The sequence below is a fragment of the Kaistella carnis genome (genome assembly GCF_003860585.1).
In the GTDB taxonomy this organism is placed as follows: Bacteria; Bacteroidota; Bacteroidia; order Flavobacteriales; family Weeksellaceae; genus Kaistella; species Kaistella carnis.
This window is the reverse complement of the sequence record NZ_CP034159.1, coordinates 2,998,921-3,229,606: the sequence shown is the minus strand read 5'-3', so window position 1 is coordinate 3,229,606 and position 230,686 is coordinate 2,998,921. Positions and strand designations below refer to the sequence as shown.

At 36.6% G+C, this 230,686-nt stretch carries 210 protein-coding genes, 4 tRNA genes and 4 pseudogenes (2 of these 218 running past the window's edge); 101 read left to right on the top strand and 117 right to left on the bottom strand.

Annotation, left to right across the window (positions count from 1 at the left end; genetic code table 11):
- Positions 1-100, top strand: partial view of an acyl-CoA thioesterase gene (locus tag EIB73_RS14980; protein ID WP_125026036.1) — the end only. The gene continues 317 nt to the left of window position 1, outside the view; only the last 100 of its 417 coding nucleotides appear in the window; its start codon lies off the left edge, out of view; its stop codon occupies positions 98-100.
- Here EIB73_RS14980 and pepE read toward each other — a convergent pair.
- Entirely contained in the window at positions 95-787 is a 693-nt protein-coding gene (gene pepE / locus EIB73_RS14975; protein ID WP_125026035.1) for a dipeptidase PepE, read from the bottom strand. The genes EIB73_RS14980 and pepE overlap by 6 nt on opposite strands.
- Positions 788-986: 199 nt before the next feature.
- Between pepE and EIB73_RS14970 the strand changes: the two genes are divergently transcribed.
- Positions 987-1,397 (top strand): hypothetical protein, encoded by a 411-nt coding sequence (locus EIB73_RS14970; RefSeq protein WP_125026034.1) that lies wholly within the window; start codon positions 987-989, stop codon positions 1,395-1,397.
- Positions 1,398-1,628: 231 nt separating this feature from the next.
- Here EIB73_RS14970 and EIB73_RS14965 read toward each other — a convergent pair whose 3' ends face one another.
- Positions 1,629-2,906 carry a replication-associated recombination protein A gene (locus EIB73_RS14965; protein ID WP_125026033.1) on the bottom strand — a complete coding sequence of 426 codons (1,278 nt, stop codon included), beginning with the start codon at positions 2,904-2,906 and terminating at the stop codon, positions 1,629-1,631.
- 101 nt (positions 2,907-3,007) lie between these two features.
- On the opposite strand from EIB73_RS14965, the gene yidD reads away from it, so the two are divergent.
- The gene (yidD, locus tag EIB73_RS14960) at positions 3,008-3,262 is read left to right on the top strand and encodes a membrane protein insertion efficiency factor YidD (protein ID WP_125026032.1); all 255 of its coding nucleotides are present in this window, start codon (positions 3,008-3,010) and stop codon (positions 3,260-3,262) included.
- Between the two features lie 28 nt (positions 3,263-3,290).
- A complete protein-coding gene (lgt, locus tag EIB73_RS14955; protein ID WP_125026031.1) occupies positions 3,291-4,160 on the top strand; it encodes a prolipoprotein diacylglyceryl transferase in 870 nt (289 codons plus the stop codon).
- Positions 4,161-4,195: 35 nt separating this feature from the next.
- Here lgt and EIB73_RS14950 read toward each other — a convergent pair whose 3' ends face one another.
- Positions 4,196-5,707, bottom strand: coding sequence for an NAD(P)H-hydrate dehydratase (locus EIB73_RS14950; RefSeq protein WP_125026030.1), 1,512 nt, complete (start codon positions 5,705-5,707; stop codon positions 4,196-4,198).
- Between the two features lie 158 nt (positions 5,708-5,865).
- Here EIB73_RS14950 and mscL point away from each other — a divergent pair, with 158 nt between their 5' ends.
- Complete coding sequence (gene mscL, locus EIB73_RS14945; RefSeq protein ID WP_125026029.1) at positions 5,866-6,237, top strand: large conductance mechanosensitive channel protein MscL; 372 nt, start codon at positions 5,866-5,868, stop codon at positions 6,235-6,237.
- 71 nt (positions 6,238-6,308) lie between these two features.
- Here mscL and EIB73_RS14940 read toward each other — a convergent pair whose 3' ends face one another.
- A complete protein-coding gene (locus EIB73_RS14940; protein ID WP_125026028.1) occupies positions 6,309-7,268 on the bottom strand; it encodes a D-2-hydroxyacid dehydrogenase in 960 nt (319 codons plus the stop codon).
- 9 nt (positions 7,269-7,277) lie between these two features.
- Complete coding sequence (locus EIB73_RS14935) at positions 7,278-7,679, bottom strand: LNS2 domain-containing protein (protein WP_125026027.1); 402 nt, start codon at positions 7,677-7,679, stop codon at positions 7,278-7,280.
- Positions 7,680-7,913: 234 nt separating this feature from the next.
- Here EIB73_RS14935 and idi point away from each other — a divergent pair, with 234 nt between their 5' ends.
- Complete coding sequence (gene idi, locus EIB73_RS14930; protein ID WP_125026026.1) at positions 7,914-8,423, top strand: isopentenyl-diphosphate Delta-isomerase; 510 nt, start codon at positions 7,914-7,916, stop codon at positions 8,421-8,423.
- A gap of 221 nt (positions 8,424-8,644) precedes the next feature.
- A complete protein-coding gene (gene gcvT, locus EIB73_RS14925) occupies positions 8,645-9,724 on the top strand; it encodes a glycine cleavage system aminomethyltransferase GcvT (protein WP_125026025.1) in 1,080 nt (359 codons plus the stop codon).
- Positions 9,725-9,749: 25 nt separating this feature from the next.
- Here gcvT and EIB73_RS14920 read toward each other — a convergent pair whose 3' ends face one another.
- On the bottom strand, positions 9,750-10,655 hold the full coding sequence (locus EIB73_RS14920; RefSeq protein ID WP_125021496.1) for an IS1595 family transposase: 906 nt from the start codon (positions 10,653-10,655) through the stop codon (positions 9,750-9,752).
- Positions 10,656-10,820: 165 nt separating this feature from the next.
- On the opposite strand from EIB73_RS14920, the gene EIB73_RS14915 reads away from it, so the two are divergent.
- The gene (locus tag EIB73_RS14915; RefSeq protein ID WP_125026024.1) at positions 10,821-11,270 is read left to right on the top strand and encodes a hypothetical protein; all 450 of its coding nucleotides are present in this window, start codon (positions 10,821-10,823) and stop codon (positions 11,268-11,270) included.
- A 380-nt stretch (positions 11,271-11,650) separates the two neighbouring features.
- Here EIB73_RS14915 and EIB73_RS14910 read toward each other — a convergent pair whose 3' ends face one another.
- Both EIB73_RS14910 and lysM read right to left on the bottom strand, forming a co-directional pair.
- Positions 11,651-12,004 (bottom strand): arsenate reductase family protein, encoded by a 354-nt coding sequence (locus tag EIB73_RS14910; RefSeq protein ID WP_125026023.1) that lies wholly within the window; start codon positions 12,002-12,004, stop codon positions 11,651-11,653.
- Between the two features lie 68 nt (positions 12,005-12,072).
- Complete coding sequence (gene lysM / locus EIB73_RS14905) at positions 12,073-12,537, bottom strand: peptidoglycan-binding protein LysM (RefSeq protein ID WP_125026022.1); 465 nt, start codon at positions 12,535-12,537, stop codon at positions 12,073-12,075.
- A gap of 243 nt (positions 12,538-12,780) precedes the next feature.
- Between lysM and EIB73_RS14900 the strand changes: the two genes are divergently transcribed.
- Both EIB73_RS14900 and EIB73_RS14895 read left to right on the top strand, forming a co-directional pair.
- Positions 12,781-13,245 (top strand): acyl-CoA thioesterase, encoded by a 465-nt coding sequence (locus EIB73_RS14900; protein WP_125026021.1) that lies wholly within the window; start codon positions 12,781-12,783, stop codon positions 13,243-13,245.
- Positions 13,246-13,563: 318 nt separating this feature from the next.
- Complete coding sequence (locus EIB73_RS14895; RefSeq protein WP_125026020.1) at positions 13,564-20,772, top strand: T9SS type B sorting domain-containing protein; 7,209 nt, start codon at positions 13,564-13,566, stop codon at positions 20,770-20,772.
- A 429-nt stretch (positions 20,773-21,201) separates the two neighbouring features.
- Here the strand turns inward: EIB73_RS14895 and rny are convergent, their stop codons facing one another.
- The 6 genes from rny to EIB73_RS14865 form a co-directional block, all read right to left on the bottom strand.
- On the bottom strand, positions 21,202-22,776 hold the full coding sequence (gene rny, locus EIB73_RS14890) for a ribonuclease Y (RefSeq protein ID WP_125026019.1): 1,575 nt from the start codon (positions 22,774-22,776) through the stop codon (positions 21,202-21,204).
- A 289-nt stretch (positions 22,777-23,065) separates the two neighbouring features.
- On the bottom strand, positions 23,066-23,353 hold the full coding sequence (locus EIB73_RS14885) for a cell division protein ZapA (protein WP_125026018.1): 288 nt from the start codon (positions 23,351-23,353) through the stop codon (positions 23,066-23,068).
- Positions 23,353-23,655, bottom strand: coding sequence for a hypothetical protein (locus EIB73_RS14880; RefSeq protein ID WP_125026017.1), 303 nt, complete (start codon positions 23,653-23,655; stop codon positions 23,353-23,355). Before EIB73_RS14880 ends, EIB73_RS14885 begins: the two co-directional genes overlap by 1 nt.
- A gap of 151 nt (positions 23,656-23,806) precedes the next feature.
- A complete protein-coding gene (gene porT / locus EIB73_RS14875; RefSeq protein WP_125026016.1) occupies positions 23,807-24,592 on the bottom strand; it encodes a type IX secretion/gliding motility protein PorT/SprT in 786 nt (261 codons plus the stop codon).
- A 1-nt stretch (position 24,593) separates the two neighbouring features.
- On the bottom strand, positions 24,594-25,256 hold the full coding sequence (gene ubiE / locus EIB73_RS14870) for a bifunctional demethylmenaquinone methyltransferase/2-methoxy-6-polyprenyl-1,4-benzoquinol methylase UbiE (RefSeq protein ID WP_394341100.1): 663 nt from the start codon (positions 25,254-25,256) through the stop codon (positions 24,594-24,596).
- A 67-nt stretch (positions 25,257-25,323) separates the two neighbouring features.
- Complete coding sequence (locus EIB73_RS14865; RefSeq protein WP_125026014.1) at positions 25,324-25,893, bottom strand: hypothetical protein; 570 nt, start codon at positions 25,891-25,893, stop codon at positions 25,324-25,326.
- Between the two features lie 105 nt (positions 25,894-25,998).
- On the opposite strand from EIB73_RS14865, the gene EIB73_RS14860 reads away from it, so the two are divergent.
- The 4 genes from EIB73_RS14860 (at position 25,999) to EIB73_RS14845 (ending at position 29,171) form a co-directional block, all read left to right on the top strand.
- A complete protein-coding gene (locus EIB73_RS14860) occupies positions 25,999-27,066 on the top strand; it encodes a 3-oxoacyl-ACP synthase III family protein (protein ID WP_125026013.1) in 1,068 nt (355 codons plus the stop codon).
- Between the two features lie 64 nt (positions 27,067-27,130).
- The gene (locus EIB73_RS14855) at positions 27,131-28,336 is read left to right on the top strand and encodes a metallophosphoesterase (protein WP_125026012.1); all 1,206 of its coding nucleotides are present in this window, start codon (positions 27,131-27,133) and stop codon (positions 28,334-28,336) included.
- A gap of 7 nt (positions 28,337-28,343) precedes the next feature.
- Entirely contained in the window at positions 28,344-28,838 is a 495-nt protein-coding gene (locus EIB73_RS14850) for a GNAT family N-acetyltransferase (RefSeq protein WP_125026011.1), read from the top strand.
- 90 nt (positions 28,839-28,928) lie between these two features.
- Positions 28,929-29,171 (top strand): hypothetical protein, encoded by a 243-nt coding sequence (locus tag EIB73_RS14845; protein ID WP_125026010.1) that lies wholly within the window; start codon positions 28,929-28,931, stop codon positions 29,169-29,171.
- A 73-nt stretch (positions 29,172-29,244) separates the two neighbouring features.
- Here the strand turns inward: EIB73_RS14845 and alaS are convergent, their stop codons facing one another.
- Entirely contained in the window at positions 29,245-31,902 is a 2,658-nt protein-coding gene (alaS, locus tag EIB73_RS14840) for an alanine--tRNA ligase (protein ID WP_125026009.1), read from the bottom strand.
- Between the two features lie 287 nt (positions 31,903-32,189).
- Here alaS and msrA point away from each other — a divergent pair, with 287 nt between their 5' ends.
- A complete protein-coding gene (gene msrA / locus EIB73_RS14835; protein WP_317132669.1) occupies positions 32,190-32,867 on the top strand; it encodes a peptide-methionine (S)-S-oxide reductase MsrA in 678 nt (225 codons plus the stop codon).
- A 33-nt stretch (positions 32,868-32,900) separates the two neighbouring features.
- On the opposite strand, the gene EIB73_RS14830 is transcribed toward msrA, so the two are convergent.
- Together EIB73_RS14830 and EIB73_RS14825 are read right to left on the bottom strand one after the other, a co-directional pair.
- Positions 32,901-33,437 carry a hypothetical protein gene (locus EIB73_RS14830; protein WP_125026008.1) on the bottom strand — a complete coding sequence of 179 codons (537 nt, stop codon included), beginning with the start codon at positions 33,435-33,437 and terminating at the stop codon, positions 32,901-32,903.
- Positions 33,438-33,632: 195 nt separating this feature from the next.
- Positions 33,633-34,280 carry a YceI family protein gene (locus EIB73_RS14825; RefSeq protein WP_125026141.1) on the bottom strand — a complete coding sequence of 216 codons (648 nt, stop codon included), beginning with the start codon at positions 34,278-34,280 and terminating at the stop codon, positions 33,633-33,635.
- An 89-nt stretch (positions 34,281-34,369) separates the two neighbouring features.
- On the opposite strand from EIB73_RS14825, the gene EIB73_RS14820 reads away from it, so the two are divergent.
- Complete coding sequence (locus EIB73_RS14820; protein WP_125026007.1) at positions 34,370-35,302, top strand: ABC transporter ATP-binding protein; 933 nt, start codon at positions 34,370-34,372, stop codon at positions 35,300-35,302.
- 138 nt (positions 35,303-35,440) lie between these two features.
- On the opposite strand, the gene EIB73_RS14815 is transcribed toward EIB73_RS14820, so the two are convergent.
- Positions 35,441-35,773 (bottom strand): zinc ribbon domain-containing protein YjdM, encoded by a 333-nt coding sequence (locus EIB73_RS14815; RefSeq protein ID WP_125026006.1) that lies wholly within the window; start codon positions 35,771-35,773, stop codon positions 35,441-35,443.
- Positions 35,774-36,246: 473 nt separating this feature from the next.
- Between EIB73_RS14815 and EIB73_RS14810 the strand changes: the two genes are divergently transcribed.
- The 29 genes from EIB73_RS14810 to EIB73_RS14670 all read left to right on the top strand — a co-directional run bounded on the left by EIB73_RS14810 (position 36,247) and on the right by EIB73_RS14670 (position 69,145).
- A complete protein-coding gene (locus tag EIB73_RS14810; RefSeq protein WP_125026005.1) occupies positions 36,247-37,452 on the top strand; it encodes an RsmB/NOP family class I SAM-dependent RNA methyltransferase in 1,206 nt (401 codons plus the stop codon).
- A 303-nt stretch (positions 37,453-37,755) separates the two neighbouring features.
- A complete protein-coding gene (locus EIB73_RS14805; protein WP_125026004.1) occupies positions 37,756-39,420 on the top strand; it encodes a GLPGLI family protein in 1,665 nt (554 codons plus the stop codon).
- A gap of 307 nt (positions 39,421-39,727) precedes the next feature.
- Complete coding sequence (locus tag EIB73_RS14800; protein WP_125026003.1) at positions 39,728-41,320, top strand: GMC family oxidoreductase N-terminal domain-containing protein; 1,593 nt, start codon at positions 39,728-39,730, stop codon at positions 41,318-41,320.
- Positions 41,321-41,569: 249 nt separating this feature from the next.
- Positions 41,570-43,240 carry an asparagine synthase B gene (asnB, locus tag EIB73_RS14795; protein WP_125026002.1) on the top strand — a complete coding sequence of 557 codons (1,671 nt, stop codon included), beginning with the start codon at positions 41,570-41,572 and terminating at the stop codon, positions 43,238-43,240.
- Between the two features lie 207 nt (positions 43,241-43,447).
- A complete protein-coding gene (locus tag EIB73_RS14790) occupies positions 43,448-44,845 on the top strand; it encodes an MFS transporter (protein WP_125026001.1) in 1,398 nt (465 codons plus the stop codon).
- 157 nt (positions 44,846-45,002) lie between these two features.
- The gene (locus EIB73_RS14785; protein ID WP_125026140.1) at positions 45,003-45,905 is read left to right on the top strand and encodes a pirin family protein; all 903 of its coding nucleotides are present in this window, start codon (positions 45,003-45,005) and stop codon (positions 45,903-45,905) included.
- Positions 45,906-45,922: 17 nt separating this feature from the next.
- Positions 45,923-46,324: an OsmC family protein gene (locus tag EIB73_RS14780; protein WP_125026000.1), complete on the top strand. Its 402-nt coding sequence runs from the start codon at positions 45,923-45,925 to the stop codon at positions 46,322-46,324.
- Positions 46,324-46,608, top strand: a complete 285-nt coding sequence (locus tag EIB73_RS14775; RefSeq protein ID WP_125025999.1) for a GNAT family N-acetyltransferase — start codon at positions 46,324-46,326, stop codon at positions 46,606-46,608. Before EIB73_RS14780 ends, EIB73_RS14775 begins: the two co-directional genes overlap by 1 nt.
- 146 nt (positions 46,609-46,754) lie before the next feature.
- A complete protein-coding gene (locus tag EIB73_RS14770; RefSeq protein WP_125025998.1) occupies positions 46,755-48,269 on the top strand; it encodes a catalase in 1,515 nt (504 codons plus the stop codon).
- 181 nt (positions 48,270-48,450) lie between these two features.
- Positions 48,451-49,635 (top strand): MFS transporter, encoded by a 1,185-nt coding sequence (locus EIB73_RS14765; RefSeq protein WP_125025997.1) that lies wholly within the window; start codon positions 48,451-48,453, stop codon positions 49,633-49,635.
- A gap of 38 nt (positions 49,636-49,673) precedes the next feature.
- Positions 49,674-50,249 (top strand): TMEM175 family protein, encoded by a 576-nt coding sequence (locus EIB73_RS14760; protein ID WP_125025996.1) that lies wholly within the window; start codon positions 49,674-49,676, stop codon positions 50,247-50,249.
- An 11-nt stretch (positions 50,250-50,260) separates the two neighbouring features.
- Positions 50,261-50,533 carry a GNAT family N-acetyltransferase gene (locus tag EIB73_RS14755; RefSeq protein ID WP_125025995.1) on the top strand — a complete coding sequence of 91 codons (273 nt, stop codon included), beginning with the start codon at positions 50,261-50,263 and terminating at the stop codon, positions 50,531-50,533.
- A 440-nt stretch (positions 50,534-50,973) separates the two neighbouring features.
- Positions 50,974-52,410, top strand: a complete 1,437-nt coding sequence (locus EIB73_RS14750; protein WP_125025994.1) for a sodium:solute symporter — start codon at positions 50,974-50,976, stop codon at positions 52,408-52,410.
- 75 nt (positions 52,411-52,485) lie between these two features.
- Positions 52,486-53,721: an AbiH family protein gene (locus tag EIB73_RS14745; protein ID WP_125025993.1), complete on the top strand. Its 1,236-nt coding sequence runs from the start codon at positions 52,486-52,488 to the stop codon at positions 53,719-53,721.
- A gap of 100 nt (positions 53,722-53,821) precedes the next feature.
- Positions 53,822-54,358, top strand: a complete 537-nt coding sequence (locus EIB73_RS14740) for a hypothetical protein (protein WP_125025992.1) — start codon at positions 53,822-53,824, stop codon at positions 54,356-54,358.
- 328 nt (positions 54,359-54,686) lie between these two features.
- Entirely contained in the window at positions 54,687-55,793 is a 1,107-nt protein-coding gene (locus EIB73_RS14735) for a hypothetical protein (RefSeq protein WP_125025991.1), read from the top strand.
- A gap of 110 nt (positions 55,794-55,903) precedes the next feature.
- A complete protein-coding gene (locus EIB73_RS14730) occupies positions 55,904-56,755 on the top strand; it encodes a transketolase (protein WP_125025990.1) in 852 nt (283 codons plus the stop codon).
- A gap of 331 nt (positions 56,756-57,086) precedes the next feature.
- A complete protein-coding gene (locus tag EIB73_RS14725; RefSeq protein ID WP_125025989.1) occupies positions 57,087-58,034 on the top strand; it encodes a transketolase family protein in 948 nt (315 codons plus the stop codon).
- 190 nt (positions 58,035-58,224) lie between these two features.
- Positions 58,225-60,069 (top strand): hypothetical protein, encoded by a 1,845-nt coding sequence (locus EIB73_RS14720; RefSeq protein WP_125025988.1) that lies wholly within the window; start codon positions 58,225-58,227, stop codon positions 60,067-60,069.
- Positions 60,070-60,273: 204 nt separating this feature from the next.
- Complete coding sequence (locus EIB73_RS14715) at positions 60,274-60,510, top strand: hypothetical protein (protein WP_125025987.1); 237 nt, start codon at positions 60,274-60,276, stop codon at positions 60,508-60,510.
- Between the two features lie 160 nt (positions 60,511-60,670).
- On the top strand, positions 60,671-61,228 hold the full coding sequence (locus EIB73_RS14710) for a CIA30 family protein (protein ID WP_164467906.1): 558 nt from the start codon (positions 60,671-60,673) through the stop codon (positions 61,226-61,228).
- Between the two features lie 207 nt (positions 61,229-61,435).
- The gene (locus EIB73_RS14705) at positions 61,436-61,990 is read left to right on the top strand and encodes a TraB/GumN family protein (RefSeq protein ID WP_125025985.1); all 555 of its coding nucleotides are present in this window, start codon (positions 61,436-61,438) and stop codon (positions 61,988-61,990) included.
- 196 nt (positions 61,991-62,186) lie between these two features.
- Complete coding sequence (locus EIB73_RS14700) at positions 62,187-63,668, top strand: potassium/proton antiporter (RefSeq protein ID WP_125025984.1); 1,482 nt, start codon at positions 62,187-62,189, stop codon at positions 63,666-63,668.
- 4 nt (positions 63,669-63,672) lie between these two features.
- Positions 63,673-64,491 (top strand): universal stress protein, encoded by an 819-nt coding sequence (locus tag EIB73_RS14695; protein ID WP_125025983.1) that lies wholly within the window; start codon positions 63,673-63,675, stop codon positions 64,489-64,491.
- A gap of 160 nt (positions 64,492-64,651) precedes the next feature.
- On the top strand, positions 64,652-65,218 hold the full coding sequence (locus tag EIB73_RS14690; protein WP_125025982.1) for a DUF488 domain-containing protein: 567 nt from the start codon (positions 64,652-64,654) through the stop codon (positions 65,216-65,218).
- 106 nt (positions 65,219-65,324) lie between these two features.
- Positions 65,325-65,537 (top strand): hypervirulence associated TUDOR domain-containing protein, encoded by a 213-nt coding sequence (locus EIB73_RS14685; RefSeq protein WP_125025981.1) that lies wholly within the window; start codon positions 65,325-65,327, stop codon positions 65,535-65,537.
- Positions 65,538-65,720: 183 nt separating this feature from the next.
- A complete protein-coding gene (locus EIB73_RS14680; RefSeq protein ID WP_125025980.1) occupies positions 65,721-66,602 on the top strand; it encodes a LysR family transcriptional regulator in 882 nt (293 codons plus the stop codon).
- An 81-nt stretch (positions 66,603-66,683) separates the two neighbouring features.
- Entirely contained in the window at positions 66,684-67,619 is a 936-nt protein-coding gene (locus EIB73_RS14675; protein ID WP_125025979.1) for a YeiH family protein, read from the top strand.
- A gap of 248 nt (positions 67,620-67,867) precedes the next feature.
- On the top strand, positions 67,868-69,145 hold the full coding sequence (locus EIB73_RS14670; RefSeq protein WP_125025978.1) for a chloride channel protein: 1,278 nt from the start codon (positions 67,868-67,870) through the stop codon (positions 69,143-69,145).
- 247 nt (positions 69,146-69,392) lie between these two features.
- On the opposite strand, the gene ric is transcribed toward EIB73_RS14670, so the two are convergent.
- The 5 genes from ric to EIB73_RS14645 all read right to left on the bottom strand — a co-directional run bounded on the left by ric (position 69,393) and on the right by EIB73_RS14645 (position 76,499).
- Positions 69,393-70,106, bottom strand: a complete 714-nt coding sequence (gene ric, locus EIB73_RS14665) for an iron-sulfur cluster repair di-iron protein (protein WP_125025977.1) — start codon at positions 70,104-70,106, stop codon at positions 69,393-69,395.
- 120 nt (positions 70,107-70,226) lie between these two features.
- Entirely contained in the window at positions 70,227-70,658 is a 432-nt protein-coding gene (locus EIB73_RS14660; RefSeq protein WP_125025976.1) for an RrF2 family transcriptional regulator, read from the bottom strand.
- 14 nt (positions 70,659-70,672) lie between these two features.
- Positions 70,673-71,047, bottom strand: a complete 375-nt coding sequence (locus tag EIB73_RS14655; RefSeq protein WP_125025975.1) for a hypothetical protein — start codon at positions 71,045-71,047, stop codon at positions 70,673-70,675.
- 69 nt (positions 71,048-71,116) lie between these two features.
- On the bottom strand, positions 71,117-71,587 hold the full coding sequence (locus tag EIB73_RS14650; protein ID WP_125025974.1) for an Lrp/AsnC family transcriptional regulator: 471 nt from the start codon (positions 71,585-71,587) through the stop codon (positions 71,117-71,119).
- A gap of 130 nt (positions 71,588-71,717) precedes the next feature.
- Positions 71,718-76,499 (bottom strand): translocation/assembly module TamB domain-containing protein, encoded by a 4,782-nt coding sequence (locus EIB73_RS14645; protein ID WP_125025973.1) that lies wholly within the window; start codon positions 76,497-76,499, stop codon positions 71,718-71,720.
- A 4-nt stretch (positions 76,500-76,503) separates the two neighbouring features.
- On the opposite strand from EIB73_RS14645, the gene tsaD reads away from it, so the two are divergent.
- Genes tsaD through EIB73_RS14630 form a run of 3 tightly spaced genes read left to right on the top strand, consistent with a single transcriptional unit; the run spans position 76,504 to position 78,663 of the window.
- Positions 76,504-77,553: a tRNA (adenosine(37)-N6)-threonylcarbamoyltransferase complex transferase subunit TsaD gene (gene tsaD / locus EIB73_RS14640; protein ID WP_125025972.1), complete on the top strand. Its 1,050-nt coding sequence runs from the start codon at positions 76,504-76,506 to the stop codon at positions 77,551-77,553.
- Between the two features lie 7 nt (positions 77,554-77,560).
- Positions 77,561-77,959, top strand: coding sequence for a hypothetical protein (locus EIB73_RS14635; protein WP_125025971.1), 399 nt, complete (start codon positions 77,561-77,563; stop codon positions 77,957-77,959).
- A complete protein-coding gene (locus EIB73_RS14630) occupies positions 77,956-78,663 on the top strand; it encodes an RsmE family RNA methyltransferase (protein ID WP_125025970.1) in 708 nt (235 codons plus the stop codon). The genes EIB73_RS14635 and EIB73_RS14630 overlap by 4 nt, the downstream gene beginning before the upstream one ends.
- Before the next feature lie 20 nt (positions 78,664-78,683).
- Here the strand turns inward: EIB73_RS14630 and EIB73_RS14625 are convergent, their stop codons facing one another.
- Together EIB73_RS14625 and EIB73_RS14620 are read right to left on the bottom strand one after the other, a co-directional pair.
- Positions 78,684-79,040, bottom strand: coding sequence for an SdpI family protein (locus EIB73_RS14625; protein WP_228411252.1), 357 nt, complete (start codon positions 79,038-79,040; stop codon positions 78,684-78,686).
- Between the two features lie 12 nt (positions 79,041-79,052).
- The gene (locus tag EIB73_RS14620) at positions 79,053-79,712 is read right to left on the bottom strand and encodes a TrmH family RNA methyltransferase (RefSeq protein WP_125025969.1); all 660 of its coding nucleotides are present in this window, start codon (positions 79,710-79,712) and stop codon (positions 79,053-79,055) included.
- A gap of 407 nt (positions 79,713-80,119) precedes the next feature.
- On the opposite strand from EIB73_RS14620, the gene EIB73_RS14615 reads away from it, so the two are divergent.
- The 3 genes from EIB73_RS14615 to EIB73_RS14605 all read left to right on the top strand — a co-directional run bounded on the left by EIB73_RS14615 (position 80,120) and on the right by EIB73_RS14605 (position 82,548).
- Positions 80,120-81,136, top strand: coding sequence for an asparaginase (locus tag EIB73_RS14615; RefSeq protein ID WP_125025968.1), 1,017 nt, complete (start codon positions 80,120-80,122; stop codon positions 81,134-81,136).
- 163 nt (positions 81,137-81,299) lie between these two features.
- Positions 81,300-81,386: transfer RNA gene (locus EIB73_RS14610), tRNA-Ser, on the top strand.
- A 301-nt stretch (positions 81,387-81,687) separates the two neighbouring features.
- Positions 81,688-82,548, top strand: coding sequence for a DUF6602 domain-containing protein (locus tag EIB73_RS14605; protein ID WP_125025967.1), 861 nt, complete (start codon positions 81,688-81,690; stop codon positions 82,546-82,548).
- Between the two features lie 408 nt (positions 82,549-82,956).
- Here EIB73_RS14605 and EIB73_RS14600 read toward each other — a convergent pair.
- The 19 genes and pseudogenes from EIB73_RS14600 to EIB73_RS14510 form a co-directional block, all read right to left on the bottom strand.
- Positions 82,957-84,008: pseudogene (locus EIB73_RS14600) on the bottom strand (IS3 family transposase); the annotation flags it as partial.
- A 168-nt stretch (positions 84,009-84,176) separates the two neighbouring features.
- Positions 84,177-85,082 carry an IS1595 family transposase gene (locus EIB73_RS14595; RefSeq protein WP_125025966.1) on the bottom strand — a complete coding sequence of 302 codons (906 nt, stop codon included), beginning with the start codon at positions 85,080-85,082 and terminating at the stop codon, positions 84,177-84,179.
- Positions 85,083-85,250: 168 nt separating this feature from the next.
- Entirely contained in the window at positions 85,251-86,039 is a 789-nt protein-coding gene (locus EIB73_RS14590; protein WP_125025965.1) for a hypothetical protein, read from the bottom strand.
- 33 nt (positions 86,040-86,072) lie between these two features.
- Complete coding sequence (locus EIB73_RS14585) at positions 86,073-86,744, bottom strand: hypothetical protein (RefSeq protein ID WP_125025964.1); 672 nt, start codon at positions 86,742-86,744, stop codon at positions 86,073-86,075.
- Position 86,745: 1 nt separating this feature from the next.
- Entirely contained in the window at positions 86,746-87,198 is a 453-nt protein-coding gene (locus tag EIB73_RS14580; RefSeq protein ID WP_125025963.1) for a hypothetical protein, read from the bottom strand.
- A gap of 2 nt (positions 87,199-87,200) precedes the next feature.
- Positions 87,201-89,762, bottom strand: coding sequence for a hypothetical protein (locus EIB73_RS14575; protein WP_125025962.1), 2,562 nt, complete (start codon positions 89,760-89,762; stop codon positions 87,201-87,203).
- 1 nt (position 89,763) lies between these two features.
- Positions 89,764-90,249: a DUF4280 domain-containing protein gene (locus tag EIB73_RS14570; RefSeq protein ID WP_125025961.1), complete on the bottom strand. Its 486-nt coding sequence runs from the start codon at positions 90,247-90,249 to the stop codon at positions 89,764-89,766.
- Positions 90,250-90,281: 32 nt separating this feature from the next.
- Complete coding sequence (locus EIB73_RS14565) at positions 90,282-90,602, bottom strand: hypothetical protein (RefSeq protein WP_164467905.1); 321 nt, start codon at positions 90,600-90,602, stop codon at positions 90,282-90,284.
- Positions 90,603-90,612: 10 nt separating this feature from the next.
- The gene (locus EIB73_RS14560; protein ID WP_125025959.1) at positions 90,613-91,266 is read right to left on the bottom strand and encodes a hypothetical protein; all 654 of its coding nucleotides are present in this window, start codon (positions 91,264-91,266) and stop codon (positions 90,613-90,615) included.
- Between the two features lie 29 nt (positions 91,267-91,295).
- Positions 91,296-92,200 (bottom strand): annotated as a pseudogene (locus EIB73_RS14555) (IS1595 family transposase).
- Between the two features lie 78 nt (positions 92,201-92,278).
- On the bottom strand, positions 92,279-93,166 hold the full coding sequence (locus EIB73_RS14550; protein ID WP_125025958.1) for a hypothetical protein: 888 nt from the start codon (positions 93,164-93,166) through the stop codon (positions 92,279-92,281).
- A gap of 7 nt (positions 93,167-93,173) precedes the next feature.
- Positions 93,174-94,427 carry a hypothetical protein gene (locus EIB73_RS14545; protein WP_125025957.1) on the bottom strand — a complete coding sequence of 418 codons (1,254 nt, stop codon included), beginning with the start codon at positions 94,425-94,427 and terminating at the stop codon, positions 93,174-93,176.
- A gap of 140 nt (positions 94,428-94,567) precedes the next feature.
- Entirely contained in the window at positions 94,568-95,284 is a 717-nt protein-coding gene (locus EIB73_RS14540; RefSeq protein WP_125025956.1) for a hypothetical protein, read from the bottom strand.
- Positions 95,285-95,296: 12 nt separating this feature from the next.
- On the bottom strand, positions 95,297-97,138 hold the full coding sequence (locus EIB73_RS14535) for a phospholipase effector Tle1 domain-containing protein (RefSeq protein WP_125025955.1): 1,842 nt from the start codon (positions 97,136-97,138) through the stop codon (positions 95,297-95,299).
- Between the two features lie 4 nt (positions 97,139-97,142).
- Positions 97,143-98,213: a DUF2931 family protein gene (locus EIB73_RS14530; protein WP_125025954.1), complete on the bottom strand. Its 1,071-nt coding sequence runs from the start codon at positions 98,211-98,213 to the stop codon at positions 97,143-97,145.
- 240 nt (positions 98,214-98,453) lie between these two features.
- Complete coding sequence (locus EIB73_RS14525) at positions 98,454-98,687, bottom strand: hypothetical protein (RefSeq protein ID WP_125025953.1); 234 nt, start codon at positions 98,685-98,687, stop codon at positions 98,454-98,456.
- Positions 98,688-98,883: 196 nt separating this feature from the next.
- Positions 98,884-99,339, bottom strand: coding sequence for a hypothetical protein (locus EIB73_RS14520; protein ID WP_125025952.1), 456 nt, complete (start codon positions 99,337-99,339; stop codon positions 98,884-98,886).
- 4 nt (positions 99,340-99,343) lie between these two features.
- Complete coding sequence (locus EIB73_RS14515; RefSeq protein ID WP_164467839.1) at positions 99,344-100,777, bottom strand: zinc metalloprotease; 1,434 nt, start codon at positions 100,775-100,777, stop codon at positions 99,344-99,346.
- 2 nt (positions 100,778-100,779) lie between these two features.
- On the bottom strand, positions 100,780-102,750 hold the full coding sequence (locus EIB73_RS14510; RefSeq protein WP_125025950.1) for a type VI secretion system Vgr family protein: 1,971 nt from the start codon (positions 102,748-102,750) through the stop codon (positions 100,780-100,782).
- Positions 102,751-103,218: 468 nt separating this feature from the next.
- On the opposite strand from EIB73_RS14510, the gene tssD reads away from it, so the two are divergent.
- Positions 103,219-103,626: a type VI secretion system tube protein TssD gene (tssD, locus tag EIB73_RS14505; RefSeq protein ID WP_125025949.1), complete on the top strand. Its 408-nt coding sequence runs from the start codon at positions 103,219-103,221 to the stop codon at positions 103,624-103,626.
- Positions 103,627-104,353: 727 nt separating this feature from the next.
- On the opposite strand, the gene EIB73_RS14500 is transcribed toward tssD, so the two are convergent.
- A protein-coding gene (locus tag EIB73_RS14500) for an IS3 family transposase (protein ID WP_125025948.1) occupies positions 104,354-105,465 on the bottom strand; the annotation gives its coding sequence in 2 pieces (ribosomal slippage) (positions 104,354-105,213 and positions 105,213-105,465; 1,113 coding nt in all).
- A gap of 201 nt (positions 105,466-105,666) precedes the next feature.
- The gene (locus tag EIB73_RS14495) at positions 105,667-106,305 is read right to left on the bottom strand and encodes an HdeD family acid-resistance protein (protein ID WP_125025947.1); all 639 of its coding nucleotides are present in this window, start codon (positions 106,303-106,305) and stop codon (positions 105,667-105,669) included.
- A gap of 388 nt (positions 106,306-106,693) precedes the next feature.
- Between EIB73_RS14495 and EIB73_RS14490 the strand changes: the two genes are divergently transcribed.
- Positions 106,694-108,604, top strand: coding sequence for a fumarate reductase/succinate dehydrogenase flavoprotein subunit (locus EIB73_RS14490; RefSeq protein WP_125025946.1), 1,911 nt, complete (start codon positions 106,694-106,696; stop codon positions 108,602-108,604).
- A 57-nt stretch (positions 108,605-108,661) separates the two neighbouring features.
- Positions 108,662-109,405 carry a succinate dehydrogenase/fumarate reductase iron-sulfur subunit gene (locus EIB73_RS14485; protein WP_125025945.1) on the top strand — a complete coding sequence of 248 codons (744 nt, stop codon included), beginning with the start codon at positions 108,662-108,664 and terminating at the stop codon, positions 109,403-109,405.
- Positions 109,406-109,430: 25 nt separating this feature from the next.
- Here the strand turns inward: EIB73_RS14485 and EIB73_RS14480 are convergent, their stop codons facing one another.
- The 8 genes from EIB73_RS14480 to EIB73_RS14445 form a co-directional block, all read right to left on the bottom strand.
- Complete coding sequence (locus tag EIB73_RS14480) at positions 109,431-110,462, bottom strand: NAD(P)/FAD-dependent oxidoreductase (protein WP_125025944.1); 1,032 nt, start codon at positions 110,460-110,462, stop codon at positions 109,431-109,433.
- Between the two features lie 101 nt (positions 110,463-110,563).
- Positions 110,564-111,442 (bottom strand): type IX secretion system ring subunit PorN/GldN, encoded by an 879-nt coding sequence (gene porN, locus EIB73_RS14475; protein WP_125026138.1) that lies wholly within the window; start codon positions 111,440-111,442, stop codon positions 110,564-110,566.
- 244 nt (positions 111,443-111,686) lie between these two features.
- Positions 111,687-113,246, bottom strand: a complete 1,560-nt coding sequence (gene porM, locus EIB73_RS14470; protein WP_125025943.1) for a type IX secretion system motor protein PorM/GldM — start codon at positions 113,244-113,246, stop codon at positions 111,687-111,689.
- Between the two features lie 53 nt (positions 113,247-113,299).
- The gene (porL, locus tag EIB73_RS14465; protein WP_125025942.1) at positions 113,300-113,986 is read right to left on the bottom strand and encodes a type IX secretion system motor protein PorL/GldL; all 687 of its coding nucleotides are present in this window, start codon (positions 113,984-113,986) and stop codon (positions 113,300-113,302) included.
- A gap of 36 nt (positions 113,987-114,022) precedes the next feature.
- A complete protein-coding gene (porK, locus tag EIB73_RS14460; protein ID WP_125025941.1) occupies positions 114,023-115,438 on the bottom strand; it encodes a T9SS ring complex lipoprotein PorK/GldK in 1,416 nt (471 codons plus the stop codon).
- A gap of 109 nt (positions 115,439-115,547) precedes the next feature.
- Positions 115,548-117,401, bottom strand: coding sequence for a glutamine--fructose-6-phosphate transaminase (isomerizing) (gene glmS / locus EIB73_RS14455; RefSeq protein ID WP_125025940.1), 1,854 nt, complete (start codon positions 117,399-117,401; stop codon positions 115,548-115,550).
- Between the two features lie 21 nt (positions 117,402-117,422).
- Entirely contained in the window at positions 117,423-118,988 is a 1,566-nt protein-coding gene (locus EIB73_RS14450; RefSeq protein ID WP_125025939.1) for a DUF4270 family protein, read from the bottom strand.
- A gap of 14 nt (positions 118,989-119,002) precedes the next feature.
- Positions 119,003-119,773 carry a glycogen/starch synthase gene (locus EIB73_RS14445; protein WP_125025938.1) on the bottom strand — a complete coding sequence of 257 codons (771 nt, stop codon included), beginning with the start codon at positions 119,771-119,773 and terminating at the stop codon, positions 119,003-119,005.
- Between the two features lie 197 nt (positions 119,774-119,970).
- Between EIB73_RS14445 and panC the strand changes: the two genes are divergently transcribed.
- The gene (gene panC / locus EIB73_RS14440; protein WP_125025937.1) at positions 119,971-120,819 is read left to right on the top strand and encodes a pantoate--beta-alanine ligase; all 849 of its coding nucleotides are present in this window, start codon (positions 119,971-119,973) and stop codon (positions 120,817-120,819) included.
- Between the two features lie 89 nt (positions 120,820-120,908).
- Here the strand turns inward: panC and EIB73_RS14435 are convergent.
- The 3 genes from EIB73_RS14435 to EIB73_RS14425 form a co-directional block, all read right to left on the bottom strand.
- Positions 120,909-120,981: transfer RNA gene (locus EIB73_RS14435), tRNA-Lys, on the bottom strand.
- A gap of 68 nt (positions 120,982-121,049) precedes the next feature.
- Positions 121,050-121,132: transfer RNA gene (locus EIB73_RS14430), tRNA-Leu, on the bottom strand.
- 50 nt (positions 121,133-121,182) lie between these two features.
- A tRNA-Lys gene (locus EIB73_RS14425) sits at positions 121,183-121,255 on the bottom strand.
- A 107-nt stretch (positions 121,256-121,362) separates the two neighbouring features.
- On the opposite strand from EIB73_RS14425, the gene EIB73_RS14420 reads away from it, so the two are divergent.
- Complete coding sequence (locus tag EIB73_RS14420) at positions 121,363-121,872, top strand: shikimate kinase (RefSeq protein ID WP_125025936.1); 510 nt, start codon at positions 121,363-121,365, stop codon at positions 121,870-121,872.
- Between the two features lie 10 nt (positions 121,873-121,882).
- On the opposite strand, the gene EIB73_RS14415 is transcribed toward EIB73_RS14420, so the two are convergent.
- Positions 121,883-122,320: an RNA-binding S4 domain-containing protein gene (locus tag EIB73_RS14415; protein ID WP_125025935.1), complete on the bottom strand. Its 438-nt coding sequence runs from the start codon at positions 122,318-122,320 to the stop codon at positions 121,883-121,885.
- Between the two features lie 59 nt (positions 122,321-122,379).
- Here EIB73_RS14415 and EIB73_RS14410 point away from each other — a divergent pair, with 59 nt between their 5' ends.
- The gene (locus EIB73_RS14410) at positions 122,380-123,099 is read left to right on the top strand and encodes a hypothetical protein (RefSeq protein ID WP_125025934.1); all 720 of its coding nucleotides are present in this window, start codon (positions 122,380-122,382) and stop codon (positions 123,097-123,099) included.
- Positions 123,100-123,168: 69 nt separating this feature from the next.
- Here EIB73_RS14410 and recO read toward each other — a convergent pair whose 3' ends face one another.
- Genes recO through EIB73_RS14390 form a run of 4 tightly spaced genes read right to left on the bottom strand, consistent with a single transcriptional unit; the run spans position 123,169 to position 127,802 of the window.
- The gene (gene recO, locus EIB73_RS14405; protein WP_164467904.1) at positions 123,169-123,858 is read right to left on the bottom strand and encodes a DNA repair protein RecO; all 690 of its coding nucleotides are present in this window, start codon (positions 123,856-123,858) and stop codon (positions 123,169-123,171) included.
- On the bottom strand, positions 123,858-126,086 hold the full coding sequence (porZ, locus tag EIB73_RS14400; protein ID WP_125025932.1) for a type IX secretion system anionic LPS delivery protein PorZ: 2,229 nt from the start codon (positions 126,084-126,086) through the stop codon (positions 123,858-123,860). The genes recO and porZ overlap by 1 nt, the downstream gene beginning before the upstream one ends.
- Positions 126,087-126,088: 2 nt before the next feature.
- Positions 126,089-127,039, bottom strand: a complete 951-nt coding sequence (locus tag EIB73_RS14395; protein WP_125025931.1) for a bifunctional metallophosphatase/5'-nucleotidase — start codon at positions 127,037-127,039, stop codon at positions 126,089-126,091.
- A complete protein-coding gene (locus EIB73_RS14390; protein WP_125025930.1) occupies positions 127,032-127,802 on the bottom strand; it encodes a 5'-nucleotidase C-terminal domain-containing protein in 771 nt (256 codons plus the stop codon). Before EIB73_RS14390 ends, EIB73_RS14395 begins: the two co-directional genes overlap by 8 nt.
- 110 nt (positions 127,803-127,912) lie before the next feature.
- On the opposite strand from EIB73_RS14390, the gene dapA reads away from it, so the two are divergent.
- Positions 127,913-128,785, top strand: a complete 873-nt coding sequence (gene dapA, locus EIB73_RS14385) for a 4-hydroxy-tetrahydrodipicolinate synthase (protein ID WP_125025929.1) — start codon at positions 127,913-127,915, stop codon at positions 128,783-128,785.
- A gap of 46 nt (positions 128,786-128,831) precedes the next feature.
- On the opposite strand, the gene EIB73_RS14380 is transcribed toward dapA, so the two are convergent.
- Together EIB73_RS14380 and mgtE are read right to left on the bottom strand one after the other, a co-directional pair.
- Positions 128,832-129,557 (bottom strand): helical backbone metal receptor, encoded by a 726-nt coding sequence (locus tag EIB73_RS14380; RefSeq protein ID WP_125025928.1) that lies wholly within the window; start codon positions 129,555-129,557, stop codon positions 128,832-128,834.
- Between the two features lie 4 nt (positions 129,558-129,561).
- Positions 129,562-130,881, bottom strand: coding sequence for a magnesium transporter (mgtE, locus tag EIB73_RS14375; protein ID WP_125025927.1), 1,320 nt, complete (start codon positions 130,879-130,881; stop codon positions 129,562-129,564).
- Positions 130,882-131,115: 234 nt separating this feature from the next.
- Between mgtE and EIB73_RS14370 the strand changes: the two genes are divergently transcribed.
- From EIB73_RS14370 to EIB73_RS14315, 12 genes are all read left to right on the top strand, one after another.
- Complete coding sequence (locus tag EIB73_RS14370; RefSeq protein ID WP_125025926.1) at positions 131,116-131,709, top strand: hypothetical protein; 594 nt, start codon at positions 131,116-131,118, stop codon at positions 131,707-131,709.
- A gap of 93 nt (positions 131,710-131,802) precedes the next feature.
- Positions 131,803-132,432: an NUDIX hydrolase gene (locus EIB73_RS14365; RefSeq protein WP_125025925.1), complete on the top strand. Its 630-nt coding sequence runs from the start codon at positions 131,803-131,805 to the stop codon at positions 132,430-132,432.
- 25 nt (positions 132,433-132,457) lie between these two features.
- Positions 132,458-133,255, top strand: coding sequence for a lysophospholipid acyltransferase family protein (locus EIB73_RS14360; RefSeq protein ID WP_125025924.1), 798 nt, complete (start codon positions 132,458-132,460; stop codon positions 133,253-133,255).
- Positions 133,256-133,266: 11 nt separating this feature from the next.
- The gene (locus EIB73_RS14355; RefSeq protein ID WP_125025923.1) at positions 133,267-133,710 is read left to right on the top strand and encodes a hypothetical protein; all 444 of its coding nucleotides are present in this window, start codon (positions 133,267-133,269) and stop codon (positions 133,708-133,710) included.
- A 5-nt stretch (positions 133,711-133,715) separates the two neighbouring features.
- Entirely contained in the window at positions 133,716-134,252 is a 537-nt protein-coding gene (locus tag EIB73_RS14350; RefSeq protein ID WP_125025922.1) for a hypothetical protein, read from the top strand.
- 73 nt (positions 134,253-134,325) lie between these two features.
- A complete protein-coding gene (locus tag EIB73_RS14345) occupies positions 134,326-135,513 on the top strand; it encodes a homogentisate 1,2-dioxygenase (RefSeq protein WP_125025921.1) in 1,188 nt (395 codons plus the stop codon).
- Positions 135,514-135,727: 214 nt separating this feature from the next.
- Complete coding sequence (locus EIB73_RS14340; protein WP_125025920.1) at positions 135,728-137,008, top strand: acetyl-CoA hydrolase/transferase family protein; 1,281 nt, start codon at positions 135,728-135,730, stop codon at positions 137,006-137,008.
- A gap of 242 nt (positions 137,009-137,250) precedes the next feature.
- Positions 137,251-138,381 (top strand): 4-hydroxyphenylpyruvate dioxygenase, encoded by a 1,131-nt coding sequence (hppD, locus tag EIB73_RS14335; protein ID WP_125025919.1) that lies wholly within the window; start codon positions 137,251-137,253, stop codon positions 138,379-138,381.
- Positions 138,382-138,424: 43 nt separating this feature from the next.
- Positions 138,425-138,886: a hypothetical protein gene (locus EIB73_RS14330; protein ID WP_125025918.1), complete on the top strand. Its 462-nt coding sequence runs from the start codon at positions 138,425-138,427 to the stop codon at positions 138,884-138,886.
- Positions 138,887-138,961: 75 nt separating this feature from the next.
- Complete coding sequence (gene fahA / locus EIB73_RS14325) at positions 138,962-140,209, top strand: fumarylacetoacetase (protein ID WP_125025917.1); 1,248 nt, start codon at positions 138,962-138,964, stop codon at positions 140,207-140,209.
- A 270-nt stretch (positions 140,210-140,479) separates the two neighbouring features.
- Positions 140,480-141,301 carry a flavin reductase family protein gene (locus EIB73_RS14320; RefSeq protein WP_125025916.1) on the top strand — a complete coding sequence of 274 codons (822 nt, stop codon included), beginning with the start codon at positions 140,480-140,482 and terminating at the stop codon, positions 141,299-141,301.
- Between the two features lie 270 nt (positions 141,302-141,571).
- Positions 141,572-142,651: an AOC03_06830 family ribosome hibernation factor gene (locus tag EIB73_RS14315; RefSeq protein WP_125025915.1), complete on the top strand. Its 1,080-nt coding sequence runs from the start codon at positions 141,572-141,574 to the stop codon at positions 142,649-142,651.
- A 70-nt stretch (positions 142,652-142,721) separates the two neighbouring features.
- Here the strand turns inward: EIB73_RS14315 and EIB73_RS14310 are convergent, their stop codons facing one another.
- Positions 142,722-143,555, bottom strand: a complete 834-nt coding sequence (locus EIB73_RS14310; protein ID WP_125025914.1) for a T9SS type A sorting domain-containing protein — start codon at positions 143,553-143,555, stop codon at positions 142,722-142,724.
- Positions 143,556-143,664: 109 nt separating this feature from the next.
- On the opposite strand from EIB73_RS14310, the gene EIB73_RS14305 reads away from it, so the two are divergent.
- From EIB73_RS14305 to EIB73_RS14295, 3 genes are all read left to right on the top strand, one after another.
- Entirely contained in the window at positions 143,665-144,579 is a 915-nt protein-coding gene (locus tag EIB73_RS14305) for a T9SS type A sorting domain-containing protein (protein ID WP_125025913.1), read from the top strand.
- Between the two features lie 155 nt (positions 144,580-144,734).
- Positions 144,735-145,097 carry a TMEM175 family protein gene (locus EIB73_RS14300; protein ID WP_125025912.1) on the top strand — a complete coding sequence of 121 codons (363 nt, stop codon included), beginning with the start codon at positions 144,735-144,737 and terminating at the stop codon, positions 145,095-145,097.
- 63 nt (positions 145,098-145,160) lie between these two features.
- Complete coding sequence (locus tag EIB73_RS14295) at positions 145,161-145,430, top strand: hypothetical protein (protein ID WP_125025911.1); 270 nt, start codon at positions 145,161-145,163, stop codon at positions 145,428-145,430.
- Positions 145,431-145,441: 11 nt separating this feature from the next.
- On the opposite strand, the gene EIB73_RS14290 is transcribed toward EIB73_RS14295, so the two are convergent.
- From EIB73_RS14290 to EIB73_RS14260, 7 genes are all read right to left on the bottom strand, one after another.
- Positions 145,442-146,269 (bottom strand): TerC family protein, encoded by an 828-nt coding sequence (locus tag EIB73_RS14290; RefSeq protein ID WP_125025910.1) that lies wholly within the window; start codon positions 146,267-146,269, stop codon positions 145,442-145,444.
- 61 nt (positions 146,270-146,330) lie between these two features.
- On the bottom strand, positions 146,331-147,185 hold the full coding sequence (locus tag EIB73_RS14285; RefSeq protein WP_125025909.1) for an alpha/beta hydrolase family protein: 855 nt from the start codon (positions 147,183-147,185) through the stop codon (positions 146,331-146,333).
- Between the two features lie 109 nt (positions 147,186-147,294).
- On the bottom strand, positions 147,295-149,523 hold the full coding sequence (locus EIB73_RS14280) for a thioredoxin-like domain-containing protein (RefSeq protein ID WP_164467903.1): 2,229 nt from the start codon (positions 149,521-149,523) through the stop codon (positions 147,295-147,297).
- Between the two features lie 5 nt (positions 149,524-149,528).
- Entirely contained in the window at positions 149,529-150,437 is a 909-nt protein-coding gene (locus tag EIB73_RS14275; RefSeq protein WP_125025907.1) for an ABC transporter ATP-binding protein, read from the bottom strand.
- A gap of 227 nt (positions 150,438-150,664) precedes the next feature.
- Entirely contained in the window at positions 150,665-152,752 is a 2,088-nt protein-coding gene (locus EIB73_RS14270) for a M13 family metallopeptidase (RefSeq protein ID WP_125025906.1), read from the bottom strand.
- Between the two features lie 369 nt (positions 152,753-153,121).
- On the bottom strand, positions 153,122-155,203 hold the full coding sequence (locus tag EIB73_RS14265) for a M13 family metallopeptidase (RefSeq protein ID WP_125025905.1): 2,082 nt from the start codon (positions 155,201-155,203) through the stop codon (positions 153,122-153,124).
- A gap of 90 nt (positions 155,204-155,293) precedes the next feature.
- Complete coding sequence (locus tag EIB73_RS14260) at positions 155,294-155,956, bottom strand: head GIN domain-containing protein (protein ID WP_125025904.1); 663 nt, start codon at positions 155,954-155,956, stop codon at positions 155,294-155,296.
- Positions 155,957-156,222: 266 nt separating this feature from the next.
- Between EIB73_RS14260 and EIB73_RS14255 the strand changes: the two genes are divergently transcribed.
- Together EIB73_RS14255 and EIB73_RS15335 are read left to right on the top strand one after the other, a co-directional pair.
- Positions 156,223-156,735 carry a GAF domain-containing protein gene (locus tag EIB73_RS14255; protein WP_125025903.1) on the top strand — a complete coding sequence of 171 codons (513 nt, stop codon included), beginning with the start codon at positions 156,223-156,225 and terminating at the stop codon, positions 156,733-156,735.
- A 23-nt stretch (positions 156,736-156,758) separates the two neighbouring features.
- On the top strand, positions 156,759-158,327 hold the full coding sequence (locus EIB73_RS15335) for a PAS domain-containing protein (RefSeq protein ID WP_125025902.1): 1,569 nt from the start codon (positions 156,759-156,761) through the stop codon (positions 158,325-158,327).
- On the opposite strand, the gene EIB73_RS14245 is transcribed toward EIB73_RS15335, so the two are convergent.
- Entirely contained in the window at positions 158,261-158,584 is a 324-nt protein-coding gene (locus EIB73_RS14245) for a tetratricopeptide repeat protein (protein WP_125025901.1), read from the bottom strand. The genes EIB73_RS15335 and EIB73_RS14245 overlap by 67 nt on opposite strands.
- Positions 158,585-158,851: 267 nt before the next feature.
- Between EIB73_RS14245 and EIB73_RS14240 the strand changes: the two genes are divergently transcribed.
- The 4 genes from EIB73_RS14240 to pdeM all read left to right on the top strand — a co-directional run bounded on the left by EIB73_RS14240 (position 158,852) and on the right by pdeM (position 164,768).
- Positions 158,852-159,871: a ligase-associated DNA damage response exonuclease gene (locus EIB73_RS14240; protein ID WP_125025900.1), complete on the top strand. Its 1,020-nt coding sequence runs from the start codon at positions 158,852-158,854 to the stop codon at positions 159,869-159,871.
- Positions 159,872-161,452: an ATP-dependent DNA ligase gene (locus EIB73_RS14235; protein WP_125025899.1), complete on the top strand. Its 1,581-nt coding sequence runs from the start codon at positions 159,872-159,874 to the stop codon at positions 161,450-161,452.
- Between the two features lie 221 nt (positions 161,453-161,673).
- Positions 161,674-164,127: a ligase-associated DNA damage response DEXH box helicase gene (locus EIB73_RS14230; protein WP_228411251.1), complete on the top strand. Its 2,454-nt coding sequence runs from the start codon at positions 161,674-161,676 to the stop codon at positions 164,125-164,127.
- Positions 164,124-164,768, top strand: coding sequence for a ligase-associated DNA damage response endonuclease PdeM (pdeM, locus tag EIB73_RS14225; protein ID WP_125025898.1), 645 nt, complete (start codon positions 164,124-164,126; stop codon positions 164,766-164,768). The genes EIB73_RS14230 and pdeM overlap by 4 nt, the downstream gene beginning before the upstream one ends.
- A 3-nt stretch (positions 164,769-164,771) precedes the next feature.
- Here the strand turns inward: pdeM and EIB73_RS14220 are convergent, their stop codons facing one another.
- Together EIB73_RS14220 and EIB73_RS14215 are read right to left on the bottom strand one after the other, a co-directional pair.
- A complete protein-coding gene (locus tag EIB73_RS14220) occupies positions 164,772-166,025 on the bottom strand; it encodes a CinA family nicotinamide mononucleotide deamidase-related protein (RefSeq protein WP_125025897.1) in 1,254 nt (417 codons plus the stop codon).
- A gap of 176 nt (positions 166,026-166,201) precedes the next feature.
- On the bottom strand, positions 166,202-166,744 hold the full coding sequence (locus EIB73_RS14215; RefSeq protein ID WP_125025896.1) for a lipocalin family protein: 543 nt from the start codon (positions 166,742-166,744) through the stop codon (positions 166,202-166,204).
- 260 nt (positions 166,745-167,004) lie between these two features.
- Here EIB73_RS14215 and EIB73_RS14210 point away from each other — a divergent pair, with 260 nt between their 5' ends.
- Positions 167,005-167,511 (top strand): pyridoxamine 5'-phosphate oxidase family protein, encoded by a 507-nt coding sequence (locus EIB73_RS14210; RefSeq protein ID WP_125025895.1) that lies wholly within the window; start codon positions 167,005-167,007, stop codon positions 167,509-167,511.
- Between the two features lie 26 nt (positions 167,512-167,537).
- Positions 167,538-168,014, top strand: coding sequence for a Dps family protein (locus EIB73_RS14205; protein ID WP_125025894.1), 477 nt, complete (start codon positions 167,538-167,540; stop codon positions 168,012-168,014).
- Positions 168,015-168,073: 59 nt separating this feature from the next.
- On the opposite strand, the gene EIB73_RS14200 is transcribed toward EIB73_RS14205, so the two are convergent.
- The 3 genes from EIB73_RS14200 to EIB73_RS14190 all read right to left on the bottom strand — a co-directional run bounded on the left by EIB73_RS14200 (position 168,074) and on the right by EIB73_RS14190 (position 170,567).
- A complete protein-coding gene (locus EIB73_RS14200) occupies positions 168,074-168,910 on the bottom strand; it encodes a dienelactone hydrolase family protein (RefSeq protein ID WP_125025893.1) in 837 nt (278 codons plus the stop codon).
- 97 nt (positions 168,911-169,007) lie between these two features.
- Positions 169,008-169,874, bottom strand: a complete 867-nt coding sequence (lipA, locus tag EIB73_RS14195; protein WP_125025892.1) for a lipoyl synthase — start codon at positions 169,872-169,874, stop codon at positions 169,008-169,010.
- 135 nt (positions 169,875-170,009) lie between these two features.
- A complete protein-coding gene (locus EIB73_RS14190) occupies positions 170,010-170,567 on the bottom strand; it encodes an RNA polymerase sigma factor (RefSeq protein WP_125025891.1) in 558 nt (185 codons plus the stop codon).
- 114 nt (positions 170,568-170,681) lie between these two features.
- Between EIB73_RS14190 and EIB73_RS14185 the strand changes: the two genes are divergently transcribed.
- Entirely contained in the window at positions 170,682-170,978 is a 297-nt protein-coding gene (locus EIB73_RS14185) for a hypothetical protein (RefSeq protein ID WP_125025890.1), read from the top strand.
- Positions 170,979-171,119: 141 nt separating this feature from the next.
- Here EIB73_RS14185 and EIB73_RS14180 read toward each other — a convergent pair whose 3' ends face one another.
- From EIB73_RS14180 to EIB73_RS14125, 12 genes are all read right to left on the bottom strand, one after another.
- Positions 171,120-171,533, bottom strand: coding sequence for a cytochrome C (locus EIB73_RS14180; protein ID WP_125025889.1), 414 nt, complete (start codon positions 171,531-171,533; stop codon positions 171,120-171,122).
- Positions 171,534-171,553: 20 nt separating this feature from the next.
- The gene (locus EIB73_RS14175) at positions 171,554-171,814 is read right to left on the bottom strand and encodes a hypothetical protein (RefSeq protein ID WP_125025888.1); all 261 of its coding nucleotides are present in this window, start codon (positions 171,812-171,814) and stop codon (positions 171,554-171,556) included.
- A gap of 38 nt (positions 171,815-171,852) precedes the next feature.
- Positions 171,853-172,845 (bottom strand): cytochrome c, encoded by a 993-nt coding sequence (locus EIB73_RS14170; protein WP_125025887.1) that lies wholly within the window; start codon positions 172,843-172,845, stop codon positions 171,853-171,855.
- A gap of 8 nt (positions 172,846-172,853) precedes the next feature.
- On the bottom strand, positions 172,854-174,605 hold the full coding sequence (locus EIB73_RS14165) for a cbb3-type cytochrome c oxidase subunit I (protein WP_125025886.1): 1,752 nt from the start codon (positions 174,603-174,605) through the stop codon (positions 172,854-172,856).
- Positions 174,606-174,652: 47 nt separating this feature from the next.
- On the bottom strand, positions 174,653-175,087 hold the full coding sequence (locus EIB73_RS14160) for an RrF2 family transcriptional regulator (RefSeq protein ID WP_125025885.1): 435 nt from the start codon (positions 175,085-175,087) through the stop codon (positions 174,653-174,655).
- A gap of 128 nt (positions 175,088-175,215) precedes the next feature.
- Positions 175,216-176,100 carry a DUF72 domain-containing protein gene (locus EIB73_RS14155; protein WP_125025884.1) on the bottom strand — a complete coding sequence of 295 codons (885 nt, stop codon included), beginning with the start codon at positions 176,098-176,100 and terminating at the stop codon, positions 175,216-175,218.
- A 298-nt stretch (positions 176,101-176,398) separates the two neighbouring features.
- Entirely contained in the window at positions 176,399-178,054 is a 1,656-nt protein-coding gene (locus EIB73_RS14150) for a ribonucleoside-diphosphate reductase subunit alpha (protein ID WP_125025883.1), read from the bottom strand.
- A gap of 392 nt (positions 178,055-178,446) precedes the next feature.
- Positions 178,447-178,656 (bottom strand): hypothetical protein, encoded by a 210-nt coding sequence (locus EIB73_RS14145; RefSeq protein ID WP_125025882.1) that lies wholly within the window; start codon positions 178,654-178,656, stop codon positions 178,447-178,449.
- Between the two features lie 11 nt (positions 178,657-178,667).
- Positions 178,668-179,642 (bottom strand): ribonucleotide-diphosphate reductase subunit beta, encoded by a 975-nt coding sequence (locus EIB73_RS14140; RefSeq protein WP_125025881.1) that lies wholly within the window; start codon positions 179,640-179,642, stop codon positions 178,668-178,670.
- A gap of 485 nt (positions 179,643-180,127) precedes the next feature.
- Positions 180,128-180,811 carry a hypothetical protein gene (locus EIB73_RS14135; RefSeq protein WP_125025880.1) on the bottom strand — a complete coding sequence of 228 codons (684 nt, stop codon included), beginning with the start codon at positions 180,809-180,811 and terminating at the stop codon, positions 180,128-180,130.
- Between the two features lie 12 nt (positions 180,812-180,823).
- Positions 180,824-181,483: a hypothetical protein gene (locus EIB73_RS14130; protein WP_125025879.1), complete on the bottom strand. Its 660-nt coding sequence runs from the start codon at positions 181,481-181,483 to the stop codon at positions 180,824-180,826.
- A gap of 14 nt (positions 181,484-181,497) precedes the next feature.
- Positions 181,498-182,169 carry a hypothetical protein gene (locus tag EIB73_RS14125; protein ID WP_125025878.1) on the bottom strand — a complete coding sequence of 224 codons (672 nt, stop codon included), beginning with the start codon at positions 182,167-182,169 and terminating at the stop codon, positions 181,498-181,500.
- A gap of 327 nt (positions 182,170-182,496) precedes the next feature.
- Here EIB73_RS14125 and EIB73_RS14120 point away from each other — a divergent pair, with 327 nt between their 5' ends.
- From EIB73_RS14120 to EIB73_RS14105, 4 genes are all read left to right on the top strand, one after another.
- On the top strand, positions 182,497-183,189 hold the full coding sequence (locus tag EIB73_RS14120; protein ID WP_125025877.1) for an ABC transporter ATP-binding protein: 693 nt from the start codon (positions 182,497-182,499) through the stop codon (positions 183,187-183,189).
- A gap of 76 nt (positions 183,190-183,265) precedes the next feature.
- Entirely contained in the window at positions 183,266-184,495 is a 1,230-nt protein-coding gene (locus EIB73_RS14115; RefSeq protein ID WP_125025876.1) for an ABC transporter permease, read from the top strand.
- A gap of 101 nt (positions 184,496-184,596) precedes the next feature.
- Positions 184,597-185,865: an ABC transporter permease gene (locus EIB73_RS14110; protein WP_125025875.1), complete on the top strand. Its 1,269-nt coding sequence runs from the start codon at positions 184,597-184,599 to the stop codon at positions 185,863-185,865.
- Positions 185,866-186,045: 180 nt separating this feature from the next.
- Positions 186,046-187,242, top strand: coding sequence for an efflux RND transporter periplasmic adaptor subunit (locus tag EIB73_RS14105; RefSeq protein WP_125025874.1), 1,197 nt, complete (start codon positions 186,046-186,048; stop codon positions 187,240-187,242).
- 6 nt (positions 187,243-187,248) lie between these two features.
- Here EIB73_RS14105 and EIB73_RS14100 read toward each other — a convergent pair whose 3' ends face one another.
- The 5 genes and pseudogenes from EIB73_RS14100 to lptB all read right to left on the bottom strand — a co-directional run.
- On the bottom strand, positions 187,249-187,869 hold the full coding sequence (locus tag EIB73_RS14100; RefSeq protein WP_185144622.1) for a hypothetical protein: 621 nt from the start codon (positions 187,867-187,869) through the stop codon (positions 187,249-187,251).
- Positions 187,870-187,924: 55 nt separating this feature from the next.
- Entirely contained in the window at positions 187,925-188,572 is a 648-nt protein-coding gene (locus tag EIB73_RS14095) for an HD domain-containing protein (RefSeq protein WP_125025873.1), read from the bottom strand.
- A gap of 74 nt (positions 188,573-188,646) precedes the next feature.
- Entirely contained in the window at positions 188,647-189,231 is a 585-nt protein-coding gene (locus EIB73_RS14090) for a hypothetical protein (protein ID WP_125025872.1), read from the bottom strand.
- Between the two features lie 14 nt (positions 189,232-189,245).
- Positions 189,246-191,054 (bottom strand): ABC transporter ATP-binding protein, encoded by a 1,809-nt coding sequence (locus EIB73_RS14085; RefSeq protein WP_185144621.1) that lies wholly within the window; start codon positions 191,052-191,054, stop codon positions 189,246-189,248.
- A gap of 446 nt (positions 191,055-191,500) precedes the next feature.
- Positions 191,501-192,226: pseudogene (lptB, locus tag EIB73_RS14080) on the bottom strand (LPS export ABC transporter ATP-binding protein); the annotation flags it as partial.
- A gap of 136 nt (positions 192,227-192,362) precedes the next feature.
- Between lptB and EIB73_RS14075 the strand changes: the two are divergent.
- Positions 192,363-192,857 carry an RNA polymerase sigma factor gene (locus tag EIB73_RS14075; protein ID WP_125025870.1) on the top strand — a complete coding sequence of 165 codons (495 nt, stop codon included), beginning with the start codon at positions 192,363-192,365 and terminating at the stop codon, positions 192,855-192,857.
- The gene (locus tag EIB73_RS14070) at positions 192,850-193,521 is read left to right on the top strand and encodes a beta-carotene 15,15'-monooxygenase (RefSeq protein WP_125025869.1); all 672 of its coding nucleotides are present in this window, start codon (positions 192,850-192,852) and stop codon (positions 193,519-193,521) included. Before EIB73_RS14075 ends, EIB73_RS14070 begins: the two co-directional genes overlap by 8 nt.
- A gap of 36 nt (positions 193,522-193,557) precedes the next feature.
- Here the strand turns inward: EIB73_RS14070 and rpoN are convergent, their stop codons facing one another.
- From rpoN to EIB73_RS14030, 8 genes and pseudogenes are all read right to left on the bottom strand, one after another.
- Positions 193,558-195,036 (bottom strand): RNA polymerase factor sigma-54, encoded by a 1,479-nt coding sequence (gene rpoN, locus EIB73_RS14065; RefSeq protein WP_125025868.1) that lies wholly within the window; start codon positions 195,034-195,036, stop codon positions 193,558-193,560.
- 72 nt (positions 195,037-195,108) lie between these two features.
- Entirely contained in the window at positions 195,109-196,554 is a 1,446-nt protein-coding gene (gene asnS / locus EIB73_RS14060) for an asparagine--tRNA ligase (protein WP_125025867.1), read from the bottom strand.
- A 441-nt stretch (positions 196,555-196,995) separates the two neighbouring features.
- Positions 196,996-197,538: a ribosome maturation factor RimM gene (gene rimM, locus EIB73_RS14055; RefSeq protein WP_125025866.1), complete on the bottom strand. Its 543-nt coding sequence runs from the start codon at positions 197,536-197,538 to the stop codon at positions 196,996-196,998.
- Positions 197,539-197,773: 235 nt separating this feature from the next.
- Positions 197,774-198,316: pseudogene (locus tag EIB73_RS14050) on the bottom strand (30S ribosomal protein S16); the annotation flags it as partial.
- 341 nt (positions 198,317-198,657) lie between these two features.
- Positions 198,658-199,176 carry a hypothetical protein gene (locus tag EIB73_RS14045; RefSeq protein WP_125025864.1) on the bottom strand — a complete coding sequence of 173 codons (519 nt, stop codon included), beginning with the start codon at positions 199,174-199,176 and terminating at the stop codon, positions 198,658-198,660.
- Positions 199,177-199,281: 105 nt separating this feature from the next.
- Positions 199,282-201,480 (bottom strand): TonB-dependent siderophore receptor, encoded by a 2,199-nt coding sequence (locus EIB73_RS14040; protein WP_125025863.1) that lies wholly within the window; start codon positions 201,478-201,480, stop codon positions 199,282-199,284.
- Positions 201,481-201,632: 152 nt separating this feature from the next.
- Positions 201,633-203,009: an APC family permease gene (locus EIB73_RS14035; RefSeq protein ID WP_125025862.1), complete on the bottom strand. Its 1,377-nt coding sequence runs from the start codon at positions 203,007-203,009 to the stop codon at positions 201,633-201,635.
- Between the two features lie 292 nt (positions 203,010-203,301).
- Entirely contained in the window at positions 203,302-205,179 is a 1,878-nt protein-coding gene (locus tag EIB73_RS14030) for an ABC-F family ATP-binding cassette domain-containing protein (protein ID WP_125025861.1), read from the bottom strand.
- A 271-nt stretch (positions 205,180-205,450) separates the two neighbouring features.
- On the opposite strand from EIB73_RS14030, the gene EIB73_RS14025 reads away from it, so the two are divergent.
- On the top strand, positions 205,451-206,998 hold the full coding sequence (locus EIB73_RS14025) for an IS1182 family transposase (protein ID WP_125026064.1): 1,548 nt from the start codon (positions 205,451-205,453) through the stop codon (positions 206,996-206,998).
- Between the two features lie 158 nt (positions 206,999-207,156).
- Positions 207,157-208,335 (top strand): thioredoxin family protein, encoded by a 1,179-nt coding sequence (locus tag EIB73_RS14020; protein ID WP_125025860.1) that lies wholly within the window; start codon positions 207,157-207,159, stop codon positions 208,333-208,335.
- Between the two features lie 49 nt (positions 208,336-208,384).
- On the opposite strand, the gene EIB73_RS14015 is transcribed toward EIB73_RS14020, so the two are convergent.
- Positions 208,385-209,248: a glycoside hydrolase family 25 protein gene (locus EIB73_RS14015; RefSeq protein WP_125025859.1), complete on the bottom strand. Its 864-nt coding sequence runs from the start codon at positions 209,246-209,248 to the stop codon at positions 208,385-208,387.
- Between the two features lie 119 nt (positions 209,249-209,367).
- Here EIB73_RS14015 and EIB73_RS14010 point away from each other — a divergent pair, with 119 nt between their 5' ends.
- Entirely contained in the window at positions 209,368-209,697 is a 330-nt protein-coding gene (locus EIB73_RS14010) for a hypothetical protein (protein WP_125025858.1), read from the top strand.
- A 68-nt stretch (positions 209,698-209,765) separates the two neighbouring features.
- Here EIB73_RS14010 and EIB73_RS14005 read toward each other — a convergent pair whose 3' ends face one another.
- From EIB73_RS14005 to EIB73_RS13975, 7 genes are all read right to left on the bottom strand, one after another.
- Positions 209,766-212,159, bottom strand: a complete 2,394-nt coding sequence (locus EIB73_RS14005; protein WP_125025857.1) for an aldehyde dehydrogenase family protein — start codon at positions 212,157-212,159, stop codon at positions 209,766-209,768.
- 266 nt (positions 212,160-212,425) lie between these two features.
- Positions 212,426-213,424, bottom strand: coding sequence for a deoxyribose-phosphate aldolase (deoC, locus tag EIB73_RS14000; protein WP_185144620.1), 999 nt, complete (start codon positions 213,422-213,424; stop codon positions 212,426-212,428).
- 162 nt (positions 213,425-213,586) lie between these two features.
- Positions 213,587-214,057 carry an Lrp/AsnC ligand binding domain-containing protein gene (locus EIB73_RS13995; protein WP_125025856.1) on the bottom strand — a complete coding sequence of 157 codons (471 nt, stop codon included), beginning with the start codon at positions 214,055-214,057 and terminating at the stop codon, positions 213,587-213,589.
- Positions 214,058-214,083: 26 nt separating this feature from the next.
- Positions 214,084-215,046, bottom strand: coding sequence for an endonuclease/exonuclease/phosphatase family protein (locus EIB73_RS13990; RefSeq protein ID WP_125025855.1), 963 nt, complete (start codon positions 215,044-215,046; stop codon positions 214,084-214,086).
- A gap of 64 nt (positions 215,047-215,110) precedes the next feature.
- A complete protein-coding gene (gene trmD, locus EIB73_RS13985; RefSeq protein ID WP_125025854.1) occupies positions 215,111-215,785 on the bottom strand; it encodes a tRNA (guanosine(37)-N1)-methyltransferase TrmD in 675 nt (224 codons plus the stop codon).
- Positions 215,782-217,044 (bottom strand): NAD(P)/FAD-dependent oxidoreductase, encoded by a 1,263-nt coding sequence (locus EIB73_RS13980; RefSeq protein ID WP_125025853.1) that lies wholly within the window; start codon positions 217,042-217,044, stop codon positions 215,782-215,784. The genes trmD and EIB73_RS13980 overlap by 4 nt, the downstream gene beginning before the upstream one ends.
- Before the next feature lie 96 nt (positions 217,045-217,140).
- On the bottom strand, positions 217,141-217,497 hold the full coding sequence (locus tag EIB73_RS13975; RefSeq protein WP_125025852.1) for a T9SS type A sorting domain-containing protein: 357 nt from the start codon (positions 217,495-217,497) through the stop codon (positions 217,141-217,143).
- 125 nt (positions 217,498-217,622) lie between these two features.
- On the opposite strand from EIB73_RS13975, the gene hemB reads away from it, so the two are divergent.
- On the top strand, positions 217,623-218,615 hold the full coding sequence (gene hemB, locus EIB73_RS13970; protein WP_125025851.1) for a porphobilinogen synthase: 993 nt from the start codon (positions 217,623-217,625) through the stop codon (positions 218,613-218,615).
- 57 nt (positions 218,616-218,672) lie between these two features.
- On the opposite strand, the gene EIB73_RS13965 is transcribed toward hemB, so the two are convergent.
- The 5 genes from EIB73_RS13965 to EIB73_RS13945 all read right to left on the bottom strand — a co-directional run bounded on the left by EIB73_RS13965 (position 218,673) and on the right by EIB73_RS13945 (position 221,378).
- Complete coding sequence (locus tag EIB73_RS13965; protein ID WP_125025850.1) at positions 218,673-218,969, bottom strand: TM2 domain-containing protein; 297 nt, start codon at positions 218,967-218,969, stop codon at positions 218,673-218,675.
- 52 nt (positions 218,970-219,021) lie between these two features.
- Positions 219,022-219,549 carry a nitroreductase family protein gene (locus EIB73_RS13960; protein WP_228411250.1) on the bottom strand — a complete coding sequence of 176 codons (528 nt, stop codon included), beginning with the start codon at positions 219,547-219,549 and terminating at the stop codon, positions 219,022-219,024.
- A gap of 15 nt (positions 219,550-219,564) precedes the next feature.
- Positions 219,565-220,014: a hypothetical protein gene (locus tag EIB73_RS13955; RefSeq protein ID WP_125025849.1), complete on the bottom strand. Its 450-nt coding sequence runs from the start codon at positions 220,012-220,014 to the stop codon at positions 219,565-219,567.
- Between the two features lie 88 nt (positions 220,015-220,102).
- A complete protein-coding gene (gene rlmB, locus EIB73_RS13950; protein ID WP_125025848.1) occupies positions 220,103-220,834 on the bottom strand; it encodes a 23S rRNA (guanosine(2251)-2'-O)-methyltransferase RlmB in 732 nt (243 codons plus the stop codon).
- Positions 220,835-220,907: 73 nt separating this feature from the next.
- Entirely contained in the window at positions 220,908-221,378 is a 471-nt protein-coding gene (locus EIB73_RS13945) for a DinB family protein (protein ID WP_125025847.1), read from the bottom strand.
- A 287-nt stretch (positions 221,379-221,665) separates the two neighbouring features.
- Here EIB73_RS13945 and EIB73_RS13940 point away from each other — a divergent pair, with 287 nt between their 5' ends.
- The 9 genes from EIB73_RS13940 to EIB73_RS13900 all read left to right on the top strand — a co-directional run bounded on the left by EIB73_RS13940 (position 221,666) and on the right by EIB73_RS13900 (position 230,175).
- The gene (locus tag EIB73_RS13940) at positions 221,666-222,670 is read left to right on the top strand and encodes an AAA family ATPase (protein WP_125025846.1); all 1,005 of its coding nucleotides are present in this window, start codon (positions 221,666-221,668) and stop codon (positions 222,668-222,670) included.
- A 72-nt stretch (positions 222,671-222,742) separates the two neighbouring features.
- Entirely contained in the window at positions 222,743-223,606 is an 864-nt protein-coding gene (locus EIB73_RS13935) for a DUF58 domain-containing protein (RefSeq protein WP_125025845.1), read from the top strand.
- A gap of 3 nt (positions 223,607-223,609) precedes the next feature.
- Positions 223,610-224,506 carry a BatD family protein gene (locus EIB73_RS13930; protein WP_125025844.1) on the top strand — a complete coding sequence of 299 codons (897 nt, stop codon included), beginning with the start codon at positions 223,610-223,612 and terminating at the stop codon, positions 224,504-224,506.
- A 10-nt stretch (positions 224,507-224,516) separates the two neighbouring features.
- Positions 224,517-225,521, top strand: a complete 1,005-nt coding sequence (locus EIB73_RS13925) for a vWA domain-containing protein (protein WP_125025843.1) — start codon at positions 224,517-224,519, stop codon at positions 225,519-225,521.
- Positions 225,522-225,748: 227 nt separating this feature from the next.
- A complete protein-coding gene (locus tag EIB73_RS13920) occupies positions 225,749-226,756 on the top strand; it encodes a vWA domain-containing protein (protein ID WP_125025842.1) in 1,008 nt (335 codons plus the stop codon).
- Between the two features lie 88 nt (positions 226,757-226,844).
- Positions 226,845-227,588 carry a tetratricopeptide repeat protein gene (locus EIB73_RS13915; protein WP_125025841.1) on the top strand — a complete coding sequence of 248 codons (744 nt, stop codon included), beginning with the start codon at positions 226,845-226,847 and terminating at the stop codon, positions 227,586-227,588.
- Positions 227,588-229,327, top strand: coding sequence for a BatD family protein (locus tag EIB73_RS13910; protein WP_125025840.1), 1,740 nt, complete (start codon positions 227,588-227,590; stop codon positions 229,325-229,327). The genes EIB73_RS13915 and EIB73_RS13910 overlap by 1 nt, the downstream gene beginning before the upstream one ends.
- A gap of 43 nt (positions 229,328-229,370) precedes the next feature.
- The gene (locus EIB73_RS13905) at positions 229,371-229,967 is read left to right on the top strand and encodes a MarC family protein (RefSeq protein ID WP_125025839.1); all 597 of its coding nucleotides are present in this window, start codon (positions 229,371-229,373) and stop codon (positions 229,965-229,967) included.
- Between the two features lie 10 nt (positions 229,968-229,977).
- The gene (locus tag EIB73_RS13900) at positions 229,978-230,175 is read left to right on the top strand and encodes a hypothetical protein (protein WP_125025838.1); all 198 of its coding nucleotides are present in this window, start codon (positions 229,978-229,980) and stop codon (positions 230,173-230,175) included.
- A 12-nt stretch (positions 230,176-230,187) separates the two neighbouring features.
- On the opposite strand, the gene EIB73_RS13895 is transcribed toward EIB73_RS13900, so the two are convergent.
- Positions 230,188-230,686, bottom strand: partial view of a diphosphomevalonate/mevalonate 3,5-bisphosphate decarboxylase family protein gene (locus EIB73_RS13895; RefSeq protein WP_125025837.1) — the final stretch only. Its footprint extends 554 nt past the window's final position; only the last 499 of its 1,053 coding nucleotides appear in the window; its start codon lies beyond the right edge, outside the window; it ends in the stop codon at positions 230,188-230,190.

Here is a 230,686-nt window from a genome sequence, read left to right as displayed (position 1 = left end):
AACGACTCTATTTTTTCTGGATTCCAAAACAAACAAAGTCATAAAATGTCCGGAATTTTTAATGAACCTCATCGAAAAAAACTGGCAGGAAAATTTATAATTCCGTGCCGGATTTTATTTCATACGGTTCTTTATCTTTTTCAAAAATTCTTGTTTCCTGATCTCCTTCTACCGTAATGCGATTTCCTATTTTACGAATCCAGTTTCCCTCTCGAAGTCCGATTACTTTCGTATCATTTTGGGTCAAAAATTCCTGAATACGTGTTTCACGCGTTTCCCCATTATGCTTTAAGTCCGGATTAGGATCCAAATAGTGCGGATTAATATTGAAAGGAACCAATCCCATACACTCAAAACTTGGCGGATAAACAATTGGCATATCGTTCGTGGTTTTGATATTCTGTCCGCCAATATTAGAACCTGCACTTGTTCCCAAATAAGGTTTCCCTTTTTCTACATTCTCTTTTAAAACAGACATCAGACCCTTTTCATGCAAAGTTTTTACCAGTAAAAAAGTATTTCCACCTCCTGTAAAAAAGCCTTGCGCATTATTCACTGCTTCGATTTGATCATCAAATTCATGCAATCCTTTGATTCTAATATTGATTTCTTCAAAAAACGCTTTAGCTTTCGCAGTATAATCATCGTGAGAGATACCGCCGGGTCTGGCAAAAGGAATGAAAACAATCTCATTGATCCCGTTGTAAAGTTCCTTAATTTCGTCCGTAATATATTCCAGATACTTCCCACCAAATAAAGTGGAAGTTGAGGCAAGCAAAACATTCATTTTAAAATTATTTTAAAAATTCGACAAGGGTAAATATAAGAATTTGATTTGACTATTTTTGAAACTATAGCAAGATTATGATATTAATAATTAATTTGCTGATAATTATCAAGTTTCTGTTAATTTTACCAAATTAAAGTTTTATGAAACAATTCCATCGTAAGTTTGTATAGAATCTAACAATAAAAATATAAACAAAATGGATTACACAATAGTTGGTCTTTTTCCGAACGAGGAAAGCATCACCAGAGTTTCTTACGGATTAGAAAAATCAGGATTTAAGCAGGATGATTTCATTGTCTACAAAAGAAATCTTTCAGAAAGAAAGAAAAATGTTTGGAATTCCTTGTTTGGATCTGAGTCATATGATCGTCCTAATACTGACACGTTAATAACAAGTGTTGCAGTCCGTACGGAAGAAGAATTGAAAGATATTACGCAGTCTTTTAATGAAAATAATGTGGTTAAAATTTACGAATTCAAAGATATGACCATCGATGAAGCCAAGGATTTAAATTACATTAAGAAAATTGTCTCCGTCCGAGCAAAGTCGCAGGTATACGGAATTCCACAAATGTCCGTTTCAGCTTCATTAATGAATGAATTATAGGGATTTCGAGAAAGGTTTTCTACGAAAAAAAATAATCCGTCGCGTTCAACAATGAGATGGATTTTTTTTGGGTAAAAATGAAACAAACGACTACTTAAAAGTTAAGAAAACTTGCATTTCTACGTCATCGACTAAATTATATAGAAACTTCTATTATATCAATGAATATTTCTAGAGTGTAGATTGTTTAATATTATTTTAAGAAAATGAGCAGAAATATCTTTTGTAAAATTAATATTTATCTTTCCACTTCTTTTTGAGTTGCTCTGCGATCTTGTTTTCAGTGGAGTTTTTTCCGGGCACGTAAAATTGGCTGCCTTTAATTTCCTCCGGCAGAAATTCTAAATCCACAAAATTACCTTCGTGGGAATGGGCATATCCATAATTTTTACCATAATCCAAATCTTTCATCAATTTGGTTGGAGCGTTTCTTAAATGCAAAGGAACGGGAAGGTTTCCGGTTTTTTTAACATGAGCAATCGCATCATTGATGGCCACATAGGTTGAATTACTTTTGGGCGAAACCGCAAGATAAACGGCCGTTTCACTTAAGATGATTCGCGCTTCAGGATTACCGATTACATTGATGGCCTGAAAACAGTTGTTTGCCATAATCAGCGCATTAGGATTTGCCAACCCAATATCTTCAGCCGCCAAAATGACCATTCTTCTTGCGATGAATTTAATGTCTTCACCTCCCACCAGCATTCGGGCGAGCCAGTACACCGTTGCATTAGGATCAGAACCCCGCATTGATTTGATGAAAGCAGAAATAATATCGTAATGCTGCTCCCCATTTTTATCATAAAGCGCCATGGTTTCCTGCAATACAGAAAGAACATCCTGATTGTCAATCTCCTTTTTATCAGAATTTTTGAATTGATTCAATACATTTTCCACTGCATTAATCAACTTACGCGCATCACCACCAGAATATTGAATCAATGCTTCATGATCTTTAATACTAAAATTAGTATTCGCTTCCTGATTATATTGATTTAAAGAGATTTCGATGAGTTCCTCCAGCTTTTCATAAGGCAAAGCTTTCAGCACATAAACCTGCGATCGCGAAAGCAAGGCAGAAACAACTTCAAAACTGGGATTTTCTGTAGTGGCGCCCATGAGAACGACCCAACCTTTTTCAACCGCATGCAAGAGCGAATCCTGCTGAGACTTGTTAAATCTGTGAATCTCATCAATAAAAAGTATCGGCGATTTTCCTGAAAAAAGATTTTGCTTTTTGGCTTCCGTAATCACATCACGTACATCTTTAACACCGCTTGAAACGGCAGAAAGCTTATAAAACTTTCGTCCTGAGGTTTCAGAAATAATTTCTGCCAAAGTTGTTTTTCCTGTACCTGGCGGTCCCCAAAATATCAGAGAATTTAAAGTATCATTCTCCAACATCTTTCGAATTGGTCCATTTTCGCCCGTTAAATGTTCCTGTCCCAAAACTTGGTCCAGCGTTTTCGGTCTTAGTTTTTCGGCAAGAGGTGAATTAGAATTCAAAGCTTAAAGATTCAGGATTAAACAATAAGAAAGGGAGTAGTAATAAGTTTAAATACAAAACTTAAAGCAAATTTAAACTATTTAGTTATTTTTGCAACGCAATGTTCAACAAAATCATTACTTTCCCGCTTCTTATACTGATTAAATTTTATCAGTGGTTCATCTCTCCTCTTTTGCCAAAAAACTGCAGATATGAGCCAACATGTTCCCATTATATGGTGGAAGCACTAAAAGTTCATGGGGCGATTAAAGGTTTATGGCTGGGTTCGAAAAGAATTGCCAGATGCCATCCTTGGGGTGGTGAAGGTTATGATCCTGTTCCGCCAAAAGTGAAACAAGATAAAACTGAACATTAAATTTTAAAAATTAAATTCTTAGAAATATATGCTGACATTATTATACTCAACCTGGGATCCTTCCACAGGAATTCATTTAGGACCGGTGACGCTTCACTATTACAGTTTAATGTTTATTTTCGCTTTCGGACTTGGGTTTGCGTTGATGACAAGAATCTACAAAATTGATAATGTCAACGAAAAATATGTAGAACCTTTGTTCACTTACACCTTAATTGGAACTATTTTGGGAGCGCGTTTGGGTCATGTTATTTTTTATCAGCCCGAGCTTTTCAAACAAGATTTCTGGTCCGTATTTTTACCAATCCGTACAAAACCTGAACTTGAATTCACAGGATTTTCGGGACTTGCAAGCCATGGAGCGACCATTGCACTTATTTTCACTACCTTATATTATGCCTATAAGATCATCAAGAAAAATCCTTTCTGGGTGTATGACAGAATTGGAATTCCAGTGGCTTTGGGAGGCGCATTTGTAAGAATTGGAAACTTTTTTAATTCAGAAATTATTGGTAAACCCGCACCGGAAAACTCTCCATTTGCCATCCTCTTTCCACAGCAAAGTTCGGAATATGGACCGATTGTGCCGCGTTATCCCACGCAACTTTTTGAAGCAGGCGGTTATTTCTTATTATTTATTCTGTTGTGGATCTTATACCGTTACACGAACAAAAAATATCAGCAAGGCTGGTTATTTGGCCTTTTCTTTATTATTCTTTGGGCCGTACGTTTCTTTGTAGAGTATTTGAAAGAACCTCAAGGCGATGAATTTATTCAATTTGCAGGACTAAATACGGGACAGGTCCTATCGATTCCTTTTATGATCGCAGGATTTGTCATTATGTTCACCTCAAAAAACAGAATGATAACAGAAGAGGAAAATTCTAAACCTGAATAAGTCCTAATAGAAGTACAACTCAAATCATCCTTCCATCAATCGGAAGGATTTTTTTTGGCCAAAAATTTAAATACATTTCCAATCTCTTCAATTAAATCAGAGGGTAACATGGCTTCTTTGGAAAACTTCTCTCCAGCAAAATCTCCTGCTTTTCCGTGGAGCCAAACTCCGAAAATTGCAGCATGTTGTGACGAATAACCTTGCGCTAAAAGAGCCGTTATAATTCCTAACAAGGCATCTCCGCTTCCGCCTTTCGCCATTCCAGAATTTCCCGTGATATTGTAATACACTTGATTTTGGGGAGTAATAACCTGCGTATGATGATCTTTCAGAACAATGAAAATCTGTAATTCCTCGGCTTTTTGTCGGGCAAGTCTTAATCTTTCAAAAGAGTTCTGAGTTTGTCCGAAAAGTCGCTCAAATTCTTTTGGATGAGGAGTAATAATTGATTTCTTTGGAAGGAGTTTTAAATGTTCGGAATTTTCCGAAATTATATTTAAAGCATCTGCATCAATAACAACAGGTTTAATAGTGTTTTTTAAAAATTTTAAAATAGCGGTTTCTGTTCCCGGATGTGTTCCTAATCCCGGACCTATTCCAAACGTAGAATTTTCTTCAAAATCAAAATCGACGATATAATTCTGACCTCCCGAAATAAACATGGCTTCCGGACAACTATTTTGTAGGATTTCGTACCCGCAGTTTGGTGCAGTAACAAAAGTGATCCCGCTTCCTGAGCGCAAACAAGCCTTCGTCGCCATTACTGCTGCGCCAATTTTTCCGAAGCTGCCAGCGACAATCGTTGCCTTTCCAAAAGTTCCTTTGTGAGAAAATTCACTTCTTGGCTTGTAAGTTTCGTGAATTAGTGAATCGTCGATGATATAATCATTCGTTATTTCATGAGTATAAAATTCTTTGCTTAAACCAATATCAAAGACCTGAATCTTTCCACAAAAGATGCCGCTTTCCGGATGGAAAAATGACTTCTTCCAGGATTGAAAAGTCAATGTGTGATCTGCTTTAAAGACCGCTGCATTTACCCCAATCATTTCATCAGGTATTAAACCTGAAGGAATATCAATAGAAACTTTGGGAAAATTCAAGTCATTAAGAAATGAAATTAGTTTTGCGGTCGCTTCTTCAACAGGTCGGTTCAGTCCGATGCCAAAAAGGGCGTCAATAATCACTGTACTTTCATTAAAAGAGAAATCATTGAAGTGCTCGAAACCAAAAATATCAATTCCTGAAATCGCTTTGCATCTTTCGAAATTGACCAAAGCCTCGGCTGAAAATTTTTTATTCTGATCAGCAAATACAGTCACATCGAAACCTTTTTCGTATAATAATCTTGCCAACGCAAAACCGTCGCCGCCATTATTTCCGTTGCCACAAAAAAAGCAAAAAGAATGTGCAGGATCATAGTTTTTTATGATCCATTCCACACAGGAACCTGCCGCAATTTCCATCAGTTGTAGGGAAGAAATAGGGTTATTTAAAATGGAGAAAGCATCCCATTTTTTAATTTGTTGGGCAGAAAAAATTTTCATTTCGTCAAATAATTAATTCATTATAAGTTACTGAAAAATATACTTTTCTTATATTTTTAGCAGATTATTTTATAAACATTGTGAATTTCAGCAATATATTCCGAATTTTATAATTTAATTAACTATTTTTGCACTATTAAAGATAAAAACATAAAATTATGGGATTAGTACAAGAATTTAAAGATTTTGCATTCAAAGGCAATGTAGTAGATTTAGCTGTAGCTGTTATCATTGGTGGTGCATTTGGAAAAATTGTTTCCTCTTTTGTAGATGATGTAATTACTCCACTACTGTTAAATCCAGCTCTGAAAGCAGCGGGTGCAGAAAATATCGCACAACTTACCTGGAACGGGGTGCAATATGGAAACTTCCTTTCTGCAGTGCTAAGTTTCTTCGTGATCGCTTTGGTGTTGTTTATGGTTATAAAAGCGGTAAACAAAGTTAATAAGCCAAAAGAAGTTGCTCCAGCCGGACCAACTGACGATCAAGTATTATTGACTGAAATTAGAGATCTGTTGAAAAACAAATAATCGTTTTTTATGATGATTAAAAAAAGACGCGCCAAATGGTGCGTCTTTTTATTTTTAAAATAGTTCAGTTTTTAGTGAATCTGCAAAATACTGCAGATCTGCTCCGCTAAAGAAAGTCCGATACGATCCTGAGCTTCTACAGTTGATGCTCCGGTGTGAGGTGTTAAGGAAATTTTCGGATGGTTCAAAATTTCTTTTGAAGGGGTCGGTTCATTATTAAAAACATCCAGACCGGCGAAGGCAACTTTTCCAGAATTCAGGGCTTCTAATAAGGCATCTTCTTCAACAACTCCACCTCTGCTACAATTGATAATCACCACGCCGTCTTTCATTTTAGAAATTTCCGGAGCACCGATCATGCAACCTTCTTTTTGAGCAGGAACATGAAGGGTTATGAAATCAGCATGCTTTAATACGTCTTCCAGCGGTTCAGTTTCAATGTCAACATTGATGAACTGATTATTGTAAAACTTTACCTTAATACTCGCTTTTCCAATATTGTTGTCCGCTGCAATTACTCGCATTCCCAAACCAAGGGCAATTCTGGCAACCTCCTGACCGATTCTTCCCATCCCCACAATACCAATGGTTTTGCCGCGCAGTTCAATTCCTGCAGCATAGGTTTTTTTTAACTGGTTAAATTGCGAATCACCCAGAAGTGGCATTTTTCTGTTGGAATCCTGTAAAAAACGGGCACCACAAAATAAATGGGCAAAAACCAATTCTGCCACTGATGCTGAAGAAGCTGAAGGCGTATTAATAACATGTATGTTTTTTGACCGGGCGTACTCCACATCAATATTATCCATACCAACGCCACCACGACCGATGATCTCTAAACTAGGGCAAGCATCAATGAGTTCTTTGCGAACTTCCGTCGCGCTTCGAACTAGCAAAGTTCGAATCTGATGTTCATTAATAAAATCCGCTAAAAACTCTTGTGGAACTTTTTGGGTGATCACTTCGAAACCACTTTCAGTCAATGCATCAATACCTGATTGATCTAAACCGTCATTTGCTAATATCTTCATCTTTTATTCTTAATCTTTAAAAACTTCAATTGTTTCCTGTTTCTCCACCATGTCGGTAAATTTCCCTTTATACCGGGTTGCTTTTACCAAATGATTATCAATCCAGTGGTAATTGCCTCCCCGCGGTTTCCCACAAAGGACACTATGATATTTGAAGCCATGTTTATCGAGCCAGTCGATGGTAATCTGTTTTAAGTTTTCGGTTCTGGATGTAAAAAAGCAAATGATATGACCTTGGTCGTACCATCTGTTAATGGTTTCCAAGGCGTCCAGATAAGGTTCTGCGGTAATCATTCTTTCGGGCTCTTCATTCGGCACGTCATCTGTGATTGTTCCATCAATATCAATGAGATAATTTTTCACATCTCCCTTCAACATTGGGCTTAAATGATCTTTATATTCTAATTCCATCATCAAAAATTTAAGGTGCAAATTTACAACTTTTCATTGATTTGCAGCCTATTAAATCAATGTAATCATTATGCACTGAGACTTTTCTTTTCATTATAAAAAATGAAATCTGCAGTCAGCTTTACAACTATTTCTTTCAATTAAAGAATATTCGTGCAGATCTGCTTTATTTTTCTATTTGAAATGAGGGTTGAAAATTTTCCCAATAGATATATTAATGTTAATTTTGTGAAGATGGAAGAACAAGTAGTTTTAATTTCAGAGAAGGACGAAGTTTTGGGCCTGATGGATAAAATGCAGGCTCACAAAAATGGAATTCTGCACCGGGCTTTTTCGGTTTTTTTATTTAATGAGAAGGGTGAGATTCTGCTGCAGAAAAGAGCCGCAGAAAAATACCATTCTCCTAACCAATGGACCAATGCCGTCTGTTCCCACCCAAGAGTTGATGAAACTTACATGGAAGGTGCGCAACGTCGCTTAAAAGAAGAATTGGGAATTGAAGCAGAGCTGACTCCAAAATTTCACTTTATTTACAAAGCCGATGTAGGTGGAAATCTTTGGGAACACGAACTGGATCATGTGTTCACCGGACATTACAACGGAGATTTTACTCTAAATTCAGATGAAGTTTCAGAAATTAGATTTATAACGATGGAAGCACTGGATGAAGAAATTAAATCTAATCCGGAGCATTTTACGGAATGGTTTAAGATTATTCTGGGGGAATATAAAGACAGGCTTTAGTTGATAGTTGAAGGTAATTTCTTGAGCTCAATTATACAAGTCCTCTTCTACCCAACCTCGTTTGAAAAAGAAAGAGAAAGTGATGATAGCCCCGATCGGAACGGCATCCTTTTTTGAGGAGGAACGACGAAAAAAAGATAGAGTGGAGAGCGGGACGGGTCTTCAAAAAAGGCAACAATCCTGTTGCTCCTGAAAAATAATTTAAATAATAAAAAGATAATATGAAAAGAACTTCGTTATTTGATAAACACGTATCGCTTGGTGCGAAAATGGTGCCTTTTGCAGGTTTTGAAATGCCCGTACAATATGGCGGTGTTACGCAGGAGCATTTTGCAGTGCGTGAAAAAGTAGGATTATTTGATGTTTCTCACATGGGTCAGTTTTTCGTGGAAGGTCCTGCTGCAAAAGATTTGCTCCAGTATGTAGGAACCAATAATGTGAATTCCCTTGAAAACGGAAAGGCGCAGTACACATGTTTACCAAACGGAAACGGCGGAATTGTAGACGATTTGATCGTTTATAAGATGACGGATGAAAAATATTTTGTGGTCGTAAATGCTTCTAATATCGAGAAAGACTGGGATCATATTTCGAAACACAATGAGAAATTTGGAGCGAAATTAACCAATGCTTCAGATGAAATGTCCCTTTTGGCGATTCAAGGTCCGAAAGCGACGGAAACATTACAAAAAATAACGGATATAAATCTTTCAGAGATTCCGTATTATCATTTTTCTGTGGGAACGGTTGCGGGAGTTTCAGACGTGATTATTTCAAATACCGGTTATACAGGAAGCGGCGGTTTCGAAATTTATTTTAAAAATGAAGATGCCCTTAAACTTTGGGATGCGATCATAGAAGCCGGCGAAGAATTTGGATTGATTCCTTGTGGATTGGCGTCCAGAGATACTTTACGTTTAGAAAAAGGATTCTGCTTATACGGAAATGATATTGATGATACGACTTCGCCGCTGGAGGCAGGTTTAGGCTGGATCACGAAATTCGATAAAGATTTTGTGGACAAAGAGCGTTTTGCAAAACAAAAAGAAGAAGGAGTTACTAAAAAACTCGTTGGTTTCGAAATGCAGGAACGAGCAATCCCGAGACATGATTATTTGGTCGTGGATGCGGAAGGAAATGAAATTGGAAAAGTAACTTCCGGCACGATGAGTCCGATGAAAAATATTGGAATTGGTTTGGCTTATGTGGCGACCGATCATAATAAAGTCGGTTCAGACATTTATATTCAAATCAGGAATAAAAATGTTCCGGCAAAAGTAGTAAAAACTCCTTTTGTTTAATAATATAATGTATATCCGTTTTTCATCATACTCCTGTAATGCTTGCTATCACAAGTCTATCGAACAGTTTATCTTCAAAATATCTCCGATTTAACTTATAAACAAACTCATTTAGATAAAGTTGAAGGTTTTTGCGTTTTATTTTGTGGTAATTTCCTAATAAATTCCTTTTCGCATTACTGATAAATATGTGAACCCAACGCAAAGTATCTTTTGTAGTTTCTTTCGAAGATTTTTCTGAAATATGAATTTCTACAAGTTGTGATATATCAACATATGACGTGCTTTGATCTGTAAAAACTATGCTGGATTCTGCCAAAGATTCTTTAATAGTCTCATTAATTCCCTCTGCTGTATGATCTTCTAATACTATTGCTTTAAAATATCTACAAGATTTCGATGTCTCTCCTGTTTCTATATTTTCTAATGGCGTAGATTCCGCCATCACTGCAACATTTTGCTTTCCAACTGCACCTCTTCCACGAATCCCTTTCTCTTGTTCCAGTTCTCTAGATTCAACTGTAAAATACCCTTCATCCATTTCAATCATGCCCTCTAAAGTGTATCTTTCATCTCGTTTTCCCATCGCTTTTCTCAATTTGTGCATCATAGCCCAAACTGGCTCATAGCGCTTCAAACCTAATTGCCTTTGCATTTCTTTAGCAGAAAATCCTTTTTTTGTTGCACTCATCAAAAACATCGCTTTATACCAAACTAGAAAGGACAAATTGGAATTTTCCATGATGGTTCCACTTCGTAATGTAGTTCGCTTTCTACAAGATTTACACTCGTAACTTAATCTGCTTTTAATCCAAAAAAAATCAGTTTTTCCGCACTTGCAGGAAACGCCAATTTTGTCACGTTCTGCTTTAAAATGAGATATACAATCCTCTTCACTGCTAAACTCTACGCCAAAACTAAAAATATTCATCTCAATTATTTAATTATCAAACAAATATACGGAATTATGGGAAGTTACGGACATACATAAATAATATACAGTTTCAGACAAGATAAAGCAGGTGATTTTTTCACTTGCTTTTTTTATGTGGCATTGTTTTCGCAGTCCTTTTTGCTCACTAAAAATCTAAATATTATGTCATTTATCAACAGAAGCATTGCAGGTTTAGCAGGTGCTTTAGCACTCACAGGCGTTCACGAAATCTTTAAAAAATGCACAAAAGGAGCTCCTAATCTGGACCAGGTTGGAGAGGAAGCTGTACGAACTTCTCTGGAAAAGGTTGACGCTCCCGTTACCGATGAAGAACAGGTTTATGCGGCAGCGATGGGCGGAAACATTCTATCGAATGCCCTCTTATTTTCAACACTAGCTACCTCTACGAATACTTCTCAAATCATTTCAAAAACTTTGGGAACCGGATTATTGGGAGCAGCAGGAACCATTGGTTTAGCAGATCAACTTCTAGGAAATAACAAAGCCACCGATACGGATCAAAAAAAGTGGATGACGACGGGATATTATCTTTTAGGCGCGGTAGTAAGTATTGGCGTTTATAATTTACTGGAAAGAAGAAGTAAGAAATAAGGTAAAAAAAGTAAAACCGTCTTGTCATTTTTGATAAGACGGTTTTATTTTGGTACGTGTTGGAAACAAAAATTGTTCCCAATCTTTGTGTTTCTTTTGCATCGGGTCCCTGCTTTTGTTATAGCAGAACACCGGTTTACAGAATTAACGCCGGGTGTTTTTTTTAGGGGTAGAAATAATTCCTAATGTACGCTGAAAGGGCGGCCGACAAATTTTGCAGGGCGTCAGTCCACTACGAAGTACTTTATCTAAAGTCAAAGAAGAAGACACATTTTTTACCATTCTACATTCAGCAAGATGGTATTTACTTCCTGAGGTCGTTTTATAAACCGTTTGTGCAGTAAGACCTAGGGAAAAAACAAGCAAGAATAAAAGCTTTATCATTTCCTGTTAAAAAAATGTTCTAATTTTTCGATATTTTGTTTTTCATTTCCAATAAAAATTTCTTGATCCGTCACAAAAACAGGTCGCTTCAAAAAGGAATAATGTTCTAAAAGCAATTTTTTGAAATCCTTTTCTCCTAAAGATTTTACATCGATATTCTGTGCTTTGATCTGTGTTGATCTTCTGCTGAATAGCGCTTCGTAAGAATTGGTCAGCTTATACATGTCCTCCAACTCTTCTTCGGTTATTGGCGAGCTTTTAATTTCGCGAAGTTCCCAATCGGAAATATCGAACATCTTCAATATCTTGGTACAGGTTCCGCAAGTTTTTAGATAAAATACTTTTTTCATAATCACAAACATAAAAAAAATTCGGCTTTAATAGAGCCGAATTTCTTATAAAAATGATTTTACTTATCTTATTGAGGAATAACCAAAACCTGTCCTGGATAAATTTTATCAGGATCTGAAAGCATTGGCTTGTTCGCTTCAAAAATTTTGTTGTACTGATTTGGGTCACCATAAAATTCTTTAGAAATTTTAGAAAGTGATTCACCACTTTGAACGGTGTGATATTTAACCTGTACTTGTGCAGGTTCTGGAGTTGACGCTTGTACCGGCGCAACTTTTACGGTCATATTGTCGGTTACACCATCGATTCCTTCTACGTTACCGGCAGCGACATAAATCTTGCCTTTTTCTTCCCAGCTCTTCGCGTCTCCAGCAATGGTTACTTTATCATCTTTCACTGTAAAAGTTAGCCCAGAAGTATCAAAACCATATTTCGATACGTGATTTCTCACTTTTTGTGCCTGCTCTTCCGGAGTTTCTCCTCCGCCAAAAATTTTCTCACCTACGTTTTTTAAAAATGATCCTAATCCCATTGTTTTTAATTTTTAATGTTAATGTGAATTGCTAAAGATTTTCCTCAGCGCAAGTAACTCTTCAAAATGTGTGCATTTACGATGTTAAAATCTGTTAAAAATTTTATCTAATTTTTCAATTAACTGATTTTAAAGGGAATATAGATTTGTTTCTATTCTTTTTGACAATAAATCCAACAAAACCACTTTCCAATTACGCTTAAGATTAAAAAAGTCTTAATTTTAATTTTTAATTAAAGATTTATGCAAAATAAAACAGTTTTTCAGTTTATATCGGAGCCGAGCGATGTAAATTATGGTGGTAATGTTCACGGTGGAAGTGTAATGAAATGGATTGACCAGGCGGGTTATGCGTGTGCGAGTTCTTGGGCTTCGAGTTATTGCGTAACGGTTTACGTGGGTGGAATTCGGTTTTACTCGCCCATTAAAATTGGTCATATTGTAAAAGTGGAAGCCGAAGTAATTTACACCGGAAAAGCGAGTATGCATATTGCCATCAATGTTTTTTCACGCAACATCAAAAGCAAAGATTTTGAAAAGAAAACGCACTGCATTATTGTTTTCGTTGCGGTTAATGATGAAGGAAACTCTGTGGAAGTTCCGAAGTTTGTACCGAAGACCGAGCAAGATATGCAGATGGAAAAATATGCGATTAAACTGATGGATTTAAGGAAGAAAATTGAGGATGAGATGAAGCCTTTTATGTAAAATTTCAGCAATTTTAAAAATATCTTCGACTCATTTTAACAGGATTTTCAAACCAATTATTTTGTTTAAAAACATTACTTATTCCAACTGCCTTTATTCAAATTTCTAAATCCTTTAAAACAATTATCATTATAAATGCGATAGCGATTTAAAGTTATTTCACAACTCATTGAAGTTTATTCAAAAATATCAAACATTTATTTAATTTCTTTTAAACAAATTAAAATATAAAGGTTTTTTAAATTATATTTGTTAAGTTTCTTTTAAGAATCATTTAAGATTTTTTTAAGAAACTTTTTTTAATATAATATTTACTGAATGAAGAAATTCTACCTGTTCTTTTTATTTTTCACCTATCAATTCATTTTTTCTCAAATCAAAAACTCCGATCCCGAAAACTACCTGCGGAATGGAATGTTCGAAAATAAATCCGGAAAAATAATCACCGATCATGCGGAGAAAATTAAATTTCTGGAAGCAAGAAATCAGAAAATTCAGTTAGAAAATAAAAACCAGTTGAAAGCGACACAACCCGCCGTGGAAATGTGCACCAATGGAGGTTTTGAGCAAGTGGAGAACATCGGCGGAACTAATTTCATTAAAAATTTTCTTTATAACATTGGCGATCCACCAGGACCCACGCAATGTAAATCTATTTCAAATTGGGGCGACACCGCTATTCCGCAATATAATCCGACGAATAATTTTGTAATGGCAACTTCGGTTCCGGCAAATCTTATCGATAGTTATATGGGTGACATCAAAGCATTTGATCAATATGCACTCAAATTAAATTATGAAAACTCCGGAACGTACGGTGCAATTGCTCAAGGAAGGAGATTCAAAACTAATAATGAGAATTTCTTAAAATTCAATTACAAAGCCGTCTTACAGTCGGTTTATGATACCAGCCACACGGATAATCAGGCATTCTTTAAGGCCAGAATCCTGGATAAAAATAAAGTTGTTGTCAGCGAATTTTGCCTGGTTGGAGATGAGAAAAACTGTATTTTCACCAAAGTTCCGGAAGGTGGATATGGCTATGTAACATTGTATACCGCGAACTGGCAATCAGGGATTTTAGATATTTCTTCGATCCCGAATAATGAAGAGTTTACCGTAGAATTCATGGCATCCCGTTGCGGATTGGGAGGACATTTCGGGTACGCTTATGTAGATGATATCTGTTTGCTGCAATCCAATGAAAATTTCGTAGGATCGCTTACGCTCGATCCTTTGTATGCGGTTTGTCCGACTCTTCCTATCAGTGTTTGCGGAAATTACACTTTGCCAAATTCAGGAGGGATTAGTGCAACGCTGAAAAAATTAACGCTGAAAGTTTATAATGCTGCCGGAGCGGTGGTTTATACAACGACGACGACTTCCTCTTTGGATACGGCGAATAAGAAATTCTGTTTTTCACTGTTAGCACAGAACTTTCCGGATATTTCGAGCGGCAATTATAATATAGGTGTTACGGCAGATTTTGATGTGGCAGGTTCTGCGGGAGGTTGCGGAAGTAGTGGCAATACGGAGATTTTCGCTTCTGCGAATGACCCTGATGCAAATGACGGCTGGGATATCAGTTTTTTAAATTGCTCCTCAAACTGTAATTTAAATGTGAACACGGCAAAAATATCAAAATGCGATACCAACCATGATGGTTTTGAAGATTTTAACTTAACCACTTTTGATTCACAAGTCGTCAATTCCACAGCGGGCATCACATTTACTTACTTTAAAAATTTCGATAATGCCTTTAATAACACGAACTCGATAGCCAATGTCAAAACTTACAATTCACCTTCAGCTGTTATTTATATAAGAGTCTCGAGAGATGCGGGTTGCTATAAAATTATTCCTGTTAATCTTGAAGTTAAAAATCCGACCGCCACTATTTCAGGAATTCTGAATGTGTGCTCGGGAAGCACGGTGCTAAAAGCATCTTCAGGAGCCACTTATTTGTGGAGTACGGGAGAAACCAGTCAAAATATTACCGTAACAAATATTGGGACCTATTCCGTAACCGTGACTGATAGTTTTGGGTGTTCAAGTACGGCAGATGTATCGATAGAACCCAGTCAGACTGCAGTTACACCAACTCTGGAAATTACACAGCCCTCTTGTTTTGTTTCTACAGGAACCATTAAAGTAACCTCTTCTGCTTCGGAATATAGTTTCGATAATGGACTAACCTGGGGAACCAATTCCACAAAGACAGGATTGTATCCCGGAACTTATCGGGTATTGATTAAAACAGTGAAAGGCTGTACTTCTTATGCACAGTCGGCTACCATTGTTCCATCGCTTACCCCTTATCCTAACGTTGACTCTGAACAACCACGGTTTTGTGGAGATACCGGGAAGATTACGGTTACCAGTAATGCGGCTTATTATAGTTTTGACAATGGTTCGACCTGGGTCACCGATGCTGTCGCAGAAGGATTACAACCGGGAACCTACACCATCAGGACCAAAGATATTGCAGGATGTATTTCAGATCCGGCCGTTGTTTTAATATCGAGTAATACTCTTGGAAATCCTGATTACACCGTAGTTAGTCCCGCGTGTTCTGTCCCCGGAAGTATCACCATTAATACACCCGCTGATTTTTACACTTTCGATGGTGGACAAACTTGGGTTACGACAAATATTCTATCTAATATCCTGTCTGGAAATTTTTCTGTAGGTATCAAAAATAGTTTGGGCTGTACTTCCTATTTTCAAAGTATTTATCTGCAGACCTTTCAGAATACCTATCCAGATTATGAATCAATACAGCCAACCTGTGGAGAAAACGGAACGGTTTACATTAAAACAGAAGCAGATTTCTACAGTTTCGACAACGGCGCGACATGGGGAACCAGCAATATGAAAGATTTGCCTGCCGGAACTTACAATATAAAATTAAAGAATGCCGCAGGATGTCAATCATTGGCAAACTCTGTTTATTTGTATCCGCCGAAACTTCCGTATTTTTTTACGACCGTAGTGCAACCAACTTGTGGAAATAATGGAGGTATTACCATCAACAGTATATCCGATTTTTATTCCTTCGATAATGGTGTTACTTGGGTTACGACCAACACCAAAAGTTTACCGGCAGGGACTTATCAATTGATGACTAAAAACAGCTTAGGTTGCACCTCGGATCCACAAGGAATTTATTTATATGAAGGAAAATTACCAATACCTTCTACAACGATTATTCAGCCAACCTGTACTACTAAAGGAAGCATCACCATCAATACTTCTGCAAGTTTCTACAGTATTAATGGCGGAGCCACTTGGGTAACAACCAATGTTTTCAATAATTTAACGGGGTCCAGTTATAATGTAATGATTAAGAACAGCCAAAACTGTGTGTCGGAAAGTAATTACGTTTATTTTAATCAAATCTATTTAGATAATCCTACTTATACAGCCGTGAGCCCCAGTTGTGGGAATATTGGAAACATCACCTTTACTTCTACCGCCGATGGTTATAGTATCGATGGTGGATATACCTGGTCTACCAATCCTGTTTTTGACAATTTACCTGCTGGTAGTTATTATTTAGTGGTAAAAAACAGCGCTAACTGTAAATCTAATAGTATTGGAGTTGACATGAACACGACCGACCTTGCAAGTCCAACGGTGGATGTTATTCAACCAATCTGTGGAGTTAAAGGAAAAATTACCGTGACCACACCAGCCACCTCTTACAGTTTTGATAATGGGAATACGTGGAGTTCTTCACCCGTTTTAAATAATGTTTCTCCTGGATATTATTACGTGAAGGTTAAAAACGGCACCTGTACTTCTAATTATACTTCGGTAATTATGGCAGAAGTTTTCCTCCCAACCCCCAGTTTTACAAGTACGCAGCCAAGTTGTGGGGTGGGTGGAACCATTACTATCACAACGCCGGCAACACAATACAGTATTAATGGCGGCCAGACCTGGAGCACCTCTCCTACTTTTACCAATCTTAGCGATGGTTATTATAATGTGATGGTTCAAAATGCACAAGGCTGCAAATCTAGTTCATACGGCAATTCTTTAAATCTGGTAAAATACTATTTGCCTAAACCTGATGTTTTAATTATTCAGCCAACCTGTGGAAATAAAGGAAGCATCAAAATAATGACGAGTGCTTCATCCTATAGTTTTGACGGTGGACAAACCTGGAGCACCGTAAACGAAAAAACCAATTTATCGTCGGGTTCCTTTAATATTGTAATTAAAAATGCACAAGGATGTACTTCCAATCCTTACGATATGAGTATTTACATCCATGCTTTTTACTTACCGCGTCCTTTGATTAAAGTAGTGCAACCGACTTGCACCAATACCGGAAGCATAACTGTGGTTTCTCAAGCAGTACGATACTCCTTTGATAATGGAGTAACCTGGGTAACGAATCCCGTTTTACTAAATCCTACACCTGGATATTATAACATTTTAATCAAAAATTCTGCTGGTTGTACTTCAACATCTGCCAGTGCGTCAATTTATAAATTTTATTTGAATTCACCGAGCGTCACCACAATTCAGCCAACCTGTTCTGTACCGAAAGGAAGCATTTTCATCAATACGATAGCCGATCTTTACAGTTTTGATAACGGCGCGACCTGGACCAGCAATCCGGTAAAAACAAACGTAAATTCAGGAAGTTATACTCTTCTAATTAAAAATTCTTTTGGATGTGTTTCGCAAGGTGCTTATGCCTACATCAATTCTGCACCCTCGATTCCTACTACTCCTGTGGCTACGGTAACACAGCCCACCGCATGTGACGCGACCGATGGCAGCATTACGATTACGACACCCGGAAGCAGTTACACCTTTAATGATGGCGCGACCTGGACTACCAATCCGGTGAAAAAAAATATCGGGGCAGGAACATATATCATCAGAATAAAAACCAACAGTTCAAGTTGCCAATCTGTTGCTGTTGCTGTTACCCTAAATTCAGGAACCAACATTGCAGCACCTGCGTTATCAGTTACACAACCAACTTGCAGCGTTTCTACAGGTTCAATTACAGTAACGACCCCTGCATCAACCTACAGTTTTGATGATGGGTTAACTTTTATTTATTCAGACACGAAAAGCGGTTTGCTCCCAGGTAATTATAAAATCAAAATAAAAAATGGCGCAGGTTGTATTTCAGATGTAACCACCGCTACGGTGACCACTCCTGCACCGCTGCCTGCTCCACTCTTTACTATCGCGCAACCAAATTGTACAACTGCTTTAGGAACGATACAAATAACTACAACCGCTGCAGAATATAGTTTTGACAATGGCCTTACTTACAGCACCAGTAATTCAAAATCTAATGTAGGACCGGGAACATATAATTTAATGATTAAAGATAATGCAGGATGTATTTCATATGCCGGAATTGCAACGGTAAATGCGCAGCCTATTACGTCTAACGCTCCACAGATTGCCGTAAGTCAACCAACTGGATGTGCGGCCGCCTGGGGAACTGTATCCGTGATTTCTGCTGCAGGTTTATATAGTTTTGATGATGGCTCGACTTGGGTTACGACTGCTTCTGCCAATCTTTCTCCGGGAACCTATCAAATCCGGATCAAGTTAGATGCAAATGGTTGTTCATCTGCAGCGACTACGGCTACTGTTGACGCACCACCGAATGCACCCACACTCCCACTTTTTGCAGTTACGCATCCCACTTCCTGTGTTAGTCCTTTTGGAAATATTACGATAACTTCTACGGAACACCTGTATAGTTTTGATAATGGAGCAACTTATTCTTCAAGTTCAAATTCCGGACAACTTGCGCCGGGAACCTATCAACTGAAAGTTAAAAACAGCGCAGGTTGCGAATCGGGAGTAGTTTCAGTAAAAATCAATACTCCCGCAGATACGCCGGCAATGCCAACAGCAACCGTGCAACAAATTGATTGCTCGAATTCATCAGCCCAAATTATCATTAATGAAAGTGCATCACAATACAGTATTGATGGCGGATTGACTTGGCAAAACTCAAATACTTTCAAAGGTTTATTGCCGAAAACTTATCTTCTCAAAATTAAAAATTCCCTCGGTTGCGAATCGATCAACTCTTCTGTAGTGGTAAATATTTTTAATAATCCAACACCAAAACCGACTGTAAATGCTACACAAAATTTCTGCGTACAACAAAATGCAACCGTTGCCAATCTTAGTGTTACGGGAACGAATGTGAAGTGGTATGCAAATCCAATTTTAGGAAATACCATTTCCAGCACTACTCCATTGATGAACGGCAGTACTTATTATGCAACGCAAACCGTAAATTCTTGTGAAAGTGAAAGAACTCCGGTAACCGTGAATATTATCGCCACCCCAGCACCAACCGGAAATTCTCTCCAGGAATTTTGTACAAGTCAAAATGCGACATTGGCGAATCTGGTGCTCACAGGAAGTCAAATAAAATGGTATGGCAGCAATTCTGGAAGTACAGTTCTTCCGGGAAATACGGTTCTTCAAAATGGAATGACCTACTTTGCCACCCAAACGAGTCAAGCTTGCGAAAGTGTTCAGAGAACTGCGGTCACCGTATCTTTGGTTACCACAAATATTCCAGCCACGGACTTCACTGCCGCGCCTTTATGTTCAGATGAAAATGGAACTAAAAAAATAAATTTAACACAGTATGAAAATAATCTGGTCGTAAATTCAGCCGTGTACACTTACATTTATTACAATCAAAATAACCAGGTGATTACCGATGTTGCAAACTATAATTTACAAACTGGGCCGAATAATTTCTTTGTAGAAATAAATTCAGCGTCGGGATGTTCAGCGAAAGTAAAACTGATTATTCCTCTTGATGCTTCGCCAGTCGTTCCATTGCCGGCAACAGCAGAATATTGTCCGGAGAGTTTTGTACTACTGGATGCGGGCAATCCTACAGGAGCAAGTTCTTATGTATGGAAATTTAATGGAACGCAAATAAGTTCACAACAAACGATTAATGCGGATCAAAACGGAACTTATCAGGTTACGGTCACCAATCTCTCGGGTTGCAGCACGAAAAAATCAGTAGTGGTTAAGAAAGTAGATTTCCCTTTAATTACCGACATCAAAATAGAAAACAGTACCGTTCAAATTATTGCGACAGGAAGTGGAATGCTGGAGTATTCCATAGACGGGACTACTTGGCAATCCTCTACTATTTTCTATAATGTTCCCAACGGAAATCATATTGCATTCGTGAGAAGTGGTCTGCAACCGTGCGCAGTTGCAGAAAAAGAGTTCACTATTTTCAAAATTAATAATGCCTTCTCTCCCAACAGCGATGGAATCAATGACGACTGGAAAATAGAAGGAATAGAAAATTATCCCGGTTCTAAAGTAAAAGTAATCGATCGTTTCGGAACAGTCGTGTTAGACCGCGTCGTAAAAGGTCCTTTCTCTTGGAATGGAGAATATTTAACTAGAAAATTAGCAACAGGGAATTATTGGTATCACATCAGTCTTTCTGACGGCAGAGTATTGTCTGGTTATGTCATGATCAAAAATAGAAATTAAGAGCAATGCTATCGGATAATTCTGTAAAGATTTGAAAGTATTTAAACCGGCGAAAACGGCAAATGAAAATGTGCTGTGAACTGAGAGTATAAGATTGTAATCGAAGACACTACACTTGGAAAGTGAGTTTATACATTTCAATTAATGTTTTTTTTAGGCAACAGCAAAAGAAAGAACTTTGGAATGAAAAGGAATTAAATCATTCTTTTTTGCCTTTTATAATAAAGTATTTTCAGTCAAATTTTCAAAGGTTTTTTATTTAAGACAAAGCATGTTTTACAAGTTGAAAACTTCAGATCAAAGAAGAAGATTGACTGAAAGAAACCATTTCGTGTAATAGAAGTATACCTCCGTTTAATAGTTAAAACTTAAAAAAGAAAAACTCCTTTCATTTCTGAAAGGAGTTTTTAAATAAAATATTTTGAAGGATTATCTCGCGATATTCACCGATCTCGTTTCTCGGATTACTGTCACCCTAACCTGTCCTGGATATGTTAATTCATTCTGAATCTTCTCTGAGATATCATAAGAGAGTTGAGATGACTGGTCATCATTCACTTTTCCACTTTCTACCATTACTCTAAGTTCTCTACCTGCCTGAATTGCGTAAGCACTTGAAACTCCATCAAAACTTAAAGCCGCGGCTTCTAGGTCTTTCAATCTTTGGATATAAGATTCCAGTACCTGTCTTCTCGCGCCTGGTCTTGCTCCCGAAATTGCATCGGCAACCTGAATGATGGGCGATAACAATGTTGTCATTTCTACTTCATCATGGTGAGCTCCGATGGCGTTAACAACTTCAGGGTTTTCACCATATTTCTCAGCCCACTGCATTCCTAAAAGTGCGTGTGGCAATTCAGATTCCTGTTCCGGAACTTTACCAATATCGTGAAGTAGACCTGCTCTTTTCGCCAACTTAACGTTGAGACCTAATTCTGCAGCCATTGTTCCGGCGATGTTTGCAACTTCTCTGGAGTGTTGCAATAAGTTCTGTCCATAAGAAGAACGGAATTTCATTCGACCCACAATTTTCACCAATTCCGGGTGAAGTCCGTGAACTCCTAAATCAATAACGGTTCTTTTACCAACTTCGATGATTTCTTCTTCGATCTGTTTTTTAGTTTTATCAACTACTTCTTCGATTCTGGCTGGGTGAATTCTACCATCGGTCACCAAACGGTGAAGCGACAATCTTGCGATCTCTCTTCTTACCGGATCAAAGCATGAAAGTAAAATTGCTTCCGGAGTATCGTCGACGATAATTTCAACACCTGTAGCGGCTTCTAAAGCACGAATATTACGTCCTTCTCTACCGATAATCCTACCTTTAACCTCATCAGATTCAATATTGAATACAGAAACCGAATTTTCGATTGCCTGTTCCGTTCCGATTCTCTGAATAGTTTGAATTACAATTTTCTTGGCTTCCTGCTTAGCATTCAATTGCGCTTCCGCCATAATATTTTGTACATGAGCCTGCGCTTTCGTTTTGGCTTCTGCTTTCAGAGCTTCTACCAATTCGTTTTTCGCATCTTCTGCCGAATATCCCGAGATTCTTTCTAAGATCTCAACTTTCTGGGCAGTTACCATATCTAATTCCTGTTGTTTTCTTTCTAGGATTTCGTTTTTCTTACTGTAATCTGCAATTTGGCGATCCAGATCTTTTTCTAATTTTCCGGTTTTGCTAAGTTCGTCGTTCAGTTTTTGTTCTTTGTCGCGGATTCTTTTTTCCGAATCCTGCATTTTCTTTTCTCTGCTCTGAATGTCTGCATCATGCTGAGACTTCAGCTCCATAAACTTTTCCTTAGCTTGTAAGTGTTTTTCTTTCTTAATGGTTTCTGCCTGTACAGTAGATTTCTCTATAAGATTTTCAGCATTTTTTTTAGCATCATCGATGATGAATTTTGCCTTAGCATTCAGGGAGCTTTTAGAAAAAATCATTCCTAAAGCCGCTCCTGCAGCCAGACAAACAATGCCGATAATAATAGCGATCGTTGTTGTCATATATGTTTAGTTTTAATATTAATCGTTCTTTTTTATTACGAATAAAAGACAGAAAACCGGTCTTTTATTTTTTATTTAATGTCATTTTTGGTCATAAAAAAAGCCTACAATAATTCAAGGATATAGAGTAAACTCCTTATCAACACGATTTGAACTGTTTTTTATTTTCTGTAATCCGAGCAAGTCGGCGCGCCATTAAATAAACTTTCGTTCGGCAATTGTATAGCGTTGAGTTCACCTGTAATGTGTTAGAACTATTGTAGGCAGTTGTTGATTGAAAAAGAAAAATCTACTTTTCCAACGCTTCCAGGGTTTGATTGATTATTTTCAACCGCTCCGTGGAATCTTTTATATTTTTATCGTTAGTGATTTGGGCTACCTCAGCATTGGTTCCCAATTTCAGGGCGCACATTGCTAATGCATCTTGTTTATCTCTAACATCAAAATTCTGTTCAAAATCTTTAATCATGGCTTCAATCTGTTTCCCTACGCGCCGCAGTGTTTCTTCTTCTGCAGAGGGCACATTCAGCGGATAACTTCTTCCCGCAATGGTGATGGTAATTCTTCTCACGTCCATTACAATCCGCTATTTTGAAGCTCTGCAATACAATAATCCACTTCTTTGATCAATCGGTTAATGTGATTTTTCATCAACCGGTTATGATCCGGGTTTCCTGATATTGCTGAGTAAAGTTTTATATTTTTTTGTTCTTCTGCTAATACCTGATTCTTCTTCCTTTCCTCTTCGTATTTCTCCTTCAATTCTTCGTGTTCCTGCTTTAATTCAACATATTTTTCGTCAAGATTCTGATAATTTTTACTTATCGTCAATATCTTTTTTTCTAAAAGCGAAAAATTCTGTTCTAAGTCTTGGAGCATTTCTCAGGTTAATTTATTCTAACTCTGTAGCAAAAATATAAAAATTTAAATTGAAAGTGACCATAAATGAACACTAATTTCTTAAATCATTTAATAAAAAAAGAGAAAGTCCCAAAACTTTCTCTTCACTATCTTAAAATTGTACGATTTTTTACTCAAATTTCAGTACAAACATAAAGGCTCTGGATTTTGCACTGGAAATTGCTGATGTCCAATAAGGAGGAGTTGTGGCATTATCTGCGACTGTTTCATTGTTAATCATAAAAGTTCCTCTGAAACCGGGGGTTAATTTAAATCTACTGAAATAAAACTGAATCCCAACTTCGGCAGACCACGCAAAATTACTCGCAGTGGTACGGAAAATTCCCTGTTCATTATCATCTTCAGATTTATTGTTGGATTGCAGATTCATCATATAATTAATTCCTGCAGCAGCGTAAGGACGGGAGTTATACCAGCGGTCCCCATGAACTTCAATTAATAAAGGGATATCAACATATGTTGATTTTATGGTCCTTAATTTATCGGCTTCTGTTAATTCTCGTGGTGTAAAAGGAAGATTTGCCGGCGTTCCCGCTGCGAATTGATCATTAGATTGTGTATCGAAATAAATCTCGCGCTCCACAAATTGTAAACCCGGTTCAATTCTTAAATCAAAATTATCATTCAACCGGAATTTGCCGATCAAACCGGCGCCGAAACTGTAAAAGGCTTTCGGTTGCACCAAACTTTTTTGACCATTCATCCCGAATTTTGGATCGAGCACCAGCTTGTAGTCAAAATTATTAGCCGCCAAATAAAAACCATAACTGAACTTTTGATTGTCAAATCCTTCCAGATTATCCATTCGGTCTTTGGTCCTAAAAAGCTGAGCTTCAGCAACGGTAGCAAAACAAAAGGCTGCCACCAAATTTATTTTCAAAAAAAGTTTCCACATATTATTTTGTTGCCTTATAAATGGTTGCGATACCTAAACTCAATTTTTTATATTCTACCGTTCTAAATCCAACGTTCAGAAGAATTTGTTTCATTTTTTCTCCATACGGAAAAGCATTCACAGAATCCGGAAGGTAGGTGTAAGCGCGCGTATCTTTTGAAACCAACTTGCCAATCTGAGGTAAGACATTTTTAAAATAGAACATGTAAAAAGGCGCTAAAACCCCTTCAACTTTAGAAAACTCCAGAATATAAACGCTTTTATTTTCTTTTACTACCCTTTTCAGTTCTGCTAGCCCTTTATCTAAGTTTTCAAAATTACGCACTCCAAATGCAACGGAAACCGCATCAAATTTATTGCTTTCAAAAGGAAGATTTTCCGCATCGCCTTTGATCATTTCGATTTGATCGGTTAAGTTAATCTTCTTGATTTTTTCGATACCCACATTCAACATTTGTTGAGAGAGATCTAAACCAACCATTTTCGCACCCGTTCCTTTTTGAACCGCAATTGCTAAATCTCCGGTTCCGGTGGCGACATCCAAAACTAATTTCGGTTGGTCAGCACTCATCCATTTCACCAAAGTGTTTCTCCAGAGAACATCAATTTTCATTGAGAGAACATGATTCAATAAATCATATTTCGGCGCAATGTTGTCGAACATATCTTCGACTTCTTTTTTCTTTCCGGCTTCGGTATTATAAGGCGTTACTTGCTTCAAGGGGTGTGTATTAAAATTGATAGTATTCTTTGTAATAATTTAGAAAATCTGTTTTACGGAAAATCTTTGTGCGGGATTCCGTTTTCTGAACATTCTTCACGACCTTATCATAATCCTCATCGATATTATAATAAAAATCATCGGTATATAATTTATTGAAACGAACAGGAGCATTCACATACAGTTTCCCGTCGATATTGGTTTGTCTTCTGGTCGCAATCAGGGAATCTTTATTAACTCCATATCCATAAAACTGCTCATTTATGTAATAATCCTGATGCGCAATATTCACTAAACCGCGAACTTTATTTACGGTAAAGCTGGAATCAAACAGCATTTTCTTTTCCGCATCAAAAACTTTGATCTCATTTTTACCTTTCTTTAGATCTACTTTCACATGTTGACCGGCGGTTATGATTTTTTCTTCACCATTATTAATGTTAAAGTAAAAGGTATCATCAGAGGGATTGTCGACCAAATAATAATTTTTTTTGGCTAAAAACAAAAAGTAAATTCCGAATGCAAAAATAACAGTCAGCAGGGAAATGATTAAACCTTTTGTGGAAGGACTTATTTTCATAAAAAATATTAGGGTGAAAAAACTTTTGCAAATTTAATAATAATTTTGTTTCACGGCGGTACAATATTAATTCTTAACTTTGCCTTAAATTTTTCATTAATACATATGCCAAATACAATCATAATAGGCTCAGGGAGTTGTCTTCCCACCAAAGTTGTAGGTAAAGAACATTTCATGGATTCTGTTTTCTACACTGATGAAGGTGAGAAAATAGACAAACCCAACGAAGAGGTGATCCAGAAATTTATCGAAATCACCGAAATTGAAAACCGCCGATATCTGGAAGATGGTGAACATAATTCGGACCTTGGCTACCGTGCCGCAAAAGAGGCGATCGCTGATGCAAAAATTGATCAGGAAGATTTAGACTATATTATTTATGCCAGCAATTTTGGTGAAGTTAATAAGGATGGAATGTCGAATTTTATGCCTTCCATGTCTTCCCGAGTGAAGAATAAATTAGGCATCAAAAACAGAAGAACGGTAAATTACGATATGATCTTCGGTTGTCCAGGTTGGGTTGAAGCCCTGATAATGGCAGATACTTTAATTAAAGCAAAAAAGGCAAAATTAATTCTTGTCGTTGGATCTGAAACTTTAAGCAGAGTAACAGATAAGTTCGACCGAAACAAAATGATTTTTGCAGATGGCGCCGGTGCTGTTGTCGTAAAAGCAACTGACGATGAAACCGTAGGAATCATTGCTGATAATACGATTTGTGATAATGGTCCCGAACTTTATTATCTGGAAAATTCTCCTTCTCTAAAATTAGATGAAGACCGCAGACCACTATACATCAGAATGCATGGACGTAAAATTTACGAGTACGCTTTAAAAAACGTGCCGGATGCGATTAAAGAAACCATTGACAAAGCTAATCTAGGCATAGACGACATTGATAAAATCCTTATACATCAAGCCAATGCGAAGATGGATTACGCGATGATCTCCCGTCTCTTTAAACTTTACGGTCGAACAGAATACGATCACGCAATCGCTCCCATGACGATTCAACAATTTGGAAACTCTTCCGTGGCGACAATTCCAACCATGTTTGACCTCATCAGAAAAGGAAAATTGGAAAACCATGCTTTTAAAGACAAAGGAAATATTTTATTTGCGTCTGTAGGAGCCGGAATGAACATCAACGCGGTTGTTTACAGATTCCCTTAAAGATTTTATTTAAAATTATAAAAAGCACAAAATTTGTTTTGTGCTTTTTTCTTGACTACAACAAATGCAGAAAAACATTTTAATCATCACCGGCATTTTTTTCGCCCTCGAATTTTATATTTACCAGGCTTTTAAAACAGTTACCAACAATCACTGGTTACGTATTGCTTACTGGGCTATTACCCTTATCGCCTATCTCTTTTTCATTTATGAAATCCTGAATTTTAAGAGAACAGATCGTGATCATCATCGCGTACAGCTGGTGGCATCTCTTTTTTTAATTTTCTTTCTTCCTAAGCTCTTCATCATCTTTTTTTTGTTGATTGAGGATTTGTACAGAGGAATTCGATTTCTCTTTCAAAGTTTTGGCGGGGGCGAAAACTACCTTCCCGAGCGGCGACAATTTTTAAGTTTTATAGGAATTGGGAGTGCGGCAATGCTCTCTGCTTTTTTTATCGACGGCATAATTTTTGGGAAATATAGACACTCGGTAAGAAAAGTAAAAATTAAAATTAAAAATTTGCCGGCCAGTTTTAAAGGGTATAGAATTATACAGATCTCCGATGTGCATTCCGGCAGTTTCTTTCATCCGGAAAAATTACAAAAAGCCATTAATCTCATTAATGAGCAGAAAGCGGACCTCATCCTTTTTACGGGAGATATGGTGAATAATTATGCGCATGAATTCGAACCTTTTGTGCCCTTATTTTCAAGCATTCAATCCAGAGACGGTAAACTTTCTATTCTTGGAAATCATGATTACGGGGATTACGGCGAATGGAAATCAGCGGAAGAAAAAGCTGAAAATGTCCCTCACCTCATTCAATTACAGGCAAGAGCAGGTTTCCAAATGTTGCGTAATGAACATCGAATCATTGAGAAAAATGGCGAAAAACTATACATTTTAGGCGTTGAAAATTGGGGCGAAAAACCTTTTCCGCAATATGGGGACTTAGATAAAGCCGCAGCGGGTGTTCCCCCTGAAGCTGCAAAAATCCTGATGAGTCATGATCCCACCCACTTCGATAGAATTGTTAAAAAGCACCCATCGAACGTTCAACTGACTCTTTCCGGCCATACACACGGAATGCAATTTGGCATTGATCTAAAAAATGTTCGGTGGTCTCCCGTGCAGTATCGTTATCCAAAATGGGCAGATTTGTATGAAAGTGAAGGCAAATCGCTTTACGTAAACCGAGGCTTTGGCGTCATCGGTTATCCCGGAAGAGTGGGAATTGAACCAGAAATTACTTTATTCGAATTAAGCTAAATAAATCATGGCAGAATTTATAAAAGTGACGGAAAGCGATATTTCCTTTGTCCAACAGTTAGCACAGAAATCCTGGAACGCAGCGTATAAAAATATTCTCAGCCAAGCCCAAATTGAGTACATGCTGGATCAAATGTATTCAACTAAAGAGATTTCCCGCCATCTTAATAGTGAAAATTATCATTATTATATGATTAAAGAGGAGGATCAGGTGACAGGATTTATTGGTTTTGAATTTCATTACGAACCGGCAACAACAAAGTTGCACCGCATATACCTCCTAGAAGATTTTATAGGAAAAGGCTTGGGCAAAAAAGCGCTTTCATTTTTAAAAGAAGAGGTAGCCGATTCAAGTGATAAACGAATTATTTTGAACGTGAATAAAGATAATCCCGCAAAAGCAGTCTACGAATCACAAGGTTTCAGTGTTTTTGAAGAGAAAGTATTCGACATTGGAAACGGCTTTGTCATGGACGATTATTTAATGGAATTTAGATTTTAATTTAAGATTTATTTAACAACGATTATATCTCTTTTAACTTTTGGTACGATTTTAGAACCGTAATTTTTATAACATTAAAAAAATAAAATTATGACACGTACTAATTTACTTTCAAAGATTCAAATTTTCGCAATGGCTGTGATGGCTAATCTTGCAGTAGTAATGGTTCGAGCGCAGGAAAAAGCAGCTGACTTAAAAGTTGACGTGGACGTAAACAAAGGAGGCGATGCGATGGGAGGCGACTGGATGAGTAATCCTTTGGTTTGGGTGATCGGTGCTTTGATACTGATTGTGATCATTGCTCTTGTTGCAAGAGGTGGAGGAAATAAATAAGAATCCTTTATTATAAAAAAATAAAATCCCGAAATTACTTTCGGGATTTTTTATGTAAAATATTTTATTATAATTAAAGTGAAAGTGCTTTTTGATAAGCATTTTCGATGCCTTTAAAATTTTTCCCACCTGCAGTTGCAAAGCCAGGATTTCCACCACCGCCGCCTTGGATTTCTTTCGCTAAATCTTTAACGATATTTCCCGCGTGGTATTTTGATTCTAAATCCGCAGAAACGCCAACGGTTATCATTGGTTTTCCATTCGCATCAGAAATGATTACGATTACGGAACTCTCAATATCTTTCTTCAACTGGAACACGATATCTTTCACGCTTCCGGCATCCAGAGAAACTTTCTTCACCAATAATTTTTTATCATCTTTTTGAACGAAATCATTTGCCCAGTTTGAAGTTTCTGATTTTGCTTTTTCTTTTTTCAAAGATTCGATTTCAGATTTTAAAGAAGTGTTTTCTTCAATCAATTTCTCAACTGATTTTACTAAATCTTTCGACTTTAATAAAGAAGAAATTTCTTTTAGCTGGGTTTCTAAATTTCTAAAATATGCCGCAGACTGATCCCCCGAAATCGCTTCAATTCTACGGATTCCTGCCGCCGTTGAACTTTCGTTCTGAATTTTAAAATGACCGATTTCTCCCGTATGTTTCACATGCGTTCCACCACACAATTCTTTAGAAGAACCGAACTGGATCATTCGAACTTTATCGCCGTATTTTTCACCGAACAAAGCCATTGCGCCTTTTTCCATCGCTTCGGTAATTGGAATTTCACGGAATTCTTGTAATGCAATATTTTCTTTGATTTTCGCATTAACTTTTTCTTCTACGATTTTCAATTGTTCTTCATCCATTTTAGAAAAATGAGAGAAATCGAAACGCAAATAATTCGGTCCAACGAAGGAACCTTTTTGCTCAACGTGTGTTCCTAAAACTTCACGCAATGCCTCGTGTAACAAGTGTGTTACTGAGTGATTTGCCTGCGTATTTTTTCTTTCCGACTCATTTACTTTAGCATAGAAAACTGCACCGGCATCTTTCGGCATTTCTTTAATTAAAGAAACGATCAGATTATTTTCTTTTCGGGTTTCCAGAACTTCGATGATTTCTGAACAGTCGGTAATTGTAGAAATGCTTGGATTTGAAATATCAAAACCTTCCGCATAGCTTGGGATTAAAATTCCTTTGTCGCCAACTTGTCCACCACCTTCCGGATAGAAAGGCGATTTCGACAATACGATCTGATAAAATTCGCCGTCTTTATTTTCAACTTTTCGGTAACGCGTAATATAAGTTTCGGTTTCGGTTTGGTCGTAACCTACGAAAGATTCTGCTTTTCCTTCTAAAACAACCCAGTCATAAACTTTCTGCGCTGATGATTTTTTTGAACGCTGTTTCTGCTTGTTCATTTCCTCTTCAAAACCTGCTTCATCGACCGTTAATTGTTTCTCTTCAGCGATAATTCTGGATAAATCTGCGGGGAAACCGTACGTATCATACAATTCAAAAACATCTGCACCAGGAAGCGTTTTTTGACCTTTAGAAATTGTTTCGTTAATAATTAAATCAATTCTTTTCAAACCGTGTTCAATGGTTTTTAAGAAAGAAACTTCCTCTTCCCGAATCACCTCCGTAACCAGTTTTTCCTGTTTAACCAACTCTGGGAAAAATTCGCCCATATCAGCTTTTAATATTGCTACCAATTCATAAAGGAAGGCTTCTTTCATTCCTAAAAATCGGTAAGCGTACGAAATTCCACGACGTAAAATTCTGCGGATCACATATCCCGCACCTCCGTTGGAAGGCAACTGTCCATCGGCAATCGCAAAAGCCACTGCACGGATATGATCTACCACAACGCGAATTGCAATATCTTTTTCGTCTTCTAAAATTCCGGTATATTTTTTACCTGAAAGTTCTTCCACTTTTGCAATTAAAGGCGTAAAAACATCGGTATCATAATTTGATTTTTTTCCTTGTAAAGCCATACACAGACGCTCAAAACCCATTCCGGTATCCACGTGTTTTTTAGGTAGTTTCTCTAAACTTCCGTCGGCTTTTCTGTTGAATTGCATGAATACAAGATTCCAGATCTCAACCACTTGCGGATGATCGTTATTGACTAAATCTAAGCCTGAAACTGCGGCTTTTTCTTCATCTGTTCTTAAATCAACATGAATTTCAGAACAAGGGCCACAAGGGCCACTCTCCCCCATTTCCCAGAAATTATCTTTTTTGTTTCCATTGATAATTCGGTCTTCGGAAATATTGGCTTTCCAAAAATCAAATGCTTCCTGATCACGTTCTAAATTTTCAGATGCATCACCTTCAAAAATAGTCACGTAAAGATTTTCTTTTGGAATTTTGTAAACTTCAGTCAACAACTCCCACGCAAACTGAATTGCTTCTTTTTTAAAATAATCGCCGAACGACCAGTTTCCCAACATCTCAAACATGGTATGATGGTAAGTATCGCGTCCAACATCGTCTAAATCGTTATGTTTCCCCGAAACCCGTAAACATTTTTGCGTATCAGCAATTCTGGAAGATTTCGGTTCCTTATACCCTAAAAAATAATCCTTAAACTGCGTCATTCCGGAGTTAGAAAACATCAAGGTCGGGTCATCTTTTAAAACAATGGGTGCAGATGGAACAATTTGGTGGCCTTTTTCTTTAAAATAATCAAGAAATTGTTGGCGTATGTTTTGTGAAGTCATAGTTGAATTTGGCTTTAGCGATTGGCTTTATGGCTTATTTATAAGATTGCAAATTTAATCATTTTTAAAATGATGTGGAATACTGTTTTTGTAAATGCACAACTTTACATTAATTCCCATTTTAGCGTAGTTTTATGTCTTTTTCAAAACCTTACAATCACTTTTATCGTATATAAAATTCCTGGGATGATTGGTCTGTTTTTAGAAATTACAGCGATAGAGAATTAAAAACAAGTAATTATTATTTCAGCCTCATATTTGTATGTAAAATAAAATGAATTTAAAAAATGGAAAATAATAAAAAAAGAATGAAAAATATTTTAACACTCATGGCATTTATTTTTGGAGTAGGAATTTTTGCTGCAACAAGTTTTTCGTGCTCCAAGGCTAAATTAAAATCGGAAGTAGAAAATAAAAAAGAAGAAATTAATATGGAAGGTAAAAACATTAAAGAAATCTATTTTGCTGGTGGATGTTTCTGGGGAACCGAGCATTTATTTCAGCTCGTAAGAGGCGTGGTTGCCACGGAAGTTGGATATGCAAATGGAAAAATAAAAAACCCAACTTATGAACAGGTTATCAGTCACACGACTGGTTTTGCGGAGGCTGTGAAAGTACAGTATGATGCAGATGAAGTAGATCTACCTTTGTTGATCGACCTTTATTTTAAATCCATTGATCCGACCACCATAGACCGACAGGGAAATGATGTGGGAGATAATTACAGAAGTGGAATTTACACGACCGATCCCACCGCTGAAGCGATTGTAAAAACTGAGGTTGCAAAATTGGCGAAGCATTATAGTAAACCTGTGGTTGTAGAAACGATTCCTTTGAAAAATTTCTATAAGGCAGAAGATTATCACCAGGATTATTTAGATAAAAATCCGGGTGGATATTGCCACATTCCGCTTTCCGTTTTTGAAGAAGCGAAAAGAGCAAACCCGCTGCCAGCAGCGAAGTAATAAAATTAAAGGTTGTCGAAAGGCAGCCTTTTTTTATATGAATTTTTTGATGTTTAAAATAGAAACAGTTAGAAGAATAAGAAATCCGCAGAGAAGACACAAAGATTCATTAGTTAATGTTGCGGATAATGCGCTATATTTTTCAAAAATATGCGAAAGAAAAACTCTTTCAAAAACTGACCGATTATCCAAATAGTTTACAATCACATCATTACAAAGTAAGCATTCTACTTCTTCTTTTTTTGTGCTTGAATCTTGATAATCCACCAGTGCAAAAACGTGGCCCGTTTTATCTAAATCTAAGCCATAAATTTCATGTTTTGCAATTGCTAAATCATTTAAAATAGAGACAAAATCGTTATAAGAATTGTTTTCATCAAGAATAAATTCAATCCCCGTATCTTTTTCATTTCGTTTTTGAAGATTTTCAATTTCTGAAACATAGAATTTTGAATTTTCTTTCGCACCAACTTTAATTTTTTTACAATTCCAGTTTCTGCAAGCCTCAAAAGAATATTGCTTCTCTAATGGAATATTCGGGTTGTATTTCGCAGGCAATCCTAAATCCATAACATTTGGTACAGGACGCTGCAGGTCTCCAGTTCCATAAAACCAAAAAAAGAAGTGGGATGATCAGTGCGCTTATCAATCCTGGACGTAATATTTTTGGTCAGCTTGGTTTTCATTCTTAAAGATAAATTTAGACAAACAAAAATCCGTCCCAAAGAAGGAGACGGATTTTTATTTTAAACTTTGTTTAAAGTTTTATTTCTTTTCGTTGGCTTTAATAATAATCTGAAGATTTACATCATCTTTAATAACTCCATTCGCTACCGGCATTTGGAATTTCACGTTGAATGCTTCTCTGCTGATGTCTTTCGGCTCTGTTGCAATACTCGCCACGCCATCTTTTACAGAAACATTTGCATTAAACTGCATTGGTTTTGTAATTCCTTTAATTGTCAAATTACCATCAAGCAAAGTATTATAGTCTCCGGAATCATTTTTAGAAACCTTCGTAATTTCGTAAGATGCAGTTGGGAATTTATCGGTTTCGAAGAAGTCTCCACTTTTCAAATGACCGTTCAGTTTTCCTAACTGTTCTGCGTCATCTTTTAGATCAACAGATGTTAAAGAATTCATATCAACAATAAATTTACCACTTTCAAGCATTCCTTCATGTACGGTTAAATCGCCGCTTTCAAAATTGATGGTACCGAAATGGCTGGTTTGATCAGATTTCAATATTTTATAACCTTTCCATTCAATTCTACTGTTCAATGTATCAAGTTCATAAACTGCTCCATTGTTATTGGTGGTTACTTCAGTAGTTTCATTTACGACTGGTTTATCTTTCGTACAAGAAGTTAAAACCAATGACGCAAATGCGGCTAAAAGAAAAGATTTTTTAATTGTAATCATCACTAATACTTAAATTTTTATTGTTTGCGCTAAAATACTAAAAATAAAATTATTACCAACAAATATGTTATTTTTGCACCATGCTTTTAGAAATCAAGAATTTATTTTTTTCACATCGGCCAGATCAGCCTCTTTTTCAAAACTTTAATCTGAAAATTGAAGAAGGAAAAATTATAGCGTTGGCAGGAGAAAGTGGTTGTGGAAAATCAACCCTTTTAAATTTAATTTATGGACTTCTCGAGTGGGAAAAAGGGGAAATTCTCTTCAATGGAAAATCCATTTTAGGACCTGTAAAAAATTTAGTTCCGGGCGAAGACGATATGAAACTGGTGGCACAGAATTACGATTTGATGCCTTACGCTACCGTTTCTGAAAATGTAGGAAAATTTATTTCCAACATCAATTTACAGGAGAAAAAGCATAAAGTTGAAGAATTGCTGGAAGTAGTAGGTTTACTCGAATTTAAAGATACTTTGCCAAAATACCTGAGTGGCGGTCAGCAGCAACGTGTAGCTATTGCAAGAGCACTTTCGGTATTGCCAAAACTTCTGTTGCTTGATGAACCTTTTAGTAATTTAGATTTCTCCCGCAAAATTGAATTGCGGGAAAGACTTTTTAAATACGTTCGGGAAAAAAATATTTCCTTAATTATTTCTACACACGAGATTCAGGAAGTAATGCCTTGGCTGGATCAGATCATTGTTTTAGAAGGAGGTCGCTTAATTCAGAATGACAATGCAGAAGAAACGTACAAAACCCCCTACAATCAATACGTTGCCAGACTTTTTGGAGAGGTAAATGTGTTCACCGACGAGGAAAAAGTTGCCTTAAATGTGAGCAAAAACTTTTGGTATCCTCACGAAATCCGAATCACAGAGAACGGAAGAGACGCTGAAGTTTTAGAAAGTCGTTTTGCCGGAAGCCATTTCTGGAATAAACTTTCAATAAAGGGGAAAAATCTAATTTCCTATACCCCGGAAAAGATTAAAGGTACTGTAAAAATTAATTTATAAAAAAGAGAAAAGTCAGGAAATTAGTTTTTTCTAAACTATTCCCAACTTTTCTCAACTATTTTTTCTGTTTGCAAAAATTTTATAATCTTCAACCGAACGCTTTAGACTCTTAGAAAACCGGTCGAATTAAAATTCGGCCTATGCTTTTTTGACAAATTCAGATTTCAGCGCCATAGAGCCAAATCCATCAATTTTGCAGTCAATATTATGGTCACTGTCTGGGCGAAGTCTGATGTTTTTTACTTTTGTGCCAGCTTTTACAGGTTTTGGCGCGCCTTTTACGGGCAAATCTTTTACGACAACTACGGTATCGCCGTCTTGTAATTCATTTCCGTTGGCATCTAAAATCTTGTCTTCTTCGGCCGTTTCTCCGGGAATCCATTCATGGAAACATTGAGAACATACCATTTTGCCATCTTGCTCATACGTAAATTCTGACTGGCATTTTGGGCAAATTATTGTATCGCTCATAATTATAATTTTTACAAAGATATTATTATTCTAAAAAGATTGCAAGAGGATTGAAATCATGGTTTTTTGAAAAGAAATGAAACCTTTTTTTATAAATAATGCTCTGGAAATGTGCTCTTCAAAAAATTACTGAAGTCTCAAAGTAGAGAATTTTTCAAACATCGGCGGATTTTAAACAGCAAATTGCGGAAGAAAAGAATTGTTGTGAAAATTATCTTACTTTATCTATTTAAAAACAATTTTCTAAAAAGACCGAATCTGCGCCCCGGCTTGAGTGGAGCTCTTTTTTATTGTTGGCTGATCTTACCGTAATACATCAGCCTGTTTAAACGAAGCCGGCAAGAAAAAAAGCGGGAACGGAAGACGGATAAAGGCGCCCAAAAGATGAAACATGCTATTCGGCTAAAAAACCTTATTTTTGCAAAAATTATAGCCCGAAGGTTCGAGGCTGAATTTAACCTAAATTATCCTAAATGGAACTCATACACAGAAACTTACTCATCGGAATTCACGATGCTTTGCAGGAAACTTTTTTCGAAGACCGAAAATATGCCGATAAAGTAATTGAAAGACTATTAAAAGGCCATAAACAATGGGGCAGCGAAGACCGAAAAGTGGTTGCTCAGATCTTTTATGACATTATTCGCTGGAAAAAACGCCTGGAATACTACATGGGCGAAGGTGTAAAACCAGCCAACATTTATAAAATGATTTTAACGTATTGCCTTTGGACCAAAACGCATTACAAAAAATTTGAAGAATTCGACGGCATTAAAAACGCTGAGATCATCAACAAATTAAAGAAAAACACGGTTCCTACAAAAGCCATTCAGTATTCTATACCGGAATGGTTAGCCGAAACTTTGGAGAAAGAACTCGGCCCGAGTTGGGAAAGAGAAATGGAGGCGCTGAACGAAAAAGCACCGACTATTTTGCGTGTGAACACGTTGAAAACGACAGCCCGAGAATTGGTATCTGATTTAAGAGATGAGAAAGTTGAAAGTTTTCCCATCCCGAATTATCCGGATGCGATACAACTGGAGGAAAAGAAAAATGTATTTTTAACCTCGGCATTTAAGGACGGTTTGTTTGAAGTTCAGGATGCTTCTTCCCAAAAAATCGGCGAATTGCTGGACGTTAAAGAAGGAATGCGCGTGGTGGATGTATGTGCCGGAGCGGGTGGAAAAACTTTGCATCTGGCGGCTTTGATGAAAAACAAAGGACAGATCATCGCTCTTGATATTTACGAATGGAAATTGGCCGAACTGAAGCGTCGCGCAAAAAGAGCGGGCGCACACAATATTGAAACCAGACCCATTGATGATAACAAAGTCATTAAAAGACTCCATGAAAAAGCGGATCGTTTGTTGATCGATGCGCCGTGTTCAGGTTTGGGAGTTTTGAAAAGAAATCCTGATTCTAAATGGAAAATTGACCAGGAATTTATTGACCGGATTAAAAAAGAACAACAGCAAATTTTACAGGATTACGCCAAGATCTTGAAAAAAGGCGGAAAGATGGTTTACGCAACATGTTCTATTTTGCCCAGCGAAAACGATGAACAGGTCGCAACGTTCCTGAAAAATAATGAAGGTTATTCCTTAATTAAAGAAGAGAAGGTTATGCCAAGTTCCGGATTCGACGGATTCTACATGGCGCTGATCGAGAGAAAAGCATAAGATTATACATCATATACTAAAAGGAGCGAAAATTTTCGCTCCTTTTTCTTTCGTTGAAACTTAAGTGTCCGCTTTTGTTAAACCGCAAAAGTCACAAACGTTTTTTTTGAGATGGAACTTACTGGGTTTATTAAGTTCATATAATTGCAATTCTATTAAAGCCTATTTTACTGAGGCGAACATTGTGTCTTAAATGTTTTCAGAGGAATTTTAAACGTTACGTTTTTGCATAGAAAATTCTTATGGAAGGAACTTTTAAAATCTTAAATTTGAGACAAATTAAAAGTCTACAAAATCTAAAGAATGAAAAAGTTATTCGTATTTCTGCTGTTGTCTATTGCTCAAATCCTATATGCTCAAAATTATAAAATTACCTATAAAACGTTTTTTGAAGGAAAAGAAAATGAGAAACAAGATCCTACTATTGTTTTCACAAATGACAAAGAAACCTTTATTCTGAGTGATCAAATTTTGAAAACGACCAAAGACATTCCGTTTGAAATTCAGAAAATTAACAGAACTGATAACCGGATTAATCAATTTGCTTTTCTACTGAATAATGCAGTTTCTGACTATGAAAATAAAGAGATTTTAGCAAAACAAAAATTCGAACTTAAAAGCGATATCAAGAAAATCTTAGGTTATACTTGTAAAAAAGCGGTAACCTCCATCAACTCCAATACCATGGACATTTGGTACACGACTGATTTGAAAGTCAAAGGCGGACCTTCGCTCTTAGGTCAGGACTTGGGGTTGGTTTTAGAAATTACCAGAAACGGCAACACCACAACCAAAGCTACTGAAATCTCGAAAGTAAAAAACTTCAGCCTGGAAAAAATCTTTGACCAAAAGAAAATAGCACCAACCGACGAACTAACTTATAAAGATCTCCTTTGGAAAAGCCGTTTCACAACCATATCAACTTTTGAAAATGAAACCATCAATTTTACATCTGATTTAAAAAAGGATAAAAAAATTCTACGTTTTGCCAAAGGAACTCTCATTCTTAAAAAAGTAAAGTATCCAAAAATAGAAGCGAACGCGAATGTTTTCGTTGAATTAACAGAGCAATCGGCAGGTGACGCTTACGACCGAACAGGAAGCGTTTTCATTATTCCTCAGAATAAAGAGAAAAGCTTTTTCGATGCGCTACAAAACGGTGTTAAAACAATTCCATCTTTCGACAATGGAAACGGAAAAACATATCAGGGAGTTGTGGCCACGGAAAATTATGAGCCTCCTTTGGAACTCATGAGATTTTTCACGCCTTTTGGAATTCAGCAGTTTAATCATCTGAAATTAAAAGATAAAAACTGGCACGACAAAGTATATTACAGACAGGATATTTCAGATTTTAAAGAAATCCTGAGCGAAAAAGAATTCTGGACGGGAGTTTTCATTGGAAACTACAACAAAAACGGACACAAGGTTTCATTGGAAATGACGATCCATAAAGATGGACTCGATGTTTTCAGAAACAACACCGTTACTCCCCTTTTTAACACCTTGAATATCATGGAAATGGAGGGACAGGAGTATGCCACCATGTTTAATTCTCCAAAAGGTTTGATTACCGATTTCACGCTGAAAAAAGATTTGAAAAACGCGAAACTCCGCTATATTACAACGGGACACGGCGGCTGGGAAAATGGCGATGAATTTTTACCGAAAGAAAATACGATTCTTGTCGACGGAAAAGAGGTATTTTCTTTTGTTCCATGGCGCACCGATTGCGGCAGTTATCGCCTTTACAATCCGGCTTCGGGCAACTTTGCCAACGGACTTTCTTCTTCCGATTACAGCCGCAGCAACTGGTGTCCCGGCACTACGACGAATCCGATTTACATTTCTTTGGGCGATCTAAAGGCGGGCAATCATCAGATTCAAATCTTGATCCCACAAGGCGAGAAAGAAGGTAACAGCTTCAGTTCCTGGAATGTTTCGGGCGTGCTTTTGGGCGAGGAATAGATGAGGATTATTTTTTTTTCGGAGCAAAAAGATTTTTTCTTCTCTCCTCTATCAGTCCCGCTTTACGTTACAATTCCTCGGTCGGCGCTCGCTTCGCTCGCGCCTCTCTGCGGGATTTTCACTCCAATCGCGGCTAAAAACAAAAAGCGGTTCTTCTTACCCACTTTTTCAGAACCTCAATGAAAAATACCAAAATTCCCACAAAAGTGAGGTCGTATAAAATTGAAATCAGTCTCAGTTATTATGTTAATCCTTATTTTTTTAATTTCAAATCCTGTTTTAGTACACTATTTGTTAAGGAGCAAGTATGAATCGCAAAGAATTTATTCAAACCAGTAGTTTAGGTATTGCGGCCTTTTTCTTTTTAGGATCAGGCAATCTGTTTGGAAAAGCACAAAACCCTTTAGAAATTAAATCAAATAAGCCCACAGAGATGATTGACAAAGAGGTCGTTATTATCGGGTCCGGTTATGGAGGCTCCGTTGCAGCATTAAGACTCTGTGAAAAAGGCATTCCCGTCACCCTGTTAGAAATGGGCTTAAACTGGGAGAAATCCGGGGAGAAATTTTCGCCCATGATCAATCCGGGTCATTCTGCAGCCTGGCTAAAAACAAAAACCATTGCACCCTTTTTTAATCTTTTTAATTTAGATAAATTCACTGGAACATTAGACCGACTGGATTTCGAGCATATCAAAGTCTGGGTTGGCCGCGGAGTTGGCGGTGGTTCTCTCGTGAATGGCGGAATGGCTGTTACTCCAAAAAAAGAATATTTTAAAGAAATATTTCCAAACTTAGATACAGAGAAATTTTATTCCCATTACTTTCCTTTAGCAAATAAAGAATTGAAAACCAATGTGGCTTCAGAGGAATTTTTAAAAGACTGTCACTTCTATAAGTTCAACAGAGTTGGTGAAGAAGAGGCCCACAAAGCAGGTTTTAAAACGGTTCGTGTTCCGAATGTGTATGATTTCAATTACATGGAAAAAGAGTACAAAGAAGAAGTACCACGTTCTGCTCTGGCCGGAGAAGTGATTTACGGAAATAATCACGGCAAAAACTCATTAGATAAAACCTACCTGAAAAAAGCGACGGCAACAGGAAAACTGGAAATTCTAGATTTGCATCAGGTGAATCATATTTCTCAAAATCCAGATAAAAGTTATACCATCGATATTTCTGTTATCAATACAAAAGGAGAAGAAATTCAGCATAAAATCATTAACGCAAAGAAATTAATTCTGTCGGCCGGAACAATGGGCTCTATAGAATTGTTATTAAAGTCCAGCGCGAAAACACAGCTCCCAATTGATGAAAACGTTGGAAAAGAATGGGGAAACAACGGAAACTTTATGACGGGACGAAATTGGGTAAAAGCTTTTTCTGGCGGAACAGGATTTAAACAATCTACGATTCCAGTAGGTGGAATTGATCACTGGGAAGATAAGGAACATCCATTCTTTGTAGAGATCGCACCTTTACCTATGGGATTAAATGTAGCGACAGCGCTTTACTTAATGGTGAATAAACTGAAGAAATTTGGCGAAGTAAAATATGATCTGAAAGCTCAGAAATTAGATTTAAACTGGGACCAATCGCACACGGCGCATATGAAAGACAATGCAAAACATTTTCTGCGTACTATGAATAATGCCAATGGTGGAACGAGATCGCATATACTGTTCCATAATGGTTTTGGTGCTGATGTTTGTTATCATCCCCTGGGCGGAATTGTTTTGGGAAAAGCAACTGATCAGTTCGGAAGATTGAACGGTCATCAGAATTTATATGTAATTGATGGTTCTTTAATTCCCGGAACGATCGGCGTAAATCCTTTTGTGACAATTACAGCGATTGCAGAATATTGTATGGAGGAAATTATTAAGAAGGATTTTGTTTAAAGATTCGCTTTAACAACGATAAAAAAACACTTCTCTTCTTCGGGAAGTGTTTTTATTTTAAATGGAGGCAATGAAAATTTTCAATATAAATCGGTCAAATTGTACGATTAACTTAAATTTTTCCTCTTTAAAAACTTATTTAAGAAAAATATTCACTTTTTGAAATTTTTAGTTTATTTTTATAAACTTTTACAATATGTTTGTGGTAGAATTTTAATTAAAATTTACAAAACGATAAATATAGAAATCATGTGTGGAATTGTATGCCTGTTTGATGCGAAACAAAAAACCGAACTCTTAAGACCTCAGGTTTTAGAAATGTCGAAAAAGATACGTCATCGCGGTCCGGACTGGAGCGGAATTTTTCAAAATGAGAAAGTAATTTTTTCTCACGAAAGATTGGCGATTGTGGATCCAACTTCGGGAAAACAACCTTTGTTCTCCAAAGACAAAAAAATAGTTTTAGCAGTAAATGGGGAAATTTATAACCACCGCGATTTGCGAAAAGAGTTTCCGGATTATGATTTCCAAACTGAATCAGATTGCGAAGTCATCATACCTTTATTTCAAAAATATGGAAAAGATTTCGTGGATAAACTGAACGGAATTTTCGCCTTTGCAATTTATGATATCGAAAATGACGTTTACTTTGTTGCGCGTGATCATATGGGAATATGTCCACTTTATCAAGGTTGGGACAAAAACGGAAATTACTATGTGGCTTCAGAATTAAAGGCGTTGGAAGGTATTTGTAAAACCATCGAAAACTTTTTACCGGGACATTTTTTATACAGCAAAGATGGCTACGAAATGCAGCAATGGTACAAAAGAGATTGGGAAGATTTTGAAAATGTAAAAAACAACACTACGGATATTGCCGAACTGCGAAAAGCTTTAGAAGACGCTGTTCACCGCCAGTTAATGAGCGACGTTCCTTATGGAGTTTTACTTTCCGGCGGTTTGGATTCTTCCATTATTTCTGCAGTGACGGCAAAATATTCCAGAAATAGAATCGAAAGTGGGGACACGCAGGAAGCTTGGTATCCCCGTTTACACAGTTTTGCGGTTGGTTTGGAAGGAAGCCCCGATTTAATTGCGGCACAAAAAGCGGCAGAACATATCGGCTCCATTCATCACGAAGTTCATTTCACCGTGCAGGAAGGGTTAGATGCCGTTCGAGACGTTATTTATCATTTGGAAACCTACGATGTGACAACGATTCGTGCTTCTACGCCGATGTATTTATTAGCAAGAGTCATTAAATCTATGGGAATAAAAATGGTGCTTTCCGGCGAAGGAAGCGATGAACTTTTCGGCGGCTATTTATACTTTCATAAAGCGCCCAATGCAAAAGAATTCCATGAAGAGAATGTGAGAAAACTTAATAAACTTCATTTATATGATTGCTTGCGGGCGAACAAATCCCTGATGAGTTGGGGAATTGAAGGCCGTGTTCCTTTTCTGGATAAGGAGTTTATGGATGTAGCAATGCGCCTGAATCCAAAAGACAAAATGGTAACTGCACACGAACCCAAAATTGAAAAATGGGTCTTGAGAAAAGCTTTTGAAGATATGCTTCCGGAAAGTATCACCTGGCGCCAAAAAGAACAGTTCTCTGATGGAGTTGGATATTCCTGGATCGACTCGTTAAAGGAAGTAGCGAATCAGGAAGTTACCGATGAAATGATGACCAATGCAAAATTCCGTTTTCCGCTGAACACGCCTCAAAATAAAGAAGAATACCGGTACCGAACAATTTTCGAAGAACATTTCCCGAGTGAAACTGCAGCGGCAACCGTTCCTTCAGTTCCATCTGTTGCGTGTTCTACCCCAATCGCTTTAGAATGGGATGAGGCTTTCAAAAATGCAAATGATCCCAGTGGAAGAGCTGTTTTGTCGGTTCATGAAGATTCCTATTAAAACAATTTTGAATTCTGAATTTTGAATTTTGAATCCGGTTCTGGACTTTTAAATTTGGGTTCTTAAAAAAGTATTTTAATCATTCTTAAAAATTCTGCGATTGATTTCGTGGAATTTTTTTTGTTTAAGATTTCATCAATGACTATTTTTAACAAAGACTTAAACGGATGGCAACTTCTTTGCTTCTGAATGTCTTAAATTTGTTAAATGCCTTTTAGCCAAGATAATCCCGTTAAAAAATTTCTTCCCTTAATTCTCGCCACATCTATTTTCATGCAGATGTTGGATTCTACGATCCTAAATACTTCGCTGCCTTCCATCGCGAAAGATTTGCAGGAATCGCCATTGAATATGCAGAATGCGATCATCAGTTATGTTTTAACGCTGGCTTTATTTATGCCTGTAAGTGGATTTTTAGCCGATAAATTCGGGACGCGAAAAATCTTTATCAGTTCTTTGTTCATCTTCGTTTTGGGGTCTGTTTTTTGTGCGCTTTCGCAGGATCTTACGCAATTAGTTATCTCCAGAATTATTCAAGGTTTGGGTGGGAGTTTGATGACTCCGGTCGGAAGGCTGGCTTTAATAAAAACTTATGAGAAAAATGAGTTGATGAAAGCCATGAATTTCGCAATTATTCCCGCCTTGATTGGACCCATTTTAGGACCTTTAGTTGGAGGTTATATGGTGGATTATTTATCGTGGCACTGGATTTTTCTAATTAATGTTCCCATTGGTTTAATAGGAATTTTTCTGAGTTTAAAATTTATGCCCGATTATAAATCGCGGGAAATTACCTTTGATTTAAAGGGTTTTTTAATTTTCGCCTCCGCTTCACTCTTACTTTCCATCGCCTTAGAAATGTTTGGAAATACGCAACACACAACGCTGGTTCTTTTCATTTTCACTTTAGGATTTCTAATGATCTACTATTATTACATCCACGCGAAAAAGACCAAAAAACCAATTTTTCCTTTGAATTTATTTCAGGTAAGAACATTTCGCGTAGGAATTTTAGGAAATCTAGCCACAAGATTAGGGATCAGTTCTATCCCACTTTTATTGCCGTTGATGATTCAAATTGCGTACGGACAATCTGCGGTCGTTTCGGGCTGGATCGTAGCTCCAATGGCATTAACGGCCATGTTTGGGAAATCTTTGGTCATTAAAATTTTGGACTTTTTTGGCTACCGAAAAACATTGATGACCAATACTTTTATCATCGGAATTTTGATTGCATGTTTAGGAATTCCCGGCATAAAGTCTTCGATTTATTGGTTTGTTCCTATCATTGCGATCCTGGGATTTTTTAATTCTATTCAATTTACCTCAATGAATACGATTGCGATCGCAGATTTGCGGGATTCTCACACCAGCAGTGGAAATTCACTTTTGGCAGTCAATCAGCAGCTTGCCGTTGGGTTCGGGATTGCTTTGGGCTTAATTGTCTTGAAATTATTCGAAAACAATACCGGAATTACAGACGGAAGCACGCATCTCGCCTTTCGATACACTTTTTATACGGTAGGTTTTGTCACCGTAATTTCTGGATTTGTCTTTAGAAGACTTCATATTTCAGACGGAAATAACATGAAATCTGCGGATTAACCGCCTTAAAAAAACATCCATTTCACTACTTAACCTAAATCAATGCTGCTTCATTTTTAACGGCTTAAATTTGTATGAATTAAAAAGTGAATCTCTATTTCTAAAGAAATTTTACTGATTTTCACAATACAAACTGTCTTTAAATTTTAAAATTATGATGTCAAATATTGGTTTAGTTATAGAAGAAAAACCTGCAGATATCGGAAACTTCCTCGTTGGAAGATTACTTCCTTTCCGCGAAAAAAGAGCTGTAGGACCATTTGTTTTTATTGATCATATGGGACCGGCAGCGCTGAAAGACTATCAGAATATGGATGTCCCGCCACATCCGCACATTGGATTATCCACGTTAACTTATCTTTTTGAAGGTTCCATACAACATAAAGACAGTTTGGGAAGCGACATCGAAATAAAACCCGGAGCTGTGAATTTTATGACGTCCGGAAAAGGCGTTGTACATTCAGAAAGAACACCGGAATATCTAAGAACGACCGATAAAAATCTGCATGGATTTCAAATCTGGATCGGTTTGCCAAAACACATGGAACAGTCTGAACCCACTTTCCATCATACCGAAGCGGATGAAATTCCAACTTGGGAAGAAAAGGGAATACACTATAAATTAATTGCAGGCGAACTATTAAATCATAAATCTCCCGTTCCGACGCATTCAAAATTATTTTTCCTCGAAATTAAAAGTAAAGAGACCCAAAAGCTCAATATCGGCGAAACTTTATTTGGTGAAGTTGCCATGTATGTTCTAGAAGGAAGCGTGAACATCGAAGGTCATACTTTTTCCGGCAAGCAACTGATTGTGGCGAAAAATTCAAAACTTTGTGAATTTGAGATGGCCGAAAACACGACGATTTACCTTTTCGGTGGAGAACCTTTTAAGGAAGAACGCTTTATTTTCTGGAATTTCGTAAATTCTGATAAAGCCTTAATTGAGCAGGCCAAAAAAAACTGGCATGGTCAAAACTTAGAAGCTTTCCCAAAAATTCCCGGTGATGATGAGGAATATGTTCCGCTTCCCAGAGCAATACTGAAAGGCACTAAATAAATTTTTAAAATGAAAAAATGGCAGTTACTGTAAAAGCAAGTTTAGGAAAACAAAAATATTATACAGAAGTCATCGCCGGGGAAAATAGCCTGATTACCGATGAACCCGTGAGTGCCGGCGGCGGAAACAAAGGATTTAATCCCTACGAAATGATGGCGACCTCTTTAGCAAGCTGTACCGCAGCCACTTTAAGAATGTATATTGACCGAAAAAAGTGGGAAGTTGAAAAAATAAACGTAGAAGTTAAGCTGGAAGATTATCCCCAAACCAGAACTGCCGTTTTCGAAAGAAACATCAGTTACGAAGGCGCCAACCTTGATGCAGAACAACTTGACCGTTTACATGCGATTGCTGAACGCTGCCCTATCCATAAAATATTACACGGAAATATAGAAATTAACACAAAATTTATAGAATAATGACAGAATTAAAACACATCAACAACGAAAAAAACGGGGCTTTCGAAATTTATTATGAAGGCCAAAAAGCAGGAGAAATGACTTATAAATGGGCCGGAAAAGACAAATTCATCATCGATCACACCGAAGTTGACAAAGCCTTTGGCGGAAAAGGGCTTGCAAAAGAACTTGTTTTTGCGGGAGTACAATATACACGCGAAAACGGCAAAAAAATAGTTCCACTTTGTCCTTATGCGAAAGAAACTTTTGAGAAAAATAAAGAACTGCAGGATGTCCTTTTCTAAATTGAACTCGAAATTTATTTTTTTGAAGTATTCCATATTCACCACAAAATAGATTTGTCTTCAAATCCATAACCGTCTTAGACAAAATAAATAAAGATTTCAAGTTTTAATCCTTAACTTTAATCAATCAAAAAATTAATAGTATTATGGAACAAAAGAAAAAACTTACAAGACAAACAGGAGCTCCGGTTCCGGATAATCAGAATACGCAAACTGCAGGACAGCGCGGTCCTTTGCTCATGCAGGATTTTTGGTTTTTAGAAAAAATGGCCAACTTCGACCGAGAAGTAATTCCGGAAAGAAGAATGCACGCAAAGGGTTCTGGTGCGTTTGGAACCTTCACCGTAACACATGATATTACGCAATATTCGAAAGCCAGTATTTTCAGTGAAATTGGAAAACAAACCGAAATGTTTGCCCGTTTTTCCACGGTCGCCGGAGAGCGAGGCGCCGCCGATGCAGAAAGAGACATCCGTGGTTTCGCATTAAAATTTTATACCGATGAAGGTATTTGGGACATGGTCGGAAATAACACGCCCGTTTTCTTTTTCCGGGATCCGATGAAATTCCCGGATTTAAATCATGCTGTAAAACGCGATCCGAAAACCAATATGAGATCCGCTAATAATAACTGGGATTTCTGGACTTTACTACCGGAAGCTTTACACCAAGTGACCATCCTGATGAGCGATCGCGGTTTACCAAATGGCTATCGACACATGCATGGTTTTGGAAGTCATACGTACAGTTTCATAAATAAAGACAACGTTCGACATTGGGTAAAATTCCATTTCCGTACACAACAGGGAATAGAAAACTTAACCGATGAAGAAGCGGCAAAATTAGTCGGAATGGATCGGGAATCTGCACAGCGCGATCTATTTGAAAATATCGAAAAAGGCAATTTCCCGAAATGGAAAATGTTTGTACAGATCATGACCGAAGAAGAGGCGAAAACTTACCGTTTTCATCCTTTCGATTTAACTAAAGTTTGGTCTAAAAAAGATTTTCCTTTAATTGAAGTTGGAGAATTTGAACTGAACAAAAACGCGGAGAATTATTTTGCGGATGTTGAACAAGCTGCCTTTAATCCTACGAACATTGTTCCCGGAATTGGATTCTCACCAGACAAAATGTTGCAGGGAAGATTATTTTCTTACGGTGATGCACAGCGTTACCGATTGGGCGTGAATCATTATCAGATTCCTGTAAATAAGCCAAGATGTCCTTATCACGCTTATCACAGAGACGGACAAATGCGCGTGGATGGAAATTATGGCGGAACCAAACATTACGAACCAAACAGTTACGGAGAATGGCAGGAACAACCTTCTGCGAAAGAACCACCACTGGAACTTTCGGGTGATGCTTATGCGCACAATTTCCGGGATGACGATGATGATTATTTCACACAACCGGGCGATTTATTCCGCATCATTAAAGCAGATGGAAAAGCGGAGGTGTTATTTAAAAATACAGCAGCAAATGTCGGCGGAGCGGAGAAATTCATTCAAATCCGGCACATCAGAAATTGTTACCAGGCCGATCCGGAATATGGAATGGGCGTTGCAAATGCGCTTGGATTAACGATGGAGGAAGTTACCAGTTTTGATATGACGCCGTACGATCAGTGGGCGCCGAGAAAGTCCGATTCATTTTAAATAAATTTTTATTATAATGAAAGGTGGAATGTTTAAAAACATTCCACCTTTTTTAATTTAAAAAAACATTTCATCATTGTTATTTTCGATATCTCGTGTAGCATATTTGCAGTACTGTTTTCAGTAAAAAAATACCGATTTTTGCGCCTTCAAATTACACTGAAGAATTTTAAAACTCACGATGCTAAAAGAAAAAAATAAGCTAATTGCCACTTTGCTCGCATTCGCGGTTATTCCAATGTCGGGTTTGGCGACCGATATTTACTTGCCCTCGATGCCGACGATGGCGATCGAACTTCAGCAACCGGAGACTAAAATTCAACTCACGCTGACTTTATTCTTGATCAGTTATGGAATCACACAATTTTTTGCAGGAAGCGTTGTCGATTCTTTCGGAAGATATCGTGTAACACTGGTTTCTCTCGGTTTATTTATGGTCAGCTTTTTAGTGACGGCTTTAACAAGAGACATTATGGTGATCTATGCGATGCGTATTTTACAGGGCGTATTAGCTGGTTTTGCAATTGTCTCCAAACGTGCATTTTTTGTAGATGTTTTTGAAGGAGAACAGCGAAAACATTATTTGAGTGTCATGACGATCGTGTGGTCAGTCGGTCCTATTGTCGCGCCGTTTTTGGGAGGTTATTTGCAGAAACTCTTCGGATGGCAGTCGAATTTTTACGTCTTGGCGGGCTACAGTTTGGTGTTATTGATTTTGGAACTTCTATTTTCCGGGGAAACCTTAAAAGTTAAAAAGCCCTTTGTTATCAATTTTGTGTTAAAGGAATACGACATGATGTTCCGAACGAAGGATTTTTTCTACGGCATGCTCATGTGTGGCATAAGTTATGCCATGGTGATTTTCTTTAATCTTTGCGGCGCATTTATCATTGAACACAAAATGGGTTATTCAGAAGTGGTCGCGGGTTACGTTTCTTTGATCCTGGGTTTAGCGTGGATGAGCGGAGGGTTTCTGGGAAAATTCTTAATAGAAAAAGATTTTCTGCCTAAAATCAGATTTGCAAATTACACACAGTTATTTCTAATCCTCTTTATGATCTTTTGCTCTTTCTTTCTAAACAACATTTACAGTCTGGTGGCATTTGCATTCGTAATCCACATTACGGCGGGTTTCATTTTTAATAATTATTTCGCCTACTGCATCGGAAGATTTCCAAATTCAGCGGGAGTTGCAGGAGGCTTAACGGGCGGTGTTTCCTATATCATCACTTCGGCCGTAAGTTATACCATTGTTGCCCTTCTTCGCCCGACGATGCAGTTGGAAGTGGCGGAAGGATATTTGATACTAGCACTTTTGGGATTCGTCATTTTGAGCCTGACAAAATTTAGAAAAGCACATCTTTAAATTTACAGAATTTAATTACCTTTATTCTTTTATAACAAATGACAAAAGGTAGATTAGAAGCTTTCAGCGACGGTGTTCTCGCCATTATCATCACGATCATGGTTTTAGAATTGCGAATTCCGGAAGGCGATACTTTTCAGGCTCTAAGACCAATGGCCTTTAAATTCCTGTCTTACATTTTCAGTTTTCTATACGTTGGAATTTACTGGAATAATCACCATCATCTTTTTCAGGCGGTAGAACACGTGAATGGAAAAGTGCTTTGGGCGAATCTGCACCTTTTATTTTGGCTCTCCATTTTACCATTTGCCACTTCCTGGATGGGAGAAAATGACTTTGCAGAAAACCCGGTCGCCTTGTATGGGTTTATCCTCCTAATGTGTGCTTTAGCATTCAATATTTTACAAAAACTTTGCCTCGATCTGGAAGGCAAAGATTCCGTGATTGCAAAAGCCCTGAAATCTACTTTAAAAGAAAAAATATCTGCCGCAATTTACATTAGTGGCATTGTACTTTCTTTCTATTTTCCGGTCGCTGCGGTAATTATGTATTATTTGGCCGCATTATTGTGGACCATTCCTGACTTAAGAATTGAAAAAAATCTAGAACAATAAATAGTACTATAATGACAGAAGTAAAACAAAACGAGAAAACGCTTGATCTTTTTTACGAAGGACAAAAAGCAGGATTTATGGAATATGAAAGAAAGGAAGGAGTATTCGTAATTACACATACCGAAGTTTCTGAAGAATTTGGTGGAAAAGGCTTAGGCAAAGAACTGGTAAAAGCTGCCGTAGAAAGCGCAAAAAAATATGATCTAAAAATTGTTTCCTATTGTCCGTACGCGAAAAAGATGATCGAGAAAACGCCGGAGTTTAAAGATATTTTGGCAGAATAACTTTCATTATTAAAAGCATCTATTCCCTTTGAGATTGTAGAAGTGTTTTTATCACTACAATCATTTCGATCATAAAGACTTCGGCTAGCGCAATCTGAAGTGGAATTAAATACCGAAAGAACCTTTTGTATAAATATTAAAGGTCTTTTTTTGTGCCTGAGATTTAAAAGAAGTAAAAACCTGCGCCCCGACTTGAGTGGAGCTCTTTTTAATTGATGGCTGAACTCATAGTGTCAAATTCAGCCTGCGGAAAATCAGCCGGCAATTAAAAAAGCGGGAACGGAAGGCGGAAAAAGGCACCCCAAAAAATAAAAAGCACCAAATCAAAAAACTTAAACAGGTGGCAAAAAAAATAATGATTTCCTTTTCTACACCCTAAAGCCTGCACCCAAATCCTCTCAAAAAAAACTATATTTGTGGAAATTTATAAAACAAATTCTATGAATCCACTCGTGTTGCTGTTGATCATTATTGCGTATTTTGCACTTTTACTTTGGGTCGCTTACCGAACCGGAAAAGGCAGTAACAACGAAAGTTTTTTTATTGGAAACCGAAAAAGCAACTGGATGCTTGTTGCGTTTGGAATGATCGGAACCTCGCTTTCGGGCGTGACTTTCGTGTCGGTTCCGGGAGCTGTTGGCGCAGATCAATTTCATTATCTGCAAATTACAATTGGTTATTTGATAGGATATATCGTCATCGCATACGTGCTTCTCCCCCTTTATTACCGCTTAAAACTGACCTCTATTTACGGTTATCTGCAACAGCGAATGGGGAAACTTTCTTACAAATCCGGAGCCTGGATCTTCATCGTTTCGCGTTTGGTAGGTGCAACGGCGAGATTATATTTGGTGGTGAATATTCTGCAGCTCACCATTTTAGACAGTCTAGGGGTTCCGTTTATTGTGACGACACTGGTTATTTTGGGAATGATCATTCTGTATACTTATGAAGGTGGCGTAAAAACCATTGTCTGGACCGATACTTTGCAAACAACGTGTATGCTTCTGGGATTGATCATTTGCTCGGTTTATATGATGAAGCATCTGGATTTAAACTTCATGGAAAGTATTTCCGAAATGAATAAACTGGGCTATACCGAGGTTTTCAATACGGATGTAAACAGCAAAGCTTTCTTTTTTAAACAGATTTTAGCCGGTGCTTTTATCACCATTACAATGACCGGAATTGATCAGGAAATGATGCAGAAATCCTTGTCGGTAACCAAACTGAAAGATTCGCAGAAAAATATGGTCACGCTAGGATTTATTCTGGTTGTTGTTATTTCCCTATTCCTGTTTATGGGTGGACTTTTGCACCTTTATGGAAACACAGAACATGTGGCAAGTTCCGGAGATCAATTGTTCCCGGATATCGCCTTGAATCATATGCCTCCATTTATTTCCATCATCTTTATTGTGGCTTTAATTTCAGCGCTGTTCCCAAGTGCAGATGGCGCGATGACGGCTTTAACTTCGTCACTGTGTATTGATGTTTTTGGGTTGAGAGAAAAACCAATTTCCCAAAAAGAGCAGGAGAAATTCAGAAAGAGAGTTCACTTGATTGTGGCGTTTGCCTTTTTGGTCATGGTTATTATTTTCAAATTGATCAATGACAATTCGATGATCGGTTTGATTCTGAAAATGGCTGGATTTACCTATGGACCACTACTCGGATTGTTTGCGTTCGGAATTTTCACCAAATTCCAGGTGAAGGACAAATGGGTTCCTTATGTTTGTATCGCTTCGCCGGTTATTTCGTTTTTGATCGATAAATACCAAGAGAACTTTTTCGGTGATTTCAAAATTGGTCTGGAGTTGTTGATTATTAATGGATTGATTACGTTCTTTGGATTGTGGTTGATTCGGAAGAAATAAGCATTGTTGAAAACTAAATATTTAAAATCGGTTGAAAGCTCAATCGATTTTTCTATTTTTATACAAACGCAATTGATGAATAGATTAATTTTAGTAGGAAATGGTTTCGATTTAGCACATGGATTAAAAACCAGTTATAACGATTTTATCGATGATTTCTGGTCATCTATCGTTTCAACAATGACTAATTCTGCGAATCGACAGAGCCGTTATTATAAAGATGATGTTATTAAAGTCGAAAATACAGATAGTTTAGAATTATCGTTCTTATCACGAATGCCTGTGACTAACTTTGAAACTTTTAAACAATGTTTGCAGACTTATAATTATAACCTTTCAATTCATAATCGTTTTTTTACTCATATAAATGACCATAAATCAATCAGAAATTGGGTAGATATTGAAAACGAATATTATCAATTATTAGACAGATGCAGCGATTCTAATTATTCAATTGATGCTTTAAATAGAGACTTTAGTGTAGTAAAAAATCTATTTATAGATTACCTAAAAAAAATTAATCTAACACTGATTCCGAAAGAACGAATTAAAAATTTAATTTTTGAGAGATTTTATCTGAAGGATTTTATTCAAGAATCGCAATCAAAGATTTTAAATGAAGTTGAAAAATATTTAGGAATTCAGTTTGAAAAATTAAATTTACAAAATGATATATCTTTAGAGTCAAGAAGATTTCAAAAATTATTTCTAGAATTTCAAAGTAATGAAAATTCAGAAATAGAAACTATCAATTTTCTAAAAGCAAGAGTTGATGATCTACATACTAAAAGTTCTATTGAAATATTTAAATTAGATCCAAAACAAACTCTATTCTTAAATTTCAATTACACTGATTCTCTTAAATATTATATAGATAGTCGATACGAAAATCTTGTTAATATTCATGGTGAATTATTGAACAAAGATAAACCGGTAATATTCGGATTCGGTGATGATGTCGATGAAAAATATAAACATTTCGAAAACCTTAACGATAATCGTTATTTAGAGAATTTCAAGTCAATTGCTTACTTACAAACACGCAATTATAAAAAGTTTTTAGAATTTATTGATTCAGAGGAATATCAAGTCTTTATCGTAGGTCATTCTTGTGGAATTTCAGATAGAACAATGCTCAATACGATTTTTGAACATGACAACTGTAAATCTGTAAAGCCATTCTTTCACAAAAGGCCAGATGGCAGCGATAATTACACAGAAATAGTTCAAAATATTTCAAGAAACTTTAATGATAAGAAGAAATATAGAGATAGAGTTGTCAATAAAACAGATTGTGAACGTTTGACATAATAAAACATCCGATTTAACCACTCGAATTCTCCATTTCAAAACTCTTCAAAAAATCCCTACTTTAGCACCGAAAAACGATTAACCATAAAACCAAATCACCATGAAAAAATTATTAATACTTAGCATGTTCCTCTTTGGGATGATCCAGTCATTCGCACAAGACAACTTCGATATTTCCACTTTACGAATTGGTCCTTTCACCATCGGCATGAAAGATAAAGCCGCAGAGCAATTCACCAAATCTAAACTAGTTGTCTACAATGGCCCAAATGAGTACAACAAAAAAAATAAGGTGAATTATAACGGCGAAATCATTGGAATCACCATCATGGAAACATGGGATGATGCGGGAGAAAAACTACGGGGCTATCAAATCTATTCTTTGTCGACCACCAGTAAAAAATTCCGTACAAAAAGCGGCATGGGCGTTGGCAGCACCAAAGAAGAATTATTAGACGCGTATAAAAATTACCCCAATTTCTCCGTGAACCAAATGTGGGATGAAAAAACCGAAAAACTATCATCTACAATGAGCAATTTTGTGCTGACCGATAACGATGCGGGCACGAACTTATCTTTCACATTGATCAATAATGTGGTCACAGAAGTGAATGTGTATATGAATGAAGGTTGCTAAAAATTTTCAAATCTGATAATATGTACAGACTTTAATTTTTCTATTTAAGAACGCATTCCTTCAATACCAATTCTTAAAATAATTTAAAACAATGCTCAAAATAATGTCCACTTCCCTTATCATTTTTTTCTCACTAAGTCTTCAGGCGCAGAAAAAATCACCGCAGAAGAAAAATTCTAAACCAAAAACACCGATATAAGCTGCAGTTGTAAGTATGACGAGTGGCGACGAATTTTAAAATGATTACGCCGTTGATACTCTTGAAATAAAAAGTGGAAAACCTTCCGTATTCCTTATCGACATTGATCAAAGTCAAGGTGAAGGTTTAATGTCTCCCGAAGATCAGGAAGAAAATGAACTCCGGAAAAATTTTAAAAAAACCGATTTTCAACTGAAAAAAATCGTGCGGTACACGTATCTGCTTTTTGAAAACGGGGAATATTTGGATTTGTCGGGAAAAGGAAACACTTTTCAGGCAACGGCTTTCTGGAGCGGCGATCTGAAGAAATCTGCAGTGGTACAAGAAGGTAAGAAAAATGCAACCGAATTTGTTGCGGCGCAATTGGGCCTTAAAAAACAATCGTCTTATGTGACCACTACTACGAATTACAAAAAAGAAATTGCCGAACTTTTAAGCAAAGATAATTTCACCGACAAGTCTAAGTTGGTCATGAATGCCTTTTTGCAGATCGGTTCTGTTCCCGAAATGGCGCTCATCGAAAAGGAATCCATGATCTTCAACAGATCGCAAGAAAAAGTAAAATCAATAACGACCACCTTTATTTTGGGGAATGGAAAAAAAATGCTTTTTGAGAAAAAAGAACTGAATACAGCCGGTCAGCCAACTTCAAACATTCAATATGATAAATCTGGAAAAATCTCCAGTAACACCACATTTATTTATAAAAACAACAGGCTTTCTGAAATCAAAGGTGCGTTGCACACGACCAAAATAAATTACAGCAACGACCAAATGATCATGCAAAAAAATGTGGGTGATGCCGATGAAACTGAAATTTATACTTTGAGCGGCGATCATCTTCTTCGTAAATCTTTCATGATGATGTCAGGAGATCAAAATGCCGAGGACAATTCTTTCACCGAGGACAAATTAGAAAAAGATTGCGTGAAATATTATATCGATGGCAAAATCTGGACAAGTAACTGCAGCAGTGATCCGTGGGTTTTTCCCTTCACTTATACCTACACTTCGTTTCAGGATGGTAAAATTTTGCAGCAAAAAGAGTACAAAATTCTCAAAAAAAGCGATCAGCTTTATGAAGAATACTTTGCAAATAACGAGGATGGAGAAAATGAAAAACTCAAACTGGAAGCCACTTACCATTTGAATGGTAAAAACCTTCTAACTTCCATCGATTTTCTCAACAACTGCAGAATTAAAAAAGTGCTTTTAGAATATACTTTTTATCCTTAAGATCAATTTTCCACAATTTCAGGCGAGACTTCTAAACAAAATTTTTTCATTTCGCCCATTTTTGAAACCCATCAAAAATCACTAAATTCGCCTGCAAATAAATCAAAATAATGAGTAAATCTACTGAAGAGCTGAAATCTCTTACCACACAGATTAGAAGAGACATTTTAAGAATGGTTCACGCCGTTAATTCAGGGCATCCGGGCGGAAGTTTGGGCTGTACCGAATACTTCACCGCATTGTACGGGAAAGTCATGAACTACAAACTCCCTTTCACCATGGAAGGAAAAAACGAAGATCTTTTCTTTCTTTCCAACGGACACATTTCGCCCGTGTTCTACTCCACTTTAGCGAGATTCGATTTTTTCCCCGTTGCAGAATTGGCAACGTTTAGAAAATTGGGAACCAGATTGCAGGGACATCCAACCACGCATGACGATCTTCCGGGAGTCAGAGTCGCTTCGGGGTCTTTGGGTCAGGGATTGTCGGTTGCGATTGGTGCCGCTTTAGGTAAAAAATTAGACGGTGATGAAAGCTTGGTCTATGTATTACAAGGCGATGGCGAATTGCAGGAAGGTCAAAACTGGGAAGCATTTATGTTTGCCGCTGCTAAAAAAGTAGATAATTTAATTACAACCATTGACTACAACGGACGTCAGATTGATGGCGACACCGATGATGTTTTAGATTTAGGAAATCTACACGCAAAAATGGAAGCATTTGGCTGGATCGTTTTGAACGAGAAAAACGGAAACGATTTAGAAGCCGTAATCGCGATTCTGGAAAGAGCAAAAGCAGAAACCGGTCAGGGAAAACCCGTGTGTATTCTATTGCATACCGAAATGGGACATGGTGTAGATTTTATGATGGGAACTCACGCATGGCACGGAAAAGCGCCTAGCGATGAGCAACTGGATAACGCTTTCAAACAATTGTATTTAGAAGCGCCGGCTGATTACTAAACTCAATTAGGCAGACATTTCCGCCTTCCACTCCCGCTTTTTTTATTGCTGGCTTCGACAGGCTCAGCCACCAATAAAAAAGAGCTCCGTTCAAGTCGGGCTGCAGATGAGTTATAATTAGAAAACTCGTTATTAAAAGTAAATTTCCGTGAATAGCAATAAATTAAATTCTTTGCGAACCTTGCTAAGTGAAACGCCTTTGCGAACGTAATTAAAAGCATATTTATAAAAAAACCTTGCGCCCTTTGCGTTAAAAAAATTTTAGTAATTTATTTACGGAACATCAATCAAAATTCGAAGTAATTCGAGAAACCAAAACACTAAAAAAGTCATGAAATATACATACACAGAACAAAAAGATACAAGAAGCGGATTCGGCGCTGGATTAGCAGAATTGGCAGATAAAAACCCAAATGTCGTCGCACTTTGCGCCGACCTTATCGGATCCTTAAAAATGGAGAAATTCATTGAAAAAGCACCGGAACGTTTTTTCCAGGTCGGGATCGCAGAAGCCAACATGATGGGAATCGCCGCCGGTTTAACAATCAACGGAAAAATTCCTTTTACCGGAACTTTCGCGAACTTCTCTACTTCCAGAGTTTATGACCAGATTCGTCAGTCAATTGCTTACTCCAACAAAAATGTAAAAATTTGTGCCTCCCACGCCGGATTAACTTTGGGTGAAGATGGTGCAACACACCAAGTTTTAGAAGACATCGGAATGATGAAAATGCTTCCCGGTATGACCGTAATCAACACTTGTGATTATAACCAAACCAAAGCAGCAACTCTTGCCATCGCAGATTTCGACGGCCCCGTTTATTTAAGATTCGGACGACCAGTTGTTCCCGTATTTATTCCGGAAGATATGCCTTTCGAAATCGGAAAAGGAATTATGCTTCAGGAAGGAACCGACGTCACCATCGTCGCAACCGGACATTTAGTTTGGGAATCTTTGTTGGCGGCAGATGCTTTAGAGAAAGAAGGAATTTCTTGTGAAGTGATCAACATTCACACGATCAAACCTTTAGACGAAGAGATCATCTTAAAATCGGTAGAAAAAACAGGAAGAATCGTAACAGCCGAAGAACACAACTACATCGGAGGTTTAGGAGAATCCGTGGCCGGAATGTTGTCCAGAAAAAGACCAACCATTCAGGAATTCGTAGCCGTAAACGATACGTTCGGAGAATCTGCCACACCAGCAGAACTCATGAAAAAGTACGGAATCGATTCGGACGCTGTTCAAGCAGCAGTGAAGAGAATTATGAAGAGATAATTTCTTTTGAAATATTATTTTAAAACACGTCGGAAGGCGTGTTTTTTTTGATTTATCACAAGAATTAAATTGTAAAAACCTAAAAAATCCATAAATGCTCTTTGAGAAATATTGCCTATTTTAGCTTTTACAATATTAATAAATCATTTGGCAATACGATTAAAAATAATCAACATAAATAAAACATAAGATGAAACTTGAAAAAATTTTAGATAAATTGGGATCTTTGGAGAAAAACTCTTTTATAAAAATAATAGATAATAAAATTTCAAAAAATCCAAAAAACGCTAAAGACATTGAAAAACTGTTAAGTAATTCTGATAAAGGTCTAAAGAACGCAGATAATATCAATATTGTAAATATTTTCAATTTAATATCAGAGGAATTTAAAGAGCATATTATTTGCGAATTTAATGAAGCCAATTCTCAGTTAGACATTCTAATTGATATCATTATTCGAGATGGAAATTGCATTATGAAACAAGATTGGTTTTCTAGACTTTACGAAAATGAAATTAAGAACTTAAAGATTAAGATAAAAGAACTCAATACAGACTTAGAAAGTGAAAAATCGGAAATTTCCGAACACAGAAAAAGAGATTACAGAATTTACAAAAACTGTCTTTATACTGCTTTTCATAATGACGTCTCAAATAACAGGGAAACAAAAGTAAATTCTGATGAACTCTCAATCATTTTAACTTTAGCAAAACAGCTTGATCTTTCTCAAGAGGAAATTAAATTTATCAACTACTCAGTTCTACCAATAAAGAAAATTGAAATTCAGGAAGTGGTTAATCATCTGAAAAATATGGGAATCTTATTTTTCTCCAAAAAAGATAGTTGCATCTATGTTGCAGATGAAATAGTCCGACTACTGCGCAATATTAGAGAAAAAGAAGTAGCAGAGAAGTTCTACAGAAGAACTCTTAAACTATTTAGAGAACCGATCATTAATCAAATTGCAAAAAACCATAATATTGATCGAAAAATGTCAATAACTGAAAAAATTGAGAAGATTATTAATGACGGAGTTTCGCTTAGTTCTATCCTTAAAAATGAGATTTACAAAGAAGGCATTTCACTTACTGAAAAGAAGAAATTTTTAGCAGAAGTTATTGAAAAAGGTCTTGGTATAGAAAATTTAAAAGGGAACACACTAGAAGATAAAATAGGAAGTTTAATCGAATATTTTAACGCTATCGAAAAAGATGATAAAGTTGGAATATCACATGATGGCTATGATAAAATGTTAACTGAATTAAATGTTTCATTGCCAAAATTAAATAAAGAGATTAAAGAGCAATTTGAACTTCAAGATGAGTACGTCTTAAATGCTTCATTTTTGCTTGATTATAACATTAAGCCTAGAGACATTTTAGATTTAATTTCGAAAGTAGATTTGACGCAATTTATAAAAGATAATGGAGTAAAGCAGCGTGGTGATGATATCTTGAACATTTTAGAGCACTACAAAGATGTTGAAAATCTTTACATGGAAAACTATGCAAATGTTGGATATCGCAATTTAAATCTTTTAAAAGAGAATGGAATTCAAATTAAAGAAAGTGAGTTAGGATTAAAGTTTGAGGAGTTAACGAGGATAATTTTTACAGGCCTAGGATTTAATGTTGATGAAAAATTAAAAAATGAGTTGAATACTCAGAAAGATATGATTGATGTCCTACTAAATTTGGGCAATAGTGAAATTATAATTATTGAATGTAAAACCATTAAAGAGAAAGGTTACAATAAATTCAGTTATGTTTCCAGACAACTAAAATCATATCAAAATTTAGCTTTAAAAAACAATCTTCGCATCGTGAAAATTCTACTTGTTGCGCCAGAGTTTAGTGATGACTTTGTTTACGACTGTGAAATGGACACTGAAATGAACTTGTCTCTAATAACATCCTCAACATTGGCTCAAATATTTGAATCATTTAAGAATTCTAAATACAATGTTTTTCCACATGTATTGTTCAGAGATATTTTGATTAATGAAGAACGAGTAAGTAAAGCATTGAGTAAGTAATAGCATCATTTTGATACGCATTGGTAAACCAGGACCAAAAGTATTTTTTAAAGCCAAAAAATAAAAACTAAATTTTTTGAGTAGGAAACAAACTATTTTGCTTGTTCATTGCATAAATTTTCATCACGGATATTAAGTCCGCATTATTAAAAACTTAAACAAGTTTAAAATTTTTTATTATATTAGAGAATAAACTTGTTCGATATGATAAGATATAGAGTAAAAAAACTTCCGTACGTGGAAGGTTTTGTTATGAATTATATTTACGAAACAGTAAGTAAAAGGCAACTTCCTGGAATGCTTGAAGATGGCTGGGAAGTCGTAAGCAAAGAAAATACTATCGAAACATTCTACAAAGAAAAATGGGTGAGTATTTCTCGTGCAGAAAAAGTTTCAATTATTTCACTTATTATTGCTTTGCTGACTTTTGTATTTAAATAATTAGTCCGATGCTACGATAGGACACGAGTGAAACGCTCTCGCCAGCGAAGACAACAATCATTAAACCCATCAAAAAAATTCTTTTACATTTTGTATTTTTAGATTCAACAAAAGCAAAATGCAACTCCTAACTATTCTATCACTTTTAATAATTTCCTGTATGTCAAATAAAAATCCAGCTGACGGTACGACCAATAAAACTAAAGCAAAAGCCGAAAAAAACAAGCACATCCTTTATGATTTCACAAAACAGGGCAAAGGCAAATGGCGGATACAAAATGATGTGGTGATGGGTGGCAGATCTGAAAGTCAACTAAAAATGACTGAGGAAAATTACGCCCATTTTACCGGCCGGGTTTCACTGGAAAACAATGGTGGTTTCTGCTCGATCCATCAAACTTCCGAGAAAGAGCCGTTTATAATTAAGGAAGAATCTGATGTTTTTATATTAAATCTTAAGGGAGATGGCAAAGATTACAATTTTAGAATCAGAACTCCGAACGGCAGACATTCGTATGCTGCTACATTTTCAACAAACAATAATGGAGATTGGGAAACCATCACTATTCCATTTAAATCGATGCAAGCCACTTACAGGGGTGAAGTTGTAAACGTCCCGAACTACAACGGCGAAAATGTGGTCGAAATGCAGTTACTGATTGGTAATAAAAAAGAAGAAAACTTTGAAATTTTAGTGAAATCAATTGCGGTAAATTAATTTTTTAAACGGCTTTTCAAAACATTTTAAAGTAAGAAAATAAGCCTCTAACTTCTACTTAAACAAATATTGCGTAAATTCGTTTAACTCAACTTACTGATCTCAAATCAGATAGGGAAATCAAAAGTGATATTTTAAGTTTTAAAGAAATTGATTTTCTAATCAGAGCTTAAAAATTAAGTTTCAAGGAAAAATATTTTACTTATTATGGAAACTAAAAGATTATTTACGCTCATTTCGCTTTTGATCTTCTTTTTGTCTTTCGGACAAAATTCAGTTCTTTGGAAAGTGACCAATAAAAATACGGCGCTCACCTCCTTCATTCTGGGAACTTATCACTTAGCGGGTCAGGAATTTGTCAATTCACATCCCATTATTCTGGAAAAGATGAAAGCAGCAGATCTCGTTATTACGGAAACAGAAATAAACAGATCTAAATTTTCAGCTTATTATAATCTGCGACCCTCTTCAGACATGCTGTCTACCATTTTGTCACCCGAAGATCTGGCCTACCTTAAAGAGATTTTTGCAGACGAAAAAATTGATCTGGAAAAATATACGCCGGGTGAATTATTGCTGAAACTTCAGGTTTATTATCCAAAATACAGGTGCAGCGCAATAAAAAATACCGTCAACTTACCTATGGATGAATATATTCAGCAGCTTGCAGATTTGAACAAAAAAGAATTGTATTATCTGGAAAGTGCTCTTTTTTATCTTGCTATTTTACTTCCTTTTTTTTATATTGGCAAATGTAAATGATGACAGGAGCATTTAGAAAAAATGACATCGGCAGTAATACGCTCCTAAGCAGTTCATTATAAAAATAAAGCTTGCCTTGTTTTCTTATTCAATGGCGCTCAAACTACTGAAGCAGACTGTTTTTTTTTAATAATAAGATAACTGCCCATTAAAAATTGTCTCATCTAAAAAACACATTTCAAAAAGAGGAAAACGAATGAATTTAACCACCGAAAACATCCTGTTAATTGGATCTCTGTTACTTTTTATAAGTATCATTGTAGGCAAGACATCTTATAAATTTGGCGTTCCGACATTATTGCTCTTTTTGGTGGTAGGAATGTTGGCGGGTTCAGATGGAATTTTAGGAATTTATTTTGACAGCCCCAAACTTGCCCAATTAATAGGCATCGTTGCCCTAAACTTCATTTTGTTTTCCGGCGGCCTCGATACCGACTGGACTTCCGTAAAACCAATACTTCGAGAAGGAATTGTTTTGTCTACAGTGGGTGTTTTACTCACTGCCTTAACACTGGGTACGTTTGTTTTCTACGTTACCGACTTTACAATATATGAAAGCATGTTGCTCGGTTCCATCGTTTCATCAACGGATGCAGCAGCCGTATTTTCAATTCTGCGTTCAAAAAGTCTTGCCTTGAAGAGTAATCTAAGACCCACTTTAGAATTAGAAAGCGGGAGTAACGATCCCATGGCGTACGTTCTGACCATCGCATTTTTGACCTTGGTCATCAATCAGGATCAAAGTTTATCTTCTATTATTCCCCTCTTTTTACAGCAAATGGTTTTGGGAGGAATTGCCGGTTTTGGCTTTGGTAAACTCAGTAAATTCATTATCAACCGAATTAAACTGGACTTTGAAGGTCTTTATCCCGTTTTGGTCATTGCGTTAATGTTTATCACCTTTTCAGCGACTGATTTTGTGGGCGGCAACGGCTTTCTTGCCATTTACATTTGCGCCGTATTTTTGGGAAGTCAAGACTTGATCCACAAGAAAACCATTTTAAAAATGTATGATGGACTAGCGTGGCTCATGCAGATCGTTCTGTTCTTAACCTTAGGTTTACTCGTTTATCCCTCAGAAATTACACCCGTAATCGGGATCGGACTTTTAATTTCCCTCTTCTTAATTATTGTTGCCCGACCCGTAAGTGTATTTCTGAGTTTGATGTTTTTCAAAATGGAATTGCGAAGAAGGTTTTATATTTCCTGGGTGGGTTTGCGCGGTGCAGTGCCTATTGTTTTTGCTACGTATCCACTTTTGGCGGGCATTGACAAAGCCGATATGATTTTCAATATTGTATTTTTCATTTCGATTACCTCCGTTCTTATTCAGGGTACCACTCTCTCCGTAGTTGCGAAATGGCTGAATGTTGCACTGCCCGCCAAAAATAAAACGATGACGAACTTAGACCAGTTTATATTGGATCTCCCGAAATCATCACTGAAAGAATTTGAACTGCTCCCGGATGATCATTGCGTCAATAAAAGAATTGTAGATTTAAATTTTCCGCAATCCACGTTCATTGTGATGATCAAAAGAAACGGAGAATATATTCGCCCCGGAGGTTCAACCAAATTAAAAGTCCATGATGTCTTAATGGTTCTGGCAGACGAAGATAAAGACTTTAATATGTTAAGTGATTTCCTGCATCAACCCAAGTTTCTCGTAAAGCCCTAAACCAATGAAAAAAAGATTTATCATCCTTATTGACTTTTCAGACCAAACAAGCAACTTGATTCGATATGCCTGTGACTGGAGTAAGCAAGCCAAGGCAAAATTAATGCTGGTCCATGAAACAATAGTCATAGCGCCGTCTCTAATTGACAGCGAGAGCCGAGAACAAATCACCCAGGAAGCCAATAATGCCGCTTTTCAAAAAATGAAAGCGCTTACAGATGAATTAATTCCATCCTCAACTGAAGTGTCCTTCTCTATTTCAGAAAGCCATATACAAACTACGCTGACCAATCTTTTAGCAGAACCTTTTGAAAACTATATTTTCGCAGGACTTTCAAACACCAACATAATCAAACAGATATTGATAGGTAGTGTCACGCTTCAGATCATTGAAAACATCAACAATACGGTGATCGCAATGCCAAAAGACATTTATAAGTTCTCACACGAGAAGATTTTTGTGGCAGTAACAGAAACGCATCCATTGAATATTTTAGAGTTAAATAAAGTTTTGAATCTTATGGATGAAGCGGAAACTTGTATTACATTCTTTTATCTCGCCAAACCTAAAGAAGACACTTCCGGAATAGAACTTATTTTAAATGATCTCGCAAAATTATTCACAGACCGTTACGAAACAAAAACGGCGATATATAAAGGACGAAACCGCATTTCGGAAATTAAGAAAGTAATCAATGACAGAGAAGAAGAACTCCTGATTGTTCAAATAGGTTCGCGACTTTTAACGGACCAGATTTTTAGAAAATTTTTAATAAATGAATTGGTTTATGAAGGGCAAACTCCTTTAATTGTTTTACCGTAAGATAGAAGCACTTTTATACTGAACTCTCAAGTATTTTTTCATGAAAGATTATCTCAATAAAGATAAACGTACATTGCTCGAAGTAAAAATCCCGGACTTTTAAACACTCCTATTTTCATTTAAAATTTCTAATGTACATTAGATATAATTAATAATTAAAATGAAGACTATTCCAAAACAAACCATCTACACCATCGGTCATTCTACGAGAACGATCGAGGAATTTTTGGAGTTGCTCTTTTCATTTAATATTAAAATTTTAGCAGACATCAGAAGATTGCCGGGGTCACGAAAATATCCGCAGTTCGATCAGGACGCTTTGAAAAAATCCTTAGAAGAAAATGGAATCGTATACATTTATATCGAAGATTTAGGCGGAAGAAGGCCCGCAAAAAAAGAGTCTAAAAATACAACTTGGCGCAATAAATCCTTTCAAGGCTACGCCGATTATATGGAAACCGAATCCTTTGCAAACGGTGCTGCAGAACTGGCAAAGTATGCCTTAGAAAAACCTACTGCGATGATGTGTTCTGAAGCAGTTTGGTGGCGGTGTCACCGTTCTATGGTTTCGGATTATTTCAAAGCAAAAGGTTGGGAAGTTTTGCATATCATGGCATTGGGGAAAGTTACAGAACATCCTTACACTGCGCCGGCGAGAGTTGTGGGAGATCAGGTTCTTTATTCGGAAGAGCGTGCGGATCAACCTTGTCAAGGTTTGAAATCTTGACAAGATTCTTAAAAAAACGTGCTATTGCACTTTGTGAAAGATTGTAACTTTGGCTCCGCCGAATCTTCGATTTGACAGAGTGCAACAACCACTTTAAAAATTCATCATGAAAACAAAATTTAAAATCGGCGACAAAGTCAACTGGAATTCTGAAGCTGGAAAAGTTTCCGGAACCATTATTAAAGTTCATACGAAGGATTTTGATTACAAAGGTTACACGCATCACGCGAAAGAAGACGATCCACAATACGAAATAAAAAGCAGCAAAACCGATCATATTGCGGCGCACAAAGGTTCGGCTTTAACAAAAGAAAAATAATCTTTAGAATAAATTTAACCGCAAAAGAAACAAAAGTTTATATACATAAAATCAAAAGTTTGCAAAATGTAAAGAGAATAATGCGTCTACTTTTTGCTTTCTTTTGAATCATCTTTTTCTACATTTGTCTTTTGCCTCTTTTGCGGTGGAAAAACTTTTGATAAATCCTTAAATTCTCAATTCATGTTCGATTACCGCCTGAAAGTTTTTTCTACCGTTGCAAACCGTTTGAGTTTTACCAAAGCTGCAAACGAACTCAATATTTCGCAACCTGCCGTTACGAAGCACATTAAGGAAATCGAAAACCAGCTGAACACCAAATTATTTAACCGAAACGGAACGACCATTCAACTTACAGAAAGTGGAAAAATTTTATTGGTTTACGCCGAAAAAGTTCGAAATCTCTATCGCGATCTGGAATTTGGTCTGTCGCAACTCAACAAACAGGAAAAAGGAAAACTGAAAATCGGCGCAAGTACGACGATCGCTCAATATATTCTGCCGGAAATTCTGGCGAAATTTAATTCTTATTATAAAGACATCAACATCGAATTGGTGACGCATAATTCCGAAGATATTTCTACTTTGCTCAAAAACGGACAGATCGATCTGGGAATTGTGGAAGGTGAATCGAAGTCCTCTTATTTTAATTATGAAATCTTTAAACCCGATGAAATTGTGTTGGTCTGTAAAGCGACCCATCCTTTGGTTCAGAAAAATTTTAAACTGAAAGATCTGTATGACGTCGATTTGATCGTGAGAGAACAAGGTTCCGGAACGCAGGAATTTATTCAAAATCAACTGAAAAAATCTGGAATTGATGTTCAAAAATTAAAGATCATCATGCAATTGGGAAGCAGCGAAAGTCTCAAAAATTATTTGGTTCATTCTGATGCGATGACGTTTTTGTCCATCAATACCGTTCTGCAGGAATTAAAAAATAATCAGCTAAGTGTGATTGATATTAAAAATTTTAGCATTGAAAGAGATTTTAATTTTATTACTTTAAAAGGAGAACAGTCGGAATTGATCAATCTATTTATTAAATTTATTAGTTATAACTAATTGTTATCTTCAACAACTAAATATGATGAAATTTTGAATGACAAATAGCCGAAATTTGTCCTGTCAAAATCACTTAAAATAATGCAAACTACTTTAGACAAAGACCTTTTTCGAAAAATTCTATTTTTCCTTTTAGTCGTTTTCTGTGTTTCTCCATTCGCAAGTTCTCCTGTTGCTTTGGCTTTAGGAATTGCTTTTACGATCATCATTGGAAATCCATACGAACAGAAAGTTCACAAATATATTCACCTTTTACTGCAAATTTCCATCGTCGGATTAGGATTTGGATTGCAGCTCAATGAAGCGTTGAAAGCTGGAAAAGAAGGAATTACTTTAACCATTATGAGTATCACGACCGTCATGGTTCTTGGTTATTTTCTGGGAAAATTTCTGAAAATTGAAAGACCTTTATCCTACTTGATTTCCGTGGGAACTGCGATTTGTGGTGGAAGTGCAATTGCAGCTGTAACGCCCATCATTAAACCAACCACGAAACAAATGTCTTTGGCTTTAGCGATTGTTTTCACTTTAAATTCCGTGGCTTTATTTATTTATCCCGCAATCGGACATTTATTAAATATGACGCAGGAACAGTTCGGATTGTGGTGCGCAATTGGAATTCACGACACGAGTTCCGTAGTTGGAGCCGCAAATAAATATGGCGATGTCGCGCTGAAAGTAGCAACAACCGTTAAACTTTCAAGAGCTTTGTGGATCATTCCAATGTCACTGTTAACGATGGTATTTTTCAAAACCAAAGGTGCAAAAATTAAAATTCCGTGGTTTATCGGTTATTTTGTGATCGCTATTTTATTGCATACCTATTTTCCGATCTTCGATGGCTTCAGTAAAGTTGCAACAACGGTAGCGAAATCTGGTTTAAATTTAACGCTCTTTTTTATCGGTTCTACCATTTCTATTCAGACCTTAAAAACCATCAGTTGGAAACCATTATTTCTTGCAATCGTACTTTGGGTCATTATCAGCGTCGGAAGTTTGTTGATTATTTTAAAATAATTTTTTTTCAGAAAATGTTTTTTATTGTTTGTCATGCTGAACGAAATATCGCGAAGTGAAGCATCTTATCACTAAACTGAGTTTCTTGCTTGTTCAGAATGACAGTGAAAATATTTTACGGAAAATTCATTTTATCCGTCGTTCTTTAAAGATTCCGTAAATTTGCGTCATCAAAATAAATTGGTTTGATCTTTTCATAGGTCTTTAAAATCCCCTTTTATTTTTTTTCATCTTTAAAAACGACTCCTTTGGAAAGAACGAAAATCGTTACCAAACATTATTTCAGATTAATTGTAGCTTCCGTAATTGTGGCTTTGGGAAGCGCTTTGCTCGCTTTTACGCTCAAACATCTGACAGAATATTTCGAACATTTATTCTTCAACAAGATTAATGATTTCAACTCCATCTATTTTATTTTTTTGCCCACGATTGGAATTACAGCCATCTTTTTCCTGCGAAAATATTTTTTTCAAAACCGGAAAAACAAAGGAATTGCCGAAATTTATAAAACCCTGGATCAGAGAAAAGATCATTTACCACTTTTTAAAATTCCCTCCCATTTCATCAACGGTTTTTTGACCGTTATTTTTGGAGGGTCAACCGGAGTGGAAGTTTCTACCGTTGTTGCAACAGCAACCATTGGAAATTATGCCTACGAAAAAGAATTTTCTGCCAGAATGTACAAACGCGAACTCATCTGCGCAGGTGTGGTCGCCGGAGTTGCGATACTGTTTACGAGTCCGCTCGCCGGATTTTTATTTGCATTGGAAGTCATCGCGAGAAAAATGCGGAAATCGCTTCTCATCGCATGCAGCGCGTCGGCTTTGGTAAGCTGGATCTTTATTGAACTTTTCGATTCTGAAACCATTCTGCATCATTCTGTAGAAAAATGGACGTATGCTGCGATTCCTTTTTTCATTATACTGAGTATTTTAGGTGGCGTACTGTCGGTTTATTTTACGCTTTTGGTGACGAGAATGAAAAAGATTTTCGGGAATATTTCTAATAATTTTATCCGCATCAATTTAGGTGCGATTGCTGTTGGAACCATGATTTATTACTTCCCAAGTCTATACGGCGACAGTTATCACGGACTTCGGGAGATCTTAAACGAACCTTTATCGGCGCCTACTTTAACGATTTTTATTCTTGTAATTTTAGCGGTTCTAAAGCCTTTGGCAGCATCTTTAACTTTGGGTGCAGGCGGCGATGGCGGTGTTTTCGCCCCGAGTATTGTTGCGGGAGCTTTTTTAGGATTAGGAGTGGCTTTTGTAGGCAACACCTATTTCAATATGGATTTAATTCCGATCAATTTTGCGCTGATTGGCGCGGCTGCAACCTTATCAGCTTCGCTTTATGCTCCCTTTACCTCGGTGGTTTTAATTTGCAATCTCCTACCAAATGGCTATATTTTATTTATACCGATATTAGCCTGCTGCTTCGTTTCCTTTTTGGTTGCAAAATGGATTTTACCGTATAATGTGTATACGTATGATTTCTATTTGAATTCTAAAACCTCAGCATAAAAATTTACCGCAAAAATTTTAACGTCATCGTTTTAACCACAAAAGTGACAAAAGTTAAAGTGATAAATACCGTATTTGCGTTCAAAAAAGGCAACTTTCTCTTTAAAAAAATTTCGAATGTCTGCGTGATTATTTACCAGAACACTTTTGTGACTTTTGGGTTTCTAAAACTCCTTAAAACAGAAATCCACTTCAAAAAAAATTGAAATGGATTTCATTTAAAAAACAGAAAATTTAGTTTAGTTTTTTAAAACGTTTTCTCTAATTCGATTGCTTTTGGAAAAAGGATATTATTTTCTAAGTGAATGTGGGTATGAAGATCTTTTTCGAAATCCTCCAACATTTTATACGTCACTTGATAGGTTCCACAAGCATCATCCGGGAACTGATAGTTATTGGTTAAGTTATCAATCTTCACGAACAGGTCGCCTACTACGGTATGCTCATGTTTCATCATCGCAACCGGACTTTCCACCGTTCCGAAATTTGGAGTGATTAATTCTTCGCCTTTTTGTTTGGCGTTCACCATTCTTTTTATGAAAGGGAAAAGAATTAACTCTTCTTTTTTCATGTGCGCTGCTAATTCGCCGGAAATCTCTGCAAAAATGCTGTTGATCTCAAATAGTTCAGGATGTCTCTCGCCATGAACTTTACAGAGTTTATTCAAATATTGAAGCAACACCGTTGAGTTTTCTTCAACATAGCGGTGATGTGTTTTTTCAATATAATCTGCTAATAAATCCAATGGCCAGGAATTAAAATCGATATCACCGGATTTTTCATTTGCGATATTTTCTAAATCGCTGTAGACTTCAGCCACGTCAAATTTCTTGTTTTCACAGGCTTCTTCAATGGTTCTGTTTCCTTTGCAGCAGAAATCAATTTTATATTTTCTAAACACTTGCGCTGCTCTGAAATCTTCCGCAACCATTTCACCGATCGTTTTCTCTTTAGTTAACATGATGTCTTGTTTAATATTATAATACAAATGTACACTATATTTTTAATTCGGACAAATTTATCTTAATTAAAGATAAAGAAATATTTAAAGAACTATTTAGTGTAAAATTTTAGTAAGAATTTATTTCAGCCAAGCCAAACCACTTTCGGTTTTTTGGGCCAAATCATAGAAAGAATATTTCTGTACCATCGCGATCAAACCATTTCGCACTTCTTTGAAATCGTCATGAACCGGACAGGGATTTTCGGAGGAACACTTTTGTAAACCCAAGCCACAATTGGTAAAAATGTCATCACCATCGATCAGCTGAACCACATCATAAATTTTAATTTGCTTCTGCTTGTCAACTTGGAAAATAAAACCACCCTGTTTTCCACGGTTAGATTCCAGAATATTCTCACGACAAAGTTGCTGCAATATTTTTGCGGTAAAAGCCTCGGGTGCATCTACGGCTTTTGAAACTTCCTTTACATTCACACGCCGCTCCTGATGGCTTTGCTGCGCGATATAAATGGTTGCTTTTATGGCATATTCACAGGCTTTTGAAAACATGAATTCAGAATTATTTATTTAAAGAATTGCCATTTCGGAATGATCACAAATAAACCCAGACTGACGTACAAAAACATATTCGTAACATCGGTATAAAGAAAGGTAGAAAGGAAAAAATTATGGGCTAAAAAATGGGTAATGACCGCCGCGGGAAAGAGGTATGCGGCAAGCTTTCGGTATTGATAAATAAAAATGACCGATAAAATCATGATTATATCAACCAAGAATATAAAGTAAAAATAACCGGTGGGGATATTAATCTCTTTGTGCTGGAAAAACTCATCAAAGTCGATCCCAACTCCCATCATTGAAAAAAGTAACAAAGCCGCCAGTGCTAAAACAAAACCGAGATCTTTTTTGGGGCTCTCATCTTGAAAATTATCATTCATAGTGGTAAAAATAAAAAAACTTTTGATAAGAAATCAAAAGTTTTTTGTTTACTTGATATAAATCAGCGATTAGATAGAAACCGCGTCGATTAATCTGTTTTTGTCAGAAATATATTCTTCCATAGAAATCATACTTTCTGTTCTCATCACATCCTGAATGTCGTCGATCTGATATATGATTCTCTTCGCATCTTCGGTGTTCTTTGCTCTTATTTTACAAAAGATATTGTATTTCCCGGAGATCACGCTCGCTTCGATCACATTTGGAATGGTAGTTAATTCTTTTAACACTTCCTGAGTTCGGTTTGATTTGGTAAGTAAAATTCCGATAAATGCAGTAAAGTGGTAATCAAGTTTACCGTAATCGATGTTCAGCGAAGATCCTAAAATAATTCCGGCATCCTCCATCTTTTTAACTCTTACGTGAATGGTTCCTGCGGATACATCCATTTGCTTTGCAATTTCCGTAAAAGGCATTCTGGTGTTTTCTACTAAGAAATCCAGAATTTTTTTATCTATTTCGTCCAGTTGGTAATTCATTTTATGTATTGATAATTTTATGTGTACTATTACAAAATTTTTGCAAATTTACAAAAAAATATGAAATAGAAAAAATTATATGAAACATTAATAAATTTTAACTAAAACGGGAACGATCTTATTGAAATTCTTATTTTATGGTATCGTTTTTAATGGAATCTGTTTTAATTACATTCTTAGACTTCTGTGATTTTACGGGCTTTTTCTTTCCTTTAAATATTGTATTAAAACTTTTACTGTACACCACCCCAACGCCATAACTTTGATTGGCACCTGCATTTCCGGCGGCTGCACCATTCAGCCCAATATTTGTTGGCTTGGAATAGGCACGCAGCAATCTTGTTCCGTCATTATTCTTGGACCAGTCATATTCCACAATTCCTTCTCCGGAAAGATAATCATATTCTGCATTATCAGATTTAGAAATGGGTATTCCCAAACCTGTTTTAACGGTTACTCGAGGAGATAAGGCGAAACTTACACTTGCGTTAGCACGATCGCCCGTATTTGATCCTGCATCGCCTTGCAGATAATTTAAATCGACCTGGAATTCATTGCTGATGGTATTCAGTACAGAACCTAATTGTTTAAACAACATATTGTATCCAGAACTTTCCGCGAAGTTACCGATGTTGATATCGAAAGCAGAATTGCCGACATTAAAACTGTTCATCACGAGGACTGATCCAAACTGAATGATTTTTTCATCTTCGTTGCTCATCTTTTCAGCCAGGGTTTCTTTTAAATTAGAAGAGACATCCTGCGCGGAAACACCCAGTTCAATTTTCGGATTATTTAGGGTCTGCGTAATTTTTGTACTCAGTAAAACATTGATGGGCTGTAAACTCCCGACATTCAGGTATTGTCCCGCATTGGTGACCGTACGCAAATAGGTTGCGTCAATATCCAGCTGTGGTGCCATAGCCTCACCATCCCAACGGATGGAACTTCCTTTCGCAATCTGGAAGGTCCGGTTCAGAATGGCTTTAGACACAAAGGTTCCATTGTCTACGATATAATTTCCGCTCATGTTGATTGCTCCCGTACGACCCATCATAAACCGCAATTTCTCCGAATTCCCACGCACTGTAATATCTCCAATATCATCGCCCACAAGAACATTTACAGTGGTTCCTTTATCAACGGCCAAAGTGAAATCGATATTCATATTGGCACTGGTCCTTTTCTTCTCTTCTGTTGTAACAGCGCCATTTTCGTCACGTTTTAAAAATCGTAACATTTTAAATTCTTCTACATTTGACGTCGAATTCGAGTTAAAGGTAAACACTGAATTACTAAGTGCCCTCATTTCCGGCGTAGAAATACTAAGGCCTGAAACAGGACCATCAACATACAAAGTTCCTGTGCCGTAAACTCTTCCCCAAAACAAATCGTAATCTTTCTGTGTAGTATTTAAAAGCATCAGATTATCAGCACGCATCACAAGATTGACTCCCATTGAAGAGATGGTTTCAAACTGTATTGCTCCGGAAATTGAACCTTTAGAGTTATTTCGCTCATCTTTTACCCCAATATCATTTAAGATCGCCAAACCTTTTGATAATGAAACTACGGTGTCATCAAACAAGTAATCGACTCCTGTGAAATCTAATTTTAATCCTAAATTTTTAAGAACGATATCTCCGCTGTAATCCACATCGCTCAACTGGCCCGTGATATTTAAGTCACCGGAAGCTTTCCCCCGAAGCTTTGAAAATACTCCCTTTACAAACTGTTGTGCGAAAGCCAGATCAAACTCATCCATATGGGCGACTAAATTTAATGTTGGCGAGGACGTATTATTATTAATGGTTCCTGTAAGCTGCAGGTCATTATCTCCCACAATTCCAGTGGAATGAAGTTTTACATCGACATCAAATACATTAGGGATCGCACTGTTTTTAGTGATGATCTCAATTTGCCCCATCTCATTACGATTCATAAAAATGTCGCTTATATTCAAGTCAATGAGCGGCTCCAAATTGTTTTTATTCATTTTAATATTAAAGTTACCATTGGCAATTCCTTTAATATCCATGTTATTATCTTGGTTTAGCAGTGCGATGACTTTTCCTAAATCCAGATTTCTTACTTCTCCGTCTACAGAAAAATCCTTAGCCGATTTAAAAATCGATTCTTTTAAAAACAATTCACTGTTATCAGAGTAAACGCGCAGATTTTGAATGAAGAAATCACCTGCTTTTTTTCGGTACGTAATGGAATGATTTAAGGTCGGATCAGTATCTACTGACCACGCAACATTATTAATTGTAATGGTCGTTGGTTCAAAACGGAATACATAATCTCCCGTGGAATTTGTAGTTTGATTCAGATTAACTGCGTATTCCTTTAATTCCTGTTTCACCTCTTCTTCCGGAGTACCGTGTTTGAAATTCGCCGCAATATGCAGGATCTGATTATTTTCATTTCTGCCACTCAGCGTAATATCTTTCAAGATATTCTTGTTGTATTCTACGCGATCGATTTTCGCATAAATCTGCTCCTCAAGATTAGCGGTATTGATACGAACCTGCAATTGATCGATCATGGCACTGTCACGTGTTATTTTATCCCGACCGGAAATTTTATAGGCCGGATTTGCCAGCGCGAGGGCTTTGTCAGCTTCCGTGATTTCTTCTTTTTTGGTCATCACATATTTCAGCGTTTCCGCATCCACATTCAGAATAAGATTATTAGAATCCCCATCGTAAGAACCGTTTACCGCAGCACCTTTTGGAATATGAAGATCCGGCACAAAGTAATTGACCAAATTCTGCTTAACATCAAAATCCAGAGAGAAATTCTGTCCGCGATATAATTTACGCGGCGCTGGACCTACTAAAACTTTCCCTAAGCCATTTTGCACCATTCCGGCCAAGTCTCCCAAATTAAATTTACCGGAAATCTGACCTTTTACAGCGCCAGGTGCATCAACAGAAACTACCCTTTTCCCGTCTTCAAAGAAAGCTTTCACATCGGCATTAGGAATAAAAAACTTTTGGGTTGCAGTCGCAAAACTGATGTTTTCCAGAGCAGCATCCAGTGTAAGATCATTTATATTGGTCATGGACACTTGCCCATCAACCAAACCACTCACGGCTTGTGTCCCGGTGGCACCTGTAAAATAATTAATATTCAAATAATCTACATCAGCTTTGATATCTGCAAAAAGTTTGGGCTTGCTAAAATCAATCAGTCCGTTCACTTTCGCGCGGGCCTGGTCGTCATTTACATTAATGATTCCCGTATATTTTTTATGATCCAACAGACCTTCCAAATAAACATTGTTGATGACCTTATCCGTAATTTCGATTTTTGAAATTTGAGATGTTGTTCTGATCACCATAGTATTCACATCAAAGCTTTGACCTTGAACATTGAATTTACCACTGATCAAACCAACTTCCTTACTTTTAGTGATGACCGACGTATTTAAATCGTTCACTTCGGCGAAACCGCGATATTTAGGCAAATTAGTACTGTAATCCGTGAGATAAAACTTATTAATTTTCGCCTGTCCGATCCCAGTGATGAGCCGTGCATTTGGTACGTAGACTTCTTTCGGTGTGACACGGGCTGCCCCATCATATTTTAACCTGCCAAAATCATCTGCAAAATTTTTCATTTTTGAAGAAATGAAGGTCGGCATCATCGCTTTCAGATCTTTATAGGTAAAATCGGTGGTCAATGTATTGGTTTCGATCTGAAAATTGCCTTTCAAAATATTGGAAACCTTCATGGTCTTAGTTTTAATATTAACCTGCGGATTTCTAATGAGGAAATTATCCAGATAAAATTTATTTAAAGGGCCTGTCATTTTACCTGAAATATTGATGGGTTTATAATTGTCCCAATCGGTTACAAAATAGCTGATATCATACCCACTAATCTGACTTCCCTGCTGCAACTGCAGATCCCAACGTACTTTATCTGTAAAATCCGCGAAAGAGCCATTGTTTAGATTGAACTTCAAATCGCCCTGAAGCAAGGAGTTATCGGTATTAATGGTTAGGTCTTTTAGGGAAAGATAGTCGTGCGTGAGAGAAAAATCGGTAGAGAACGTATCAACAAAATGCTTTTTGCCCCATCGTTCTGTGGTAAAACGCATATTATTGATCTGCGCGAAAACATTTGATCCATTTACTCGAAGTTCCGGAACCACCAAATTAAGATTTTTCGCGTCTAACCATTTTCCAGCCTCACCTTCCTGATTTTGATTAACAATGGAAACTTTTGAGTCGGTAATAAAAATCCGGGACTTTAACTGAAACGGTTCTTTAGGGGTCGTTGGCGAAGGTGTACTAAATAAATCTACGAAGCGTATAAAATTAGAAATACTGTCGCCTTTATATGTGATTACTTTTAGATCTAATTTTTTTAAGGACAACGATTGAAACTGTAAATTTCGGGAATTACTGATAATTGAAAACCAGTCAGAATCTGCATAAAGCTCTTCTGCTTTTAAAAACTTAAAATTTTTGTGATCTTTAACATCTAAATTATGAATATGGATGTCGCCAAAATAACTCACATCTACACTTTCAAAGGACATGGAGGATTTTAGATCCTGGTTCAGCTTTGCAATAACTTTCTGCGCTGCCCAGTTTTTAGTTGCCGGTAAACTGACGATGACAATAAATGAAGCCACAATAAACAGCGCAGTCCAAAAAACAATGAGTAAAAGTTTCGCCCACCACGTGTAACTGGTGACATCTTTTGCCGCCTGCTGTACAAATTCACCTGCCGTTTCTACCGGATGGTTAATTGCATCAGACGCCAGATTACCGGCATCTTTCACTGTTTCCTTTACTGATTCCTGAACATTTTCGACGCGCTTTTGCACAGAATCTCCAATATTCTCTGCAATTGATTTTTTATTTTCGTTATCGTTATTATTCTCTAAATTTGCCATTGTTATGAGTGACTCAATAATTTTAGGTATAGAATCTTCGTGCGACGACACTTCTGCGGCGGTGCTCAAAGGTAACAAAATCCTTAGCAACATCGCGGCAAATCAGGAAATCCACAAAGAATATGGCGGCGTGGTTCCGGAATTGGCTTCCCGTGCGCACCAGCAAAATATAATACCCGTAGTAGATAAGGCCTTCAGCAAAGCAAATATACAACAAAAAGATATTTCTGCGATCGGATTTACACGCGGTCCCGGCCTCCTGGGTTCCTTATTGGTTGGGACTTCTTTTGCGAAATCTCTCGCGATGAGTTTGTCGGTTCCTTTAATTGAAGTCAATCATTTACAGGCTCACATTTTGGCCCATTTTATTGAGGATGCCAATCCAAAAGCGCCCAATTTTCCTTTTTTATGCCTGACGGTTTCGGGCGGACATACGATGATCGTTTTGGTTAAAGACTATTTTGACATGGAGATCATCGGTAAAACGATTGATGATGCCGCCGGAGAAGCGTTTGATAAGATTGGAAAGATCTTTGGACTGGATTATCCCGCAGGTCCAATCATTGATAAATTATCAAAAAACGGAAACGAAAATTCTTTTAAATTTAATAAGCCTAAACTCGACCATTTCAACTATTCCTTCAGTGGAATAAAAACTTCGGTGCTTTATTTTATTCAGAAAGAAGTGCGAAAAAATCCTGATTTCATTAAAGAGAATATCGATGATTTATGTGCTTCTGTTCAAAAAACCATCGTGGAAATCCTGATGGATAAACTTGAAAAAGCGGCCATCGATTTAAACATCAAAGAAATTGCGATTGCCGGTGGTGTTTCTGCAAACTCGGGTCTGCGGGAAGCCATCCAAAAAAACTCCGAGAGATTGGGGTGGAACATTTACATTCCTAAATTTGAATACACGACCGATAACGCGGCAATGATCGCCATGGTTGCAAAGCTGAAATTTGACCGCGGTGAATTCGCTGATCTGTCCATTTCGGCAACTGCAAGATATGATATCGAGGAAGGTTTCAAGAAAGACATTAAAACATTATAAATCTCCGATGAAAATATTATTAGAAGAAAAGGTGCTCGTAACGCACTCCAAAAAAAACTCCAGATATTATTGGGTATTGGAAACCATTACCGGACAAAGAGCGCCATCGGAAGAAACATTAGATTTTTTGCCTTCGAGTTCTGAAAAAGGTTATATTCAAGATATAAAAGAAGAAATATTGGAGAAAATTAATTCCGAAAATATTTTCAGTTTTCCCTTTACGCCCAAAGAAGGAGATTATTTATCCATCAAAAATAATTTAAGAAAATCTGAATATTTAAATTTAATTTTCATTAATAATAAATGGATGGAAGAAATTTACACCTGCAGCTACAGAGAATGTGAAACTGACATCTACACGACGATTAAAACAGGCGTGGCATTTTTAAGCGAAAATATAGTATGAAACTATTTTATGGAGAAATAGCCGATAACAAAGTATTTATCGACAGTGAAGAGCAAACCCATATTGTAAAAGTTTTGCGCATGCGATCGGGTGAAGAAATTTTCGTGACCGACGGCAAAGGGAATTTAGCAAAAGGAAATCTCATTTTCGAAGGAAAAAAAGTATCACTCGATATTTCAGAAATTAAAGAAGACCTGCCGAATTTCCCTACGCAACTTCATATCGCCATCGCTCCCACGAAGAATATTGACCGTATTGAGTTTTTTGTAGAAAAGGCGACTGAAATGGGAATCTCAGAAATTACGATTCTTCAAACCGAAAAAACGGAGCGTAAAAATCTGAACATCGAAAAGCTGAGAAAGCAAAGCATTTCTGCTTCGAAACAAAGTCTGCGTGTTCATTTTCCTGTGATTAATGATCTGACTAAATTTTCTGATTTTATTAAAAACGTTGATCCCGAAACCACTTTTGTCGCGCACTGCAATGAAAACTTAGAGCGAATAGATTTAAAATTAATTCAACAGGAACAGCATGACAGTGCTAAAACCATCACTTTTTTAATTGGGCCAGAAGGTGATTTTTCTGAGAAGGAAATTAAGCTTTTAGCGGAAAAAGGAGTGAAAGCAGTTTCGCTTGGAAATCAGCGGTTGAGAACTGAAACTGCCGGAGTTTTCGTGGCCGCCTGGAATTATGGGTTGATGTAAGGATTTGAAAGTTAAAAATTTCAAATCCTGAATTTCTTTTTTATTTTCCTTTCCACTCTTAAAAGAAGAAGCAGGACAGTAGCGAGCATCAACGCTAATCCGATGATTAGATTTATTGAATCACCGAAATTTGTGACGAAAACCAAGAGTGAACTCAGCGCTAACAAACCGCCTGATTTCATCATTTCTTTTGCAGACAATTTTTGAGCAAAATCCCATCTTTCATTAGATTTCATTGAAGATTTTGTCCTATAGCCATAAAGTGAGTTGATCTTTTTTGGCGGAAATTTAAGTTGCACGAATCCTGCCAGAATAAAGAAGATTCCGCCTAAAAAGGTGATATTAAATAAAGGATTTTCTAGCAACTCATTCAGCATAGTTCTCTTTTTTTAGGAATTGTCTTTCAAATATTTTGCAAAAATCTGCTCGCCACTTTTTATGGAATTTACAGCCCAGCGGACTTTCATTTTCCATAATTTTTCTTCCGACAGTTTATAATCTAAATTGGACCCCATCAACTTCTGTTTCAATTCATACACGCAAATTGCAGCCGCGACCGAGACGTTAAAACTTCTCGTAAATCCATACATCGGAATGGCCAAAGTTTCGTCGGCGAAGTCTAAAATCTCGTCGGTTACGCCTTCCGCTTCTGTTCCAAAAACCAAAGCGACAGGTTCTGTTATTTGAAAATCAGGAAGTAATGTGGCATTATTTTCCGGTGAAACTGCGACGATTTTATATCCGCGATTCTTAATCATTTCAATAGAATCCAGGCTATGAGGAAGTCGCTCCACCTCTACCCAAGTTTCTGCGCCTTTGGTGACTCTAAGATTAGGATTGAATTTATTCTGACTTTCCATCGTCACAATTTTGTGAAATCCACACGCTTCTACCGACCGAACAATCGCCGCGGCATTACGAAACTGATAAACATCTTCGATGACGGGCAATAAGAAATCGGAACTTTCGGGAGCGAAATGATTGATTTTCTGGAGTCTTTCGTCGGTCAGAAACTGCTGAAGATATTCAAAGATTTGTTGGTCTTTCATAAGGTCAAAAATAGGCATTAATTTGGAAAATGAAAGATTTAAGAAGCCACGAATACACGAGTTTTTTGTAGTTATAATTGAGCCTGCAACTTCTGAAGTGGAAGATCTTTAAGAATTATGAAAATGGTGTATTCTGTGTGAAGTAGGGGATTTGGTGGCGCGAGCGAAGCGAGCGCCGAAAAGTGTTGCCTGTTTTTTTACACAATATATTCCTTCTAAGACCTGTTTGGTTTCGAAGCGGAATCTGCGCCCCGACTTGAACGGAGCTCTTTTTAATTGGTGGCTGACCTCGCTGTGATAGTTGAACCTTCTGATCGCAAGCCAGCAATTAAAAAAGCGGGAGTGGAAGGCGGAAAAAGGCGCCCAAAATAATCAGAAATTATACTAAATAACGTATTTTTGGATTTATGAAAAGAAAAGTGCTCCTGATTTATACCGGTGGAACGATCGGCATGGAAAAAGATTACGAAACCGGCAGTTTGATGGCCTTCGATTTTGGAAATATATTTCAGAAAATTCCGGAAATGAAGTTGATCGAATGTGAAGTAGAAGTTTATCCGTTTCGAAAACCCCTGGATTCCTCGGATATGGGACCGAAAGAATGGATAATCATCGCCAACCACATTGGTAAAAACTACGAAAACTACGACGGCTTTTTGATTCTTCATGGAACGGATACGATGTCTTATTCTGCTTCTGCCCTGAGTTTTATGTTGAAAAATTTGCGAAAACCAGTGATTTTAACAGGTTCCCAATTGCCAATTGGGGATTTGCGAACAGACGCAAAAGAGAACCTTTTGACCAGTTTGTATTACGCCAGTTTATATGATCATGATGAGGCAGTTATTCAGGAAGTTGCGGTTTATTTTGAATATAAACTCCTTCGTGGAAACCGAACTTTAAAATATTCTGCGGAGTTTTTTGATGCGTATCAAACGCCGAATTATCCGGTTCTCGGTCAATCTGGGGTTCATTTAAATGTTGAAAAAGATTTTTTGTGGCGCTCGAAAACAGAGGAGCCATTTACCGTGGATACTCATATATCACAAGATGTTTTATTCTGGCGGATTTTTCCCGGAATGCATTTGAATCATTTTACGGAAATCCCTCATGTGAAAGTTTTGGTCCTGCAGGTTTTTGGCTCCGGAACTATTTTCAATACGGAACAAACGAAGAAAATTTTGCAAAAACTTCGAGAGAATGGAACTGAAATCGTGGTTATTTCGCAATGTGTGTCGGGTGGAATTAGCTTTGGAAAATATACCAACTCTAATATTTTCCGTGAAATCGGTGCTATTAGTGGAAATGATATTACGGCCGAAAGCGCGATTACGAAGGCAATGCATCTTTTAGATAATCCTAATTACGGAGGTAGTTTTGCGGAGAATTTTGTTAAAAATTTATGTGGTGAAGTTTCTGAATAAATTGAGATATAAATTTCAAAAACAAGCGTCAAAAAACTGCATGTCAATCAATGTAGAATAATAAGATAGGCGCAAATATCAATCGACATCATATTATTTTCAAGAATTTTTGTTTTCCATTTTTAGAATTCAATTAATTACCCTATTTTTGCAGTCTTCAATCAGAGAGGTGTCCGAGTGGTTGAAGGAGCTACCCTGGAAAGGTAGTGTACGGGTAACTGTACCGTGGGTTCGAATCCCATCCTCTCTACAATTTCAGTTGATTATCAATTACTTACGGTAATTACAGCCAAAAATACAGCCAAAACTTTTTAAGTTTTGGCTGTTTGTATTTTATGACATTGCATGACATTTAAAAATATATTACCTTCCCACATAGGCTCCCACGAAAATAGTCAATACTTTTATTTGTTGATAATCAAAAATTAAGTAAATAAGATTTTGCAGAATTATTATTAAAAGGTAAACTAATAAGAATACTATATTAAGCTCTTAAAAGAAATAATAAAAATAATTGCTGCATTTAAAATTCAATTTTAAAAAAGAATATAATGATAAACACAATCTCAGATTTATTAAATGAATTTATAAAAGTTGAAACAGATATTTTAAATAAACAAAAAATAAAACATCCTACTACAATAGGAACTATGTTTGAAGGGCTTACAGAAGCTGTTTTGACAAAAGCAATGTTTAAAGACTTGGGATTAAAAATTGTGAAGAACAGTTTTATCAAAGGATGTGACACAGAATTTGATGTTTTACTTGTTGATGGAGATGGCGAAACAATACCATATACCGAACGCTATATATTTCCATCAGAGCAAGTTATTGCCATAATTCAGGTTAAAAAAAATCTTTACTCAAAAGATATAAAAGATTCATACACAAATCTTCAATTTATTATTGATCATTACAATTCAGAAAAAATCGAAGATTTTCAATTTAGACTTTTAAGAGATGCTTTTAAATCAATTGCAAGAAAAGATTTATCAATATTTCGAAGCAAAAATCATATAATTGAGGAAGAAGGTCTTTATCACTTTTTGAAAAATGAAGCTGTTTTGCCTGTTAGAATTGTATGTGGTTATAATGGTTTTAATAACGAATTTAATTTGAGAGAATCTTTCATTAATTATTTAGGTGAGAACATCTCTAATGACAGGGAAAATATAAAGCACGGTTTTGGACCTCATAATTTTCCTAATTTAATAATTTGTGGAACATACTCATTAGTTAAATTAAACGGCAATCCTTTTGGCTATCAAATAGACAAAAAAAATTGGTGGAGTTTCTACGCAAGTTCTTCTTATAATCCAACAAATTTTTTTCTTGAAGCAATTTGGACTCGGTTATCGTATAAGTATCAGAGTTTGCCCATGAGCATCTTTGGAGATGATCTATCAATATAACCCTTAAAATTATATATAGACTGTAGATTAAAAAAATTTAATAACGATTTAGTAGGATGGGAATATAATTACAGAGAATTTACTAAAAACTCTTTGGAAGAAGTTTCTGAACCTGTTGAGTGGAATCCAAGCTTTCTAGATAAAGAAAAATTTTTTAATTATACAAGAACTATGTAAAGATTCGGTCATTAACATAAAAGAAGACAAAGATTTAGAGAATTTTATAATCAAGGATGGTAACTATAAGTCCTTAAATGATTTTTTGATAATGTAGACTCCCCATTTTCAGTACGGTTCAAAAATAGAATTTTTTTTTAATACATTGGTACTGTTGTCGTCGGATGTGGGAAAGTGGTCAGGAATAGAGCTGGCCTTAAGGTGGGCTTGCTGTCCATTTTTCCACATCACAGGTGATAATCCGCCCAGTGATTCATGTGGTCTTTCGTGGCTATAATCGTTAACCCAATCTTGCGTGATGTTCCTTACGTCATCCAAAGTTTCAAAGATGTATGCGTCCAGAATTTGCTCTCTGTAAGTTTTATTAAAACGTTCAATATAGGCATTCTGCGTGGGTTTTCCTGGCTGAATGTAAGCAAACGTTATGTCATTAAGCGTGCTCCATACGGAAGCAATATTGGCAACGAACTCAGGACCGTTATCCATACGTATCTTTTTAGGCTTACCATATTTATTCACCAGGTGATTTAAAATCCAAATCACTCGTGAACTTTTCAAACTGTAATCTACCTCAATATGCAGGATTTCCCTGTTATAATCATCAATCACATTAAAACTGCGGAACTTCCTTCCATTTGATAATACATCACTCATAAAGTCTATGCTCCATGTATGAGTAAAGGTTTTGGGTACTTCCAATGGCACCTTAACTCGTGCAGGAAGACGTTTCTTGGCCTTACGACGTAACGGAAGTTTCATTTGCTTGTAAATCCTGTGAAGACGCTTATGATTAATTTTCTCGCCTCTATTACGTAAGCGGTAATAATACTTCCAAAAACCTTCACGCGGGTAATTTTGCGTGAGTTGTTCCAGTTCCATCATTACCGTAGAATCATCTTTGATCGAGCGGTAGTGAAAACTGCTCCTGCTTAAATGTAGTACGCGTAAAGCCCTGCCAGAATCCTTCGGATGAAGTTCTTTAATCTCTCTTACGATCTGACGTTTCCGACAAGGCTTTAGAGCTTTTTTTCGATAATATATTTAGCAACATCGAGTTCCATCGCCAGATTGGCGTACATACGCTTAAGCCGGGCGTTTTCCTCTTCCAGCTCTTTTACACGTTTAAGCTCACTGGCTTCCATGCCGTTGTACCTTTGACGCCATTTATACAAAGTGGCGATACTGATGCCATTTTCTCTGGCTAATTCTTCGGCACTACGACCTCCACTAAACTCCTTTAAAATACCTGCAATCTTGGCAGGACTAAAAACACTCTTTTTCATGATAATAATTACGATTTAAAGTTAATAATTTTTATACTTTTGAATCGTACTGTTTTCGGGGGAGCTTACAACACAAGTACTTCGTAAGGATTTGCAGGAGAAATTTTTATTGTGTAAACTAACGTTTTCTCAATTATATTATTGTTTTTAATGTATGTCCGTTTTTAATCATACTCCTGTGATGCTTGCTATCACGATTCTATCGAATATTTTGTCGCCAAAATATCGTCTATTAAGTTTGTAAACGAACTCATTGAGGTACAGTTGAAGGTTTTTGCGCTTTATTTTGTGGTAATTTCCTAACAAATTTCTCTTTGCATTGCTGATGAATATGTGAACCCAACGCAAGGTATCTTTTGTGGTTTCTTTGGTAGATTTCTCTGAGATATGAATTTCTACAAGCGTTGATATATCTACATATGACGTGCTTTGATCGGTAAATACGATACTCGATTCTGCGATTGTCTTTTGTACCAAATCATTAATTCCTTCGGCTGTGTCATCCTCTAAAACTATTGCTTTAAAATATCTGCAAGATTTCGATTTTTGACCCGTGTCAATATCTTCCAATGGCGTAGATTCGGCTATTACTGCTACATTTTGTTTTCCAACAGCACCTCTTCCGCGAATACCTTTTTCTTGTTCTATCTCCGTAGATTCAACTGTAAAATAGCCTTCATCCATTTCAATCATTCCCTCCAAAGTATATCTCTCATCTCGCTTTCCCATTGCTTTTCTCAATTTATTCATCATCGCCCAAACTGGTTCATAACGCTTCAATCCTAATTGTCTTTGCAGTTCTTTGGCAGAAAATCCTTTTTTAGTTGCGCTCATAAGAAACATCGCTTTGTACCAAGTCAAAAATGATAAGTTTGAGTTTTCCATTATCGTCCCACTTTTCAATGTAATACGTTTTTTACAGGATTTACATTCATAACTTAGTCGGCTTTTGATCCAGAAAAAATCCTTCCTTCCACACCGACAAGCAACTCCAATTTTATCCCGCTCTTCTTTAAAATGATTAATACAATCCTGCTCACTACTAAACTCTACTCCAAAACTAAATATATTCATCTCAATTATTTATCAATCAAGCAAATATACGAAAATATGATAAGTTGCGGACATACATATTGTTTTTACTATTTTTTTCATTAGAATACTTATCATCTTTTTTTCTTGGCAATTTGTTAGATTCAAAATAAATAAGCGGCATAAAAGTGTTTTCATAAAAATTTAATTTTACCTGATAATTTCCAATTGTGAACCAGAATTTTTTTTATGAAATAAAACCATTTCCGTAAAACCGTATTCGTCTTTGTTTACAGATTCAAATACAAAACCAGGTGATTGCTTTTTCGCTTGCAATGACACCATTTTCCCTTCTCCAAAGAAGACTAACTTGTAATTTGAAGAATCAATTGATTCAATTTTTTTCGGCAAACCATAAAAAATACTTTCATTATTATCTTTAATTTCTTCTTTGGTTAAGTAAAAACTCTTTATATGTTCTTTGGTTCGTTCATCAAATAAAGCGAGATACTCATTTTCATTTCGTGTATTGTATATTTCAGTAATTTTAGAAAGATTTTCGTTCAATTCTGCAAGCAATTGCTTTTCCTCTATTTTTGTTAAATCTAAAGATTTTGCCCAACCTAAATTTATGTATGGAACTTCTGCTTGGAAAGCACTATTCTGAACAAACATTGGCAAATTATTTTCTTTAAAATTAAATGCGGGAAATGCGTGAACAAGATTTCTGCCAGACGCTTCTAAATTTGCTTCTTTTACAAAAACTTTTAATTCGCAATTCGCAAATATTGAAATTCTTTCCCCTTTTTTAGGACTAGAGATTTTTACAGTAATGACATGTTTTCCGCTATGTAAAATCGCATCATTTATTGGGTAATCTACCGCCATTCCGCCATCTTGAAAGTTACTAAAAACAGGGAAATCATTAATTAATATTTCAATGAAACAATTGGCGGTTTTTATTTCTAATTCGTAAAAAGGCTCTCTTAAATTTTTCATACTTTATTATTAAAAATGCTTCTTTTTGTTTGATTATTTATCATTTTTGAAACTATTTTCGTTGAAAAGTAAAAAGGTTTCATCATTTTTAATTGCTTTTTTTACAGAATCATTAAATCTATTATTTTTTATTACCAATAAACTAACATAAAACGAATTTTTAGATTTTTGATTTTTCATTACTTGGTAAAAGTATTTTTTTGATTTCCACTGATATATTTCAGATTCATCCGCATATAATGTGTTAATAGAATGTTTCATTCCAATTAATCTATCGATGTCATTTATAATATTATTAATTTTTTTGCTATCGCCATTATAAATTGTATACACTTTATAAGAAATAAGATTTTTTTGGGAATCTACCAAGAATGATAAATTATCAAATTTAAAAACATTACTAAATTTAAAAAATCCTTCTCCAAAATTTTCATTTAAAGGATTTCTAATTTTAATTTTATAAGCCAAAATTTTATCAGATTTAGAAATTGCATCTTGCTTTTTTTCTATAAAACCATCTGTAAACGCAGTAATTGAAACTTGAGTTTTAGAAACAAGAACATCTACATTTTCATCAAAAGATATTTTAGAAACATCAAAACTGCCACAATCTCTACAAATGTTTTTAGGGTTTTCGTTTTGCTGGCAATTAAAGCAAATAATTAAAAAAAATGAAAGGAACACAGTTATATTTTTTTTGAGCATATTATTGGGTTTTTAATATATTATATTTTTTTAAAACTTCGGATAAGCCTTGTTCATTTTTACTGTAAACTAATTTTACAAGCGGAATGCTGTATCCACTATCAGTAGTTTTCCAAAACAGACTATTTTCCTCCATGTTAGGAATTTTTACATTTTTTAAATTGTCTTGCAAGAGTGTAAAAATAGTAAGCAAATCTCCATCGTGAAACTTTTCTTCAATTTTCATTTTATCCTTGTGAAATATTAAAAAAATAGGAAATAGTATTTTACTCCAAAATGTCTTTTTACCAATATATTTAATTGGCATTAATAAATAAAAAGTTATTAGATATTCATATCTTTCATCATGATGAAAAATCAAAATATTTTCGATAGAATCTAGATTAATTTTTTCTATCATAAAAAAATTTTCTATAATTAAAAAGCCATCTTTTATTTTAAAATCAATTTCCACACTTATTTATTTTCATACACGGTTTCTGGTTGAGTAATTTTTCTTGGTTTTAAAATAATGAATTTATCTTTATACTCATTGTTAGGAGGTGCATTTTGTTTTCTATTATGAGCCAATGTTACTACAATAATTGTCATTTCTGCACCAAGCCAAGAAGTTTCAGTTTTTTTGTATTTGCCTTTTCCTTTTTCTATTCCATGCTCTTCAATATAACGAATTCCTGTTGCAACTGAACCTTCAATTTTAAAATTTTCCCTTTCAGCCACATCTGTAGGAATAGTATTTCCTTCCATTCTTCTAACATCTGGAATCATAATTACATCTTTCTTTTTAATACCAACTTTAAAAGTGAATGTTAAATCGACTACGACTTTCTGTTTGGTATTTGGAGCAAAACCATCAATTTCATTGTAAGATAACCCAATATCATAACTAATTGCAGTTCCTGCTTCCGCCAATATGTATATATCTTCTTTAATTAAATTTTCAATAATATCTAACAGCCATTCTATAGCCGTACCAACAAATCCAAAGACAGATAGATTTTGCGTAATATCAAAACCAATTTTTAATCCGATTAATGGCTTAAAACCGGCTGCACCTGTAAAGTTGGCAACGGGTTGTCCATTACTTTTAGCAAAATCATACTTCCATTTTAATAAAAAAACTATTGATGGTGGTTCTATATCAAATGTGATTTTATTGATGACAGATTTTGAAATCGCGGCCGAGGTTTTATTATTTTCATCTCCTTTAAATAAAGAAGCAAAACCCACAATAGAATTATAAGTCCCGATAATTTTTTCGATATTTCTCACAAAATTCAATGAAATCTGCTCATAAAAATCGCCCCCATTTATAGAATATTTTATGTTAAGAGAATATCCAACTCCACCTTTTTGAATTAATTTTCCAGTTTGTTCTGCTTTAATTCCTTTAAACTGGTATTCACCTAAACCTTGTTGTAACCTTGTAACTGTAGTATTTTCTGCCTTTACTCTAAAACCAGCCATTGTTGTAATTATAAAAGCCACTTCCCACTCAATATCGGGGAGAATAGAGAAATTTATATTATTTTGATGTCTGCAAGTTGCTGCAATAATTTTTAAATGTGAATATTTTTGATTGTTTTGAAAGTCATTTGATAGCCAAAAATATTTCATCATATTCATTCTCTCATAATCAAAAAATGCAGTTCCAGCAATATTTTTCGGTTGCTGTTCCGTAATGTTTATATTTTTGGGAAGTTTCGCTTTATCGTAAGTAAAAATATTTTTATCATGATCTTTTGGCGTCTTATCAAAACGGCAATCTGTCGTGTCAGCTTTGTCATCCACTTTTAAACTAAATTTTTTGGGATCGCTTCCTACAATGATGCCTATTTCAAGTTTTGGATTAAGCTCCTCTGCGGACTTTTCCTTAAAAAGGGTATTTGTCAAACCTTTAGGATCTGTATAGTCTAACTGTGTGTACTGACACGGATGATAAGCTGCGATGTTGGTAGAAATTTCACTTTGTACAACAGGAAGATTTGTGACCTCCTGAGGTGCGCTGTGCAAAACTCCATTCATACCCACTTCTAAATGTTCGCGTGAGAAATTTTTAAAATATTCTCCTGTCTTACGCGATTTTACGGTTGGATAGATTTTTATGTTTTCACCCGCAAATTTCATCCAACCCCAATCTACTTTTACTTCTATAGTTGTTTTTTGAAGATAATTTTCTTGCTCTGCTTTTTGATCTGTATTATCTTGACCGCCTTTTACTAAAGCGTCAGAAATACCTGGCTTTCCAACTTCCTTAGGATGTACAATATGAATATTTACTTCCCGCTGAAAACTACTTTTTTCCGAAACGTTAAGTTGGTCATCCGCCGTAAAAATATCCTCATCAAAAAGCTGAATTTCTAATTCCTGTCCATATAGCCCTTCCGTATAAATGTGCAGCAGAACTTCAGAATTAAATGCCACAAGCCTATCTTTAAGTAGATTGTAATCAAAATCTGTCCATTCTACTCTAATAATCTTAGGCTTACCCATAGCCTGCACAAATACACCATTTGGCTTTTTGCCCTTCGCACCCTCTTTCGGTTGGAAAGCTTCCATATAAGCCAATCCGCCACCTTCTAGAATTTTGGGGAATCTTAAGCTATACACGCCACTTCCTGTAATCCCTTTTGTAAAAGAATCATTGTGGGAGAGTTCGTTCGGCTGCAATTGTTTCGGCGCGACTACCCATACCCAGTTTACCTCTTTATAATCAATTTCTAAATCGTCTACTGATTTCCTCCTTTTAGCTTCCCGCTGTGCTTTATTAGCGTTCCAGTTTTCGTCAAGTTTTACCTTAGTCCATTCTGGCTGTGTTGCTCTCTCATTCCACTTTTCTCTGGCAAACTGTTCGCCTTTCGCAAAATCTGCATCAATTTGCTTTCTTTTGTTTGCAAATTCAGTCACCTCAACTTTAAATTCTCCTGCTTCTATAAGTTTAAGTAACCCAAATGATTTATCGAAAGAGCTTTTGGTTTCATTATTTTCAATAACTTTAATGTTCAATCCATCATTCATATCAAAGGTTTTTAATGATTAATAAACTGCCGTCTTCTTCCTTCAAATCCACAAATGGAAAAAGTTCCGCTAAAACCTCGTCATCAGCATTTTCTACATTTTTTTGGGATACTTCTGCGGTCTGTCCGTGGTTGATAATGGTGATGCAGTCTTTGCCACCACTGGGGCACGTTGCTTTACTGTCTTCTAAAAGCGCCTTTCCATTGTTGTCCTGCAACGTTATTTTGTCATAAAAGCCACTCCAGGCAGTCACTACCGCTTGGCAGGGCTTGAAGCCTCCACCGGGTAGAGGTTGCATCTTGCAGGGTCCGAACGTGTTTTTTTCGAAGGTCGTACCAATGTCCATGTGAGTGGCCATCAATTTTTTGCTCCCCTCTTTATCATTGATATAACGTTTGGCTTGGGTCAGTACTTTTAGCTTATCAGGTGTAGCACCATAGTTACATTTTACAATAGCACCCTGGCAGACAAGATGTTTTTCACTCATATTTGTGTTTTATTTTTCATTCAACTATTCGCTTACTGAAGCTCGTAAAGTTGAAAATTAATTTTTAGTTCCTGTTGGGATTCGTAAGCGGAAACCCATCCCGTGATAGAAAATATTTCATGACTTTCCCGGTGGAATTTATATAGTAAATCCAATTCTCCTTTTTGGGAATGTTTATTAAATGGAGTTTCCTGCTCCGCGCCCGTAAGATGCAAAGCGATCTTATTACCGCGTGTAAATTCCCTGTTCAGATTAAAACTTATCTCATAATCAATCCATTTATTAGCCTGGGAAAAGTAGCACTTCAAAGTGCCTTTTCGTGAAAAATCCGTGTAGGTTTGATAAACCGGCAATAAGAATAAATTATAAAAGATGTTTTTTTTCCAACAGATCCCGCTTTAGATCTATGTTTTCAAATGCGCGGTCTAGTTTTGAAAGAATTTTATCGGCAGTTTCCGACTGATAATATTCAGCCAGTTTTGGGCGACGCTCTTCTTTCCAGCGTTTCGAAATATCCCCGCTGTTTATGATCTTACGCATTCTTCCGTTTGCTCCCGTGGCCACCTTCAGAGGATATAAAACGTGTTCTGCTTTCTCAAAAAGTTGCTCGATGGTTTGATCAATCTCCTGATTGTTTTTATAAGTCTTCTGTTTAAGTAGATCTATATGGTCAAAGTTCCGGTTGACTTTAATTTGGTAATGTAGCTGTAACTCCTTCGGAGAAAATGTGGTGATGACGCCATATTTTTTTTCACTGATTTTATCTGGCTGTACAAGTTTACTGTTCTGCAGGAGTTTTTCCTTCCGGCTGCTAACACTTGTTGTGGGCAGATAAACATATTCAACATATTTAGACAGATGCAGCGTAAGCAGATCTTGTAGCGGGCAGTATTTGTTATGAAAAGCCACTACTTCCTCCGCCGACAATCCGTACTCACGCGCGCAATCTTGCAAGTTAAAAAGCCCATCCACTTTTACTCTCGTAAATGCTGTAAGCTTGTCTTTTTGTTTTATCATTAATTAAAATTATGTATGTCCGTTTTCCATCATACTTCTGTAATGATTGCTATGACTAGTCTATCGAATATTTTTTCTCCAAAATACCTGCGATTTAGCTTATAAACGAATTCATCAAGGTAAAGTTGCAAGTTTTTGCGCTTTATTTTGTGGTAGTTTCCCAGCAAATTTCTTTTTGCATTACTTATAAAAATGTGAACCCATTTCAATGTTTCTTTTGTGGTCTGCTTTGTTGATTTTTCCGAAATATGTATTTCCACTAAACTTGCAATATCAACATACGAAGTACTTTGATCGGTAAATACAATACTTGATTCTTCAATTGATTTTTTTACTGTTTCATTAATTCCTTCTGCCGTATGATCGTCCAGAACCTTAGCCTTAAAATATCTGCAGGACTTTGAATTCTTCCCCGTTTCAATATCTTCTAACGGTGTGGATTCTGCCATCACTGCTACATTTTGCTTACCTGCTGCACCTCTTCCGCGAATCCTTTTTCCTGTTCGATTTCGGTAGATTCCACGGTAAAATAACCCTCGTCCATCTCAATCATACCTTCCAAGGTGTATTTTTCATCTCTTTTCCCCATCGCTTTTCTCAATTTGTGCATCATTGCCCAAACTGGTTCATAACGCTTCAATCCCAATTGTTTCTGCATTTCTTTTGCGGAAAAACCTTTTTTGGTGACACTCATTAAAAACATGGTTTTATACCAAATCAAAAAAGACAGATTTGAATTCTGCATGATTGTACCACTTTTTAAGGTAATGCGCTTTCTACAACTCTTACATTCATAACTCAGGCAGCTTTTGATCCAGAAAAAATCTGTCTTTCCACACTTGCATTTTATCCCTATTTTATCACGTTCAGCCTTAAAATGGACAATGCAATCCTCTTCACTACTAAATTCAACCCCGAAATTAAAAATATTCATCTCAACTATTTAATTGTCAAACAAATATACGAAAGTATTATGAATTACGGACATACATAAAAAAATATAAGCCTGTTCTTATTCTGTTTTTTGATATAAAGTTCTTTTCAGTTGAGATGTTTCTTCCTTAACCAAACCAAATTGAAAATGATTCTGCAGTGAATTGCACGTGTTTTTCTGAATGTCAAATGTTATCTCATCATTGTCTTCGTATCTGGTTTCTACATTATTAAAAATTTTGTACTTAAACTCTGAACCTTTTTTAAATAGTAGTTTTTTTTCAAAACCCACTTCATCTTCGGTTGACTTTTTTATAACGGAGGTCAGATTATTATTTTGATCATATTTATAAGTAATATTCCAAATATCTGCTAGGTCAGACTGAGTTCGATTTGTTACTGTTTTTGCTCTTATTATCTTGAAATTTTTGCTTTTATATTTTTTGTTTGATGAAATTCTTTTTAGATAACTAAACTGATAGGGGTAGTCTCCCAGATTATCATCTAATAAATCGATTAAATCCAGCACGTTATTATTTTGTTTGACCTTTTGTTTAAGTTCATTATAGTATGGTGAATTTAAAAAATAAGTATCATGTTTATTAATTGTAATGGATTTTGACTCATCTAAAAATTGAATTATGATACTATCAGAAATGTCTTTTTCATTGATGATTAAAATTTGGTCTCCAGTCTTTTTATTTTTTTTCAGTGTATAGATAATAGGCGTAGTTTCTTTTAATGCTGCGTTAGAAATATCATAATAGGAGATAGAATCTTTTTTGGAACTTATATTATAAATATAGGTAAAGGTCTCTGTTTTTTTGTCGTTTTTTATTAGTTGGTCATTCACATAAACTTTTAAAGGAGTCCATACTTCTTTTATTTTTATGGTTTCTTTATTTTGTGCATTACAGCTGTTAACAATAAATAAGAATATAATGGATAGATAATTTAGTTTACTCATCTTTTATTTATTTAATTTCTTTCCAAAAAATAGAATATCCTGCAACTTTTGTTGCAACAATACTTGTAGATCTTTTTATGTCGTTTTTATAATAAAAATCGCCTGTAGTCCAATATTCTTTTTTACTAAAATCACTGGCAGGTATTGTATAGACCGCTCTTGGTCCTCTGGTAGTTTCTTTGTGCGTGTGAGAGCCCTGGTCTTTCTTCACATCATGTGATGATTTATAAGGTGCACCGTTCGGATATTTCTTTTGTATTTTCATCACAAATTCATCATAAAGACTTTTACTTATTGTCACGCTATTATATTCGTCAAATTTATTATGTCCGGTTTTTGACTTACTGTCAGCTTTTAATTCTGTATTGATTCCCCAAGCTAAAAAATCAACACCATCCCAAAATCTTGCGCCATCAGTTGGGTCTGTTTTGCTTGAATTTATATCTCTCAATAAAGCATCAATTACTCCTTTACGAGAATATTTGCTAATAGTGTCTGCTGCTGTATCTGATAAGAGAATTTGTTTGTCTGCAGCTGCTACAGAGGAGTAGGAGGTCATTAATCTTGCTAGCATTGTTGTGTTTTTATCTTTACCTTCATTGTAGTTGGCGTGAGCGATATAGATGTATTCGTTTTCTTCAGTTGATAAACCTTCATGTTTAACGATATTACAAACTTTTTGAAAGTCAGTATGTGTAATATTTAATTTTTTTGCATTTAAAAAAGTGTCTTTTTTCTTTCCTTTTCCGTCACAAGCATAAACGTCATTTTCCTTCCCTATTTTTTGACCTGATATGGGTCCTTCGTATATACCGCTGATGTTATAGTAATGACCATTGATTTTTGGATCATCTTCTTCTGGAACAGGTGCACCTTCCGTATTAATACTTGACGGACAGTGAACTTGGCCACAATTCAAAAACTCGATATTACCAAATTCTATCACACTACTGCCGGGCATTTGTCCAGCACCAGGAATTATTGATTTCTTTATTAAAACTTCGTTGTCCTGTATTTTGACATTTCCAAAATCTTGCCAGGCTGCAAGTGAGGTTAATATAAAGCCATCATAAAATATAAAGTTTGAAATCTGATTTTCGACGATGGTGCCAGTAAGTTTATTCTGTGTTGTAGGTACATCATTCAATACTTTAAATTCACCGAGGTGGCCATTGAATTTTACTTTAGCACCATCTATAACCACCAATTGAGCATCAACTAATTTATCTTTTTCTTCTCGATCTGCACGATTGTCATCCATCTTCTTGTTGTTTTAATTTCGGTTGTTTTCAGAATAATTTTTATCTTGCTTGTCACTTGACGTATCATCAGAAACTATTTATTTGATCTTAAACTATTCGGTAATGAATTCTCCTCACTTTCATTCTTGTTTATCCCTTTCTAACCAATCCATAATAATGAATGTCTCATTTCTTTTTCCTTTTTTTTAATAGCAACATATCCTTCAATAAGAAGAGTATTATCGTAGTGATAAATCCTGTTGTAGCCTAAAATATCTGTGATCTCTGTCTGGATCGCTGTTATTCTTATCTCGCCCTTTTTTCCATCATTTACTTGAGAAGTCGTTTCCAATACTTCAATGCCATGTTCCGTTATTTTTCTTTCTCTTCTCTCCGATGGAAAGTGCTGTAATGACAAGCCATTAAATAGCATTCCGTACATTTTGGGTGAATTTAGAAAATCACAAACTTTTTCTTCAACTTCTAATAACTCATTAATGGTCAGAAAATAACTTTCAATCGCAAGTCCTTTGTAAGCAGTAGATAAAGAATCACTGATTTCTATCCACCTCAGTTTAATTTCTGATAAGTTGACAATAGCAACTATCCTATTTTCTATGTTGACTAAGACTTCTACTTCATCCCACAAATAGCTTAATTTTTTTAATAAAATGACATCCGCATTCTCCTCGTCTTTGAATAGAAATTCTGTGCAAAGCAACTTGTAATATTCATTATCCTCTTTTTTGTTTAGATGATAAACTTCAACGGTTCTTGAAAATTGTTTTTCTTTGCGAAAATTATGTAAAAACTCCAGTACTGATGTTTCTAAACGATAAATTTTGCGATTGCCTAATGGGGCATTTAAATTTGCCATAAAGATTTTTAATTAATATTCCCTTCTGATCCAACTTTTAGTGGGGTTCATTCCTAATGCATCCAGATTTGAAGACCAGTGTAAATAACCATGTCTCAATTTTCTGAGTAAAGCCTGCTCTGGATAATGGGTAACTATTACTTCTTCTAATGTTTGGGTTAATATTTGATCACCATTCTCGTCGTATTCGATTCTTATTTTATTTTTTGGAATTTCAAAATTTTCTGGAAATTTGACCTGATAATTTGCAGGATCAACATTATCATAGCTTGGTTTTGAAAATTTGTAATTTAATTTGTCATTTTTACTTAACAACTCCGCTGTTTGTAATTTTTTCCTAAGTGTTTTCTCAGCATTCTCTTTATTTATTTCTTCATCAGTTCGGAAATTCCATTGGTTTCCTGTCCCAAACACATATTTTCGAAGATGATTTTTTGACTGATTTAGAATAATGTCTTCTAACGGATATTTTGTCTCTACAGAATCAATAATGATGCTGTTGGAGTCGACTCCTAAGGTATCAATAAAAAATTCTTCCATAAAATGAAGAGGAATGTAACTGTACTCTTTTCGCAATTCTCTTATTCCAATCAGTTTTTTTTCAAATATTTTTAAGATTACTTGAAATTTTATATAAATCTCCAGTTGCTCTTCGTGGAACCAATGTTGCTGAACTAAGCCATCTTTCAAATCGTTTAAAGGATAGAAAATGGAGCTTTGTGCTACTTTTACTTTTTCGCTGATGTTTGTATAACTTCCACCCACGTCACTATGTACACCAGGAAATTTTTTTTCGACAGCACCAGAAAATTTAGTAAGGGCAAAATTAAGTCGGTGTTCATCCATTGCGGTGAAATGTACCGCTTTATTATAGCTCCCCAGATTATTTAATTGTAGACTATTAATGGCACTGTCAAAACCGATATCCAATTTGTTTTTAATATAATTTCCGGCAAGTTTTCCTGCCATTTTTATCTTATTATCGTAAGTTTCATCATAGGATGCAACGGTATCGTATACCCCAATAAACCGAAAATTGATTTCCAGAATTTCCAATTCTTCTGGAGAAAGAATACCTTCAGATAAAAGACAATAGCCCAAGTATCCAAATTTAGGATACTTTCCGTCAATCAAGTATTCTTCGTTTACTTCTTCTCGATCAGAGTCAATCAAAATGCTTTCATAGATTGGACTTTGTGTACCGCTGCCAAAATTTCCCGTCGTGTAACCAACAATTTTTTTAGATTTTGTAGTTCTTACATCTTCTGGTCTTTTTTTAGCAGAATTTACCTCATACACAAAATTACGGGCAGCCGCTGCGCCACGACTAAAACCGAAAACATCTATTTTAATTTGGGTAAGTTTTTTAGAACCTGTAAATTCATCTTTCTTATTTCCTATTTTTTTAGCTAAATCTTCACATCCTTTTCTTACTCTGAATCTGACCCCGGTAATCCCAGATCCTAGAGCCAAACCTTCGATAGTATCGTCTTCTTCATTAATGGTTCCAATACCCTCTATGTATAAGCTATTTTCTTTTTTTGTTACGAAAAGAAGTCTTGCTACATTGGTAAAGTCATTAGCAAAACTATTCTCGCTTTCTTTCTTTTTTGTCCACAAGTTTTTGTAGGTTCTCTCCATTCCCTTGCTCTGGTATATTTTTATTTCCTCAGTGCTGGCTCTATTGTCTAGTTTATTTTGATCGGCGTACTCGTCAACTTTTTGTATTTTTTTACGTATTTCTGTATTTCGTCTGTTATTACTGGTTCCGTCAAAAAAAACTCCTAACTGCAGATGTTCTTCATTTGCTGCTGGTTTTGCATTGCCTGTATTATATACGAATGTTTTACTCATGATTCTATCTTTTAAACACTTCTACATTTTCTGTTTTAATAAAGACTTCTTTACCGTTGTTGCCTTTTAGTGTTACCGTAAAAAAGGTATTGGGGATATTGATCTTAATTTCCAGATCTGCATGAACCGTTTCTGGATGGTCACTATACACCTCTTTAAACGCAGCTAAAGCAGATTCCTCATTTAAATTAGCACCAGCTCCATATTTAATTTCATCCCTGTCTTTCCAAGAAAATGAAACGCTTTTGGGGATGGCATTATTTGAATAGGTTTTCAACGGAAAGTTTTCATGGAAGAATTTTTCAACTTCTCCATTCAAGTAATTTATTCCAGTGGTGGTCTTGTCATCTAAAATTGCCCCATCTTCTAATTTAAAGGTCGGTTTCCATTGATACTTTTTACGGTAGGTATCCCATAAACCAAAAGGTATTGGTTTGTTTTTATTCGCTACCTGAATTTCCAGAGGAACCATATTGTCTTGAGCAAACTTTTTACGACGATACTCTGCCTCAAATAGGGTCTTATCAGGATAATCCAAAGCGTCAATTTCCGCTTGTGGAATTTCTATTTTTTTACCTTGGTACCGACCTATTTCTTTTTGTATTCCAGATCCACTTACCCAAATAACGACTACACCGCCTGGTGCAAAACCAACGACAATGCTGGAGTAATTTTTGTGCCGAATTTCGCCAGAGTTATTTAAGGTTTTCCAGTCATATCCCTTGTTAAAATAGTCTGTTATTTTCTCCCGATCAATATCGGTGTCAATTTCAAACATAGCATCTTCGGCATAAGATAACCAGATGACATGCAAGTGATCTGGTATCGTTTTTTTATTGTTCGACATTCCGCCGCTTGGATAACCCCACCCATTAGTGCCTGTAGTTGTACCTCCATATAGACTTACAAAGGCTCCTTCTTTAGTACTGAAACCTCCGCGATAGACTTCTATTGGATATCCTAGAGGAGCAGAAGTACTCTCTTCCCATTCGTATTTTTCCATAGTATTTTTAGATTTATTCTGGCAAGAAACCAATAGTGTCATTAAAAAAAATATGATTGTGTGTATTTTCATTGAGTTATTTTTAATTTTATCACATATAATATAATTCTTGTCAAATGATTGCCTATTTGCATTTAGATTTAATCCCAGATAATAATCTTCAGTAACCTGAACAAGAGGAAAAGGCAAATTGTCTTGACAAGACTATTGATAGCAATAAAAATATTCATAAGGTTTTTTCATATGCTTTATTACTTGAATAAGATATTAGCATAGGATAAGTGAAACTTACTTGAAAATTTTGATCTTTTTTTATCCTTTATTAACTTTTGCATCTATTTTACCTAAAATCTTCGCAACACCTGCACTCTGAATTAATATATCGCCATTTTGTGCTTTATGAGTAGTTGTTGAGGTTGTTTCTTTTAGGTCGCCAATAATACTAACAGTTTTATTTTCACTGACCGTTTGTTTATAATTTGTCGAATTAAATTGATGATTATTAGTAATATTCATAGTATGATTTTCTCCTACACTCGTTGTCATGTTTTAAAAAAAAGTTTTGTCACTTTTCCAAATGCTTTTAATTCATTCCCTTGAATTGTATAAATCTCCATTTTTATATTCTTTAGAACTACACTATATTAAAAATACAAGTAATAATATTAGGTTTTTAATAAAAATTAATAATTTAAAATTAGACTCGCATCTTTTCTCATGATGTCCTAATATGCAAGAAAAATCATTCTATTAGTAAGTATGTTTCATTTGTAAAATTTTGAATTTCAGCGGAATATTGAAAATCATCATTGAATATCCCCCATTGATTGATAGAATTATCATCAAATTGTATCACAAATAATAATCCAGAATTATCAACTGGACTTGAAAAATTTCCTCCACTACCACTAATAAATTCTCTAGGGATTTTTTGAATAAGATGGACATACTTGTTATGTTTTTCACCACTTACTACTGTACTATCTTTTAATAATAACTTTTCATCATATTGATATTTCACTGCTTTTTTCTTTTCTATTTTTAATAGAATAAACGGAGGATATTCAGGTCCACCTGCATCTAAAATCCTAAGTTCTTTAACTTTTTTTTCTGTTTTAAAATTTATTTCGTTGGCAAATTGCTTTTTTTCACAACTTAAAATTTGTGCTGATATTAAAATAATAATAAAAACTTTCATCTCTTTAATAATTAAAAATTAAACTTCTATCGTTTCTCATAATTTCCCACTGCCATTTAAATATTGAATACATTTTACTTGAATATGGGTTTGGACTTCCGCCTTGTCTCCAATCATAATCCATGTAAGCATCTGTATAACCTTGATAAAAAACATGGCGAGGATTTCCTGCTTGCTCAAAAGTATGTGGTAAGCTAAATGAATGGCCACATTCGTGAATAATAGTTCGAGGATTTTGAAGACCAATATTAAATACTAAATAGCTGTTTCCCCACACATTATTTTGATTCAGAGAGCAAATTCCTCTTGTTCCTCCAGATGAGAGGCTGGTAAAAAATAAATATGTTCTATGTGTATTGTTAGAATTAATTCCGCCTGGAACTGTATATTTTCCATATAATTCATATAAACGTATAATTTCAGATAACTTTTTTTTTGCACTATAGCCATTTACGCTAATTAAGAAATTATTTATATCTGGATTAGTATTTAATTTGTTTAAATCAAACTCCGTATCAACCTTAACTTCAGCTCTAATCAATGCTTGGTTGAATGACTGTCTTTTGAAAAGATATTGATAGTCATCTTTCAGTTGTGCCTTATTTCCTCCAGTTAATACATTTACCACTACAATTTCTGCTTTTGGAATGACATTGTTTTTGTACACCATGAGTTTACCTACTTCCACTTTTTCTTGGTCTAATTTTGCAAAGACTTTTATTTCTTCATGCTTATTTAGTACTCCTCCTGTACATTTGATATTTACTTTTCTCTCTAATTTGTAATAATTAATGTTTCTACCATTAACATTTCTCGATTTTCTGTTTGAAGAAATTACATCTGAAATTGCTATTTTTTTTGGGCTAATTTTTAAATATTGGTTTTGACTTTCAAATAATATTTCGGTTCCATCAGAAATTATTTGGTCTATTTCATCAATTTGTAAATCAAGGTTAACACCATTTTCATGCATATCCGATCCATGAGGAAATTGCGAAGTGGTGGTGTGAGGAAAAATAGCAAGCCACGCAGGATAATAATTTATTGTGTAAGGTTTGATGTTATTTACAACTCCATTTAAATATTCTTGTTTTAATGCGGTAGTATTTTTACATAATGCCGTAGGAGCATTAATGGGATTGCCATTATTATCATTAGTCACAGTAACCATTGGATAAATATACTCTTCTCTAAGCCAATCAAAACCGTATTTACCATCATAATTTTTAGGACGTCTAAAATGAACTAAAAATTTTTTCAAATTAATATTCGTTGAAATGATGGGCGCATCCTTATTTATTCCATAAAATACGCCATTGGTTTTTCCATCTTGTATCACTTGGAGTCCAATATTTTCGATAACATCTTTGGCGTAGGAAAGATTATTTCCTCCTGTTGTTTCTATGATATCGCCACCAACATAAGTTTCTTTGCTCATCATTAATGGTTTTTAGATTTTTCTGCAGAATTATTGTGAACCTCTTTTTCTGAATGTTGCTCATGAGTACCCGTACTTTGAGCTGTTATTTTTCCATTGCTTACTCTTACTCTATCTTTCTCTGTATGACTTTCCTTATTACCTGTTATAAACTCCGTCATTTTTCCCACTACATTGGTAATAAAATCTGTCCCAACAGAAAGCATATTAAGCATTCCCACACTTTGAGTATTGTTCATGGTAACGCTTGTTGATTTGTTCATTCCTACGCTGTCCGATTGGTTTGCGCCCACATTCGTCGTCATATTCTGGCCCACATTAATATCTAAATTCTCCCCCGCATTAAAAGTCATATTCTTCGGCGCAGTCACGGTAATATTTCCCTCCCCATCCATAAAATAAGTATTCCCACTCGGATCGAGAATCGTGACACTTTTCTCATCATCATTCATTAAAACTTTGATGCCGCTTTTTGTTTGAATAGATCGCATGTGATTATTAACTCCACCACCAAGACCAACTCCACCATGAAACATACCACCCATTACAAAAGGACGATCCGGATGATTGTGGACAAAACCTACCATCACCTGATCACCAACTTCAGGAATGGCAACATAACCACGATTCTGAGAAACCTGATCAGTTCCACCTGCGTCTGGAGACATCATTCGGATGAAATTGGTAGTGTCGTGCATTTGCCAGTCGAAGCGAACAGTCACGCGTCCTTGTCCTGAAGGATCGGTGTTGGAGATAACAGTCGCAATTTGAGGTTCAGCTTTTGGAGACACAAAATCCGGTTTCGGCATATAACCCGTATCTGAAGCAATGGCTTCAAAATTTCCCGTGTAATGTCCGAGGGTATCGATTTCGTGAGTCACTTCAGTCATCATGACTTTGGTGAAGTAACTCGTTTGATTAGAATCTGATTTGCGCATTTTCAAATCAGCCACACAACCTGGATAAAGAAATGGAACTGTTGTTCCACCTGAAACAGTGAAGACTTCGACCGCCTTACTTCCCGCTGCACTCGTTTGGGAATTCACCACATCCATATCGGTGTTCGCTTTGATGGGAGCAACTTGTAAAGAAGGAGTTTTAAAGATTCCATTATTATTTTGATACGACGTTTTTGCTAAATCGCTTTTATGTTTTATAGCCGTTTCGCCAGAAGTTAATTTCGCATTTGAACTGCTGTTGTATCCGTAAAAACTCGGTTTTATATGAACTGCTTTTAATTCAACATTGATATCGGAGACATTACTGCCAAATGTCAATTCAATCGCTTTGTTCTGAGGTGGCATATTTCCAAAATGGAGAACTTCACCGTCATAAAAGAATTGCTCACCATAAGCTTCTGCCATACGTGCCAGGTAATTATAATGCGTTTCCTCATATTGAGCACTGTACAAAATTTGAGAAGAAGCTTTGGCATCAACTCTAACATCATAGGCACTTCCAATTCCCTGTTTAATCACACGATCAGCGATAATTCCCATATTTACGGAGCTATCACCCCCAAAACTCTGAGTATGTGGTGCAGCATCTAATAAAATCGTCGGACTGAATCCTTTCAACACAATGTTTCCTAAACTATGGCCATCCTGACTGAAACTCACGCCCGTGATCACGCCCACAAAAACCCGCTCCGGACTGTCATCAATGTCTTTGTGCATGATTTTCACGGTAAGTCGATTTCCTAAAAAACGATTCGCTTGTTCGAGCTGATGGTTTTGTCTCTCGCCAAGCGCGTCGTGGGCTAAAGTCAGCTCGAAAGTATGGTGTTTTCGGGCACTTTGGGTGAGTTTAAAATGTTTGTAGTGCTTGATAATCTGTCCATCGATGACCACCGAAAGTTTCACGAGGCGGTTGATTCCTGCCTGATGATTATTTTTGATACCATCGGCATTGTTTTGCGGCGTAAACTTTTGAGGTTTAAAGAAAACTGCTTCGGAGTTGCCATTCTTTTCCATACGTTCGTTTTTGGAGGATTAATGCTATTCTAAGGACAATTCTTTGAGGCTGTAAGATGAATTTCGATGTTGAATTGCTTATTGCGATACCACCTAAATCAAAAAACTGATCTTGCCAACTACACAAATTTAAATTAAATATCTTACGTGCGGTATCGTAAAACTACTACAATTTTTAGGGAATATATAAGGTATTAAGGGTAATAGTTACATTATTCCTATTTAAATATCTTTGTTGAAGTTAGGAGAAACGTAGTGATAGAAGGCGGAAACAAAAAAGGCACTCAAAATAATGACCTAAAAACGAGTTGTAGTGGAACTACTACAATTTTCAAAGTTTCTGAAAATGATGATTTTAACCGCTAAAACGGTTTTATATTTGAATGAAGAAAGGTATCAGATTAGGGTTTCTGAATACAGATTCAGAATTCAAAATCTTAAAAATATTAACAAATAAATATAGAAATCATGGCAGCAAACAATTCAAGAGCAGTCTTAAAGTTCAACAACGGAGAAGAATCCAAAGTATTAAAACTGAATTACAGTGTAGCAAGATCAACCGATGTTTCCGGAAGAGTAGCTTCCGATCCATCCAATGCAATCATTAAAGTAACCATTGAAGCAACGGATAAATCTGACATCATCGAATCTTTATTGAACGGAAAATACAAGCCAACAGTTGGGGAAGTAACTTTCAATAAATCTCACGAAGAAGGAACGTTGATCAAACTCAATTGGGAAAACGGTTACGTCATTCAGCACGAAGTAGATTTCGATGCGATCGACAGCAATAGCATGCTGATCTCATTCGTCATCAGTGCTGAGAAAATCAATTACGGAGGCGGTGCTTACGAAGGGGTTTGGCCGGGAATGTAATTGTTACCGACAATTTAGAGATCTGAATGATCTGAACGAATAAAAAAAGTGCCCTGAATAATTATTTATTTGGGGTCTTTTAATTTAATAAACATGCAAAAAACGAAAAAAAATATTTCATTTATATTCACTTGAGAATTCTTTCTATAATTAATAAATTTTGATACAAATTTAAATATTCAATCATTCTAATTATTGAAAAATAATATTTTTACAGATCATTTTACAATAAACGCTGTGACTTCTCACACGCCCTTTCTTTATGTTGCGAAGAAAAATATAATTCAAGTAATTTTTAGAAAATTATCCTCCCAAAAAAAAGTAAATGTCGCATTGCAATTAATTTTTAAAAACAAGAAAAGCCACTCCATTTGCGAATAAGAAAAAGATAATAAAAAGAATATTTTTAAATTTTTTTTTCGTAAAAAGTTCAAAAAATATAACAGTATTTACAATTATTTTTTTTAGAATTTTTTTATTAAGACCAAAGCATAACATTTAGTCCCTACTTCAAAAATCAGGGACTAAATCGGAGATTGTTTAATGGTTTCTATAATGGTCTAAAATACTTAAATTATATTTAACTTGCTTATTTTCAGCGAAATTACGTTTTAAAATGGTTTATTGGGTTATGCTAAAAGTACCATTGTTGTAGACTCCCCATTTTCAGTACACTTCAAAAGTAGAATTTTTTCTTGATTGACCTACCCCCGATATATGGAACAATCTAAAGTAGAGAAATTTGCATTTTTTGACTGTTTTCAATGAACTCGTTTGGCGTTAAATTTCCCAGTGAGCTATGGGGTCTGTAACTGTTATAATCCTCTTTCCAGACATCCAGCTTTTGCTGTGCATCTTCCAGCGATAAGAACCAATTCACATTGAGGCATTCATCCCGTAATGATCCGTTAAAACTCTCTATAAATGCATTATCCGTAGGCTTTCCCGGCCTGGAGAATTCCAGTTCTATTTTCCTTTCATAAGCCCATCTGTCCAATGCTTTACTGATAAACTCCGGTCCGTTGTCTATCTTAATACGCTCGGGATAGGCTTGCTGATCAAAGGTAACATTTTTTAATATTTCAGCAACATCTTCTCCCTTAATGGAAATTCCGGTGTGAAGTACCAAGGATTTACGGCTATAATTATCCACTAAAGTTAAGACCCTGAATTTCTTGCCGTCAAACAGGGCATCGCTCATAAAGTCCATGCTCCAGCACTCGTGTAACTTGGAAGCAATGCCCTTGGTAGGAACCCGGGAGCGCGCAGATTTTATTCTTTTGTTCCGTTTTCTCCTTAGGTTCAAACCTTCCTCACAATAGATTCTGTAGATCCTTTTGTGATTGTCCTTCCATCCTTCCCGTCTCAGAAGAATATGTAAACGCTGCACGCCATACCGGACACGAATGTTGGAAAGTTCTATGAGTCTGTTTCTCAATGCCGTGTCATCCCTCCGGTGTGGCTGGTAATGATAAACACTGGGTTGTAAAAATACCAAACGACAGCTTCTTCGCTGAGAAACCGGGTAATCATCCTGTATCCTTTTCGCCAGTTCACGACTTTGAACCGGCTTTAAAACTTTTTTTTCAGAACATCCTGAAGAATCTGCTTATCCAAACTTAAATCAGCTACCAACTTTTTGAGCTGGCTGTTCTCTTCTTCCAGCTGGCGCAATAGGCGAAGTTCCGTGATGCCCAAGCCTCCGAATTTTTTTTTCCAATTGTAAAAAGTTGCCTCGCTGATACCCATTTTGCGACACACTTCTTCCACTCTTACTCCCGTTTCGGATTGCTTCAAGGCGAAGACAATCTGGCTTTCTGTAAATCTTGATTTTTTCATTTGATTTTTCTTGTATTAAAGTTAATTACTTTATCGAAAAATCTCTGCTTTTAAGTGTTACGGTTTTGTGGGAGAAGGTCACATCTCCGTTTATGATCTATTTTTTCTTTTCAAATGATGTTTCATATCATCGGATTTTGCAAAAACAAATTTTATATACACCTTCTCGTGGATCAATAAATCAATAGAAGTAATTTTAAATTAATCGTTTAATTCATCTTCAATTTCTGCCATTAAATCATTATAACGTTCTTTTAATCTTACAGAAATTTCTTTAGTTGAGACATGAATTTTTCGTAATTGAAACGCCAAGAAAATACTGAACAATCCGGCGAATAAAATACTTACAGCCATTAAAAAAGTAAGTCCGATTCCTGTAAATAGTGGATTCCAAATGAGAAATAAAGAAGCCAGAGCACCCAATATTCCGAAGATTAGAAGACTCCCCCAATTTTTACTTCCATATTTTTTTACATCTAAAGCAAAACTAATGGAGGCGACAGAACGGAACAGTAACAAAAAGCCGACATAAAAAGCCATTACACTTATCGACAATCCCGGCTGAAGGACCAACAAAAATCCAACGATCGTGGTTAAAATTCCGAAGGCCAAAGACCAACCCCAGTTCGGAAGCGTGTTTCTGTTGGAGATGGAGAAAAATACTTCGGACAAACCGCCAAAAATAAAGGACAAGGCAAAAAATATAGATAATGCTAATAAAGAACTTAGAGGCGAGGCAAAAACTGAGAAACTTAAAATTACAAATAAAATTCCTACGATTAATGGAATGTACCAATGTTTTACTGAATTTTTGATAGAGTCTAAAAATGAGGTTTTCATAATTTATTTTTTTTAATAGTTAAGAATGTGAGAATACTGAACTTAAATATATATTTTATACAATCATCAACAGATTAAAAAGTATTAAATATAATTGATTTAAAATGAGCATCTTCAGTATTAATTATATAGACAAATTTACAAATAACAAAACACCTATAAAATGCCTGTAATGAACCTTTTGATGTCTAAATGTAGGATTTAGTTATATTCACCTGTTGATTAATATTATATGGGAATAGTACCATCATCATGTAATTAATTAGTTCTCCCGCAAAGGAATTTTCAAAATTTGTCCTTATCTTTAAGTTTATTATCAGATGATTAAGGTGAAACTATTTATCAAAAAGATAATCTTCATTTCTATCATTTTTTATTCTAAATAATTATGAAATTAAATTCAAAAGTTCCGGAAGGAAAGTTAGAAGATAAGTGGAAAAATTATCAGGCGAAATGCAAACTCATTAATCCGGCCAACAGAAAGAAATTAAATATCATTGTTGTTGGATCAGGATTAGCGGGCGCCGGTGCTGCTGCAACTTTGGCAGAACTGGGTTATTACGTGCAGTGTTTCTGTTATCAGGATTCAGCACGTCGGGCACATTCCGTCGCCGCCCAAGGTGGAATTAATGCGGCCAAAAATTATCAGCACGATGGTGACAGTGTTTATCGAATGTTTTACGACACTTTAAAAGGTGGAGATTTCCGGTCGCGTGAAGCGAACACTTATCGATTAGCAGAATTATCTGCGCCTTTAATCGATCATTTTGTTCAACAAGGCGTTCCCTTTGCGCGCGAATACGGGGGAGTTTTGGTCAACCGAAGTTTTGGTGGCGTACAAGTACAACGAACTTTCTATGCACGAGGGCAAACCGGTCAGCAGCTATTAATTGCAGCCTATTCTCAATTATACAAAATGATCCGAGCAAAAAAAGTAGAAATGTTGCCACGACATGAAATTTTGGATTTAGTGATCATTGAAGGAAAAGCAAAAGGTGTCATCGCAAGAGATTTAATGTCGGGGGAGATAAAACGTTTCGCTGCCGATGCTGTAGTCCTAGCAACTGGCGGATATTCCCGTGTTTTTAGATTATCTACTTTGGCGATTGGGTGTAACGGATCTGCCATTTGGAAAGCCCATAAACGCGGTGCTTTTTTCGCCGCACCCAGTTTTACACAAATTCACCCGACTGCACTTCCGCAGTCAAGTGATGCACAATCCAAACTCACTTTGATGTCGGAATCGCTTCGTAATGACGGCAGAATTTGGGTTCCGAAGAAAAAGAATGATGACCGTAAACCGGAAGATATCCCGGAAGAAGAACGCGATTATTATTTAGAAAGACGCTACCCAAGTTTTGGAAATCTGGCGCCCAGAGATATTTCATCACGTGCTGCAAAAGAACGCATCGATGCGGGACATGGTGTCGGACCTTTGAAGAATGCGGTTTATCTCGATTTCAAACATGCCATTCAAAATCTTGGAAAAAAAGTAGTTGAAGACCGATATGGAAACCTCTTTTCAATGTATGAGAAAATAACGGGCATCAATGCCTACAAACAACCAATGAAAATTTCCCCGGCGGCTCACTTTTCTATGGGTGGACTTTGGGTTGATTATGAATTAATGACGACGATCCCGGGTTTATATGCTATTGGAGAATGTAATTATTCTGATCACGGAGCGAATAGACTTGGTGCGAATTCATTGTTGCAGGCAAGTATTGACGGTTATTTTATTTTACCAAATACCATTAATAATTATTTGGCAGGAGAATTAAAAGAAAAAAATCCTGGTGTCAATCATCCGGAATTCTTAAAAGTTGAAAATGAAGTCAAGAAACAAATCAAAAAAATATTAGATATAAATGGAAGCAGAACGGTTGATGATTTCCATCGGGAATTAGGAAAAGTCATGTGGCAGGAATGTGCGATGAGTCGTAACAGACCAGGTTTGGAAAAGGCTATTCTTCAAATAAAAGAAATCAGAAAACAATTTTGGACTGATGTAAAGGTTACCGGTTCAGCAGATGAAATGAATACCGAATTGGAGAAAGCGTTGCGTTTGGCAGATTTCATCGAACTGGCGGAGTTAATGTGCATCGATGCATTGCAGCGTGAAGAATCTTGTGGTGCCCATTTTCGGGAAGAGTATCAAACTGCAGAAGGAGAAGCACTTCGGAACGATGAAGACTTTGCCTATGTGTCGGCGTGGGAATATAATGAGGGCGACTTTATTCTTCACAAGGAACATTTAGAATTTGAATATGAAAAACCAACCGTAAGAAATTACAAATAAGATTTAAATCATCAAAAACGGAAATTTTTCGATTCTAAAAAATCAAATATAAAAGTAATGAAAGTAACATTTAAAATATGGCGACAGGAGAATTCGGAATCAAAAGGAGCATTTAAAACTTATGAAACCGAGGGAATCAGTGAAGAAATGTCTTTTTTAGAAGCCCTCGATCATCTGAATGAAACCCTTGTTTTGAAAAATGAAAAGGTAATCGCCTTTGAACACGATTGTCGGGAAGGAATCTGTGGCCAGTGTGGTGTTTTCATCAACGGCAGAGCGCATGGTCCACATGATAATACCACGACTTGTCAACTGCATATGCGAAGTTTTAAAGAAGGTGATACCATTGTGGTAGAACCTTTTCGAGCAGGAGCTTTTCCAATTATAAAAGATTTGGTCGTCGACCGTTCAGCATTTGACCGGATTATTGAACATGGTGGTTACATCACTGCAAAAACAGGAACTGCCGCCGAAGCCAATTCTATTCTTATTCCAAAAATAGTTGCAGACAGCGCCATGGATTCTGCGGCGTGTATTGGTTGTGGCGCCTGCGTGGCGACGTGTAAAAATGCGTCGGCGGCTTTATTTACTTCCGCGAAAATTAACCATCTGAATCAATTGCCACAAGGAAAACCGGAAGAACACCAACGAACATTAGATATGGTTTACCAAATGGATCTTGAAAATTTTGGCAGTTGTACGTTTACGGGCGCTTGTGAAGTCGAATGTCCGGCCGGAATATCAATCAGCAATATTGCGGAAATGAATGCGAGATACTTTAAAGCGAAATTGTTTTCTTAGCGTGCGTCAAACTAAAAAGATAGACTTATTTATTAAACCTTTTAATATCAACTTCAGCCATTAGCAGTTTTCCGTTTTCAATATGTTCATAAAGTTCTTTGGAAAAATAACAACCATTAAGAATTCCACGTGCGCCTAAACCGTTGTAGATATAATAGTTTTGATGCTCCGGATGATTTCCTAAAATTGGGCGGCGGTCTTTTACAGTTGGCCGAAAGCCGTAATTCACTTCTTCAATTTCAAAATCATGTAGATAGAATTCTGAAAGTCCTGTAATTAACTCTTCCGTTTTAAAATCATCAATCACATTTTCCCTTTCATTGGGATCGTAAGTTCCGCCGTAATAATAAACATCGTTATTCAAAGGAAATAGAAAATGCTTTTTCTTTAAAGTATAGTGATGATTCATTTTCTGCGAAAGTTTTACTTTCAAATGATGTCCTTTATTTGCGATAACTTGAATATCATTAAAGAACGGATTTGCTCTCACGGCCATTCCTTCGCAGAAAACGATATTTTTAAAATTGATATTTTTATATGTAGAATCCTGGATTTTGGTATAAGCAAACTCTTCGTGGATCAACCTATCGTTTGCTTCCAGATAAGATGAAATACCTTCAAAAAAAGCATTGACATCTAACCGGGCGGAATGATTCACTTCTCCAGTGCCAAACGGATTTTTAATGATTTCTAAAGTCTCAAAGGCGGGATTTAAAAAACCTTTTAACTCTTCTGTTTCGGTTTTTCCACACCAAAGTGTTTTTTCGTTCTCATCATGAAAAATTCGGTGAATTCTTTCATTAATTAAATAATTCTTACCCGTATAACTTTCAATTTCAGCGATTGTTTTTGTCAGAAATTCGATCTGCTCTGCTGCGAGCCAAAAAGTAGTGAACTTTTTTAAAACCAATGGGTTTACAATTCCAGCAGAAACACGGGACGCACTTTTTTTATTGGCAGAAAATAGAACAAAAGATTTCTGATGGAGAATTAACTGATGGGCAAAAAAGTAAGCGGCGTAACCGTCGCCCACAATAATATAATCTACATTTTTCATTGATACTTTTACTTATAAAAGGAAATTTTTAAACTCAGAATACGTTCAAAAAAAACCTGAGCAAAGGTACTCAGGTTTTTTTCTATATTAAAAGGAATCGATTAATAATTCCACATATCGCTCTCCATTTGCAGGATTTGCGCTTTGATTCTTTCGCTTTCCTCTAACTGTTCATCGGCATCATTCGGAATATAATCTTTGATTACACCGTTTCCTAAACCGTTATCTGACTTGTAAATGACTGTTGAAAATCTTCTGGCATTTAACAAATCATCATAAGTTATATCGGAAGCTAAATTTTTATTATTAAAAACTACAGAGTTCGCTAAGACTTCTCTCGCATCCGGGTAATACACCCAAAACAGATCGATTAATTCATCCCTGGAAGCTAAAGGCTGACCATCCGGACCATATTGCCCCATTGTTGAAGGATCCTGACCCATCGCGGCGATTCCTAAAAGTCTGTACTTCATCTGACTGTCTCTACGATCGATATACCACATTCCTTTAATTTTTAAAACCTTCACATTCTCAGTTTTGGTTTCGTAAACGTTGGTAAATTCTTTCTTCTCTTCTTCTGTCAGTTTTCCTGTTTCATTAATTCTGTCGATTCCAGCGTCACTCATCACCTCGTTTTTAATACGGGACTGAATCGCTTCAGGACTTAATCTGGTCATGAATAATTCATCATCATAAACTTCTGTGATTCTACCATCATTGATAGCATCAAATAAAAGTTGATAAAGCGATCTGTTTTGAGTTACCAAACCATCCTCATTGTGATAATAGGGCTGATTCAGCTTATCATTCATGTCGATAATTTCCCAAACTACCATGCTCTTCAGGATATCTTTATCTTCGATAAAGCCATACTTTAAAGGCGTGATTTTCGTAGAAACCATTGAATCACCTTGCTTGATCATATTGAGCTCTCTGTATTTACGGAACGATTCCGGTGATTTCGCATTTAAAATCGACATTGAGTTAATAGGTTCATCTGCAACACTGCTCCCGGCAGCTGTTTCCACAGGTACTTCTACAACAGGTTCTACAACCTCTGGCTTAGCCACCACGGTGGTTTTAGCCTTCGCTTTTCTTTTTGTTTTTTTCTTGGTTTGCGCTCCAACAGACATGAAACCTAAAGCAAGAAATACAAATATGAATTTTTTCATTTTAAATAATTTAAGACTACCGACAATTTGCGATTATCTGATAGCAACGTTTTTATTGAACGTTTATTATGACGTTACCAATATTTTTTAATTGTTGGTTTCCTAATCCTGTAGCAGTTGCCTGAATATTAAATACATAAGCAATATCTCCATTTCTCAAGCCTTTTGTAAGGTTTGCGACAGAACTTAGAGAGTTACCGTTGATCAACATTGCTGCTTTTCCGGGAACTTTAAACATAAAACTGTTTACAGTAAAGCTTACTGGGAAATCAAAGTCCGGCATATCTGCAGTCACTCTTTGATTAGGAATTGAACTCGCCGGCATTGATACAATATTTTTACCTTGAATCTGACCAATTGGTGGCGGAACATTTTTAATTCGGAAAGGGAAAGATTGTGAAATAACACCTCCTTTTGGATCACGTCCGGAGATTGTTAAAGTCACGGAGTTTCCTCCTCCTGGAGTCACCGTCCATTTTCCACCGCTACCGCTAACAGAAGCTCCAGCTGCAGACAATGAAATTCCTGACATATCTGCTCCTAAGATTGAACCTGAGATCGGGTTTGGTAAACCTCGGTATAAAACATTCATTTTATCAGCAGTTACAATAGCACCTTTCTGTGCTTTCAATTCTTGTGCACCCGCAATTACCTTGTAAGTATGGTTATAAGATAAAGGAATTTCTTTTCCGTTTACGTCTTTAAAGGAAATTGTTCCTGCAAAGCTTTTATCACCTAAAGATCCGGTATCTAAATTACGAACTCCCTGACCGTTTGTTACTGTTAAACCTGGCATTGATAATCCCGGAACATTGCTGGAATAATTACCGATGGCGACTTTTCCTTGAGCAGGTTCACCCTGAACAACAATGGTTGGTGCTGAAACAATCGCTTGATAAGCATCAAACTTGATATCTGCATCAACTTTTTCCTGAAGCATGATTGATAATGCATCACCCTGGATTCCTCTTGCAGAAGACTGAATCACTTCTAAGTTTGACAATGCAGCGATCAAAGGCTGATTGTAAAATTTATATTGTAACCAGTTTTTACCATTTCGAGGTTTATCAAATTCGGAGATCATCTGCTTATTGGTTCTGGCAACCATCTCTTTCATTAATGGATTCCCACCAAATGTCTGATTAATGTATGTTTTAAAAGCATCGATTTTACTTTTTAAATCACCTGCTGCTTTTGAGGGAACATTTTCATCTCCTTTTGTAAAGAAGATATTTGTAGAAGGCTCCGTATTGTTAAGCGAAGCAAAACTTTCTTGAATCTCTAACTTTTGATCGTATTCTGCCTGTTTGCTAAGCTCTACTTTTAAACCTTCGATGGTTTTAACTAAGTCATCAGCTTTTGCTTCTAATCCTTTGTAATTATCTAAAGGTGCCTGAAAAGTATCTGGTGTATTTTTAGCTTTTTCTGCTAAAGTTCTTCCAAAAATACTGTTATTATTTTCTGTAAGCGCTCTGGTTTCTTCCAGTGAGCCGGTAGTATCTTTGTATGATCTTATGATTTCCTGGTCGATCTGCATTGCAAGCATTGCAATGAAAACCAGATACATCAAGTTGATCATCTTCTGACGAGGCGTCTGTTTTCCTTGTGCCATTTTTAGTAAATTTTGTTAATAATTTTAAATTTTAAATATAAATGGTTAGAAAACTATGATTTCATTGCGCTAAGCATTCCGCCGTAAACTCTATTTAGACTATTAAGGTTAGATGTTAATCCTGATAATTCTTCGTTAAATTTCTCTGAATGTGCAGCAGATTTTTGCATATCTTCTACATACTTTTTACTGTATTCAGACTGTGTTTTGCCGTGCTCCAATTGCAATGCATATAAAGCATTCATACTTTCTAAGTGGCTTGCAGCTAACATTAACTGGTCGTTATATTTTTGGGTAGAACCTGTAACATCAACAGTTTGGTTGATTTGGTCTACAGAATTTGAAAATTTATCGATTCCTGTTCTTAATCTTTCAAAAAGGTTCACATCTAATTTAGCGTCTGCCAACATTTTATCTAACTTATCAGACAAAGAAACTTCAAGTTCTTTTACTTCTGCTGCCTGAATTCCTAAAGTAGAATGTTTTGGATTTGGAGTTGCATGAGAATCTAATAATTCCGGGTATACATTTTCCCAAGCGTAAGATTCTTCTGATTTCGGAGCATCAAATGCGAAAATGGTAAAGATAATTGCTTCGGTAATCAAACCGATCGCTAACGTTACATTTCCGGTCAGTGGACCAATACTCCAGTGTGTTATTTTAAATAATGCACCTATAATTACAATTGCCGCTCCAATTGAGTAGATAAAATTGTAAACTCCTTCTTTAGTTTTAAACATATGATATGAATTTTTATGGTTAGTAATAACTAGTTTTTATTTTGTTCTCTTCTTAAATTTAGCAGCTCCTTCCGGAATATCTTGCACAGTTCTGAAACCGATATAACTTCTGGCAGAATCTTTTCTCTCGTAATCTCTGTAACCTGTCATAAGTAGGTAACCTACATCCTTCCAGGATCCACCGCGAACAGATTTTCTTGGTTCTTTGTAAGCTTCATTAGATAAGTATGGATTTAAAGTTGAAGCAAACTGGTACGTTGAATTGTTATAAGGTGATTCCGTCCATTCGGCAACGTTTCCAGCCATATCATAAAGACCGAATCCATTTTTAGGGAACTGTTTTACCGGCGCGGTATAAGTATAGGTGCCTTTTTTCTCGTCTTCTATATAATTACCTCTTTTCGGTTTGAAGTTGGCAAGGTAACATCCACGATCATCCTGTAAATAAGGTCCACCCCAAGGATAAGTTGCATTTTCTTTTCCACCTCTTGCAGCATATTCCCACTCGGCCTCTGTTGGAAGTCTAAAAGCCATTGCTTTCTGTTTCTTCTTTTTAAGAGACTCATTATAATCTGATTTCAATTTAGATTTAAAGTTACAGAATGCTCTTGCCTGATCCCAGGTAACTCCAACTACCGGATAGTTTTTGTAAGCACTGTGCCAGAAATATCCATCATATAAAGGTTCATTATATGCATAGTTAAAATCTTTTAACCATACCGTAGTATCAGGATAAATAGCGATACTTTCTTTTTTCAAATACTTCGCACCTCTGGATTTATCTTTTACCGCAGATTCGATATCTTCCCAACTGTATGAATAAAGCAATTTTCTTGTATCTATTACTCTTTCGTTATTAATTCTTTCTGCGGGTGGAATATAAACAGACTCTAAAATCTCGGCATATTGCGCATCTGGATATTCAGATGTTTTCCACCGAAGAGGAACAGACCAATCTAATTTCTTAGATTCATCATAACCATCTCTACCGCCCTGAGATTCCATAAACTCCTGATATGCAGTTTTGTTTTCACCTGCTTTTTTAGACATGTAAGCAAAGTCTCCAATAGAGCTCCCATCACCATCAGAACCACCATCACCTGCTGCTTCAGCTAATAATGAACGTACAACAGAATCACGTACATAATTAATAAATACCCTATACTCTGCATTGGTTGTTTCCGTCTCATCCATAAAAAACGAGGAAACGGTTACGGTTTTTAGCGTCGCTTTTTCGGGAGTATTGGTGAAATCCTGATCAGCCAAACCCATTACATAAGATCCTGCAGGTATTGCTACCATTCCATAAGGTCTTTCTGCAACAAAAGATTTTGATTTGCCATTTGGCACTAATTCTCCTTTGGATCCAGGCTTCCCTGCGGATGCACCTCCTCCTTTAGAACAAGACATCACAACAGTAGCTGACAGTAAAATAAAGAATACTCTTTTCATTATAATTTTTGAAATTAAGCTGTAAATATATATTTTTTTTGGAAAAACAATGCTAAGTTTTTTTTCAAAACGTAAAATTGTTTCTATTATTTTATAATATGATTCTTTTTTACTCCACTGTAACTGATTTTGCCAGGTTTCTTGGCTGATCTACGTTCGCACCACGGTATACTGCGATGTAGTAAGAAAGCAACTGCAAAGGAACTGAGGCAATGATTGGGGAGAAACATTCAGACGTTTCCGGAAACTCAATTACGTAATCTGCAACAGATGCTACCTGGGTATCTCCTTTGTTAACTACGGCAATGACTTTTCCTTTTCTGGCCTTAATTTCCTGAACATTACTTACGATCTTATCGTAATGACCTTGTTTAGGAGCGATAATTACAATAGGCATATTCTCATCGATCAAAGCAATTGGACCATGTTTCATTTCCGCTGCCGGATAACCTTCTGCATGGATGTAAGAAATTTCTTTCAATTTTAAAGCGCCTTCCAAAGCGGCAGGGAAGTTATATCCTCTTCCTAAATAAAGGAAATTTTGAGCATCAACAAAATTCTTGGCAATTTCCTTCGTAATTTCATGCGTGGTGTCTAAAACCTCCTGAACTTTTTGAGGAATAGTATCCAATTCAGAGATTAAACGCATAAACTCTTGATTACTCAAGTGTCCGTTATGTTTACCTAATTTTAAAGCAATTAAAGAAAGTACGGTCAACTGTGCAGTAAATGCTTTGGTTGAAGCAACACCGATTTCCGGTCCTGCGTGAGTGTAAGATCCTGCATCTGTAACTCTGGAAATTGAAGAATCAACAACATTACAAATACCATAAACAAAGGCTCCTTTTTCTTTCGCCATTTTAATTGCTGCCATCGTATCGGCAGTTTCTCCAGATTGAGAGATGGCGATAACGATATCTTTTTCGCTAATAATTGGGTTTCTGTATCTAAATTCGGAAGCATATTCTACTTCTACAGGAATTCTTGCAAATTCCTCGATAAGGTACTCACCAATAAGACCAGCGTGCCATGAAGTTCCACAGGCAATAATTGTAATTTTTTGCGCTTGGTTTAATCTTTCCAAATTATCCCAAATTCCCGCCATTTTTATAATTCCCTCTTCAACCAATAATCGACCTCTTAAAGTATCATGAATAGATTTTGGCTGTTCAAAAATTTCTTTCAACATAAAATGCTCGAAGCCTCCTTTTTCAATTTGCTCTAAGCTTAGTTTCAGTTGCTGAATCTCCGGAGTAATCTGAGCATTGTCCTTAATATTTCTAATATCAACTCCATTTTCTAAGGAAATTGTCGCCATGTGACCTTCTTCCAGATAAACTGCTTCCTTTGTAAACTCCACGAAAGGAGAAGCATCTGAAGCGATAAAGTATTCTCCCGTTCCTAATCCAATTGCAAGTGGTGATCCCAATCTGGCTACAACGAGCAAACCTGGAAAATCATCATGCATTACGGTGATTGCGTAGGCTCCGAAAACTTCATTTAAAGCATATCTTACAGCGGTTGGGAAATCCAGCTCGGTATTTACATCCATAAAATACTGGATCAAATTAACCAGCACCTCGGTATCTGTTTCTGACTGAAAAGTAAAACCTTTCGCCGTCAACATTGTTTTTATGGTATCATAATTTTCAATAATTCCATTATGAACCAATGCTATTTTACCGTTATTTGAAAGATGAGGGTGAGAGTTCCTGTCACTAGGAACTCCGTGAGTTGCCCAACGGGTATGTCCCATTCCTACTTTTGATTTTCCCTTTAGATTTTTAGAGATCGCAACTAAATCTTCAACTTTACCCTTTGTTTTAGCAACACTGAATTCCGAGTTATCATTATCTAGAACAATTCCTGCACTGTCATATCCTCTGTATTCTAATCTGCGAAGTCCGTTTATTACGACTTCATAAGCATCCTGAAAACCTGTATAACCTACAATACCACACATATTATATATCTTAAATTTTTATTATTGTTTTTGACCGTACGTCAGAATTAATTTAGCACTTTTTTCATTTCCTGGATCGGTCCCAACAAACACAGCTCTGTTAGGAGTAAAAGCACGAGTATTAAAATTTTGTGAACCTTCGTTTGGAAACTGAGCTCCCAACAAAGCACCATTCACATCAGAAGTATAAGTTCCTACATTAAGAACAAAATGCGCGGACTTTTTCTCTCTTTTTTCTATGATATTTTTAAATGTTTGCGTAATGCTTATATCATAATAAGCAGGATTTTTTTCTAAATCATAAGCTTTCACCAAGGTATAAAGACCTGACCCATATAAAGCGTTCATATCTTCCAGAAAAGAACCGAGATCTACTTTATTCACTTTTTCTCTCACGACAAAGCTGGACGGCTTCAGGTAATCATTGCTCCAACTGTTTACATCAGTATAAATTCTCAACTTTGCAGATACAATTCCAATCTTGTTGTTTTCATAGAGTGCGCTGATTGCATCTAAAGTTCCTTCAGGAACTTTTAAACCTAATCCAGGACCACCCATTCCCTGAGCGTAAATTTTAGAGACGCCCAATATCGAATCTGATGGCATTAATGGTCTGTACGCCGCCAACTTATCAAGATCTGTCTCAATTTGACTAAAATGTACATTCGGGCTACCTGCATTCATTGCATAAGCATTCTGCTCTCTTGTCGTCTCACCGTTTACGACTTTATCATTAGTGTAATAAAGATTAAGCTCTACAGTACTTGGATCGAAACTTAAAATGTAACCATCATCTTCTTGAACAGAAATCTTAATTCCCTTAAAGTATCTAATGAAAGATGCAGCATCTGCAAGTTCTGGAGATGAAGCTTTTGAAATTATTTTATTTGCAATAAATGTACTGTCCAGAGGAATTCTAATGGCAGCTGCTCTCTCCAACAAAACAGTATTATCTGTGTCTTTAAGCACTTTAACTGACTTTATGGTACCATCAAACGAGGTCGCACCAATTACAGCCCCTGTATTAACAAGTTTATTTGATCTAACTTGTGTCGCACTGGACCCTAAGAAATCCGTTACTTCCTCTACTTTGATATTAAAAATAGTTTTACCTAAAATTTTAGCTTTACCATATTTTGAAACGGGGTAGCTCTTAATTTCCATTTTAGCTGGAACAGCCCCTTTCGGATAAATATAATCTTCATTGGTAACCGTCGTAACAGAATCTGCCGAATATTGTGGCTTGATGACCAATACTGCAGAATCTAAAACTGCATTGGTACCAAAATTTGGATTACCTCCGTTCAAACGAACCTGCGTAACAAATGCTGATTTCTGCAGTCCAAACTGCGGCTCTTTAAAAGCGCCAAGTGTAGCAGCCTGAAGTCGGGATGCATCTGTTCTCACAGAATCATTATTATCAACGGTGTATGCGATCAGCGGGTAAGAAGTTTCTACACCCTGCGCTCCGTCTTGAAAAAACTGAGAACCTAAACGATCAGCGTCAGGTTCACAATTGAATAAAATCATACTTCCAATCACCATGGTTGCGGCAATCTTGAAGAATTCTTGAATATTTCTTATCATTAAATGTAAATTGATTAGTATAACTTGTTGATTGATTCCGCGTCGATGTACTCGGATTTTGTAGTGGTGGTTTTTGCAAAAGCGTCGTCCAGATCTTTCTCTAAAAACTCATCTCCTTTGATAACCATATCAACCAAATCCATACTTTCGATAACGAATTTCTGAAAACTTGGTTCATTAAACGCTTTTAATCCCGTAATATTGTCGAACTTCATTTTTTGTTCTACTGTTTTCGATAACGGTAAATCCTCTTCATTGTACACAGAAAGCACAATTTTAGAATCATTAAAATAGGAATCGTTTTTATAGAATGTTTTTAAATATACCGGAATGAAAGAAGCCATCCATCCATTAAGATGAATAACATCAGGTACCCAGTTTAGTTTTTTAATAGTTTCAATAACGCCACGGGCAAAAAAGATTGCGCGCTCATCATTGTCTTCAAAAGCAGCACCGCTGTCATCAATATAAAATTGTTTTCTCTTGAAGTACTCCTCATTATCGATGAAATACACTTGTAGTCGCTCACCTGGCAAGGAGGCTACTTTAATGATCAAAGGCTGATCAAGGTCGTCGATGATTATATTCATTCCAGAAAGACGAATCACTTCATGAAGCTGGAATTTCCTTTCACTAATTTGGCCAAATCTTGGCATAAACACTCTTACATCATTTCCATCCTGATGCATTTTGAGCGCCATCTTACTTACCATAGTCGCCATACTGCTATCTTCCTGATAGGGGAACATTTCTGTGGTGACATATAAAATCTTTTGGTTCGGCATAAATTCTAACGTTTCTTCTAATTTTAAGGCAGAAAATTCTACGGTGCAAAATTACGAAATTTTAAACTAATATTTTTTAATTAACATTAATTAATACTTATAAAATAAAAAGAGTGTAATTTCCTAAAATATTTAACGATAACCAGCCTTTTGTTTTGCGGGAAATTATTATTTTTACCATGATTATTAAATAAACTATGAAAATCTTCAGAGATAAAAAAACGTTGACCGATTATATTGAGCGTCAGAAGGAAATGGGTAAAAAAATCGGTTTTGCTCCAACCATGGGCGCACTCCATCAGGGGCATCTGTCTTTGTACGAAAAGGCAGAGAAGGAAAACGATCTGGTAATTTCATCTATTTTTGTAAACCCGACACAATTCAACAATCCAATTGATCTGGAAAAATATCCTAGAAATGTAGAACGGGATTTAAAACTGCTGGAACAAAGTGGCTTTGTTGATGCCGTATACCTCCCCCAAGTTGAAGATCTCTATCCTGAAGGTTTAAAAAGCAAATCTTATGATTTTGACGGATTAGAAAACGAGATGGAAGGAAAGTTCCGTCCCGGGCATTTTGATGGTGTTGGTACTGTAGTGGAAGAACTGCTGCGTCAGGTTAAACCGGACCATGCCTATTTCGGGGAAAAAGATTACCAACAATTGGCAATTATCGCGAAGCTAACAGAGAAGTTAAAATTACCGGTAAAAATTAACGGCGTTCCTATTTTCCGCGAAAAAAGTGGTTTGGCGATGAGCTCACGAAATGAGAGATTGACGCCAACACAAAGAGAAGCCTCTAAAATAATCCATGAAACATTAATAAAAGTAAACGAATGGTTTAGAATTATCACAGTACCCGAAATCAATAAGAGGGTCAAAGAAATATTTGAAGATCAGCGTGGGATGACTTTGGAATATTTTGAAATTGCAGACGAAAAAACCTTGAAAGAAACCGATTTTTTTTACAAAGACAAAGATTACCGAGCGTTTATCGTTGTATTTGTAGATGATGTACGGCTGATTGACAACATGCACTTGGATTAAAAATCAAAAGTCTTCCTGACGGGAAGACTTTTGAACACCAAATCACAAAATATTAATATGAAAAAAATTTACCCCGAAGAGTAAATTTGTGACCCGGCTGGGATTCGAACCCAGGACCCATACATTAAAAGTGTATTGCTCTACCAGCTGAGCTACCGAGTCGGTTTTTTATATGAATGATGATTTATAAAAATATATAATCCAAAGATCAATCATCACTAATTATTGTGTGCCTGCGACTGGACTCGAACCAGCACATCCTTAGGAAACCACCCCCTCAAGATGGCGTGTCTACCAATTTCACCACGCAGGCAAAAAAAAACCGTCACGTCGTTAAAAAACGAGACGGAGTTGTTTTGCTTGTGACCCGGCTGGGATTCGAACCCAGGACCCATACATTAAAAGTGTATTGCTCTACCAGCTGAGCTACCGAGTCGGTCACCACTAAATTTGAAGAATTGTATTCTCGTTTTAGAGTGGTGCAAAGATACTTATTTTTTTAAAATCTCAAAATTTTTTTGGTAATTTGTACAAAATAAAATTATGATTATTTCACTCATCGGTTATATGGGCAGCGGCAAATCACACATTTCCAAAGTTTTGAGCCAAAAAATGTCATTAAAATTAATTGACTTAGACAAGGAAATTTTTTTGAAAAACGGAATGACAATACCCGAGATTTTCGAAAAAAAGGGAGAAATCTACTTTCGAAAAGAAGAAAGACGCCTTTTAGAAGAAATACTGAACACCGAAAAAAACTGTATTTTAAGTTTAGGCGGTGGTACTCCTGCTTATTTTAACAATATGGAGCTCATTAACGAAAAAAGTGAAAGCATTTATTTGAGAACAACGGTAAAAACGCTCACTGAACGGTTGTTAAAACAGAAGCAGAAACGGCCACTCATTGCAAAAATACCGGACGAACAATTACCTGAATTTATTGGTCAGCACTTGTTTGAAAGACAATTATTCTATTCGAAGGCGAAACATACCGTTATCACAGATTCAAAAGTTCCAGATGATATTGCTGCTGAGATTGCCGCTCTGTTTTAATACACCGTGTTTAATCCGTTTGTGAATCATCTACGTCACTGAAAAATAAATCCCAGTCTCCTTCTCCCATATCGGAATGCTGCTCTCCCACGACAAAACCGTCCAGATCGCGACGGTCTTTTTTGGTTGGCCTGCCTTCTCCTCTATTGCGATAATGTTCCTGACTAAGATTTCTTAATTTCAGAATTTCGTATTGCTCTTTTTCGGTCTTATCTTGAATATGAAGCGAAACTAACTTCGCACCGATCCTACTTTTGGGAATTTGGAGGACCTTCATTTGGTAATCGATCTGGTTCTTTCGAATTTTGATCACATCACCTTCCCGAACTTCCCGGGAGGACTTTACAGGTTGTCCTGCCAGCGACACCCGATTCTTTTTAATTTCATCGGCAGCAATGCTTCGGGTTTTGTAAAATCGAACACACCATAAAAATTTATCGATTCTCATATTTTATTTATACTTTTGCTGGATTAAAAAATTTTAGCAATTTAATGATAATATTAAATATGAAAAAAGTATTCCTGTATCTCGCTATGGCCTCAGTCGCACTTACATCTTGTAGAAAAGACGAAGATGTTGTAGAGCCTGAAGTAAGTATAGATACACAAAATAGCTACGACGACCAAGCCGCAGCAAAATATCTGGAGACGCATTATTTCGATGCCAAAGGAAATGTAAAGGATTTTGTAGAAACTGATACAGTTAATGTAAAATTATCTGATCTAAACCCAGTGACGTTACCTTCAGGAGTAATTTATGTGATGAGACCCGACGCTCAACCGGTTGATGGAACGCCAATCAGACCTTATGACGTGCTTAGTTTAATGAGCAACAGCGTAACATACATCGCAAATAGTGTAGACAACAAAGTCTCTTTTGGATCTGCATTCACATTTAGAAATACTTTGGCAGGGTCCGGAATTCCAGAGTTAGACCCAGCTTATTTTTACGTTAAAGAATCCGTTTTAAACGCAGCTACCCAAGATGTAGCTAAACAGAGAAGTTACTACGAAATCGAAGGACTTAGAGAAGCTTTGGAAAAATTTCAAGCTTACAATATTCCGGATGAAAGTGATTACAATTTACAAGGACTGATTATTGTTCCTTCCCGTGCCGCTTTTGCACGTGATCCGCATTTTAACTATAGTGGAATCAGTTTTAGAAACAGAAGTTTTATCTTCAATTTCCAAGTATATAAATCTGTTTATTCAGCGACACCACGTTAAGAATATCCCACAGTTCAAGAAAAAGTTCCTCAGTTGAGGAACTTTTTTTTGAATACTGATTGAGAGATTTCATTCAAAAATCTGGCGTACGACCGCCAACGACTTTGGGATATAAAATCCATTTATATGATATTGACAATAGATCATTAAACTGTCTAAAAAGGCACTTCTTTCGTCCCGTTTCAAACGAATGTTATAAGCTTGTTCTGCATCTAGAAAACGCTTCCAAACCAACGAAACAGTATTATTAAAGAAGGTATGAGATATTTGCTCCTCAAACCGGCCGCTTTCGGGATTTAAAAAAGGGTACTTTGAAGGAAGTGGCGCAATTCCAGAAAATTCTAAAAAACGGAAAATAAAGGATAAATAACCATCGTAATTCTGTGTACTGACTTCTTCTCTTAAGGATTCTATTTCATTAAACAGCAAGTGATTAGCACTTTCATCCCGCAGAACCTGATGTAAAAAATCTGCGGTAAAAAACAAGATCGAATTCATGGCTACAACATTAAAATCATAATGATCCGGCGCCATTTCAATTTTCGATACTTTTAAAATGTTATTTTCAGAATTCGATTTAGAGGTTGTAATAATTAATCGGTTTAGAGGAAAAAGGTATGGTTTCTTCTTATTTTTGGTAGTGTAAATTCCTTTTACAAAAAAACTGGTGAATCCATTTTCTTCAGAAAAACAATGCAATACAGCGTCATGATCACCATATTTCAAATAGGAAAGAAGAAAGCAGGTTTGGGTTTGCATTAATTTACAACACCTATTTTTGCGGTAGCAGTGTCTGTACCATCTTCGTTGGTCATTAAAACAAAATAAATTCCCGAGGCAACACGAACGCCACGCGTATTCGCTAAATTCCATTCGTAAGATCCGCCACGGGCAACTGCCTGATGAACCAAATTTCCTGCAGCATCGGTAATTCTGATGTTTGTTTTGGCAGCTAAACCGCGTATTCTTACATTCCCCTTATATTGCGCATAAACCACAGGATTTGGATAGACGAGAACGTCGCCAAAATTTTCCGTAACCTCTAAAACATCGCCCTGGTAAACCACTATCCCATCTAAAGTGACGAAATACACTTTACCCGATTTACTGTCTACTTTAATATCCGTTACGCTATTGGTAGGAAGCGGGGAATTCGCGCGCGTAAACTGCGCAAGAGTCTTCTCGCCATTTGAACTTAAATAGAAAACACCTCCATCATCAATCGAAACCCATTTCTGATTGCCGGAATCCACCTCAATCTGTAGAATATTACTGTCTCTGAACAGCTCTTCTCCAACTCCATTTTCTTCGATTATAATAGGTTCTGCCTGTGGATTAGTCTCATCAAAAACAGACGACGGATTTGAAAGAACCCTAATTCCACTGATTGTACCTATCCATAAATTGTCATTCTTATCCAATTTAGCAGAAACAACTTGATCAGCGGGCAGATTGTTCGATTTTTTTAATATTTTCGACCGATCATCACTTATTGTACCTGGCGTATTTTTATAGTCATACATCAGCAAACCACCGCCGGTGTAAGGAGAAGGAATATATAAGACCCCTTCATTTGCAAATGGTTTCTGCACAGATTTTCCAGATACTACATTTACCAATGAGAATTTATCGGCACCAGCATTATATAAATAAAACCCAATAAGAGCGTCGTTTTTTGCACTAGAAACAAAAAGTTGATTATTTTCGTCGAAAGTTAATCCTCCAAAACGATTATAGAAAGTGCCAACTGTTTCATAATTTTTTACAAACTCATTATTCTTCATCCGATAGATGCCCATATTATTATCGACAAAGGTTTGATTAACAAAAAACACTTCGTCTGGTTTTACGGGATTAATAACTGCATCTAAGACATTTAACGGTCCTTGAAAGTTTTTAAAGTAATCTGGATAAACCCATGATTTTCCATCAAAATGATAATAGCCCAAATTTCTGTAGGTCGGGACATTATAATCACTTCTTCCGCCCGTAGAAATTACGATTTGATCGCCCTGTAAATCCATTTTATACGAAGTGTTGCTAAAAGGACCATCAGGCTTTAAATGATCTCCCGCTTCGTTAAGCATCCCGGAGAATTTTGAACCTGCATAAATATTTGACTGTGAAAAGAAAGCTGTGTTTAAATTTTCATTCGCATTAAAAGATTTTACAGGACTTCCTGCGGTATTAAAAACGGTGACCTTATTTAAATCGGTAACAATAATATTTTCTGCAGTTACTACAACATCCTGAATAATTGAAAAGCTCGTAGAAAGCGCAGTAAAAGTTGTGCCCGCACCATAATACACTTTATTAGTATTAGCATCAGCATATGCGATTACATTTCCATTTGACACTTGACTGAAATTACCCGCAGCAACCGTATTCCAAGTATTAAATATGGGAAAAGTAACACTTAAATCATGCGACATTAATCCTGTAGAAGTTGCGGCATACACAATATTATCCCTAATAACGGCTTCTTTTGCTCCTTTATAAACACCGTTTGTCATGAAAAATGCGGAATCTCCAAATTCCTTTCGATCTAATTTAAAAATAGAAACTCCGTATCCAGCTGAAATAACCGCTAAATTTCCTGTTATGGAAATATGGTTGATTTTTTTATCACCGGTATATCCTGTCGCGATAGGAATGTCGACCACATAAGTAATTCCTTCCGGGGTAATCACGTCCAAAGATCCATTTTTGTAGCCAACCAAGCCGGTTTTGGTTTCAGGGTTATAATCGAACGCTGTAATTTTAACTTCGTGCAGTCCGTTAGCTTTTGACAATTTAGAAATTTCCCCAGAAGAAGGCGTATAGAAGAAAATCCCGTTTTCGGTTGCAGCAATCATTTTCCCTGCCTCTTCGCGAATGGCCAAAACATTATTGTAGGAAAACAGATCAGACCATTTACTGGATGAAATCGACTGCGCAAAAATTTGCACGGAAAGAATACAAAATAAAAACGGTAATATTTTTCTCATTGTTATACTAAAATGGTATCATCTATAACTTGATTATTCCAGGAAATATTTTTCACGCTTTTGTTTTTATCGAAATAAAAGTTGATTTTGCCTAAAAGCAATCCTGCCCAACCAACTTGATTCACCAAAACATTTTTTCCTTTTCTGTTCATAAATGATTGTGGCTCGGGCAAAAAAGTATGGGTATGACCACCTAAAATTAAATCAATACCATCAGTCTTTGCAGCTAAAATTTTGTCTGAAACTTTCTCCGGATTGTCTTTATAATCATATCCAATATGAGACAAGCAAATCACCAAATCACATTTCTTTTCATTCCGTAAAAAATCGGAATAATGCTGTGCAATTTCAATCGGATCTAAGTAAGCGGTTTCGCCATAATCTTTCTTACCAACCAATCCTTCCAATTGAATTCCTACTCCAAAAACCCCAACTTTAATTCCGTTTTTATTAAAGATTTTGAAAGGTTCTGTTTCTCCGTCTAAAATGGTATTTTTAAAATCATAATTGGAGCAAATAAATGGAAATTTAGCCACCGGTCTTACTTTCTTAAAACCTTGTAATCCATTATCAAAATCGTGATTACCCATAGTTGATGCATCATAACCCATCATCGACATCAATTTAAATTCAAGTTCACCACCAAAAAAATTAAAATAAGGGGTTCCCTGAAAAATATCTCCGGAATCCAGCAAAAGAATATTTTTTTCTTCACTTCGAATTTTCTGAATTAAAGCTGCCCGTCTTGCAAAACCACCCTGATTGGGATTTCTTGTATAACTGGCATCAAAAGGTTCAATTCTACTGTGTTGATCGTTTGTATGAAGAATAGTGAGCTGATATTCCGAAGCGCTACTTAAAGCATTAAAACTTTCGGCCATCAAAAAATTAGGCGCCATGGTCATTGCTAATGTTCCCCCACCCACGGTTTTTAAAAACTGTTTCCTATTCATCGGTTTTGTTCTTTTTATTTTTAAAATTAAGGCGTCTGTCAGTTGGCACTTTTACTTCCGGATTGGCAATAAATTTTTCCAGAAACAAATCACGTAATTTAATTCCCGTTGCGATCATTTCGCCTTTCTTAAAATAATCCATATTATCTCCACCAAAAGCCAGATAATCTGAAGTCGCGATATAATAAGTTTTCGTAGGATCTAGTGGTTTTCCATTGATAAGCTTTGTTGTAATTTTATCATGATCTGTCTCGATCACAATATGTGAAACAGGATTGTTTTTCTGAGTTTTCAAGTAGTAATCAAAAAGACCCTGCATATCGCTGCCTTTCATTTTCATAATCATGACTTCATTTTCGAAAGGCATTACTTCATAAATCTGTCTGGTCAAAATATCCCCGGCTGCAATCGTGGTACGGATACCACCAATATTAATGACGGCACCGTCAACTCCTCCTGGAATTCCATTTTTTTTCGCCCAGTCATCAGCGCCTTCAAAAGTATAATCTGCGAGCAGATTTCCCAGATTGCTGTCATCTCCACTTTTTGTTAAATCAACCGAAGTATGAGAGATTTTGGTATTCATCTTTCCCTCCAGTTCCTGTTTATAAGGAGCGATAACGGTGTTGAAATTTTGATCTTCCGGTAAATCTTGCGATATAGATATGTTTTTCTCGGTTTGTACCTTGGCAATATTCAGCGGCGTTTTACACGACAAAATCGCGAAAAGCGCTAAACCCGAGATCAGATATTTGTTTTTCATGAACCTGTAAGCTATTCCTGCAAATATAAAGATATGAATATAAACTTGTTCTAGTTTTTAATAAATTCTTCTATTAAATTTTGTAATTTTGAAACATTAAATATACAAAAATGAGCAATTTAAAAGGTCTGGGTGTGGCTTTGGTTACGCCTTTTAATGAAGATTTGTCCGTAGATTTTGATTCTTTAACCAAACTGGTAGAATTTAACATCACCAATGGCACAAACTATCTTGTGGTTCTAGGAACAACTGCAGAAGCTGCGACTCTTTCTACTGAAGAAAAAAATGAGGTAGTACAACATATCATTAAGATCAATAATAAACGTCTGCCCTTGGTTTTAGGAATTGGTGGAAACAATACGATGGAAGTGAAAAAGCAGATAGAAGAAACTGATCTATCAGATTTTGAGGCCATACTTTCTGTGTCACCGTATTACAACAGACCCAATCAGGAAGGACTTTATCAACACTATAAAGTGTTGGCGGCAACTGGTAAGAAAATAATCATTTACAACGTTCCATCCAGAACGGGTCAGAATATCGAAGCTGCAACTACTGTACGATTAGCTAAGGAATTTCCAAATTTATTTTTAATTAAAGAGGCAGCACCAAACATCAATCAATATTTTGATATTTTACGTCAAAAACCAGAAGGTTTCAATTTGGTATCGGGTGATGATGAATTTACACTTCCAGTAACTTTAGCAGGCGGAAACGGCGTAATATCAGTGATTGGGCAAGCGTATCCGAAAGAATTCTCGACAATGGTTCAATTGGCATTTGAAGGAAAGGTGAAAGAAGCCTATGAAATCCACAATAAACTGGTTGAAATAACGAGGTTGATTTTCGCAGAAGGAAATCCAGCCGGAATCAAAACAATTTTAGCGGAAATGGGTATTTTGAAAAACGTAGTACGATTACCATTGGTGGTTGCTACAGATGGTTTACAAGAAAAAATTAAAAAAGAAATGGCAAAAATATAATCGCTTTATTCAATAAAATTAAAGGACTTTTTAAAGAGTCCTTTTTTTATGCAAGTTTTTTAGACAATTCTCTCAGATAATCCTCCACTTGAAGCAAATGCGTCCCAAACCAGGAGAAAGCTTCGCCATCAACCAGGATCATTTGTTTACCAGGAAGTTCTTTTTGAAGTTCGTCAATATGTTTTTGCTGAAAAGGAAAAGGTTCCGATGAAAGAAAGACCTGATCTGCATTTTTTAATTCCTCCACTGTAACTTCCGGATATCGTTTTCGATCTTTAAATAAGTTTTCACCGCCGATATTCTCCAAAACTTCATTAATAAAAGTATCATCCCCTACCGTCATATAGGGATTTTTCCAAATCAGATACGCGATTTTTTGGGGTAAAGGATTTGTTTTTATATTAAAAATATGGGCAATTCTTTCATTGAAATTTTGCGCCAATTCCTTTTTATCTAAATGCTTTCCAAGCTCGGAAATGAATTGATGATTATCTTCCAAAGTCGAGATATCGGTGACCCAAACTTTAAAATCAGTCATTAACTCTTCCACTTGAAGTTTCTCATTTTCCTCCTTATTTGCAATGATTAAATCCGGATTCAAAGACTTGATTTTCTCGATATTTAAATTTTTTGTACCGCCAATAATTTGTACATTTTTCACAAGATTAGCTGGATGAATACAAAATTTTGTCCGTCCTACAACCTCATCAGCGGTTAAGCCAAAATCAAACAAGGTTTCGGTGATACTCGGAACGAGCGATACAATTCTCATAAAGTTAAAGTAGTTTACCTGCCAGGAACATTCCCGCGACAGTAAAGTAAATAATCAAACCGGTTACATCAACCAACGTTGCAACAAAAGGCGCCGAAGAAGTCGCTGGATCGAGTTTGAAACGCTTTAAAACAAAAGGAATCATAGAACCCGAAAGTGTTCCCCAAAGGATAATGAGCAAGAGCGAAACAGCAATACTAAAAGCAATGTAGATCCAGTGTTCACCATAATCATAAAGACCCGTTTCTTGCCAAACCATAATCCTGATAAAACCGATAATTCCCAAGATTCCTCCCAGAAAAACACCCGAAACTATTTCTTTTCGCATCACATACCACCAGTCTTTGAGCCCGATTTCCTGTAATGCCATGGCACGAATAATCAATGTTGCTGCCTGAGAACCGGAGTTACCTCCACTTGAAATGATCAAAGGAACAAACAGCGCAAGTACCACCGCTTTTTCTATTTCATGCTCGAAGAAACCCATCGCGGAGGCCGTTAACATTTCTGAGAAGAAAAGGATGACCAACCAGGTTCCTCTTTTCTTGATCATATCCGTCCACGAAGTTTGCGTGTATGGCATGTCCAGCGCATCTACACCCCCGAATTTCTGAATATCTTCGGTATTCTGTGCGGCAATTTGGTCTAAAATGTCATCAATTGTCACAATCCCAACGAGCACTCCACTTTCGGTGACAATTGGTAAGGCAGAACGGTCATATTTTTCAAAAATAGAAACCGCCTCTTCTTTCGTCGTGGTCGTGGTAATCGCTACAAAATGATCATCTGTAATTTCGGAAATTAAAGTATCTTCTTCTGCCAAAAGCAAAGAGCCGATTGCAATATCATCAATAAGGCGGTTTCGTTCATCAACCACATAAAGATGGTTCATGGTTTCTACCTTCTTCCCTACTTTTTTTATCTGTTCGAAACATTTTTTGACCGTCCACTCACGTCGAATTTGAATATAATAGGGCGTCATCAAACGCGCAATGGAATCGACGTGATAACCCAAAAGTTTAAGGGCGATCCTTCGTTCCTGCGGATTAAGATGATTGATGGAATATTTTATCAATTCATCGGGAAAATCTTCAAAAAGAGCCGTTCTATCATCCGGAGTCATTCCATTCAAAATGTCGGAAACCTCTTCATTTCCTAATTTCCGAATGGTATCTTCTTGAAAATCAGGATCTAAATGAGAAAAAACATCTGCTTTGTATTGTTTGGGAACCTTTAGGAACGACAAAAATCGCTCATTTGCGGGAAGTCCGCTCAGCGTTTCGGCAATATCCTGAGGATTAAAAATAAGGTCCTGAGTTTCCAAACTAGTCGATTTTCGAATTGCAAAAGTACCTAAAATATAAAAGATAAGAAATTAAATCATTATTTTTATAGAGGAAAGCATTGTGTTATTGAGGTTTGAGAGACTTTCTAAAAAAGAGATCTTTACTTTAAAAAATGTAACAACATGTGTTTAGCGCAATATCTTAATTTCTTATTCATTAATTTAGTCGATATTATCCTTCTCTATTAATATTCAATAAAAACACTAAAACTTGTGAAAAAAGCGCTTCCTCTTCTTTTGATTTTTCTTTTCCTGTCTTGCAGTGAAAGCAAATCTGGTGTTACCAAATCCTTTGATAACGCACAAGAAATTACAAATGATTTAGGCGACAATTTGACTAAAATGGATTCTCTTAAGGAACACAATGAGTTAGTTCAAATCACAGATACGGGAAAAGAGTGGCTGGAAAATTTGTTTAAATGCAGAAACGGCAACAAATATTGTTTCTATCTGGATCAGGAAGAAAAAATTTGCACTGAAAGATTTTATCAATTCATGATGGATTCTGAACGAATTTATGGTGCTACCAATTTATCAGAAGAAGAAATTCCCACTGCAGAAAAGAATTACAAAGAAAAATGGCAAAAAATTTACCCTCTGCGCAAAGACATGGAGCCTTGGCTTTTTGGAAGAGGACAAGATGATATGGAAAATATCAGGGATATTAAAGTTGAGAAAATCGCCGATTTAAAATACCGGGTTTTCGTGGATTATGATGAGGACTACAAAACCATAAGTGAGATAACTTTAGTTCCAAATAACGGCAGCTTTTTCATCGATTACAGCGATACGGAATTTTTAAAGTAGAAGTATATTTTCCTTAAAAATAATTAAAAAAAATAGTTTAAATTTAACTTTCCTTTAAAACAATTTCATCCTCTAAATGCTTAGATTTGTGTTATGAAAAGCTTTGGCAGAGATTTACTCACAAAAATACAGCAGGCAAAACTCCAGGGAGAAGCTGCGCACGAAATTTATTCCCCTCCGTACCGACCTTTATATTCTTATGAAGAAATTTTAGCCAAAAATCCGAAGTTCGCTGCCGTGAACATTCTTTTGTATTTAAAGGACAACGAATGGTATCTTCCGCTTATTGTTCGGAGTGAAAACGAGCGCGACCGACACAGTGGCCAAATTTCTTTACCGGGAGGAAAAAAGGAAGACTTTGATCCTAATTATGCCGCAACCGCCAAAAGGGAAACATCTGAGGAAGTTGGTGTAGAGGAGCATTACATTCGCATCATTCGGGAACTTTCCCCAATTTATATTCCACCAAGCAATTTCTATGTAAAAGCTTTTGTTTCCTACACGAAGAAAAATCCGCAATTTATATTGCAGGAAACGGAAGCTGTAGAATTAATTGAGTTGCCTGTTTCGTCTCTTCTTAATTTAAAAGATGAGCCAGAAATGATGGTTTTGCCCAGTTCTCGCGGGGTAGAAGTTCCGGTGATCAACTTCAACGGATATATCATTTGGGGCGCTACCTCTATGATTCTAAGTGAATTTAGTTTGTTGCTGAAAAATTTGTAATTTCGCGGATTATGTAAATTTGATAATGGCGAAGAAAAATATCTTCACAGATGCGTTTGGCAATCTGTATTTTTTAAAAAGACTGATCATTTTCATTTTGGGAATGGTTTCTTACCGACGCTTCAATGGCTTCAACAAGCTGAAGATTTCAGGCTCCGAGCATTTGGTAGATCTTCCCGACTCCAATGTACTTTTTGTCTCAAATCATCAAACCTATTTTGCGGATGTCGCGGCTATGTATCATGCCTTTTGTGCAGTAAATAATGGCTATTTAAATTCAATTAAAAATCCAATTTATTTACTGAACCCGAAAGTAGATTTTTATTACGTAGCTGCTGAAGAAACCATGAATAAAGGATTGATGACCAAAATCTTTAAACTGGCAGGAGCAGTGACCGTGAAAAGAACCTGGCGTGCAGAAGGTCATAATGTAAACCGGATGGTCGATTTAAATGAAGTTGACAATATCATGAAAGCCCTAAATAATGGGTGGGTGATCACATTTCCGCAGGGAACAACTGCTGCCTTTGCACAGGGCCGAAAAGGAACTGCAAAGCTGGTAAAAAACAATAAACCTATTGTCATTCCTATTAAAATTAATGGTTTCCGACGGGCCTTCGATAAAAAAGGACTCAAAGTAAAAGTAACGGGAGTAAAGCCAACGATGGAATTTAAAGCACCACTGGACATTGATTATGACAATGAAGATGCGCAAGCCATTATGCACAAAATCATGGTAGCCATTGAACAAACGGAAGATTTCAACGTTTTACATGACTATGATGAAGAGCTAAAAGCTCAAAAAGCAGAAGTTAAAAATTAAAAAGATCAATTATGAAAAACCTGATTATTCTCTTTATCCTTGCGATATTAACAGGATGTTCCACTCAAAATAAATATTCCAACTTTGATTACAGCTTCGCCCGTAGTGGCGGTTTCGCGCCGATGTACGAGAATTTACTGATTAAAGGAAATAAGGTTCATTATTCATACGAAAGACAGAACACGAAGATTAAAAAAGATTTTTCGATTTCTGATGCCGAGTTAAAAAATATCGAAGAAGTTTTAACAGCAAATAAATTTCGTTTCATTCAGGAAGATTACAAGAAATTATACGACAATATTTCAACTATTGTAACTGTAAAAAAAGGCGAAAATTCCGCAACGAAAAGCAATGCCTCACAAATTATGGAAAGTGATCAGCAAAGATGGGATAATGTGACAGCAGTTTTCCAGCAGATTATTGATTCAAGAAATTTGGCAGAATCAAAAAAATAATTCGAATGGATACTTTCTTTAACGCGTCAAAAAACAAAACAAGGGTTCTCATTCTGACTTCAAATTCTGTCATAGCCCAATTCTTTTTGAATATTTTACATTTTAACGAAAAAGATTTTGATTTTCTTTTAGAAGACGGAAACCATCAAAATGCGGGCAATGATTTTGTTATCTTGGAAACTTCAAATCTGGAAAAAGCAACTTTATTTCAACCCAACATTGCGCTTATCACGCAAGATGTTAAACCAGATGAAATCTCGGCGGTTTTAAGAAATATTGTGGCAGGTGGTGTTTTAATTCACCCCAACGCTTTCCAGGAAGCTGCAGAAGAAAGTGGAAACTTCTTCAGAAAATTGGAATTTTCCCTAGCCGACTTTCAAAAATCACAAGATCATTTTATTCTAAGTACGAGTTTAGGACCAATTCCACTTTCCTCCGCAGAAGAATCACTTGCTGCTAATATGGAAGGAGTAAAATTGCTCGCCCAACAATTTGGCGTGATGGAAGAAGAATTTTATGAAGCCGTAACAGAATTTAAATAAATCCTTCGCAATAAACACTTCCTATTACAAGTCTGAAAAATTCATTAAATTTACCTATCTAAAATAGTTACAAATGAGTTATCAGCGCGCCGGAAAAATCCCACAGAAAAGACATACTGTTTTTAAATCACAGGATGATCAGTTTTACTACGAACAACTTTTTGGTACGGAAGGATTTCACGGCATTTCCTCTCTACTCTACCATATTCACCGACCTACGCAGATAAAATCGATCAGCGAACCCAAAGATGTGACGCCGAAAATTGCGGTTGGAAAGAATGTAACCCCACGAATGTTTAAGGGAATGAATGTGGCCGCCGAAGATGATTTTTTGGACAGCCGGAAAGTTCTTTTGGTAAACAATGACCTTAAAATGGGCTTGGCAAAACCGAGAAAATCCACACCCTACTTTTATAAAAATGCGGAATGTGATGAACTCCTTTTCATTCACGAAGGAAGCGGAACTTTAAAAACATTTTTAGGAAATCTGGAATTTTCGTACGGTGATTATTTAATTATTCCGCGCGGAACAATTTATACTATCGAGTTTAAAGATGAAAATAACGTCTTACTTTTTATCGAAAGTCACTCCCCGATCAATACGCCAAAACGGTACAGAAATGAGTTTGGCCAATTGTTGGAACATTCGCCATTTTGCGAGCGTGATATCGAAACCCCAACTTTTGTAGATCCGGTTGATGAAAAAGGAGAATTTTTAATTAAAGTAAAGAAAGAAAATCAACTCTGGGATTTCGTGTACGCCACTCATCCGTTCGATGTTGTTGGTTGGGACGGTTATTTTTATCCTTATAAATTTAATATTAAAAACTTCGAACCGATTACGGGCCGTATTCACCAACCGCCGCCAGTTCATCAGAATTTCGAAGCACATAATTTCGTGGTTTGCTCCTTTGTGGCCAGAATGTACGATTATCATCCACAAGCGATTCCCGCACCTTACAACCATTCCAATATTGATTCCGATGAAGTTTTATTTTATACAGAAGGGGATTTTATGAGTCGCAATCATATTGATTTAATGGACTTCACCTTGCATCCGGGCGGTATTGTTCATGGTCCTCATCCCGGAGCGATGGAACGCAGCATCGGAAAAAAATTCACGGAGGAATATGCCGTAATGGTTGATCCTTTCCGACCTTTTCAAATTACAGAAGAAGCGATGAAGGTTCAAGACCCTTCCTACAAAACATCTTGGTTAGAAAGTGAAGATCATTCATTGCATGATCGCAGTCAGGAATAAAATCATGTCATTAATTATCACAAAACTGACATCCCTCATTTCAGATGCGGAATGTATTAATTAATTTTGAGAAGTAAATGGGATTTGGAAGGCAACCTGACTTTTATTGTCGAAATTTGCTCCGATTAAATCCAGTATTTTTCCAATCGACAAACATTGGAATCGAAAATGGAAATTCCAGTCCTAAAAAGTGAAGAAATAAAAAAATAAAAATATGATTCAGTATGTCAATGGCGAGGAAGCGGTTTCAGTAATCAAAAGTGGTGATCGAATTTTTTCGCACGGTAGTGCCTGTACGCCCAATCATTTAATCGATGAGTTGGCTCGACAATCTTCGCGCCTGCAAAATATAGAATTTGTTTCTATAACACAGCAGGGAAATGTAGAAGTTGCTAAACCACAATACAAAGACAGTTTTTACATTAATTCGCTTTTCGTTTCAACGCCGGTTCGTGACGCAGTTAATTCTGATCGTGGTGATTTTATACCCGTATTCTTAAGTGAAATCCCAACTCTTTTCAAGAGAGGAATGCTTCCCTTAGATGTTGCTATGATCACCGTTTCTCCACCGGACTCTCACGGTTACTGTACACTGGGAACCTCGGTAGACGTTGCAAGAGCGGCAGTTGACACGTCAAAGATAATCATTGCACAAGTGAATCCGAGAATGCCCCGAACGCATGGTGATGGAATGATTCATTACACGAAAATTCACAGAATGGTGTGGCATGAAGAAGAATTGCTTACCGTGGATTATGGCGCAAAAGTAGGCGTGGATGAAATGCTTATAGGAAAGCATGTTGCCGAATTAATTGATGACCGATCCACTTTGCAAATGGGTATCGGAACGATCCCCGACGCTGTTTTAAAGTGTCTGCATAATCATAAAGATTTAGGCGTTCATACCGAAATGATCAGTGACGGAATTGTAGATCTAGTCGCAAATGATGTGATTAACAATAAATATAAAGGAACCCATTCTAACCGTACCATTACGAGTTTTGCTTTCGGAACAAGAAAACTGTACGATTATATTGATGATAATCCTTCATTCGAGTTTATGGATGTCGAGCATGTAAACTACCCGATTAACATTATGAAAAATAAAAAAATGGTTGCTATAAATTCAGCCATTGAAATCGATTTGACGGGACAGGTTTGTGCAGATTCAATCGGTACTTATCAATACAGTGGTATTGGTGGCCAAATGGATTTTATGCGTGGTGCTGCACTTTCTGAAGGTGGAAAACCGATCATTGCGATTTCTTCCCGTACTAAAAAAGGTATTCCGAGAATTACACCATTCCTAAAAGAAGGCGCTGGTGTTGTAACAACCAGAGGACATATCCACTATGTAGTAACCGAGTTTGGAGTAGCTTATCTGTATGGTAAAAATCTTCGTCAGCGCGCGAAAGCACTTATCGAAATTGCTCATCCGGATGACCGCGAAATGCTCGACGCTGCAGCATTTGACCGATTTAAAGTTTTAGTTTAATCATCAATAATTCCCGACGCAAGTTGGGAATTATCTTTTTCGGATGGTAAGAAGTTCTCTCAAAATCCTCTTCTACTTTTCAAGTTCTATCTCATCATCACCATGTTTTTATCATTAAAAAAATTAGTTACAAAACTTTAAAAAAAATTTAATAATAGGGCTGGAAGTATAAAATCAGAATTCCGCTTCATTTTTAAAATTCCTATAATTTTTGTACTTTGCAACATCTAAAAAGAAAAAAAATGTCTACACTTACCTTCGCTGAAAAAATTGCAAAAGCAGAAAATTTCCTGCCTATTAACGGAACAGATTATATTGAATTTTATGTCGGAAATGCAAAGCAAGCCGCGCACTATTATAAAACCGCATTCGGTTTTCAATCGGTAGCTTACGCCGGTCCCGAAACTGGAGTTAGAGACCGTGCATCTTACGTTTTACAACAGGGAAAAATTAGATTGGTCCTTACCTCAGGTCTTAAAGCGGATTCTCCTATCTGCGAGCATCAGAAAAAACATGGCGATGGAGTAAAAGTTCTTGCACTTTGGGTTGATGATGCGTATTCTGCCTTCGAAGAAACCACGAAACGTGGCGCTAAACCTTATTTAGAACCTACTACTTTAACCGACGACAATGGTGAAGTTCGTATGTCGGGAATCTATACCTATGGCGAAACCGTGCATATGTTTGTGGAACGTAAAAATTATAAAGGAGATTTTATGCCGGGTTACAGAAAATGGGAAACGGTCTACAATCCTACCGATGTAGGTCTTTTGTATGTCGATCACTGTGTAGGAAATGTCGGTTGGAACCGCATGATCCCGGTTGTAAAGTGGTATGAAGATGTAATGGGATTTGTAAATATTTTAAGTTTTGATGATAAACAAATCAACACTGAATATTCTGCTCTGATGTCTAAAGTGATGAGTAATGGAAATGGTTTTGCAAAATTTCCGATCAATGAACCTGCGGAAGGAAAGAAAAAATCTCAGGTTGAAGAATACCTTGATTTTTATGAAGACGAAGGAGTTCAACACATTGCAGTCGCAACCAAAGACATTATAAAAACAGTAATGGAGCTGAAATCCCGCGGCGTAGAATTTTTATCGCCACCACCGGAAGCTTATTACGAAATGGTTCCGGAACGAGTGGGCCACATTGACGAAGATTTGAAGAAATTACAGGATTTAGGAATTTTGATCGACCATGATGAAGAAGGTTATCTTTTACAGATCTTTACTAAACCGGTAGAAGACCGTCCTACTCTTTTCTTTGAAATCATAGAACGTCACGGCGCACAAAGTTTCGGTGCCGGAAACTTCAAAGCTCTATTTGAAGCCCTGGAAAGAGAACAGGAATTAAGAGGAAACTTATAAGCGATTCTTAAAATTAAAAGCACGCTTCGCTAAAACACACGCAATGAAAAAAATATCTTTCGTTTTTATCCTTCTTATTTCAAGCTTAGGTCTGAAAGCACAATATGGCAGCATTAACGCTATTTTGGACCGCTTGGAAGCGAAAAGAGGCGTAAATCAAAATCTGCAGAACGTAAGTATCGAGGATTCGAAATTCGTTTTAATTAAAGATTTTGACGATCATGTCGAAAGAAATTTCATCATCATTAAAGGAAATAACGCAACCTACGTTGAAGTTTTCGATGATAAAAAAACGGGCGAAACCAACGCAAATGTTTTTACGGGCGATATTGTACGATCAAAAAATCAGATTATTTCTTTGAGAGCTGATATGCTCGAAGGAAAAAAAATCCCGATTGCCATCACCAAAGCCTTTTTACTGACGGAGCAGAAAAAGATTTTATATCTGATCGACATCAACTCCAAAGAGCGGTGGATTGAAGAAAGTGCCATTAACAAAAAGTAAATATCAACTCTCAATAAAAGGTTCAAAGTTTATTTAAAAAGTACACTTTGAACCTTTATTTTAATTACAATCATTATGAAATCATTTATCAACTATCCTGAAAATTCAGATTTTTCAATTTATAATATTCCGTTTGGTGTTGCTGTATTTAACCAGGAATACATTGCATGCTGCACAAGAATCGGCGACAAGGTGTTGGATTTGGCTACTTTATACGATTACGGTTTTTTTGACGGAATTGAAGGACTTACAGAAAATGTTTTTGAAGCCTATACTTTAAATGAATTTATAGAATTAGGAAAACCCATAACCAACGCGGTACGATTAAAAATTCAGGAAATATTAAGCGAAGATTCTAAACTTGCGGGCGACGAAAAAACGATTGAAGAATGTTTCTACGACTTTAATCAAGTTCAAATGATGATGCCGGTTCATGTTCCAAACTATACCGATTTCTACAGCAGCATCGAACACGCCACCAATGTTGGAAAAATGTTCCGTGGTGAAGATAATGCACTTCTTCCAAACTGGAAACATCTTCCGGTGGGTTATCATGGTCGTGCTTCTTCTATTGTAATTTCCGGCACCGAATTTCACCGTCCGAAAGGTCAGATGAAACCTGTTGGCGAGGAAAATCCAATTTTCGGACCTTGTAAGCAACTGGATTTCGAACTGGAAATGGCGTTCATCGTAAATAAAAACACAGAAATGGGCGACAGCATCTCCACTTCCGAAGCCGAAGATGCAATTTTTGGAATGGTTCTGTTTAATGACTGGTCGGCACGAGATATACAAAGTTGGGAATATGTTCCGCTGGGACCATTTTTAGGAAAAAACTTCTGCTCTACGATTTCGCCTTGGGTAGTTACTTTAGAAGCCTTGAAACCTTTTAAAACTGATTCTCCAAAACAGGAACCTGAAGTTTTAGACTATCTAAAATTCGAAGGTCAGCAGAATTTTGATATTCAACTTCAAGTTTATATTCAACCGGAAAATGGCGAAGAAAATTTAATTTCAGAAAGCAATTATAAATTCATGTATTGGAATATGCTACAGCAACTGGCTCATCATACCGTAAATGGTTGTAACGTAGAAGTTGGTGACATGTATGCTTCAGGAACCATTTCCGGAACTGAGAAAAGTTCATTCGGCTCAATGCTCGAACTGACTTGGAGAGGAACTGAACCTTTGAAATTATCAGATGGAACCGAACGTAAATTTATTAATGATAATGATACGGTGATTATGAGAGGTTTTGCGGAGAAAGATGGTATCCGAGTTGGTTTTGGAGAAGTGACAGGTAAAGTGTTGGCTGCAAAATAATTTTACGATAAAGATCTAAGTGAAAGTAACAGTTTTCCAAATTATAACGATCATCTTGGTGGTTGCTTTTTTAATCTATGAATTTTGGTATTTGCCAAAGTGGATGACTGATTTATCGCCTAATGATCCTGTGATTCGAACCGATATCATTTTATTTGTTCCGATACTGATTATTCTTATAATCATTTCTATTGTCCTATATTTTAGAAAAAAGAGGTAAACATTTCTTTCCTAAAAATTTGAATTTACTTTTTACAATTATTAATAACAATGAAAACAATATCTCCTTTAGACTTAAACAACTTTCAACTGCAAACTCTTCTGCAGACCGCGATTGCACCACGGCCGATTGCTTTGGCCTCGACTGTTGATAAAGACGGGAACGTGAATTTAAGTCCGTTCAGTTTTTTTAATATGTTTAGTTCGAACCCGCCGGTTGTAATTTTTTCGCCGGCAAGAAGAGTTCGCGACAATACCACGAAACATACTTTGGAAAATGTACTGGAAGTTCCGGAAGTTGTCATCGGAATTGTTAACTATAAAATCGTACAGCAGATTTCACTGGCTTCAACAGAATACGGGAAAGAAGTTAATGAGTTCATAAAATCCGGCCTGACGATGAAAGATGCAGATTTGGTAATGCCGAAACTGATTGAGGAATGTCCCGTGAATTTAGAATGTAAAGCTTTAGAAATTAAACACTTGGGAACAGAAGGTGGCGCCGGAAATTTGGTTATTTGCGAAATCATTAAAATTCATGTTCGCGAAGAATATTTGAATGAGGAAGGAAATTTAGATCAGAAAAAGTTAGATCTTGTCGCAAGATTAGGCGGAAACTGGTATTCCAGAAATAATGCCGATAATTTATTTGAAGTTCCAAAACCTTTAGTAACGAAAGGAATTGGTTTTGACAGATTACCGGATGAAATTAAATTAAGCGACATTTTCACAGGAAATGATCTGGGAATGCTCGCAAACGTGGAAGAACTGCCGACGGGAAATTTCAGTAGTGATGAATCGATCCATATCGAAGCACAAAAACTCCTCCACCAAAATCAAATTGCGGAAGCCTGGGAAATTTTAAAACAATAAGTAAGAGAGTGATTAATTCACTCTTTTTTTTGTAGAAAATCAATATTAAATTTCTGGGGAAAATTCTTTCAATGGACATTTGTAAAAGCAGGAAATCTTCTGCATCGCCCTGAAATTAGGAAATGTCGTTTAATTTTTGTATATTAATAATAATCAGAAAACCATTTGATTTATTTATTACGGAATTCCAAACTAAAAATCAAAAACTGATGAGTTAAAATAGAAAAGTCATTCTAAAGAAGAATTACAATAATTTTTAAAATAAACGATATGAACAAGAAATTAAATGAACTGAAGAAAGTTAATGCTGAAAATTGCGTAACGCTAATTTTGAACACGCACCGAACTGCTCCCGACAATCAGAAAGATGCGATCATGCTGAAAAACCTGATTAAGGAAGCAGAGGAAAGACTGATGAATTCCTTAGACAAAAAGACAGCACAAACCATCGTGGAAAGCCTAACGAATCTGGAAGCAACCATTGATCATTCTCATAACTTAGAAAGCCTGGTGCTTTTTGTAAACGCTGAAAAGGAAATTGCAGAATATCTGCGCCTGCCGATTCCGGTTGTAGACCGTGTAATCATTGGAGACACCTTTGCAACGCGGGATTTACTGCGAGCGATTCACCTGACTTCCAGTTATTATGTTTTGGTTTTAAGCCAGCAAAAAGTCCGTTTCATCCAGGCAATGAATGATCAGGTCATCAAAGAAATTACCAGTCCTTTCCCTATTGAAAACACCGACTTCCATACTTCGTCCAGCATTGAGGCATCAGATGCCGGTCGCCAAACGAATTTGATTGCAGAGTTTTTTAACCGCGTTGATAAACAAGTGAATATCATCCGAAAAGAAAATCCACTTCCGGTTTTGATTTGTACGGAAGAAGCAAACTTCTACGAATATTTAAAAATTGCCGATGAAAAAGAAAGTATTTTAGAAACGTATCTAAACGGTAACAGATTAGAAGAAAAAGCAGGAGCAATCGTAAAAGAGGCTTGGCCAATCATAAAAGAACATGTTGAAAAAAGTAATATCGAGCGAAAAGAAGATCTCGATAAAGCCGTGGGAACCGGACGTTTCTTAAGCGATGTAAATGAAATTATGTCGGCTATTAAAGAAGGAAAAGTCCAAACGCTCTTTGTACAGCAGGGATTATTTCAACCTGCAGTACTAGAAAACGGTTCTGTCAATCTTCTAAGTGAGAATGACGAAAAACCAAAGGAAATGATCGATGATATTTTCGATGAAATGATTGAAATGAACATGAACTACGGCGGAGACGCAGTCTTTTTACCAAAAGGTTCATTGGAAAAATTCAATGGTTTTGGAGCAATTACAAGATATTAATCAGACGCCTTCCAAACGCAAAGCCACAGATCACTGTGGCTTTTTTTATTGAGTCATTTTCGAAATAATATTATTTCTTAATAAATTTAAATGTTTTTAAAACGCCATCCGAATTTGCTTTAACAATGTACATCCCAGGTTTTAACTGAGAAACATTCAATTCCAGTTTCGATGATTTGGCAGAATTGGAAAGAACCTTTTTGCCAGAAATATCAAAGATGGTATAACTCGAAATTTCTTTAACATCGGAAATGGTAAGTATATCTTTCACCGGATTTGGATAAAATTTTAGTGTTGATTTAGTTGCATTTTGAGTTGCCAAAACATTTTCGTAAACCTTAATATTATCTAAGGCCAAATAAAATTGATCGGGGTCAGAAAATGCTCTAAAGGATAAATAATATACGCCATCTGCAGGAACGGTGAAATTCACAGTCGCAGTTTCGTAAGGATAATTTCCTATCTCTTCATCAATCCATAGTTGAGTAGTTTGCCCGGCAATGGTTGCTGCGGTACCAATTTTCACTTCCATCTTTTCTGGGAACCAATAATCAACTCCTTGATAGTCGAATTGCAAGGTGATGTTTCTACCCGCTTTCAAATTAAGACCTCTGGAGTACAGATAGGTATTAGCTGAATCTGTCGGGTGAAACTGATAAATCATATAATAGGTTCCTTCGGAAGGATCGGGTGTAGAAGACGTTGCCGTCATACGTTCCCATATATTTCCAGCACCTTCATTGGTTACAAACCATTCATCCAGATCTTCGGTTTCAAAACCATAAGAGTAAGGAAGATCAACGCTTGACGCAGTCTGAGATTTTTGTGGAATTGAGGTGGCATTCTGTCCCATTACCAAAGAGGTACAAAATAGAGAAAGACCAAAAAATAGAGTATTCTTCATAATTTAATTTATAATTAACTCAAATATAGCAAAAGAAAACAACAGTTATTCCTACAATCCAAATGTCTGTTTAATAATTTATTCTTATTATTGGGAAAAATTTAATTCAATGAAGAAACTTTATTTTATGGCTTTGGGATTTGCATCCCTTTTATTTAGCGCACAGCAAACGATTTCGTTTGAAAATTCAGAAAATTACACCTTGGGTTCTGTCCATAATCAAAACGGATGGGAAGTTACGCTCAACAGTGAAGAACAACCGATTAACAATCAGGAAGTCTCCAACGAATTTGCTACGGAAGGAACAAATGCTTTAAAAATATCTGTTGATGAAAATGAAGATTTTGGTTGGTTCCCTATCTTCGGTGCTGCGAAACAATTGTCTTCGAGCTATGATTTTAATAATTTGACGGTAGAATTTGACGTCTACATTTCAGAATTAGAAGGTTCAACATTTGAATTTGGAACTTGGGGTATAGCAGGCGATGAATTTATGCCAATTTCGGTATATTCATTTAATTATACAGGAAACACGGAGATCGTAACCAGTGAAGATTACGATTACGACACTGCTGATTTTACGTGGGAACCTAATACCTGGTATCACTTAAAAACTGAAATTACAGCAGATTCTATCAAGTATTATATTAATAATAATTTGGTTTATACCGGCGAAAACTTTTCTAAAACCAATTTGGAAGGATTAAATTTCGTACATGATAATTTCGCGGGCTCAGCATATATTGATAACATTAAAATTAACAATGAAAACCTGTCTGTAAATACAGTAAAAAGTCAAAAGTTAATGATCTATCCCAATCCTGTGAAAGAGGTCCTAAACGTAAAAATACCTGAAGGAGAAAAAATTAGATCTCTTGAAATTTATAATGTACTGGGACAAAAAGTAGCTCAATTTACAGATCAAAGAGAGATTTCACTCCACACCTTAAAATCAGGTATTTATGTGCTGAAGGTTCTTACCGATAAAGGCTCACTTTATAACACAAAAATTATTAAAGAATAACCATTTAAATACAAATCCTGCTTCACCCTTGAAGCGGGATTTTTTTATGGAATTTCCTGATGAATTAATTTCTTTTACGGAATTTAAATCTACTGAAATAGGTAGAAAAGATAACATTGCCTCTTATTTTTAAGTAATTTTATAAAAACTTTGCGATGCTATCTTTACCTCATCATCCTCACAAGCAAGACTTTCAGGTCGAACGTTTGATATTTTTCAGTGATGCTGTTTTTGCTATAGCCATCACGATTTTAGTGATTGACTTGAAAGTTCCAATCGTGTCGGAAAATGCGACGGAGGGACAGTTTTTAAATGAATTCGCAAAGCAGATTCCGCAACTGTTAGGATTTGTAATGAGTTTTTTCCTTATTGGAATTTATTGGACTGCCCACCACAATATGTTTGGCTACGTCATCAATTATTCAAAAAGGTTGCTTTGGATCAACTTAATTTTTCTTTTCACGATTGTGATAATGCCTTTTACAACGGCAATCTACAGCGAATATTCGGTGACATAAGGACACTTAAAATTGATTTCGCCTTATGCAATTTACGTTTTCAATATCTGCTTTACAGGTATTATGAACTTTATTCTGCTGGCTTATATCACCAATCCCAAACATAAAATCTCCGAATTTGTGCCGGTAAATTATGAGAAATATGGGAAAATAAGATCGCTTGTTACGCCGACTATTTTTTTAATATCATTGCTGGTTTGTTTCTTTGATCCAGGAACAGGTAGAATGGTTCTATTTCTAATTCCTTTTGCCATGGCTTATATCGGCCGTAAAATAAGAAAAGAAAATGCTGTTGTAATTTCTCATCCAGGCAAAAAAGTAAAGAAGCGGTAGACCGTTCTGATTTATTCGCCGTCTTCTTTAATACTTAAATCTGCATTAAGATCCGGATTCAATTTCAACGCTTTTTTATTTTGATTATTTCTCAATTTGATGTTTAAAACTTCTACCAATAAACTGAAAGCAAGACATGAATAAATAATATTTTTACTTACATGCTGATGAATTCCCTCGGCAACTAACATGACGCCAATCACGACTAAAAAGGCAAGCGCCAACATTTGTAAACTTGGATATTTATTAATAATCGCTGAAATAGGACCGGCAAACGCCATCATAATTCCTATTGAAATTACAACTGCGATAATCATTAACATTACATTATCTACCAACCCAATCGCAGTAAGAATGGAATCAAGGGAGAAAACCATATCGATCAAAATGATCTGAATAATCACCATCGTCATCAGGGAAGAACCCGCAGATTTCGGTTTGTGATTCTCATCGTGTAACTGCATTTTACCGTGAATTTCAAAGGTACTTTTACCTATTAAGAAAATACCTCCAAGTAATAGGATGAGATCTTTCCAACTTAGCGCCAATGGTAAATCAGTTCCCGGTTCTTCTAAAAATGGTAAGGTTAAAATCGGTTCTTTCAAACCGATAATCCAGTTGATCATCAATAATAATCCAACGCGAAAAACCATTGCGAAAGTCAATCCGATATTACGGGCAAACTTTTGTCGGGCTTTTGGTAATTTATCGGAAATGATGGAAATAAAGATGATGTTATCAACCCCTAGAATAATCTCTAAAAAAGTAAGCGTTAACAAACTGATCCAGATCTGCGGTTGTGCAAAATCAGGAAATTCGAGGACCGACAATAACATCATACATTAATTTTTGGTGGGTAAAACTAAAGAAATTTCTATTAATTTTAATATTAAGTTTTATTCACATTGAACTTTGAAAATGTTCTTTAATAAACTTAATCATTAATAATGTTGCTTTTTCTAAATCCTGTGGAAGATCATTTTCAGTCCAAGGTTCTTTGGCTCCAAAAGTATGGTTTGTATTTTCTAAAAGAATCAATTCAGAGGTTTTACACCATTCATTCAACAGCGTTGCTTCTTTATCTCTTACGGCTTCATCATTTGTTCCCTGAACGATCAAAAAAGGTTTTTCTAAATGTTGTGCAGCGTATTGAATATCAAACCGGTTTTCATTCTTTTCAAAGTCTTCATAGAATTGAAAGTAATGCGGCATTTGTTGATGCGTTCTTTTGTTTTCAGAATACATGACGCCCGAATTTTTCCAGTCTTCAAAACGATCTTGCGTTGGAAATCTATATTTAAAATTACTGACTCCTGCTAAAGCAATAAGCAATTTCACCCGTTCATCTTCGAAGGCTTTGATGACTGTAATTCCTCCACCACGACTGTGACCAATGATTGCAATCTTATCTTGATCTATTTTCGGATGATTATAAAAGTGATTCAAAACCTCATCGTAATCTGACATTTCCTTAGAAAAGTTATTATTTCCAAAGGCTTCTAAATCTGCAAAATCTTTGGGTTGTTCAATGGTTGTTCCGTTATGAGAGAAATTAAATTTAACAAAGAAAAATCCGGCTTCTGCAAATTTCTTCGCCATCAAATCCCAAGCGCCCCAATCTTTATATCCTTTGTAACCGTGAGCAAAAATAACGACTGGTAATTTCTCTTCACTTTCAGGGTAAAAAGCATCGGCTAAAAAATCACGTGTTTCAGAATTTTTAATGATGATATTTCGGTCGGTATTGAGTTTCATTTGAACCATTTTATTTTTATTAAAGTTACTCATTTAAATTAAAAACCCTTTCCGCCTTTGAAAGACTGAAAGGGTTGAAACCTGATTGAAAATCTTTTAAGACCAATTTTTAATAAACCTCAGCTCTGTAATTGTAGCTTTTATCAGATACTTTATCCAAAATATCTACAAAATTAGTTTCATTCGGGCGAGGCATATTCGAATTGAAAATCTTGCCATCTGGATCCAGCATCATAAATCTCGGAATATTGTTTACGCCAAGTTCTTTCAACATTTTAGAATCTGCAACCCACCATTGTTTCACATTAGATTGCGTATTCTTAAGATCTAGTTTCCACTTAGTTTTATCTTCATCGATACTTGCGGATAAAAACACAATTTGATCATTGTTTCGCCACTTCTTCGCCTGATATTCAAAAACCGGCGAGGTTTCCTTGCACGGCCCACACCATGTTGCCCAAAAATCAATCACCACATATTTCCCCTTGAACTGAGAAATACTCACCTTTTTTCCATCGGTGTTTTCAAAAGATATTTCTGGAAAAGCTTTACCTTTTTGCTGATTATTAATGACTTCTAAACTTTTGGTCACAAAATTCTTAAACTTCAGATTTTGAATACCATTAATATTTTCCTCAAAAATTAGATTTCTTTTAGATTCATCATTTTCCAGATTCATCATTTTGAGCATTTGCGTAGCTAACAACTGATCTTTTGCAACGCCAGAGGGCATTTTCCATAATTTAACAAAGACAATGCTATCTGAGTTTTTATTTCCTTCTTTCGGTAAAAGCTCTTTTAATTTCCAGGATTTATACAAATCATCTGAATATAATAACGGACTTGGTTTCTGAATTAAATTCTCTAACTCGGTGACAAATGAACTATCAGGTGCAAATTTTCTATCGGTAAAAGAGGTCATTTTTTGATAATCATAAAGGGTAGAAAGCATTCTCGTAGCTTTCTTCTGCATTTGAAATTGCTTAAAATCATCCGCCAAATAGATATTCTCTGCAGTCCGGAAATCATCTAAGTTTTTCATTTCATCCTTCCACTCTTTTTGGGCTTCCTTATAAAAAACATCAGGCTTATCAGAATACAGCTTTTCCGGTACGATATAATTATAAAATGAAGAATCATCACGATCCATTTTTCTAAAAAGATCTTCGGCTTTTCTTGTCCCCTTGACCACCACAGCAGATTGTTTCGCATCCATTTTTATGTCAAAATGAACCTGATCACCTTTGCTAATTAAGAACGGGTAAGACTTACCTTCATAATTAATGGTATAATTTGCAAAAGGAAGATCTTCTTTGGAATCCCAAATAAACGAGCCATCTACAACTGGGATATCAATTATTTTTTCACCAAACTCCTGAGAAATTATCGTTACATTTTTAACGGATTTCGGAGCTTCGATAGTTCCACTTATTACAGAATGATCAGGAAATTTTTGAGGATGAACAGGTTTAGTTAGAAAAAAGTAAATACCTGCAAACACCATGATTCCTATTGTTGTAAACACTTTTGATCGTGTATTATTTAGAAAAGCACTTTTAAATCCTCTTCTGCTGTACCAAAAATATCCGATGATGAAAAACAAGACGGTCCAAAATAAACTCAAATATTCTGTATAATTAAAAAAGTGATTTAACGCAAATGAATCTTTAAATTTTAAACCAGTTTGTACATTATTATAAGGAATGAAATCATAAGTTTCCTGCCTTACTGCAGCAACAATATTAATTACAAACCCAACAAATCCGATTGCAAATGGCCAGACAAAACCAGGAATAATCGTTGACAACATTAACTGAAAAGAAATAATACATAAACTCAAAACGAACAATCTCACGAAAGATTGAAATTGAAAATAAAAATCGATGCCCAGTTGCAATCCATCTTGCGGAAAAATCAGAATCATCAAATTTGAAAACAGCGTGGTGGCCAAAAAATAAACCGCAAACATAATGAGAGTGAGTAAAGTCAATACCAAAAATTTAGCACTGTAGATATTCAATTTAGAAACGGGTTGCGTTTCCAGGAAAGTCCAACCGTTATTTTTATGATCAATCTGTGTAATTCTGGTCGCGGCAATAATGATTAATAACAACATGAAAAAACCACCTAATTGCCCTATTGATTCCTTAATATCTTTGGTAGCGACATTGGTTAAAAGCCCATCATAAACACGGGCATTTTCGCTAAAAATACCGATTGTAAAAAATAAGAGCGGAATCAGTAAAGCAAAAATAACCGCAAGCGATATTAAACCTAAACCTTTTATTTTGAGCCATTCTGCTTTGAAAGCCATTGCTAAAGTAGATCTGTTCTTCATCTTTCTTAATTTTGTTTTGAAATTTCCATAAACCATTCTTCCAAACCTCCAGCTGGAGAAATCTGATAAATCTGGGCACCATTATTAACCAAAATTTTATTGATTTCAGCAATTTGGTGCGGCGAACTTGTTACGATCTCACAATCTGTTTCATTCTTAAATTCTACCTGATAATTTTCTGCCAAAAGAGCTTCAAAACTTTTGGCATTTTTTAAACTGAATTTTGTTTTTTGAAAGCGATACAGTTCATTGAGCTCTTCCTTACTTCCCTGAAATTTAATTTCGCCATGAGAGATAATTCCGATGTGCGTTACCATTTTTTCTATTTCTAAAAGCAAGTGACTGGAAATAAAAACAGTAACACCATGTTCTTGATTCAATTTAATTAAAAGTTCACGTACTTCCTTCATTCCATTGGGATCAAGACCATTTACAGGCTCATCTAAAACCAACAATTCCGGATCACTGATTAAAGCTAAACCAATCGCAAGTCGTTGTTTCATTCCCAAAGAATATTTTTTCATTTTAATATTCCGGGCCTCAGAAAGACCAACGAGTTCTAATATTTCATCAATTTTAGCTTCGTTCAAATTTCGAAGAATACAGACTATTTTTAAATTATCGTAACCCGACAGATGATCGTAAAAAGCAGGATAATCAATCAATGACCCAATTCTACTAAAACCTTCTGGATATAAATCTGAAACTGAAGTATCAAATACTTTCACAGAATGGTGATCATCATTGAAAAGTCCCATTATCAAACGCATTGTCGTAGATTTCCCGGCACCATTAGAACCTAAGAACCCGTAAATGGAACCTTTCGGAACCATTAAACTGACGTCTTTCAATATCAATTTCGTTTTATCGAATCCGAAATTCAAATTTTGAATTTCAATTATATTAGTACTCATATTCTGTTTTTGTAAAAAAAAATTAGATTTGGAACAATAAGCGTTACTGACCTATTCATTAAACAATAAGTGGTAATTTCAACTAAAACGTTACAAGAAATAAAAGATATCACAGAATTTATTAGAAGATAAATTTTAGTTAAAAACACACCAACTTCATCTTAAATAAAAAAACCCTTTCAGCCATTAAAGACTGAAAGGGTTTGGAATTATTTAGAATTCGGTTCTTACCAAATTTTGATTCTTTCTTCCGGTGCTTTGTATAATTTATCACCAGGTTTAATGTCGAAAGCTTTATAGAATGAATCCTGATTCACCAAAGGAGCAAATGCCCGGAAATAACCTGGGGAATGCGGATCGGTTTTCACTTGATTCACCATGTACTGCTCTGTAGATTTGGTTCTCCAAACTGTAGCCCAACTCATAAAGAATCTTTGATCCTGAGTGAAACCACTGATTAATCCCGGATCACCATGATCTTTCAGATACATTTGAAGCGCAGTGTAAGCAACCGCTACTCCACCTAAATCACCAATATTTTCTCCGCTCGTAAATTTACCGTTAACGAAACTTCCTTTTACCGGTTCGTATTTATCGTACTGAGCGGCAAGTTGTCCCACTTTCGCGTCGAAGTTTTTACGGTCAGCATCTGTCCACCAGTTGTTTAGGTTTCCATCACCATCGAATCTTGAACCTGAATCATCAAATCCGTGACCGATTTCGTGACCTATTACGGCTCCAATTCCACCGAAGTTAACAGCAGGATCTGCCTTGAAGTTAAAGAACGGAGGCTGAAGAATTGCGGCCGGGAAAACGATCTCGTTGTTAGAACCACTGTAGTAAGCATTTACTGTTTGTGGTGCCATTCCCCATTCGGTTTTATCAACCGGTTTTCCTACTTTTTCCAGATTCTTCGCGTATTGCCAAGCAGTGATATTCTGTAAGTTTTTATAATAAGTCCCGCCTTCGGCTGGTCCCGTTAACTGCAGTTTGGAGTAATCTTTCCAGGTATCCGGATAGGCAATTTTAACAGAGAATTTCGCCAGTTTATCCTGAGCTTTTAATTTTGTTTCGGGTGACATCCAGTCATTCTCGTCGATATGTTGCTTGAACGATTTTTTTAGATAGTCGATATACGTTTCCATCTGCTGTTTTGCCTCTGCCGGGAAATATTGATCTACATACAATTTTCCGAAAGCTTCGCCTAAAACACCATTGATAATGCCCAAACCTCTTTTGTTCATGGCTCTTTGTTCCTGCTGACCCTGAAGATATTTAGAATAGAAATTAAAATTCAGATCATCTAAAGTTTTGTCCAGATTTCCGGCGTTAGAAGAAATCATTCTGGCTTTCATATATTCCTTGATCAACGGAAGCGTTCTTTCGTTCATCCAGGAATCCATATTCTGGTAATATTTCAGCTCGCTTACGATGACTTTATCGGTTTTCACGCCTGCATCGACAAGATATTTTGGTAAATTAACATGCGTCACCAACTTTGAAAGTTCCGGTAAAGTTTTAGGATTATAACGCAGATTCGCATCCCTGTTTTGTTCGTTGGTCAACATATCATTGGCCAGTTGTTTTTCAAAAGCGACAACACGTTGTGCAGTTTGATCGGCGTTTTTATAACCGATGGTCGTAAACAATTGCGCCAGATAATTTTTATATTCTGCTAAAGTTTTGGCATTGGCCTCATTCTCTTTTTGGTAATAATCACGCCCTAAACCTAAAGAAGCTCCGCCTAAGTACACGGCATTCATCACGGAGTTTTTCATATCGGCTCCTACACGCCACGCATAGAATGGATTATCTCCTGTTTTTGTTGCAGAAGTTAAATAATTCTGGAGATCCGCAACGGTTTTAATATTGTCGATTTTTTGCAAATCACCTTTAATCGGATTGATACCATCGGCATTTCTCTTATCCCAATCCATAAAAGTTCCGTACAAACTCTGGATTTTCTGACCTTCGGAACCGGCTGCAAACTTATCGGTTAAGATTTTATTTAGAATTTCTAAAGAGGAGTTATCAACATCTTCACGCAAGGCATTAAAGCTTCCCCAACTTGATTTATCAGCTGGAATCTCGGCAGTTTTCATCCAGTTTCCGTTGACATAATTAAAGAAATCGTCTTGTGGACGAACGGTAGTATCCATATAAGAAAGGTTGAGACCTTCTTCTTTCATTGAGGTCGGTTTTACATCGGTAGTTACTGTAGTTTCCGTTTCGGTGGTGGTAACTTTAGTAGTTGAACACGAATTCAGTAAAACAACTCCCGTAAAAGCGAGGGCTGCGATGGTGATTCTTTTCATAAGTAAATATTATTGTTTTTTAATGGTCTTTTCTTAATCGCAAATCTTCTCAATCTTTGTTCGCAAGATTTTGGAATGACGATTCGTAAGACTTTATTGATTATTTCAAAGATAGCAAATATTTTGAATTTTAAAGGTGACTTCTCTGGAGGGTTTCTGCCTGCGTAAGGGATTGGAGCGACATCCTTTTTTTTGGAGTGTTTTTGGTGTGGGCAAAAAAAAGATACAGCGGAAAGCCCGACCTGAAAGAGGGAGTGGGACGTGATCCCGATGTTTCGGGATTGCGTACCAATGCCGACTGAAGGATACGCCCAAAAAAAATCACCCAAAATAAATTGAGTGATTTCTATAGTAGTTTATATCTAGATATTACCAGATCTTAATTCGGTCTTCGGGTTTTTTATATAATTTATCTCCGGGTTTCACATCGAAAGCTTTGTAAAAAGCATCGGTATTTACGAGAGGACCAAAGGCGCGGTAAAGCCCCGGTGAGTGCTCATCTGTTTTAATTTGATTGACCAAAGCGGCTTCTTTTTGAAGAGTTCTCCAAACGGTTGCCCAACTCATAAAGAATCTTTGATCTTGTGTATAGCCACTAATTTCTCCCGGGTTTCCTTTGTCTTTCAAATACATTTGAAGCGCATCATAAGCGATATTAACACCGCCTAAATCCGCGATATTTTCCCCATTGGTAAATTCCCCATTTACGAAAGTTCCTTTTACGGGTTCATAGGTTCCATACTGTGCAGCAAGGGATTTGGTTGCTTTTTCAAAGTTGGCTTTGTCTTCGGCAGTCCACCAGTCTACAAGGTTTCCATCGGCATCAAACTGTGCACCCGAATCATCAAAACCATGCGTCATTTCGTGGCCGATCACGGCTCCAATTCCACCAAAATTAATAGCAGCATCGGCATTTGGATTGAAGAACGGCGGTTGTAAAATTGCAGCCGGGAATACGATTTCGTTATTTAATGGATTGTAATACGCGTTTACGGTTTGTGGCGACATTCCCCATTCGGTTCTGTCTACGGGTTTTCCGATTTTCGCTAGATCTTTCTGGTATTGCCACTCGTTTACATTCTGAAGATTTTTATACAGACTTCCACCTTCTGCCTCAGAATTGATGGTTAATTTTGAGTAGTCTTTCCATTTATCCGGATACGCCACTTTCACGGTGAATTTATTAAGCTTGTTTAAGGCTTTTTCTTTCGTTACGGGAGACATCCATGTTAAATTAGTGATGTGAGATGCGAAACTTTTCTTCAGATAACCAATCAATTCGACCATCTGTGCTTTTGCTTCGGCCGGGAAATATTTCTCGACATAAAGTTTTCCGAAAGCTTCCCCAAGAACGCCGTTGATCACTTGATAGCCGCGTTTGTTCATGGCTCTTTGTTCCTGCTGTCCTCTTAAATATTTGCTGTAGAAATTAAATTTCATATCATCTAAATTCTGAGACAGATAACTGGCGTTAGATGAGATTAAGTGAAATTTCATGTAATCTTTGATCAATTCAATATTCTTCGTATTGATGAATTTATCAAGATTTTCGTAATATTTCAACTCTCCAACGATCACACGATCGGTATTTACACCAACTGAAGTTAAGTATTTCGGAAGGTTTACATTTTTAACCATCGCCGAAAGCTGCGTCATCGTTTTTGGATTGTACTGCAAGGTCGCATCACGGATCTGCTCATTTGTCAGGTAACTTTGAGCAATACTTTTTTCGAATGCCACAATATTCTTTGCTGTCGCGGCAGAATTTTTATAGCCTAATACCTCGAGCATCGAGGCTACATATTTGGTATATTCTGCAAGTGCTTCTGTATTTTTTTCATTTACTTTCTGGTAATAATCACGACCCATTCCTAAATCTGCGTTTCCTAAATAAACGGCATTCATTTTAGAATCTTTCAAATCGGCATCTATTCCCCAGGCGTAAAAAGGATTCTCTCCGTTTTTGGTCGCGGCATTAAGATAGTTCTGAAGGTCGGTCAAGTTTTTTATGGCATCAATTTTAGATAAATCTGCTTTGATCGGCGTTAATCCGTCTGCATTTCTCTTATCCATATTCATGTAGGTTCCGTACAGATCCTGAATTTTCTTACCTTCACTTCCGGCGGCGAATTTATCATTCAGCAAAGAATTCAAAATCGTCATTGCATTGTTATCGGTATCCTCGCCCAGTTTATTAAAAGATCCCCAAGTGGATTTATCGGCAGGAATTGTCGCAGTCTTCATCCAGCTTCCATTCACGAAATTGTAGAAATCGTCTTGCGGACGAACCGATTTATCGAAGGTGGTGAAATCTAATCCTTTCTCCGGTATCTCTTTCACATTTTCCGCAGGCGCCGTTGTCGTTTCGGGTGCAGTCACCACTTTTGAGGCACAAGAGTTGAGCGCAATAATTCCGGCAAATGCCAGGATGCTTATATTTAAATTTTTCATAGAACAAACTTTATTATTTAGTCAGAAAAAACTTTTATATGTTACATTTTACCGCTAAAAAAGTCATTCAATTTTGAATGACTATATATTTTATTTAAAATTAATTTTTCCGCCGATGACATTTTTAAACTTTCGGTCTTCGGGATCACCATAAACATCAATAAGGCCGCCTGCTCTGGTCGTAGCATTTACAGATTCAGATGCAAATACTTCCGCTATTCCGCCGGCATTTGCCGAAATGGTTGCCGTTAGTGATTCTAAATTCTGACCATTAAATTTACCACCGGAGTTCACTACAATATCTTGATAATCTGCACTTCCCGTGAGGACAATCTCACCGCCTGAATTGGTTTTCGCATTCAGTTTTCCCGTATCAATTTCCAGTTTAATTTTAGACCCTTCATTAGAAGTTAAAGTTAACATCTTCGTTTGCAAAGTTTTGTTCGAACTGATTGATGAACCTTGGCTCGCCTGAAGATCATTTAAATTCTGATAATACACTTTTACCGAAACCTGATTTCCCTGTAATATTTTAGCCGGTGTCATTCTTATTTTTAACTCGCCATTTTTATTTACCGTTTCTACATCAGCATCGGGACTGGAACTTTCAACTTTATTTTCATTACCTGGAACAAGTGTAACCGTAATTTTATCATACACTTTTAAGGAAGAAAACTCACCCACGTTCCTACTGAACTGAGCATAAGAAAGTTGGATAAGACCCAACATTAATCCAACTGCTATTTTTTTCATAATACTAAATTTAAAGTAACTATAACGTTATACCATGAAGTTTATTTCACATATAAATATCTTACTGATCTCTACTGCTGAAATAACTAAAATAATTTTAACATAATGATAACACATTATAACTTTTATAAAACAATAATTAAAAATCACTAGTTAATTTTAACGATTTTATTTTATTTCGCGTATTATTTTAAATTTCCTTCAAAATCACTATCTTTGATTACTATTCGCGCCTTAAATAATTTTCTCACATCTTATTTAGATATATGAATACAAGTCTACTCCCAGATAACGAAGAACAACGTATCCAGAAATTAAAATTTTTGGATTTATTGCATTTGGGTAAGGACGCAGAGTTAGACGCTTTTTCGGTAGGTGCAAGCTTTATCGCAGATTGCCCGATTTCATGTATCTCTGTAATGGCGGAAGATTCGCAAAATATAAAAAGCAGTATTGGCTTTCCATTAGATTCTGTAAAACGGGAAGACACCATCTGCAAGTACGTAATTGCAAGTAAAGAACTGTTGATCATCAATGATACGTTGCTGGACGAACGTTCCTCTCAAAACCAGATTATTTTGGAGGAAGAAATTCGTTTCTATTTAGGGGCTCCACTTTTAGATGAAGAAGGATATGCATTAGGCACATTATGCGTGGCTGATTATCGACCAAAAAGACTAACACTTCGACAAATAACTGCGCTTCAAAAAATGGGCGAAGCTGCAGCAAAAATTTTAACCGATAAGAAAAAAATATTCAGTCTGACTATTTTGAACTGACTTTTAAATCTACCAATAATCTTATGTGCGTGCTTGATGCGGATTTCGAGCTAAAAGATCTAAATCCTGCTTTTGAAGAACTATTTCAAATCGAAAAAGAGAATGTTCTTCATCAAAATTTTCTGAAAGTGTTGGGCGACAAGGAAACAGAAATGGAAACGCTGTCGGAAACTCTTGCTACAAAAGGAAAAATATCATTCACCACCTCAACGGCCATTGATCCTGATACTACGATTGTCATTGAATGGATACTAAAGCAAAACCAAAATCATGCTGAAATTTTTTGCTTTGGACGGAACACCACCCCTCAAACTAAAGAAAACCCAAACCTCAAAATCTCTGAAAGAAGGTTTAAAAAAAATTTCCAGAATTCGATTGGATTAATGGGTATGCACGATTTAAAAGGAAATATTTTGGGCATTAACCAAAAAGGTTTGGACTTGCTTAATTATTCTGAAGACGAGGTCAAGGGTTTAAATTTAAAAGATTTTGTTCCCAAAAAAGCGTGGCCCGCTCTCAAGGAGTATTTGGAGCGAATTGCGGCAAACAAGGAAGATATAGGAAACATGCTTTTTCAGAGTAAAAATGATGAAGAGCTAATTTGGATGTATCACAATATACTGGAAACAGATGAAGAGAGACAGCCTTATGTGGTAACCAGCGCTCTCAATGTTACGGAAAGAATGGCTTTCGAGAAAGATTTAATGTACACCACGAAAATACTGGCACAGACCGATGACGTAGCTCAAGTTGGCGGATGGGAATTAAATCTTAAAAAAAACACCCTTTACTGGTCGCAGTCCGTAAGAAATATTCACAAAGTTAAGCCCGATTTTATACCTACGTTTGAAAATGCGGTCGGATTATATCCACTAGAAAGCAGTGATAAACTTAACCGTTTAATGGACAGAGCAATACAGGAAGGAAAACCCTACGATGAAGAACTTCAATTGCTGCGCGCAGATGGTATTTTGATTTGGGTAAGAGTGAAAGGTCTTCCAGAATTTAACGATGGCGTCTGCACCAAAGTTTTTGGAATTATTCAGGATATTGATGTTGCTAAAAAAACTTATCTGGAACTGGAAAAAAAAGAAGCCATGTTGCAGTCATTTATAAAATATACTCCTGTTTCTATCGCCATGTTTGACCGGACACTCAATTATCTATCGGTAAGTAAATCCTGGGAAAAAGAGTTTTATATGAATAATTCTGAAATTATCGGCAAACACATTTTTTCCGTTTCACCAAATATCCCCAAAGAACGATCAAAAATTTATCTGGATGCATTAATAGGTAAAACCTATAAAAATGAAAATATAGCGCTTCAACTTTCTGATCGCGACGAGTTGCAAAATTACGATATTGAAGTGAGTCCGTGGTATCTTTCAGAAGGTGTCATAGGCGGTATTATCGTGTCGGCCAGGAATATTACGGACTATATAAAAATAAATGAAGATCTTAAAAAGGCGAAGGAAATGGCGGATATTGCCAGCCGAGCAAAATCTGAATTTTTAGCGAACATGAGTCATGAAATCAGAACCCCTTTGAATGGTGTCATTGGTTTTTCGGAACTTTTATTAATTCTTTTCTGAAGACCTTCAAAAACAGCTCGTGCTGAACTGAGATCATCGTTCCAGGTATAAACACGTCCTAAAAAAACAGAGATATCAGTATATTCCGGAGCTCTTTCCAATGCTTGCTTGGCAAGTTTGATGGAAGTTGGATAATCCTTTTTGTCGAAAGCAGCCTTGCGCGCTTCCACAAATAGTTCGTCAGCACTCAAATTTTGTTGACTGTACGCCACAAACGGCAATAACAACATCATTAAAAAACCAACGAACTTTTCCATCAAATTTAAATAAAAGGTTAATTCTCTTCTAAAAACTCACATAACAAATATATTAAACTTTATTCAGTAATCTTAACTATTAATAGGCAAATTGTCTGTTTTACTATTTAAAACAACTCTAAATTACACTTTCGATGAAATATCATCATTAAAATTAGAAAATAAATTCAATGTTTTAAATTTTAAAAATTTAGTATTCAATTTTGAAAGTATGAAAAATCACCTAATTATTGGCTTAATTTTCGCTTTAAAACCGTAAAACTCTTATTGAAAAATCCAACTTTTATACGCCTGACCGACAAAGGAATCTATTGCATTCCGGGAAAGTTCTATATCGATCCATGGAAACCAGTTGATCTTGCTGTGATTTCTCATGGTCACGGGGATCACGCACGTTGGGGAATGAAAAAATACTTGTGTCATCATTTTACCAAACCTATTTTAAAACATAGAATCGGTCCAGACATTGAGATTCAAACCATTGGTTATGGCGAAGAACTCAACATTAATGGAGTAAAAGTTTCGATGTTTCCCGCGGGACATATCATTGGTTCTGCACAGATTAGAATGGAATATAAAGGATATGTGATCGTCTTTTCCGGCGATTACAAAACAGATGACGATGGATTATCAACACCTTTTGAATTGGTAAAATGCAATGAATTTATCACAGAAAGCACATTTGGACTTCCGATATATCATTGGTTAAAGCCTCAGGAATATGCAAAATTAATGCAGACTTGGGTTCAACAGAATAAAGAGAATGGAAAAACATCAGTGTTCATCGGTTACTCTTTAGGAAAAGCCCAAAGAATTATGAAGTCGATCGAAGGAAGTGGAAAAATTTTTGTCCACCGCTCTATCGGGAAACTTAACGAAGGGATGGAATCCGTCGGAATTGATTTACCGGAATATGAAACACTGGATTTTCAGGAAAGTGTAAAACATGCTGATGGAGAAATTGTGATTTTACCGCCGGCTCTGTTTGATTCTAACATTATTAAAAAAATTCCAAATCGTGCGACAGCGATATGTTCCGGCTGGATGCAGGTTCGTGGTTCTCGCCGTTGGCGTTCTGCAGATGCAGGTTTCGCTATTTCCGATCATGCCGACTGGACTGGATTAATCGAGACCGTAAAAGCGACCGAGGCCGAAAAAGTCTACGTGACTCACGGACAAACCGCTGTTTTTTCAAAATATTTAAACGAAATTGGAATCAACGCCGTGGAGTTAAAAACCATTTTTGGCGACGAAGAAACCAATGAAAAAGAATTGATAGAAAACTAAATGAAAGATTTTGCCCAACTCATCAATGCGCTCGACAGCACGAATAAAACCACTGCGAAAGTAGAGGCAATGGTTTACTACCTGCAAACAGCAGAAGCCAACGATAAGTTGTGGTTTTTGGCTTTGTTTACGGGTAAGCGCCCGAAAAGACCGGTTAATACGAATCTTTTAAAACAATGGGCTTTAGAAATTACGCAACTTCCGGAATGGCTTTTTATTGAATCCTACTCTTCCGTGGGCGATTTGGGTGAGACATTATCACTTATTTTGCCCAATGCTGAAAACGAAATCGATAAATCTTTAACACAATGGATGACGGAACTCATTGCCTTAAAAGATCAAACTGATGAAGAGAAGAAAAAATATGTTCTAGAATCCTGGAATGGTCTGAACCATGTGGAACGTTTCATTTTTAATAAATTAATTGGCGGCAGTTTCCGTATTGGAGTTTCTAAAAAATTATTAATTAATGCTCTTGCTAAATTTTCCGGTGTTGATGGAAATATCCTGATGCATTCCATCATGGGAAAATGGAAAATGGAGGAAGAAAATTTTGATGATTTGATTCAGGGAACCAATATTAATCCCGATGAATCCAAGCCTTATCCGTTTTGTCTGGCTTATCCTTTAGAGAAAGAAACGCAGGATTTAGGCGACCGAAAAAACTGGCTGGCAGAATTTAAATGGGATGGAATCCGTGGACAATTTATTAAACGTAATGATGAAATTTTCATTTGGTCTCGCGGTGAAGAATTAGTAACCGAACAGTTTCCTGAAATAGTTTCTGCTTTAAAAGAGGTAGAAGGAAATTTTGCCATTGATGGAGAAATTCTCGTTGTTAAAGATGATAAAGTTCTTAATTTTAATGAATTACAAAAACGTTTGAACCGAAAAACTATTCCAAAGAAAATGCTGGAAGAACTTCCGGTTCATATTTTTGTTTACGATATTTTAGAACTGGAATTTGAAGATTTGAGAGAAAAACCTTTATCTGAAAGAAGATTGCTTTTAGAAAATTTAATTAAAAATTCTCCCGTTGAAAGAATTAGAATTTCTGAAATCGTTCACGCAGAAACTTGGGAAGATTTAGCCGACGTTCGGGAAAATTCCCGTGACAATAACTCCGAAGGTTTGATGTTGAAAGAACTCAATTCTCACTATCATGCCGGTCGAAAAAAAGGCGATTGGTGGAAATGGAAAGTCAGTCCACTTACGATTGACGCCGTTTTAATTTATGCGCAAAAAGGTTCCGGACGACGTAGTAATTATTACACCGATTATACTTTTGCCGTTAAAAACGAAGATAAATTAGTCACAATTGCAAAAGCATACTCCGGATTGACCGACAAGGAAATCATGGAAGTCAGCAAGTTTGTGAATAAAAATGCCATTGAAAAGTTCGGTCCGGTTCGAACCGTAAAACCTGAACTTGTTTTTGAAATCGCTTTTGAAGGAATTGGTTTTAGCAGCCGACATAAAAGTGGCGTGGCTTTGAGATTCCCCCGAATTGTCCGCTGGCGTCGCGATAAAACTGTAGAAGAAATTGATGAACTCGAAGAAATTAAAAAACTGATCACCTAATTTTTATAAACCACAAATTGAAGATTCACTGATTCCATTAAAAAATTAATAAATAAGAAGAAGTAAAAGTCCCAAAATTTGCCTCTTCTAAAGTTAATCAAAAGAGCAGAAAAGAAATTGAAATTACCTTTTAAAAGATAATTTCATATTTTAATATTCATTTGCGACATTAGTGTAATCATTTGTGTTATTAGAGTTTAAGCCAATATTTAAAAATCTGAATGACCGAAAAATTTAAAAACTCCACAGGTTTCCAGATCATTAAAAAATGGATGGATAAAAAAGATCGGGAACCATTTGGTTTTCAGTCTGAAACCTGGTTTAAATTTTCCAACAATTATTCAGGAATGGTCATTGCTCCAACAGGTTTTGGTAAAACATTCTCCGTCTTTTTAGCGGTAGTCATCGATTATATGAATCATCCGGCGAATTACAAGACCGGAATGAAATTATTGTGGATTACACCACTTCGCGCTTTAGCAAAAGATATCGCAAAAGCAATGAGCGAGGCTTTGGAAGAAATTGGTTTAGATTGGGAAGTTGCAGTTCGAAATGGAGATACCTCTACGAAAGACAGAGCAAAGCAAACTAAAAAAATGCCTGATATTTTAATTATCACGCCCGAAAGTTTGCATTTACTTATCGCTCAGAAACAACATCAAAAATTCTTTAAAAGTCTACAATGTATAGTTGTCGACGAATGGCATGAATTGCTCAGTTCAAAACGAGGCGTTATGACCGAACTTGCCGTTTCTCGTATTTTCAGTTATCAGAAAAAACTACGGATCTGGGGAATTACAGCAACCATCGGGAATTTAGAGGAAGCGATGAACGTTCTTATTCCTTATGACATCAAAAAAACAAAAGTCGTTGCGAAGGAAAAAAAGAAGATCGAAATCAAATCCGTCTTTCCAGATGCTGTTGAAGTTCTTCCTTGGGCCGGACATTTGGGAACAAAACTCGCCGATAAGATTATTCCCATTATTCTAGAAAGTCAAACGACTTTGGTTTTTACGAATACGAGAAGTCAGGCGGAGATGTGGTATCAGGTTTTGCTGAATACGCATCCGGATTTTGCAGGACAAATCGCGATTCATCACAGTTCCGTAGATAAAGATATTCGAATTTGGATTGAAGAAAATTTATCTTCAGGATATTTGAAAGCCGTTATTTCAACCTCATCTTTAGATTTAGGCGTTGATTTTAAACCTGTCGATACCGTGATTCAAATTGGTTCCAGCAAAGGAATTGCCAGATTTCTCCAACGTGCCGGACGAAGTGGACACTCGCCTTTTGAAACTTCTAAAATATATTTCGTTCCCACGCATTCCTTAGAATTAATTGAAGTTGCTGCTTTAAAGGAAGCCGTAAAACAAAATAAGATTGAGCCGCGTGAACCTCTGGTTTTATGTTATGATGTTTTGCTTCAGTTTGTTTTGACTTTGGCTGTAGGCGATGGATTTGACGAAAAGCAAACCTACAAACAAATTACATCAACTAATGCTTTTAGAGATTTATCTCCTGAAGAATGGAATTGGATTTTAACATTTATAACGGTCGGTGGAAAATTAAAAAATTACGAAGAATATCACAAGGTTGTTATTGAAAATGGCTTGTACAAAGTAACTTCCCGCCGAATTGCGATGTTGCACAGAATGAATATTGGCGCCATTGTCAGCGATTCGATGTTGAAGGTGAAATTCTTTTCTGGCGGTTATGTCGGAATGATTGAAGAATATTTTATTTCAAAATTGAAGAAGAATGATAAATTCATTTTGGCCGGACGCGTGCTTGAAGTTTCCCACGTCAAAGAAATGACGGTTTATGTTCGAAACTCCACAGGAAAAGGAATTGTGCCAAGTTATTTGGGTGGAAGATTGCCGATGTCTTCTTACTTAAGTGTTTTTCTAAGACAGAAACTTTCCGAATCTTTGGATGCGAAATCATCAGAAAAAGAACTGCAATTTTTACATCCGCTTTTGGTGAGTCAACAGGAAAACTCCCATATTCCAAGTGAAAATGAGTTTTTGGTCGAACGCATTAAAACACGCGAAGGTCATCATTTATTTATGTATCCATTTGAAGGAAGATTAATTCATGAAGTAATGTCCGCCTTAATCGCCTATCGAATTTCGAGAATTTCCCCGATTTCTTTTTCGATTGCAATGAACGATTACGGATTTGAATTATTTTCGAAACTGGAAATTCCTTTAACGGAGGAAAACATTCACGAGATTTTATCCAAAGAAAATTTAATTCGAGATGTAATGGCATCTGTGAATTCAACAGAAATGGCAAGACGAAAGTTTCGTGATATCGCTGTTATTTCAGGAATGGTCATTCGAACTTATCCTGGACAACAGAAAAATAATAAAAATTTACAATCATCTTCAGGATTGATCTTTAATGTTTTGGAAGATTTTGATCCCGAAAACCTACTGTTAAAGCAAGCCTATTCGGAAGTGTTCTTTCAGCAAATTGATGAAGCGAGATTGGTGGAAGCCTTTAAGAGAATTCATGAAAGTGAAATTATTATTAAAAATTCAAATACCTTTACGCCCTTAAGTTTCCCGATTAAAGTGGACAGTTTACGTCAAAGTTTAAGCAGTGAAGATTTAAAAGCACGAATTCTCCGCATGAAAATGGAAGCCATGAAAAAGAAAATGAAAAAATGACGTTGCAGACTTTAGAAAAAACAATCCAAAACCAAACTCTCGTATTCACCAATCAGCGCGCTTTATTTTGGCAAGAGCAAAAAGCGGTCATTATCAGCGACCTGCACATTGGAAAAACAGCCTATTTCCGTAAAAATGGAATTCCGATTCCGTCGGATATTTTAGAAAAGGATTTAACACGTTTATCAATTTTAATTGAAAATTTCTCCGCAGAACAATTATTAATTGTGGGCGATTTTTTACACGCTGGAAAAAATAAAGATTTCGAACTTTTCGAAGAGTGGCGTTCGAAGAATTCAACTTTAAAAATTATTTTAATTAAAGGAAACCACGACGTTCACAAAGCAGATTTCCTGAAGCATTTGGATATTACAATTGTTGATAATTCTTTGAAACTTGAACCTTTTACTTTTATCCATGAACCTCTAGATTCCGAAAATGAGTATTCGATTTCAGGACATCTTCATCCCGGCGTAACGGTGAAGTTGGAAAGAAGAAAAACAGTTCGACTGCCGTGTTTTAGAGTTTCAGATAATCAATTAATTCTGCCGGCTTTTAGTGAATTTACAGGTTTGGATACGAAATCTTGCGAAGACTTTGACTGTATTGCTTTTACGGAGGATCTTATTTTTGAACTTTAAAACTTAATATTTTTCCTTAATCAAAATTTCCACCAAATCCTGTAAAACTCGTTGTGATACGAAGTTTGCAAAATCGTTCCTATCAAAGTGCGGGAGATGCAAACGATTGGTTTGCTCGAAATCATTAACTCGGATAGAATAAAAAGCCGTTCCAATTTCATTATTAAATTCATCGGAATTTGGACCGGAAACGCCGGTTGTAGAAAGTGAAATATTGGTCTTGAATAATTTTTGAGCACCGAAACTCATTTCTTCCGCCACTTCTTCTGACACCACTGTTTTGTCCTGAATTGTTTTTTCTGAAACGCCTAAGATTTCTATTTTCTTGTGATAATCATAAGCCACAATTCCGCCCAGGAAATAAGTTGAACTGCCCGATATTGAGGTGAGTAATCTCGATAATTCCCCGCCCGTGCAACTTTCTGCCGTGGCAACAGTTAATTTCTTTTCATCCAAAATTTGTTTTAAAATCTCTTCGATATTATCGCCGCTCCAAGAAATGACGTTATCGCCGATTATCGGTTTTAATTTTTGAACTTCCTGATCTATTCGTTGCTCTAACTTCTCTTCACTTTTACCTTGGGCGGTGAGGCGTAATTTAATTCGATTTCCGACGGGAAGATAAGACAGAGAAATATCATTTGGTAAAGCAAGTTCCCAGGATTCAATTTGTTCTGACAATAAACTTTCAGGGATTCCGACCACTGAAATGGTGTGGGTTACGATGTGATTTAAACTGAATTTCTGGGCGAGAAAAGGAATGATCTTATCTTTAATTAAAGGTTTCACTTCGTACGGAACGCCGGGAAGGGAAATTACAATCTTGCCATTTTCCTGAATCATCTGGCAAGGAGCGCTGCCGTTTTCGTTCTGGAAAATAAAGGCTTTGCTTAAAACTTCGGCCTGTGGTTTATTCAACTCTAATAAATGTCCTCGATTTCTTTTTTCGAAATATTTTTTAAGATGATCAAAAGTTTCCGAATCCAAAACGATTTCATCGCTGAAAAATTCTTTGAAAGCCGTTTTGGTTTTATCATCTTTTGTGGGTCCGAGCCCGCCCGTTGCAATGACTAAATCGCCTAATTTAAACGCAGCGTCCAGACTATTTTTAATACTTTCTATTTCATCTGAAACCGTAAAAATCTGAACCACAGGAATTCCGATTTTCTTGAGTTCGCCAGCGATAAAATTAGAGTTGGTATCGACCGTATTTCCTGAAAGGATTTCGTCGCCGATGGTGATAAGGACTGCTTTCATAAAAGAATTTAAGGATATAAAAATACTGAATTTTATTCCGGAAAGTGAAATAAAATTCAGTATTTGTAAACAAGCGGGATTTGCAGCCCGACTTGAGTGAAGCTCTTTTTGTGGAACGAAGTGCAACAAAAAAGCGGGAGCGGAAGGCGGAAATGTCTGCCCAATAAATTTAAATCTTATTTATCGTGCTCCACCCAAATCAATTGATCGGTGTTGTAACCGATACTTTTTGCTTTTGACAAAAACCGTTGTTTGTATTCTGCAGGAATGGTTTTCTCACGGGAAAGAATCCAGAGATAGTCCAGATTATTACCTGCAATTAAAGCATATTTATAATCCTCATCAATATCGATAACGTTGTAACCTGCCCAAATCGGTTTGAAAAAAGAGACTTTTAATTCGCCAATATTTTCATTTTTTACGAATTTGGCTTCACCGATACTTTCTTTCCATTTATTTTTTACATAATCGTAACCTTTGTTATCCACCTTGATATTTCCGTTGTCTTTCTTGGAATAAGTGGCGGTGACGTTGTTCATGTTTTTCTCAAACCGGTAATCGAAGCGTGCGATTTCGTACCATTTACCCAGAAACTTTTGAGAATTAAAGTTTTGAACTGCTGATGCTCCTTTCGGAAGTCCAACGGAACAAGAACTTAACAAGGCAAGTCCGAAAATACCGACTGCCACGGGAATTGCTATTTTTTTTAAATTAGTCATGATTTATATTTTTTGATCACATTTGAAATAATGTGGTAATGAATATTTCTAGATGTCCAAAATCAAAAACTAAGCCGCAGTTTTAAATCCACAATAAATTGCCATAAAAATTACGAATTAATGTGATTTAAGAAAAATTTAACAATTTAAAATTTGTTTTAACGAATAATGGTTTGCTTTTTGAATCTATTTAACACCAATGAAATTCGATTCCGTCAACTCTGGGGAATCATTTCTTAACATTAAAAAAATTCAAATTTATGTCAACCGAGAATTTAAGTCAAAAAGAAGCCATAGAAACTTTAAAGAAACTATCTGAAAGCGCAAGAATCTGTATGTTCTGTACAGATTTATATACCATTCCAAACGCTTCGAGACCGATGAGCCTGAAAGAGACCGATGAAGAAGGAAATCTTTGGTTTTTGAGCAGCGAGCAAAGTCACAAAAATTTTGAAATTAAAGAAGATAACCGCGTTCAACTTTATTTTATGAACAACGGTAATTCTGAATATCTTTCGATTTTAGGGAAAGCATTTATATATAAAGACAAAAGTACCATTGAAGAAAAATGGACTCCAATGGCAAATGCGTGGTTTGATGGTAAAGAGGATCCAAATGTTTCAGTGATCAGAGTAACTCCGGAGGAAACTTATTATTGGGAGCCAAAAGTCGGAAAGTTCGTTTCTATGCTTCATTTTGCAACAGCAGCGATTACAGGACAGAAATCTGACAACGATGACGGGAGAGAAGGTAATTTACACGTATAATATTAACACATTAAAAAATTTAAAATATGAAACCAGACTTAGGAATAACACAGAAAAACTTAACTGCAGTACACAAAATTTTAAATTCAGTTTTGGCTGATGGAAATATTCTTTACATTAAATTGAGAAAATTTCACTGGAATTTATCAGGAGATAACTTTATGGAATTGCATCTGTTATTTGAAGATCAATATAATGCAGTAGCAGAAGCTGCTGATGAAGTTGCTGAAAGAATTGCGACCTTAGGCGGAACAGCAATCGGAACAACCTCCGAATTTGCACAGGAATCTCAACTGAAAGAAACGCCAGGAAAAGTGCCAGATACGCAAGGTATGCTAAAAGAACTTGTTTCTGATCACGAAAGTATCGTGAAATCACTTCGTGAGAATTTAGATAAAGTGGAAGAAGATCATAAAGATGCAGGAACCGCAGATTTCCTAAACGGACTGATGCAAGAGCACGAGAAAATGGCTTGGAAACTGAGAAAATATCTCAAACCATAATCTATATTTTTTAACTAAAATAAAAATTCCCTATCAATTTTGATAGGGAATTTTCGTTTCTATTTGAAAATTTCAGTTAAAAAAGTCTTCATATCATTCCAGGATTTCTCATCGGCTTCTTTATTGTAAGCGACTTTTATGTTATACTTTTCTCCAATTGCTGTGGCTTCGGGATTGGTAAATGAGTGAAGGGCATTTGGATAATCAATGAATTTGTAATCGATCTTAGCAGAATCCATTTGTTTTTTGAACGCAGCAATTTCTTCGGCCGGAACGAAGGTATCTGCCTGACCATTACAGACTAAAATTTTAACCTCATTATTTTTCGGTTTTATTCCCGTCATTAAATTCCCGTGGAAAGAAACGACTCCTTTCAAATCATCTTCTAATCTGGCCATATTCAAAGCCTGAGCACCACCAAAACAATAACCAATGACCGCAATTTTGTTATAATCTGCATTATCAAATTTCAGCAGTTGTGCCTTTGCCTTGTCGAACTTCAATCTTGCATTAATCGGAACTTTATAAAATTCCCCTGATAAACTCGCAGCTTCCTCAGGATTATCCACCGTTTTTCCTTCCCCATAATAATCAACGATCATTGCGAAATATCCTAATTCTGCAAGTTGCCTGGCTCTGTTTTTTGTGTAATCAGTCACGCCCCACCATTCTGGTAAAACCATTACTACAGGTTTTACCTGATCTGCATCACCTTTGTACGCAACAAAAGATTTGTGCGTTTTTCCGTCAATATCATAACTTACCTCTTCAGTCGTCAATTCGCCTGTGGTTGATTTTACAGAATTTAAATTGGTAATATCATCTGTGTTCTTTTCCTGACAAGAGAAAGCAAAAAACAAGGAGAATGAAACGGTTAATATTTTAAGGATTTTCATAATTAAAGTTTAATTTTTAAAGATAAGAAATATACTTTACCGAAATAAAAAAACGCAATGTTATCGCTGCGTTTATAAATATTTTGAAGGGTAAATTTTAATGAATATGTTTTTCAGCGTGGTAAGAACTTCTGACCAACGGCGAACTTTCTACATGACGGAAACCTAAACTTCTGGCGAAATCCCCGAATTCATTGAACTCTTCGGGCGTAACAAATTTCTTTACAGGTAAATGTTTCTTTGTTGGCTGTAGATATTGTCCAATTGTGATTACATCAACGTTTGCATTTCTGATGTCTTCAATCGTTTGAAAAACCTCCGCATTTTCTTCACCTAAACCAAGCATTAAACCCGTTTTGGTTCTTTTTTGTCCCGCTTCTTTTAAATAAGATAAAACTTCTAAACTACGTTCGTATTTAGCCTGAATCCGAACTTCTCTCGTTAATCTTTTAACGGTTTCCATATTGTGAGAAATCACTTCCGGATGAACTTCTATTAAACGGTCGATGTGTTTTGTAATTCCCTGAAAATCCGGAATTAAAGTTTCCATTGTTGTTCCGGGCGAAATACGACGAACGGCATTCACTGTTTCTGCCCAAAGAATAGAACCCATATCCTTCAAATCATCACGGTCTACCGAAGTTAAAACGGCATGCTTGATTTTCATCAGCTTAATTGACCGCGCTACTTTTTCCGGCTCGTCCCAGTTCACATCTAAAGGTTTCCCTGTTTTTACTCCACAAAATCCACAGCTTCGGGTACATATGTTTCCCAAAATCATAAAAGTTGCAGTTCCTTCTCCCCAACATTCGCCCATATTTGGACAACTTCCACTTTGGCAAATGGTGTTGAGTTTATATTTATCTACCAAAGTACGGAGTTCACGGTAATTTTTTCCGGTCGGAAGTTTTACGCGAATCCATTTTGGTTTTTGAGTCGTAGTATCTGTAAGAGTTTCGTTCATTTTTAAATATAAATAGCAAATTTACGAATAAGGTTTGGAATACATTTTATGAAAGCCCAGGAATAATCGCGAATCTAAAAGTGTGTGGAATAATGTTATGGTTGGTACATTACAATTCCGCAAAAAAGAATGAAATCAATCTTCAAACTCATTATTCTTCAGTAATTCGGCCAGCAATTTTTTCGCCCGCATAATCCTAACTTTCGTGTTGGCCACCGTTAAATTTAACTCTTCGGCGATTTCCTTAATACTTTTCTCTTCAAAAAAGCGCAACTGAATAATGTCTTTATAATTAGAATCTAAACTTTCAATAATGGATAAAATTTGTTTTTGATCTTCTTCTGAAATTAAAAGTTCTTCAGGAGAAAGCGCCAAATGGTTTTTAAAGCCATCAAAATTATCGGTAGAATCTTCGTTTTCCCGGGATTTTTTCCGCCAATAATCGATGATGGAATTTTGGGCAATGGTGAGGATCCAGGTTTTAAACTGAAAATTAGGATCATACAAATCCAACTTCAACAACACTTTTGAAAATATAGAAACCGTAAGTTCATCCGCAATATGCTCGTCCTGCACTTTTTTCATAACAAAGCTAAAAACATCGACCCAAAATAAATTAATGAGCTGCGTTTGGGCTTTTTGATTTTTATTTTTCGCAAAACCAATCAGGGATAAAAGATCTGTATTTTTCATGACTGAAACAAAGATATGAATTTGTGAACTGTGATGCCGAAATCTTTCAAAATTGTCTTGAAAAATTTATTTTAAAATCTTATCTTGCAAAACTAAGTTTAAAAGAATATTTGTATGAAAACTAAAAAGAAATATAAAAAACAAGTCTTAAAATCATTGAAAGAACTGGCAAAAACAGAATATAATTTGCTCGAAACAATGACCAATTTAATGCTGTTGAAAGAATTTAAGGAAAATAAAATCGAATTTAAAAAAGGAGATACTTTTTCCTTCGAGGACAATATTTTTGATTACAGTGAAGACAAAAACATCAGAAAGATGGCAAAACTTCGTAAGAAAATTATGAAAACAATGCAGTCTTTGGTTGAAAACTCAGATTTTAAAGATAAAGAAATAGAGTTTTTAGCATAAAAAAAATCCGCTAAGATGAGAAACGGTTTCAATTATATTGAAACCGTTTTTGTATTATATATCTTTCTTTTTAAATTTCCTCATTTTCTTTTGAGAGTATGATTTTCTTTGTGGAATAACGGCTTGTAAAGAATCTATTTTTTAATAAGGAAGTCCGCTGAAATACGTGATCAAATAATAGGCTCCCCAACCTGCGATTAAAATCATAATAATCCACATCCATACAGGAACAGTTTGGGGTGTTTCACTGCCTTCTATAACGAAACTTTTTTGGTTTCCTTTGTCATAAGCATTGATCATCAAAGGCAAAACTCCATCTACAATATCATCGTCTTTCAAGCCTTCTACACTTACGGAAGGTCCATTTTTCACAATAAATCTTATCTTCCGAATCCCTTCTCTTCCTGTGGGAGATTTACTTACAATTTTCAGTACATGTTCTCCATCCGGTAATTTTGACGTATCAAAATCAAAAACGATCGGAGTTTCCAACTCTGCAAGTGGTATGGTTTCATCGTCTATAAAAAGGAAGACGGAACTTCTATCTTTGGTCATCTTTTTACTTTTTTACTGGATTAATTTAAAATAGAGTTCTTGATATGATCCTGGTCTTTTTCTCCCGGTTTCACTAAATATTTTAACGAATAAACAAAAGTAAATACCGTTAATACCGCAATAACAGCCACGATGATCCAATCGAAATCGCCCCGCGGTCCTACTCCATGCGTAAAGTCTCTTGTCACGGCGGGCTGCTGTAATTTACAAGCCTCGCACGCAAAAGCAAAGTTGATTACCAGTAAAAAAAAGATCACTGCGGTGTTTCTAATATGTTTCATAGGTTTTATTTAAGGTGGTCATTAATATTGAAAATCATTTACTTCAGTTGATCCATTACAGCTTTTACCTGTTCCAGAGTGACCGGTTTCGCGTTATTACCCCAAGACGATCTCTCATGATTCATAATGGCAGTCACCATTTCGGGCGTAAAGTTAGCGTTGGTACCCACGGCCGGCATTGGTCCGTAGCCCGGTCTTCCGGTATACCCTTTCATAATGATGGTTGCATAGACCGTAATATCATCACCACCAACAATAGGACTTCCTTTCAGCGGTGGGAAAGCTCCGGGCAATCCCTCTCCGGACGCCTGGTGACAACTTGCACAGTTAGCAGTATATAATTCGCCTCCATCCGGTAGTGCATCTGCAGCGCCTCCTGCAGCGGTTTTCTTGACTTCTTTTTTATAAAGGAATTCCTGAGGTTTTACACCTTCCGGTAATTTGGTTTGTTTTAAACTTTGTAGATATGCAACAAGCTGAAGTGCCTTTTTCGTAGCGACGATCTTTTTAAATTTATGTCTCAGAAACTCTTCCGGAACTTTCACTTCAATATCTCCTTTTGAAATGTAATCTTTCTCTTCAAAAAGGAAAGAAAACGAAGGCATGATGGATTCTTTTACGACAGCTCTTGGCTGATATAAATGTAGCAATTGCCAGTCGCTGCTCGGTTGTCTTTCACCAATGGTCGTTAAATCCGGTCCTGTTCTTTCAGAGCCCAATAAATTGGCCGTATTTCTCCAGACATCTGTTCGGTGATTACCCGCATAATCTGCAGGAATACTCGGTCTGGCCCCAAAAACCTTATCCATTTCAACTTCGCGAACCTGTTGCGTATGACAGGCAATGCATCCATTTTCTATGTAGATGGCTTTCCCCGCAAGTTCATCTTTGGTTAAAGGTTTGGCATCAGGAAGTGGCTTATAAATTTGCTGGTTGGTAAAAGCAGGCAAAATCGCAATCTGTAAGGTAAGAAACAGAAATAAAATTAGGGCTGACCAAAACAAAGTTTTATGATTATTTAAAAATTCCATTATTCCAGTTATTTTGTAGGGATGTATTCAGTGTTCTTAAGTTGTCTTTTAGCTTCCAATATTTCAGCGGGCGTTCTCGGAATCATAACTTCGGTTTTTTTGTTGACCATTTTATAAAAATTATACGCAAAAACCATATGAGAAATCCACATCATGGTTCCACCGATGGCGCGCCATAACCAATAAGGAGCCATTAAAACGACACTTTGAATAAAAGGTTTATTGTCCATCCAAAGCAATCCTTTCGCAGTAGAACCGATCATTAATGAAACGGTGTAGAACAGTAATCCAATCAAGGCCAGCCAGAAATGGATACCTACGGAAATCTTGGGAGGTTCTTTTCCCGTAATCCTCGGAATTAAGGTATAAATAAAACCCCATAGCATAAAAGTGATGATTCCATACATGGTCAAGTGCGAGTGCGCCACCGTGAAATCGGTAAAGTGCCAGATCAAATTGGTAAAACGAAATGCTTCTACCGTTCCCTGCATGGAACCTGTGAAGTAAAAAATAATACCGATGATATAGAAAGGAAGTGTGTAGGAATTTTTCACCTGATACCAAGCGCCATTAAAAGTGAGTAAGAAGTTAGCAGTACCCGCGACTACCGGAATTACCATACCTACACTCGCAACGATAGCTACCGTTTGCATCCACCAGGGAATTGCACTGAAAATAAAGTGGTGACTTCCAATTAAAGTATAAAATATAATCTGAGTCCAAAATGCAAGTATTCCTAAACTGTAAGAGTAAATCGGTTTATTCAGTTGTTGCGGTAAAAAATAATACATTAAACCGAGGGTTAGAAACATGAACCACATTCCTACACCCTGGTGCATATAATATCCCTGAATGATAGTTTCGGCCAATCCGTCTTGCCAGAAAGGAATATAAGCAACCACCAAAATCACCACCACATACATCATGGCTGCAATAATATACCAGTTTGAAACGTATATTTCTTTGGTCACCCTTTTTGCTACTGTAACCAAAAAATTGTAAAGGGAAAGAATAATACCCGCCGCGAAAATCGCCATCACGGGCCATATATATTCGCGATATTCTCCGCCTGCATTATTAATTCCCGCCATTAAGCAGATGGTACCGGATAAAACGGCAACATTCATTAAAATTAAAGTGTACCAGCCGAGTTTTAGGCTGTGAATCTGAATATTGCTAACCCGTGGAATAACATAGTAAGAAAGCCCAACCATCGCAAATGATGCCCAACCCCAAAATACCATATTGGTATGCACAGGACGCAGCCGCCCGAAACTTAGCCAACTTACGTGATCCGCATCTGGTGCGATGAATTTTATGCCGAGATATTCGCCAACCGTCGTACCGAAAAGCAACCAGAAAATTGAAAAACCGATAAAATACAGAATCAATTTTGCTAATTCAGAGGAAATATATTTCTGAGGAACAAAACTTTTCTTGTGTGGAATAAACCGAAGTTCTTCAATAACATTGATGTTATGAATAATCCCCTTTTCATCAGAAGGCGGGTTACCGCCAGACAATTCATTAGCGGGAATCTGATATTCTGCTTCCTTCTTTCTCTTCTCGTACGCCTGAATCTCTTCGGGTGTTAACTTTTCTAATTTCTTATTGAATTCAAAGAGTTTGCGTCGGTTCCTTAAATCTTTATACGTACTGTAGGTCTTCACAATAGCAATGACCAGCCCGGCAAGAACCGGCAGTAAAATAAGAAAAACCGTAATTTGAATTCCTGATTCCCCAAAAATTGAATTATTCATATAGAAATATTAAAAGATAAAATTGTCCTTTATTATAGTAAAAAAAACTAGCGCTTTAAAAACGTAATCCCATCGGAGACTTCTTCAGCCAAAGATTTCAGCGTAGCCCTCTGTAAGGTTTCCCTCATCTCGTCCCGAATTTTCACAAAACTGAAATGCATCGGACAAGGTTTTTGTCCATCACATCTTCTGAGACCTAACGTACAGTTTTCAAAAATACCATCACCATCCATTGCTAATACAATATTTAGGAGTGATACTGAATGTAAATGATCATCTGTTATAAAAAACCCACCATTCGGACCTTTAATCGAAGACAGCACTTCGGTTCGGGTTAATTTCTGTAATATCTTCGCCATAAATGCGGGCGGGGAATCGGTATGTTTTGCTACTTCTATTAAACTTACTTTCTCATTTTTAAGAGAATGCTTGGCAACATAAATCGCTGCACGAATACCATATTCACATGACTTTGAAAACATATTTTTATAACTAGAACAAATGTAAATAATAATTTAATAAAAGACAAATAAGTCCTTTATTATTTTCTACTCAATTTTAACTAATTTAAAATCGAGTAAAAAGTGGAAACCACCAATTTTAAAATAATCTAGAATTTGGTTTTTACTTCTGCCATAACCGGAACGTGAATTTTCATATCAAACTCTTTATTCACTTCTTCAATAAAATAGGCAGATAAAAGCGGAGAGGCTTTCTCGATATTCTGGTGAACAAAGAAATACAGATTTTCCAAGCCTTCTTTCTTCCAAAGTTTAATTCTTTCCAGCCAGTCATCAAGTCGGGTGTAATCGCTTTCAGCGTTGGCGCCAACATAACGGATAAATGCAGTTGGTGTCGTAAGCCGCATATGCAACATATCTCTTCTTCCAGCCGTATCTACAATGATATTGGTAATGTTGTGCTTCTCAAAAAGGTCCATTGTTTTGTTGAAAATTTCTTCATCTGCAAACCATTCACTGTTTCTTAATTCTATGGCAAGCGGAACTTCTTTTGGCCAGTCCTGAATGAATTTTTCTAAACGCTCGTCATCTTTCGGTTTAAAATTATCGTGAAGTTGCAGGAAAACCATTCCTAATTTTTCATCAAAATTTAATACGGAAGTTGCAAATTGCGTCACCACATCGGTAATATTCAACAGCCTTCTGTAATGCGAAACCGTATTTGGGATCTTCGGAAAGAATTTAAAATCAGCCGGCGTTTTATCTTTCCAGGTTAGAACCTGCTCTGCCGACGGCATGCTGTAAAAAGTAGCATTCAACTCAATCGAATTAAACTGAGTAGAATAATACGTCAATTCATCTTTCGTCCCTTTTGGATAAAAGCCTTTCAAATCGGTCTTGTTCCATTTGGCACATCCGATGGAAACATTGAAATCTTTGGATTGAGTTTCCTTTAAAATTTCTTTGGTTCTTGGATGATCTTTGGGAAGGGTAAAATCAATTTGCGAAGGGTCTTCTACTTGTCCGAATTTCATAACTGGTGCTGATTTAGAATTAGAAGTTTAAAGTTATGGATTTTAGATTTATGTTTATTAATATTCAAACGTAATAAAAATATTTAACGCAAAGAAATACAAAGTTTTCTTACAAACATTCTGTTTCTAACTCGCTTTTAAGTTCGCAAAGGCGTTTTACTTAGGAAAGTTCACAATGAACTATAATCTGCTGGCATTTTAGAAAAATCAATCGCAGATCATTCAAAATAGTTTAATAAAAAAACCACAGAAATAATCCTGTGGTTTGTATAAAGTCTATGTTTTTCTTCTCTAATGTTTACGCTTCACAACTCGAACACGTCACAAAGTTCACCATCATTTCTTTCGAAACAGAAGAACTTCTTTGGTAATACAAAGATTTCACTCCTTTCTTCCAAGCCTCGATATATAGATAATTCACATCTTTCACCGGCATAGTCGATGGAATTTGCAAGTTCAATGATTGTCCCTGATCGATATATTGTTGTCTTTGTGCAGCCTGAGAAATAATTTCCATTGGAGAAATCTCTCTAAATGTTTTGAATACTGCTTTTTCTTCGTCACTCAATTCAGCAAGATTCTGAACAGAACCGTGATTCAACATAATGGTTCTCCATGTATCTTCGTTGTCGATTCCTTTTTCCTGAAGTAATTTCGCCAAGTATTTATTTTTACGCATAAAGTTTCCTTTCGCCAAACCTGCTTTATAATAGTTCGAAGCAAACGGTTCAATTCCCGGAGAAGTCTGTCCTAAAATCGCAGAACTTGAAGTCGTAGGAGCAATCGCCATCGTTGTGGTATTTCGCATTCCGTAGCCTTTCAACAATTCCGGCTCACCATAAATATTCGCCAACTCCTGAGAAGCAACAATCGACTGCTCTTTAATTTGTCTGAAGGCTTTTGCATTAAACTGCGTCGCTTCAAAACTTTCAAACGGAATCATATTTTTCTGCAGATAAGAATGGTATCCGAGAACCCCCAAACCTAAGGCTCTGTGACGCAAAGCAAAGTTTCTGGCTCCCGTCAAATAATAATTCCCTTCTGTTTTTTCAATGAATTCCGACAAAACAGCATCCAAGAAATAGATCGCTAATTTCACCGCATCCGTATCTTTCCACTCGTCATATAATTCTAAGTTCATCGAAGAAAGACAGCAGATAAACGATTCCGCTTCGCTGGACGGCAACATGATTTCGGAACACAAATTACTTGCATTCACGGTCATTCCCTGATCTTTGTAAACTTGTGGTTTATTTCTATTCACATTATCAGTGAAGAAAATATACGGCAAACCTTTCTGTGCACGACTTTCTAAAACTCTCGCCCAAATTTTACGTTTGTCCATATCGCCATCGATCATGTCCTGCATCCAATAATCCGGCACACAGATTCCGGTAAATAAATTCTGAATCGGACTTCCAATATCTTTAATCGATAAAAACTCTTCAATATCTCCGTGGTCGACATCCAGATAAGCCGCAAAAGCACCACGACGAACGCCACCTTGCGAAACCACATCCATTGCAGTGTCATACAATTTCATAAAAGAAACTGCACCCGAAGACTTTCCGTTATCCGTAACCGCTGTTCCACGATTTCTCAGTTCCCCAAAATACCCCGAAGTTCCGCCCCCAATTTTGGTCTGCATAATCACTTCCCCTAATTTGTGCGTAATTCCTTCAATATTATCCGGTACATGAACATTGAAACAAGAAATCGGCAACCCTCTTTCCGTTCCCATATTTGCCCAAACCGGCGAGGAGAAACTGATCCAGCCTTTTCTAATCATTTCCTCAAAGGCAGGCTGCAATTCCGGTTTATATAATCTTTTCGCTGCTGCTGTTGTAATTCTGGTAATGGCACCATCTACGGTTTCGCCTTTCAACAAATAACCGCGGTTTAACATTTGCTCCGACTCTTCGTTCAGCCACCAGATTTTTGATTGTTCTTCCATATTTTCTTTCTCTAAAATGTACCGCGTACAATGTGTTTTTTATTATTTTTTTGAAGCATCCAATTTTTGCTTCTTTTATATCTCAGTCCCGCTTTCCGTTGCAATCTGTCATTGCGATAGAAAAGGGTTAATCCATTTGAATTTACGATTCGCAATGCCAGGATTTCCACTATAATCGGGGCTAGAAACTTCTGTCGTTTTTCTTTTGAAAATTCCTAATACCTTTTAAAAACCTTGACAAGGTTGAATTCCAAAATAAGTTTTGGCTAAAGACAATGGAATTTTTCTTTCTTTTAAAAGGGCTAAAGCCCGTTCCTATTGACATCACAATGCTCTAACAGCCTTCTCCTAAAAGCTTTATTGATAAATCTATTTCTGATAAAACATTTATATCATTCAGAATTTTCAAGAATACTGATAATATAATCAAGTTTATTTTTTAAATTTTCTACATCATCCTGAAGATCATTCAATTTATTTTCCAATGTTTCTATTCCGAGATCCGTTTTTGAAGGAATTTCATTATAAATATTCCCTAGTCGTTCATAAATACTATCAAAGTATTTATTCTGGTTTTCAATTTTCTCTATTATTTCTTCCATCCAGAATTTCTTTAAAACAAATCGTTCTCAGTAATACTCTTATCGTGTTTCGTATAATCAACCGGTCTTTTGGCGAAGAAATCATCCATTGAATTGGCGAAAACTTCTTCCTCAAACCAAACCATCGGACGGTATTGTTCGGGCGAAATGTTGTAACGGGTTTTCATATTGATTTTCTTCAAACTGTCATCCACACGGAATTTCATGAAGTTCAATAAGTTCTCTTTGCTCACATTATCGATTTCGCCCATTTCGAAAATCCAGTCCAGGATTTCTTCTTCTACATTGATTGAATGATCGACCAAAGTGTAAATATCTTCGATGTCTGAATCGGTTAACAAATCGGGTTGTTCCTGACGGATTTTGTTGATCAGATAAATCCCCGCATTAGCGTGAATCTGCTCATCAACGGAAGTCCAGGCGATAATGTTGGAAACGTTTTTCATGTAACCTTTGAATCTTGTGAACGATAAAATAATCGCAAACTGAGAGAACAAAGAAACGTTTTCAATTAAAATACTGAACAACAATAAAGAGGATACATATTCTTTTGCCGTTGTAGAATTGGCATGTTTCAGAACGTTAGAAAGGAAATCAATTCTTTTTTTAATGGCAGGAATTTGTATCACCTGATTAAACTCGTCATTGTACCCTAAAACTTCGAGCAAACGGGAATACGCTTCGGAGTGACGGAATTCGCATTCTGCAAAAGTTGCTCCCAAACCATTCAATTCCGGTTTCGGCATGTGATTGTAAAGATTTCCCCAGAAGGTTTTTACAGAAACTTCAATTTGGGCAATCGCTAAAAGAGCGTTTTTAATCGCGTTTTTTTCGTGCGGTTCTAACTGCGACTGGAAATCCTGAACATCTGCCGTAAAATCGACTTCGGAATGCACCCAAAATGATTTGTTAATGGCTTCCACAAACTGTAAAATTTCCGGATATTCAAATGGCTTGTACCCTACTCTTTTGTCAAAAATTCCCATAGTAAAAACTTATTTTTTAGATCACTTCTCTTGGAAAAGCAAATTATATAACGATATGATTATTAAATGGTTGCAAAAAGAATGAACTAGAATGTATAGAATTTCTCCTTTAATGCGTTCCGTACAAAAATAGGAAATGAAAACATACTAAGAAAGCGGTAATGATTAATTGATTGACTATAAGGTGTAAAAGTTTTCCACATTCACACAGACCTCGCTGTGGCATTACCTTTCCTTCATAAAAGCACCGCTGAGGGTCCATGTTTAGGAAAACATTATTAAACAATTGCTGTAAACCCGCTACTGTATTGACTTACCTTTTAAACTGAACCTTTTTAAGGAAAATTTAAAAATAATCCTGAAGAAAGTAAACAGATATTGCAAAAATGAATACATCATAAACGCTCAACAAAAAAAATCACTTCAACTTTCGCTGGAGTGATTGTATAAAAAGATCAGAATTTCTAACTCAAATAAGGAGCCTCTTAAAAACCTGCAGGTTTTGGTATGACTGAAGTTGATCCATCCGTTCCACCAAGATCTAATCCTGCGCCAGGAGTTGGCGTGGCGATGTTTTTAGTGATCAATTCTTTAAAAACCAACAACTGTAATCTGATATTAAAACGGTCCCCATTCGAAGGAACACCACCTGCTTTTGTAAGTTTAGAATCAAGATACCTTGCCCGCACCCACCAAGTTCCGCCTGAAACGTAAGCTACAAAATCCGGACTCGCCTGATAATATGGAGAGGAGGTTTTTGTTGCATTCAGATCATGCCTTGTGTAAACATCAATGTCTGTCGCGGAATTTTCAATACTGAAACTTCGAACAGCTACGGTAAAGTCAGCCGCCGAAATTTTTGTGTCGTAAGCAGCAACGCCAACATTGCTCACTCTCGTAAAAACAAGATTTATATAATTAACCAGTGAAGAATTTCCCACGGATGGATCATATACATCTAAACTTCGGTTGGAAGACGCCATAAATTTAATCGGAAGTTCCTGAGGATCACCCGGAGCACGAAGGTAAAGTTTGTCGGCATGAACAACACCATTTACATCTAGATTTTCAGTAGGATTTCGGGTATTGATTCCTACCTTATTATTGGTTGCCTGCGCTTGCAGATCTACTATTAAAAGCAGCATCGCAAAAAATATAATTTTTTTCATCATTTTCTTATTTTATTGTAGTCCAAGGGGCGTATTTGTAGAAACTCCGGAATAATTTGGCGTCGCATTCTTACTTACGGAGCCGGTAAAGGTTCCCCAATTTTTTACAAGGGTTTTCTCATATACGATGAAGGAAACATCCCAGGTTCCATTAGCATTACCGTCAGTTCTTGCTCCGTTAAAATTCAAACTGATCACATATTTTCCGGTGGCCGATCCTGTTCCAGCCTCCACGGTGGCCAAATAAGTTCCATGAACCGGCGTTGCAGTTGATCCCGAAGCGGTGGGCGTTGCCTGTATTATATTTGCACCGGTAAAAGTCGCCTCCGCTAATCCAAGAAAATACTTGTTTACGTCTAAGCCCGTATTTAATTTAAGAACCCGTACGTCATCTACGTTGCTTATTTTCACGGTGTATTTATTGATGGGAACCACGGTTCGCGTTCTTGTGTTGAGCACTTTCACTTCCCCAACCGGATTTGAATCTTCTGATCGAACTAGTAAGTTGTAATCGCCGGTCACCACTTTGGTATCTGTTAGAATAAGATAATCATCAAGAAGAATATTACCATTAACATCCAGCTGATCTCTCGGGGTTTGTGTCCCAATACCTACCTGGCAATATAACATAGCAGATAGAGACAATCCAATAATTGTAGTTATTTTTTTCATAAAATTGTGTGTTTTTAATTTGTAATCAACGCCGTTGCTGCTGCACCGGTGGTAGCACCATTTAGATCAACTGTTACAACTTTATTTCGTGCAAAAGTTTTATCAAATATCATCAGACTTACATTCCACAAGCCTTGTGTCGTGGTAGTACTGGGCGGTGCGAAACCATTATAATCTGCTTTTATCCACCAGGTTCCCCCTTGTTCATACGTATAAACCTGCGCTACAGGACCTAAACGTCTTGATTCCACAGATGTAGAATTCAGCACAACAGGAAGATTAAAATTGAAGGAGTTGACAATCAATACATACTTACTGGCGTTGATTCTCGTATCGTAAGCATTCACCCAGTCTTTATCAGCGTTATCTGTTTTGATATTATACTGAATAATACCAAAAGGAGCAGGAAAAGTATTGGTTGGAGTTCCACCAGTGGACTGCACATTGTAAGTCGTAATCCTGTTAGCGCTGGTTGATTTCAGAAGAAAAGAGTAATTTTCGCCAGGGGAAAGCTCAGGAATTTGTGAGGCAGTGGAGTTAAGATCTAATATGAGATCTTTTGCTTTCATAGTGCCGTTTACATGGAGTTTTTCTTCAGGATTGTCGGTGTTGATCCCTACGTTCCCCGTTTGCGCAGATAATGCGTACGCAGAGATAAGCAGCAGTAGCTGAATCTTTTTTTTCATCGGTGTTGTGTTTTTGTGTTGTGTTTTTTTGACTATTTCAACTAAATGAAATTATCAACCGTAAAATTACTAAAAATAAAATTAACAGACAATAATATGTTTTAAAATACCTTATTACCCTCATTAGTTACAGATGATGTAAGGGGAATTGCTAAAAAATGCTAATCGTACAAAAACAAAAGAATTGTTCCCATCTGAACTCATTATTTAATCATTACCATTACCTACACTTTTAATTAAAATTCATTATTTTCATATGAAGATGCAGTATTATTTGTAACAAATAAAATAAAAGCGCTACCTATTATAAAATTAATCCACCGCTCGATGCTAGTAATCAAAGACCTCCATAAATCATACGACACCGGAAAGAGTAAGCTTCATGTGCTGAAAGGAATCGACCTCACCATTGGGGAAGGCGAATTCGTTTCTATTATGGGAAGTTCCGGCTCCGGAAAATCAACCCTGCTAAATATTATTGGTATTTTAGATGAAAAAGATTCCGGTACCTATGAACTTGATGGGATTCCGATTGAGCATCTTTCGGAAGTAAAAGCGGCAGATTACCGCAGTCGATTTTTAGGATTTATTTTTCAGTCTTTTAATCTTATTGGGTATAAAACAGCCCTGGAGAACGTGGCACTTCCCCTTTACTACCAGAATGTTCCCAGAAAAGAAAGAAACCAAAAAGCCCTGGAATACCTGGCAAAAGTAGGTCTCGCCGATTGGGCAACACATTTACCCAATGAAATGTCGGGTGGTCAAAAACAAAGAGTCGCCATCGCACGTGCTTTAATTACAGATCCGAAAGTAATTCTTGCCGATGAACCCACCGGTGCGCTGGATTCAAAAACAACCTACGACATTATGAAATTGCTGCAGGAAATTAACCGTGGCGGAAAAACAGTCATCGTCGTCACGCACGAGCCAGACGTTGCTGCAGAAACAAAGCGAAATGTCATCTTAAAAGATGGAATTATAGAAAGTGACGAATTTATAACCCAAAGAGTTTTACAATAACAAATAAAAATATGCTTCGAAATGAATAACAAATGAATTTGAAGCAGATCACTTTTTAAGAAAAAAAATATAAGTTATGTTTGATATCGATCGCTGGAGAGAAATTTTTGAATCTATTCGCAGTAATATATTGCGGACGGTACTTTCCGGCTTCACGGTAGCGTTGGGCTTATATATCTTCATCGTTCTTTTTGGAATTGGTGCCGGCTTGCAAAACGCCTTTACAGAAGGCTTTGCCAGAGATGCCACCAACCTCATTACCATTTTCACCAGAAAAACAACCATCGCTTACGGAGGTTTACAATCGGACCGCCAGATTGTTCTTAAAAACGATGACTATAAGCAGATCACAAGTGAAGACACTCATATGATCGAAAGCGCAACACCACGTTATTCCGCAAATATGACGGTAAAATATGGTCGAGAAAGTGGAAATTACCAGATCAGCGGAGCGAATCCTGATGAAAAAATTATCGAAAACCGCCAATTGACAGAAGGCAGATATTTAAATCCGCTTGATATGAAGCGCATGCAAAATGTAGCGGTCATTGGACGAATGGTGCAGCGGGATTTAATTAAAAACGGAAGTCCAATTGGGAAAGACTTGGATATTAATGGAACGATGTTTAAAGTAGTCGGCGTTTTCTCTGACGACGGAGGCGATTTTGATGAAAGAATGATTACCGTTCCCATCACCACCTTGCAGCAGTTAAAAAAAGGTTCAGATACCGTAAGTACTATTTTCATTACATATAATCCTGAACTCAAACCGGCGGAAGCCATTAAATATGGCGAAAAATTAGAGAAAGAACTGAAAGCCAAACATAAAGTTTCCCCCGATGACGAAAATGGAGTTGTCGTAAGAAATAATGCTAAAAATATGGGCGAAACATTTCAGTTTCTTTTCATCATTACGGTAATTGTTGGTTTTATCGGCATGGGGACCTTGCTCGCGGGAATTATAGGAATCAGCAATATTATGGTCTACATCGTGAAAGAAAGAACGCAGGAAATAGGCGTCAGAAAAGCCATCGGAGCGAAACCCAGCAGTATTGTAGGTTTAATTATGCAGGAAAGTATTGTTATCACCGTAATTTCAGGACTGATCGGTGTTGGACTGGGAATATTAACATTAACATTAATCGGCGACAGTTTAGAAAAATATTTTATTAAAGATCCTTCCGTAGGTTGGGGAATTGTGATCGTGGCGTTTGCCAGTTTAGTGATCTCAGGATTGGTTGCCGGATTTGTACCCGCCTATCGGGCGAGTAGAATCAGACCGATCGAGGCGTTGAGAAGCGAATAGTTTTTCGATAAAAAAGAACATATAAAAAAACAAAGTTATTAAAAGCACTATTCAATTTATTTCGAATTAATTAGTGATTTACACTTATAGAAATTGACACCATGAACATCATTTTCAAAATAGACACCTGGCAAGAAATTTATTATTCCCTCAAGAATAATAAGTTGCGCACCTTTCTTACCATGATTGGTGTGGGTTGGGGAATGTTTCTTTTCGTGGCCCTCTTAGGAGCAGCCAAAGGAATGGAAAACGGTTTCGATAAAACATTTTCTGGTTTTGCGACCAACTCCATTTTTCTTTGGGCACAGAACACTTCTATTCCCTATGATGGTTTCCCGAAAGGCCGTAAAATGGATCTTCATTTAAGTGATCTTGATTTACTTCCGAAAAAAATTCAGCAGATCGATTATATATCGCCTCAATCTTCCCGTGGAAATTTTGGGACGCCGGGAGAAGCCTTTTCCAGAAACGGAAAGAATGCTACCTACACTTTAACGGGAGATTTCCCTATTGGAAATAAAATTTCGGAGAAAAAATTGATTTTTGGTCGGTACCTAAACGATGCTGACATCTCCGGAAATAAAAATGTTATCGTGATCGGGGAAGAAATCTATAAAAACTTTTTCGATGCTAAGAAGAATGAGAATCCTATTGGTAAATCCGTTAATGTAAAAGGGATTTTCTTTAATGTCATCGGCGTTTTCCGCGTGAAAAAAGGCGGTGGAATGGAGAATGATCAATCCTCATTCATTCCTTTCACTACCTTTTCAAAAATGTATAATAACGGGGACAAAGTAGGATTTTTTGCGATCGTAAGTAAACCTGATGCCGATTTAACTGTAGTTGAAGATCAGGTAAAAGCAGAACTCAAAAAAAAATACAATGTTTCACCGGAAGACACCAATGCTTTTGGAAGTTTCAACCTCGGAAAGATGTTCCTAAAGCTGACCGGGTTTTTAAGCGGAATGCAATTGCTGACGATTACCGTAGGAACTTTAACCATTTTAGCCGGCGTAATCGCGATCTCGAACATTTTACTTATTACGGTGAAGGAGAGAACAAAAGAAATTGGAATCCGTCGGGCTTTAGGTGCTAAACCGGCAGAAGTACGAAATCAAATATTACTGGAAAGTGTCGTCATCACGCTTTCTTCAGGTATTCTAGGATTCATATGCGGGATTTTTCTACTCATGATTCTCGATCTTGTGACGAGAGGTCAGGATAGTTTTCCGTTTTATAATCCGACGGTGAATTATGGACAGGTTTTCGGTGCCATGGCAATTATGGTTATTTTAGGTTTGATCATTGGAATGATTCCCGCCCAAAGAGCCGTAAAAATTCGCCCGATTGAAGCGTTGAGATCAGAGTAAGCGGTATGTTGCGGTATGTTTAATAGTGCGAATGGTCTATTAATAACAACATTTAAATAGATTCCCGGTTTGCGACCCGACCTGAATGGAGCTCTTTTTGTGAGGAGGAACGACGAGCAAAAAAGCGGGAATGGAGGGCGGAAAAAGTCGCCCAAAAAAAATAAAAAATAAACTAAGTATATGAAAAAGAAGTTCACTTTAAAAAAAGCCCTTTACATTCTGCTGGGAGTGGTATTTGTCGGCGCTCTGATCATGGGAATCACCTATCTCATCTCTTCGAACTCGAAAGAAAGCGAGACCTTTTTAACCAAAAAACCCTTCGTTCAAAACATGGATGACAAGGTTATGGCGACAGGCAAAATTGTACCACGCGAAGAAATTGAAATCAAACCCAACATCTCCGGAATTATCGATAAAATTCTGGTAACCGAAGGCGATAATGTGACGGCAGGTCAATTGGTGGCGACCATTAGAATTGTACCGAGCATTCAAAATGTGAACGCGGCTCAACAGGAAATTAATAATGCGAATCTTCAGATTAGCAATGCAGAAATTAATGTTGCTCAACAGCAGAAACAATTTCAAATGCAACAAAGATTATACACCCAAGGTGTCATTTCTAAACAGGAATATATCTCCGCACAACAGCAGTTACAATCTACGCAACAGACTCTGCGTAATGCTCAGCAACAAAGACAAACTGCGCAGAAAAATCTTCAGATCGCAAAAACAGGAGCTACGCCGGAATTGGCAGGTTTAGCGACCACACAAATTCGTTCGAAAGCCAACGGAACTGTTTTAGAAGTTCCTGTAAAAGTCGGAAGTCAGGTTATTGAAGCCAACTCATTTAACGCAGGAAGCACAATTTGTTCTATTGCAGATTTGAACTCTTTAATCTTTGAAGGGACGATTGATGAAGCGCAAGCGGGAAAACTGAAAGAAGGTATGGATATGAACATCGTGATCGGAGCTTTGCAAAATAAATCTTTCCCGGGCCGTGTAACCATGATTGCACCAAAAGGAAAGGAAGAATCAGGAACAATTAAATTCCCGATTGAAGGTGATGTTTTTAATAAAACCAACGAATACATCAGAGCTGGATTTTCTGCAAACGGGGAAATTATTTTAAGTTCTCAGAAAAATGCCTTGCTTTTAGATGAATCTTTAATTCAATATGAAAAGGTAAATGGGAAAGATAATTCTTTCGTTGAAGTGAAACAACCCGACGGAAAATTCAAAAAGGTAAATGTGAAACTCGGCGCCAGTGACGGAATTAATGTTCAGATTCTCTCCGGAATTACAAAAGATGCTGAAGTGAAAGTCTGGAATCCATCGGACAAAGACAAGGAAACGCTAAAAGAGCAGAAAGCAAAATAAAAACTCCTAAATCCTGAAAGCAATTTCATGATTTTTTGTTTTGGACTTCCGTATTAACAGAGCGAAATTTAGAAATAGAAGCAATAGATCCAGCGTGATCCAAATGGCGGTTTTGATATTCTCAAACTTCAAGGCCTCGATTTCCGTCTTTGCAATATTGGAAAGTCTACTGCTTTGAACGATATAATTTTGTACCTCAATGATCTGATCTTCGTTTTTATTGGGAACAGAGTGTTGCGTAAAATACACAAGATTCTTTTTTCCCATATAACCTGCGAGCCAAAACTCATCAGATTTAGGCATTTGAAGATAATCGATTCGGTAAAAATTGTTTCTAATTTTCCCAACGTGTCTTGTTTCGTATTTTAATTCTGAATCTGCATTTACTTTAATGATATAAAAATCTAAAGGAAAGGGCAGTTTATTGATAACCTGTACGGCAAGTGAGTTTTCCAGAAAATGGTCTACACTCTTCTGAAAAAATAAATACGCAAATAAAATAGATGAAGCTGCAACCACAAAAATGCGGAATACTTTTGCCCAAAGACCTAAAGTTCCCTTTTTTATCACCGAAAAAAGCAAGCTTAACGAAAGCAGTACTGCAAGCAGAAAAAATAAATAAAACATGCGTAAAGATAATTAAAATTCAGAGGTAGAAAACGTAAAATTAATTGGGTTCGATTTAATCAACATTCCATTCATGGTAAAACTGCTTTAGAAAACTGAGCATGAAATTATGTCGGTCTTCCGCCAGTTTTTTTCCGGTTTCGGTATTCATTAAATCTTTTAAAAGCAACAACTTTTCGTAAAAATGATTGATCGTTGTTCCGTTCGATTTTTTATATTCTTCTTTGGTTTGGTTCAGCTTCGGTTCAATTTCAGGGTGATACATTAAATTATTTTTAAAGCCTCCGAAATTAAAAGTCCGTGCAATTCCTATAGCTCCGATGGCGTCGAGTCGATCGGCATCTTGAACTATTTGCAATTCTATAGGTGGATTTTCTGCAATCTCATTTCTGTTTTTAAAGGAGATGTTTTTTATAATGAATAAAACCTGGTCAATAATGGGCGTGTCTGCATTTTGACTTTCCAGAAATTCCCTCGAAATTTTAATAGCTAACTCTTCATCACCATTATGAAATTTGGGATCTGCAATGTCATGAAGTAAAGCAGCCAACTCTACCACTTCCAAATTGCAGGTTTCATTCTGCGCTATTTTTTTGGAGAGTTTCCAAACCCTTTCGATATGAAACCAGTCGTGACCGGCTTCTGCTCCTTCTAGTTTTTCTTTAACAAAAGCTACGGTGCTTTCAATTATATTTTGGGACATATTTTTATTTTAGCAAAAAATTGAGAATGAAGAATGCATAAGTATAGAATAAGTTAATGACTAAAAACAGAAGATTACTTTGACACTTCTACAAACTGAAAGACCTGTTGGGTTTTTGGATTATAGATAATGGTGCTTTTGTTTGGGAATCTTTTCAGTTTATAATATTCGATACTTTTATCATTTTTAAGATCTTCTAAAAAACTCGTGTCTATCGTATTTGCAGGTAAAAACTTCTCAACAAAACTCAGTTTGTCTATAAAACTTTTACCATCAATTTTTCGGGCTACTTTGTCAGATTGCTCCTCATTGACTGTTTCCTGCTGTTCCAAAAAGGGAATAAGGATTTCTTTATCTGCTTTATACTTAAAAAGATAAGCCGGCGAACCGTTTGGAAAAGTAAACTTCTTGCCCTTAAAATCTGAAACTAAAGTTAATTCTCCGGTTGGAAAAACTTCTTGAAATTGTGTATCCTCCGCATTCGTCAGGGAATTTATGGAATTGTTTACGGTTTCATTAATGGTTTCTTTTACCGTATTCTGCGCTTTTTCTTTTACGCTTTGGGTTGTTTTGTCAATGGTTTCACTAATTTTTTCTTCCATCTCCGAACAGGAGATTAAGGCAGAAAATGCAATCATGACAACAAAATATTTTTTCATTTTTGGGTTTTAAATTAATTCTCCTGGAAGGAGCTCAGGAGTTTGTCTAAATTCAGACTTCGGGCAGAAGCATCGAAAATTTCACGATACACACCGTGTAAACTGATGAGTTCATCGTGAGTTCCGCTTTCCACAACCGTCCCTTTTTTCATGACATAAATACAATCTGAATCTAAGATCTGAGAAAGAGAATGGGAAATAATGACCACGGTTCTTCCCTTCTTAATGGCATCCAAAGAGTTTTTGATCTGCTCCGTTGCTATGGCATCTAAACTTGCCGTCGGTTCATCCAGAAAAATAATGGGTGGATCTTTCAAAAACAATCTAGCAATGGCAATCCGCTGTTGCTGTCCACCGGAAAGTTGAGTTGCATCATGTTGATATTTCTCCGGCAATTCGATCACCTGATCATGCAGATAGGCTTTTTTCGCTGCCGTTTCTATTTCTTCAAAACTGGCATTCATATTTCCGTAGCGAATATTGTCTTCAATACTTCCCTGGAAAATATGATTTTTTTGTAAAACCAGACCAATATCATTTCTTAAAGAAGTATTATCAAAATTATCCAGATTCACTTCATCCAGCATAATTTTTCCGGAGTCGGGCAGATAAAATTTACATAACAAATTAATCACTGTTGATTTTCCGGCGCCACTTAAACCAACTAAAGCTGTTGTCTTTCCATTCTGAATGGTCATCGAAACATTGTGCAGTGCTTTCGTTCCGTTCGGATAAGTAAAGTCGATATTCTGTAGTTCAAATTTCCCTTTAATATCTTTTTCTACAAATGTTCCATTGGGTTCCGTGTAGTCATCGGCATTTAAAATATCAAAATAACCTTCTGCATAAATCATAGCGTCATTCATATCATCATAAATACGGTGAAGCTGACGAATTGGTGCTGATACATTATTGAACAAAAGAATATGAAGCATAATTGCACCAATTGTCATTTGCTCATCGAGTACCAAATAAACCGTTAACAAAATAATTAAAACCACTCCAAACTGTTCGATGAAAGTCTTTAAACCATCATAAATAAAGTTGGTTCGGCGCGTAAAAAGCTGGCTTTCCATGAGCTGCATCTGCAGATCATACTGTTTTTTTCCTTCAAATTTTTCTCTTACAAAACTTTTAATGACCATAATAGAATTGATCAGATTTAAAAGTCCGGAGGTTTTCTGTTCCCGCTGATTACGCAACTGCCGGCGCACACCGGACAATTTTTTTGCCTGCAAAGAGCTGATGGTGAAATAAATAGGCACTACAATGGTTGACACTAAACCCACATACACATTTTGCATAAACATGATCACCAAAGCAATCAAAGCATTGGAAAACAGCGGTAAAATGTCAATAAAAAAATTCTGAACCAGTTTGGTTAAACTTTCGATCCCACGGTCAATCCGCTGCTGAAGTTTTCCGGTTTCGTGATTTTCATTGGTGTAAAAAGCCACGCTGTAGGTCAGGATCTTATCAATTGCGGTTTGGGCTAAAACAGAACTGGTATTAATTCTAATTTTTTCCCCGTAGAATTTCTGTCCAAACTGAATGAAAATATTTACGATTTCTTTTCCCAATAATATAGCGGAAATCACAACCAACACATGAATTCCTTCATCCATCGGATTTGGAAGCTGTGTTAATTCAGTCACTTCATCTACCGTATATTTTAGAACCAAAGGATTCACCTGAGCCATCAATGCACCGATAAAAGTTAAAAACAAGGTGAAATACATCATCAAACGATAAGGTTTGATAAAAGGAATCAGCTGCTGATAAATGTGATATAGGGTGACGGTTCGGTTAAACGGTTTTGGCATACGATGTAAAAATGACTTTAAAAATTAAAAATGAAACTCAATTTACAAAAATCCTACCATGTCGACCTAATAATTTCTCCCTCAATCGATTTTAAGATCTAATTCTGACCTTACGAATCAAAAGAATAGCTGGTTAAGAAATGTAAATTTGACTTGCTTAAAGCTTTAGAATCTGCTTCTGCCTGTTCCAGCGTATACAGCGAATTAATTTCTCTTTTCTGAAACAGGAAAGAATTGTTGGCTGTTTTGTCAACTACTTCATTGAAGATATGTTCTATCTCAGAATTCGCCAAAGAAGCAAAACTGATGTCTTCAAAACCATACATTAAACGCAGGTTTTCTGCATTTGAAAAATTTTCATTGACAAAGTTTTGAAATTGATTTTTAGAATCAAAATTTCCGGCCCAAATATTATAAACAAAAGATCTTTTCTTTGGCTTATTTAAAATATCCTGGTACACGAAATTCTCCCCAAGATAAGCTTCACGAACCTGCGGATCATTCGCCAAATCATGTGGAAGTCCTTCTTTCAAAATTCTTCCTTCAAACATAATGTAAGTCTTATCCGTGATCGCCAAGGTTTGTTGTACATTATGATCGGTGATTAAAATACCGATGTTTTTGTCAACCAAACTTCTTACAATTTTCTGAATATCTTCTACCGCGATAGGATCGACGCCGGCAAAAGGCTCATCTAACAAAATAAAATTAGGACTTGTCGCGAGACAACGGGCAATTTCGGTTCTTCTTCTTTCCCCACCGGACAATAAATCTCCCCGGTTTTTACGCACGTGTTGCAGAGAAAACTCTTCGATGAGTTCATCGCATTTCATTTTTTGTTCGCGCTTCGAAAGTTTTGTTAATTGAAGCACGCCCAGAATATTATCTTCTACCGAAAGTTTACGAAAAACGGAAGCTTCCTGCGCCAGATATCCAATTCCCTTTTGAGCACGGCGGTACATAGCATCGTTGGTGATCTCGTTATTGTCCAAATAAATCTTCCCAGAAGTTGGCTTCACCAAACCTACGATCATGTAGAAACTGGTGGTTTTGCCCGCACCATTCGGACCAAGAAGCCCTACGATTTCCCCTTGAGCAACTTCTACAGAAACTCCTTTCACCACTTTTTTTGGCCCGTATTCTTTAATTAAATTTTCTCCGCGTAGAATCATGGGGCAAATATAATAAATTAGATGAAGTTTGAGGAAAAAACACTCGATAGTACACAGATAAATAAAGGTTTAGAGCAATAATGTATTTAATTTCGGTTAAAAAAAATTATCTTCGCTTTTTATAAATCGTCAAGGTTTGAGTGCGAAAGAGAAAGAGTTTGCGAAATTAATTAAAGATAATCAAGGTTTGATTATCAAGGTTTCACGACTCTATACCAACACCTTAGAAGATGAGCAAGATCTTTTTCAGGAAATCGTGTTACAACTTTGGCGTTCTTACGACTCATTCAAAGGGCAATCGAAAATATCTACCTGGATGTACCGTGTTGCTCTGAATACTGCAATCACCTTATTCCGAAAAAAAACAAAGTCGCCACAGACTGATGAATTGATGGATTATCATCACTCCGATTTTCTGGAGGATGATGACGAAAAACAACAGCAGGTAAGCGTTCTTTATAAAATTATAAAAATGCTGCCCAGTGTAGAAAGGGCGATTGTGACGATGTATCTGGATGATTTACCTTACCGTGATATTGCGGAAAACTTAGGAATTACCGAAGTGAATGCGAGAGTGAAAATGAACAGACTTAAGAAAACTTTAAAACAACTGATGGAAAAACATGGCTGAGTTTGATTTAGACAGTTTTAAAAAAACCTGGCAGCAAGAACCTGCCCAGCCCAAATATGACAGCAACGAAATTGAATCGATGCTGAATAAATCCTCGCGAAATTATGTGAAATATATTCTTTGGATCAGTCTTGCAGAATTTATTATAATCCTAAGTGCAAATATTTACTACAGTTTTCTGGGAGATGACACTTCGGATCTACTGCGGATTTTAAAAAGATTAGGAATTAATGACTCCACCAATTTTGAAGGAGCCATCAGCAATTTATATCTCATTTTAAAATTAATAAGTCTTGCTCTTACCGGCGTTTTTGTTGTCGTTTTTTATCAGAATTACCGAAAGATAAATGTAGAATCTAATCTGAAAAAACTTATTCTGCAAATCATTAGATTCAAGAAAACAGTTCAGCTATTTATTCTGGCGAATATTTCCCTGGTGATTTTATTCACTGCCGTATTGGGAATTTTCACCTTATCCGTTTTAGATGAGCAACATATTAAATTAACGAATCCTACCCTTTTAGGCTTTATTACAGGATTAATGCTAACGATGGGATTAAGCGCAGTTTTAATGTGGGTTTATTACCGCGTGGTTTACGGTTTAATTCTGAGCCGCTTGGGCAAGAATCTAAAACAGCTCCAAAATATAGAAGAGGGAAATTAATTTCCCTCTTCTTTATTATATATCGCTAAATAATTTTTATAATTCTTTTCGCAAACGTGCGACCGGAATATTAAGCTGCTCCCGGTATTTCGCAATTGTTCGTCTTGCTATATTATATCCTTTTTCCTTTAACAAACCTACCAAAGCGTCGTCTGTCAATGGTTTTCTCTTGTTTTCGTTGTTAATGACGTCCTGCAAGTGGGTTTTAATTTCTTTCGTAGAAACTTCTTCTCCATCATCGTTTATCAATGAATCTGAGAAAAGACTTTTCAAATAAACAATTCCATTTGGAGTATCGGCATATTTGCTTTTTACGACCCGCGAGATCGTAGAAATATCGAAACCGGTAATATCTGCGACGTCTTTTAGAATCATTGGTTTCAATGATTTATCATCAGCCGTGATGAAATAATCTTTCTGCAACTTTACAATCGCTGAAATTGTTTGCAATAAGGTATTTTGGCGTTGGTTGATCGCATCAATATACCATTTTGCTGCATCTAATTTCTGCTTAATGAAAAGTGCTGCCTGTTTATGTTCTGCTGATTTTTTATCGTGAGAATAAGTGGTCAAAATACTTTTGTATTCATCAGAAACTCTTAAAGAAGGTGCATTCTTGCTGTTCAGGGACGGAATTACTTCCACTCCTTTAGCACCGTTATCTTTAACAGTGATCAAGAAATCCGGAATAATTTCATTATTAATGGTGATGGTTTGCGAATCAAAATTCCCCCCAACTTTCGGAGACAATTTGGAAATTACTTCCAAAGCATCTTTTAAATTTTCTTCTTCAATATCGTATTTCTGAATAATCTTGTTATAATGCTTATTGGTTAAAGCATCAAACTGATTTCTCAAGATATTGGCCGCTAAACTCACCGCTTTATCAGCGCTCACTTTTTTCTCGATCTGCAGCAATAAACATTCCTGAAGGTCGCGTGCACCAACTCCCGGCGGATCTAATTTCTGAACGTAATTTTCTAGAATTTCCGTCACTTTTTCAACGGTGGTAAAAAGACCTTGGGAAAAAGCAAGATCATCTACCAATTTCTTAATTTCACGACGCAAATAACCATCGTTGTCGAGATTTCCAATAACATATTCTGCAATTTTTAAATCTTCGCCATCGATTTTTGCCAGGTGAATCTGTTCCAAAAGATAGTCATATAAAGACTGTCCTTCTGTGAGGAGTGATTGGTTATCAAACTCTTCATCATCAGCAGAGTAATTGTTTGCAGATGATTTATAGGCCGGTTCGTCATCGAAAATGTATTCATTAACGTCGAAATCGGTATCGATACTTTCGTTCCCTTCATCTTCATATTTATCATCAAGCGAGGCGTAGTCTTCATCTTTATTTTCTTCCTGCACTTTTTCCAAGGCCGGATTTTCTTCCAATTCGCGCTCCAGTTCCTCTTCGAATTCGAGCGTGTGAAGCTGAATCAACTTCATAAGCTGAATTTGCTGAGGGGCCAATTTCTGGCCAAGTCGCATTTGAAGATTTTGTTTTAACATATTATTTTGCTAATCTCTTGTGTTTTTAAAATTGAATAATAATTCCCAAGTCATAAACTTAGTAAAATTATTTTAGAATTCCGCATTATGTGGAGTTCTAGGGAAAGGAATAACGTCTCTGATATTGGTCATACCGGTCACAAAAAGAACCAATCGTTCCAAACCAAGTCCGAACCCTGCGTGCGGAACAGAACCGAATTTTCTTGTGTCTAAATACCACCAAAGTTCCTCTTCATCAACATTCATATCCTTCATCTTGGTTCCCAACACCTCAAATTTATCTTCTCTTTGGGATCCACCAATAATTTCACCAATTCCCGGGAATAAAACATCCATTGCGGCCACGGTTTTTCCATCTTCGTTCAATTTCATGTAAAACGCCTTGATCTCTTTTGGATAATCAAAAAGAACGACAGGACATTCAAAATGTTTTTCTACCAAGAAGCGTTCGTGTTCACTTTGCAAGTCTGCGCCCCATTCCTCGATAGGAAACTGAAATTTTCCTTTTTTATTTTCTTTCGAATTTTTAAGAATATCAATTGCTTCGGTATAAGAAACACGCTTAAATCTCTTCTGGATCACATTCTGCAACTTCTCAATCAAACCTTCGGAAGCTCTGTCTTTCTCTGGTTTTTGCTTTTGCTCTTCGGCAAATCTTTTATCTAAAAACTCCAGATCATCTTTGCAGTTTTCTAAAACGTAGTTGATCACATACTTTAAGAAATCTTCCGCCAGATCGATGTTGTCTTCTAAATTATTAAAGGCAACTTCCGGTTCTACCATCCAGAATTCTGCAAGGTGACGCGTTGTATTCGAATTTTCTGCCCGGAAAGTAGGTCCAAAAGTATAAACCCGACCTAATCCCATCATCGCAGTTTCCACGCTTAACTGACCGGAAACAGTTAGATTGGTTTTCTTCCCAAAAAAATCTTTTTCAAAATCAATTTTTCCTTCCTCATTTCGTGGAATATCATTTAAATCAAAATTTGTAACACTGAACATTTCCCCAGCTCCTTCTGCATCAGCTCCTGTAATAATCGGCGTATTCATGTAGAAAAACTGATTCTGGTTGAAGAATTGGTGAATCGCAAAACTTACGGAACTTCTGACTCTAAAAACCGCGCTGAATAAATTGGTACGGAAACGCAAATGCGCCTGCTCACGTAAAACCTCTAAAGAGTGTTTCTTCGGCTGAAGAATGGTTTTGTCTCTTTCTTCGGTAAAGTTATCGCCGAGAATAATAATTTTTTTGGCAATAATTTCGATGCTTTGTCCTGCTCCCTGGCTTTCAACAACTTCACCCACAATCTTTAATGAGGCTGAATTGCTGATGTTTTTAAGAATATTTTCGTCAAACTTTTCAAAGTCTACCACGACCTGTAAATTGTTGATTGTAGATCCGTCATTCAAAGCAATAAACCGGTTCGAGCGAAATGCTCTAACCCAGCCCTGAATGGTAATGTCGTGATGTAACAGTTTTTTATAATCTCCTAATAATTCTTTTATAGTGGTTCTCATGTGCTAACAATCAATATTTTATTGGTCTGCGGAAATATTTTTTTCCTTTTAATTTATAAACAGTAGATGCAAACTTACTAAAAATTGGTGTAATTTTTGCTCCGGGACCAAAATTATAATAAAAAAACGCTCAATTTAGAAGCGTTTTTAATCCATTTTGATGATTTGAAAGAATCGATAATTTAGCGGTCTTCCCCAAACTGATATTTCTACAGAAGAGACGAAATTGAGTAACAATTAATTTTTGTTCCCTCAGTAACGAAGAAAATCTTGAATGAGATAATCGGGATATTGAACTTTTCGGGAAAGCATTGGAAGGATCCCACCTGCGACCCGGCTTGAGTGAAGCTCTTTTTAATTGGTGACTGAGCTTGCCGAAGCCAGCAATTAAAAAAGCGGGAACGGAAGACGGATAAAGTCGCCCTAAAAATAAATCAAACCTTACTCGTCTTTTTTCGACGGTACCAGAAAAACATCCATTAAACCTTCCGGCAAAGACATTTTAAGGAATTTCTCTTCCCGGTTCAGTTCCAGAATCCACTCTCTGATGATGGGAATAACGATTTGTTTGCCAGCCAAAGTAAGCACGAAATAGTGCTGACCGGTTTGGTCGTTAATCGATTCGATAATGCCACAGGATTTACCATCTTCTTCCCGGATTTCGAAGCCTACTACTTCATGATAGTAGAATTTGTTTCCCGTTAATTTTGGCAGGCCGGAAAGCGGTAGGTAAACATCTTTGCCCACCACCTGATCCACCAAAGCTTCGGTAGAATTTTTGAAAGAGATAATCAGTGTTTCGCCTTTACTCCAGGCTTGTTTGGCAACAAAAAAAGGAACGAGTAATCCGTTGATATCCACAAAAATGGTATCCAGTTTATTGTACATTTCGGGTTGATCGGTATCTAATTTCAGGAATACATTTCCGTGTAATCCATGTCTACGCGTGATTTTACCTAAAAAATAACATTCTTCTTTTTTCATGTTGCAAATATAATTGGTTCTAAAATAATAGAGACGTCAAAAAATGACGCCTCCATAATTCTTAACAATAAGAAATTTATTAAGCTTTAGCTTCGTCAGTTCCTTCAGTAGCTTCGTCTTTTCCTGTAATTTTCTCAGTAACGTTTGCTACTGTTTCTTTTACAGAATCAACTGCTCCTTCTACTGCGGCAGCAGCGCTACCTACAGTTTCTGCAACTGTTTCAACAACTGATTTTTCCTCAGTTGCTTTCGCTTCTGCGATTTTAGCTTCTTCAGCTGCTTTTTCTTCAGCGATTTTTGCATCAGCTTCTGCTTTTGCGTCATCTGCTAATTTTTGTGCAGCATCTAGTCTACTTTGGTTTACTTTGGCTTCAGCTTCCAAAGCTGCTTTTTTAGCATCTTCTTTCGCTTTGTTCAAACCATCTTTTTTCCCAAGTACTTGTTGCTCTTTAGCTTCTAACCAAGCAGCAAATTTGCTGTCAGCAGTCGCCTGATCGAAAGCTCCTTTTGCTACTCCACCTTGTAAGTGTCTTTTGTAAAGAACTCCTTTGTAAGAAAGAATTGCACGGGCAGTATCAGTTGGTTGCGCTCCGTTATTTAACCATTTTACAGCAGAATCTACATTAAGATCAATTACTGCAGGATTGGTTACCGGATTGTAAGTACCGATTTTTTCGATGAATTTACCATCTCTACTTGCTCTTGCATCGGCAACTACGATGTGGAAAAAAGGTTTTCCTTTTTTACCGTGTCTTTGTAATCTAATTTTTACTGACATAAATGTTTGAATTTGTGGGAACTCGTCCCGATTATTTATAAGGGTGCAAAGATAATGAAATTTTCTAACGCTACAATTCTATAACCGAATTATTTAGGGCATAACCGCCATTTTTTTTAGGAGCCGGGAACCTGCTTTCACTACTCGCTTCCCGCCCCGCTTTCCCTTGGCTTGGGAGAGCTTAAACACGCCGTTCAATCAGGGCTAGAAATTCCGTTTTGTTATAGTTCAGTTGGGAATATCTCGCTGATTGTCGCCCCGTAAAAGCCTTAAAATTGAGTAGGCAGAAATAGAGATTCCGCGGTAATGACAAAAAAGAGATTCAATATAAAATCAAAGTTTTACTGGAAGAACACCATGATCAAAGCCAAAATAAATCCAACTCCGGCGTAAATCATTCCACGTCGGAATGCTTTCGATTTGAAATTAAACATCCAAAAGGAAGAGATCACAAAGAAAAACAAGACCAATCCAAAGACCGTATTCAACGAGGCGTAACGGTGCTTGGAGGTTGATTTATGTAATTGGTTAAATTTTTCCAGGACAAAAGGCAACTCCATTTTGGAGTATTTTGCCTCACCGGTTTTCACGTTATAGGTTCCATCTTTAAAAGTTTTCAAATCGCCTTCTCCAGGTTCAAACTCCACATTCCTCATCTTGATTTCTTTCGCCAGTTCCTTTTCCGTCATATTGGGTTTCAAGACGATTTCCGTTTTATTTTCCTTTTTCAGGAAATTGGTATCGCGGTAAATGAGTAATACGCCGCTGAGCGCATAAACTGCCATAATTCCGGCCGCGAAATATCCTAAATAACGGTGCGTGATGCGCATAAATGATTTGGTATCCTTAATTTGTGCCATAGTTTCTGTTTTTTTATTTCTGTTTTGTTATGTAAAATAACACGAGTGGAAATCGAAATTCCCACCGGTGTTATAATGAATTTAAAATGATATAATGGGTGCCTTTTAGAGTTTGTACGTTAAGGTAACATAGTAGTTTCTTGGCGTAATTGGATTTACTGAATAATTCTCGTGGTAGTTATATTCTACCGCATCGAATAAGTTACCCACTTTACCCATCACAGAAAATTTATTCCAGTCGTATCCTATAGAAACTGCCGCGGTTACATAATCGCCCACTTCCAAAAATCTGGAAACACCATTTCTTTCTCTTAATGTTTTTTTGGTATCATTCCATCCAGCAATTCGATCTCCAACATAGTAAGCACTCGCTCCCAATTTCAGACCTTTCACATACTTATTAAAGGTATAAAACACTGACGCATTTGCGGTAGTTGCAGGCGTTCGTACCAATCTTTGATTTTCAACATACCCGAAATCTGCCGGCGTATCTAAATAAACAGAATGGTTATAAGAGGCTCCGGCGATAATGGACAAGTTCGGGTAAGGATTTCCGGTGATGTCTAATTCTACCCCTTGACTTCGCATTCTACCAGCGAACTCTTTTATATCTTTACCGGACGTGTTTCCCTCAATAGCCTGATAAAAGTTCCGATTTTCAATCTGATAGAGTGACAGGTTTAATGCAACTGCGTTATTCCAGAAATTCTTTTTCATTCCTACTTCATACTGGTCGATGATCGAAGGTTTTAGTGAATTATCATTAACATCTACTCCAGAGTTGGCACTGAACGAATTGGTATAAGTGGCAAAAAGCGATAAGTTATCATTTGGCATATAAACCAAGCCTGCTTTGGGAGAAAATGCCCGGTCTACCGAACCGTTTGAAAGTTTTGTTTCGTTGTTTGCAAAAGTTTTCTTTTCAGAGTCTTTATTTTCGATGTAAGAATATCGTAAACCAGCCAACACTTTAAATTTATCTGAAAGCTCAATATAATCCTGTGCATAAATCCCAAATCTTTGGGTAGGAATTCTGTTTCTGTCTCTCTTTTCTGCAGTGGGAACTGCGCCGGAAGCCCAGGTTGAAGGATCATCTAAATAGATCGTTCCGTCCGCACTTCCATTGGTTCCGTAGAATGCTTGCGAAAGATTGTAACCGTAAGAATCACTTGTTCCGTAATCACCATCGGTACCCACCAAAATTTTATGGTTTACACTTCCTGTTTTAATTTCACCGTTAACATTAACCTGTAATGAGGTGTAATTCTGTTCTGCATATGATCTGCCTACCGGACGTTTCCAGTTCAAACGGTCTGCGTCGTCATAACTCCACTGTACTCTTTCTGTAGAAAAATAATCCTTCGTGTAATTTTGATAAGAAGCTACTGCGTTCAAAGTCCACACATCATTAAACTGATGGTTAAAAGTAATTCCGGTTGTCGCTTGCTCTACGTTTTGAAACTGCCAGTCTGCGCCGACAAAAGCATGTCGCGGCAATAAATTATTTACGGAGTAAGAATTATCCTTATTGGTAATTGAGCCAATCCCAAAATCCGGAGTAAACTCATTTTTTAGATAGTCTGCTTCAACAATAATTTGAGAGTTCTCCCCGATATTAAACGCAAAAGAAGGATTAAAATAATATTTTTGAGATTCTACCACATCTATGAAACTATCTGCCGTTTCGTAAGCTCCATTTACACGGAACGCTACAGATTTCGATAAAGGACCGTAAAAATCGACCGTTGTTTTGTAGGAATCCCAACTTCCGGCGTTTAATCCCACACTTCCACCAAAATTAAATCTTGGTTTCTTCGTAATTAAATTTACCACGCCACCTGCGGCAACATTTCCGTATAACATGGCGTTTCCACCTTTCAGTACTTCTACTCTTTCTAACCCGGAAACTTCAGGAAAAACGCCACTGTTTACGCGTGCTCCATTTTTAAAAATATTATCATTCCCAAAGTTAAATCCGCGACCTCCAAAACTGTCCTGTGAATTACCACGGGAAGAAGTGATATAAAGTCCGTTAACATTCTGAAGAACATCGCTCAACTGTTTCGCCTGTTGCTGCTCGATGATCTCGTGCGTTACAATAGAAATTGGTTGAGGATTTTCCATTATCGTAAGATTCGACTTTGAGGAAAATGGTTGTGCTTTATTTGGATTTCCGGTTTTGTGCAGATTAATATCTTCAATTTGCTGAATTCGAATGGTATCACTTTCAGGTTGAAACTGCATCTGCGCATTTACAGAAGATACAATTATCAAGGCTCCAAGCGAAATGATCTGTTTTTTCATAGAACGTTTTTATTTAGACTGAATTAAAATAACGATGCAAAAGTAAAAAAGGTTTTTTAATTGCACAAATCTATTTTGAACTATTCTAAATAAAGAACCAAACGTAGGTTTAAATTACTGAAAATGAAAGCAATGAGACCAAATGATTTTTATCATATTCTTCTCATGAGAAGAAATCCGCCCAGCAAAAAGAAGATAGTAATAACGAAATAGGTCAAACCATTTGGTGAAGTCACTGTTCCAAAAATCACCAGTATATTACCGAAAACAGCTATAATGGTCATCATTTTTCTGAAAAATGAATTTTTGGAGAACGTCTTTTTACGGAACAGTTGAAAAAGACCTATAAATAATGCCACGTTAACCAAATAAATAAACAGGATAGGAATGGCGGAAAGATCGAAATTTTTCTCGGTAAAGAAAGGATGCGTATTCGTAAAATAATAAATCAAAAGGTAGAAGGTAATCAGCACGGTTCCGAAAACAGCGCTGTTGACAGGCATTTTGGTCTTCTCCTCTACTTTGCTCAGATTAAGAAATTTTTTCGATTTTTCTAAATTCGAAAACTGATACGGCACACGGATCGTCGCCAACAACAAACCATTTGAAGTTCCTAAAACGGAGATAATGATAAAGAGTTGCATAATTAGTGCACCGGAGTTGGAGGCTATTTTTCTTGCAAACTCCGTAATATAAGTGTCTTTTAATTGAATAATCTCCTCGCCACTCATTCGGAACACGACGCCTAAATAGTACGCAATATAAATGACCATCACCGAAAGTGTTCCTATAATTAAAGCTTTAGGAAGATTCTTGCTTGAATTTTTAATTTCGCCGGAAATCTGTGTGGCGATATACCAACCATCAAAGGCAAATGAAATAGGAATAAAACTCGCCGCCACCAAAAGAATAAAAGATTGATTTTGCAAACCGCTCCCCGCCTGCGTAAAAGTATTAACCTGACTTACATCGCCTTTAACCAGACTCAAAATACCGAGAGACGCAATAAATATCAACGGAAGCACCTTCAAAACGGTGGTCATCTGCTGAAAAATTCCACTGCTTTTCGGACGAAAAATATTAATAAAAAAGAAAATCACAAGATTCACAAATCCAATCAGTACGTAATGTAAGTTCGTAGGTTCAAAACTCATAAATTCTGCTAACAGATGCGCGATATAAATTCCGGACACCGTAAATAAAACAGCGGTAAGCGAGGGATAAAATAAACTCATATACATCCAACCCACAAAATAGGAAGCCGTTTTTCCGAAACGGTAATTGACATAACTCAGGATCCCGCCGTCTTTGGGCAGTAGTTCTGCATAATTTGCCATGGAAATCCCCGCAAAAACAACGCTGATACCCACGATCAAAAACCCTAAAAGTCCAGCTAGTACATTTCCCTGTGTTGCCACCAAAACATCATCAACCTTAAAGAAAATTCCGGAGCCAATAACTTGCCCGATTACCATAGAAATGGCGGTAAATAATCCGTATTTTGCTTCCAGTTTTTGGTCGTTGCTCATCTTTAAAAATATTTGAACACAAATAACGCAAAAGCTTTTTACATTTTAAAAATAAATAGTCATTCTAAAGTCATCTGCGATGAAATTTCTGTCAAGAATACACGATTTTTTATAGAACTAAGTAATTCTGCTTTATAAATTCTAGAAATTCTACTAAAATAACTTTGTGCTTTTCTTAAATGAGAAAAATAAGACAACAATATTCTGAGAGATCATCCGTGCGTCGGCGACTTTAAATAAAAAAAGAACGGACAAACGCCGTTCTTAAATATTATAAATCTCAATTGAATTCTTAATCCTGAAGTTCCAACCAACGCATTTCTAAATCCTGAAGTTTCTCAGAAATCGTTTCCAAACTTTTTGAATATTCTGCGATTTTACCATAATCAGTTTCGTTATTTAGTTTCTCCAAAATTTCGTTTCTCTCTTTTTCGAGTTTCGGAATTTCTTTCTCGATTTCCTTTAATTCCTGTTGCTCTTTAAAAGACAATTTCTTTGTCGCGGCTTGTGGTGCAGACTTTACAGCTTCCACTTTTTTCGGAGCTTCTACAATGGGCGCCGTTATTTTCTTATTTTGATCCTGGGATTTTTTTTCACGGTATTCGGAGAAATTGCCCACGAAATCTTTAATAATTCCGTCTCCTTCAAAAGCTAAAACATGATCAACAATGCGATCCATAAAATAACGGTCGTGAGAAACAATAATTAAACTGCCCTGAAACTGCAAAAGGAAATTTTCTAAAACCGTTAAAGTCGGCAGATCCAAATCATTTGTCGGCTCATCAAAAATTAAGAAGTTTGGATTTTGATACAAGACATACATCAGATGCAGACGTCTTTTTTCACCACCCGACAATTTCGAGATCGGCGAATACTGTGTTTGATCATCAAACAAAAACAAACGTAAAAACTGCGACGCAGAAATGGTTCTTCCGTTCGCCAACGGGAAGTTTTCTGAAATATCTTTAATGAAATCAATAACGCGCTGATCTTCTTTATATTTTAATCCTTTCTGACTAAAATAACCGAATTTAATGGTTTCCCCAGTTTCGATCTCACCTTCATCATAGGGTTCTAAACCTTGAATAATATTAAGTAAGGTTGATTTACCGGCGCCATTTTTACCCACAATTCCGACTTTTTCCCCACGTTGAAACTGATAGGAAAAATTTTTCAGCAATAATTTATTTCCAAAACTTTTACTGATATTTCTTAGTTCTAAAATTTTATTACCCAAACGTTTCATCTCGAAATCAAGCTCCAGCTTTTCTTTTCGGGTATCGGTTTTTGCTACTTTTTCGGTTTCATAGAAATCATCCTGGCGTGATTTAGACTTCGTGGTTCGCGCTTTCGGTTGACGGCGCATCCATTCCAATTCTTTTCGGTAAAGGTTTTGGGCTTTATCAATCGTAGAATTCATGTTGTCTTCCCGAATGATTTTATTTTCTAGATAAACGCCATAACTGCCATTGTGAACGTATAAATTGTAATCTTCAATCTCCCAGATTATGTCACAAACCGCATCAAGAAAATACCGGTCGTGCGTTACAAGTAACAAAGTTACCATCGCTTTTGAGAGATAATTTTCCAGCCATTCTACCATATCAACATCCAGGTGATTGGTTGGTTCATCCATAATTAATAAGGTATGACGGTGTTGTGCACGCGTTTCTACCAAAAGTTTTGCCAGAGCAACTCTTTTAATTTGACCGCCGGAAAGGGTTTTCATTTTTGAAGAGAGATCGGTAATTTTCAACTGCGTCAAAATTTGACTCATTTCATTTTCCAGATCCCATGCTTTGTGAATTTCCATTTCATTCAGCGCTTTGTCCATATCATCCGGATTTTCTGAAATCAAGGCATGATGATAGTTTTTGAGCGCCATAATGGGTGCCGAATTCAAAGTCATCATAAATTCTTCTACATTCAATTCACCTTCAAAATCAATTTCCTGATCGAATAAAACAACCTGAATATCTTTGTTAATGACGACAGTTCCTGAATCCGCAATTTCCTTGCCCATTAAAATTTTAAGCAAGGTCGATTTCCCGGAGCCATTTTTGGCAACGATGGCAATTTTGTCGCCTTCATTTATATGGAAGGTGATGTCTTTGAAAAGTGTTTTTACTCCGTAAGATTTTGTGAGATTTTCGGCTGAAATGTAATTCATTATATATAGAAATGGATGATTTTTGAAAGGTGCAAAAGTACGGAAATTAAATGAGTGGATATTGTGTACCTATTTTAGAAATAAGAAGAAGGAAATTTCTCAATAGTAATGCAATCGCACAGAAAACAACCACTCTTTCACAACTAAAAAAATGACATTTGATGGCAAAATCAACCTCATCTATAAAGAAGCCGTCTCAATACTGAGGCGGTTTTTTCTGTGTTTAACATTTGTCAGTTTTAAAGGGTTTTACTATCTTTAAGTATTGATAATCAATTATATGAGTATTAAATTTAAAGATTATAACCAACAACAAAATTGGTTATTCCCACCATCAATCGAGGAATTGATTCCAGAAAATCATGCCGTTCGGGTCGTTAATGGAATTATTGAACAACTGGATTTACGATTGCTCATTGAAGAGTATAGTAAAGATGGCAAACCGAGCTTTCATCCCAAGATGATGCTTAAGGTGATGGTTTACGCTTATATGGATAATACGTATTCCAGCAGGAAGATCGAAAAAGCGATGCGTGAGAATATTAATTTTATGTGGTTGTCCGCTCAACAGGTCGCAGACCATAACACCATCGCACGTTTTCGGAGCAAGAAACTCAAGACTATTTTCAAAGACATTTTCAAACAGGTCGTCCTGTTATTAGCAGAGGAAGGACTCGTTAGCTTGAAAGAAGTTTTTACCGATGGAACTAAGATAGAGTCTATTGCCGGGAGATATACCTTCGTTTGGGGCAATGCCATTAAAACCAGAAAAGAGAAGATGGCAGAACAACTTGAACAAATGTGGAACTATGCCCAAAGCATTGCTGAGGAAGAAGACAGCGATCCTACACCACCGGAGTTTAAAACCATCGATAAAGATAAAATAGAGAAGACCGCCAAGAAAATAGAAGAGATCATCAGCAAAAACCCGAAGGCATCCACCAAAGCAAAGGCAAAATTAAGATACATTCAAAAGAATTTTTCTCAGAACCTGGATAAGTACCAGGAGCAGGAAAAGGTTTTGGACGGACGTGGCAGTTATAGTAAGACCGATCCCGATGCCACATTTATGCGCATGAAAGATGATCATATGCAGAATGGTCAACTTAAACCCGCCTACAACGTGCAGGTAAGTTCTGAATCCCAGTTTGTTATTCATTATACTTTACACCAAACCACCAATGATTTAAATACGCTTAAACCACATCTCAATACTTTTGAAGAACTTTATCAGTTTTTGCCGGAAGAACTTACTGCTGATGCTGGTTACGGCAGTGAAGAAAATTATGATTTTCTGGAAGAGAAAAATATAGAAACCTTCGTAAAATACAACACCTTCGATAAGGAACAGGGTATTTTAAAATCGAAAAGAAAGAAAATCAACGAAGACTTTCACCGCGATAAACTTTATTATAACGAAGAGAACGATCAGTATATCTGTCCGATGGGGCAACCGATGAATAAAATCACCAACCGAAATCGAAAAACAAAAAGCGGTTATGCTCAGACAAGTTCACTGTACCAGGCTCAAAACTGCACCGGTTGTCCGCTGCGAGGGGCTTGCCATAAAGCCCAGGGAAACAGAATAATAGAACGCAACCAAAATTTAGAACGGCATAAGGAGAGAGTTCGGGAAAACATCTTGAGTGAAATCGGAGAAATAAAACGCAAACAACGCACGGCGGATGTAGAACCCGTCTTTGCACATATCAAATCCAATCGGAACTTCAAGCGTTTTACACACAAAGGAATAGAAAAAGTGGAATTAGAGTTCGGATTACACGCTTTAGCACACAATCTAAGAAAAAAGAGTGCTTAAGTAAGAGCACATTTTTATCCTAATGTGCAAAAATCACAAATAATCAAAATTTAACGCTTTACAACAGAAAATAAAAAAACCGCCTCATATTTTATTTTGAGACGGCTTCACGACTTTTTAAAGAATACATTATTTTTACGATTAAATAAATTTTAAAAATGAAAAAAATTTCATTGATATTACTGGTGCTTTTCAGCATCGTCACCTTCGGACAGGGAATGAAATTTGAAGAGAACAAATCCTTCAAAGATTTACTCGCTATTGCTAAAAAGGAAAATAAATTGCTTTTTGTAGACGCCTTTACCACTTGGTGTGGACCGTGCAAACTGATGGCGAAAAACGTATTTCCCCAGCCTGCAGTTGGCGATTTCTACAACGCTAATTTCATCAATTCCAAAATTGATATGGAAAAAGGAGAAGGAATTGATTTGGCAAAAAAATATAACGTAAGAGCTTATCCGACTTACCTTTTCATCAATGGTGATGGGGAATTAATTCATCGGGTAACTTCCTATTATGATGCACCCGAATTTATTACTGTAGGTAAAGATGCCGTGGATCCTGCAAAACAAATGGGTGCGCTTAAAAAGAAATTTGACGAAGGGAATAAAGACCCGGAATTTTTAAAAAGGTTTATTAACATATTTACTTTCGCAGATGCGGACTTAGCGACAAAAGCTGCAACAACTTATTTTGGAGGAAAAAAAGGAGAACCTTTCACTCAGGAAGATTTCTCCATCCTTTTCTCCTTAACGAAAGACAGTAATTCGCCACTTTACCCGGAATTTGTCACTCGAAAAGCGGAATTATTGAAAGTGATGCCGGAAGAAAATTATAATAAGGTCCTAAACAATTTTAAACTAAATGCTTTGTTTAATAATGCTTATGATAAGACAACAAAAACTTTCGATGAGAAAAAATATGTTGCTGAAGCAAGAAAAACAATGTCTGAAGAAGAGGTTAAACCTTTGTTGCTAAAATCTAAAATGAAAGTAGCTTCGGCGGCAAAAGATAGAAATTCTTACGAAAAACTGGCGATGGAATATTACCAGGACGGGAGTTCTAAACTTTTCACTTCTGAAGAATTAAATTCAATTTCATGGAATTTTTTCGAAAATTCTACCGATAAAGCATCTTTGGAAAAGGCGATCATTTGGGCAAAACAGTCTGTGAAATTAAATGAAGGTTATGCCAACTCTGATACCCTGGCCAATCTTTACTTTAAACTGGGCGACAAAGCCAATACTAAGATATGGGCTGAAAAAGCTATCGAACTGGCGAAAAAAGAAGGTGAAGAATATCAGGACACGCAAGCTTTATTGGATAAAGTAAAATAAAAAGTTTATCAAAATATAAAAAAGGATGCTCGTGAGCATCCTTTTTTTGTTAATCTAAAGTCAATCTTTTCAATGACCAAAGATTTCCGTTATAAACATTAAGGTCAACTTTGGTGTTGATTCCGTAAACGATTCCATTTTCCGTAAACTGCCAGATTTCCCAGTTACTATCCGGCGTGGGTTGGGGAACATCATTGTAATTTGCCAACCACAACGGATAATCATCAAACTCTCCTTTCAAAAAATCTTTGTGATAGTGGTAATAGGAATAGATGATGGGTTTTACGCCGTAAGCATCTTCTACGATGCGGCACCAAATCTTCAGATCTTCAACGAGTTTTTTGGTTGATTTCCGCCTTGGGATTTTTTCTATATCTAAAATGGGTGGTAAATCTCCGGATTCTAATTTTACGTTGGCCAGAAAATTATTGGCTTGCATGACCGGATCTTCATCAGCCCGATAAAAGTGATAAGCACCACGAATAAGTTCATGCTTTTTTGAAAGCGTCCAAAATTCTTCGAAATGTTTATCGGTCGATTTATTCCCCATGGTTGCCCGAAGAACCACGAATTTTATCGGAATAGTACGGTTTCCAATACTTAAACTGTCCCAGACGATATCTTCTTTTCTTTGGTAATGTGAAACATCCATTCCGAAGGTTTTGTCTGCGTATTCACCAATGATTCGGTTGATTCTGTTTTCTTCCTTTTCGGAATTGGTTAGTTTTTTATGTTCGAATTTATTGAAATACATGGCATAATAAAAAGAGATCTTCTCCTTTAAATAGAAACCAGTACCGAATAAAGCAAGTGCTAAAAAAAGCAAAAGAATTTCCCGTCGTAGAAGAAAATGTCTCTTGCGATTTTTATGAATTTTTCTGGTGGTTTTTTTCTTTATTTTTCTTTTCGCCATGAGGCTGCAAAAATATTAATTTAAAAATGAAAGCGTTAATTTATAGTTAAAAATATTTTGATCAGATGATTGGCTCAATATGTGAGATATGAGGTAGATTAACTATAAAATTTATCAAGATGAAAACCAAGTTATTATCATTATCAGCTCTATTTTTTCTGACCATAGCGATCTCTGCACAGGAAACAAAACCTACCCTAAAACAGGAAGTTAAAAAAGATGCAAAAGCAGTTGGAAATGCTGTAGAAGACGGTGCAGAATGGACCGGAGAAACCGCTAAAGATGGCGTAAAATGGACAGAGAAAACCGTAAAAAAGGGGGCCAAAGCAACCAAGAGAAGCGCTAAAAAAGCCGCAAGATGGACCGATAAAACTGCGAAAAAAGGAGGAAAAGCTGTAAAAGAAGGTTACAACGACACGAAAGATTACATAAAGAAAGAAACGAAATAATTTTACATAAAAGATTAAATAAAAAAAACCATGCTCAACTGCATGGTTTTCCTTTTTATGAAAAAAATCTACGCTCCGTAAGGAATCCAGATATTTTTAATTTCTGTGGCGTGTCTTAAAAATTCCTGACCTTCACCATGTTTTGGATTGAGCCAGTTTCTGTATTTACCGAAATTTACCCAAGAACGTTTCATAGAATCTGTGGATAATAATTCGATATTTTTACTTCCTTCTGCAGTTCCGAAATACCAAATTCCTTCAACATTATAATGTTTGGCGAGTTCGCTGGCTAATTCTTCTTTTGGACCGGTAATGATATTTACGGTTCCAGCAGGAACATCTGAGGTTTCTAAAATCTGATAGAAATCGGTCGCTGAGAACGGATGTTTTTCAGATGGAATGACCACTACTTTATTTCCCATCGCAATCGCAGGAATCACAGTAGAGATAAATCCTAACAATGGATTTTCATCCGGGCAAATTATAGCCATTACTCCGATTGCTTCGGGCATTGCTAAAGTCACCATTCTCTGAACAGTAGAATGTGCAGCACCATCGTATTTATCAGCATAAGCGGCATAGGTATAAATTCTTTCAATTGATTTTTCAACCTCATCTTGTGCAGATTCTAAAGATTGATTCGTCATTTCGACAATTCTTTCTGCGAATTCTTCTGAACGAATCGCTAAATTTTCTGCGATATAATACAAAACTTGCACTCTTGCATGACCAGTCATTCCGCCCCAAGATTTTTCTGCGTGTGCTGCTTCAACGGCGTTTCTAATATCTTTTCTGTTTCCTTCTGAAACTTCACCGATATATTCTCCGAAAGCATTTTTGATTTCTGTACTGTAACCTCCATCCGGACGCGCTTGTTTTCCACCAACGTACATTTTTGTGGTACGGTCGATTTCTGCTAAATCGTTTTTTGCTTTTTTAGCATCTTTTGGCTTTTCAGTTTTCGGCAAAATTGGCTTTGAAGCAAATTCTGCTTCAACTCTAGGTTTCATATATTCATACAAACCTTCTTTCCCTCCTTCTCTTCCGAAACCTGATTCTCTATAACCACCAAATCCTGCAGCGGCGTCAAACTGATTCGTACAGTTGATCCAAACGCTTCCTGCCTTAATTTTTGGTGCAATATCTAAAGCTAGATTAATATTTTCTGTCCAAACACTTGAAGCCAAACCATATCTTGTATTATTCGCCAAAGCAACTGCTTCAGAATGCGAACGGAAAGTCATGGCGACTAAAACCGGTCCGAAAATTTCTTCCTGTGCAATTACTGCGCTTGTTGGAACATCGGTAAATAATGTGGGTGGATAAAACCATCCGTTTTCTGGAAGTCCATTTTTTGGTTGGTAAATGGTACAACCTTCGTCGATTCCAATTTGGACCATATCTTTGATGGTTTTCAATTGAACTGGATCTACAATAGAACCCATATCAACAACTTTGTCCATTGGATCTCCTATACGTAAAGTTTCCATTCTGGCGCGAAGTTTTTTATAGAAAACTTCTGAAACTGATTCCTGGATTAATAATCTGGAACCTGCACAACAAACCTGTCCTTGATTGAACCAGATGGCGTCAACAATTCCTTCAACTGCTGAATCTAAATCTGCATCTTCAAATACGATGAACGGTGATTTGCCTCCTAATTCTAATGATATTTTTTTACCTGTCCCGGCGATATTTGTTCTTAAGATCTTGCCTACTTTGGTAGAACCTGTGAAAGCAACTTTCTGAATATCTTTATGATTAACCAAAGCATTTCCGGCAACGGTCCCTTTCCCTGTTACTATATTGACAACTCCTTTTGGTAATCCGATTTTCTCACAGATTTCTGCAAAAAGTAAAGCAGTTAAAGAAGTATATTCTGCGGGTTTTAAAACGACGGTATTTCCCATGGCTAAAGCTGGAGCCACTTTCCAGGAAAGCATCATTAACGGAAAGTTCCACGGAATGATTTGTCCGACAACTCCGACTTCCTGGTAATCTCTAAATTCAGTGTCCATCAATTTTGCCCAACCTGCGTGGTGATAAAAATGTCTGGCAACAATTGGAATATCGATATCACGGGTTTCGCGAATTGGTTTTCCGTTGTCTAAGGTTTCAAGAACAGCAAACAATCTTGAGTGTTTCTGAATCTGTCTTGCGATTGCATATAAATATTTTGCACGTTCGAATCCACCGATTGCAACCCATTCCGGTAATGCTTTGTTGGCAGCTTTTACGGCTTTGTCAACATCAGTTTCGTCGGCTTCGGCAATTTTTGCTAAAAATTCTTTGTGGGAAGGATTATTGGAATCCATGTATTTCTTAGCGTTTGGTTTTAGCCATTCTCCGCCAATGAATAAGTCGAAACTTCTGTTATGATTTTCTAAAAATTCCACAGCAGCAGCTGCACTTTCTGGAGCGGGACCGTAAACCATGGTGTCGTATATTTCTTTGATTTCCATTATGTTGATTTGATAATGTGATAATTTGGTAATGTAATGAAGTGGTAAATTTAACCACAAAAGTCACAAAAGTTTTTATTTTTTTAAGTTTTTCAAAAGAGCAAAAAAGGATTGTGAATTTGCTCTTTTGAAAATCTAATTTTTTGTATTTCTAAGCTTCTTTCAATTCTTTGTTCCATTGCGCCCCGGCTTGAACGGAGCTCTTTTTGTGTAACGAAGTGAAACAAAAAAGCGGGAGTGGAAGACGGAAATGTGCGCCCAAATAATTATGCCATCGGATGTCTAAATCCTGCGCTGTATCTTCCGGTCACGTAATGTTCTAATTGTCGCTCGATGTCGCCTAACAGGGAACTTGCGCCGAATCTGAATAAGTTTGGAGTTAGCCAGTCGTTGCCTAGTTCTTCTTTTACTAAGATTAAATAATCGAGTGCTTGTTTTGCTTTTTGAATTCCGCCAGCTGGTTTGTAACCTACTTTTACACCCGTTAATTCGTAATAATCGCGAATACAACGGATCATAACTAAACTCACCGCTAAAGTTGCATTCACGGATTCTTTCCCAGTAGAGGTTTTGATAAAATCTGAGCCGGCCATCATGGCGACCCAAGATGCTTTTGCCACTTTAGTGTAGGTTGGAATTTCGCCTGTTGCGAGAATTGTTTTCATGTGAGCATCGCCACAAGCTTGTCGGCACAATTTGATTTCGTCGTAGAGTTCCTGCCATTTTGATTCTAAAACCAAATCACGGGAAATTACAATATCGATTTCAGTTGCTCCGGCTGCGACAGACTTCTTGATTTCTGTAATTTTATCTTCCAGGGAAATTTTACCGGCAGGAAATCCTGTAGAAACTGCAGCGATTGGAATTGAAGTTCCTTTCAAAGCTTCTTTCGCGTAGGGAATTAAATTGTGATAAACACAAACTGCTCCGGTTGTTAAATTGGCATTTTCCATTCCTAAAGCTTGCAACAGATCTGCACGCACGGGATTTTTCGCTTTCTCGCATAGTCTCATTACGTTTCCGCGCGTGTCGTCTCCGGCCAAAGTCGTCAGGTCGATCATTGAAACTGCTTTCAGTAACCAAGCTGCCTGAAATTCCTTTTTCACGCTTCTACGGCCACCTAAAGTTGCGACGCGTTTTTCAACGGCACTGCGATTGATATTGATTGCATCGAAATATTTGGTATTAAAAGGCAATCCTTCATTGCGCAGGTCAGTGTGATTTTGCATAGGAATTGTATGATTTTTTTCTAATGTCTTTTGCATGAATAATGATATTTAATTAGAAAATATATTTGTGTTTATTAGAGAATGTAAATTTAGCCAATTATCGGCAAATGGAATTCATGCTTTCTAAAAATGTGAGCAATAAAAAAGTACACCTTAAAAAGTGTACTCCTCATCTCCTATTTATAAACACGCGAAGTGTTATACTTTAAGTTGTCTGTTGATACTTTGCTCCAAAGAAATAAAAGTTTCGGTTCTGGTTACGCCTTTTAGTTTCTGTAATTTGTTCAGAATTTCCATTAAATGATCATTGTCACGACACAATACTTTCAAGAATATGGTGTAATTTCCTGTGGTGTAATGGGCTTCTACAATTTCATTAACTTCTTTCAAAGCTTTTATTGCATCATGGTAATGACTGGGTTGCTCCAAAAATACGCCAATGTAGGAAACCACTTTGTAGCCAATTTTACGTGGATTAAGGAAAGATATTGAATTTTCTATTACTCCAGCCTGCTCCAGTTTTTTAATTCTCTGGTGCACTGCGGTCGTAGAAATACCCACGTTTTTTGATATATGCGCCAATGAGGTCTTCGCATTATCCATCAACATATAAATGATGTCTTTATCGATCTTATCTAAATGATATTCTGAATTGGTTGCGTTTTTCATTCTATAAACTTTTACTTTTTATTTTTCTAATGTTTTGGCGTCTTTTCAAAAACTGTAAGAATTGGGAAGTGATCGCTATAACCACCTAAATATCTAGTTCCTGCAAAAGTTCTGAAAGGTCTGTCTGAAAATTTCTTATCCCAACTTCTTAGTTTTTCATGATTAAAAACTTTGGATTCTTTAAAAGCAAGTGGAAAGTTTTGTTGAAGAAAATTTGTTGACAATATCATTTGGTCAAAAAGCAAGCCACTTTTGTAATGATACGTGGAAAAGTAGCCCGATTTATACAAGTCGAGAAAAGGATTCATCAAGATTTTATTATGTTCATCGTCATAAAGAAAATTTGATAGGTTTTCTTCATCAGGATTTTCATTAAAGTCGCCCAAAATGATTACAGATTCCTTCTCAGAAACAATCAGGTTTTTAACTTTCGTATTCAGATCTGCGAGAATATAATCACGCTTCGGCTTATTTACGTCTTTCTCTCTTTTTGAAGGTAAATGAAGAACAAATACGTGAATCACAGCATTCTCATATTTCACTTTGCAATAAAGCACATCACGAGTGGTATCGTAATAGTCATAGTCCTGTTTTTCCACCGTAAAAAAGTAAGAAATGGGTTCTGAAGAAAGAATTTCAATTTTAGTTTTATCGTAAATCAACGCAACATCTACTCCTCTTTCATCCATAGACTCGTAATGAACAATTCCGAAATCATTGCTAAAAGGCTCTAATGCCAGAAGATCCTGCAGTGGTTTATCGCCTTGAATTTCTGACACACCAATAAAAAGAGGTAGTTTTCCTTCGCTTTCCTGCATGAGCTGAAAAACGTGTGCAATTTTAAAAAGTTTATTCTGGTATTTGCGCTCGTCCCAGTTATTTAGTCCGGAAGCGGTGGGATCTAATTTATGAACAGGAGGTGGATCCGGAGTGAACAAGTTCTCCACATTATAGAAAGATATAAATTCCTCATTAATTTTATTCGACATCTATAAGTTTACTTGCTTTTTTTAAGAATGTAAATTTAACAAAAATAATTAATTATGCTTAAAATTAATCCAAAATATCTGGTCTTTTTTCCTGCGTAATTCTAACGGCTTCCTCATGAAGCCAATCTTCTATTTTTTTAGTATTTCCACTCATTAAAATTTCAGGAACTTTTAAACCTTTATACTCTGAAGGTCTTGTGTAAATGGGCGGAGAAAGCAAATTATCCTGAAAACTGTCGGTAAGTGCAGATTGCTCATCATTTAAAACTCCTGGCAATAAACGGATAACCGCATCTGCTAAAACACACGCCGCCAATTCGCCGCCGGTGAGAACATAATCCCCAATTGAAATTTCTCTTGTAATATGCAAATCCCGCACACGCTGATCAATCCCTTTGTAATGACCACAAAGGAAAATAAGATTTTGCTTGATCGATAAAGTATTTGCTATTTTTTGAGATAAAGTTTCCCCATCGGGCGTTAAATAAATAACCTCATCATAATCCCGCTGCGATTTAAGGTCAGTAATGCATTTATCAATAGGTTCAATCATCATCACCATTCCGGCACCGCCACCATACGGCTCATCGTCCACTTGTCGGTGTTTCCCGACACTCCAATCCCGTAATTGATGAAAATGAACTTCTGCCAACCCTTTTTCTACCGCTCTTTTTAGAATGGAAGCCTTAAAAGGACTTTCCATTAATTCCGGCAAAACACTTATAATATCTATTCTCATTGTTCGGTATCGTTCTTTTTGTTTGGGATAATGATGAGTCTTAAGGAGGAATCTTTATTGATGTAACTCCACATCCAGTTGAAGAAAATTGCGAGTTTATTTCGCACACTTAAAATAAGCATGAGGTGGAGGAACATCCAGAAATACCACGCCAGCAATCCCTGGAATTTAAATTTCGGCAGATCAACCACGGCTCTGTGTTTTCCAATTGTTGCCATACTTCCCTGATCTACATATTCATACTCCTTCCAATCTTTTTCCGATTTTTTCAAAATATTTTTACCTAGATTCGTCCCTTGATTAATTGCTACATTCGCCACCTGGGGATGACCAGTCGGATATTTAGGGGTTTCCATGTAGGCAATATCTCCTATGGCGAAAATATTGTCGTAACCCAAGACCCTATTAAAACGGTCGGTTTTAAATCGGTTGCGTACAATCATTTCGGGGTTTAACCCATCGATAATATTTCCTGTAACTCCCGCCGCCCAAATGACATTGTTAGAAGGAATCGTTTTACCACTTTTCATGTAAACTTTATCACCATCATAATCGGTGACCATTTCTCCCTTCATAAAATCAACGCCCAATTCCTTTAAGTACTGGTCAGATTTTTCCTGAGCTTCTTCACTCATCACGGCCAGTGGCATCTCTGTAGAACTGATTAAGATTATTTTTAAATCTTCAAAATTCATATGTGGATAATCACGGGGCAGAATATCTTTTTTCATTTCAGCAAAAGCACCAGCCAACTCAACGCCAGTTGGTCCACTTCCAACAATTACGATATTCCAGTTTCCATCATCACTACGCTTTCTTTCAATAATTAATTTTTCAAAAGTGAGCAGGATATGATTACGAATAGCGATTGCTTCCTGGGTATTTTTCATTCCAAAAGTCAAACTTTCCATCTTATCATTGCCGAAGAAATTGGTTTTACATCCTGTAGCAATGACCAATTTATCATAAGTAAATTCTGCCTCTTCGGTGATGATTTTATTTTGTTCGGGAACGATCCCCTGCACTTCAGTTAAACGAAACTGGATATTGCGGGACCGCTGAAAAATTTTTCGGAAGGGAAAGGAGATATTGCTGGGTTCGATTCGCCCACAAGCCACCTGATAAAAAAGGGGTTGAAACATATGGTGATTCACTTTATCGATCACCATTACTTTTTTCCGTTTGTTATTCAAGGATTTAGCCAATTGAAGGCCGGCGAAACCACCTCCTATAATCACTATTTTTTCACGTGCTTCCATACTTACAAAAATACGGAATTTTTTATCAAAAGCTCAGCTGAAAAAACAAAGGATATAGACAAAAAAAATCCTTGAAAAATTTTCAAGGATTATAATTTATTGTTTTACTATTTGGGTGACTTTCTGCGTGTTGTCGCTTAAGACATACCGCATCAAATATTTACCCGGTCGCAATTTATCTAATCGTATTTCTTCAGAATTTTTGTTGATCTGATATTCCGCCACCTGCATTCCCAGAATTGAAAAGAAAGTAATAGATTTTATTTTTAAAGAAGCGTCTTTTGACTTCACCATAATCAAGTCACGAGCGGGGTTAGGATAAACAACAAGAACACCTTCGTCAGCTTTCTGTTGATTCACCATCGAAGCTCTGTCGACAGACTGTGCGGAAACTTTATCCGAAAAGACTGTTAAACTGCCGACGAACATTATAAAAAGTAGTAATTTTTTCACCTATAATTTATTTGTTTATGATAAATATCCTTACAAAAGTAAGTAATTCAATTTAAAATTCAATAGTTTTTTCGCAAAAGTATATTTAAATTTGCAGTCGATTAATCAAATACTATTCCAAAGATATGATCATCTATTCCAGAAACCGAAGATTGAGAACAAATGCCGCTATCAGAGCACTTGTTCAAGAAACTGTACTGACTACTAATGATTTTGTGATGCCCATTTTTGTCATGGAAGGACAGAATCGTCAGGAGCCGATTGCTTCCATGCCGGGAATTTTCCGGCGTACAGTTGATCTTACAGTAAAAGAGTGTCAAGAATTGTTTTCCCTTGGCGTAAAAGCTGTTAATTTATACATGAAAGTTTCGGAAGATCTAAAAGATAACACCGGAAAAGAATCCTGGAACGACAACGGCTTAATGCAAACGACGATTAAAGCCATCAAGGATGCCGTGCCGGGAATGGTAATCATGCCGGATGTGGCTCTGGATCCCTACTCCATGTATGGCCACGATGGCATCATCACCAAAGGAAAAGTTGACAATGATGCAACAAACGAAGCATTGACAAAAATGTCAGTATCCCTTGCTAAAGCTGGAGCAGACGTAATCGCGCCAAGTGATATGATGGATGGTAGAGTTGCTGTAATTCGAACGGGATTAGAGGAAAATGGTTTCACCGATGTGGCAATCTTAAGCTATGCTGCTAAATATGCGAGTTCTTTCTATGGTCCTTTTAGAAGTGCTTTAGATTCTGCACCAAAAGAAAACGAAGATATTCCGAAAGATAAAAAAACCTATCAAATGGATTTTCACAATTCCAGAGAAGCCATTGATGAGGTATTAAAAGATGTGGATGAAGGTGCTGACATCATCATGATCAAACCGGGAATGCCATATCTTGATATTGTAGCTAAAGTCCGTCAGACAATCGATTTACCAATTGCTGTTTTTAATGTAAGCGGTGAATATGCCATGTTAAAAGCTGCCGCGCAAAACGGTTGGCTTGATAATGACAAAGCAATCATCGAGAGTTTAACATGCATTAAACGCGCAGGTGCCGACATGATCTTTACCTATGCAGCAAAAGAAGCTGCCATTTTATTAAATCAGTAAAGAAAATCTGAAATAAAAAAAAGAGCTTTTGGTAACCAAGAGCTCTTTTTTTATGATTTAAAACCATCCTTTTTTCTGTTGAACATAAGTTCTGTCAAACTGTTCATCGCTCATCGTCAAATAAATGATTCCCTCGATAAGTGGAACAACACTGGCAATTCCACAAGTAACAATATTTAGGATAATTTGTATAATTCCTTCGCTAATGTAGCCTAAATAAAATTTGTTTGCCGCAAAAGGACCCAGCAATATACCGAGAAGTCCCGCAGCCAGTTTTTTTTCTGAGCGGTAATTTCTGCTGTCAAAATTTTGATTTTCCCTCGGATCAGGATTATTATAGCCGTAAGTTTCCATTTTTCTAGTTTTTGGTTTCAAAATCAGTAGCTAAAAAGACTTAAAAGTTACATTATTCTGCAATTTTGCCTAAATAAAAGAGACCGATGCATTTCTGATTTTCTTTCAAATCGAGAAAATCCCCCAAATGCTTAATCATGCTGGGTGAACTCCAGTAACAACCTACATTATGAGCGGTTGAGGTCAGATACATATTCTGAACCGCCATGGCCGTAGCGGCAATTTCTTCCCACTCAGGTACCAACCCACTAAAATTAACAACGATCGTAATTATAGCGTTAGATTTCGAAATTTTATCTGATATATCGACGTATTTTTTTTCCAGAAAAGTCTCAGGAGATGTCGTCCGCTTGTAGATCTGAGCCAGTTGCTCACCCAACTTTTTTTTATCTTCCCCTTGAAATATTTTAAAACGCCAAGGCTTCGTTCTCTTATGATTAGGAGCAAACTTCGCAGAGTTTAAAATTTCTGCTAAAATATTTTCATCAATATCCTCATTAGAATATGATTTAGGAAAAACACTTTTTCTGCTTTCTATGATCTGTTTTAAAACTTCTTCTTTCTTCATATATTCTGCCATTTTTAAGGGTAGACCTTACCAAACTTGTTCAATCACCTGACTGATATTATTTAAAACAAAAGAATCCCCCGGAACTTTTCCAAACATGGTTTTTGCCATTGGACTTTCTTCTGAAATAGCATAAAAACGATCTCCCTCGAAGAAAAATTCTCCCAGGGAAACCGAGATATAAAATCTTGCTTTATTGGTAAAAACAATAGACCCAAGCTGAATACGCTCTGAGGGTTGATTAAGAACTCTTGCTAAATTTTTCTGCAAATTTCTCAATGATGCCATCTGCTTTTGCATCTGGTAAATCTCTTCCTGCATTTCTTCCCGAATGGAATCATATTTCGGCGTTTTCTTCACCTCACGGCTCGCCTCCAGCGTGAATTCCATAAACTTTTCGAGCTTCTCTATTTTTTGACTGATGATGCTTTTCACGAAATTCCGAACATCACTTTTTACTATGGTATTCTTTTGCATACCCTTCTCATTTTTTATTAAAGATAAAAATTCTTTTTAAATAAAATTAATGAGAATTAAAATCCGGAAATTATTTACCTCTATTTGATTACATACGCTGACGGGTCGCTTCGTACAAAATAGCGCCGCAAGCCACCGAAACATTCAGAGATTGGGTTTTTCCGGTGATCGGTAATTTTATCTTTTCATCAGAGTGATGCAAAACTTCTTTCGAAATCCCGGTTTCTTCATTTCCCATCACGATGGCACACGGTTGCGTAAAATCGACGTCATAAATCAATTTCTGAGCTTTTTCAGTAGCGGAAAACACCTGAACACCAGACTGCTGCAGAAAATCAACAACATGCCCTAAGTTTTTTTCCTTGCAAATTTTAAGATTGTACATGGCTCCCGCAGATGTTTTAATGGCATCTGAATTAATCGGTGCACCACCTTTTTCCGGAATAATTACCGCATCAATTCCGACACATTCGGCAGTACGGCAGATGGCTCCAAAATTTCGAACATCGGTTAAGCGATCCAATATTAAAAGAAAAGGTGTTCTGCCTGCTTCAAAAATCTCCGGCAATACATTTTCAATGGAATGAAAGGGAACATCGGATATAAAAGCCACCACACCCTGGTGATTTTTTCTCGTAAAGCGATTAAGTTTTTCGACCGGAACATAATTCGCGCGAATTTTATGCTGGCTCAAAAGTGCTTTCAACTCTGCATATATTTCACCTTGCAAAGCGTTTTGTAAAAATATTTTATCAATTGTTTTTCCGGCCTCTATAGCCTCCATTACTGGGCGTAATCCGAATATAAAATCGTCTTTCATTAAAATTGTTTGTCGTTAAATATTGTGGTTAAAAAGCATATCTAAAAGATTGCTTTTAACGTCATGTTAGGTCTTAAAATTGCTCTCCCAAAATGGCTCTTTTCTGTGCCATTACATAACCTAAATGCTGGGTTTCATGCATATTGTTAAATACAATCGCATCCTGAATATTCTTTAGATCCAGGCCAAAACTTGTGGTGTAAGAAGTGTAATCTGTAAAAAAATCAGCATCATAGTCTTTCATCAGGATTTTTGAAGTTTCCGTCAGCAGAAATGCGAGATCATCAATTTCTGACTGTTGAACATTTAGATTTGGAAGTGTTCCTTTTTTGTAGGTCTCGATCCAGTATTTATCGATCCTAAATGGATTACCGCTTAGATAATAACATAAAAGTTGCTGCGTTGCTACAGTATGCGCAATATTCCAATAGATGTTATTGTTGAAACCATCCGGAATTAGCAGGAGATCCTGTGACGAGGTATTTTGCAAGACTTCCAAAAGGTTACGGCGAACCTGACGATGGGCTTGAAAATGATAATTCATTTTGCTATAATTTAAAGGGTCAAAAATAGGTTAATTAACTGAAAATGACAAGAGTTTGAGCGACTATCATTAATTTAGAATCTCGACACTGTTCATAAATAAAGCCTGTAAACAATGAAACATATTTATTATAAATTTGAAAATATAAAATACATGGATATCATTTAAAAAGTCTGCCGGAAAGTGACTTCCGAAGTTTTAACAAACTTTAACGCGCTATTGGCATTCATTGTGTTGATTGGTGTGCGTAATTATTGGAAATTTACACTTTAAATCTTTAAAACACTATGTCAGAACTCCATCAAGCTGAAGATATTAGACAACTAACCGAAAAAGTAAGAGAACAGAATTACTATTTCACCCTCCTAAAACAAGAAATCAACAAAGCAATTATCGGACAAGAATACATGGTAGATCGCCTGTTGGTCGGTCTATTGGGTAATGGTCACGTCTTGTTGGAAGGCGTTCCGGGTCTGGCGAAAACTTTAGCCATTAAAACCTTGGCAGATGCAGTAGATGGAGCATTTTCCCGAATCCAGTTTACACCAGATTTATTACCTGCAGACGTAGTGGGGACAATGATTTACAGTATTAAAGACAATGATTTTTCTATAAAGAAAGGACCCATTTTTGCAAACTTTGTTCTCGCAGATGAGATTAACCGTGCGCCGTCAAAAGTGCAGTCGGCGCTACTGGAAGCCATGCAGGAAAAGCAGGTCACCATTGGTGATGAAACCATGCCTTTGCCAAAACCTTTCCTCGTTCTTGCCACTCAAAACCCTATCGATCAGGAAGGAACTTATCTTTTACCTGAAGCCCAAAGTGACCGTTTCATGCTGAAATGTACCATCACTTATCCGGACTTTGAAGACGAGAGAAAAATTATGAAGATGGTGGCAACAGAACATCAACCGGAAATTAAGCCGGTGATTACTTTAGAAAACGTTACGGAAGCCAAAAAGCTGGTCAACAAGATCTATCTTGATGAAAAGATTGAGAAATATATTTTGGATATGGTTTTTGCCACACGTTTCCCCGAAAAATATGGTCTTTCAGAACTGAAAAATTATATCAGTTTTGGAGCATCTCCACGAGCGTCCATCAATTTATCGATCGCGGCAAGAGCACTTGCATTTTTAAAGAATCGTGCTTTTGTAATTCCGGAAGATGTGAAAGACATTGCGAAAGATGTCTTGCGTCACCGTATCGGATTAAGTTTCGAAGCGGAAGCGGAAGAGATTACCGCCGACGAAATTATAGATAAAATTTTAGGCAAAATCCAGGCACCTTAATAATGGAAAACACATAATGATCGATCAGCAACGATTAATCATTAATGAGCAATAATTGATTGTGGATACGACATGCAGATAAAAGACATCATCAAAAAAGTTAAGCAAATTGAAATCCGGACGAAGAAAAAGTCGGAGGCTACTTTGATGGGACAATATCACAGTGCATTTAAAGGTCAGGGAATGACGTTCTCTGAAGTTCGCCCCTACCAATTTGGCGATGAAATCCGCAGAATAGACTGGAATAAAACTGCGCGTTTTAGGGAACCTTTTGTAAAGGTGATGGAAGAAGAGCGCGAATTAACGATGATGCTATTGGTCGATATTTCGGCCTCTATGGATTATGGAACGCAAACGCAACTGAAAAGAGAATTCGTTGCAGAAATCGCGGCAAGTGTAGGATTTTCAGCCGCTGGAAGTAATGATAAAGTCGGTTTAATTTTGTTTGCCGACAAAGTCTATAAAGTAATCCCGCCCCGAAAAGGCAGAAAACATATTTTAGCCATTATAAGCACCATTTTAAGTGCAGATTATGTGCAGGCCGAAACCAAAATTGAAAAGGCTTTCGAATATATGATGACTGTTTTTAAAAAGAAATCCCTCATTTTTATGTTTTCCGATTTCGAAGACTCCTACGATCTGAAAATGCTTCGGGTTGCCGCAAGAAAGCATCAACTTTTAGGATTACGAATTTATGATCAAAAAGACAATGAAATCCCGGATGTGGGCTACGCACTGTTTACCGATGCAGAAACCGGGAGACAGATTTGGGCAAACACGTCCAACGCAAGATGGCGTTATCAGTTCGCCGAACAGCAAAAACAAAAAGTAAAAACCCTAACCGAAGATTTTGAAAGTTCTTCTGCAGGTTTCATCAATATTAATACAGGTGAAGATTACGCTAAATTTTTATACCAATATTTTAGAAAAAGATAAATTTTGAAAAAGTTAACTCTCCTTCTTTTTATACTTCTAAATCTTTTCGGATTTTCTCAGACTTTAAGCTCAAAGCTCGACAAAGAAACTTTGGCATTAGGTGAAGTTGGTATTTTACGTATTCAAATTTCTAATCTACAATCCAAAGATGTTCAGTCTGCACCAAAAAACGAGCTGCTTCCTTTTCATTTTGAGGAAGTAAAAGACAGCACTAGTAAAAAGGCTGATACGTACGATCGAATCATCGAATTTGCCATTTTTGAGGAAGGAAATTTCACCATTCCAGAACTGGAATTTAAAGTAAATGGACGAATTTTAAAAACAATTCCATACCAGATTGAAGTCATCAATACCGCACAAAAAGGAGATCAGATTAACGACATTATGAAAAATAAAGAAGTCAATCTTGATGTTCAGGATTATTGGCAACTTTATAAATGGTATATTTTAGGAGCTCTAATCGTTTTGGCTTTAATTTTCGTCATTTATCAACTCATTAAATATGGCAAACGCAGAAAAGATTCGCCTGTTGTTATGACCAACCAAACGCTGCGGGAACTGGATCAGCTGAAAAAGAAAAAATATATAGAAACAGGAAACTACCGCTCTTTTTACGTGGAATTAATTGACATTTCCAGAAATTTCATTACCAAACAATATAAGATTCCGGCAGATGTATTGTTGACAGACGATCTTATTGATGTTATGAAAATGAATAATTCCATCTCCCCGGAAAATGAAAAAATAATCGAAGAAATATTCCTGCGGGGTGACTTGGTGAAATTTGCGAAAATATTCCCGGATCAGGAAAATATGCAAAACGATTTCGATCAGTTAAAAACATTTGTAAAACGTTCTTCCAAAGATTTGGAAGTAGAACAGTTAAGAACAGGAGTGTAAAAAAAATAGAATGACGTTTGATTTTTTAAATTTTGAGTTTTACAGTCCGTGGTTTTTGCTGCTTTTTGCAGTATTTATACCATTGATGATCTTGGATTCCCGCAAGAAAAAGCGCTCCGGAATTACCGTTCCTTCAACCCAGAATATGACTGAAAACAATTCGATTCTCTTCGTTTTGTTTATACTTAAAATCTCAAAATACATCCTTCTTTCGACCCTCATTATCGCAATGGCAAGACCGCGTTCATTTACGATTTCACAAGATCAGGACGACAGCAAAGGAATCGATATTATGCTCTCAGTAGACGTCTCCCTGAGTATGCTGGCAAAAGATCTGGAACCCGACCGATTAACCGCTCTGAAAGATATCGCAAAGAAATTCGTGGCCCAAAGACCCGGCGACCGAATTGGTTTGGTGACCTATTCCGGCGAAGCTTTTACCAAAGTTCCCGTAACCTCCGATCATGCCGTGGTGATTGACGAACTAGATCAATTGAATCCTTTGGAATTACAGCCCGGAACTGCCATTGGCGAAGGATTATCGGTCGCAGTCACGCACTTAAGAAACAGCAAAGCAAAGTCTAAAATTATTATTTTGATGACGGACGGCGTGAATACCATCGAAAATGCGATGCCTACTCAAGTTGGCGCAGAACTCGCACGCAGCAGCGGTATCAAAGTGTATTCAATCGGAATTGGAACCAACGGATATGCCTTGATGCCCACACAAACCGATATTTTTGGCGATTTGGTCTTTACCGAAGCCGAAGTGAAAATTGATGAACCCGTTTTACGGGAGATTGCGCAAACGACGGGTGGGAAGTATTTCCGCGCAACTTCCAACGAAAGTTTACAGGAAATATATGATGAAATTAACCAACTGGAAAAATCAGATTTGAAAACCACAAAACTGTACAATTACAAAGAATATTTTAGAACATTTCTCTGGATCGCCCTGTTTGTGGTGCTTTTCGATGCGATGTTGCGGTGGGTATTTTATAAATTTTTAAGTTAGCAATGATAAGGAGCGCCACCATTTTGGTTCCTTTCACAAGCAGTCCCGCTCTACGTTACAATCTCTTTTCTGCGCATAAAAGCACAGAAAAAGAGGATTTTCACTGCGATCGGGGCTAAAATTTCAGGCATTTTTTCCCTTGAAAATGGGCTGCGATTTTGATGAAACTGAATTTAAATAGAGAAAGCGAAGGAGATCAAACTCACGAACGCACAACTGAATAAAAAATGAATTTGTCCTTAGGAAATAACTGGTATTTACTTTTGCTGCTGCTTTTGCCGCTGCTCGGAATCATTATGGTCTTCTATCTAAAATGGAAAAACAAGCGACAAAACATTTTTGCCGAAGCCCGTTTCCAGGAAAAACTCTTCGAAAAGAAGTCAGGATTTTCCAAAATTCTTCCCGTTCTCTATTTATTGGCCACGCTTTTTTTAATATTATCAATCGTTGATCTGCTCAGCGGGTCCGAAGAAGTAAAAACGAAACAGAAAATGAACAACGTTATTTTTCTTCTCGATGTTTCCAATTCAATGAATGCGCAGGATGTGGCGCCAAACCGTTTAGACGAAGCTAAAAACATCATCATCAATACGATGAGCAAAATGACAAACGATAAAGTCGGCATCGTGGTTTTTGCCGGCGACGCTTCCTCCATCATGCCACTCACAACAGACTTCACGGCCGCAGAAACTTATCTTGGGGGTGTAGAAACCAATATTGTTAAAACACAGGGAACTGATTTTCTGAAAGCAATAAGATCTGTGGCAGAAAAATTTAAAAACATTCCAAAAGGCTCCCGAAAAGTAGTCATGCTGAGTGATGGTGAAGATAATGAAGGCAATGAAAAAGCAGCGATTAAACTTGCAAAAAATGAAGGAATTTCAGTCATTACGGTCGGAATTGGGTCCGAGGAAGGTGCACCAATTCCCGAATACGTTTTCGGTCAATTGATGGGTTATAAAACAGATATCAACGGGCAAACGGTTATTTCAAAACGACAAAATCTGGCTTTGAAAAACATCGCCAACGAAACGAGCGGATCCTACGTTGATGGAAATAATCTTGAGAATGCCACGGAACAGATCATTGATGGACTCAGCAAAACGGCATCTTCCACAGAAAGTATGGTAAAATCGAATAACGCGATTCATTATTATCAGTATTTTCTAGCCATATCGATATTTTTCTTTCTGCTCATTTTTCTCTTAAATCCGAAAAAGGACTTCAACATTTGATTCAAAATCAGCACATTCGGCCGATTTTAACCGAAATTTAACAATTTCCCGCATAGACTTTAACATATAAAGCAATAATTTTGCAGTGATGAAAATTAATCTACTTTTTTCGGCTTTTTTGCTGACCTTTTGTTTTACCCTTTTTTCTGCACAGGAAAATTACAAAACTTTAGTATATAAAGGTAATCAGCAATTTGACAAACAAAATTACGAATCCTCTTCCTCAAAATATATGGAAGCCATTAAACTTAATGATAAAGATTTTATGGCGCATTATAACCTGGGCAATTCTTTGTACAAAAGAAAAATGTATGAAGAAGCTCAGGCAGAATTTGAGAAAGCCGAAAAACTTGCATCCACCATTCCCGACAAAGGCGCTGCACTTTACAATTTAGGCAACACGTACATGCAGAAAGAAGATTCTAAAAAAGCAGCAGAACTTTATAAGCAGGCGCTAAAGCAGGATCCTTACAATGAATCGATTCGTAAGAACTACGAAATTGCGATGCTGAAAGAAAAAGAAAAGGAGCAACAAAATAATCAAAAAAACAAAGATGGCGGTGGCGGTGGTGACGGCAAAAATCAAGATCAAAATCAAGGCGACGAAAAAGGCGATCAGGCAAAAAATGAAGCCGGACGCGGACAGCAGAATAAAGGCGAGGGCGAAGGTGAAGATCCTAATGAAAACAAAAACGCCAACTCCGATAAAATGCCAAAAGATTTAGAAGATGCCATTCTCAACCGCGTTGGCAATAAAGAACGGGAAACTGCAAAACGGATTCTCAACAAAAACTCCTATTCGATGCCTGAAAGCAACGAAAAGGACTGGTAATGATAAAAAGGATTCCTTACATATTATTTTTATTCTCTGCCATATTTAATTATGGCCAGGTTACCTTGGCTATTTCTGAAGTGAAAGATCAAAAGGTGAATCAAAAGTTTAACCTGACGGTTCTTCTGGAAATTAGTGGGGAAAATATGGAACAGGAAACCCCGCTGAAAATGCCGGATTTCTCTAAATTTAATATCGTGGGAAGTGCTTCTGAACGAAACACGGTGGTCTTAGATGCGAGTAAAGGAACAGTGGTGGATCAACTGGTCTATCAATATGTACTGAGTCCGAAACAAGCGGGAAAGATCAAAATAGGATCCGTTCTGGTAACAGTCAACGGGAAAATTTACAAAACCGAACCTTTTGACATTAATGTAAGAGAGAATGAGAAAATTAGTTCCGTAGAAGACAATGACCGGAATGATCTATATCTTAATTTAGAAGTACGCGATAAGGTAGTTTATAAAAACGAACCTACCATTGCTGTGCTGCGCGCCTATAGCCGCAACTATGACAATTTCCGAAAAGTAGGTAATATTCAGTTCGGACATCAGCGGCATGTGAACATAAAGCCCGTAAGTTTAGCAAAATCAGAAATCGAATCGAATTCGGGAATAGCTTCCCAGGTGATTGGTGTTTTTATGATTTTCCCTTCTGAAACCGGGTTCATTGAAATTAATCCAATAACGGCTTCTTACAATATTTCGACGAAAGGAAATAAAATTACCTCCAATAAGGTGACCCTTAATGTGAAAAAACTACCTGGTGGAATGCCGGCTAATTTTAAAAATGCAGTAGGTCAATTTAAGGCAGACGTATTTAATCCTAACTCATCAGAGATCCCAGAGATCGATAAACCGGTAAATATTCAGTTGAAATTGGCAGGTTCTGGCAATTTAGGCAGTTTGAACTTACCAAAACTCCTGGAATCTCCGGATTATGTTTTTTACAGCCCAAAAATAAGCACACAAACCACGACGAATAAAAAAAGATTGTCAGGCACTGTAACTGCAGAATATGTAGTTGTTCCAAAGAAATCCGGCTTGGTCAAAGTGCAGTTTGAAGACTTTTCCTACTTCGATCCTGCTTCGGGATCCTATACCGATCTTGGGGCAAAAGAGATACTTCTCAACGTAAAAACTCCACAAGAGATTGCAGATAATAAGAGTCCGTTTGAAAAGATGAACGAATATACCAACACAGTTTTGGAAACGGTAAATACCCCTGTTCTACAAACACACAATCTTAAGATAAAAGATAAAAACACCATTAACTGGAATATTGTTTTTGGCAATCTGGCCTTATTGACAGGATTTGTCTCGTTATTCTTAATTGTGATGCACCGAAAAGAAAAGAGAAGATTAAAAAGAAAAACTACAGTTGCTCCATCTTCTTCCCTTTCGATTGCTGAAACAGAAGAACTTTTACGAAAAAATTTAACCTATCCGTTTGCCGAGACTATTGAATATTTAAAGAAATTAAAAGATAATAAAGATTTCACAACATTCTTTGAAACGTATGATGAACTTCATCGTGAAGCTAAAAAACGATTTTCTGCGACAAGTGATTCAGAATTCCGCTCTATTTTGGAGCAAACCAAAGGCCAACAGGTAGCCGAGCAATATCGTGTTCTTTCCGGCAAAATTCAGATTGAAAAATTCGCACCCTTCCATAATGAAGAAGAGATTACTAATCTGTATAACATTATTAATAATTTATATTCAGACATTAACAAATAGTAATTTATTTTTCATATTTTTGCGAAATTAATAATCAAACGAAATGCTAGAATTTTTCTCCATCAAAGAGACGCTAACCGCCTCCATGATTCTTTTCGCCGTAATAGATATCATGGGTTCGATCCCAATTATTGTTGGATTGAAGAAGAAATTCGGTAAAATTGAAGCGGAAAAAGCTTCTATTGTTGCCGGTGTTTTGATGATCGCATTTCTTTTTATCGGAAACAATATCTTAAAATTAATCGGTGTAGATGTAAATTCATTTGCGATCGCAGGTGCTTTTGTGATTTTTATCATCGCTGTAGAAATGATTCTTGGCATTGAAATTCAAAAGAATTCAGAATCTCAGTCAGCGTCCATTGTTCCTATTGCTTTTCCACTCATTGCAGGCGCAGGAACACTGACTACTACGCTGTCTTTACGTGCTGAATATCATGATATCAATATTATAATCGGAATCATTATCAACACAATTTTCGTATATTTGGTGCTGAAATCAGCTAACTGGTTGGAGAATAAATTAGGTGACGGAACGCTTCAGGTTTTACAGAAAGTTTTCGGAATCATCCTTCTTGCGATTTCTATTAAATTATTTACGGCAAATTTTGCCCAGCTTTTCTCAACGTACGTTAAATTTTAATTCATAAAAAATGCAACTCTTTTATAAAGTATTTTTAGCCCTATTCGTGATTTTCATCGGTTTTAACCTATACGTTATGGATTGGGATCTCGGTTTTTGGCATGAAGAAAATGCGAAGTTCATTTTGTCAATGTCTGCCGCAGTTCTTGGTATCATCGTGGTTTTCGTTTTAAATACGATGAGCAGACTTTCCTCTGCAAAGAAATAATTTGCTCCTTTTTTAAAACCTCATCACATCTTTTACAACGCCATTGTTTTGGGTATGTTGTATAAGTTCCCTGATGATGAATTCTTTGATTACATCCTCTTCTTTATTGCTTGGGAAAAGTAAATGAACATTTGCGCCCGCGTCTAAAGTAAAGAATAAAGGAAGATCGGTTTGCTTTCTAAATTCCCAGATCTTATTAATTACGGCTAAAGTGCCGGCTTGCATCAGAATAAAAGCAGGCTCGCTCATCATCATCATGGCGTGTAAAGTCAAAGCTTCATGTTCCACTAACTTGATAAAAGCCTTCATATCTCCGTTTTTCAAAATGAGTTTAAGGTTAGAGAAGTTCTCATGCGCTTCTTTAAATCTCCTTTCTGCATAAGGATTGGTATTCATTAAGCCATGACCAACCGTGGAACTCACAGATTTCTCACCTTCGTGAATCAACAGAACCCAATCATTAAAATTTCTAAAGACGGGATGAATTTCTGACATCGGATATTGCACTGCA

Excerpts from the sequence above, each read along its gene's own strand:
- EIB73_RS14495 (WP_125025947.1), bottom strand. The coding sequence starts at position 106,305 with ATGAAAACCTCATTTTTAGACTCTATCAAAAATTCAGTAAAACATTGG.
- EIB73_RS14635 (WP_125025971.1), top strand. The coding sequence starts at position 77,561 with ATGAAAATATTATTAGAAGAAAAGGTGCTCGTAACGCACTCCAAAAAA.
- EIB73_RS14395 (WP_125025931.1), bottom strand. The coding sequence starts at position 127,039 with ATGAATAGGAAACAGTTTTTAAAAACCGTGGGTGGGGGAACATTAGCA.
- EIB73_RS14755 (WP_125025995.1), top strand. The coding sequence starts at position 50,261 with ATGACAGAAGTAAAACAAAACGAGAAAACGCTTGATCTTTTTTACGAA.
- EIB73_RS14410 (WP_125025934.1), top strand. The coding sequence starts at position 122,380 with ATGAAAAAAGTATTCCTGTATCTCGCTATGGCCTCAGTCGCACTTACA.
- EIB73_RS14160 (WP_125025885.1), bottom strand. The coding sequence starts at position 175,087 with ATGTTTTCAAAGTCATGTGAATATGGTATTCGTGCAGCGATTTATGTT.
- EIB73_RS14420 (WP_125025936.1), top strand. The coding sequence starts at position 121,363 with ATGATTATTTCACTCATCGGTTATATGGGCAGCGGCAAATCACACATT.
- EIB73_RS14245 (WP_125025901.1), bottom strand. The coding sequence starts at position 158,584 with ATGGAAAAGTTCGTTGGTTTTTTAATGATGTTGTTATTGCCGTTTGTG.
- EIB73_RS13920 (WP_125025842.1), top strand. The coding sequence starts at position 225,749 with ATGAATTTGTCCTTAGGAAATAACTGGTATTTACTTTTGCTGCTGCTT.
- EIB73_RS14100 (WP_185144622.1), bottom strand. The coding sequence starts at position 187,869 with ATGTTTTATTTATTTTTTCTGCTTGCAGTACTGCTTTCGTTAAGCTTG.
- EIB73_RS14345 (WP_125025921.1), top strand. The coding sequence starts at position 134,326 with ATGAGTTATCAGCGCGCCGGAAAAATCCCACAGAAAAGACATACTGTT.
- EIB73_RS14045 (WP_125025864.1), bottom strand. The coding sequence starts at position 199,176 with ATGGCACAAATTAAGGATACCAAATCATTTATGCGCATCACGCACCGT.
- EIB73_RS14415 (WP_125025935.1), bottom strand. The coding sequence starts at position 122,320 with ATGAGAATCGATAAATTTTTATGGTGTGTTCGATTTTACAAAACCCGA.
- EIB73_RS14185 (WP_125025890.1), top strand. The coding sequence starts at position 170,682 with ATGAAAACTAAAAAGAAATATAAAAAACAAGTCTTAAAATCATTGAAA.
- EIB73_RS14095 (WP_125025873.1), bottom strand. The coding sequence starts at position 188,572 with ATGTCCCAAAATATAATTGAAAGCACCGTAGCTTTTGTTAAAGAAAAA.
- hemB (WP_125025851.1), top strand. The coding sequence starts at position 217,623 with ATGATCATCTATTCCAGAAACCGAAGATTGAGAACAAATGCCGCTATC.
- EIB73_RS14595 (WP_125025966.1), bottom strand. The coding sequence starts at position 85,082 with ATGAATATATTTAGTTTTGGAGTAGAGTTTAGTAGTGAGCAGGATTGT.
- EIB73_RS14280 (WP_164467903.1), bottom strand. The coding sequence starts at position 149,523 with ATGAAGAACAGATCTACTTTAGCAATGGCTTTCAAAGCAGAATGGCTC.
- EIB73_RS14625 (WP_228411252.1), bottom strand. The coding sequence starts at position 79,040 with ATGCTGAATGAGTTGCTAGAAAATCCTTTATTTAATATCACCTTTTTA.
- EIB73_RS14790 (WP_125026001.1), top strand. The coding sequence starts at position 43,448 with ATGCCTTTTAGCCAAGATAATCCCGTTAAAAAATTTCTTCCCTTAATT.
- EIB73_RS14015 (WP_125025859.1), bottom strand. The coding sequence starts at position 209,248 with ATGGCGAAAAGAAAAATAAAGAAAAAAACCACCAGAAAAATTCATAAA.
- lysM (WP_125026022.1), bottom strand. The coding sequence starts at position 12,537 with ATGGGATTAGGATCATTTTTAAAAAACGTAGGTGAGAAAATTTTTGGC.
- EIB73_RS14380 (WP_125025928.1), bottom strand. The coding sequence starts at position 129,557 with ATGAGAATTGTATCGCTCGTTCCGAGTATCACCGAAACCTTGTTTGAT.
- EIB73_RS14645 (WP_125025973.1), bottom strand. The coding sequence starts at position 76,499 with ATGGCAAATTTAGAGAATAATAACGATAACGAAAATAAAAAATCAATT.
- EIB73_RS14920 (WP_125021496.1), bottom strand. The coding sequence starts at position 10,655 with ATGAATATTTTTAGTTTTGGCGTAGAGTTTAGCAGTGAAGAGGATTGT.
- EIB73_RS14230 (WP_228411251.1), top strand. The coding sequence starts at position 161,674 with ATGACCGAAAAATTTAAAAACTCCACAGGTTTCCAGATCATTAAAAAA.
- EIB73_RS14485 (WP_125025945.1), top strand. The coding sequence starts at position 108,662 with ATGAAAGTAACATTTAAAATATGGCGACAGGAGAATTCGGAATCAAAA.
- EIB73_RS14040 (WP_125025863.1), bottom strand. The coding sequence starts at position 201,480 with ATGAAAAAACAGATCATTTCGCTTGGAGCCTTGATAATTGTATCTTCT.
- EIB73_RS14130 (WP_125025879.1), bottom strand. The coding sequence starts at position 181,483 with ATGAAAAAAATAACTACAATTATTGGATTGTCTCTATCTGCTATGTTA.
- EIB73_RS14605 (WP_125025967.1), top strand. The coding sequence starts at position 81,688 with ATGATAAACACAATCTCAGATTTATTAAATGAATTTATAAAAGTTGAA.
- lgt (WP_125026031.1), top strand. The coding sequence starts at position 3,291 with ATGCTGACATTATTATACTCAACCTGGGATCCTTCCACAGGAATTCAT.
- ric (WP_125025977.1), bottom strand. The coding sequence starts at position 70,106 with ATGTTAACTAAAGAGAAAACGATCGGTGAAATGGTTGCGGAAGATTTC.
- EIB73_RS13910 (WP_125025840.1), top strand. The coding sequence starts at position 227,588 with ATGATAAAAAGGATTCCTTACATATTATTTTTATTCTCTGCCATATTT.
- EIB73_RS14115 (WP_125025876.1), top strand. The coding sequence starts at position 183,266 with ATGTTTGATATCGATCGCTGGAGAGAAATTTTTGAATCTATTCGCAGT.
- EIB73_RS14760 (WP_125025996.1), top strand. The coding sequence starts at position 49,674 with ATGACAAAAGGTAGATTAGAAGCTTTCAGCGACGGTGTTCTCGCCATT.
- EIB73_RS14885 (WP_125026018.1), bottom strand. The coding sequence starts at position 23,353 with ATGGACGTGAGAAGAATTACCATCACCATTGCGGGAAGAAGTTATCCG.
- EIB73_RS14785 (WP_125026140.1), top strand. The coding sequence starts at position 45,003 with ATGTCAAATATTGGTTTAGTTATAGAAGAAAAACCTGCAGATATCGGA.
- EIB73_RS13925 (WP_125025843.1), top strand. The coding sequence starts at position 224,517 with ATGACGTTTGATTTTTTAAATTTTGAGTTTTACAGTCCGTGGTTTTTG.
- dapA (WP_125025929.1), top strand. The coding sequence starts at position 127,913 with ATGAGCAATTTAAAAGGTCTGGGTGTGGCTTTGGTTACGCCTTTTAAT.
- EIB73_RS14660 (WP_125025976.1), bottom strand. The coding sequence starts at position 70,658 with ATGTTTTCAAAAGCCTGTGAATATGCCATAAAAGCAACCATTTATATC.
- EIB73_RS14520 (WP_125025952.1), bottom strand. The coding sequence starts at position 99,339 with ATGAAAGTTTTTATTATTATTTTAATATCAGCACAAATTTTAAGTTGT.
- EIB73_RS14035 (WP_125025862.1), bottom strand. The coding sequence starts at position 203,009 with ATGAGCAACGACCAAAAACTGGAAGCAAAATACGGATTATTTACCGCC.
- EIB73_RS14690 (WP_125025982.1), top strand. The coding sequence starts at position 64,652 with ATGAAGACTATTCCAAAACAAACCATCTACACCATCGGTCATTCTACG.
- EIB73_RS14235 (WP_125025899.1), top strand. The coding sequence starts at position 159,872 with ATGAAAGATTTTGCCCAACTCATCAATGCGCTCGACAGCACGAATAAA.
- EIB73_RS14515 (WP_164467839.1), bottom strand. The coding sequence starts at position 100,777 with ATGAGCAAAGAAACTTATGTTGGTGGCGATATCATAGAAACAACAGGA.
- EIB73_RS14145 (WP_125025882.1), bottom strand. The coding sequence starts at position 178,656 with ATGGAAGAAATAATAGAGAAAATTGAAAACCAGAATAAATACTTTGAT.
- EIB73_RS14655 (WP_125025975.1), bottom strand. The coding sequence starts at position 71,047 with ATGAATGATAATTTTCAAGATGAGAGCCCCAAAAAAGATCTCGGTTTT.
- rny (WP_125026019.1), bottom strand. The coding sequence starts at position 22,776 with ATGACAACAACGATCGCTATTATTATCGGCATTGTTTGTCTGGCTGCA.
- EIB73_RS14120 (WP_125025877.1), top strand. The coding sequence starts at position 182,497 with ATGCTAGTAATCAAAGACCTCCATAAATCATACGACACCGGAAAGAGT.
- EIB73_RS14480 (WP_125025944.1), bottom strand. The coding sequence starts at position 110,462 with ATGAAAAATGTAGATTATATTATTGTGGGCGACGGTTACGCCGCTTAC.
- EIB73_RS13935 (WP_125025845.1), top strand. The coding sequence starts at position 222,743 with ATGCAGATAAAAGACATCATCAAAAAAGTTAAGCAAATTGAAATCCGG.
- EIB73_RS14265 (WP_125025905.1), bottom strand. The coding sequence starts at position 155,203 with ATGAAAAATTTAAATATAAGCATCCTGGCATTTGCCGGAATTATTGCG.
- EIB73_RS14310 (WP_125025914.1), bottom strand. The coding sequence starts at position 143,555 with ATGAAGAATACTCTATTTTTTGGTCTTTCTCTATTTTGTACCTCTTTG.
- porT (WP_125026016.1), bottom strand. The coding sequence starts at position 24,592 with ATGTGGAAACTTTTTTTGAAAATAAATTTGGTGGCAGCCTTTTGTTTT.
- EIB73_RS14725 (WP_125025989.1), top strand. The coding sequence starts at position 57,087 with ATGAAATATACATACACAGAACAAAAAGATACAAGAAGCGGATTCGGC.
- EIB73_RS14940 (WP_125026028.1), bottom strand. The coding sequence starts at position 7,268 with ATGAAGATATTAGCAAATGACGGTTTAGATCAATCAGGTATTGATGCA.
- EIB73_RS14740 (WP_125025992.1), top strand. The coding sequence starts at position 53,822 with ATGAAAAAATTATTAATACTTAGCATGTTCCTCTTTGGGATGATCCAG.
- porN (WP_125026138.1), bottom strand. The coding sequence starts at position 111,442 with ATGTCGATTTTAAATGCGAAATCACCGGAATCGTTCCGTAAATACAGA.
- EIB73_RS14105 (WP_125025874.1), top strand. The coding sequence starts at position 186,046 with ATGAAAAAGAAGTTCACTTTAAAAAAAGCCCTTTACATTCTGCTGGGA.
- porL (WP_125025942.1), bottom strand. The coding sequence starts at position 113,986 with ATGTTTAAAACTAAAGAAGGAGTTTACAATTTTATCTACTCAATTGGA.
- porZ (WP_125025932.1), bottom strand. The coding sequence starts at position 126,086 with ATGAGAAAAATATTACCGTTTTTATTTTGTATTCTTTCCGTGCAAATT.
- EIB73_RS14350 (WP_125025922.1), top strand. The coding sequence starts at position 133,716 with ATGGATACTTTCTTTAACGCGTCAAAAAACAAAACAAGGGTTCTCATT.
- EIB73_RS14085 (WP_185144621.1), bottom strand. The coding sequence starts at position 191,054 with ATGCCAAAACCGTTTAACCGAACCGTCACCCTATATCACATTTATCAG.
- EIB73_RS14540 (WP_125025956.1), bottom strand. The coding sequence starts at position 95,284 with ATGGCAAATTTAAATGCCCCATTAGGCAATCGCAAAATTTATCGTTTA.
- EIB73_RS14295 (WP_125025911.1), top strand. The coding sequence starts at position 145,161 with ATGAACTTTATTCTGCTGGCTTATATCACCAATCCCAAACATAAAATC.
- EIB73_RS14190 (WP_125025891.1), bottom strand. The coding sequence starts at position 170,567 with ATGAAAAATACAGATCTTTTATCCCTGATTGGTTTTGCGAAAAATAAA.
- alaS (WP_125026009.1), bottom strand. The coding sequence starts at position 31,902 with ATGACTTCACAAAACATACGCCAACAATTTCTTGATTATTTTAAAGAA.
- EIB73_RS14525 (WP_125025953.1), bottom strand. The coding sequence starts at position 98,687 with ATGACAACGAGTGTAGGAGAAAATCATACTATGAATATTACTAATAAT.
- EIB73_RS14450 (WP_125025939.1), bottom strand. The coding sequence starts at position 118,988 with ATGATAAGAAATATTCAAGAATTCTTCAAGATTGCCGCAACCATGGTG.
- EIB73_RS14575 (WP_125025962.1), bottom strand. The coding sequence starts at position 89,762 with ATGAATGATGGATTGAACATTAAAGTTATTGAAAATAATGAAACCAAA.
- EIB73_RS14615 (WP_125025968.1), top strand. The coding sequence starts at position 80,120 with ATGAAAAGAAAAGTGCTCCTGATTTATACCGGTGGAACGATCGGCATG.
- EIB73_RS14935 (WP_125026027.1), bottom strand. The coding sequence starts at position 7,679 with ATGGAATTAGAATATAAAGATCATTTAAGCCCAATGTTGAAGGGAGAT.
- EIB73_RS14140 (WP_125025881.1), bottom strand. The coding sequence starts at position 179,642 with ATGGGAATTTTTGACAAAAGAGTAGGGTACAAGCCATTTGAATATCCG.
- glmS (WP_125025940.1), bottom strand. The coding sequence starts at position 117,401 with ATGTGTGGTATTGTAGGTTATACAGGTTTTCAGGATGCTTATGAAGTC.
- EIB73_RS13900 (WP_125025838.1), top strand. The coding sequence starts at position 229,978 with ATGCAACTCTTTTATAAAGTATTTTTAGCCCTATTCGTGATTTTCATC.
- EIB73_RS14535 (WP_125025955.1), bottom strand. The coding sequence starts at position 97,138 with ATGAGTAAAACATTCGTATATAATACAGGCAATGCAAAACCAGCAGCA.
- EIB73_RS14290 (WP_125025910.1), bottom strand. The coding sequence starts at position 146,269 with ATGATGTTATTGTCGGTCCTCGAATTTCCTGATTTTGCACAACCGCAG.
- EIB73_RS14710 (WP_164467906.1), top strand. The coding sequence starts at position 60,671 with ATGTCAAATAAAAATCCAGCTGACGGTACGACCAATAAAACTAAAGCA.
- EIB73_RS14510 (WP_125025950.1), bottom strand. The coding sequence starts at position 102,750 with ATGGAAAAGAATGGCAACTCCGAAGCAGTTTTCTTTAAACCTCAAAAG.
- asnB (WP_125026002.1), top strand. The coding sequence starts at position 41,570 with ATGTGTGGAATTGTATGCCTGTTTGATGCGAAACAAAAAACCGAACTC.
- EIB73_RS14360 (WP_125025924.1), top strand. The coding sequence starts at position 132,458 with ATGGCGAAGAAAAATATCTTCACAGATGCGTTTGGCAATCTGTATTTT.
- EIB73_RS13995 (WP_125025856.1), bottom strand. The coding sequence starts at position 214,057 with ATGAAAAACGCAACCAATTCAGAATATCATTTAGATAAGATCGATAAA.
- EIB73_RS14445 (WP_125025938.1), bottom strand. The coding sequence starts at position 119,773 with ATGCCGAACCAAAAGATTTTATATGTCACCACAGAAATGTTCCCCTAT.
- EIB73_RS14775 (WP_125025999.1), top strand. The coding sequence starts at position 46,324 with ATGACAGAATTAAAACACATCAACAACGAAAAAAACGGGGCTTTCGAA.
- EIB73_RS13955 (WP_125025849.1), bottom strand. The coding sequence starts at position 220,014 with ATGCAAAAGAATACCATAGTAAAAAGTGATGTTCGGAATTTCGTGAAA.
- EIB73_RS14200 (WP_125025893.1), bottom strand. The coding sequence starts at position 168,910 with ATGAAAATCCTTAAAATATTAACCGTTTCATTCTCCTTGTTTTTTGCT.
- EIB73_RS14895 (WP_125026020.1), top strand. The coding sequence starts at position 13,564 with ATGAAGAAATTCTACCTGTTCTTTTTATTTTTCACCTATCAATTCATT.
- EIB73_RS14180 (WP_125025889.1), bottom strand. The coding sequence starts at position 171,533 with ATGACCAAAGATAGAAGTTCCGTCTTCCTTTTTATAGACGATGAAACC.
- rimM (WP_125025866.1), bottom strand. The coding sequence starts at position 197,538 with ATGAAAAAAGAAGAATGTTATTTTTTAGGTAAAATCACGCGTAGACAT.
- EIB73_RS14330 (WP_125025918.1), top strand. The coding sequence starts at position 138,425 with ATGAAAAAAATATCTTTCGTTTTTATCCTTCTTATTTCAAGCTTAGGT.
- EIB73_RS14900 (WP_125026021.1), top strand. The coding sequence starts at position 12,781 with ATGCAAAATAAAACAGTTTTTCAGTTTATATCGGAGCCGAGCGATGTA.
- fahA (WP_125025917.1), top strand. The coding sequence starts at position 138,962 with ATGAAATCATTTATCAACTATCCTGAAAATTCAGATTTTTCAATTTAT.
- pepE (WP_125026035.1), bottom strand. The coding sequence starts at position 787 with ATGAATGTTTTGCTTGCCTCAACTTCCACTTTATTTGGTGGGAAGTAT.
- EIB73_RS14585 (WP_125025964.1), bottom strand. The coding sequence starts at position 86,744 with ATGCTCAAAAAAAATATAACTGTGTTCCTTTCATTTTTTTTAATTATT.
- EIB73_RS14970 (WP_125026034.1), top strand. The coding sequence starts at position 987 with ATGGATTACACAATAGTTGGTCTTTTTCCGAACGAGGAAAGCATCACC.
- ubiE (WP_394341100.1), bottom strand. The coding sequence starts at position 25,256 with ATGTTCGACAACATTGCGCCGAAATATGATTTATTGAATCATGTTCTC.
- EIB73_RS14260 (WP_125025904.1), bottom strand. The coding sequence starts at position 155,956 with ATGAAAAAAATAGCAGTTGGATTAATGTTGGGTCTTATCCAACTTTCT.
- EIB73_RS14810 (WP_125026005.1), top strand. The coding sequence starts at position 36,247 with ATGGAACTCATACACAGAAACTTACTCATCGGAATTCACGATGCTTTG.
- EIB73_RS14590 (WP_125025965.1), bottom strand. The coding sequence starts at position 86,039 with ATGAAAAATTTAAGAGAGCCTTTTTACGAATTAGAAATAAAAACCGCC.
- yidD (WP_125026032.1), top strand. The coding sequence starts at position 3,008 with ATGTTCAACAAAATCATTACTTTCCCGCTTCTTATACTGATTAAATTT.
- EIB73_RS14275 (WP_125025907.1), bottom strand. The coding sequence starts at position 150,437 with ATGAGTACTAATATAATTGAAATTCAAAATTTGAATTTCGGATTCGAT.
- EIB73_RS13960 (WP_228411250.1), bottom strand. The coding sequence starts at position 219,549 with ATGGCAGAATATATGAAGAAAGAAGAAGTTTTAAAACAGATCATAGAA.
- EIB73_RS14805 (WP_125026004.1), top strand. The coding sequence starts at position 37,756 with ATGAAAAAGTTATTCGTATTTCTGCTGTTGTCTATTGCTCAAATCCTA.
- trmD (WP_125025854.1), bottom strand. The coding sequence starts at position 215,785 with ATGAGAATAGATATTATAAGTGTTTTGCCGGAATTAATGGAAAGTCCT.
- EIB73_RS14910 (WP_125026023.1), bottom strand. The coding sequence starts at position 12,004 with ATGAAAAAAGTATTTTATCTAAAAACTTGCGGAACCTGTACCAAGATA.
- EIB73_RS14620 (WP_125025969.1), bottom strand. The coding sequence starts at position 79,712 with ATGAAAGACCAACAAATCTTTGAATATCTTCAGCAGTTTCTGACCGAC.
- EIB73_RS14855 (WP_125026012.1), top strand. The coding sequence starts at position 27,131 with ATGCAGAAAAACATTTTAATCATCACCGGCATTTTTTTCGCCCTCGAA.
- EIB73_RS14010 (WP_125025858.1), top strand. The coding sequence starts at position 209,368 with ATGAAAACCAAGTTATTATCATTATCAGCTCTATTTTTTCTGACCATA.
- EIB73_RS14165 (WP_125025886.1), bottom strand. The coding sequence starts at position 174,605 with ATGAATAATTCAATTTTTGGGGAATCAGGAATTCAAATTACGGTTTTT.
- EIB73_RS14220 (WP_125025897.1), bottom strand. The coding sequence starts at position 166,025 with ATGAAAGCAGTCCTTATCACCATCGGCGACGAAATCCTTTCAGGAAAT.
- msrA (WP_317132669.1), top strand. The coding sequence starts at position 32,190 with ATGGAAAATAATAAAAAAAGAATGAAAAATATTTTAACACTCATGGCA.
- EIB73_RS13980 (WP_125025853.1), bottom strand. The coding sequence starts at position 217,044 with ATGGAAGCACGTGAAAAAATAGTGATTATAGGAGGTGGTTTCGCCGGC.
- EIB73_RS14685 (WP_125025981.1), top strand. The coding sequence starts at position 65,325 with ATGAAAACAAAATTTAAAATCGGCGACAAAGTCAACTGGAATTCTGAA.
- EIB73_RS14675 (WP_125025979.1), top strand. The coding sequence starts at position 66,684 with ATGCAAACTACTTTAGACAAAGACCTTTTTCGAAAAATTCTATTTTTC.
- EIB73_RS13945 (WP_125025847.1), bottom strand. The coding sequence starts at position 221,378 with ATGAATTATCATTTTCAAGCCCATCGTCAGGTTCGCCGTAACCTTTTG.
- EIB73_RS13990 (WP_125025855.1), bottom strand. The coding sequence starts at position 215,046 with ATGTCGAATAAAATTAATGAGGAATTTATATCTTTCTATAATGTGGAG.
- EIB73_RS14915 (WP_125026024.1), top strand. The coding sequence starts at position 10,821 with ATGTCATTTATCAACAGAAGCATTGCAGGTTTAGCAGGTGCTTTAGCA.
- EIB73_RS14950 (WP_125026030.1), bottom strand. The coding sequence starts at position 5,707 with ATGAAAATTTTTTCTGCCCAACAAATTAAAAAATGGGATGCTTTCTCC.
- lipA (WP_125025892.1), bottom strand. The coding sequence starts at position 169,874 with ATGAACGAAACTCTTACAGATACTACGACTCAAAAACCAAAATGGATT.
- EIB73_RS14390 (WP_125025930.1), bottom strand. The coding sequence starts at position 127,802 with ATGAAAAACAAATATCTGATCTCGGGTTTAGCGCTTTTCGCGATTTTG.
- porK (WP_125025941.1), bottom strand. The coding sequence starts at position 115,438 with ATGAAAAGAGTATTCTTTATTTTACTGTCAGCTACTGTTGTGATGTCT.
- EIB73_RS14745 (WP_125025993.1), top strand. The coding sequence starts at position 52,486 with ATGAATAGATTAATTTTAGTAGGAAATGGTTTCGATTTAGCACATGGA.
- deoC (WP_185144620.1), bottom strand. The coding sequence starts at position 213,424 with ATGCAAAAGACATTAGAAAAAAATCATACAATTCCTATGCAAAATCAC.
- EIB73_RS14880 (WP_125026017.1), bottom strand. The coding sequence starts at position 23,655 with ATGCTCCAAGACTTAGAACAGAATTTTTCGCTTTTAGAAAAAAAGATA.
- EIB73_RS14255 (WP_125025903.1), top strand. The coding sequence starts at position 156,223 with ATGAATACAAGTCTACTCCCAGATAACGAAGAACAACGTATCCAGAAA.
- asnS (WP_125025867.1), bottom strand. The coding sequence starts at position 196,554 with ATGAGAACCACTATAAAAGAATTATTAGGAGATTATAAAAAACTGTTA.
- EIB73_RS14845 (WP_125026010.1), top strand. The coding sequence starts at position 28,929 with ATGACACGTACTAATTTACTTTCAAAGATTCAAATTTTCGCAATGGCT.
- EIB73_RS14735 (WP_125025991.1), top strand. The coding sequence starts at position 54,687 with ATGTCTCCCGAAGATCAGGAAGAAAATGAACTCCGGAAAAATTTTAAA.
- EIB73_RS14545 (WP_125025957.1), bottom strand. The coding sequence starts at position 94,427 with ATGGATGACAATCGTGCAGATCGAGAAGAAAAAGATAAATTAGTTGAT.
- EIB73_RS14765 (WP_125025997.1), top strand. The coding sequence starts at position 48,451 with ATGCTAAAAGAAAAAAATAAGCTAATTGCCACTTTGCTCGCATTCGCG.
- EIB73_RS14830 (WP_125026008.1), bottom strand. The coding sequence starts at position 33,437 with ATGGATTTAGGATTGCCTGCGAAATACAACCCGAATATTCCATTAGAG.
- EIB73_RS14530 (WP_125025954.1), bottom strand. The coding sequence starts at position 98,213 with ATGAAAATACACACAATCATATTTTTTTTAATGACACTATTGGTTTCT.
- EIB73_RS14110 (WP_125025875.1), top strand. The coding sequence starts at position 184,597 with ATGAACATCATTTTCAAAATAGACACCTGGCAAGAAATTTATTATTCC.
- EIB73_RS14315 (WP_125025915.1), top strand. The coding sequence starts at position 141,572 with ATGAACAAGAAATTAAATGAACTGAAGAAAGTTAATGCTGAAAATTGC.
- EIB73_RS14715 (WP_125025987.1), top strand. The coding sequence starts at position 60,274 with ATGATAAGATATAGAGTAAAAAAACTTCCGTACGTGGAAGGTTTTGTT.
- EIB73_RS13940 (WP_125025846.1), top strand. The coding sequence starts at position 221,666 with ATGTCAGAACTCCATCAAGCTGAAGATATTAGACAACTAACCGAAAAA.
- hppD (WP_125025919.1), top strand. The coding sequence starts at position 137,251 with ATGTCTACACTTACCTTCGCTGAAAAAATTGCAAAAGCAGAAAATTTC.
- EIB73_RS15335 (WP_125025902.1), top strand. The coding sequence starts at position 156,759 with ATGTGCGTGCTTGATGCGGATTTCGAGCTAAAAGATCTAAATCCTGCT.
- EIB73_RS14365 (WP_125025925.1), top strand. The coding sequence starts at position 131,803 with ATGAAAAGCTTTGGCAGAGATTTACTCACAAAAATACAGCAGGCAAAA.
- EIB73_RS14320 (WP_125025916.1), top strand. The coding sequence starts at position 140,480 with ATGAAAACAATATCTCCTTTAGACTTAAACAACTTTCAACTGCAAACT.
- EIB73_RS14020 (WP_125025860.1), top strand. The coding sequence starts at position 207,157 with ATGAAAAAAATTTCATTGATATTACTGGTGCTTTTCAGCATCGTCACC.
- tssD (WP_125025949.1), top strand. The coding sequence starts at position 103,219 with ATGGCAGCAAACAATTCAAGAGCAGTCTTAAAGTTCAACAACGGAGAA.
- panC (WP_125025937.1), top strand. The coding sequence starts at position 119,971 with ATGAAAATCTTCAGAGATAAAAAAACGTTGACCGATTATATTGAGCGT.
- recO (WP_164467904.1), bottom strand. The coding sequence starts at position 123,858 with ATGCAAACCCAAACCTGCTTTCTTCTTTCCTATTTGAAATATGGTGAT.
- EIB73_RS14170 (WP_125025887.1), bottom strand. The coding sequence starts at position 172,845 with ATGGAATTTTTAAATAATCATAAAACTTTGTTTTGGTCAGCCCTAATT.
- EIB73_RS14550 (WP_125025958.1), bottom strand. The coding sequence starts at position 93,166 with ATGAGTAAACTAAATTATCTATCCATTATATTCTTATTTATTGTTAAC.
- EIB73_RS13965 (WP_125025850.1), bottom strand. The coding sequence starts at position 218,969 with ATGGAAACTTACGGCTATAATAATCCTGATCCGAGGGAAAATCAAAAT.
- EIB73_RS14730 (WP_125025990.1), top strand. The coding sequence starts at position 55,904 with ATGAGTAAATCTACTGAAGAGCTGAAATCTCTTACCACACAGATTAGA.
- EIB73_RS14650 (WP_125025974.1), bottom strand. The coding sequence starts at position 71,587 with ATGAATTACCAACTGGACGAAATAGATAAAAAAATTCTGGATTTCTTA.
- rpoN (WP_125025868.1), bottom strand. The coding sequence starts at position 195,036 with ATGTTAAAACAAAATCTTCAAATGCGACTTGGCCAGAAATTGGCCCCT.
- EIB73_RS14770 (WP_125025998.1), top strand. The coding sequence starts at position 46,755 with ATGGAACAAAAGAAAAAACTTACAAGACAAACAGGAGCTCCGGTTCCG.
- EIB73_RS14815 (WP_125026006.1), bottom strand. The coding sequence starts at position 35,773 with ATGAGCGATACAATAATTTGCCCAAAATGCCAGTCAGAATTTACGTAT.
- EIB73_RS14720 (WP_125025988.1), top strand. The coding sequence starts at position 58,225 with ATGAAACTTGAAAAAATTTTAGATAAATTGGGATCTTTGGAGAAAAAC.
- EIB73_RS14800 (WP_125026003.1), top strand. The coding sequence starts at position 39,728 with ATGAATCGCAAAGAATTTATTCAAACCAGTAGTTTAGGTATTGCGGCC.
- EIB73_RS14090 (WP_125025872.1), bottom strand. The coding sequence starts at position 189,231 with ATGAAAAAATATTTTGTTGTCATGATTGCATTTTCTGCCTTAATCTCC.
- EIB73_RS14750 (WP_125025994.1), top strand. The coding sequence starts at position 50,974 with ATGAATCCACTCGTGTTGCTGTTGATCATTATTGCGTATTTTGCACTT.
- EIB73_RS14005 (WP_125025857.1), bottom strand. The coding sequence starts at position 212,159 with ATGGAAATCAAAGAAATATACGACACCATGGTTTACGGTCCCGCTCCA.
- EIB73_RS14135 (WP_125025880.1), bottom strand. The coding sequence starts at position 180,811 with ATGAAAAAAATTATATTTTTTGCGATGCTGCTTTTAATAGTAGATCTG.
- EIB73_RS14125 (WP_125025878.1), bottom strand. The coding sequence starts at position 182,169 with ATGAAAAAAAAGATTCAGCTACTGCTGCTTATCTCTGCGTACGCATTA.
- EIB73_RS14570 (WP_125025961.1), bottom strand. The coding sequence starts at position 90,249 with ATGAGTGAAAAACATCTTGTCTGCCAGGGTGCTATTGTAAAATGTAAC.
- tsaD (WP_125025972.1), top strand. The coding sequence starts at position 76,504 with ATGAGTGACTCAATAATTTTAGGTATAGAATCTTCGTGCGACGACACT.
- EIB73_RS14205 (WP_125025894.1), top strand. The coding sequence starts at position 167,538 with ATGAAACCAGACTTAGGAATAACACAGAAAAACTTAACTGCAGTACAC.
- EIB73_RS14300 (WP_125025912.1), top strand. The coding sequence starts at position 144,735 with ATGCTATCTTTACCTCATCATCCTCACAAGCAAGACTTTCAGGTCGAA.
- EIB73_RS14860 (WP_125026013.1), top strand. The coding sequence starts at position 25,999 with ATGCCAAATACAATCATAATAGGCTCAGGGAGTTGTCTTCCCACCAAA.
- EIB73_RS14780 (WP_125026000.1), top strand. The coding sequence starts at position 45,923 with ATGGCAGTTACTGTAAAAGCAAGTTTAGGAAAACAAAAATATTATACA.
- idi (WP_125026026.1), top strand. The coding sequence starts at position 7,914 with ATGGAAGAACAAGTAGTTTTAATTTCAGAGAAGGACGAAGTTTTGGGC.
- EIB73_RS14680 (WP_125025980.1), top strand. The coding sequence starts at position 65,721 with ATGTTCGATTACCGCCTGAAAGTTTTTTCTACCGTTGCAAACCGTTTG.
- gcvT (WP_125026025.1), top strand. The coding sequence starts at position 8,645 with ATGAAAAGAACTTCGTTATTTGATAAACACGTATCGCTTGGTGCGAAA.
- EIB73_RS14285 (WP_125025909.1), bottom strand. The coding sequence starts at position 147,185 with ATGAAACTCAATACCGACCGAAATATCATCATTAAAAATTCTGAAACA.
- EIB73_RS14705 (WP_125025985.1), top strand. The coding sequence starts at position 61,436 with ATGGAAACTAAAAGATTATTTACGCTCATTTCGCTTTTGATCTTCTTT.
- EIB73_RS14070 (WP_125025869.1), top strand. The coding sequence starts at position 192,850 with ATGGCTGAGTTTGATTTAGACAGTTTTAAAAAAACCTGGCAGCAAGAA.
- EIB73_RS14630 (WP_125025970.1), top strand. The coding sequence starts at position 77,956 with ATGAAACTATTTTATGGAGAAATAGCCGATAACAAAGTATTTATCGAC.
- EIB73_RS14865 (WP_125026014.1), bottom strand. The coding sequence starts at position 25,893 with ATGAAAATAAGTCCTTCCACAAAAGGTTTAATCATTTCCCTGCTGACT.
- porM (WP_125025943.1), bottom strand. The coding sequence starts at position 113,246 with ATGGCACAAGGAAAACAGACGCCTCGTCAGAAGATGATCAACTTGATG.
- mscL (WP_125026029.1), top strand. The coding sequence starts at position 5,866 with ATGGGATTAGTACAAGAATTTAAAGATTTTGCATTCAAAGGCAATGTA.
- EIB73_RS13905 (WP_125025839.1), top strand. The coding sequence starts at position 229,371 with ATGCTAGAATTTTTCTCCATCAAAGAGACGCTAACCGCCTCCATGATT.
- EIB73_RS14700 (WP_125025984.1), top strand. The coding sequence starts at position 62,187 with ATGAATTTAACCACCGAAAACATCCTGTTAATTGGATCTCTGTTACTT.
- EIB73_RS14215 (WP_125025896.1), bottom strand. The coding sequence starts at position 166,744 with ATGACTAATTTAAAAAAAATAGCAATTCCCGTGGCAGTCGGTATTTTC.
- EIB73_RS14490 (WP_125025946.1), top strand. The coding sequence starts at position 106,694 with ATGAAATTAAATTCAAAAGTTCCGGAAGGAAAGTTAGAAGATAAGTGG.
- EIB73_RS14820 (WP_125026007.1), top strand. The coding sequence starts at position 34,370 with ATGCTTTTAGAAATCAAGAATTTATTTTTTTCACATCGGCCAGATCAG.
- EIB73_RS14355 (WP_125025923.1), top strand. The coding sequence starts at position 133,267 with ATGAAAAACCTGATTATTCTCTTTATCCTTGCGATATTAACAGGATGT.
- EIB73_RS14340 (WP_125025920.1), top strand. The coding sequence starts at position 135,728 with ATGATTCAGTATGTCAATGGCGAGGAAGCGGTTTCAGTAATCAAAAGT.
- EIB73_RS14305 (WP_125025913.1), top strand. The coding sequence starts at position 143,665 with ATGAAGAAACTTTATTTTATGGCTTTGGGATTTGCATCCCTTTTATTT.
- pdeM (WP_125025898.1), top strand. The coding sequence starts at position 164,124 with ATGACGTTGCAGACTTTAGAAAAAACAATCCAAAACCAAACTCTCGTA.
- EIB73_RS14560 (WP_125025959.1), bottom strand. The coding sequence starts at position 91,266 with ATGATAAAACAAAAAGACAAGCTTACAGCATTTACGAGAGTAAAAGTG.
- EIB73_RS14270 (WP_125025906.1), bottom strand. The coding sequence starts at position 152,752 with ATGAAAAGAATCACCATCGCAGCCCTCGCTTTTACGGGAGTTGTTTTA.
- rlmB (WP_125025848.1), bottom strand. The coding sequence starts at position 220,834 with ATGAAAGACGATTTTATATTCGGATTACGCCCAGTAATGGAGGCTATA.
- EIB73_RS14155 (WP_125025884.1), bottom strand. The coding sequence starts at position 176,100 with ATGAAATTCGGACAAGTAGAAGACCCTTCGCAAATTGATTTTACCCTT.
- EIB73_RS14150 (WP_125025883.1), bottom strand. The coding sequence starts at position 178,054 with ATGGAAGAACAATCAAAAATCTGGTGGCTGAACGAAGAGTCGGAGCAA.
- EIB73_RS14030 (WP_125025861.1), bottom strand. The coding sequence starts at position 205,179 with ATGAATTACATTTCAGCCGAAAATCTCACAAAATCTTACGGAGTAAAA.
- EIB73_RS14175 (WP_125025888.1), bottom strand. The coding sequence starts at position 171,814 with ATGAAACATATTAGAAACACCGCAGTGATCTTTTTTTTACTGGTAATC.
- EIB73_RS14210 (WP_125025895.1), top strand. The coding sequence starts at position 167,005 with ATGTCAACCGAGAATTTAAGTCAAAAAGAAGCCATAGAAACTTTAAAG.
- EIB73_RS14695 (WP_125025983.1), top strand. The coding sequence starts at position 63,673 with ATGAAAAAAAGATTTATCATCCTTATTGACTTTTCAGACCAAACAAGC.
- EIB73_RS14850 (WP_125026011.1), top strand. The coding sequence starts at position 28,344 with ATGGCAGAATTTATAAAAGTGACGGAAAGCGATATTTCCTTTGTCCAA.
- EIB73_RS13915 (WP_125025841.1), top strand. The coding sequence starts at position 226,845 with ATGAAAATTAATCTACTTTTTTCGGCTTTTTTGCTGACCTTTTGTTTT.